General features: G+C 45.3%; 185 protein-coding genes, 3 pseudogenes, 2 riboswitches and 1 other annotated feature (2 of these 191 cut by a window edge). Of the genes and pseudogenes, 22 read left to right on the forward strand and 166 right to left on the reverse strand.

The window, feature by feature from the left end; all coding sequences use genetic code 11:
- Positions 1 to 311: the 5' portion of a restriction endonuclease subunit S gene (locus EIM92_RS21670; protein ID WP_125084617.1), read on the reverse strand. It extends 838 nt beyond the left edge of the window; the window shows 311 of its 1,149 coding nt (coding positions 1–311); its start codon is at positions 309 to 311; its stop codon lies off the left edge, out of view.
- Positions 304 to 1,773, reverse strand: coding sequence for a type I restriction-modification system subunit M (locus EIM92_RS21675; RefSeq protein ID WP_125084618.1), 1,470 nt, complete (start codon positions 1,771 to 1,773; stop codon positions 304 to 306). Before EIM92_RS21675 ends, EIM92_RS21670 begins: the two co-directional genes overlap by 8 nt.
- Before the next feature lie 342 nt (positions 1,774 to 2,115).
- Here EIM92_RS21675 and EIM92_RS21680 point away from each other — a divergent pair, with 342 nt between their 5' ends.
- Positions 2,116 to 2,715: a DUF4258 domain-containing protein gene (locus EIM92_RS21680; protein WP_125084619.1), complete on the forward strand. Its 600-nt coding sequence runs from the start codon at positions 2,116 to 2,118 to the stop codon at positions 2,713 to 2,715.
- Between the two features lie 15 nt (positions 2,716 to 2,730).
- Positions 2,731 to 3,123: a hypothetical protein gene (locus EIM92_RS21685; protein ID WP_125084620.1), complete on the forward strand. Its 393-nt coding sequence runs from the start codon at positions 2,731 to 2,733 to the stop codon at positions 3,121 to 3,123.
- A 233-nt stretch (positions 3,124 to 3,356) separates the two neighbouring features.
- Here the strand turns inward: EIM92_RS21685 and tyrS are convergent, their stop codons facing one another.
- The 6 genes from tyrS to EIM92_RS21715 form a co-directional block, all read right to left on the reverse strand.
- A complete protein-coding gene (tyrS, locus tag EIM92_RS21690; protein WP_125084621.1) occupies positions 3,357 to 4,616 on the reverse strand; it encodes a tyrosine--tRNA ligase in 1,260 nt (419 codons plus the stop codon).
- A gap of 58 nt (positions 4,617 to 4,674) precedes the next feature.
- Positions 4,675 to 4,909 (reverse strand) — a binding site (T-box leader).
- Between the two features lie 69 nt (positions 4,910 to 4,978).
- On the reverse strand, positions 4,979 to 5,260 hold the full coding sequence (locus EIM92_RS21695) for a hypothetical protein (RefSeq protein ID WP_125084622.1): 282 nt from the start codon (positions 5,258 to 5,260) through the stop codon (positions 4,979 to 4,981).
- Complete coding sequence (locus EIM92_RS21700) at positions 5,261 to 5,560, reverse strand: DUF2089 family protein (RefSeq protein WP_125085313.1); 300 nt, start codon at positions 5,558 to 5,560, stop codon at positions 5,261 to 5,263.
- A 495-nt stretch (positions 5,561 to 6,055) separates the two neighbouring features.
- Positions 6,056 to 6,640: an LURP-one-related family protein gene (locus EIM92_RS21705; protein WP_125084623.1), complete on the reverse strand. Its 585-nt coding sequence runs from the start codon at positions 6,638 to 6,640 to the stop codon at positions 6,056 to 6,058.
- Positions 6,641 to 7,273: 633 nt separating this feature from the next.
- Entirely contained in the window at positions 7,274 to 7,906 is a 633-nt protein-coding gene (locus tag EIM92_RS21710) for a GyrI-like domain-containing protein (protein ID WP_125084624.1), read from the reverse strand.
- A gap of 83 nt (positions 7,907 to 7,989) precedes the next feature.
- Positions 7,990 to 8,898: a helix-turn-helix transcriptional regulator gene (locus EIM92_RS21715; protein WP_125084625.1), complete on the reverse strand. Its 909-nt coding sequence runs from the start codon at positions 8,896 to 8,898 to the stop codon at positions 7,990 to 7,992.
- Positions 8,899 to 9,022: 124 nt separating this feature from the next.
- Between EIM92_RS21715 and EIM92_RS21720 the strand changes: the two genes are divergently transcribed.
- A complete protein-coding gene (locus EIM92_RS21720; protein ID WP_125084626.1) occupies positions 9,023 to 11,404 on the forward strand; it encodes a polyprenyl synthetase family protein in 2,382 nt (793 codons plus the stop codon).
- A 63-nt stretch (positions 11,405 to 11,467) separates the two neighbouring features.
- On the opposite strand, the gene EIM92_RS21725 is transcribed toward EIM92_RS21720, so the two are convergent.
- From EIM92_RS21725 to pyk, 5 genes and pseudogenes are all read right to left on the reverse strand, one after another.
- Complete coding sequence (locus tag EIM92_RS21725) at positions 11,468 to 11,851, reverse strand: (deoxy)nucleoside triphosphate pyrophosphohydrolase (protein ID WP_125084627.1); 384 nt, start codon at positions 11,849 to 11,851, stop codon at positions 11,468 to 11,470.
- 51 nt (positions 11,852 to 11,902) lie between these two features.
- Positions 11,903 to 14,647: a DUF5704 domain-containing protein gene (locus EIM92_RS21730; RefSeq protein WP_246021111.1), complete on the reverse strand. Its 2,745-nt coding sequence runs from the start codon at positions 14,645 to 14,647 to the stop codon at positions 11,903 to 11,905.
- Positions 14,648 to 15,094: 447 nt separating this feature from the next.
- On the reverse strand, positions 15,095 to 16,012 hold the full coding sequence (locus tag EIM92_RS21735) for a copper amine oxidase N-terminal domain-containing protein (RefSeq protein WP_125084628.1): 918 nt from the start codon (positions 16,010 to 16,012) through the stop codon (positions 15,095 to 15,097).
- A 280-nt stretch (positions 16,013 to 16,292) separates the two neighbouring features.
- Entirely contained in the window at positions 16,293 to 17,228 is a 936-nt protein-coding gene (locus EIM92_RS21740) for an EamA family transporter (RefSeq protein WP_125084629.1), read from the reverse strand.
- A 101-nt stretch (positions 17,229 to 17,329) separates the two neighbouring features.
- A riboswitch (purine riboswitch) is annotated at positions 17,330 to 17,442 on the reverse strand.
- A 78-nt stretch (positions 17,443 to 17,520) separates the two neighbouring features.
- Positions 17,521 to 18,881, reverse strand: a pseudogene (gene pyk / locus EIM92_RS21745) (pyruvate kinase).
- A 390-nt stretch (positions 18,882 to 19,271) separates the two neighbouring features.
- Here pyk and EIM92_RS21750 point away from each other — a divergent pair.
- Both EIM92_RS21750 and EIM92_RS21755 read left to right on the forward strand, forming a co-directional pair.
- Entirely contained in the window at positions 19,272 to 19,826 is a 555-nt protein-coding gene (locus tag EIM92_RS21750) for a sigma-70 family RNA polymerase sigma factor (protein WP_125084630.1), read from the forward strand.
- Entirely contained in the window at positions 19,813 to 21,126 is a 1,314-nt protein-coding gene (locus tag EIM92_RS21755; RefSeq protein WP_125084631.1) for a DUF4179 domain-containing protein, read from the forward strand. The genes EIM92_RS21750 and EIM92_RS21755 overlap by 14 nt, the downstream gene beginning before the upstream one ends.
- A gap of 212 nt (positions 21,127 to 21,338) precedes the next feature.
- On the opposite strand, the gene EIM92_RS21760 is transcribed toward EIM92_RS21755, so the two are convergent.
- Both EIM92_RS21760 and EIM92_RS21765 read right to left on the reverse strand, forming a co-directional pair.
- Positions 21,339 to 22,379 carry a Gfo/Idh/MocA family protein gene (locus tag EIM92_RS21760; protein ID WP_125084632.1) on the reverse strand — a complete coding sequence of 347 codons (1,041 nt, stop codon included), beginning with the start codon at positions 22,377 to 22,379 and terminating at the stop codon, positions 21,339 to 21,341.
- A gap of 57 nt (positions 22,380 to 22,436) precedes the next feature.
- Positions 22,437 to 23,333 carry a sugar phosphate isomerase/epimerase family protein gene (locus EIM92_RS21765; protein WP_125084633.1) on the reverse strand — a complete coding sequence of 299 codons (897 nt, stop codon included), beginning with the start codon at positions 23,331 to 23,333 and terminating at the stop codon, positions 22,437 to 22,439.
- Between the two features lie 127 nt (positions 23,334 to 23,460).
- On the opposite strand from EIM92_RS21765, the gene EIM92_RS21770 reads away from it, so the two are divergent.
- Positions 23,461 to 24,366 carry an AraC family transcriptional regulator gene (locus EIM92_RS21770; protein WP_125084634.1) on the forward strand — a complete coding sequence of 302 codons (906 nt, stop codon included), beginning with the start codon at positions 23,461 to 23,463 and terminating at the stop codon, positions 24,364 to 24,366.
- A gap of 154 nt (positions 24,367 to 24,520) precedes the next feature.
- Here the strand turns inward: EIM92_RS21770 and EIM92_RS21775 are convergent, their stop codons facing one another.
- Together EIM92_RS21775 and EIM92_RS21780 are read right to left on the reverse strand one after the other, a co-directional pair.
- Complete coding sequence (locus tag EIM92_RS21775; RefSeq protein ID WP_125084635.1) at positions 24,521 to 24,739, reverse strand: hypothetical protein; 219 nt, start codon at positions 24,737 to 24,739, stop codon at positions 24,521 to 24,523.
- A complete protein-coding gene (locus EIM92_RS21780) occupies positions 24,691 to 25,032 on the reverse strand; it encodes a DUF1492 domain-containing protein (protein WP_110933963.1) in 342 nt (113 codons plus the stop codon). The genes EIM92_RS21775 and EIM92_RS21780 overlap by 49 nt, the downstream gene beginning before the upstream one ends.
- A 183-nt stretch (positions 25,033 to 25,215) precedes the next feature.
- Between EIM92_RS21780 and EIM92_RS21785 the strand changes: the two genes are divergently transcribed.
- Positions 25,216 to 25,428, forward strand: coding sequence for a hypothetical protein (locus tag EIM92_RS21785; protein ID WP_125084636.1), 213 nt, complete (start codon positions 25,216 to 25,218; stop codon positions 25,426 to 25,428).
- A 445-nt stretch (positions 25,429 to 25,873) separates the two neighbouring features.
- Here EIM92_RS21785 and thiE read toward each other — a convergent pair whose 3' ends face one another.
- The 5 genes from thiE to EIM92_RS21810 all read right to left on the reverse strand — a co-directional run bounded on the left by thiE (position 25,874) and on the right by EIM92_RS21810 (position 30,473).
- Complete coding sequence (thiE, locus tag EIM92_RS21790) at positions 25,874 to 26,530, reverse strand: thiamine phosphate synthase (protein WP_125084637.1); 657 nt, start codon at positions 26,528 to 26,530, stop codon at positions 25,874 to 25,876.
- Positions 26,527 to 27,339, reverse strand: a complete 813-nt coding sequence (thiD, locus tag EIM92_RS21795; protein WP_125084638.1) for a bifunctional hydroxymethylpyrimidine kinase/phosphomethylpyrimidine kinase — start codon at positions 27,337 to 27,339, stop codon at positions 26,527 to 26,529. Before thiD ends, thiE begins: the two co-directional genes overlap by 4 nt.
- On the reverse strand, positions 27,336 to 28,181 hold the full coding sequence (thiM, locus tag EIM92_RS21800; RefSeq protein WP_125084639.1) for a hydroxyethylthiazole kinase: 846 nt from the start codon (positions 28,179 to 28,181) through the stop codon (positions 27,336 to 27,338). The genes thiD and thiM overlap by 4 nt, the downstream gene beginning before the upstream one ends.
- Positions 28,182 to 28,236: 55 nt before the next feature.
- Positions 28,237 to 28,926 (reverse strand): thiaminase II, encoded by a 690-nt coding sequence (gene tenA / locus EIM92_RS21805; protein ID WP_125084640.1) that lies wholly within the window; start codon positions 28,924 to 28,926, stop codon positions 28,237 to 28,239.
- A 192-nt stretch (positions 28,927 to 29,118) separates the two neighbouring features.
- Positions 29,119 to 29,222: riboswitch (TPP riboswitch) on the reverse strand.
- Between the two features lie 78 nt (positions 29,223 to 29,300).
- Positions 29,301 to 30,473, reverse strand: coding sequence for a Rho termination factor N-terminal domain-containing protein (locus EIM92_RS21810; protein WP_125084641.1), 1,173 nt, complete (start codon positions 30,471 to 30,473; stop codon positions 29,301 to 29,303).
- A gap of 403 nt (positions 30,474 to 30,876) precedes the next feature.
- Between EIM92_RS21810 and EIM92_RS21815 the strand changes: the two genes are divergently transcribed.
- Together EIM92_RS21815 and EIM92_RS21820 are read left to right on the forward strand one after the other, a co-directional pair.
- Positions 30,877 to 32,919 carry a DUF2339 domain-containing protein gene (locus tag EIM92_RS21815; RefSeq protein WP_125084642.1) on the forward strand — a complete coding sequence of 681 codons (2,043 nt, stop codon included), beginning with the start codon at positions 30,877 to 30,879 and terminating at the stop codon, positions 32,917 to 32,919.
- 180 nt (positions 32,920 to 33,099) lie between these two features.
- A complete protein-coding gene (locus tag EIM92_RS21820) occupies positions 33,100 to 33,645 on the forward strand; it encodes a hypothetical protein (protein ID WP_125084643.1) in 546 nt (181 codons plus the stop codon).
- A gap of 532 nt (positions 33,646 to 34,177) precedes the next feature.
- Here EIM92_RS21820 and EIM92_RS24405 read toward each other — a convergent pair.
- On the reverse strand, positions 34,178 to 34,567 hold the full coding sequence (locus EIM92_RS24405) for a DUF6612 family protein (RefSeq protein ID WP_246021115.1): 390 nt from the start codon (positions 34,565 to 34,567) through the stop codon (positions 34,178 to 34,180).
- Positions 34,497 to 35,045 carry a DUF6612 family protein gene (locus EIM92_RS24410; protein WP_246021116.1) on the reverse strand — a complete coding sequence of 183 codons (549 nt, stop codon included), beginning with the start codon at positions 35,043 to 35,045 and terminating at the stop codon, positions 34,497 to 34,499. Before EIM92_RS24410 ends, EIM92_RS24405 begins: the two co-directional genes overlap by 71 nt.
- Before the next feature lie 221 nt (positions 35,046 to 35,266).
- On the opposite strand from EIM92_RS24410, the gene EIM92_RS21830 reads away from it, so the two are divergent.
- The gene (locus EIM92_RS21830) at positions 35,267 to 35,872 is read left to right on the forward strand and encodes an SLOG family protein (protein WP_125084644.1); all 606 of its coding nucleotides are present in this window, start codon (positions 35,267 to 35,269) and stop codon (positions 35,870 to 35,872) included.
- Positions 35,873 to 36,287: 415 nt separating this feature from the next.
- Here the strand turns inward: EIM92_RS21830 and EIM92_RS21835 are convergent, their stop codons facing one another.
- The 53 genes from EIM92_RS21835 to EIM92_RS22095 form a co-directional block, all read right to left on the reverse strand.
- On the reverse strand, positions 36,288 to 36,788 hold the full coding sequence (locus tag EIM92_RS21835; RefSeq protein WP_125084645.1) for a CYTH domain-containing protein: 501 nt from the start codon (positions 36,786 to 36,788) through the stop codon (positions 36,288 to 36,290).
- A gap of 201 nt (positions 36,789 to 36,989) precedes the next feature.
- The gene (locus EIM92_RS21840; protein WP_125084646.1) at positions 36,990 to 37,589 is read right to left on the reverse strand and encodes a response regulator transcription factor; all 600 of its coding nucleotides are present in this window, start codon (positions 37,587 to 37,589) and stop codon (positions 36,990 to 36,992) included.
- The gene (locus EIM92_RS21845) at positions 37,586 to 38,722 is read right to left on the reverse strand and encodes a sensor histidine kinase (protein ID WP_125084647.1); all 1,137 of its coding nucleotides are present in this window, start codon (positions 38,720 to 38,722) and stop codon (positions 37,586 to 37,588) included. Before EIM92_RS21845 ends, EIM92_RS21840 begins: the two co-directional genes overlap by 4 nt.
- Before the next feature lie 113 nt (positions 38,723 to 38,835).
- Positions 38,836 to 39,963, reverse strand: coding sequence for a Delta(5) desaturase DesA (desA, locus tag EIM92_RS21850; protein ID WP_246021118.1), 1,128 nt, complete (start codon positions 39,961 to 39,963; stop codon positions 38,836 to 38,838).
- A 289-nt stretch (positions 39,964 to 40,252) separates the two neighbouring features.
- The gene (locus tag EIM92_RS21855; protein WP_125084648.1) at positions 40,253 to 41,422 is read right to left on the reverse strand and encodes an aminotransferase class I/II-fold pyridoxal phosphate-dependent enzyme; all 1,170 of its coding nucleotides are present in this window, start codon (positions 41,420 to 41,422) and stop codon (positions 40,253 to 40,255) included.
- Between the two features lie 157 nt (positions 41,423 to 41,579).
- Positions 41,580 to 43,028: an aminotransferase-like domain-containing protein gene (locus EIM92_RS21860; protein ID WP_125085315.1), complete on the reverse strand. Its 1,449-nt coding sequence runs from the start codon at positions 43,026 to 43,028 to the stop codon at positions 41,580 to 41,582.
- Positions 43,029 to 43,258: 230 nt separating this feature from the next.
- Positions 43,259 to 44,251, reverse strand: coding sequence for a putative RNA methyltransferase (locus tag EIM92_RS21865; protein ID WP_164515177.1), 993 nt, complete (start codon positions 44,249 to 44,251; stop codon positions 43,259 to 43,261).
- Between the two features lie 268 nt (positions 44,252 to 44,519).
- The gene (gene htpG / locus EIM92_RS21870; protein WP_125084650.1) at positions 44,520 to 46,394 is read right to left on the reverse strand and encodes a molecular chaperone HtpG; all 1,875 of its coding nucleotides are present in this window, start codon (positions 46,392 to 46,394) and stop codon (positions 44,520 to 44,522) included.
- Between the two features lie 328 nt (positions 46,395 to 46,722).
- A complete protein-coding gene (locus EIM92_RS21875) occupies positions 46,723 to 46,992 on the reverse strand; it encodes a NifU N-terminal domain-containing protein (RefSeq protein ID WP_125084651.1) in 270 nt (89 codons plus the stop codon).
- Between the two features lie 280 nt (positions 46,993 to 47,272).
- Positions 47,273 to 48,304, reverse strand: coding sequence for a LacI family DNA-binding transcriptional regulator (locus EIM92_RS21880; protein ID WP_125084652.1), 1,032 nt, complete (start codon positions 48,302 to 48,304; stop codon positions 47,273 to 47,275).
- A 112-nt stretch (positions 48,305 to 48,416) separates the two neighbouring features.
- Complete coding sequence (locus EIM92_RS21885; protein WP_125084653.1) at positions 48,417 to 49,253, reverse strand: carbohydrate ABC transporter permease; 837 nt, start codon at positions 49,251 to 49,253, stop codon at positions 48,417 to 48,419.
- Entirely contained in the window at positions 49,253 to 50,095 is an 843-nt protein-coding gene (locus EIM92_RS21890; protein ID WP_125084654.1) for a carbohydrate ABC transporter permease, read from the reverse strand. Before EIM92_RS21890 ends, EIM92_RS21885 begins: the two co-directional genes overlap by 1 nt.
- 121 nt (positions 50,096 to 50,216) lie before the next feature.
- On the reverse strand, positions 50,217 to 51,605 hold the full coding sequence (locus tag EIM92_RS21895; protein WP_125084655.1) for an ABC transporter substrate-binding protein: 1,389 nt from the start codon (positions 51,603 to 51,605) through the stop codon (positions 50,217 to 50,219).
- A gap of 339 nt (positions 51,606 to 51,944) precedes the next feature.
- Positions 51,945 to 54,575, reverse strand: coding sequence for a cation-translocating P-type ATPase (locus EIM92_RS21900; RefSeq protein ID WP_125084656.1), 2,631 nt, complete (start codon positions 54,573 to 54,575; stop codon positions 51,945 to 51,947).
- A gap of 221 nt (positions 54,576 to 54,796) precedes the next feature.
- Complete coding sequence (locus EIM92_RS21905; protein WP_125084657.1) at positions 54,797 to 57,073, reverse strand: N,N-dimethylformamidase beta subunit family domain-containing protein; 2,277 nt, start codon at positions 57,071 to 57,073, stop codon at positions 54,797 to 54,799.
- 376 nt (positions 57,074 to 57,449) lie between these two features.
- Positions 57,450 to 57,731: a hypothetical protein gene (locus EIM92_RS21910; protein ID WP_125084658.1), complete on the reverse strand. Its 282-nt coding sequence runs from the start codon at positions 57,729 to 57,731 to the stop codon at positions 57,450 to 57,452.
- 52 nt (positions 57,732 to 57,783) lie between these two features.
- Positions 57,784 to 58,821: a phage tail protein gene (locus EIM92_RS24415; RefSeq protein ID WP_125084659.1), complete on the reverse strand. Its 1,038-nt coding sequence runs from the start codon at positions 58,819 to 58,821 to the stop codon at positions 57,784 to 57,786.
- 2 nt (positions 58,822 to 58,823) lie between these two features.
- Complete coding sequence (locus EIM92_RS21920) at positions 58,824 to 59,102, reverse strand: ketopantoate hydroxymethyltransferase (RefSeq protein ID WP_125084660.1); 279 nt, start codon at positions 59,100 to 59,102, stop codon at positions 58,824 to 58,826.
- Positions 59,102 to 59,683 (reverse strand): putative phage tail protein, encoded by a 582-nt coding sequence (locus EIM92_RS21925; protein WP_246021120.1) that lies wholly within the window; start codon positions 59,681 to 59,683, stop codon positions 59,102 to 59,104. The genes EIM92_RS21920 and EIM92_RS21925 overlap by 1 nt, the downstream gene beginning before the upstream one ends.
- Positions 59,676 to 60,755: a baseplate J/gp47 family protein gene (locus tag EIM92_RS21930; protein ID WP_125084661.1), complete on the reverse strand. Its 1,080-nt coding sequence runs from the start codon at positions 60,753 to 60,755 to the stop codon at positions 59,676 to 59,678. The genes EIM92_RS21925 and EIM92_RS21930 overlap by 8 nt, the downstream gene beginning before the upstream one ends.
- A complete protein-coding gene (locus EIM92_RS21935; protein ID WP_125084662.1) occupies positions 60,748 to 61,143 on the reverse strand; it encodes a DUF2634 domain-containing protein in 396 nt (131 codons plus the stop codon). The genes EIM92_RS21930 and EIM92_RS21935 overlap by 8 nt, the downstream gene beginning before the upstream one ends.
- Positions 61,140 to 61,481 carry a DUF2577 domain-containing protein gene (locus EIM92_RS21940; RefSeq protein WP_125084663.1) on the reverse strand — a complete coding sequence of 114 codons (342 nt, stop codon included), beginning with the start codon at positions 61,479 to 61,481 and terminating at the stop codon, positions 61,140 to 61,142. Before EIM92_RS21940 ends, EIM92_RS21935 begins: the two co-directional genes overlap by 4 nt.
- Complete coding sequence (locus EIM92_RS21945) at positions 61,478 to 62,434, reverse strand: XkdQ/YqbQ family protein (RefSeq protein ID WP_125084664.1); 957 nt, start codon at positions 62,432 to 62,434, stop codon at positions 61,478 to 61,480. The genes EIM92_RS21940 and EIM92_RS21945 overlap by 4 nt, the downstream gene beginning before the upstream one ends.
- A 10-nt stretch (positions 62,435 to 62,444) precedes the next feature.
- Positions 62,445 to 63,122 (reverse strand): LysM peptidoglycan-binding domain-containing protein, encoded by a 678-nt coding sequence (locus tag EIM92_RS21950; protein ID WP_125084665.1) that lies wholly within the window; start codon positions 63,120 to 63,122, stop codon positions 62,445 to 62,447.
- Positions 63,123 to 63,148: 26 nt separating this feature from the next.
- Complete coding sequence (locus EIM92_RS21955) at positions 63,149 to 65,089, reverse strand: tape measure protein (protein ID WP_125084666.1); 1,941 nt, start codon at positions 65,087 to 65,089, stop codon at positions 63,149 to 63,151.
- Positions 65,090 to 65,290: 201 nt separating this feature from the next.
- Complete coding sequence (locus EIM92_RS21960; protein WP_125084667.1) at positions 65,291 to 65,698, reverse strand: phage tail assembly chaperone; 408 nt, start codon at positions 65,696 to 65,698, stop codon at positions 65,291 to 65,293.
- A gap of 21 nt (positions 65,699 to 65,719) precedes the next feature.
- Complete coding sequence (locus EIM92_RS21965) at positions 65,720 to 66,178, reverse strand: phage tail tube protein (RefSeq protein ID WP_110933999.1); 459 nt, start codon at positions 66,176 to 66,178, stop codon at positions 65,720 to 65,722.
- 15 nt (positions 66,179 to 66,193) lie between these two features.
- Entirely contained in the window at positions 66,194 to 67,519 is a 1,326-nt protein-coding gene (locus EIM92_RS21970) for a phage tail sheath family protein (protein ID WP_125084668.1), read from the reverse strand.
- Complete coding sequence (locus EIM92_RS21975) at positions 67,520 to 67,711, reverse strand: YqzN/YkzM domain-containing protein (RefSeq protein ID WP_125084669.1); 192 nt, start codon at positions 67,709 to 67,711, stop codon at positions 67,520 to 67,522.
- Complete coding sequence (locus EIM92_RS21980; protein WP_125084670.1) at positions 67,704 to 68,141, reverse strand: phage tail terminator family protein; 438 nt, start codon at positions 68,139 to 68,141, stop codon at positions 67,704 to 67,706. Before EIM92_RS21980 ends, EIM92_RS21975 begins: the two co-directional genes overlap by 8 nt.
- Positions 68,142 to 68,420: 279 nt before the next feature.
- Positions 68,421 to 68,678 (reverse strand): acyl carrier protein, encoded by a 258-nt coding sequence (locus EIM92_RS21985; protein ID WP_125084671.1) that lies wholly within the window; start codon positions 68,676 to 68,678, stop codon positions 68,421 to 68,423.
- A 4-nt stretch (positions 68,679 to 68,682) separates the two neighbouring features.
- Complete coding sequence (locus EIM92_RS21990; protein ID WP_246021465.1) at positions 68,683 to 69,714, reverse strand: HAD-IIIC family phosphatase; 1,032 nt, start codon at positions 69,712 to 69,714, stop codon at positions 68,683 to 68,685.
- Positions 69,707 to 70,165, reverse strand: coding sequence for a GNAT family N-acetyltransferase (locus EIM92_RS21995; RefSeq protein WP_125084673.1), 459 nt, complete (start codon positions 70,163 to 70,165; stop codon positions 69,707 to 69,709). The genes EIM92_RS21990 and EIM92_RS21995 overlap by 8 nt, the downstream gene beginning before the upstream one ends.
- Before the next feature lie 20 nt (positions 70,166 to 70,185).
- Positions 70,186 to 71,394, reverse strand: coding sequence for a bis-aminopropyl spermidine synthase family protein (locus tag EIM92_RS22000; protein WP_125084674.1), 1,209 nt, complete (start codon positions 71,392 to 71,394; stop codon positions 70,186 to 70,188).
- A gap of 210 nt (positions 71,395 to 71,604) precedes the next feature.
- Positions 71,605 to 78,168: a type I polyketide synthase gene (locus EIM92_RS22005; RefSeq protein WP_125084675.1), complete on the reverse strand. Its 6,564-nt coding sequence runs from the start codon at positions 78,166 to 78,168 to the stop codon at positions 71,605 to 71,607.
- Positions 78,165 to 85,832 carry a type I polyketide synthase gene (locus tag EIM92_RS22010; protein ID WP_125084676.1) on the reverse strand — a complete coding sequence of 2,556 codons (7,668 nt, stop codon included), beginning with the start codon at positions 85,830 to 85,832 and terminating at the stop codon, positions 78,165 to 78,167. The genes EIM92_RS22005 and EIM92_RS22010 overlap by 4 nt, the downstream gene beginning before the upstream one ends.
- Positions 85,833 to 85,916: 84 nt before the next feature.
- Complete coding sequence (locus EIM92_RS22015) at positions 85,917 to 90,782, reverse strand: type I polyketide synthase (protein WP_125084677.1); 4,866 nt, start codon at positions 90,780 to 90,782, stop codon at positions 85,917 to 85,919.
- Positions 90,775 to 93,414, reverse strand: coding sequence for a non-ribosomal peptide synthetase (locus EIM92_RS22020; RefSeq protein ID WP_125084678.1), 2,640 nt, complete (start codon positions 93,412 to 93,414; stop codon positions 90,775 to 90,777). Before EIM92_RS22020 ends, EIM92_RS22015 begins: the two co-directional genes overlap by 8 nt.
- 31 nt (positions 93,415 to 93,445) lie before the next feature.
- Complete coding sequence (locus EIM92_RS22025; protein ID WP_125084679.1) at positions 93,446 to 102,733, reverse strand: non-ribosomal peptide synthetase/type I polyketide synthase; 9,288 nt, start codon at positions 102,731 to 102,733, stop codon at positions 93,446 to 93,448.
- 111 nt (positions 102,734 to 102,844) lie between these two features.
- Entirely contained in the window at positions 102,845 to 104,014 is a 1,170-nt protein-coding gene (locus tag EIM92_RS22030; protein ID WP_125084680.1) for an acyl-CoA dehydrogenase family protein, read from the reverse strand.
- Between the two features lie 4 nt (positions 104,015 to 104,018).
- The gene (locus EIM92_RS22035; protein ID WP_125084681.1) at positions 104,019 to 104,270 is read right to left on the reverse strand and encodes an acyl carrier protein; all 252 of its coding nucleotides are present in this window, start codon (positions 104,268 to 104,270) and stop codon (positions 104,019 to 104,021) included.
- A gap of 5 nt (positions 104,271 to 104,275) precedes the next feature.
- A complete protein-coding gene (locus EIM92_RS22040; protein ID WP_125084682.1) occupies positions 104,276 to 105,340 on the reverse strand; it encodes an HAD-IIIC family phosphatase in 1,065 nt (354 codons plus the stop codon).
- A 13-nt stretch (positions 105,341 to 105,353) separates the two neighbouring features.
- Entirely contained in the window at positions 105,354 to 106,211 is an 858-nt protein-coding gene (locus EIM92_RS22045; RefSeq protein WP_125084683.1) for a 3-hydroxyacyl-CoA dehydrogenase family protein, read from the reverse strand.
- A complete protein-coding gene (locus EIM92_RS22050) occupies positions 106,208 to 106,939 on the reverse strand; it encodes a thioesterase II family protein (protein ID WP_125084684.1) in 732 nt (243 codons plus the stop codon). The genes EIM92_RS22045 and EIM92_RS22050 overlap by 4 nt, the downstream gene beginning before the upstream one ends.
- Positions 106,940 to 108,508, reverse strand: a complete 1,569-nt coding sequence (locus EIM92_RS22055) for a serine hydrolase domain-containing protein (protein WP_164515178.1) — start codon at positions 108,506 to 108,508, stop codon at positions 106,940 to 106,942.
- 51 nt (positions 108,509 to 108,559) lie between these two features.
- Entirely contained in the window at positions 108,560 to 113,074 is a 4,515-nt protein-coding gene (locus tag EIM92_RS22060) for a non-ribosomal peptide synthetase (RefSeq protein WP_125084686.1), read from the reverse strand.
- A 26-nt stretch (positions 113,075 to 113,100) separates the two neighbouring features.
- The gene (locus EIM92_RS22065) at positions 113,101 to 114,111 is read right to left on the reverse strand and encodes a cysteine peptidase family C39 domain-containing protein (protein WP_125084687.1); all 1,011 of its coding nucleotides are present in this window, start codon (positions 114,109 to 114,111) and stop codon (positions 113,101 to 113,103) included.
- A gap of 201 nt (positions 114,112 to 114,312) precedes the next feature.
- Positions 114,313 to 116,316, reverse strand: a complete 2,004-nt coding sequence (locus EIM92_RS22070) for a beta-galactosidase (protein WP_125085317.1) — start codon at positions 116,314 to 116,316, stop codon at positions 114,313 to 114,315.
- A gap of 71 nt (positions 116,317 to 116,387) precedes the next feature.
- Positions 116,388 to 117,215, reverse strand: a complete 828-nt coding sequence (locus tag EIM92_RS22075; protein WP_125084688.1) for a carbohydrate ABC transporter permease — start codon at positions 117,213 to 117,215, stop codon at positions 116,388 to 116,390.
- Positions 117,212 to 118,096: a carbohydrate ABC transporter permease gene (locus EIM92_RS22080; RefSeq protein ID WP_125084689.1), complete on the reverse strand. Its 885-nt coding sequence runs from the start codon at positions 118,094 to 118,096 to the stop codon at positions 117,212 to 117,214. Before EIM92_RS22080 ends, EIM92_RS22075 begins: the two co-directional genes overlap by 4 nt.
- 80 nt (positions 118,097 to 118,176) lie before the next feature.
- The gene (locus EIM92_RS22085; protein ID WP_125084690.1) at positions 118,177 to 119,484 is read right to left on the reverse strand and encodes an ABC transporter substrate-binding protein; all 1,308 of its coding nucleotides are present in this window, start codon (positions 119,482 to 119,484) and stop codon (positions 118,177 to 118,179) included.
- A gap of 129 nt (positions 119,485 to 119,613) precedes the next feature.
- Entirely contained in the window at positions 119,614 to 120,672 is a 1,059-nt protein-coding gene (locus EIM92_RS22090) for a response regulator (RefSeq protein ID WP_125084691.1), read from the reverse strand.
- On the reverse strand, positions 120,650 to 122,458 hold the full coding sequence (locus tag EIM92_RS22095) for a sensor histidine kinase (protein WP_246021122.1): 1,809 nt from the start codon (positions 122,456 to 122,458) through the stop codon (positions 120,650 to 120,652). Before EIM92_RS22095 ends, EIM92_RS22090 begins: the two co-directional genes overlap by 23 nt.
- Positions 122,459 to 122,597: 139 nt before the next feature.
- Between EIM92_RS22095 and nfi the strand changes: the two genes are divergently transcribed.
- Positions 122,598 to 123,281 carry a deoxyribonuclease V gene (gene nfi / locus EIM92_RS22100; protein ID WP_125084692.1) on the forward strand — a complete coding sequence of 228 codons (684 nt, stop codon included), beginning with the start codon at positions 122,598 to 122,600 and terminating at the stop codon, positions 123,279 to 123,281.
- Between the two features lie 478 nt (positions 123,282 to 123,759).
- On the opposite strand, the gene EIM92_RS22105 is transcribed toward nfi, so the two are convergent.
- Complete coding sequence (locus EIM92_RS22105) at positions 123,760 to 123,978, reverse strand: helix-turn-helix domain-containing protein (protein WP_125084693.1); 219 nt, start codon at positions 123,976 to 123,978, stop codon at positions 123,760 to 123,762.
- 494 nt (positions 123,979 to 124,472) lie between these two features.
- Between EIM92_RS22105 and EIM92_RS22115 the strand changes: the two genes are divergently transcribed.
- Positions 124,473 to 124,919, forward strand: coding sequence for a DUF4352 domain-containing protein (locus EIM92_RS22115; protein WP_125084694.1), 447 nt, complete (start codon positions 124,473 to 124,475; stop codon positions 124,917 to 124,919).
- 36 nt (positions 124,920 to 124,955) lie between these two features.
- On the opposite strand, the gene EIM92_RS22120 is transcribed toward EIM92_RS22115, so the two are convergent.
- The 3 genes from EIM92_RS22120 to EIM92_RS22130 all read right to left on the reverse strand — a co-directional run bounded on the left by EIM92_RS22120 (position 124,956) and on the right by EIM92_RS22130 (position 129,005).
- Positions 124,956 to 125,633 (reverse strand): DUF1266 domain-containing protein, encoded by a 678-nt coding sequence (locus tag EIM92_RS22120; protein WP_125084695.1) that lies wholly within the window; start codon positions 125,631 to 125,633, stop codon positions 124,956 to 124,958.
- 15 nt (positions 125,634 to 125,648) lie between these two features.
- A complete protein-coding gene (locus EIM92_RS22125) occupies positions 125,649 to 126,995 on the reverse strand; it encodes a J domain-containing protein (protein WP_164515179.1) in 1,347 nt (448 codons plus the stop codon).
- Between the two features lie 252 nt (positions 126,996 to 127,247).
- Entirely contained in the window at positions 127,248 to 129,005 is a 1,758-nt protein-coding gene (locus EIM92_RS22130; protein ID WP_281279644.1) for an MFS transporter, read from the reverse strand.
- A 109-nt stretch (positions 129,006 to 129,114) separates the two neighbouring features.
- On the opposite strand from EIM92_RS22130, the gene EIM92_RS22135 reads away from it, so the two are divergent.
- On the forward strand, positions 129,115 to 129,606 hold the full coding sequence (locus EIM92_RS22135) for a pyridoxamine 5'-phosphate oxidase family protein (RefSeq protein WP_125084698.1): 492 nt from the start codon (positions 129,115 to 129,117) through the stop codon (positions 129,604 to 129,606).
- A gap of 224 nt (positions 129,607 to 129,830) precedes the next feature.
- On the opposite strand, the gene EIM92_RS22140 is transcribed toward EIM92_RS22135, so the two are convergent.
- From EIM92_RS22140 to EIM92_RS22160, 5 genes are all read right to left on the reverse strand, one after another.
- Positions 129,831 to 130,802: a helix-turn-helix transcriptional regulator gene (locus EIM92_RS22140; protein ID WP_125084699.1), complete on the reverse strand. Its 972-nt coding sequence runs from the start codon at positions 130,800 to 130,802 to the stop codon at positions 129,831 to 129,833.
- Positions 130,803 to 130,871: 69 nt separating this feature from the next.
- Positions 130,872 to 132,296, reverse strand: a complete 1,425-nt coding sequence (locus EIM92_RS22145) for a VanZ family protein (protein ID WP_125084700.1) — start codon at positions 132,294 to 132,296, stop codon at positions 130,872 to 130,874.
- Positions 132,297 to 132,528: 232 nt separating this feature from the next.
- Entirely contained in the window at positions 132,529 to 133,272 is a 744-nt protein-coding gene (locus EIM92_RS22150) for a spermidine synthase (RefSeq protein WP_125085319.1), read from the reverse strand.
- Positions 133,273 to 133,539: 267 nt separating this feature from the next.
- Positions 133,540 to 134,040 (reverse strand): hypothetical protein, encoded by a 501-nt coding sequence (locus EIM92_RS22155; RefSeq protein ID WP_125084701.1) that lies wholly within the window; start codon positions 134,038 to 134,040, stop codon positions 133,540 to 133,542.
- A 392-nt stretch (positions 134,041 to 134,432) separates the two neighbouring features.
- A complete protein-coding gene (locus EIM92_RS22160; RefSeq protein WP_125084702.1) occupies positions 134,433 to 134,711 on the reverse strand; it encodes a DUF6809 family protein in 279 nt (92 codons plus the stop codon).
- Positions 134,712 to 135,113: 402 nt separating this feature from the next.
- Here EIM92_RS22160 and EIM92_RS22165 point away from each other — a divergent pair, with 402 nt between their 5' ends.
- Positions 135,114 to 135,317, forward strand: coding sequence for a helix-turn-helix domain-containing protein (locus tag EIM92_RS22165; RefSeq protein WP_125084703.1), 204 nt, complete (start codon positions 135,114 to 135,116; stop codon positions 135,315 to 135,317).
- A gap of 399 nt (positions 135,318 to 135,716) precedes the next feature.
- On the opposite strand, the pseudogene EIM92_RS22170 reads toward EIM92_RS22165, so the two are convergent.
- From EIM92_RS22170 to EIM92_RS22220, 10 genes and pseudogenes are all read right to left on the reverse strand, one after another.
- Positions 135,717 to 136,917: pseudogene (locus EIM92_RS22170) on the reverse strand (IS256 family transposase).
- Positions 136,918 to 137,501: 584 nt separating this feature from the next.
- The gene (locus tag EIM92_RS22180) at positions 137,502 to 138,524 is read right to left on the reverse strand and encodes an ADP-ribosylglycohydrolase family protein (RefSeq protein ID WP_125084704.1); all 1,023 of its coding nucleotides are present in this window, start codon (positions 138,522 to 138,524) and stop codon (positions 137,502 to 137,504) included.
- A gap of 414 nt (positions 138,525 to 138,938) precedes the next feature.
- Positions 138,939 to 140,234, reverse strand: a complete 1,296-nt coding sequence (locus EIM92_RS22185; protein ID WP_125084705.1) for an IS110 family RNA-guided transposase — start codon at positions 140,232 to 140,234, stop codon at positions 138,939 to 138,941.
- Positions 140,235 to 140,576: 342 nt separating this feature from the next.
- A complete protein-coding gene (locus tag EIM92_RS22190) occupies positions 140,577 to 141,272 on the reverse strand; it encodes an Imm3 family immunity protein (RefSeq protein ID WP_125084706.1) in 696 nt (231 codons plus the stop codon).
- 3 nt (positions 141,273 to 141,275) lie between these two features.
- Positions 141,276 to 144,527, reverse strand: coding sequence for a deaminase domain-containing protein (locus tag EIM92_RS22195; RefSeq protein ID WP_125084707.1), 3,252 nt, complete (start codon positions 144,525 to 144,527; stop codon positions 141,276 to 141,278).
- Between the two features lie 25 nt (positions 144,528 to 144,552).
- Positions 144,553 to 145,281: a DUF4280 domain-containing protein gene (locus EIM92_RS22200; protein WP_125084708.1), complete on the reverse strand. Its 729-nt coding sequence runs from the start codon at positions 145,279 to 145,281 to the stop codon at positions 144,553 to 144,555.
- 7 nt (positions 145,282 to 145,288) lie between these two features.
- On the reverse strand, positions 145,289 to 145,807 hold the full coding sequence (locus EIM92_RS22205; RefSeq protein ID WP_125084709.1) for a hypothetical protein: 519 nt from the start codon (positions 145,805 to 145,807) through the stop codon (positions 145,289 to 145,291).
- Between the two features lie 5 nt (positions 145,808 to 145,812).
- Positions 145,813 to 146,574, reverse strand: coding sequence for a pentapeptide repeat-containing protein (locus tag EIM92_RS22210; RefSeq protein WP_164515180.1), 762 nt, complete (start codon positions 146,572 to 146,574; stop codon positions 145,813 to 145,815).
- A gap of 803 nt (positions 146,575 to 147,377) precedes the next feature.
- Positions 147,378 to 148,673: an IS110 family RNA-guided transposase gene (locus EIM92_RS22215; RefSeq protein WP_125082134.1), complete on the reverse strand. Its 1,296-nt coding sequence runs from the start codon at positions 148,671 to 148,673 to the stop codon at positions 147,378 to 147,380.
- A gap of 97 nt (positions 148,674 to 148,770) precedes the next feature.
- On the reverse strand, positions 148,771 to 149,034 hold the full coding sequence (locus tag EIM92_RS22220; protein ID WP_125084711.1) for a DUF6809 family protein: 264 nt from the start codon (positions 149,032 to 149,034) through the stop codon (positions 148,771 to 148,773).
- 383 nt (positions 149,035 to 149,417) lie between these two features.
- On the opposite strand from EIM92_RS22220, the gene EIM92_RS22225 reads away from it, so the two are divergent.
- Complete coding sequence (locus EIM92_RS22225) at positions 149,418 to 149,642, forward strand: helix-turn-helix domain-containing protein (protein ID WP_125084712.1); 225 nt, start codon at positions 149,418 to 149,420, stop codon at positions 149,640 to 149,642.
- Positions 149,643 to 150,094: 452 nt separating this feature from the next.
- On the opposite strand, the gene EIM92_RS22230 is transcribed toward EIM92_RS22225, so the two are convergent.
- From EIM92_RS22230 to EIM92_RS22315, 19 genes are all read right to left on the reverse strand, one after another.
- A complete protein-coding gene (locus EIM92_RS22230; RefSeq protein ID WP_125084713.1) occupies positions 150,095 to 150,604 on the reverse strand; it encodes an ankyrin repeat domain-containing protein in 510 nt (169 codons plus the stop codon).
- Between the two features lie 546 nt (positions 150,605 to 151,150).
- Complete coding sequence (locus tag EIM92_RS22235) at positions 151,151 to 152,344, reverse strand: transposase (RefSeq protein ID WP_125081308.1); 1,194 nt, start codon at positions 152,342 to 152,344, stop codon at positions 151,151 to 151,153.
- 276 nt (positions 152,345 to 152,620) lie between these two features.
- Positions 152,621 to 152,857, reverse strand: a complete 237-nt coding sequence (locus tag EIM92_RS22240; protein WP_125084714.1) for a hypothetical protein — start codon at positions 152,855 to 152,857, stop codon at positions 152,621 to 152,623.
- 118 nt (positions 152,858 to 152,975) lie between these two features.
- The gene (cdiI, locus tag EIM92_RS22245; protein WP_125084715.1) at positions 152,976 to 153,341 is read right to left on the reverse strand and encodes a ribonuclease toxin immunity protein CdiI; all 366 of its coding nucleotides are present in this window, start codon (positions 153,339 to 153,341) and stop codon (positions 152,976 to 152,978) included.
- A gap of 12 nt (positions 153,342 to 153,353) precedes the next feature.
- A complete protein-coding gene (locus EIM92_RS22250; protein ID WP_125084716.1) occupies positions 153,354 to 156,611 on the reverse strand; it encodes a CdiA family toxin C-terminal domain-containing protein in 3,258 nt (1,085 codons plus the stop codon).
- An 18-nt stretch (positions 156,612 to 156,629) separates the two neighbouring features.
- The gene (locus EIM92_RS22255) at positions 156,630 to 157,253 is read right to left on the reverse strand and encodes a DUF4280 domain-containing protein (protein ID WP_125084717.1); all 624 of its coding nucleotides are present in this window, start codon (positions 157,251 to 157,253) and stop codon (positions 156,630 to 156,632) included.
- 1 nt (position 157,254) lies between these two features.
- Entirely contained in the window at positions 157,255 to 157,788 is a 534-nt protein-coding gene (locus tag EIM92_RS22260) for a hypothetical protein (protein ID WP_125084718.1), read from the reverse strand.
- 5 nt (positions 157,789 to 157,793) lie between these two features.
- Entirely contained in the window at positions 157,794 to 158,933 is a 1,140-nt protein-coding gene (locus EIM92_RS22265) for a pentapeptide repeat-containing protein (protein ID WP_164515181.1), read from the reverse strand.
- A gap of 20 nt (positions 158,934 to 158,953) precedes the next feature.
- Positions 158,954 to 160,159 carry a hypothetical protein gene (locus EIM92_RS22270; protein ID WP_125084720.1) on the reverse strand — a complete coding sequence of 402 codons (1,206 nt, stop codon included), beginning with the start codon at positions 160,157 to 160,159 and terminating at the stop codon, positions 158,954 to 158,956.
- A 42-nt stretch (positions 160,160 to 160,201) separates the two neighbouring features.
- Positions 160,202 to 160,366 carry a hypothetical protein gene (locus EIM92_RS23810; protein ID WP_164514984.1) on the reverse strand — a complete coding sequence of 55 codons (165 nt, stop codon included), beginning with the start codon at positions 160,364 to 160,366 and terminating at the stop codon, positions 160,202 to 160,204.
- A gap of 4 nt (positions 160,367 to 160,370) precedes the next feature.
- Positions 160,371 to 160,835, reverse strand: a complete 465-nt coding sequence (locus EIM92_RS22275; protein WP_125084721.1) for a hypothetical protein — start codon at positions 160,833 to 160,835, stop codon at positions 160,371 to 160,373.
- Between the two features lie 221 nt (positions 160,836 to 161,056).
- Complete coding sequence (locus EIM92_RS22280) at positions 161,057 to 162,277, reverse strand: IS256 family transposase (RefSeq protein ID WP_125081887.1); 1,221 nt, start codon at positions 162,275 to 162,277, stop codon at positions 161,057 to 161,059.
- Positions 162,278 to 162,383: 106 nt separating this feature from the next.
- A complete protein-coding gene (locus EIM92_RS22285) occupies positions 162,384 to 162,866 on the reverse strand; it encodes an antitoxin YezG family protein (protein ID WP_125084722.1) in 483 nt (160 codons plus the stop codon).
- Positions 162,859 to 165,822, reverse strand: coding sequence for a DNA/RNA non-specific endonuclease (locus EIM92_RS22290; RefSeq protein ID WP_164515182.1), 2,964 nt, complete (start codon positions 165,820 to 165,822; stop codon positions 162,859 to 162,861). The genes EIM92_RS22285 and EIM92_RS22290 overlap by 8 nt, the downstream gene beginning before the upstream one ends.
- A gap of 29 nt (positions 165,823 to 165,851) precedes the next feature.
- Entirely contained in the window at positions 165,852 to 166,232 is a 381-nt protein-coding gene (locus EIM92_RS22295; protein ID WP_246021123.1) for a DUF4280 domain-containing protein, read from the reverse strand.
- Positions 166,233 to 166,641: 409 nt separating this feature from the next.
- Positions 166,642 to 167,937, reverse strand: a complete 1,296-nt coding sequence (locus EIM92_RS22300; protein WP_125084724.1) for an IS110 family RNA-guided transposase — start codon at positions 167,935 to 167,937, stop codon at positions 166,642 to 166,644.
- Positions 167,938 to 168,471: 534 nt separating this feature from the next.
- Positions 168,472 to 168,885 carry a hypothetical protein gene (locus tag EIM92_RS22305; protein ID WP_125084725.1) on the reverse strand — a complete coding sequence of 138 codons (414 nt, stop codon included), beginning with the start codon at positions 168,883 to 168,885 and terminating at the stop codon, positions 168,472 to 168,474.
- Between the two features lie 17 nt (positions 168,886 to 168,902).
- On the reverse strand, positions 168,903 to 171,659 hold the full coding sequence (locus tag EIM92_RS22310) for a phage late control D family protein (RefSeq protein ID WP_246021124.1): 2,757 nt from the start codon (positions 171,657 to 171,659) through the stop codon (positions 168,903 to 168,905).
- A gap of 186 nt (positions 171,660 to 171,845) precedes the next feature.
- Positions 171,846 to 172,133: a DUF6809 family protein gene (locus EIM92_RS22315; protein ID WP_125084727.1), complete on the reverse strand. Its 288-nt coding sequence runs from the start codon at positions 172,131 to 172,133 to the stop codon at positions 171,846 to 171,848.
- Positions 172,134 to 172,386: 253 nt separating this feature from the next.
- Here EIM92_RS22315 and EIM92_RS22320 point away from each other — a divergent pair, with 253 nt between their 5' ends.
- Positions 172,387 to 172,614 carry a helix-turn-helix domain-containing protein gene (locus tag EIM92_RS22320; protein WP_125084728.1) on the forward strand — a complete coding sequence of 76 codons (228 nt, stop codon included), beginning with the start codon at positions 172,387 to 172,389 and terminating at the stop codon, positions 172,612 to 172,614.
- Between the two features lie 536 nt (positions 172,615 to 173,150).
- Here the strand turns inward: EIM92_RS22320 and EIM92_RS22325 are convergent.
- The 12 genes and pseudogenes from EIM92_RS22325 to EIM92_RS22380 form a co-directional block, all read right to left on the reverse strand.
- Positions 173,151 to 173,638: pseudogene (locus EIM92_RS22325) on the reverse strand (SMI1/KNR4 family protein).
- Positions 173,635 to 173,943: an HNH endonuclease gene (locus EIM92_RS22330; protein WP_125084729.1), complete on the reverse strand. Its 309-nt coding sequence runs from the start codon at positions 173,941 to 173,943 to the stop codon at positions 173,635 to 173,637. The pseudogene EIM92_RS22325 and the gene EIM92_RS22330 overlap by 4 nt, the downstream one beginning before the upstream one ends.
- 341 nt (positions 173,944 to 174,284) lie before the next feature.
- Positions 174,285 to 174,755 carry a hypothetical protein gene (locus tag EIM92_RS22335; protein WP_125084730.1) on the reverse strand — a complete coding sequence of 157 codons (471 nt, stop codon included), beginning with the start codon at positions 174,753 to 174,755 and terminating at the stop codon, positions 174,285 to 174,287.
- Between the two features lie 23 nt (positions 174,756 to 174,778).
- Positions 174,779 to 176,167 (reverse strand): EndoU domain-containing protein, encoded by a 1,389-nt coding sequence (locus EIM92_RS24420; RefSeq protein ID WP_246021125.1) that lies wholly within the window; start codon positions 176,165 to 176,167, stop codon positions 174,779 to 174,781.
- A gap of 83 nt (positions 176,168 to 176,250) precedes the next feature.
- Positions 176,251 to 178,044: a hypothetical protein gene (locus EIM92_RS22345; protein ID WP_125084731.1), complete on the reverse strand. Its 1,794-nt coding sequence runs from the start codon at positions 178,042 to 178,044 to the stop codon at positions 176,251 to 176,253.
- Positions 178,045 to 178,069: 25 nt separating this feature from the next.
- Entirely contained in the window at positions 178,070 to 178,771 is a 702-nt protein-coding gene (locus EIM92_RS22350; protein ID WP_125084732.1) for a DUF4280 domain-containing protein, read from the reverse strand.
- Between the two features lie 7 nt (positions 178,772 to 178,778).
- The gene (locus tag EIM92_RS22355; RefSeq protein ID WP_125084733.1) at positions 178,779 to 179,297 is read right to left on the reverse strand and encodes a hypothetical protein; all 519 of its coding nucleotides are present in this window, start codon (positions 179,295 to 179,297) and stop codon (positions 178,779 to 178,781) included.
- 5 nt (positions 179,298 to 179,302) lie between these two features.
- Positions 179,303 to 180,439 (reverse strand): pentapeptide repeat-containing protein, encoded by a 1,137-nt coding sequence (locus EIM92_RS22360; RefSeq protein WP_125084734.1) that lies wholly within the window; start codon positions 180,437 to 180,439, stop codon positions 179,303 to 179,305.
- Between the two features lie 21 nt (positions 180,440 to 180,460).
- Entirely contained in the window at positions 180,461 to 182,008 is a 1,548-nt protein-coding gene (locus EIM92_RS22365; protein WP_164515183.1) for a contractile injection system protein, VgrG/Pvc8 family, read from the reverse strand.
- 58 nt (positions 182,009 to 182,066) lie between these two features.
- Positions 182,067 to 182,843: a DNA and RNA helicase gene (locus tag EIM92_RS22370; protein WP_125084736.1), complete on the reverse strand. Its 777-nt coding sequence runs from the start codon at positions 182,841 to 182,843 to the stop codon at positions 182,067 to 182,069.
- A 68-nt stretch (positions 182,844 to 182,911) separates the two neighbouring features.
- Entirely contained in the window at positions 182,912 to 183,382 is a 471-nt protein-coding gene (locus EIM92_RS22375; RefSeq protein ID WP_125084737.1) for an RDD family protein, read from the reverse strand.
- Between the two features lie 71 nt (positions 183,383 to 183,453).
- On the reverse strand, positions 183,454 to 183,750 hold the full coding sequence (locus tag EIM92_RS22380; RefSeq protein ID WP_125084738.1) for a DUF6809 family protein: 297 nt from the start codon (positions 183,748 to 183,750) through the stop codon (positions 183,454 to 183,456).
- A 324-nt stretch (positions 183,751 to 184,074) separates the two neighbouring features.
- Between EIM92_RS22380 and EIM92_RS22385 the strand changes: the two genes are divergently transcribed.
- Positions 184,075 to 184,281: a helix-turn-helix domain-containing protein gene (locus EIM92_RS22385; RefSeq protein ID WP_125084739.1), complete on the forward strand. Its 207-nt coding sequence runs from the start codon at positions 184,075 to 184,077 to the stop codon at positions 184,279 to 184,281.
- Between the two features lie 535 nt (positions 184,282 to 184,816).
- Here EIM92_RS22385 and EIM92_RS22390 read toward each other — a convergent pair.
- The 3 genes from EIM92_RS22390 to EIM92_RS22400 form a co-directional block, all read right to left on the reverse strand.
- Positions 184,817 to 185,335 (reverse strand): hypothetical protein, encoded by a 519-nt coding sequence (locus EIM92_RS22390; protein ID WP_125084740.1) that lies wholly within the window; start codon positions 185,333 to 185,335, stop codon positions 184,817 to 184,819.
- A gap of 384 nt (positions 185,336 to 185,719) precedes the next feature.
- Positions 185,720 to 186,241, reverse strand: a complete 522-nt coding sequence (locus EIM92_RS22395) for a hypothetical protein (RefSeq protein ID WP_125084741.1) — start codon at positions 186,239 to 186,241, stop codon at positions 185,720 to 185,722.
- A 1-nt stretch (position 186,242) separates the two neighbouring features.
- Positions 186,243 to 186,782, reverse strand: a complete 540-nt coding sequence (locus tag EIM92_RS22400) for a CdiA C-terminal domain-containing protein (protein WP_211344400.1) — start codon at positions 186,780 to 186,782, stop codon at positions 186,243 to 186,245.
- A 296-nt stretch (positions 186,783 to 187,078) separates the two neighbouring features.
- Here EIM92_RS22400 and EIM92_RS22405 point away from each other — a divergent pair, with 296 nt between their 5' ends.
- Positions 187,079 to 188,299, forward strand: coding sequence for an IS256 family transposase (locus EIM92_RS22405; protein ID WP_125081887.1), 1,221 nt, complete (start codon positions 187,079 to 187,081; stop codon positions 188,297 to 188,299).
- A gap of 153 nt (positions 188,300 to 188,452) precedes the next feature.
- On the opposite strand, the gene EIM92_RS22410 is transcribed toward EIM92_RS22405, so the two are convergent.
- From EIM92_RS22410 to EIM92_RS22450, 9 genes are all read right to left on the reverse strand, one after another.
- Entirely contained in the window at positions 188,453 to 188,944 is a 492-nt protein-coding gene (locus tag EIM92_RS22410; RefSeq protein WP_125084742.1) for a hypothetical protein, read from the reverse strand.
- A gap of 14 nt (positions 188,945 to 188,958) precedes the next feature.
- On the reverse strand, positions 188,959 to 191,919 hold the full coding sequence (locus tag EIM92_RS22415; RefSeq protein WP_164515184.1) for a hypothetical protein: 2,961 nt from the start codon (positions 191,917 to 191,919) through the stop codon (positions 188,959 to 188,961).
- A 183-nt stretch (positions 191,920 to 192,102) separates the two neighbouring features.
- Entirely contained in the window at positions 192,103 to 192,849 is a 747-nt protein-coding gene (locus EIM92_RS22420; RefSeq protein ID WP_125084744.1) for a DUF4280 domain-containing protein, read from the reverse strand.
- Positions 192,842 to 193,363 carry a hypothetical protein gene (locus tag EIM92_RS22425; protein WP_125084745.1) on the reverse strand — a complete coding sequence of 174 codons (522 nt, stop codon included), beginning with the start codon at positions 193,361 to 193,363 and terminating at the stop codon, positions 192,842 to 192,844. Before EIM92_RS22425 ends, EIM92_RS22420 begins: the two co-directional genes overlap by 8 nt.
- Positions 193,350 to 194,513: a pentapeptide repeat-containing protein gene (locus EIM92_RS22430; protein WP_125084746.1), complete on the reverse strand. Its 1,164-nt coding sequence runs from the start codon at positions 194,511 to 194,513 to the stop codon at positions 193,350 to 193,352. Before EIM92_RS22430 ends, EIM92_RS22425 begins: the two co-directional genes overlap by 14 nt.
- Before the next feature lie 20 nt (positions 194,514 to 194,533).
- Positions 194,534 to 196,057, reverse strand: a complete 1,524-nt coding sequence (locus EIM92_RS22435; protein ID WP_125084747.1) for a hypothetical protein — start codon at positions 196,055 to 196,057, stop codon at positions 194,534 to 194,536.
- A 41-nt stretch (positions 196,058 to 196,098) separates the two neighbouring features.
- A complete protein-coding gene (locus EIM92_RS22440; RefSeq protein WP_125084748.1) occupies positions 196,099 to 196,875 on the reverse strand; it encodes a DNA and RNA helicase in 777 nt (258 codons plus the stop codon).
- Positions 196,876 to 196,947: 72 nt separating this feature from the next.
- A complete protein-coding gene (locus tag EIM92_RS22445; protein ID WP_246021127.1) occupies positions 196,948 to 197,367 on the reverse strand; it encodes an RDD family protein in 420 nt (139 codons plus the stop codon).
- Positions 197,368 to 197,488: 121 nt separating this feature from the next.
- On the reverse strand, positions 197,489 to 197,782 hold the full coding sequence (locus EIM92_RS22450; protein WP_125084749.1) for a DUF6809 family protein: 294 nt from the start codon (positions 197,780 to 197,782) through the stop codon (positions 197,489 to 197,491).
- Between the two features lie 379 nt (positions 197,783 to 198,161).
- Between EIM92_RS22450 and EIM92_RS22455 the strand changes: the two genes are divergently transcribed.
- On the forward strand, positions 198,162 to 198,368 hold the full coding sequence (locus EIM92_RS22455) for a helix-turn-helix domain-containing protein (protein ID WP_125084750.1): 207 nt from the start codon (positions 198,162 to 198,164) through the stop codon (positions 198,366 to 198,368).
- A 560-nt stretch (positions 198,369 to 198,928) separates the two neighbouring features.
- On the opposite strand, the gene EIM92_RS24425 is transcribed toward EIM92_RS22455, so the two are convergent.
- From EIM92_RS24425 to EIM92_RS22560, 22 genes are all read right to left on the reverse strand, one after another.
- On the reverse strand, positions 198,929 to 199,159 hold the full coding sequence (locus EIM92_RS24425) for a hypothetical protein (RefSeq protein WP_246021129.1): 231 nt from the start codon (positions 199,157 to 199,159) through the stop codon (positions 198,929 to 198,931).
- Positions 199,160 to 199,172: 13 nt separating this feature from the next.
- Positions 199,173 to 199,325: a Smg family protein gene (locus EIM92_RS23815; protein WP_164515185.1), complete on the reverse strand. Its 153-nt coding sequence runs from the start codon at positions 199,323 to 199,325 to the stop codon at positions 199,173 to 199,175.
- Positions 199,326 to 199,730: 405 nt separating this feature from the next.
- Positions 199,731 to 200,951 carry an IS256 family transposase gene (locus EIM92_RS22465; protein WP_125084751.1) on the reverse strand — a complete coding sequence of 407 codons (1,221 nt, stop codon included), beginning with the start codon at positions 200,949 to 200,951 and terminating at the stop codon, positions 199,731 to 199,733.
- A 111-nt stretch (positions 200,952 to 201,062) separates the two neighbouring features.
- Positions 201,063 to 201,503 (reverse strand): Imm48 family immunity protein, encoded by a 441-nt coding sequence (gene imm48 / locus EIM92_RS22470; protein WP_164515186.1) that lies wholly within the window; start codon positions 201,501 to 201,503, stop codon positions 201,063 to 201,065.
- Between the two features lie 25 nt (positions 201,504 to 201,528).
- Positions 201,529 to 202,011, reverse strand: coding sequence for a hypothetical protein (locus EIM92_RS22475; RefSeq protein ID WP_125084753.1), 483 nt, complete (start codon positions 202,009 to 202,011; stop codon positions 201,529 to 201,531).
- A gap of 24 nt (positions 202,012 to 202,035) precedes the next feature.
- The gene (locus EIM92_RS22480) at positions 202,036 to 204,723 is read right to left on the reverse strand and encodes a contractile injection system protein, VgrG/Pvc8 family (RefSeq protein WP_125084754.1); all 2,688 of its coding nucleotides are present in this window, start codon (positions 204,721 to 204,723) and stop codon (positions 202,036 to 202,038) included.
- A gap of 80 nt (positions 204,724 to 204,803) precedes the next feature.
- On the reverse strand, positions 204,804 to 205,205 hold the full coding sequence (locus tag EIM92_RS22485) for a DUF4280 domain-containing protein (protein ID WP_125084755.1): 402 nt from the start codon (positions 205,203 to 205,205) through the stop codon (positions 204,804 to 204,806).
- A 31-nt stretch (positions 205,206 to 205,236) separates the two neighbouring features.
- Entirely contained in the window at positions 205,237 to 205,824 is a 588-nt protein-coding gene (locus EIM92_RS22490) for an imm11 family protein (RefSeq protein ID WP_425464169.1), read from the reverse strand.
- Positions 205,778 to 206,407, reverse strand: coding sequence for a hypothetical protein (locus EIM92_RS22495; RefSeq protein ID WP_125084757.1), 630 nt, complete (start codon positions 206,405 to 206,407; stop codon positions 205,778 to 205,780). The genes EIM92_RS22490 and EIM92_RS22495 overlap by 47 nt, the downstream gene beginning before the upstream one ends.
- Entirely contained in the window at positions 206,404 to 207,816 is a 1,413-nt protein-coding gene (locus EIM92_RS22500; RefSeq protein ID WP_125084758.1) for a phage baseplate assembly protein V, read from the reverse strand. Before EIM92_RS22500 ends, EIM92_RS22495 begins: the two co-directional genes overlap by 4 nt.
- 2 nt (positions 207,817 to 207,818) lie before the next feature.
- A complete protein-coding gene (locus tag EIM92_RS22505) occupies positions 207,819 to 208,412 on the reverse strand; it encodes a hypothetical protein (RefSeq protein ID WP_125084759.1) in 594 nt (197 codons plus the stop codon).
- A gap of 34 nt (positions 208,413 to 208,446) precedes the next feature.
- Entirely contained in the window at positions 208,447 to 209,223 is a 777-nt protein-coding gene (locus EIM92_RS22510; protein WP_125084760.1) for a DNA and RNA helicase, read from the reverse strand.
- Positions 209,224 to 209,427: 204 nt separating this feature from the next.
- Complete coding sequence (locus EIM92_RS22515) at positions 209,428 to 209,973, reverse strand: hypothetical protein (RefSeq protein WP_125084761.1); 546 nt, start codon at positions 209,971 to 209,973, stop codon at positions 209,428 to 209,430.
- A gap of 15 nt (positions 209,974 to 209,988) precedes the next feature.
- Positions 209,989 to 212,637, reverse strand: a complete 2,649-nt coding sequence (locus tag EIM92_RS22520; RefSeq protein ID WP_125084762.1) for an acetate and sugar kinases/Hsc70/actin family protein — start codon at positions 212,635 to 212,637, stop codon at positions 209,989 to 209,991.
- Positions 212,638 to 212,712: 75 nt separating this feature from the next.
- Positions 212,713 to 213,411, reverse strand: coding sequence for an iron-dependent peroxidase (locus EIM92_RS22525; RefSeq protein WP_125084763.1), 699 nt, complete (start codon positions 213,409 to 213,411; stop codon positions 212,713 to 212,715).
- Positions 213,402 to 214,688: a normocyte-binding protein gene (locus EIM92_RS22530; RefSeq protein WP_125084764.1), complete on the reverse strand. Its 1,287-nt coding sequence runs from the start codon at positions 214,686 to 214,688 to the stop codon at positions 213,402 to 213,404. Before EIM92_RS22530 ends, EIM92_RS22525 begins: the two co-directional genes overlap by 10 nt.
- Positions 214,685 to 216,598, reverse strand: coding sequence for a PP2C family protein-serine/threonine phosphatase (locus tag EIM92_RS22535; RefSeq protein ID WP_125084765.1), 1,914 nt, complete (start codon positions 216,596 to 216,598; stop codon positions 214,685 to 214,687). Before EIM92_RS22535 ends, EIM92_RS22530 begins: the two co-directional genes overlap by 4 nt.
- Before the next feature lie 44 nt (positions 216,599 to 216,642).
- Entirely contained in the window at positions 216,643 to 217,527 is an 885-nt protein-coding gene (locus EIM92_RS22540) for a PP2C family protein-serine/threonine phosphatase (protein ID WP_125085323.1), read from the reverse strand.
- Positions 217,528 to 217,542: 15 nt separating this feature from the next.
- A complete protein-coding gene (locus EIM92_RS22545; RefSeq protein WP_125084766.1) occupies positions 217,543 to 218,061 on the reverse strand; it encodes an FHA domain-containing protein in 519 nt (172 codons plus the stop codon).
- A 42-nt stretch (positions 218,062 to 218,103) separates the two neighbouring features.
- Complete coding sequence (locus EIM92_RS22550) at positions 218,104 to 218,643, reverse strand: FHA domain-containing protein (protein WP_125084767.1); 540 nt, start codon at positions 218,641 to 218,643, stop codon at positions 218,104 to 218,106.
- 36 nt (positions 218,644 to 218,679) lie between these two features.
- Positions 218,680 to 219,138, reverse strand: coding sequence for a J domain-containing protein (locus EIM92_RS22555; protein WP_125085324.1), 459 nt, complete (start codon positions 219,136 to 219,138; stop codon positions 218,680 to 218,682).
- A 148-nt stretch (positions 219,139 to 219,286) separates the two neighbouring features.
- Positions 219,287 to 219,718 (reverse strand): membrane-associated protease 1, encoded by a 432-nt coding sequence (locus EIM92_RS22560; protein ID WP_125084768.1) that lies wholly within the window; start codon positions 219,716 to 219,718, stop codon positions 219,287 to 219,289.
- Between the two features lie 393 nt (positions 219,719 to 220,111).
- Here EIM92_RS22560 and EIM92_RS23820 point away from each other — a divergent pair, with 393 nt between their 5' ends.
- Together EIM92_RS23820 and EIM92_RS23825 are read left to right on the forward strand one after the other, a co-directional pair.
- Entirely contained in the window at positions 220,112 to 220,273 is a 162-nt protein-coding gene (locus EIM92_RS23820) for a hypothetical protein (RefSeq protein ID WP_164515188.1), read from the forward strand.
- 447 nt (positions 220,274 to 220,720) lie between these two features.
- The gene (locus tag EIM92_RS23825; protein WP_164515188.1) at positions 220,721 to 220,882 is read left to right on the forward strand and encodes a hypothetical protein; all 162 of its coding nucleotides are present in this window, start codon (positions 220,721 to 220,723) and stop codon (positions 220,880 to 220,882) included.
- Positions 220,883 to 221,011: 129 nt separating this feature from the next.
- Here the strand turns inward: EIM92_RS23825 and EIM92_RS22565 are convergent, their stop codons facing one another.
- A complete protein-coding gene (locus EIM92_RS22565) occupies positions 221,012 to 223,180 on the reverse strand; it encodes a transcriptional regulator (RefSeq protein WP_125084769.1) in 2,169 nt (722 codons plus the stop codon).
- Between the two features lie 406 nt (positions 223,181 to 223,586).
- Here EIM92_RS22565 and EIM92_RS22570 point away from each other — a divergent pair, with 406 nt between their 5' ends.
- Positions 223,587 to 225,695, forward strand: coding sequence for a VWA domain-containing protein (locus tag EIM92_RS22570; RefSeq protein WP_125084770.1), 2,109 nt, complete (start codon positions 223,587 to 223,589; stop codon positions 225,693 to 225,695).
- Here the strand turns inward: EIM92_RS22570 and EIM92_RS22575 are convergent.
- The 4 genes from EIM92_RS22575 to EIM92_RS22590 all read right to left on the reverse strand — a co-directional run.
- Complete coding sequence (locus EIM92_RS22575; protein WP_246021131.1) at positions 225,658 to 226,605, reverse strand: serine/threonine-protein kinase; 948 nt, start codon at positions 226,603 to 226,605, stop codon at positions 225,658 to 225,660. The genes EIM92_RS22570 and EIM92_RS22575 overlap by 38 nt on opposite strands.
- 226 nt (positions 226,606 to 226,831) lie before the next feature.
- The gene (locus tag EIM92_RS22580) at positions 226,832 to 229,036 is read right to left on the reverse strand and encodes a hypothetical protein (protein ID WP_125084771.1); all 2,205 of its coding nucleotides are present in this window, start codon (positions 229,034 to 229,036) and stop codon (positions 226,832 to 226,834) included.
- 647 nt (positions 229,037 to 229,683) lie between these two features.
- Complete coding sequence (locus tag EIM92_RS22585; RefSeq protein ID WP_164515189.1) at positions 229,684 to 230,496, reverse strand: copper amine oxidase N-terminal domain-containing protein; 813 nt, start codon at positions 230,494 to 230,496, stop codon at positions 229,684 to 229,686.
- Between the two features lie 52 nt (positions 230,497 to 230,548).
- Positions 230,549 to 230,686, reverse strand: the end of a protein-coding gene (locus tag EIM92_RS22590) for an Mbeg1-like protein (RefSeq protein WP_125084773.1). It continues 1,863 nt past the right edge of the window; the window shows 138 of its 2,001 coding nt (coding positions 1,864–2,001); its start codon lies off the right edge, out of view; it ends in the stop codon at positions 230,549 to 230,551.

Below are 230,686 nucleotides of genomic sequence, written 5' to 3' on the forward strand. Positions count from 1 at the left end.
ATATACTTATTATCGCTAATCTTTTCATTAGACTGTATCGAGGCTAATCCTCGCCCGATACAACAGATTTCATTTGAAATATTCAATGCACCTATTGGTGCTCTGACAGAAATTAAAACCTCACCAGCGTTAGCAATTTTGGTTGGCTTACTACAATAGTATCTTGTTTCAGGATGTATATCACCAAAATCAGCGTTACCTTGATAAAAGGGTATTCCTTCACCAACCTGATTATAATATGATGAATCCGGTGACTGTCCCATATTTATAGTGCTGACATCCCCCAACCGAACCTTCTCCCACCTACTCACGGATAAGCCCCCTCAACTCCTCCATTTTCGAGGCAATGCTAAGGTTTAGCTCATCTAGGCGATCCAGAATGACCTCAGGAGCATCATACTCTACTTTCTCATAAACAATTTCTTTATAGCGGTTAATAGACAAGTCATAATCATTCTCTACAATCGCTGACTTATCAATCAGGAAGCTTTGCTCCGTCGGTTTGCGATCTGCTTCTGCATCTAGATGATGGAATCGGTTTATAATATCCGGAATATCGTTGGCTTCAATTGAGGAACGTTTGTCATCCAAGGAAAACCCGTCCGCCTGCATATCATAAAACCATACTTTATCCGTTCCGCCTGCATCAGTTTTTGTAAAAATCAGAATGGCCGTGCTTACGCCCGCATAAGGCTTGAATACTCCACTTGGCATGGAGATCACAGCTTGAAGCTGGTGATTCTCTACCAATTCTTTGCGCAGAGATTTATGTGCCTTAGTTGCCCCAAATAAGACGCCATCCGGTACAATACAAGCGCTGCGGCCACCTTTTTTCAGAATTCTCAAAAATAAGGCAACAAACAAAAGCTCCGTCTTCTTCGTATTGCAGACTGTCTTCAGATTGTCATGAATGCTCTCTGCATCAACCGTACCCGTAAACGGCGGATTGGCGAGAACTATATCGTATTCGGAAGTTATATCGTTTTGTTTGGAGACACTGTCCACATAATCAATATTCGGCTGATTAATCGAGTGGAGCATCAGGTTCATGGCAGACAAGCGCAGCATTGTGCGGTCCGTATCAAATCCAGAAAACATGCCTCCGGCAAAATGATCCCACTGTTCACTGGTCATCTCGGCTTCATACTTCTCCCGAATGTATTCCGCCGAAGAAATAAGGAATCCGGCAGTTCCGCAAGCGGGGTCGCAGATTTTATCATCCGGCGTTGGTGCAAGGAGCCGAACCATCATATCCCGGATATGCTTGGGTGTTCTGAACTGCCCGTTCTGACCGGAAGTTGCCAGCTTGCCGAGCATATACTCATAGAGATCACCCTGCATGTCCAAGTCTTTAATGTCATGTTCGTAGAGTTCATCGAGACCTGTAATAATCTTTTGCAGCACTTGTGGCGTAGGAATGAGGAACATGGCATCCTGCATATATCTTGAGAATGCCGTCTCATTAGCCCCGTTCAAGTTCTTAATATATGGAAAAACTTTCGTTCCAACGATATCAAAAATCTCGCGCGGATCCTTGTTCTTGAACTTGCTCCAGCGCATGCTCTGACCCTCTTCGTCTAATGGAAAGATTCTGGGCATCGATGCTCCCATTAGCGCCTCGGTCTTTTCATTTTCCAGCTCTTTTTCATCCAATGAACGGATAAACATCAGGTACGTAAGTTGCTCAATAACCGTGAGTGGATTGCTGATTCCCCCAGCCCACATATCCGACCATATTTTATCGATTTTATTGCGTACTTCTCCTGTTAGCATGTATTATCTCCAGTCTCCTTCATCAAGTAATGCCACTTAGATTAATTATACCTTAGTTTCATATGAACGGTGATAAGCAAGTCTCGGTAGTCCCAATTTCCTATTCCGTATATTGTGATATATACATAATTTCGACAAACACCATACATATCCTTCCATAGAACCAAGAAACGATTTTAAGCAATAACAGATTAAATCGATACCAAATATTCATTTAATATAGGCTAAGGAATCAATTTAAAGTAATTGCCATTAAATTTTTTCAGACTTCTGTATAATAACAAAGGTCGGCCGACAATCAGGGAAATACTCCCACAAATAATTATATCGGAGGTCTCATGAATGCATCGTATGAAAAAGTTTCTATTGTCAATTATGTTTGCTATTATCCTTAGTTCAAGTATCTTGGCAAATGCAAATGCTTCAACATCCACCTATATTTCAGCTCAAACAGACATCACTGAAGATGAATACGATAGACGCTTGAAGGAAGGATATGAAGCTTATTATAAAGAGTTAAGAGAAACAAACAAACTCTCTAAAAATTCAATAACTACTCAAAATGCAGTAATTAAGAAATTAGTCGAATTAGTCTTTAAAGATCTGGCTAAAAAAGGGGTAGGCGCAACAGCCAAAGCCACCACAAAAAATGTAGTCACAAAAATTACAAAACATGCTATTGAGGAAGCTGTTAAAGATGGCATAACTAGTATCATGATCGATAACTTATTATCTGGAAAAAGCTCAGGAATGGTTGCTGTGGAGAAATTTGATGATACACTAGGGAAATCAAGAGTTATCGTCGATAGAAATAATAGAACAGTAGCGATTCTCGACCCTGTTCATAACACTGTAATTACCATTTATAAAGATAATGATAAATCAATCGAGAATCGCATCAAAAGCGGAAGATGGCTTAAAGGGAAGTGGAATTTTAAATAATAGGTGATTAAAATTATGGCTATTTTATATGATTGCGAAGACAAAAGTACTTACGTTGAAATAAGCTTCATCTACCAGATTCCAGGGGAATGGGAAGGATGCAAGTTCTACCTGAGATACTTCAAACAATCCACATTAATACGTGAAGTTCCTGTAGGCTGGACTAACAAAGTGGTGAAGTTATTGCTAAATCTACTGGCCAAATTCCCTATACCGGAATATGAAGGCTATTTCTCCCACTACGAGAAGCATCTTGAACTGAAGTGGATTTATGAAAGTGCAACTGATCAGTATTTGCTTATCTTTCTTGACTTAGGAACTGTGTTCCCCCTAAAGGTCACGAAAGACGGTCTCAAGCAATTTGGACTGGATATCGCAAATGAGTTTGAAGCAGCTCCGAAAAGGTAAGCTACAGGGATTACAACTCCATACTGGTGTATCTTTAATAAAGACCAAGTGTTAGCACACTTGGTCTTTACAATTTGCTTAGATAGAATTCCTTCTAAGTCATTCATGGATGAGAACCCACCTTCAGCTGCAATCCTGAGATGGTTTTTTACTTTGTATTCCCTTCTGTAAAAAACACAGCACCCTCCCGCAGGAAAATGCTGTGTCTTACGCTTTTTACCCCTAAACTACTCTCAAACCAACTTCACCAAATGGTACTTCTTTTTTCCTTTGCGGACGATGATGAAGCGGCCTTCGATGGCCAGGTCGACTGTGATTTCGAACTCCAGCTCATTGACACGCTCGCCGTTCAGCGAGATTGCGCCGCTGGTAATGTCCTCGCGTGCTTGGCGTTTTGATGGTTCGATGCCTACGTCAACGAGCCAGTCGACGATGTTCTTGGATTCCTTGGCCGCTTCGAAGGTCGGCATTTCTTTGAAGCCTTGTTCGATTTCATCGGCGGTCAGTGACTTTATATCCCTACTGAAGAGAGCTGCCGTAATTCTCTTGGCTTGATCCAGCGCTTCCTCACTGTGCACGAATCGGGTCATTTCTTCGGCCAGCGTAATTTGCGCTTCGCGCTTATGCGGCTCGGTCTGTACCTTCTCAGCCAGCGCGTCGATCGCTTCTTTATCCAGGAAGGTGAAATACTTCAGATATTTGACGACATCACGGTCGTCGGTATTCGCCCAGAATTGGTAAAACTCGTACGGCGTCGTTTTCTTCGGATCAAGCCAGATTGCGCCACCGGCTGTTTTGCCGAACTTCGTGCCATCGGCCTTCAGCATTAACGGAATCGTTAAGCCGAACGCTTGGGCTTCCGGACCTTCTTTTTTGCGGATGAGATCCAGCCCACTTGTGATATTCCCCCACTGATCGGAGCCGCCCACCTGCAGCTGCACATCCTCTTCCCGATACAGATGCAGGTAGTCCATCGACTGCAGAATTTGATACGAGAACTCCGTGAACGAAATCCCGCTATCCAAGCGGCTTGCTACGACATCTTTGGCCAGCATCGAATTGATGCTGAAATTTTTTCCGTAATCCCGCAGGAAATCAATTACGTTCAATTGGTGCGTCCAATCGTAGTTGTTCACCAATCTCAGCTCATTGTCCCCATCGGTCATGAACAGCTTCTTCATTTGCGCGGTTAACGCTTCTACGTTAGCCTGAACTTGCTCCAACGTCTGCAGACTGCGCTCGGATTGACGCCCGCTCGGGTCACCAATCGTTCCAGTTGCGCCGCCAATGAGAATGACAGGCTTATGCCCTGCCAATTGAAATCTTTTCAGCACGATAAAAGGAATCAAATGCCCAATATGCATGCTGTCTCCCGTCGGGTCCACCCCACAGTACAAAGAAATCGCCTTCTCCTCGGTCAGCTTACGGAGTCCCTCCGCGTCCGTCTGTTGATTAATCGCTTCGCGCCATTCCAATTCATCGATAATATTCAACCTATTCAGCTCCCTATATTCCATAAAATAAAAAATCGTCCCCTAGTCCAGATTAGACTACAGGGACGATTAAATTAACCGTGTTACCACCCAAATTGTACGATGATTATTCATAGCCGGCCAGCTTCATCATACCACTCTCAGCTCAATATCGTGAGCCAACCCGCTTGGCATTACCCAAGATACTCCGGAGTGTAATTCGCAAGGGATCAGTAATGCTGCCAGGTTCCATCCACCCCTGGCTTTCTGGTAAGCAGTGACTGCCCGCTACTTTGCTCCATCATCGTAATTCACATATAAGTTTACAGAAAGTATAGTGAATTGATTTTCGATTGTCAAATGTATTTTTCCCCTGAAATGAATTATAAATCTTTGGTTATCATGATCTCCATTTCCTTCTGCTGACGCTTGCGAAAAGATTTCCGACCTCTTGCCCACTCTTCTATTAAGATAATCAATCCAATAACAAGTAATACACTATACGCAATCTTACTTTCAATTCTGCTGGTTATAAACATCCATGTGACCAACGCAGTGAACAATAGAGGTACGACGGCACCAAGTATGAAACTATTTCTGCTAGCCATAAAATACTGAAACGCTGACATACCAACAATGATGAAAAATACAGTTAAATCCGGCATCTATATCCCTTTCCTCTCCGCATTATATTTTTCGATAATAAGTCGCGCATCTTCTAATGTTATACGTTCCTCAATGGCCAGTTTCTTAACGAAATTAACCAATGGTTGTGATTCATCATCCTGGACTAGCTCGATTTTTTGAATTAATCTGTCCAATCGTATGCGAACAGTCGGATAAGAGACCTTATATGCTTTTGCAAGATCCTTCAAGGAACCAGAATTGATTATGAACTTGCGCATAAATTCGATATCTTCTGAGTCTAAGGATAAAATCCACGAAGGTATATTCCGCTCTACCATCTTTTCTCCCCCCTTGTTCCCAAGGATAACCAAAAAATCAACAAAAGTAAATAGTATTTTCATTTATTTTTTAATTTTATTAAAAAAACTTTAATTTTATTAATATAGTAGATACAGGAATATGATCCTGAGAAAATGGTGTATGGCACCTTTATGGAGGTAAATGTTCAAATTGAAGCTGATATTTTTAAGCTTTGAGTATACAGAAGCAACGTAAGAAGAAATTTTGAAACGGAGAGGAAAACGAAAGGTTCTAGCCTGAAAAAGTAATTTCCAGTTAATATGATACGCGAGGGGCTTTGTAAGCCCCTCGATTGTTAAACGGTTGCTAATCCTCATTGGAAATCTGTTAGCCTAATTGCTGATCACTGTTAACATTCCATGAATGGAATTAAACGCGGTTATGTACACTGTGGAGGGACCCCTTAGATTACTCAGATTACTCAGATTCCTTAGATCCCTTAGCATCTTAGCACTTTAGCTTTCTATCCCCTACTAACCCGACTGCTGCCCGTCAATCGCACATAACAATACGCTAGCGGCAAGTCCAAGACGGCGATCAAGCGTATGTGACGGATCGCTGGAGAAATCTACATTGATTTTCGTGACAAATGGGTTGAAATTCTGCTTAAAAGTACTAATCGTGCTGCCATTCATTTCTACACTATAAGTCTGCGGGATCAAGTTGGTCAGGAATCGGCGCAGTAATGCAAACAGCCTGTTATCCTCCTTAATCCGACCGATTTCAGCCTCGGCGGCATTTTGAATAACCCATTCATCCTTCAAAATGGACTTCATGCCTTTTCGCCGCAGGCTTCCGACATGCTCACCTGTACGCGCATCGTGCACATCATAAGTAGCAGAAAAATCGATTACACTACGCGCCTTGATCGTCAGCAATTCCTCGCTCATACTCTCATCGCTATAAAGCCGAATGTCCTCCTTGAGCTTAAAAGCCTTCATTTGAGAGAACATAATCAGCTCCTCATTATTGGCATTATAAATGTGAAACTTGGCTCCCAGTACGGAAAGCACCTTTTTTCGAACTAAATATTGATCGTAACCAAATTTATGATCCACTTTTCCTATTAACCTCCTATGAACTTTGATTATTCTATCATACGGCAAGCTAGAGGCACTGTATATAGAAGCGGTTTAATAATTACCAAGCTAATCCAAAAGAATGTTCACCACCGGTGGACTTTTCTCGCCGAAATGTTTTTTAAATAGTGGACACCCGGGTAACATCCTCAATGACCTGATGACATCTATATCTAGCATTTCATTCTATAAAAATCACAATATGTAGTTTATTCTATGACTTGGTGATGATCTCCTGAGTGTCCACCTTTGTATGGACATTTATCTTGATTTGTCCGCACTGATCGTACAATCCCTTATCAATCATTCCTCTTATCAACCATTCCTATGGAACAAAGCAGCAACAACAACAACTCCCCATCCCGCCGATACACATTCCTATATCCCCAAATTTCAAATACCACGAATGAGAATGCCAACGAGTGTTAATACCAACAAGCGATAATGCCAATGAGTGCTAACTCAGCAAAAAAACTGACCACCACGAGATTCCGTGACAGTCAGTCGGTCAATCAGTTTTAGTCCGCTCTTTTCATTCCAGCTCAGCCCAGCTAAGCTCGATTCGATTCAGTTCAATTCAACTCAATTCAATTCAGTTCAGTTCAGTTCAGTTCAGTTCAACGCAATGTAAATATGGATTTCGGCATTGTCCATGTCTCCGCCGCTTTGATATTCTTCAAAATCACTGCTGAATTTTCTATCGAGCTCCATCGACCACAGCTTCGTCCAAAATTCAGCCACCGCCTGCTGTACATGCCCCCGCACAATAAACTTGGCATATTTCCCCGCAGGTATCGTATTTACACGCACCCCTGCATTTACATTTGCGTTTGGGTTTGGGTTTGCATGTGCATGTGCATTTATATTTACATTTACATTTGTATTTGGATTTGTATTTTCATTTGTATCTGTTTCTGTTCCCTCTTCTGCATCCTCACCTGCCTTTGCCCCTGCTGCTGCTCCTACTTCTCCTTCCGCTTTCTCTTTTACTTCTGCCCCTGTAGAGCCTTCAACCTCACAGCAGACCATCACATCATATGTGTCGTTATCCCCCATCTCATAGTTAGTATACAAGCCAATGCTCTTATCATTCTTCTTACCAGGTATAGAGTCATAAATTCCCTCCTGATAAAACTGCTGCCAGAGCTCCCCTATACTTCGGCTCATATTGGGATCACTGTTGCTGGTTCTGCTCCGCAATCCTGCGACCGTTTTTTCCTCTACATGCACGATTTCATAATTCATATGCTATACCTCTTTTCATATAATATTGAGGTCAGTATAGCAACACTAATCAGACAACAGTATGTCATATTATGTGGGCCAGCTTATAAATATTTTCGCAAACTCGCCTCCAGCTTTCTCTTAATGATATTTCGAACATGCTCAGGTTCTATAACCTCTGCATCATTCCCGTAAGACAATATGTAACCGTACACCCACTCATCCTCGATATAGTCCACCTTGACCATAAAGCTCCCGTCTGCATTTTTAGCTATACTGCCCTGATCAAATTCGTCAAAAACCCTGTAGGCCATTCTAGACTCAATTTTTAAAACAAGCCTCACCGTTCTATGGCTAACGTCCAGAGAATCGCTATCGCTCCAACTCTCCCTCGGAATCTCTCTTGTAAAAGTTTCTTCCGAGCAGGTTAGATTTTTGATTCGGGTCACTTTAAACAATCTATAATCATCTTTCAAACGGCAAAATCCGTAAATATACCAGCCCTGCCCTTTAAAAATCAGCTTTACAGGCTCCATGCTTCTCTCTGTTTTTTCTCCATAAGAGCTATAATAGTCAAAAGTCACTACATTTCGATTTAAAATCGCTGTTTTCAGCGAATTGAATTTTTCCTGGTCCGCATAGTTAGAGCCCCACCGGGAGAAATCGACATCAATCCAACTCGTGGAGTTTTTATTAAAAATCGCAGCAAGCTTATTCAGCACGGGCTCAACCTCTGGAACATTCAAAGCATTCAAGCCTTGAAGCGATGAGAGAATATCTATTTGCTCCTTGTCTGACAGCAGCGATTTACCTAGCACATATTGGTCAAGCAGGCGAATGCCTCCGCCTTTTCCCTTATTCGTATATACGGGTATTCCCGCCGCGCTCAGGGTATCGACATCGCGATATATCGTTCGCGGGGATACTCCAAACTGCTCAGCTAATTGTTTAGCGGTTACCTGTCTTTTAGCTAATAAAATATAGACAATTTCAAGCAGCCTGTTGATCTGCACCTTTACCACCCCAACCTATTTTACCAAAACTTTTCTGTTTCATTCTGTAACCGAGGATATACTATCACGTATAAAATATAAACATACTCAGTCAATCAACCATAGAAATTGAGGGAACACAATAATGAATGAGGAAATTGCGGTTCAAGCCGATACATGGTATCGAAAGGCTGAGCAGAAGGCAGTTCAGTACTTGGCATCTCTTCAAAAACGGGTTATGGAGCAAACGGATCTGCAAACCCTGACAAACGACTTTCAATGGTGGAAAAAAGGCCATGTTCATCACTTCTGGCGTTCTTTGCTTCCACGCAGCAGCAAGTCGGCCGATACTTTAGGCTATCACAGATATATTAGCTGGCTAAACCGTACAGGTAAACTGGAGGATTACCTGGATCGGAGCATTTCTTATATTTATATGCGCGATTTGGGCAAGGCGCTCGATTCTCCCGACACCCAAGTCCGTATAAAGCAAACTATGTCAGATGTGAAAAAGCTTTTGCTTCGCTCTACCGACGCGGCTTCAGGTGACCAGCCTGATTTTATGAACTTAGCTGGACTTTATCGATGGTCACAAAAGGAAAGCATTGAGGACGCCGTCATTTGGCTTATCGACAAGCTGAACCAAGTAGCCTCGCATATCCCCAAGGGAATGAACGCGGAGCACGCTCAGCGAAAATTGATGAAGATCATTATCGGGGTAGTTCTTCATGTCATGGATGACATGGACGATAATACACTGTCTGATGAGCGATCCAGGCGGCTGGATGAAGCAATTCGACTCGGTTACTCCTATGGTCTGACCTATCCTTTTATCGACGATCTTCTGGATTCCGAAATTCTAAATGCCAGGGAGAAGGAACAATATTCTCAGATGATCAGAAGCGCACTGCTGACCGGCTCTGTTCCGAAGCCTGGAAAATGGAATGAAAAACATACAGATTTCATCCATTACGTTTATGCGGAGCTGCGAGATGCTTTTGAGTATATTAAGAGTTATCAGCGCCCAGAAGCCATAAATACTTTTTTCGAGCAATCCTATGTATTTTTCCATGCTCAGGATTTGGACCGGGTAAAAAATCTCAACAATTCCACCTACACCAACGAGGAGCTCTACCTGCCGGTTATTTTAAAATCCTCTTCTTCCCGCTTGATTGTCCGTTCAGTGATCAGTGCAGACGAGGATGAGGGCTTTGAACAGCGAACATTTTATTATGGGATCTACAACCAGCTTGCTGATGATTTTGCGGATATATTCGAGGATATGAAGACCGGAGCGGTAACGCCCTACACCTATTATTTAAAATACCGCGGACAGCGTGCGGAGCTGATTAATCCTTATGAATTATATTGGACGGTCATATCCTATCTAATTGATAACGTGTATCATTCCAATGCCAAAGCCCGTGAGGTTATCCTGAACCGTGCTATTAACGGCTTGAAACGCTGCAAAAATCGCCTCGGCAAGGAAAAATACACCGAAATCATGGACATCTTCGCCACCGGAAATCCCGAGTTCAATCGACTTGTCCAACGTATGGTTGAGCAGGCGGACGACGTGGATTTTCTTGACAAGCTGCTTCGGGATCAGGTCGTGACTGCCCTGAGGAACAGCCGCAAGGAGAAGGAGAGCTTTATCGATACAATCCATTCTGTCCGCGATCAGCTCAATGCACAATTGCAGATACGTAAATCGGGCGAAATTTCTACGGTCACCGAATCGCTGATTGATGCTGCCAACTATAGTCTCCAAGGCGACGGCAAACGTCTTCGGCCCATCTTGACCTGGGCCATGGGCGTGAACGAATATGGACTGCCAGCTGCGGCGATCATGCCGCTTCTGAAATCATTGGAATATATGCATACGGCATCTTTGATTTTCGATGATTTACCGTCGCAGGACAATGCCTCTACCCGCCGGGGGCAGCCGACGCTGCATCAAATCCATGACAGTGCCACCGCGGAATTGACGGGGCTCTATTTGATTCAAAAAGCCGTTGAAGAGCAGTCGTCCTTAAGCGAATTCGATGCTGCATCCGTTCTGGCTTTGATCCGATATTCATCCCAGAAGGCTGGCGAAATCTGTATGGGGCAGGCGATGGATTTGGAGGCCCGTGGAAAAGCACTAACGCTAGAGCAATTGAATACGATCTGTTTTTATAAAACAGGGGCCGCTTTTGAAGCCTGCCTCGTGATGCCCGCCATACTTGCTCAGGTTCCTGAGACGGAAATCGCGTCTTTGAAAAAATATGCCTACCATGCAGGCATCGCTTTTCAAATCAAGGACGATTTGCTGGACTCCGAAGGCGAAACGAGCTTATTGGGAAAGCCCGTTCATCAAGATGTGGAGAACAACAACTCAACATTTGTCACCCTCCTCGGCCATGAAGGGGCCCGAAGAGCAATGTGGGAGCACTATTGCCTGGCCATGGAAACCTTGAACGAACTGCCGCGCAGTAATGTTTTTCTCAAGCAAATATTGAACTATATGGTGAGCAGGGAAAAATAAAGGAGGAGTGAGTGACCCACGGTTTGTTGGCCAACCTGACGAGTGGGTCACTTCTTTTTTCTACTATCGAGCCCCAACCATTCGAACAAACACCTTATCCGCCTCAGCAAAATCAAATGAGTTCAACTCGCCCTTCTCGACCCAGCGGTACTCATCATGATCGACTAATATCACTTCACCAGCCTTATATTTGGCCTTCCAGGCCAACAATCTAATATGCACCTCTCCATACCAATGATCGTTTACGCCTAAATATTCATAAGGTTCGATTTCAATATTCATTTCCTCCATCAATTCTCTGCGGAGACACTCCTCGCCTGATTCGCCAGCTTCGATCTTCCCGCCAGGGAATTCCCATAGTCCTGCCTGAGATTTTCCTTCTCTCCTCCGCGCGATCAACAGCTGCCCTTGCTTATTCTCAATTAAAGCTGCCGCCACTTGTATCATCTAGTTCCACCTCATATCCATCCTTTGCCCCATTGGAGCAGTTTCGTAATTTTAATGCGTCACCATCGGACGAAAATCATCCCGGCTGGAGAGATCGGCATGATACAGTACAACGTCCCCGTCCTTCAGCTGATAGGTCACGCCGAAAGCATCCTGCACACTGCGGGCAAAGCCCTCCATCTGGTGCCATTGGTTCATCAGCGGACCATGGATATACTGCAAATGCGGCTCATTGATCTTGCCCGCCTGTACCGTCTCCAAATTAAAATTGACCACAATATACCCCTGCTTCAAAAAAATCGGCGACTTGTCCGTCAGCCCCCGGTGGGTGCGTCCATACTCTGCAACATTCGTCCCGGCTTTCACCGCATACAGATCCGCAGGCAGACTGTACTCGCCATACCATTTCTGGACTGCGGCGTTAACCCGGCTCAGATCAACCCCTGCGGGGATGTTCGTCTTCGGCCCGATAAGAGTACGCACGCCTTCAGGCAGACGCAGTAGGCTGAGGCTGCCGACCATAGTCTTGCGTTTCGCAGCTATGTTGACGTAATGATTCACGAATTGCGCCCGCCCAATGGTTGCAATCTGGCCGAAATTATATTCATGGTCATATTTATACAGCGCGGTATCTGTCAGCTCCTCGAGCGTGACATTGCGCAGACGCTCGTTTAGTATGACGTACCGGGTCACCTCGTCACTGGGCGAGCCTACTTTCACATAGCTTTTGCCGCTCTTATGATAGTACAGGTCCACAGGCGTTCGCGACCCGTCTGCCGCGCTAATAAAATAAAAGCTCGGCGTAATCTTAATTTCATCCTGCTGTGAAAACATATTGCCTCTGGTCTTGAGATCGAATTTAAAATGATACCCCGTCTTAATCGCCGCGTTCTTATATAAGGGATGACTTCCCGGGCGAATCGGCAAGGTATACTGGGGCATTATTCCCCGAGTTGCCCCGTCAATACCACTGAGCCCCACCCAATAAGAGGTTCCTGTTGGAATGCTGCTGCCCTTGGCCATGCGAAACACTGTCTCCCAATTATAATCGGCAATATCCGTAATGCGGAAATCATAGATTCGTCCAATGACATCTACCGCTACAGTGTCATATGCGATGTGATGCGTTAAATCAAGATTAGCCTTATTTTGGTAACTGGCCCCGGAAGGAGTATTGTGGGCAATCGTCCGGAACTCCACCTCATAGAATCCTTCATCGACCCATACCGGGAGGTAAAAAGTAAAAACCTCCTGCGATTTCTCTACCCTGATCCATGTATTTTTCGGATAAAATTCACTCTTGGAATCGTTGTAAACATCGAATGGGAATCTCACCTGTTTGCTGCCGATGTATTTCAAGTAATTGCGATGACCATAACCCGTGTAATTGGCATGCTGTCCTGCGTTCGGGAGTTCAATCGTAAACGGCCGATCCAAGATCATAGCGGAACGTCCTGCTGCGGGTTTCGTTTTCTGGTTATGAGCCTGGTCATCGGACACAGCCGGATAAATAACTACAGGGGTATGTACGGTAACTGAATTGATGCCATAGATCGGATAATTCTTCTCTCCGGCTCCGCTAACCTCCGAATAATATATCGTTCCGGTGCTAGGCTGATTTGCACGATTCGTCTTTGTCATGGGGATGATGTGCCCGGAGCTATACAGAATATTATCCCCTGTCATGGGAGCCGTAGGTATTGCGGATGGGGCTGGACCGCTGCCTGTCGTTTCTGCACCGCTCATAAGCGTCTGGTTATTGAAGGTGAAGGTATCATTGCGTACCCGAACACTCACGGCCGATCGAGCGGCTGCTTCTGGATCCCCGTCGTGGCTGACGCTGATGCTCGGAATAGGGGAGGGTTCGTAGCGACTGGTCTCTGCTGTGGCATAATAGGGCGCATTATACCCGTGAGGTGGTATCTTGATGCCGTTAGCCTCAAAAGCATAGTTTTGCAAGGCGGCTTCTTTAAGGCGATACACCTCGACTTGAGAAATCGTCCAGAAGGAGTAATCCTTATCCACCTGAACCTGAACGGTGGAAGGTTGGCCGGGCTCCTCGTCCGGAGGCGGTGGGGGCGGCATGACGGTAACATCTACGGTAAACGTACACTTGCCCGTCATTTGTTGATATCCATATTTATGTAAATAATTCTTCGTCCACACATTGCCGTAGAGACTTTCTGTCGTCGGGATGCCATCGAACACATTAAACCGCTCACTCCCCCGAGAATCTGCCTTAATGACCGCGCTGACATTCGGGTTAAAATCTTCTCCGGTCATGGTTCTGCTTGGAGAGGGGGATGTACAGGCTACGCCTGGTGGTGGATCCGTCGTTGTTGGCGGAGTTCCCTTGTAATATAGATTTAGGTAATATATCGGAAAGCTTCCATCGTACGTAAAGCCCATGGGATCACCATATAAAAGCTCTCCCGGATTCGGTGCCGCTGGAAGTGACCCGCTCGTGCCTTTCGTATAATACTCATATTTATAAGTTTGCGAATTCGGTGATGGAAAAAAAGAATAGTGTTGATTTAATTCCAGCGTTTCCTCTCGATCTCGAAACCCATCTACACCGTCCAGAGACTGTCCGCTTGTCGTATAATGCTTAATTACAGCTTTGCCTTCGGTAGGCTCTAGTTCTATTTCAATTAGAATAGGAAAGAAATATCTCAAGCCCCGAACTCCATCTACGAGTCCTGAACCACCTTCATTTGTAATATCTACTGGTCCTGTGTGTGCGGTTAATACTCCATCTGGAACTCTTATTGTGAATTGAACAGATTCCGTGTTCATTCCAGTTACTCCTTCTCTTATAGGAGTATAACTAATACTAGCTGTTTCTTTTCCTAAAACCCACGTTTTTCCGTACCTAGAATTTTCATATAAATATTCTGCACCTGTTAGATTACTAGGAACCCCAGTAATCGGTAGATTTAGCATGGGGTTAAACTTACTAATTTCAACATTTGTTATTTTTCTGCCAGGAAAATCAAAAGAATATAGCCAATTTAACTCCTTGCCGACCATGTCAGGTTTTCCATCTGAAGTCCACTGACCATTGGATCGTTGCCATATATCATGATACATTTCTGCTACAAAGTAATGTTTGTTCGGATTATCTTTATCCGGAGTTGTTGATAAAGTTCCTGCGTTAGTTATATCAAAGAAGATATTAATTAATATTAGCCCAAATACTCCCCCACTCAAAATCCATTTAAATTTCTTCATCTTTTATTCCTTCTAGTTAAATGGATTTTCGAGAAGAAATATTGATTTACGAGAAAGACCACTGAAACCAATAAAATCTGCTTGCTTGATAGTAAATTGAGCATAATTTGTATCTTTAATCAAAATCTCATCAATTGATTGATCTGTACGATAATTTTCTGTATATGTTTGATCAGGATTTTTTATTCTCATTGCTTCAATTGGGCCACGTACACGTGCTCCTTTAGTATCGGAGGATAAATAATATATTCTGCTGAAGGCAGCCGAATACCTTATGCGAAGTCCAACTTTACCATTCTGTCTAATTTTCCAGACATCATATATAACTCTATCCCCAACCTTTAAAGGCAATTGATCATAAGTAAATACGTAGGCATCTTCTTGTCCATCACCATATAACCCACTAATTGGATCTATCATTTTTTTGAACTTGTCCAGTTCTTGTGATTTAATTCCGATCTCTTCAGGAGTAGGAATATCCTTCCCCCCAATCCAGACCCAGTTTCCAACTTGATCCCACTCTACGGTTTCTCCTAGATTTTCGCTTACAAAACGCAATGGCACATAAGTCCGTCCCTTAACTGCTTTGGCGGCTGTATCCATCGTTACATTTTGGCCGTCAACTAAAGCTGTCTTACTTCCCAAGGTTAGTACAATAGACTTGCCTTCTTTCACATAAGTCACGGCCTTCCCCCTAAAGTCTACCTCTGCACCTAGGGCTTCTCCGACTCCACGTAGTGGCACCTGAACCCGGTTATTTTCCATAAGCGGATCTCCACCCTGGAATTTTACTTTCCGACCATCTACCAGAACAGTTAATTTGGGAGCTCCAATAACCGGTCCTAGATCTGTAGCTACTACTGTCCCCACGACTTGCAACGAAGAAAACACAATTACCATAGTTAGCAGCGCAGTCATCCATAATTTCAATTTCTACACTCTCCTTATTTTTGTTCGTAAACTTGTATATCTCTCCTCGCTCCCCCTATTTCGCCCTCACAGGACCAAAGACCTCCTTTCAAATGGATAATTTGATAAATTAAGGAATATTTACGGCAAAAAAAAAGCACACCTCTTAATTCGACTCAAGCCGATTAAAAAGGTGTGCCTCACCATAGAATTTGCAGAACTTTCTCTTACTTGTTTAGTATATACAGAGCCGATTAAGTTGTAAAGCCAGTCCTCGCCCATCACCACATACTTCTCTCGATTAACTCGAATACTCTACTCCTCTTATCCTTCTTCTATGCAGCTCTGGAAGCATGACTCCGAGTAGAACGATGATGACGCCTCCCCATTGCAGCGGAGTCACCTGCTCATGAAGAACAAATGAGGAGAGCAGAACGGCAACAGGAAGTTCCGCCGCCCCCAGGATGCCAGCCATTCCCCCACCGATATGAGGAACGCCAATCGCGAACAAAACCGGAGGTATAAATGCCCCGAACAAGCCCAGCAGGAAACCAAACAGCAGCAGTGGACTCCACAGCATGCCATTAAATAAAAATTGTGGTGGAAATAGAATAAACACTAGAACAAGTCCGCCTGTAATCATCCAAGCACTGCGATAGGCGGGATGCACCGACGGTATGGCTTTACCGCTAAATAGAATAAATAGGGTGTAGCTTATAGCCGACAGCAGTCCAAGGGCAATGCCGATCATTGGAAATTCCCCAGTCTTTTGTTCCATAAGGCCCGCGGCAAACAGTGTACCTCCGAGCAGCAGCACGAGCGTTAACAAAGTCATCCCGTTCGGACGCTGCCGCTTGCTTACGGCTTGAACCAGCACACTGATCCACGTAAACTGAAACAGCAGCACAATCGCCAGTGAAGCCGGAATATAACGCAGCGAATGATAATAAAGCAAGCCGGTAATTGCACTCGGTGTCCCGGCTAACATCAGCAGCAATCTTTGCTTCCAAGTGAGCTGTGGCGAACGATTCGATCGATTCGACGACTTTACTGATGTCCGTGACCGTTCCTTCCATCCCGTATATATAGCCAATAGCCAAGCCAAGATACACCCCGTCAAAAGTTGTGTACCTACCACTTCGCCAAGCTGGTAGCCTTGCCCATAAGCGAGGACAACAATGGTTGATAGCACTCCATAGCTGCTCGCTCCAATTAAAACAGATAATAAATACTTCATTTTCATTTCTTTGAAAATCCTCCTTGCCATAAATCAATCTAACTTAGCTACAAACGCAACTTGGCTACAAACGCAAAAAATCCTAACTACGAATAAGAACAAGTCACCATTCTCATTTTCGTAGTTAGGAAGATACGGCTTCCAGTAGAAACCCTCGCTCCGTTCTATCAGTATAGCTCTGCGAGGTTATACGAAGAAGTATGCACTATTTTCATTGCTCATGGGCTGCAGCAACCCACACCATAATAGCCAAAACACATCTTACACGACAAGCAAGCTATCTGTCAACTCCTCAACCCTCCACTTGCTGAATCTGGATCAGATTCGTCGTTCCCGCCTGTCCAAGCGGCAATCCTGCTGAGAGCACAACGGTATCCCCTAGGCTCACATGTCCTGTCTTTAAAGCGCGCTGGATCGCCTTCTCAAACATTTCATCCGTCGTCGATACATGCTCGCCTTGGTACGGAAAGACGCCGGAGAGCAAACAAATCGCGGACAGCACATGCGCATCATGGGTAATCGCCAAAATCGGCGCCTTCGGCCGGTATTTCGATACCATGCGAGCCGTAAAACCACTCTCGGTCGAAGTGATGATCGCTTCAGCCTCCAGTTCTAATGAAGCACTCACCACCCCTTGGCTGATAACCTCGGTAATATCGGTTACGTGCCGGACTCTTTTCCGGTTAAATTGCTCCCGGTAGTCTATAGTGGATTCGGCCTGGTGCGCCACTCTAGCCATGGTCTGAACCGACTGTACCGGGTATTTACCGGCAGCGGACTCCCCGGATAGCATGACCACGTCTGCCCCCTGGAGCACTGCATTGTAGACGTCGCTGACTTCAGCACGCGTTGGCCGCGGATTGACCTGCATCGATTCCAGCATATGCGTTGCTACAATTACCGGCTTGCCCGCCAAATTACATTTGTCGATCATTTCTTTCTGCATCACCGGGACATTCTCGACGGGAACTTCCACACCCAGGTCTCCCCGGGCTGCCATAATGCCGTCCGAAGCTTCAATAATGTCATCCAATTCCCGAACGCCTTCATCATTCTCAATCTTAGAAATGATCTGTACGTGACCGGCACCGCGATCATTTCAATTCCCTGTTCCAGTCCAAAGTCGATATGACGGATATCCCGCTCAGTTACACCCGGAAGCGTGGTCCGAATTCCCGGCAAATTTACCCCCTTACGTGGTTTAAGTGTGCCACCACTCTTGATGTGACAGCGAATCTCCGTACCCTCAACCTCGATGACATCGAGTTCAATCAGGCCGTCATCGATTAAGATGCGATCGTTTTTCTGCACCACTGCGGGCATTTCAGCGTAGTTGACGGAAATCCGGTGCGAATCGCCTTCTATATTTTCAGTCGTCAAGATCAGTTCCTCCCCCGCCATTAATTGACAGGATGCTTCCTTCAGCTTACCGATTCGTACTTCCGGCCCCTTAATATCCATCATAATCGGGATATACGCATCGACCTCCTTTGCGGCCTCACGAAGGTGCCTAATCCGCTCCACATGTTCATCTGGCTCCCCGTGAGCCATATTCAAGCGCCCCACCGTCATTCCAGCTGTAATCATTTCTTTTAACGTTTCTACCGTGTCGCAAGCTGGCCCCAGTGTACAAATGATTTTTGTCCGCAGCATAAAATTCCTCCTTGAATTAAAATGCTTCCCATACTCCTTTGATGAATAAATCACAGTCATGACTACTCATTACCCCAAATTACCTTGTTCCTGCTTAAAAGCTAATCTTTTAATCCACACGCTAGTAAGATGACTTGGTATAATATTTCCCGGAAATATTCATCTTATGTTGGATTTACAAATCATCTGCTAAAAATAAACTAAGTTAACTATAACTTCTTAATACTATACTCACGAAAAATATGCGCTATATCCTCAAGTGAATACTTTCCAGTTACAACATCCAGCGTATACTTTGAACTAGCGTAGCTAATCCAATAGTGATATTTTTTTAAAATAAATGAACTTTTCCTGCAGGTCGTGACTCTTATAGGGGAGTGAGGTGAAGTAATGAACGCCGTTCGATACGTGAAAAAGGCAAAAAGAGGAAACAAAGAAGCGCTCCTTCAGTTAATTCTGGCCGAGAAAGACCAGTATTACAGACTGGCGCTAACCTACATGGGCAATTCACATGACGCGATGGATGCCATGGAGGAGATGATCGTGAGATTATACGAGAACATCAGCCAGCTCAACAAGGAGGAAGCCTTCTACAGCTGGAGCAAAACCATTCTGGTTAACTGCTGCAAAGCCATGCTTCGAAAGAAAGCTCAGCTTATGCTAATGGAAGATGTCAGCATGCACGACGAACTAATAGCGGGGCAAGATTCCCCGCCCAGTGACCCTTATCGGCACAGTGATCAGCAAATAGATATCCAGAAGCTGTTGCTCCATTTGAACGAGCAGCAGCAAGAAGCGATTCAATTGAAGTATTGGCATGATCTCGATTATCAGACAATCGCGGAAATCACGAATGTACCTATAGGAACTGTGAAATCTCGGATTTTTCAAGGATTAAAAAAGCTTAGAGAACTCTATGGAGGTGAAATGAATGAATCGCATTGAGGAACGATTAGAGGAACGACTAAAGGAAGAGAAAATGCGGCTAGACTCCGTGACGGCACCCAAGGAATTAGAAACTCGCCTACGAGATGCGCTAAACAAGACGGATTCTCAAAGAGCAAAGCGACGGGTTCCCCCGCTCTGGAAGGCTGCGGCGGTTGCCTTGCTCTTCCTCGTGGTCTTCGGATATCATTACGATGCCTTCGCTTATTACGGCAAGAAGCTGCTTGGTTTTGACGAGTTAATTGGCGGTTCACAGCTGCAAGAGCTCAATGAGCAAGGCCTGGGACAACTCATAGGTAAGACGACTAAGCTAGAAAACGGAACTGTAGTCACGATCGATGGAATTATGGCGGACGCCAATCAATTGATTATGTATTACACCTTAACGAATTCCAAGGGGCTCGAGAATGACGGCGGTGAGATTTTTAGAGCTTCAAGAATAACTGGTTTTCTAACAAACTCCTATGTGCAATCCGGCACGTCCATCATCAATGAAGAGCATACCGAGATTAAAGCCATGAGAACGTTCGAGCCAGTGAATCCCTTCGCCAAACAATTAACGTTACACTACCGGGAACAACTCCCTGGCAATCAAGAGAAAGAGGGTAGTATTTCGTTTCCATATGATCTAAACAAGGCAATGAATACGGAAGTTAAACAATCGATCAGAAAGACCTTTAAAGTTGACAAGGGCGAGATTACGTTTGGATCCATTACAGCCACGCCAACCTTGACCAGCATCAAAGGCTCGCTTCATGTCGAGAATTTCGATAGGGTAAGTTCTGCGTTGAACGACATCGAGCTCATCGCCAATGGGATTCCTGTCAATCAAGTCGGTAGCGGATATGGTACCTCGATTAAGGGTACAAGGTTTGAGCTTCAATACGAACCACTGCCTAAAGAGTTAAATTCATTAGAGCTCGTCATGAAGAAGTTTGTCGGCTATCAACAGCTGGATCAGAGACTGCCCCTCTCTTCGGCTGGCAACGAGCCTTTCTTTTTCTCTCTGGATAGCAAAGAACTTTGGGTGAAAAAAGTGGCCGTCACCTCCCAAGGCGTGGAGATTACGATTGCCACGGATAATGACGTCATGCTGGATGGCGTATCTATAGAAGCTCAGAATGAGATTACCTCGCTACGAACGACTGTAAATCAATTGGATGGCAAGCTGGAAGACGGAACAATTCTGAAGGAGCGCACTTTACTGTTCGATACTTCAGTGATGCCGGAATACCTGCACATTAAAGGGATGCATTACATGAAAGAGTACAATCAAGTGATCAAGATCCCTGTGGACTAACCGCCATTTTTGGCGGTTTTTTCTTTGGTCCGGAGCAAGCCACGTTCATTTTTTTCCAAAAAAAGAGAGAGAGCAAATCTCCCCCTCCTGTATAAAGCCCTGCCGATAGGCGCTACCTTATTCTCGGTGCCTTAGACCGCATCCGATCTGTATTCGTATCTGTTTCTGTTTCTGTTTCTGTATCTGTAACCTTACTCCCTATCGCTTACCTCTTATCCTAGCATGATCTTCTGACCGTTCTTCGCGCTCTCGATCGCCCCAAGCACCATGGCCATGCTGTGGATATTATCACGACTGTCGGTCTCGGCCGCCCGGCCCTCCTTGAGGGCCAGGAACATTTCGTCCAAGCACCCTTCATGGCCCAGTTTGCCATTCCAATTCATAGGCGCTTCAATCCGCACCGTATCACGGATGAACTTCTTCTCCGCATCTGCGTCAGCCGCCACCCCATTCACCAGCACTTCCGCATAAGGCGCATGAATCCCGTCCCAAATGGCTGTTCCCTTCTCGCCCACGATCCGCCAATTCGCCTCCCATGATGTCGGAGCACCTTCCGCGCACCAGGAGCCGCGATAGCTGAATACGGAGCCATCAGACATTTCAAAGATGCAGACAGCGGAAGCATTCCCTTGGTACCATGATCCCGGAGGATTAAATTCATGGCAGTAGACCGACACCGGATCGGCATCTATGATAAACCGGGCTTGGTCGAAGGTATGGATCGCCATATCGAGAATCAGCGGACTCTCCATCACATCACGAAACCCGCCGAAATGCGGTCCAAGAAAAAAGTCTGCATTAATCATACCGACTCTGCCGATTTTACCGGACACAAGCAGTTCCCGGAGTGCACGAATATTCGCATCATATCTGCGGTTCTGCATCACTGACAACGATTGTCCTGTGGCATCCGACACCTCGATAATTTTCCTGGCTTGTTCCATTGTGGCCGCCATCGGCTTCTCGCCAAACACGTGGCAACCCTGCCTCATGGCGGTCGTACTAATCTCATAATGGCTATCCGGAACCGTCACGTCGATCACCAAATCCGCATCTGTATCGGTAATGGCCTGACTAAGCCCCGTATATACACCGCATTCCAGCCCGTATACTTCCCTGATCTTCTCTGCTTGGCTAATATAAACATCAACAAGCCCGACAATAACGACGTCGTTCCGCTTCAGTAGCTCCTTGATCCACACGTTCGACATCCCGCCACAGCCAGCGACCACAAGCCGATGCTGCATAGTCATTCTCCCCACCACCTATAAACCAATGATCCCAAAGTAAAGGAACTGCTCTGTCTACCCTTATACCGGATTCGGCACGAACGCTCCGCCCCGGCACTGCTTCAAGTAATTCAATGCATGTACCTGCCCGGTCATTTCCAACTCATCACGATAGACCGGGTCATGCCAGCCCTCGATATCGATCGTACCTTTATAACCGGCTTGACGTAAAATCGTAATAATATCCGTCCAATTTGTATCGCCGAATCCCGGCGTGCGGTGCCAGACGAATTCCTTCGGACCGTGAATACCGTATTCTTTAACGATATCCCAAGCGATCGTCGCATCCTTGCCATGAACATGAAACACCTTATCGACCCATTTCCGCAGCTGTGGGATCGGATCGATCAGACTAACCATTTGATGGCAGGGCTCCCATTCCAAGCCGAGATTATCGGCTGGAACTTCATTGAACATCCTCTCCCAAGCCTGTGGATTATGAGCAATATTCCAATCTCCCTTCCACCAGGTACCGCCCATATCGCAGTTCTCGAACGCGATTCGAACGCCGCGATCCGCCGCACGCTTGGCGAGCTCCCCAAACACTTCCTTGAACCGAGGCAGCGATTCATCGATCGGACGATCCGTCAAACGGCCGGTAAACCCGCTTACAATATCCGTCCCGAATAAATGCGCGTGATCGATCGCCCGCTCCCAGCTGGCCAATGTATCAGCATTGTCCCCTTCCCCAGTCAGCGGGTTACCGAATACCCCAATACTGGAAATGACCACGCCCTGCTCATCGACCATTTCGCGAACCTGCTTAGCAAGCTCAGCCAAATCAATGCCTCCAGTCGTCTGCCAGAAGGTCAGACTGAAGGACTCAAAGCCATGAGGTAAAATTTGCGGAATAACCCGCACCGCATCCTGCCCGCCAACCAACGTGCCTATACGTAAAAAATGATTGTCGTGTTGCATTTGCCAACCACTCCTATATTGAGTATATTGTGAAGCATAAGCCCATTGTATAATGCATGATGGAATATATCTCTATACAATCTTGTGCTTTTTTGGTTTTATATTGCGGTTAAGGAGCTGCTTGCACATGACACATCCTCAAGAGTTGCGAGAGCATACATATTTTAATGATCCGTCCTATCCCTTTAATCTATTTCGCCTTCGCCAGACACAGCCGCAGAAAGACACTCCTTCATTCTATTTGCATTGGCATGACCATTTCGAAATCCTGCTAATGGTGGAAGGAAGAGCCGTTTTTTATATCGACAGCAAGCCCTATGAAGCGGAGTCCGGCGACATCATCATCGTACCATCGGGGGCATTGCATGCAGGGTACTGCGCTGGCGAAGGTCCGCTGGAATATTATGCCCTTGTGTTTAATGCGGCATTACTCAGTCAGGGGAAAACTCCCGATCCAAAGCATACGCTTTTTATCACACCATACCTGGATGGCGGGCTGCTGTTTCCCATTCAATTAACTCATACCGATGCTTTAAATCTGCAGTATAAGCATATTTTGGAGGAATTGATACAAGAATTCGAAGGCAAACAACCCGGTTATGAGCTTATAATCAAAAGCCAGCTCTACATGCTGCTGACGCTGTTATCCCGCCGTTTCATGCCGGACGAGCAGCAAGGGCGGGCGACTCTGTCCCATAAGCGTAATGCGGATCGCTTTAAGAAGCTGCTGCGGCATATCGATACACATTATGCCGAACCGATTACCGTCTCCGACGCAGCGGCAATGATGAATCTAAACCCATATCACTTCTGTAAAATATTCAAGAAAACGACCGGCTCCACGCTCATTGAATACGTAAACTTTATTCGCATCAACGAGGCAATGAAGCTGCTGAGCAGCAGCGACCTTACGGTAACGGAAATCGCCGGGCAGATCGGCTGCGGCAATCCGAATTATTTTACCAAGCTGTTTAAGCAATATAAGGGCGTCACCCCCTCCCAATGGCGAAGGGAAGCTGCCGGTTTATCTTGATTAGGAACTATAATTCCTGTGAGAGCCGCCAGCTTTAACGATCCCAATAATAAGGGTAAATCCGCTGCTTAATTAACAACCGATTTATTTCTTATAAATTTTCTATGGCCCTGCAAGAAAAAAAGGCAACCTCCCATATTCCATGGGAGCTGCCTTATTCTTTATGCGTCTTGATCAACTCTAAAAACTCTAAAATTATATCCGAAACGGCATCTTCCTCCGACGTGTGAATAAACTTGCTTACCCTGAGAATGTCCCCTTTATAGAGCTCGATTAGCTTCAGTGTGGATTCAACATCATTCTGCCTCGCTTTGTACAGCAGGTTCAGGAACTCATCATCCGGGACAATTCTTTGATCATCTTTCGTTTCCATTTGTTCACCCCTTGCTGACTCATGTTCAACTCACGGGCAACCTCCTGCTCTGTCTTGTCTTGAATATAGATTTTGAAGATAATAGATCTGCCCGTATCCGACGGGAGGGCATTGATCAGCTGTCTTACAACGATTTTGTTATCAGAAGATGAGGCGAAACTGGTTGTGGCAGGTTCCATTCCACCAAACGAACACTCCCGCTTCCGCACGACTTTTGCTCGGTACTGAATCCGCCAGGCGATCCGATAGACTTCTTTCCGGTATTGCTCGTACACGGTTTGTTGTTGTTCCAAAGCTACCTCCCCCTTTCAATATCATCTTCTACCTATAGGGAAAAATGATTATAAACTTCACAACCGAATAATAAGTTTATTTATTGAAATTATAACATTTTTTTCTAGTATGATGGTTGTAAATCCCCCTCTTTATTTTCTCTATATAGTGAAAGGACATTTAAGAGAAAGGAGAGAGCGGTGATGCAGGTTGCTGATATGGTCACACTGATTACAAACGTTGGTTTTCCGGTTACTCTAAGCTTTATTCTGATCAAATATGTGCTGCAAACCATGGGCGAAAAATTGGATAAAATGGACGCCACAATCCATCTCTTAAGCCAGCAGGTAAAAAGTATAGAATCTCGCACGGAAGCTACAAAAACTGCAGATCAAGCTGACGCAAAAACTAAATGAGTCAAACGGTACATGAATCAGAGTTTAACCTACGGATCATCCGCTACACGGGAAGCAATCCCTATCCAGCATCGCTCCAGTTAGGTTGCTTCTTTCCCTTCATCTTGTCTGTAATCTTCCTAATCTGAAAAAATGTCATAGGATACCTGTAAATGGTTGTACCGAAAAAAAGGGCATCTGTTTATACAATTTATGCGCACATGCATCAAATCATTACTCCAGTTTATACTGGTTAAAAGATTAAACGTGTTTTTCCAGTTTTTGTTTCTAAGACTTAACTCCTGAATATCGCACCTGATGACCTCTGAGATTCCAATATCGATTCAAATAATTGTTACAATCCGCACTCCCAAATAACGAGTCAATACAGACAGGCCGCAGATTCCTACGAATCTGCGGCCTGTTTCCGGCTATCTATAACCTTTTCACTTCTGAACCTTTTTTACTACTGAACCATCTGATTGACGAAGGACTGTACAGCTTCACGCACGTTATCCGACTGGGTGACTGCCGAGATGACAGCGACACCGTCCGCGCCTGCTCGAACCACTTCAGCGGCACGCGAGGTCGTAATCCCTCCAATTCCAACGATCGGTAGTTTGATCCCTTGCTCACGCATTTCTTGGATCATCCTGGTGCCCTGCACCGGGCGCGCATCATCCTTGGAGAGGGTCGGATAGATTGGGCCGACGCCAATATAGTCGGCCCCATGAGCTAATGCCGTCCGCGCTTCCTTTACCGTATGCGCGGATACGCCAAGGATTCGGTTGCCAATCCGTTTGCGGACCGCAGCCGCAGATTCATCGTCCTGACCCACATGAACGCCATCCGCCCCGATCCGGGCGGCCAATTCCACGTCATCGTTGACGATGAACGGCACCCCGGCGCGTCGGCACGCCGCTTGCAGCTCCAGTGCAAGCGCAAGCTTGGCCTCCCCGGTCAACGCGCCCGGTCCCTTCTCGCGGAACTGGATCATCGTTGCGCCTCCGCGCAACGCTTCCTCCACAACGCAAAGCGGCTTCTCTCGGCAGTTCACGCTGCCGATGACTAAATACATCCGCAAATATTGGCGCATTTGCTCAGGAGAGATGCTGCCGCTCATTTGCTCTGCTCCCTTCTGCGGCGGTAAGCCCAGTGGTTCGTCGGACCATGCCCCCCGCCCAGCTCCAGGCTATCCTCGATCGCCGCCTGAATATATGCTCGCGCTTCTTGCACCGCCTCCAGCACAGGCAGCCCCTTTGCTAGTCCGGCAGCAATCGCGGCGGAATAGGTACAGCCCGTTCCGTGCGTATGCACGGTTTGAATCCGGCGGTCTGCAAGCTCCGTGAACGAGGCGCCATCATAGAGCAGGTCAACGACCTGATCGACGCCTTCATCATGTCCCCCCTTAACGATGGCCACCGCCGGGCCGTAAGCGCAAATACGTTTAGCAGCCTCGCGCCGATCCTCCATCGAACGGATGCTCATTCCGGCCAATGCCTCGGCCTCCGGGATGTTCGGCGTGACGATGAGCGCCAGCGGAAGCAGTTGCTCTTTCAGGGCCTTCACAGCCTCCGGCAGCAGCAAATCCGCTCCGCCTTTGGCGATCATTACTGGATCGACGACGACGTTGCGCCAGCCATGCTCCCGAATGCGGCCAGCCACCGCCTCAATAATATCGGCACTGAACAGCATCCCCGTCTTTAGCGCGTCGACGCCAAGATCGGTGCCGACCGCATCGATTTGCTCTGCGGTGGCTTCCGGGGGCAGTGGATATACCCCCTGAACCCCCAGCGTATTCTGCACCGTGATCGCTGTAATCGCCGACATACCGAAGACATCCAGCTCCTGGAACGTCTTGAGGTCAGCCTGTATGCCCGCTCCACCACCGCTATCCGAACCAGCAATTGTAAGCGCTCTGGCTATACTCATGTCAACGCCTCCCCTGTGGCGGACACCTCTATTTCACGCACAGCCCCGTGTCCCTTGAGCGAATGTGGATGCAGCTTGGCCAGCTCATCCAGGAAGGCAATCTGGAAGCTGCCAGGGCCGATAGCGGCTGTGCGCTCAGCCGCGCGAGAGGCGGCTGCCCCGTAGAAGGCCAGCCCAGCCGTGCCCGCCAGCAGCAGATCCTTCTCCACCGCAACAAAAGCGCCCAGCACCGATGTCAGCAAGCAGCCAGCCCCCGTCACCTGAGTAAGCAGCGCGTCTCCCCCGCTGATTATCCGGCATCGGCTGCCATCCGTAATGACATCTTCCTTTCCGGTAATGGCGACGACCGCATTCAGCTTGCGGGCTGCCCGCAGTCCAAGCTGGACGTTCTCATTGTCAGCCCCGGCTCCCGCATCAACACCTTTGATCTCACGCACCTCGCCGATGAGATTGGCAATCTCCGCCGCATTCCCCCGCACCAGCGATACCTTCACCTCGCGGAGAATTCGCAGTGCAGACTCTGTGCGGAACTGCGTCGCTCCCACGCCAACCGGGTCCAGCAGCACAGGTACGCCATGCTCGTTCGCAGATAAGCCAGCCATGATCATCGACTCTACATGCGCAGTCGATAAGGTGCCAATATTAAGCACAAGTGCCCCGGCAATTCTGGCCATATCCGCGACTTCTTCCGGAGCGTAGGCCATAACGGGTGACGCGCCCAACGCGTACAGCCCGTTCGCGGTAAAATTGGTAACGACAACATTCGTTATATTATGAATAAGCGGTTTAACTCTTTGCACCTTCGTAATAAGAGCAGTAATATCATGTTCGACCATACTCATTATGAACCTGCCTCACTTTTTATATTAATTATAGAAAAAGAATCGATAAGTCAGATTACAGCGTATATCCCACAGACTGCATCGGAGCTGGCCAATTCTGCACATTATAAGCCATATCCCAGAACATGTATTCTAGCTGACAGCTAAGCAAGTAATGTTCTGTCATCTTGCGGCGCTCAAGCTCAGTCGTGATTTCCGCCCACTTGTCCAGACGCTCGCAGAACTTGGCCGTCGTATTCGTTCGCGTCGCATAGAAATGGATCCACTCATAGAATGGATGAGCTTCAGTCGGCTGTACTTCTTTCATTAGCTTCTCGCCAATCTCCAAGTAAGTCCACGGACACGGCAGCAGCACCGCCATAATTTCCGCTAGACTCCCTTCATGCGCAACGGTCAGCATATGACGGATATAATGATGTGCCCCCGGAGCCAGCGCAAAGCCCTGCATTTCTTCATAAGTAACCCCGGCAACCGCACAGAAGTTATTATGTGGGTGGACTTCACTGTTCAGAATAAAGGAAATTTGCTGGTTGAACATTTCAATCTCAGCCCGATCCGAACTTTTGGATATAGCTATACCATAAATCCGCATAAACGCCGTAAGATACTCATGATCCTGTTTGACATAATGAATTAACTGCTCCTTCTGTAAATCGCCGTTAGCGATTCCTTTTACAAAAGGGTGTTCAAAAATAGCCTGAAAAATACCATCCGCCTTCTGACGGAGCTCCTGCGTAAAGCTCATCGTTCTCCACCTCCGAAAATAATGTGAACATGATCAGGAAGCCATTAGGGATGACCCAGGAAAAAGTATCTGCCAGGCAAGCTTAACTCGTTTGCCAAACAGGAAACAAATACCAAAAAAGCCGCTCCATATATGGAGCGGCTTCATCAACGTCACCTTAACACAGATAACAGAATAAATAAGTGTCAGGCATGGAATCCGACTCCACTTTCCTACGCTAGTACGAACTAGATCAGGTTCAAAGGGTCCAAGATAAGATCTTGTCTCAGCCGCTAACAGCTCCCCTAGTGGACTTCCTATTCATTTTCACTACTAACTGTATCTGTCTTTGCAAGAGTTGTCAAATTATTGATATTTCAATTGCAATCATAAGATTATTTGCCGCAGCATCTTTTATACTTGAACCCGCTGCCGCATGGGCATGGCTCGTTACGGCCAATTTTGGTGACGGACACCTGACTTTTATTCAAGGGGCTTAGCTGACGATGCGCTGCTCTCAACTCCACATTGCCGGCAATTTGACTCATTTCGAATGGAGTATGACCTCTGTGAATCCACTGTCTTGTATGGTTATAGACATCGTTCATGAGAGCGACCACAATGTCCGCTTGCTCCATACTCTGGAACGTTAGCTCTCTTCTCTCAAACTCACGAATCAGGTCTCCCGATGTCGCTTGCATTGTGCAGGCTAGCTGAATATCGTCGATGAGATGGTCGACCATTTCTGCATCACGGGAAATTTCCTTCATTACATACGCCCTCAGCTTCGTCAACTGCGGCGTCATCTCAAAATAATCTTCGTCAGCATATTTTAGCAGTTCTTCCCGCTTCGGAATGAAGAGCGGCTTGTCTTTAATTTGCAGCAGTAGTGCCTTAAGCTCCTCTTGCGATTCCTCCAGGGTTAAATATCCGTCAACGATGTAGCCGCTCTCCAACGTATAAGCCTGTTCTCTGCTCGTTAAGTCTGCGAACATCCTTAAGAACCGCTTTTGATCGAGCTGCTCGCTGTTCTGCGCATTATAAATTTCAATGAACTTCTCCGGCTCAATGGCTCCGTATAAGTGCGTCGTTGCTAATATATACTCATGAACGAGCTCTACACCTGCTCGTTGGTGATGATATTTCTCGTGATCCAGCTTAAAGTAAGCTTCTTTAATCTCATCCGGCATGACGATGTAAAGCTGACCTTCGCTGAAGTAAGTAAATACGAGCCCACGGTTCATTAAATACCAGTAGTGCCCAATTGAAATAAAATTGTTCTGCAGAACAGGTTGACGAAGAAGCGATTCGAACAATTGCCACTCCAGACTACTAGTAATCAGCAGAGCGGATTGCAGATGCTCTACATCGGTCATGTGGGCTGTCAGCGCCTCTATTAGCTCCTGCTTTTTCATCTTGGAACGTCCAGGCAAATTGCAGGCGGAAGCAAGCGAAGACAAACGAACCTTTGTCAGGTCTTGAAGAATGTCATGCAGGCTTGTCGTCACATCCCCAATAATCGCATGCTGGATATTCATTTGTTCAAGCATTTCATTGTAATCTTCCAAGTTCAGTTCTCCTCTTTCAGTTCCTTGTTTCCTTTGTACTCCCTTTGCGTCGGATCAACATAGCACTACCGGATAACGCCCTATTTAGGGCTCAACTATACATATTACCACACAATTGGTGTCTAGAAGAGGGGTTGTCCTTAATTTTCACAAAATAAATACGAGTAAGCATTCACTCCATTACACTCAATGGCAATTTTGTGACATTTCCCAATCTTCAATTCAGCACCTTTTTCTAACTTCTCCGTTCGGATTATATTTACTAAAGGTAATTTATAGAAGGCAAGCACTCACCTTCCAATTTATGGACTTGAACGTTATGCAACCATTCGGTATCGTCAATTTATCAAACCTTGCTTCTAGCAGCGTATAACATTCTAAGAAAAAAAGAGGTGATTCAAACTTGGATAGAGACAAAAAGATTATTGAACTGGAGGAAGAGTTACGCAAGCTAACCCAAAAACTGCATGAACTAAAAAGTGACAATGAACTCTCTACAAAATCTTCAGATCCAGAATCAGAATCATCTGAGATGAGAAAGGCTCAACATTCTGCCCAAGCTCGCATGCAAGATGTGCAGCAACAGGGGCAGCCGCAGGGGCAGGCGTCCGACCCACCAAATTTGATCTCCCAAGACGGGCAGCACAATCAGCAACAACAGGCTAATCCATATCAAGGGATACATAGTGAGGATCAGCAGCAATTCCGGCAGCCACAAGGACAGCCGATATGGAACGCACAAGACGGGCAGCAGCATAATCAGCAACAACAGGCTGATCCATACCAAGGGATGCAGAGCGAGGCCCAGCAGCAATTCCGGCAGCCACACGGGCAGCCGATGTGGAACACGCAAGAGCAATCAATGGAAGGGCAATCCTACGTCCAGCAGCCAGGCTCCAGCCACTCTGCCTCTCATATGAGGCCGCCGTCGAAGCCAAGCTCATCCCGGGATTGGGAATATACGCTTTCACGGGTATGGCTGCCGCGCGTATTCATCGTCGTATTATTGTTTGGCGTATTGTGGTTGTTCATGGCGGCCGTAAATGCCGGATATCTAAACGAACCAGTTCGCTGCTTGTTAGGGGTTGTATTGGCCGCAGCAATGTACTGGTTTGGAGACAAGCAAGTTCGCGCGCAGCGAGAGGCTCTGGGGCAGGTCGTTCTGGGCGGAGCAAACGCGGTGCTGGTGTTAACTCTTTTTGCCGCACATATGCTCTATGACTTATTACCGCTTGGCATTGCTTTTGTTCTGTATATCATGTCCATCGCCTTCGGCGTATTTATAGCGGTTCATCATCGTTCCCAAACGTTGATTATCATTGCTATGTTATCAGGCTACCTGATCCCGTTCCTCGCTAAATCCCCGGCTGACCCGTGGATATTCATATTGTACGAGGCCGTCTTTTCAATTGCTATGATCCTGGTGTCCGCCCGCTTCAACTTTCGTGGGGCCTATATCGTTGCCATTGCGGTTCTGCATGTACCGCTCTTGATTTTGTATGTGCAAGGGTATTATCTCAAGAACAATTGGCTCTACCTGGCAACCGTACTATTACAGCATCTGGTGTTATTTGGCATTACCGTAACTCGACAGTATCGCCATAAGCTGGATCAGATGATCCTGCTCCCAATCGGTTTTTTCCTGCTTTCTCTTTGGTTGATCGAGCTTTACGGCTCTGATAGTAGCTATACGTTTACAATCGTTATTGCTCTATTATCTATTCTATATAGCATTGCAACCGTCATCAGTTACAAACAAAAACAATTGAGCGAACTATTCGCCTCTATCGCTACCTATGGCTGGGTAGTATTTATAGTCGACAGCGTAAGCAATGATTATAGGATCAGCGTACTGCTCGTGTTAGGCTTGTTGTCGTTCATCCTCGGCATCAAGCTAAGAAGCTTAATACAACAAATTGTCGGCATTACCTTATATTTGTTCAGTGCTTTTCTAACTTTATTCAGCTTAATCCCTGCGTTTTTTTCCACAGAGACACTGGCCTGGATCTTACTGTTAATCAGCTTTCCGATTCCTTATTTTATTGCAAAAAAACAGCAAGAACCCAAGTGGGTGCTTTCTCTCTGGGACGTCTTTAACTGGGCTGAAGCCGTGCTCGGCCTCATTTTCCTGACGCAAATCGCCCATGTCATAACCAAATCATTAAGCAGTGATATTTATCATCTGAGCTTATCTGGAGCATGGATCCTGTACGCAGCCGGTTTAATCCTATTCGGACTCGTCACGAACAGATCTCGCGTTAGACTCGCAGGAGTTATCTTCCTATTCGTCATCCTGCTGAAAGTTATTATTATTGACCTGCCTTGGGTGTCTATTGGCGTACGGGCCATCTTGTTCATCTCTCTAGGCTTGGCAGGCATATTTACTTCAAGAATACTCTATCAGAAAAAACAAGTCGAAGATCAGCCGATGCCCCCGGATGCCTAACCCTATAGGCGAACCCAATAACATCTGTGGCCGCGGAGCATCATCAGCTTGTTGATAACTAGGAACCGTCTTACCGACGGTTTCTTTTTTTCGTTAGACCTGCCCCCGCAGGTAACTTTCTTATTAGATTATGATATAATCACGGCACAATGAAAATATGCGTAACTTGGGAGGCTGTACATGCTCACGTTCCAACAAAAACTTCATGTCTTTGAATCGTTCCCTCAGCTCGAGCGCAGGGATGTATCACTTGGACGCGTTAATTTCCACTATGAGGACAGCATTCATGACAAAAAAACGGTCGGTTATCATTTGCATCCAAATGGCAATGGTTTTGTTTATGTCGGGCTAATGGATCGCTCTGACGTGAACGCGAAAGGCTATGTTAATATTCGCAATTTTTCTGAAGCCCGGCTTCGCGAAATCATTCAGCAGTCCATGGACTCCTTATCGTCTCCCAACACGATCTTGGCGGCCCCCTCTGTATCAGCGCTTAGCAACGCCGAAACCGTCCGCAGAGAGTCGCCCGCCTCAGCATCTACAGTCACTGTAACGCCCAGCAAGACTGGTGAAGAGCTCTGGCATGACTCGAATGGTGATTCTCTGCTGTTGAAGCTGGAAGAAGAGGACTTATGGTACATATATGCTGGCTCCAGTATTGAAATGGTTTTTGAAACTCGTGAGGAGGCGGAGGATTATTTGCGTGAAGAAGGCTTTGTCCCTTAATCCGGATGTCTTCCTCGCCAGACTACATGATTGATTTTCCACAATTATAAAAAAACTCAAACACAGTCCTGATCTTACTGTATCGGTACTGTGTTTTTTGTGCTAAATAATTATTTGTCAATAATAATATAAATAATGTTTGATTTCTGACACATAATGTTCGATAATATGTAATATATAAGACACAATTTGTTCACAAGTCATGATTTCAGCAAAGATAAGGAGCTGATACACATGGAAAAACCAAAAACAGAGTATAAAAATGAAAGTAACGTCTTTGCTTGTTTTATCGCGTTAGGTACATTTTACACTCTTTTCTATACTACATTTACGATCCTTGCCATTCACGGGTAATCAGTCAATGCGGCGCTCCCTTCTTAAGGAGAGGCGCCATTTTTTTTTGCATCATTACTTGCCTACACTAAACACTCTCAATTCCTTTCTAAATTCGCCACACGTCTACCTAGGTTAGCACAAAAAAGACGCCGAACCCTGAGGTTCAGCGTTGGCAGTTATCTCACTTTAGCAACAATTAGCTTTGAACGGCTTTATCGATTACTTCCTGTGGAACTTTGATTTCTTGCATTTCATTCTGCTTGGAAATTATGCTCTTCATGACCATTGTCATCGCTATGGATTGACCTTCTACTTCCATGTCCATTTCCATGTGCACTTCGGCTTTCGATGGAAGATATGTTTCTTTATTAATCGCGTTGCTGATCTTGAGGTTCTTGATATTCATCATTTCCATCATAGCAGCCATTTCTTCTGCGCCGCCCACGGATTGACTCATCAAGTTTTTCGCCAGTTCTTTAAGGCCTTCTCCTGACAGGTCAGCAGACAATATGTACTCATCGCCATCTTCTAGTTTTAAATTGCTCCAATTGAGCTTCTGGATTTGCAGCTGCCTCCATTTGAGCAACCATATCTGCCATCATCTCATTTGGAAGCTTAACCCATGTACCATCTGCTAAAGTATAAATCCCATCGTTCGTAACATACTGTTCAATTTCAGTCTTGCCGGCTTCCCCCATATCCATCGTCATCACTTGATGGATGGCGATAGGGTCCTGCTGAACGTCCATAGTCATAGCAATATTAATATCTTGCTTCATTTCTTGATCGCCTTGCAAAATAGTCAGTTTCTGTTCGATATCGGCGTCCATCCTAAAGCTCTTCAAATCCTTGCTTGCTTCAGAGGATTTCGTAATAAGCTCATCTACTGTAGGGATCCCGCCTTCAGCCTGAACTGGTGGCGCCTCGTTGGCACTTGCGTTAGCGTTCGTTGGCGCTGGCGTGTTCACGTTCGCACTAGCATTGGCTGCTTCTTTTTCCTTTCCGCAAGCCGTGATGCCTACTAGTAATACTGCCCCCAACAATAATGCTGTTAATTTCTTCAAGGTGTTTTCCTCCTAATATGTGTAAGTCTCTCTAATCATATTAAGCAATTCCACCATTAATCAATAAGGCAGATAGACCCATTCTCTAACATTTACAGGATAAAACGCCTAGGATTTTAGAGCTATCTTCTTCCTCAGGTGGCTATCTTTAAGAGGATGTTCTATTATATTTATATTAGTTATTCTTTCTATATCAAGCATTATTGCTAAGGAGTATAGCAGTGAAAAACTTATTCGTTACCGGCTACCGCGCTCATGAGCTTGGCATATACAACAACAAACATGAAGGAATCCCCTATATACAGCAAGCCATTCGGAACAGGCTTATCCCTCTTCTGGAAGATGGATTAGAGTGGATAATTACTCCTGGGCAATTTGGCGTTGACCTCTGGGCGTGCGAAACCGCCCTCTCGCTCAAAGCACAATATCCACAGTTGAAATGCTCTATCATTTCCGCCTTTAGCAATCCAGAAGAAAAATGGAGCGATGAGAAAAAAATCTATTACGAAGACTTGCTGCGCAACATCGATTATTATGCAGCGGTCAGCAATCAACCCTATCAGGGCAAGTGGCAATTTATAGCTAGAGATGATTTACTACTACGAAAGACGGACGGAATTCTTCTCGTCTATGACGAAGAAATGGGCGAAGGCAGTCCAAAGTTTATAAAGCAGCGAGCCCTGCGCAAACAATCGGAGGATGGATACTCAGTCATCACCATAAGCGCTGATGAAATTCAGTCCATTGCCGATGAGGAGACAGAGACCCTGTTTGATGATGTGCAAAATTTTGAATTCCTTGAATCTGAGCAGGAGCCATCAACTTAAACACATGGTCAACGGCTCTTATTAACGAGCAAACCCAATTTTGAAGTCTATGCTCTCTCAGCGAGATCAGTAGCTGGATTTATTGCTCGATTCCCTCACTATCCCTCTCACTATCCAATTTAATTGGATTTCGTGTATTTATCTGTCCACGATCAGCCATATTGAGAAGACAGATGTATTTCTTGTATTTAAAAACATAAAATTTACCTATTTGCTTTCTTTCTTCGCGATTAATGACACGAAATCCAGTTAAATTTACCCTCCAGGCAAAACGGCATATTTTAAATACCAAAAATCCATTATGCTATCGCCCAGACGGCCATGGAGGTGTGACTGACTAACTCACAAAAAGCCGTCACCAAACCACTCGCCCAGTAAAACAGCCAATTACTGAATTGCAGTAGGCCAGAATAGCTCACACGGTGCGCTCCTGCAGCTCTTTCCATACTTTCTTATTGCTATATTCCTTATTCGTGCTAATGTCCAAACCGAACCAGACCGGCGGAATGAACTGGGTTGCTTCCTCTTCAGATGAGAACTCAACCTCCAGCACCATTAGATCAATTTGATCATATAGGTCGATCTCAATGATTCGTCCGCTCCAATCGGCCGTTACCCGATTCTTCGTTAGTGGAACTGATTGGTGTATCCTAGTGATCTGCTCATATATTTCTTTTGAAATTTCGTACTCTATTTCTTCCCGAAGCAAACCATGCCCCTTCTTAAAGGTATGGGTATATGTAATCTCCTCCGTAGCCAAGTCCCTGATCCTACGCACGCGCAGCTCCTGATCCCCAGCGAGCGCTAAATAGGTCTGTTCGATTCGATGCTCCGATTTCAGTTGCAGCTGCCCTTCCTCGATCAAGGCTTGGGGAATCTCCCGGAGCAGAAACTTACGTTCGATTTCTAATGACATTTGTTAAATTATCTCCTTCCTTAGGATGACATCTCTCGATCCTATAAGCATAACTTTTACAATTCACAACTAATACCTATAGCCGGCTGCTTATTGCTACAGCCCGCGGATTACCTCCTTAGCTGCAGAGCCTGCAGCCTACAACTTGCAGCCTACAGCTGCTACAACCAACAGCACACAGCTACAGTTACAACTTACAAGTTACTTAAACCACCCCTTCTCTTTAAATCGGGTGATGGCTTCGATTCGATTACTTACTCCCAGCTTATCTAGGATAACGGAAATATAATTGCGAACTGTCCCCGTAGTAATAAACAATTCACTAGCAATTTCCTTCGTGTTTTTCCCGTCCGCGACGAGTCCTAGCACTTCCTTCTCGCGCTCAGTTAAAGGGTTCTCTTCCCCATAGGCCTCATCGACCAGTTCTGAGGCGTATATTCTCCGCCCCGCCATAATACTGCGAATGGAGGTCGCTAATTCCTCACTGGGACTATCCTTCAGCAAATATCCGCTTGCCCCGGCTTTGATTGCCCGTTCGAAATAACCGGAGCGAGCGAAGGTGGTTAGAATCATCACTTTGCAACCAGAGCCCTTAAGCTCCTCCGCCGCATCCAGACCGCTCTTCACAGGCATTTCAATATCCATAATGCAAATATCTGGTTTATGCTGATGAACAAGCCGGACAGCATCCTCTCCATTACTGGCTCTGCCGACAACCGTCATATCTTCCTCCAAATCAAGGATCGAAGCTAGAGCTCCGAGCAGCATGCGCTGATCTTCGGCGATAACAATTCGGATCATATCGGTGTCTCCTCTACGGGTTGTTTTAGTGAACTAGGAACTTTAATCGTCAGCATCGTCCCTCCACTTGAGGTGATTTCCATGCTCCCATTTACAAATTCAAGCCGCTCCTTCATCCCGCGCAGACCATTTCCCTTGGTATAAAACGAGTTTACGGGTACGCCTACCCCATTATCCTGTATTGTAACAATTAATTCACCGCGGGACGGTCTAATTATAATAGAGCAGGCTGTAGCGCTGCTATGCTTGACGATATTCGTCACAGCTTCCTTGAGGCACATGCCAAGTACATTCTCATTCATCAATGAAATGTCCAGTTGTTCAGGATCCCCTTCCAAGGTGAACTCAATCTGGGCAGCCTTCAATATTTGCCTAATTCGAAATATCTCATCCTGTAATCTCGTTCCCCTCATCTGGGTAACTAACTCACGTACTTCCTTCAATGCCACTCTGGCCGTTTGACGCACATCATCAATTTCAGTCCGCGCTCGAGAAGGATTCTCTTCAATCAATCGACCTGCAAGATCACTCTTTAAACCGATTAACGATAGCTTTTGACCAAGCGTATCATGTAAATCCCGAGCAATCCGTTGACGCTCCTCCAGCTTTACCAGCTCGGAAATTCGCTTATTCGCATCCTCCAACTGTCCCTGCAAACGATCACTCTTATTGCGGTTATACGTCGTAACTGGAAGCAAAATAACGCCGATCAAGCTGACCAGAACGAACGGAAGCTGCGTAATGAACCATGAGGTTTTCGTTACAAATCCCCAATTTATCGTCACCACTGTCGTGACTAGATGAACCGTATACAACGTAATAAAGCCTACCTTATTCTTAATATTTCCTATAAAGAACGCCAAAAACAAAGAGAAATAAACATAGCCGAACAACAGCGTCATCGTGATGGAAATGGCGATCTGCAAGCTAGTCCAGAAATACACCTTCCAGCCCTTAGACACAAACGACAGAACATAACAAGCAAAGAAAGCAACGATTAACAAGCTTCCAAACACCATCTGGTAAGGCGCGGAAGATCTGAATATAAAGTAAAAGGGCAAAATATAGAAAACAACCCAGATGTATGGGCTTAGCCCGGTATTTCTTTGAAAAATCTGATACCATTTCTGCATCGTTCCCACCACCCATTGTCAAGACTACTAGATTGTTTTCGATACCTCAATTATGTAGTTAGTATAAACAAACAACAAGCCCATTACCATCAAAGTAAAGGGCTTGGTCTCCATTATTTTGCTTGGACACTTGGCAACGAGCTAGGGCTTTGACTTGACCTTGAGCTCGAATTCGTGCTCAAACTCGAACCTACGCTTAATCCCGGTTTTTTTGCAAATTCAGCAACCTTGCCGCCACTAGACTTGCACTGCTCCTTAAGCTCCTTAAAGGAAATAAATGTCTTGTTCCGCTCATCCCATAGTCGAAAGCGCAGCGATCGGAGACTCGTTCTGATCGTAATCGTCGTTGCTTTCTGCAGCGGTGGCGTAGCCTCATGGGCCTTTTCCAAATTATAGTTCGGCACCTTCGGGCTTAAATGATGAACATGATGAAACCCGATGTTGCCAGTAATCCATTGCAATAGTTTAGGCAGCTTATAATAAGAGCTTCCTTCAACCGCCGCATTCACATATTCCCATTCTTCGTCATGCTCGAAATAAGAATGCTCGAATTGATGCTGAACATAGAACAACCAAATGCCGAGCATACCGGAAATAAAGAAAATCGGAAGCTGTACCAGCAGGAAGGCTTGCCAGCCGATCGCCCATATCAATAACGTATATAAGCCGACCAGAGCTACATTGGTCACGTAAGTGCTGATTCTTTCTTTTCTCCGAGCGCCCTTGCGATTAAATCGATAAGCTACGAGAAAAATATAAATCGGACCGATAACGAGCATCATGAACGGATTGCGATACATCCGATAGATAAACTTCGTCCAGGTCGAGGCAGCCATATACTCATCAATCGTAAGCAGCCACATATCTCCAACTCCGCGCTTATCGAGATTGCTGCTCGTTGCGTGATGGATCGAGTGGGTATTTTTCCATTGCTGGTAAGGACAAAGCGTGAGAACGCCCGTAATCGTCCCCAGGATTTCATTGGCCAGCCGACTTTTAAAAAAAGCCTGATGACAGCAGTCATGAAATATAATAAAGGTTCTAACCAGAAAACCACCCGCAAGAATGGCGATCGGAAGGGTCAACCAATAGGATATCGATAAGCTCAGATAAGCGCCGTACCATAATAGCACGAGGGGCAGCAAGGTATTGAACAGCTGACGGACACTTGATTTCGTATCAATCTCCTCGTAAGGAGCTACGTTTTTCTTCAAATCTGACAGAAGGCTGGACTTGTTCATCAATAATTTTCCTCCCCGGGCCTGACGCACCTATTTTTAGCCGGAATGACTGGAACGTCGAGTTCAGTGATATATTTCAATTATAAAAAATACGCCCCTGATCAGACAGATACATCCGTCAGCACTTGTATATGATAAATGTCATATATCATTCCCGATTGTTTCCAATAATTCACCTTTCAATTGGCAATACATACAGGACATAACAAATTTTCAGCTAAAAAAGGACAAGGACAGCAACGACAAGTACAACAACGCCCGCCTTCCGGCGAGCGTTGTTAATAATGCTTTACGAGGACTGCCTAAGAGGCAATCTCATCAATTTTTCGATTCGCTGCAAAGCTTCCTGCAGCTGCGGCAGCCCTGCAGCATAAGAGCAGCGTATGTGGCCTTCTCCTCCTGCACCGAACACATGACCGGGCACAGCGGCTACCCCCGCCTCTTTCAACAAGCGTAGTGCGAACTCCTCCGAGCTAAGTCCAGTGTGGGCAATCGACGGGAATACATAGAAGGCTCCCTCCGGTTCATGACATGGCAGGCCTACATCCTGCAAAGCCGAGACCAGCCATTGTCTGCGCTGATTGTATGACTCGATCATCAGATGCATATCGCTTAATCCGCTCCGCAGCGACGCTATCGCTGCCACTTGTCCCAACACCGGTGCGCACATCGCCGTGTATTGATGGATCTTCAGCATGGCAGCGATCAGCTCGTTATTTCCGCACACATAACCGACTCGCCAGCCCGTCATGGCAAACGCTTTAGAGAAGCCGCTGATGACGAGTGTCCGCTCCTTCATGCCTGGCAGTGAGGCAATGCTCGTGTGCCGTTGTCCATAGCTTAGCTCAGCATAGATTTCGTCCGAAATGACGATAAGATCATGGGCGATGGCTAACTCTGCAATCGGCACCAAATCCTCTCTCGTCATAAGAGCTCCTGTCGGATTGTTAGGGTAATTCAAAATTAGCACCTTAGAACGAGGGGTCAAATGACGTCTGAGCTCCCAAGCCCGAAGCTTAAACTGCTCCCGCGCAGAGGTCTGCACCTCTACCACCTTTCCGCCATGCAGCTGAGCTAAGGGAGTATAAGCTATATAACTGGGCGTCGGAACCAATACTTCGTCCCCTTGCTTTAGAATCGTGCGCAACGCCAAGTCCACAGCTTCACTACTGCCAACGGTAACAAACATTTCAGTGGCAGGATCATAGCTCAACTGAAACCTTGCGTGCAGATAGCATGCAATTTCCTCGCGCAATTCCACAAGCCCAGCATTAGGAGTATACCCCATGGCTCCCTGGTTCAGTGCGGTAATACAAGCCTCGACCACAGGTCTTGGCGTTACAAAATCCGGTTCTCCCACGGCCAGTGAGACGACATCCTTATCCACAGCTCCTACAAAAGCTCTGATCCCGGATGGTGGTATTTCCCGTACCAACGGATTGATCCAATCTTTGCTCATTTCAGCCACTCCCTGCCCACATTGTTGTACGTTACTGGTACTCCAGTACTCCACCATTGACTTCCTTGAGTTACGCTCTTACGGTGTTACGGTGCCTTACTGGCTCTGAACAGCCACAATGCGCGATGCGGGATCATCTCTCGATCTCATGCTTTCGCTACGTCAACAGCTCTTTGGCAGCCTCGCCGATGATTTTGATCCCAGCTTCAATATTTTCATCACTCACGCGAGAGAAGCCCAGCCGCAACGTTTCCCGTCCCGTTCCATCCGTATAAAAAATATCCCCAGGCGTAAAAATGACGCCACGCTGCTTACACAGCTCAAGCAGCCTTCTCGTGTCAAATCCTTCTGCAAAGGACACGAAAAGATGCAACCCCCCGTCTCCGGTCAGCAGGCTATAAGGCATATATGCCTCACAGCACCGTCTCGTCCATTCGTACTTCCGTTTATATTCCGCCCTGGCTCTTCGCAAATATTTATCCAGGTTCCCATTTAACAAATATTGATACAATATAGATTGATCCAGCGTTGATGTATGAATGCTGCGAGCTCTCTTCAAGCTCTCCAAGTAATAGATCAGTTCTTGATCCGCCAGCACCCAGCCTACCCGCAGGCCAGGAAACAGCACCTTCGAGAAACTGCCCAAGTAGATGACGCCATTCCCCTCACCTGCCGCTGCAATGAGCGGGGACACATGAGAGCCTGAATAACGAAGCTCTTCATTGAAACCATCCTCAATGACAGGAATCTGATAGCGGGTCATGAGCCTCATAAGCTCCAGCCTTTTCTGCGGAGACATGACGATTCCCGTAGGATTGTGATAGGAAGGAATGAAATAGGCACAATCGAAGGACTGGCGCGACAGCACCTGTTCGAGCTGTTCCAGATTAATACCATCTCGCTCCATATCAATGCCGGTCACTTCATACCCGTGCAGCCGTAAATTTTTGATGGCCGTATGATGGGTTGGATTCTCGCAAATGACGGCTCCGTTGCGCTTCGCCAGGGCGGACAGTACCAGATCCAATCCTTCTGTAAAACCGTTCGTGATGAGCAGGTCCTTGCCCGTCAAATCCACGCCTTTTTGCTCCATATATTGCTTTAATAAATCAATTAACGGCTTATAGCCTTTGGCATAACCATAATTGAGCAGAACTTCACCTTCCACGGCCATCCGGTCGAGGAACGCTCTTTTCACATTGCCCAGATCGAACAGCTTCTCATTCGGCGCAATACTCGTAAATGAAATTGTTCCTCGCTCCGCACGTATACCGTGCTTCATCAAGTCCATTTCCTCAGCCAGCAGCGCTTGGCTATTCATTCGTTCCTTCCAATTGAGCTCCAATAGGGGAGCTGTAACACTAATCGCCATCTGGGCAACGTAACTGCCTTTCCCCTTCTGGGTGTAGATCAGACCATCTTCCTCCAAACCGATATAAGCCGAGATAATCGTGTTGCGGCTAACGTTCATGAGTTCACTGAGCTCCCGGGTAGAGGGAAGTTTCTGATGAGGCTGGAGTACCCCTTTTACCATCAATCGCTTCAAATATTCCTTCACTTGAACGTAGACCGGACGACCCGCTGTTATTTTAAAATCCTGATACATATCTATCGCTCCTATCCCCATCATGGCATAGAACAACTGCTTGCAAAAGAACCACAGCCTTGCATTGTTCACCTGGTCGTGGTTCCCTTCATTTAAAAATCATGTTTCATATGATTCATACTGCGCCTCTTTCTTCCCAAATTGTACGGGCAAGCAATTCCTGAGGTCAACAAAGACAATATTTAATCGAACAAGGGAGCAGACTCATGTCTGCTCCCTCATTATTTTGACTAATTCAGCTTGTTCCTGCCTGTTAAAATATCGAAATCGAAGGTGATCGCTCTGCCCTCGATCGCTTTTGCTACCTGCTGCATTTGTACCCTGGATGCCTGCCATGCCAACGGAGTCATTTGCAGCAATTGCATCAGTGGCTCCCCATCCAGTGTTACCTCGTACTTTATCCGCTCCGTACCCTCAAGCCTAAAATGACGACGAAACAACGTTATTGTCCTGTCATTGGAATATACCCGCCGATCAGACTTCTCATACAGTGCCTGCCGTATTTCCTGCAAATATTCTTTGCCCGGGATGACTTTAATGACCGAGCCGGCAGGCGCAAGCATTCGCTGGAACTCCGCATAATTGGCCGGCGATAAAATGTTTAGAATAATATCGAAGGAGTGGTCAGCAAATGGACATTTCGCCAGATCAGCCACGCCCCACATCATTTCGGGACTTCTTTTGGCAGCTATTTTAATTCCCTCTTTGGCAAGGTCTATCCCTGTCGCGACTAACGACAAGCGGCTCCCCATCGCTTCTACCAGCTTGCGCTTCACTGCATATAGATGAGAACCTTCCCCACAGCCCGCATCCAACACCTTAACAATACAGCGTTGTCCAGCTTCATTGCTCCGCAGGAGCTTTTGCTGCTCTGTGCTTTGCTGCTCTGTGCACTGAAGCTCCGCTCTTTCGGGCTCTGCATTTTGCTGATTCGCAATTTGCTGCACCTTGCTTTGCTGTTCCAGTGCAAGCAGCACGATTGTGCTCAAGCGATCCGTAATTCCTTTAAACACCCCGGCCTCACTGATGCGGGCCCGAGATTGAAATAAGTACTTATCATATTTCTCCTTAGGAGCTTGCAGCAGGAAGTTGACATATCCCTGCTTCGCGATATCAAAACAATGGCTCTTCCTGCAAATTAGACTTCTGCCCTGTAACCTTAAGGTAGCCGCGCAAACAGGACAAATGACCATATTCTCCGGCATATTATGAAATTTTAACATGCTATCCCACCTCATCCATTCGTATTTGCTGAATGAAAAAAGGCACAGCTAAATAAGCCCGGCCATCCTCTCACAAAAAAGCCGGGTTATCCTCTGTACCTCACATTAACGCAAACGAATGAACTTAATAATCATCTGATAGCAGCCTCTTTTCCACATTCTCATGCTTGGTATGGATTACCCATACAAAATAAATTAAGGAGAAGCCTGGCAGGCTCCCCCCTATCATTCTAAACCGTACTTCTCATATTGTAAAACCGCCGCAGCATCAAACCATAATTTTGCAAATATCGTTTGTAAATTCCACTGGATCGTGTACAGGCAAACCTTCGATCAGCAGTGCCTGGTTGTACAGCAGGTTCGTGTACAGACTCAGCTTCTCCTTATCGTTCTCATGTGCCGCCTTAAGCGATTGGAACACTTCGTGGTTCATGTTAATTTCCAGCACTTTGTCGGCCTGGACGTCCTGGCCGCTTGGCATCGATTTAAGTATTTTCTCCATCTCGATTGATAGCTCGCCCTCCGTCGACAAACAGACCGGATGGGATTTAAGGCGCTTGGAGGCTTTGACGCTCTTCACTTTGCCGTTCAAAATTTCCTGCATCGCCTCGAACAGCTCCTTGTTGCTGCTCTCGTCCGCTTCCTTATCCTTCTCGTCCGGCTCGATGCCAAGGTCGCCGCTCGATACGGATTTGAATTCCTTCTCCTTGTAGTTCAGAATCATCTTAATTGCGAACTCGTCAATATCATCGGTCAGGTACAGGATTTCATAGCCTTTATCAGCTACAAGCTCTGTCTGCGGCAGCTTCTCAATCCGCTCGATCGATTCGCCAGAAGCGTAATAGATATACTTCTGATCCTCAGGCATTCTGGAAACATACTCATCCAGCGTAACCAGTTTCTTTTCTTTGGAGGAATAGAACATAAGTAGATCCTGTAAATCCTCTTTATGCATGCCATAGTCGCTGTATACACCGTATTTCAACTGGCGGCCGAAAGAGTCGTAGAACTTCTCATATTGCTCTCTTTCGTCCTTCAGCATGCTTTGCAACTGCCCTTTGATCTTGTTCTTGATATTCCGCGCAATTAGCGTCAGCTGACGGTCGTGCTGCAGCAGCTCTCTAGAGATATTGAGCGACAGATCCTCGGAATCCACCATCCCTTTGACGAATCCGAAATAATCCGGCAGCAGGTCGCCGCATTTGTCCATAATAAGCACGCCGTTGGAATAGAGCTCCAGCCCTTTTTCATATTCTTTCGTATAATAATCAAAAGGCGTCTTCTCCGGAATAAACAGGATTGCATTGTAGACGACTGCACCGTCTGCGCTAATATGAATATGCTTCAGCGGCTTGTCGAAACCGTAGCGCTTCTCGTGGTAGAAGTTCTCATAGTCCTCTGCAGTCAGCTCGCTTTTATTTTTACGCCAAATCGGCACCATACTGTTGATCGTTTGCTCTTCCTTGTATTCCTCGAACTCGTTCTCCGCGCCTTCCTTAGGACGCTGTCCTGTAACATCCATCTTAATAGGATAACGGATGAAGTCGGAGTATTTCTTGATGATGGCTCTTAGGCGGTGCTCCTCCAGGAACTCATCATATTGCTCCTCTTCCGTGTTGGCTTTGATTTTAAGGATAATGTCGGTGCCTGGCGTCGTTTTGTCGAACGGAACGATGGTATAGCCATCCGCCCCTTCGGATTCCCACTTGAAGGCTTGGTCGCTGCCGAACGGCTTGCTGATGACAGTCACCACGTCAGCTACCATGAACGCCGAATAGAAGCCCACCCCGAATTGACCGATGATGTTATGTCCGTCCTTCGCTTCATTCTCTTTCTTAAACGCCAAGGAACCGCTCTTCGCAATAACCCCGAGGTTGTTCTCCAGCTCTTCCTCTGTCATACCGATCCCGGTATCGGAAATCGTAAGTGTGCGGTTGTCTTTATCCGGAGTAATTTTAATGAAGTAATCCTCGCGGTTGAACACGAGATTATCGTCGGTCAGCGCCTTGTAATATATTTTATCGATCGCATCACTTGCATTGGATATAAGCTCTCGCAGAAAAATCTCTCGTTGCGTGTAAATGGAGTTAATCATCATTTCCAGCAATCTTTTGGATTCCGCCTGAAACTCTTTCTTTGCCATGAAAAAAACAATCTCCTTTCAAAGGTTCATTTTGAGGGGGCCTGGCTCCAACATATAGGCATGTTCGCGCCTCGATGTCCAGTTTCATTTACAATACAAGCGCTTTCCAGGCCTTCGCCTTGTTAGCACTCCAATTCACAGAGTGCTAATTCTTCCTTTTATATACCATATAGTAAATTTTAAAGTCAACTCATCTCACGTATATTTCCACCAAATTCCTATTTTCTGTTGCAAATCCTTCGCTCCGCCTTTTGACGGCAATGGATTCTATTTGTGATCATACAAAAAGAAAAGCGCCGAATTCCCTTAGGAAACGGCCGCTTTTCTACTAACCGTAAATCTTCTTGAAAACCTCTTCTGCTTCCGCTAGAATCGCATCCCAATCGGCTTCCGGCCTTTTTGTAATCGTCACGAAATTTCTCAATCCAAAAATGTTATCCACGCCTTCAATGCGAACTAGAGCGCTTGCAAGCGGATGGTCTGTCGACTCATCGCTCTTGACCGACATACTGCCAGTGCCCTCAAACAACGTCGCATTCGCATTGATCTTCACCGCGTTCGGATTCGGGGTAGCTTGAACATCAACTTCTATTGCCATTGCTGTATCACTCCTTTCCATTCCCCGCTATTGTAGCATGCTTCATGCGACTTTACGAATGCCATCATACATAAAGCCCTGTTCTCACTTAAATGGGAGACAGGGCTCTTCGCATTTCACGAAACAAGCCGGTGTGCATAGCGCAACACTGAATTTCTCTGCGTCACACGTACTGCACCCTTATCAACAACTCTACGCGGCAAGGCAGTATAGGCGTATTCGGACTGTACTTACGCTACACCATATGAAACCAGAACTCGCTACTCTAAAAGCGACAAAATTAGTTTAAGCGCTTCGTAGAGTTCCTGATAACCAGCTCACCGGGAAATGTTTTATGGGCATGAGTTATTTTCTTATCGATCAGATCAAATAATATCTTTATCGTCTCTTGAGCAATTTCCTCAGTCGGCTGCTTAATGGTCGTAATCGATGGATTATAATAGAAAGAAATATCTAGTCCGTCAAAGCCGACGACCGAATAATCCTCCGGCACTCTGCGCCCGGACTCGAATATGGCTTTGCAGGCCCCGATGGCCAGGCTGTCCGAGACGGCGTAAATCGCCGTGAATTCCTCACCGGACTGCAGCAGTTCCTTCGTTACCTCATATCCGTTCTCCATAGAGTAGCTGTCGATATCCTCCCGCATGCAACGCACCAGCCGCTCATTGAATTCAATTCCGTGGTGCTTTAAGGCCTTCCTATACCCTTCGTATCGTAATTTACCGATACTTACATCGTCCATAGGAGCCGTAATGATCGCAATCTTCCGATGCCCCTCATTGCATAAATAATCAACGATCTTATAACTCTCTTTCACGTCATCGACCGATACCGAGGAATAGTCATTGAGATCGAACTCTTCCGCCATGCCGATCGTACTTAACACGAATGGTACCGTTAACTGATCCAATTTCTCTTTGCTATGAGAGAAATACCCCCCGAGGAATACGATACCCTTTAGTCTTTTTTCCTTCTCCAGCTCGATGGCCACTTCGATTTCATCCTGCTTCTCATCAACCCGCTGCAAGATGAATGAATACTTCCTTCGTTGGGTTTCCCTCTCGAATACTTGAATCATCGGGTTGAAAAAAGGGTTGGTTATCCCCTTAATTAGCACCGCAATCGTCTTGGACACCGAGCGTTTTAAATTTCTTGCACTGTTATTCGGCACATAGTGATTCTCCTTGATGACCTTCATAATCATCGTCTTGGTCTCTTCACTAATGTCCGGATGATTATTGATCGCTCGGGAGACCGTAGTTACACCAACGCCGCACATCTTTGCAATATCTTTAATTGTAATAGAAGCCATATATAGTTCTTCCCTTACATTATAATGTAAACTACTGCACCGATACATTTCACTAGGATAGCAGTTAAAGTACTAGAAAACAAGGCAACTTTCACCGAAGATTCGTTAAGCGTCAGCCCTTAACCGCTCCTGCTACGACGCCTTCAATAATATATTTCTGACATAGCAAGTAGAATATAACAATGGGTACAATCGCAAGCACCAGCATCGCCATCATAGCTCCCATATCAATCGAGCCATACCCGCCCTTGAGATACTGGATTGCAATTGGAATCGTCTTGTATTCACTGCCGATAACCAGATCGGGCAATAGGTAGTCATTCCATACCCACATGACATTCAGGATTGCAACTGTGATTGCGATCGGTTTAAGGATCGGCAGAACCACTTTAAAGAAGGACTGTGCAGGATTACATCCGTCGATCATGACCGCCTCTTCGATCTCAATCGGAATGGACTTCACAAATCCACTGAACAGGAACACTGACAGGCCTGAACCAAAACCTAAATATATAAAGATGATACCAATCGGATTGTCAAGATTCAGTACGTTAGCCGTTTTCGTCATCGTGAACATCACCATTTGAAAAGGCACGATCATTGAGAAGACGAATATATAGTACAGCAATTGATTAAATTTCGTCTTTACTCTCGTAATATACCAAGCCGTCATCGACGTAAACAGCACAATAACGCCGACGGAGAACACTGTAATAAACAACGACATGCCGAATGCAGAAATGAAATCGGTCTTGGCAATACCACTTGTATAGTTGCTGATGCCCGAGAACGTCTGACTATTCGGAAACAAGAACGGAGTGTCGCTGATAAAGAACTTTCCTTTAAAAGAGTTCATCAATACGATCAAAATTGGTGAAATAAACGCTACTGCTAAAACGAATAAAATAAGAAATATAAGAGCGTCTGCTCCTTTATTTGTCTTTTGCATTAGCTCTCAACCTCCTTCCTTCTAGTAATAAGAAGTTGCACCAGCGCAATCATAGCGACCAGGACGAAGAACACAACCGCCTTTGCCTGACCTACGCCTTCCCAACCCGTCTTACCATAGAAGGTGTTGTAAATGTCCAATGCCAGCATCGCTGTCTGCTTCGCAGGCGCACCAGCCGTCAAAGCCAGGTTCTGGTCGAACAGCTTGAAGGAATTCGACAACGACAAGAACAAACATATCGTGATCGACGGCATAACTAGCGGCAATGTAACATTGCGCAGTACCTGGAACTTTGAAGCACCATCGATCTTCGCGACTTCGATCACGTCTTTAGGAACGTTCTGAATTCCGGCAACATAAATAATCATCATATAACCGATCAGCTGCCAGTTCATCAGCACGACGAGTCCCCAGAAACCATATTTCGGATCAGAGGTTAAGGTAAGATCAAAATTATACAGAACACCGTTAATGATCAGCTGCCAAATGTAGCCGAGCACGATCCCCCCGATTAAGTTTGGCATAAAGAATACGGTCCGGAATAGGTTCGTCCCCCTCTTGCCTCGAGTCAACAGCATGGCAAGACTAAAGGCAAACACATTAATCGTAAGTACAGATACCAAGGTGAATTTCACTGTAAACCATAATGCATTCAAAAAGTCCTGATTCGAAAACGCCTTGACGTAATTACTTAATCCTACCCACTTTGCATCATTCACAGTCGTAAACTCCGTGAAAGACAAATATACACCCAACAAGAAAGGTATGACAAAAGCGACCGAAAAGGCGATAATCGTTGGCAATGCAAAAAGGGCAAAATATTTCTTTATCGACTTTTGCATGTTTTTCTTCTCCTATCTCAGTTTTAAACCTGATGCTTCAAGTGCCGCTTAATTCCGGCCAGTGTATTGATGCCACTGAGCTGTTTCTTTCAACCCAGTGGCATCGCCTACATCCAAAAACTTATTTTGCCTTCTCAGCCTTCCAGCTGTCCGTAAAGACCTTCACAACTTCATCCCAAGCTTGGTTGCCTTGAACATATTGCAGCAGGGCATCGCCAAACTGATTTTTGAATTCCTCGCTCGGGAAGGCAGCGAACGTCCAAGGTACAGAGGTTACGTCCTTCTCCATCCAAGTCATGACTTCTCTAGCCAGCGGATCAGCCGGTTTCTCATCTTCATTAAATGTATTGAACGGCGCAATAAATCCTAGTTCTTGCGTAACATACGCTTTTCCTTTGTCGCTCGTGAACAGCCACTCCAGGAATTCGATTGAAGCCTGCTGTTTCTCAGGCGATACTTTGCTGTTAATGGAAAGATAGTTCTCAGTTCCAATAGCAAGGCCTTGTTTCTCTTCTCCACTCATACCTGTGTAAATCGGTAGGAATTTAATATCCTCGGCTTTAACTACGTTGCCGCCGACTTCATTGATTTGTCCCCAAGCCCAGTTTCCGTTCTGAACCATAGCGACTTGACCAAGCGCAAATTCAGCCATGGAGTCGGCTACGGATTTTCCACCTAGAAGCGTTCCTTTCGTAACCGAATTGTTTGTATACAAATCAAAGATATTTTTATAGTATTCGTTATATTTAAACTGTACTTCATCCGCCGCTAGACCAGCTAATACTGTATTGTCGAACTCCGTGTTATCTTTGAATTCATAATACAGCGGCAGGTTAGCCAAGTGAGTTTGCCATCTCCACTGTTCACCCGCACCGAGTGATGTGGAAGCGAATACACCTTTGATATCAAGCTGTTCCTTCTTCGCTGTCATATCCTCCACAACAGCCTTCAAGGTATCGAAGTTGTTGATTTCAGATGCCGAAGAAATTGAAACCGCTTTATCCGGCAAGGCAAAATACTTCTGCATAATCGCATCATTATAGATGATGCCATAGCCTTCCACGACGTAAGGAATACCGTAAACTCCATCTTCGCTCGTTACAGCAAGGCTAGGGTCGGATAAGTAGCTGTAAAGCTTTGTATCTTTCAGATCCAACGCATAATCTTTCCAAGCTTGATAGCCTACAGGACCGTTAATTTGAAAAATCGTCGGTGCATCCTTTTTGGATATTTCCGATTTCAATTTCGTCTCATAAGTTCCGCTTGCAGCAGTAACCACTTTGACCTTAACTCCTGTTTCCGCTTCATAATCTTTAGCAATCTTCTCATAAACTTCAGCAATCTCAGGTTTAAAGTTCAAGAAATAAATCTCTTTAGCTCCACCATCTGTGCCTTCGCCTTTACCACCGTTATCGCCGGTTGCCGATTCATTGCTCTTTCCACATGCCGCCAGCACTGTAACCAAGGTGAGTACAAGCATAATTCCTAACATTTTCTTAAGCTTGCTCATTGTATAGCCCCCGCTTTCTTTTATGAGATATCACTTGTCCTGAAAACCTTATGCAATAACAATGATAGCGTTTTCGGGAACGTTTCCGAAAACGTAATCGGAATCCTTATCGGTAACGTTTTCAGTGACAAGGCTATAGTAGCACACGAAGCCTAAACTTCGCAATCCCATTTGTCGTATTCCAAAAAAATTACTATGGTATTTTTTTACTTCATTAAAGAATTGATTGAAATCTGTGCCCCTGTAAACAGGGCTGTCCATAGATCCACAGCCCTGTTTTATATACGAACACTTTTACGAACACTTTACTGTATTTATCATTTTCAGTTCGGCTGCTTCTTAGGCTTGCTTCGCTGTCCCCATTCGCATGAATCCCTTGATAATTTCATTGATGATCAGCGGAATCAAGGCAAGAGCTATGACCACTCCCCAATCTGCTAAGGACAGGTTATGGACTTTGAATGCCGCTGCCAGGAAAGGGATGCTGATCGAGGCAAACTGGAGAACCAGACCCGCGATAACTGCACCGACTAGAAGCTTGTTAGAGAACAAGCCAACCTGGAAAATCGATTTCGTGTCGCTCCGCTTCGAGAAGGAATAGAACAACTGTGACGCGGCAAGCACAACGAAGGCCATCGTTCTGGCATACGTCATCGCCTCTTCGGAGATATTCGCCGAGTTCATGCTGAAGCCGTGCTCCCTTAACCCTAAGTAAAAGGCGAACAGAGTGAGAGAACCGATTAGAATACCGCCTAAAATCGCCCGAAATGCTGCGCCTCCCGCAAAGAAACTCTCTTTCGGATCCCTCGGCTTCCGCTTCATGACATCCTCTTCCCCCGGATCGACACCAAGCGCGATCGCCGGCAAGGTATCTGTTACCAGATTCACCCAGAGAATCTGTGTAGCCAAGAGTGGTAGCGGCCAGAAGAACAAAATCGAGGCTAGTATCGCAACTACCTCACCGAAATTACAGGACAAAAGGAAGGTCACCGTCTTGCGAATATTAGCATAGATATTCCGACCTTCCCGGATCGCATGCACAATGGTGGTGAAATTGTCATCCGTCAAAATCATATCGCTCGCGCCCTTGGATACGTCCGTTCCCGTGATTCCCATGGCTACACCGATATCAGCATTTTTCAAGGAAGGAGCATCATTCACTCCGTCGCCAGTCATCGAAACCGTATTTCCTTGTGCTTTGTAAGCTTTAACGATTTTTACTTTATGCTCAGGCGAAACGCGAGCAAATACTCGGATATTTTTGATTTTCTGCGTAAACGCCGCATCGGACAGCTCATCAATTTCTGCTCCCGTCATGCTCTGCTCAATCGAATCCGCAATACCAAGCTCCTTGGCAATTGCCACGGCCGTGTTGCGATGGTCGCCCGTAATCATCACACAAGTAATTCCCGCAGATTTCGCCTCCCGGATGGAATCCTTGACTTCTAGCCTTGGCGGGTCAATCATGCCAACAAAACCAAGAATCGTTAAATCCTGCTCCATTTCATCCGGCGATATGAGCTGTTCCGTATCTTTATACGCGGCGCCGAGCACCCTTAAAGCATCATCAGACATGCTTTCAGCTGCGTTCAAGTATTGCTGCTTCAGCTCCTCAGTCAGAGGGACAACTTCCCCTCCCACGACTGCAGAAGTTGAAATATTCAACAGTTGATCAATCGCCCCCTTGGTATGGACGCGGTAGCCCGTTCTTGTCTTGTTTAACGTAGACATGAGCTTGCGATCCGAATCAAAGGGCTTCTCGGAAACTCTCTTATATTCGGCCTCCAATGATTTCTTGATCATATTGTTCTGTTCCCCGTATACGACGAGTGCAACCTCGGTTGGATCTCCCGTGCTTTCCCCGTTCTCATACGTTGCGTCCGAACAGAGCACGAATGATTTAATCAGCTCTACCGGGGGTTCATCTCCCAGCGGTGTAGCAGTATAGTATTTCACGACAGTCATTTTATTTTGAGTCAAGGTACCCGTTTTATCCGAACAAATAATATTGACGGAGCCGAGCGTCTCTACGGCAGGAAGCTTCTTCACAATCGCGTTAATCCTTGACATTCTAGTCACGCCAAGCGCGAGAACAATGGCAACGATAGCCGGAAGTCCTTCCGGAATAGCCGCTACGGCCAAACTGATGGCGGTAAGGAACAACTCGAACAGATCACGCTTCTGAATAAGACCGATAACAAAAATCAGTACACAGACGCCAATAGCGATGAGGCCCAGCGTCTTGCCAAGCTCCTCCAATTTTTTTTGCAGCGGGGTCAGTTCATGATTGTCCTCATCGAGGATCGTCGCGATTTTCCCCATTTCCGTGCTCATCCCGGTAGCCACTGCGATGCCCTCTCCCCTTCCATAAGTTACGAGAGTAGACATGAAGGCCATATTGGACATATCTCCAATCGGTGTCTTGGGGTCATCGAGTAAGGCCGAAGCATCTTTATCCGATGGGACGGATTCCCCGGTCAGAGCGGATTCCTCAATCTGCAAATTGGCACTATCCAGCAGCCGAAGATCAGCCGGTATGTAACGACCTGCATCTAATATAACAATATCCCCTGGCACGATATCCTCGGAATTAATCTCCTTCACCTCACCTTGACGGCGAACAAGCGACCTAGGCGTAGTCATTTGCTGCAGAGCTTCAATGGCCTTCTCCGCCTTATGCTCCTGGAACACACCGATCAACGCATTCAGTAGAACAACAGCTAGAATAATAATGGCATCCACATATTCGCCTACGATTAGCGTGACTACTGCTGCGCCCAAGAGCACATAAATGAGCATATCCTTTAACTGGGCTAAAAATAGAGCAATCATGCTTTTCTTCGGTTTGCCCTTTAATTTGTTCGGCCCGTGCTGCTCCAGCCTTGCGCGTACTTCTTCCTCAGAAAGCCCGACAGCCGGATCGACCTGCAGCTCCTTGAGCACTTCTTCCTGTGATTTCAAATGCCACATCCAAGAAACACCTCTTATTCTTGATAAAATACATGTTGGGTTACCTATATTGTAAACCTAATCGATCAGAAATAATCGACTGGATTATTACTATATACGAGCCAACTCACAATATGTACTCAAAAATCAATTCAGGCTATGGTGTGTAACATAACAAAACGAAAAAAGGAAGCTACCCGTAAACGGCAGCTTCCCTGATAGAATAGCGACTAGCTCATGCTCTATATTTTCCCGCTATTCACCGTAGATGCAGGGTTTTCCTTGATTAACAAGTGTTTTAAAACATTTTCAGTAATTCTGGCAACATTATTATCATATTCATTCCAAGCGAGGCTGCCTGCCCAGTTGATAGATCCTGTTGAGAATACTGCACCCCCGCCCTCTATATCAAAATAGGTCATATCCGCACGAACCAATGGATGAGTGCTTCCTCCCTGATTTGGCATCGTATTAAGCAGATCCTCATGAACAAACTGGTAGTTATCGTCTAAAGCCACTGATGTAGCGAGCCTTAACGTGTGTTGAGGTGTACCAAATCCAAGGTCATAACGATCCACCTCATCGCCAGCGGCTCCGCCTGATGCATAACCGAAGTCGCCGATAATCTCATCTTCACCGATACCCTCAAAGATAAATTGTGCCGCCGGATGGAAGCTGTCCTCAAGGCGTTTATAACCGCTAGCCGTGCCGCCTCCTAAAGCAGTTGTGCCAACACCTACCAGACGCTGAGGAACATAACCATAATGGCGCCATATGCCACCCGGTTCCCCCGTAGTACTATGGAAGAGTTCTCCAGGCGGCGAATCAGAAGAACGGGAACCAGCGTTACCACGCCGTACCTCCAACAAATAAGGACGATCCGGATCAAGACTTGTAACCCAGTAAAATCCGTTTCCGCCCAAATACATCAGGCGTCCCCCTTCTGCCAAATACTGTTCAAGCGCCTTCATCATCGGTCGTGTCCAATATTCGGGATGACTGCCGGTTATAATGACTTTATATGGACGAAGCAGTTCGATTCCTTCGCTATGCAAATCCTCATCTGTTACCGAATCGTAACGATGCCCATTCCGCTCAAGCCACCCGGTGATATACAGATCTGCTGGAAAATGGCGTACAGCGCGCCAATTGCGGTAATTGGGCCGAAAGTTCATTATTGGACGAAGCCTTGACGAAAATTGTACTCCGAATCCATCGCTGTGCAAATCGTAAATTGAGCTTCCTAATTCAGCATGCTCATCCAAATAAACATCCTGTGCCGGCAAAACATAATCATCATCTAAATAATCCTGAGCCAGCTTAAACAGCCGCTCATTAGCATAAGCCAAGTACGTATTCGTTGGTGCTAGATACAAGACTGGAGCAGTTGCGCATCCCCGGGTAGGACGGACATAAAAAGGAATGTAATCTACAAAACCATCGGCCTCCAGCTGTAATGCATAAGTTCCGCTTTCTAAGTTCAGCGGTATTTTCCAGGTTATATCCACCTCCCAGCCTGCATCAGCAACATCATCATCGTGGAAATGCACGGCAGCATACTGTTCTGGAGCAAGCCGATAATCGACCTGTTCTCCCGTCCAGTTATAACTGGTTACTCCACGTACACCGCCTTGTCTCAGTACACCATGATACCCGCCGGATGATTTATCCCATAGCTTAGTCGAGGATATATCCTTACTGAAATCATAATCAGCAATAGTATCAATCTGATCTGCAGCAGAAATACGGCCTGCGGCAAACCCGCTTAATTGATGCTCGTTAAAATATTTACCAAAAAAACGCGGATTGCTAATTTTTCCGTTATAGTGGTACCGTGTTCTTCCCTTGGCCGCCGGGTCAGTATCTGCCGCAAGCAGGACATGCTCCGTAACTGTGCTCGAATAGTCGATGGATGCCTTTTTCGTATGGAACTCTAATTCCTTGACTTGGCTCCACCCACTGCATCGATGGGAGAATAGCATTACAGCTTCATTTTGTGCAGAATATTGTACTGCTACGAAATACCATTCCTTCGCAAGCAATGGACGTTCCGCAACTACGCTAGCACTTTTCCCATCTGCAGCGCCGAGTGAGAATGCCAATTTTCCATCCTTGGTAATTGACAATCTGGCATAGTCTGTACAATCCATAGAACATGCCGACCAAATCGTCTGCTCGTTGTCATATTTCGGAATCGTAGGATAAATCCACATTTGTACCGAAAATACTCCATCCTGCAGCCATTCTGGCAGCAAGGCCAGTTCAGCATATGAACCAGCTAGCGTCGTTTGCCTCCGTCCTCTATACTCCCCTGCACAATCCGCAGGGATCAGCTTCGTTGGCACTTCAGTTGAATGATCAGGGTCTGGCATTCCGCCGCATAGCTTGACAACATTGGCCGTATAAACCTGGCTTGCAGTATCAATCATGAAATTGATGTCTTGTCCCGGCTGTACACTAAATTCATCCGCATAACCAACAATAGTTACAGATGATGCTGCAGCAGATTGCTCATTCATTATAATTCCTCCTAAAATAATTTTAATATTATGCAATATATGAATTATGTAGGAATATTTACAAAAATTATAACATATGTGCTTGCATTATGAGTACCTATATCAATTTTTTCTGAAATGATTTATTCGGAGGCGTTAAGAAAACTGGCTATACCTTGTAGATAGACAGTTTTGTAGGAAAGAGATTTTTGATTTGATGATTTTAGCTAATTTTAAACATGGCAAATAAGCCTCCACTTCATGGAGGCTTATGGAGTGAGTAGTTTTTATATTGCTCGTTAACTATAATTCAATGCGCTAGAACAACCATATGTTAGTAATATAGTGGTGTTTGATATTTTGTCATAAATAATACGCCTGGCACCGTTCCTTATGGCTATTCTACTATTTCAGTTTCCGTGACTTCCTCGTACCTCTCAGCCAGGTATTCATAGTTACATATACCAACAGTCCCTGTATCGTTTTTGTATACAAACTGTCCCGGAATGGCCACGAGCTCATGAGCCCCTTTTATTAGGGTTAACGAGCTCAGCGCACCTTTGGGCGAGAAGTTAACTGATACCCCCATACCCGTCAGTAATATGATCGTATGGATCGACGAAAAATCTTTAAATTCGACTGCTTCAACGTGGTCTTTGGATTTAAATACTCGTATCATCTTCAACACCTTTCGTTTATTTAGTAAATAATCCCAATCTAACTTTAACCTTTTATCCCCATGCCCTAACGACAACGTTATAGATAGTTTTGCTAGAATTTCCGGCGTGTCGGTAAAATAATAGGCCATTTAATGGTTCAGCGCGATTATAGTTTTCTTTACCGATATATAAATTACCAGGAACCGTATACTGCCACAAATAGTTGCTATATATAGTATGAGACAACACATAGCAAATTCCATAATCCAAATCTGTTGATGAGTTCTCTAATGGATTTGATTTATAGGTTCCAGTAATCATGGCAATCTTTGGCGTAAAAGGGAGTTCTAATGTACTACTTACATTCGGATTAATCCTATTTACAGTATATTCGTAGTACAATTTAGGTTCTAGTGTCCCTAGCACACCGAATATATCAACCCCGCTTTTGATGTTAGCTGGAAGCAAATTTGCATTCCCCAACACTGTAATTCCCGAGTTGTAATACCCAGCGGCCTTTGTCTGGTTCGCCGTCCCCGGCGTAACCGTACCTCCAGCCCCCCAATTAGGTATTGTTCCGGTTAAATTATTCCCACCAGCATTACTAAACGTTCTGCCACTCAACACGTCCGCAGGAACTGCATTTCCGGACGCTTTCACAATAGAGTTGAGTTTTGTAATGAGTGAATCCCAACTCTCGCTCGTGGATGCCGAAATCCCTTTGGCAACAAGCGCGGCAACCACTTCCGCTTTCCGCTCATTGCCAAGCTGAAAAGCCGAATCAGCTCTCGCCTGTGCCGCTGCGGCCGCTGTATTAGCTGCATTCGCCGTGGTTTGCGCTGTTGCGGCCGCAGTATTCGCCGCATTTGCCGTAGTTTGCGCTGCGGTGGCCGCATCATAGGCCGACTTTACTGCTCGTGGTGTTGCTGCCAAAATCTCGCTCGTGCTGTTCGTAGCATTGGATAGCTTCACAATCCCTGCCTCCGCTACGGACGCCGGAGGGATTTCGATATGATCCACCTCTTCACGCAATTGATTGATCTCTTCCCCAATCGCGTTCATATCCTGCGGCTGAATCGTGTCATTCAAACTCCAATCTGTCTTTACCATTCTTATACCTCCTTAACTTGTACCGTATGCAGCAGAAGAGTATCTGTCGTGATCGGAACATATAAACTGTTTGTTGACTTGACATTGTTATTTGCATCCTTAAGGTCAATTTTTGTAACAAGTGAAACATCAGCCGCCGGGACCAGATACTGCATTCCCACGGTTGACTCGGTTACTTCCTTTACGGTAAAATCCGTGATTTCAACCGTATCATTCAACACGACCTTTGAAATATTCGCATCAACAAAGCGAGCCACATCATTCAAAAAAGAGCTTATCATCACTTCACCACCACCTCCGGACCGAAGTCGGCAAATGGTTGTTCTCCCAGCTTCCATTCACCTAATTTATAATTCCAATAAATTTCCTTACTAGTGATCCTTTCTTCCAAACCGAGGACATCCCCTAAACTGGTTTGCTGCTGATAGATCATGTTCGCAGGCTTTAACATCTTAACCGTATGTTCAACCTCTTTAAATACGGCTGCATCATCGAGATTCGTTGTAACGGTTAACTTAAAAGCTTGGGGATCTACACTGACAATCGTCAGTCCAGCCCCAACTAGAAAATCAAGCTGACGCTGCAAATACCGCATAGTAAACGGCGGTTTCGTAGAATACCGATTGATCAGCCGCTTTCGTCTGAACTCTAGCGTTTCTGTCGCCGGGTCGGCCTGTATGCCTAGAATCTTTTCCCGTCGTTTAATCGCCTGCAGTGAAGCCGTCGCAACAAATTGGTCATCCAATAGTTGATGAATAGCCTGCTCGGAGCTCATCCATTCCTGCGACTCCGCCTCCGTCAGTTCCACAAAATCTACGAGATCATGGTAAAAGTCCGGGAGATACTGCATGAACCTATTCACTCAGCGTCACCGTCCCCATGATTGGGATTTGCTCATCTGCCAGGATAACATTGGCTGCCGCTCCATCAAGCAGCGTATTCGTCACGTCTACTACACCCTGCACAGTCAAAATACGAGATTCAATGTGAGCGACGCGAACGATCAGAGCAGGCTCAGTGGCCCATGATTGCCGAAGTGATAACAGATAATCGCTTATCGCATCTTCAACGTCACTTTTCACTTGTCCCAACACAGCCTCGGGAGCAAGCGTCAATGATGCAGCAACATCAATGACGCGCCCCTGGGCGCCCGTGATCGTCACCTCGTGGCCAATCGGCGCCAGTCCCAAGCCCTGACCTTGATTTTGTTCGGGATCAATCATTGTTTGAACCTCGTCAATCAGCGTTTGAGACGGTTCGCTGGAATCGGCTGCGAGAATTGTCGCCTTCACCGTCCCCCCGCCATTCCATACCGGAAATACTTTAACGCCGCCTACACCGGAGATTTCGTTAATCTTTTTCTTGTAATCCGCGATGTTGCCGCCAAAAGGCTGCTCGTTAATCGCATCCATGTACCGCTTGCGCAAGGCATCATCACTTTCAGCGTCTTCGCCCGGTACGAGTACCTCCACCAGTTCAGCGCGAACAAGTCCTGCCACATAATCAATGGGAAGCATGGTTCCAAACTCCTGATTGCCGAGTACTCCCGGAGTTTCACACTCTACAATCCACTCGCCTGTACCGACCCTGCTGACTGCAACATAATCAAGATCGTTAATCGAAAATCTGGAACCTACAGGCACATCTATAGGTACATTATTGGAGCCATAGAACAAAGCTTTACGCCTTGCTTTCGTTGCTGGTTCACGGTGAATCCCGAACTCGGCCGTACGCCGTTCCAAATACTCTGCTGTAGCCGTGTCGGCATATGCAAGGTTATTGTTTATATCCAGCTCCATATACATTTGTGCCAGCTCCGCAGCAGCAGGAGCCAGAGCGTCATAAATGATAGATCCCTGACGTTTATCGACTTGATTGGATACCTTGTCTAGCATCCTTTGCAAAATATGTTCATAGGTTTGGTGTTCATACATTCATTGTCACCTCGCTCTTAAAATCCCCGAAGATAGAAACTACTGTAAACGTGGCTAGTGCTTCATCCCCAGTGATGGTAATCCTCTTATTTTCTACTCCAGATATACGGTCATCCGCCAATAGAGCCTCCTTAATCAGGCGCTTTATTTCTGATCGCACATACCCCTGATTTCGCCCTTGCAATCCTGTTAACTCGCTGCCGTAATTGGCATCATATATAAGGTGTGTGAATCGGTCTGTTCGCAGTATTTTATACACGGCTTGCCTGACCGCATCCAAACCATTCACCATCCCTATGCACCGACCTTTATCAAAATCTATGCCATATGTCCGGCTCGTTTCCAGGGCCGTCTCAGCCTTCATTAAATTGCCGCCCAACGGTATCATGATCCCACCACCTTATCCAACACCACATACTGCTGCCCCCCCTGCATTCTTAACAGCAAAACACCGTCACCTGCCTTCAGCCCCTCGCGAATAACGATCTTTTCTGTTAACGCATCCTGGGTCGGAATGCCATCTGTGTGATGGCTATGTTTCAGATCAATTTCATACCTAGTCAACTGTTCGGTCAGAACAAAAAAATCCTCATCCAGCAATAAACGCTGATCGACGAGAATTTCCAGGGGCTGTTCTTTGGTCACTGTACCAAACATAATCGCTACAGGATGCTCTGCTTCATTCAAATTCATGGTGATTTGCTTTATCGCATTGGCCAAACTCATTCGATCACCTTCAATTCAATTTGCAATGTGTATTCTTCGCCACTGAAACGGTGGGAACATTCCTCAACCAAGTAAAGCTGGTTAATCGCCAACTCCCCGATTTCTACATGGATATAGCAGCCAGCACGAACGGACGGGTTCCCAAGGGCATCCACCTTTAAGCTTTTGGTCTCGCGGTTTTTAAGTTTGACCAACTGGTCGAGAAGCTGACGAATTTGGGCATCATTCATGTTCTCGTCAACTTTTTCGTAGTACTGTAATCTCCCCCACTTGGCTATATTAGCGCTATCCTGAGCAATATGCATATCCCGCTTCTTGGTGTCCTTGTTATCACGTACCAGCTTGATCTGGTTATACGTTTCGCTATCGATGCTCTTTTCAAAGCTGAACCCGGTCATCAAACTCTTGTCCCCGACAACGATATCCAACTTCATGTCCTTTACATTTTGCAACGTCAGATTACCGTAGTCGTCGTAAAACACATAGATGCTTCCGGTATTGACCGTTGTAAGTGCTAAAGCTTTGTCGATGATATCAATCAGCTTCTGACCGTCCTCGATTAAATTGGGTATTGCATATTTGGTATCTGCGATATGGCCCCACTTCAACTCGAAGTCGTTGGCAATCTGCTTGATGATCGCTGCTGCCGTCTTGTTCTTAAATACGTAGGTATCTGTAGCGGTTAAGTATCGAATCTGATCATACGCCTTGATCTTGAGTGTATCTTCTTGACTTCGGCCAATTGAAAATACATAGCCATAAAAAAGGGGCTTATCATCATACTTCACAGCGACGATATCCCCGTTATTGATCATATAATTGCTATCTTGCAGCATAGTAAAGTCGAAACTTCCAGGTTTGCCGATCCTGGACGTTTTCCAATTCGCATCGGTTATAAGCTCGGATATATCAAATACGCCGCCCTGTTTGTCATCTGTTACTACCTGTAACATGTTCCACCTCCTATGGCAACTTTATTACCTTGCCGATTGGTAGCCGCTTTAACTCGCTATCCTTTATCCCATTCAGCGTCTGTAATTGCTTATATTTGCTGCCATCACCCAAAAATTGTTTAGCCACTTTCCAAAGGTTGTCCCCCGCTACAAGGGTATACGTTTCAGGCTGTACCCGTGTATCTGCGCGCGACACTGACTGGTTATTAGAAATTGCCGTTTCTTTGCCTGTTGTATCCTTTACAAATCCGACCTTCCTTGCGGCATAGAAACGATATTCTTTAAACGAGATTTGGTAGTGTATGTCCCCAACAGTACCCGCCTCTTCACCCCAGCTAAACTTTTCAATACTCACTGCCATATTGATATTCAAATTCGAACCGGTGAGCACCAACCGAACCGGGCGTTTTTTACTTCGCCAATCTTCAATTTTATCAATGTAATAAGCCGGCTTGAACATCGCTCTGCGTTCTACATTAACCCCCGGGAACCACCTTGCCGGGAAGAAGCTCTCAAATGCAATTTCTTTCAGCTTCATATTTTTGATGACGTTAATTTCGCCTAACTGGGATATTTCGTATGTCTTACTATCTCCGCTGGATTGCACTTCAATTTTACCGGGAAGGACCGGGAATTCAATCGCTTCGGCTCGATTGTTGAATGATAGGGTAAGGGTGTACTTATCCACGGAACCCCTCCTTTCTGCACTATAATTTACGCGTATAATCTCGATGCACTCGATGCTATTTCTTCTTCCAATGTAACTGTAATTTGCGAAATGATCGTATCCAAATCTGTACCGTTATGAATATCGCCGGTGCTGACGGATACCGTAGGTGTTAGCGTTACGAAATTTTGGATCGACTTCATTTCTGCCAATTCACGCATCGTTTTGAGGTCTTCACTACTGATGTCTACCGTGTCTTCAACTCTTCCAACACTACCCACCTGATTCACCTTGTCAATAGTGTCCATAGTTGATGCAGGCACACCCGATTGACTAAATAAAGAAGCGTTCGATCCACCAGGTCCCCCCTGCGCTTCTAGCTCTGCTTGATCTTCTGCTCTTTTCGCAGCCATTTTATTCAGCCTATCCTGTAACTTTCGATCTCGTTCCTGTGCATTTATCGCAGCTCTTGCATAGGCTTCGTCCTTTTTAGCACCAGCAAAATCAGCAATATCATCAGCTAGATCCTCCATACTAAACTTCCCTTGTAACGCAATCGTTGAGCCAGTAACGCTGTTTATCAGGCTTATTATTACATTTATGCCATCAATGATACTGTTGATTACAAAGTCATACAATTTCCCGATACTTTGCGCCCACATTTTAAAGGGGATCATCATCCATTCAACCAACTGCCAGAAATAAGCTGGAAGCTTATCAAGGAAATTAAGAAAAGAGTTCCATGCGCCCAAAACACCAGCTACAAAATTTTCGTTGGTTGTCCATAGTTTATAGATGATCAAAATTAAGGATACAATCAAAGTTATGATTAAGACGATCGGATTAGCGTTCATGACCGCATTCCATACTGACTGGGCTACGGCTGCCATCCTCGTAGCTAATGCTGCCGCCTTTGTAGCTATCGTGGTCCAGTTTATCGCCAGTGTTAAACCACCGATTGCAGCCGCCAATCCCCATATAATCGGGCCGAGAAGGGACCAATTTTCCGAGAAAAAGCTGTATACTTGTGCTGCGTATTCGACTAATTGAATCAACCATGATACTGCCGTGGATATACCCATGGCCAAACCGTCAATAAAATTTGTCACGGTATCGGACTGCAAATACGTGGTTAAAAGAACGACAAGTTCAGTGATTCGGTTTAAGGGGCCTCCTGCTTCCCCTAAGCTACCAACCCAACCCTTAATCGTATTGTCGATAACGGCCATTGCACCACTAAAGGTCACCGGCATGTCCTCAAACATCTTGTCAATATCTCCCGATTGATTCTGAAAGGCCTTAACAAATTGATCAGCTGTAAGCTGATCGTTAGCTGCCATTTGCATCAATTCTTCACCGGAGACTCCTAATCCACCTGTCAATACCTTCATGATCGCCGGAGCGGTCTTCGAAAGGTTGCCAAGCTCATCTCCTTGCACAACCCCATCTCCCAGAGCCTGGGACATTTGTTGCATCGCACTTTCAGCTTCTTCTGCTGAAACTCCACTAATCACCAGGGATTTATTGAATTTATCCGTGAAATCAAGCAAATCATCATTGTTCTTAAATAAACCTTGCGTACCTACTCCAAGCTTAGTTATGAGTCCGGCTGTTGCACTATAACTCGTCCTGGTTCTATTGGCTATATCTAAAACCTGTTGCTGTAACCCAGCCTGGGTGCGCAAACCATCATTAACAAAAGCTAAACGGGCGTTGGTAGCAGCCATGTCATCGGATATCGCCATGGCCCCACCGATCACCCCACCTAATTGTTGGGCAAGTTTTACCCCCTTGGCTATAACACCAAAAACGAGCTTTTTAACTGAGGTTTCCGTTTTCTTTACGCTCTTGTCAGCCTTTTCAATGTTTATGTTTACCTGATTTAATGTGTTATTTATTTGCACATAATTTTTGTTAATGACCTGTGTCATTTGAATCATCTTCTGATGGTTGGTAATCAAATTTAGAGTTGGATGCACATTCGCCACTTTTCACTTCACCTTCTTTCGAAGCAAATAACTATCTCTTCATCTTTTTAGCAGCTTTTTCTTCCGCTGCCACCCTTTCATCAATGCAAGCAATAATAAAAGCCCTCTCTTGTCTAGAAAGGGCTAAAAACTCACTGGGCCATTTATGGAACTTATGGAGGGCATAGTAGGCATAATTCGCCTCACTGTCGCCCTCCCGGATTAGTTTTTTGCTTCTTCCACCAGATCATCCATCCCAACATCAAAACCACTCAGGCGCTGGATGTGTTCAGCAAGGGTTGCAATCTCACCGGGCAACAACACTTTATTTACGTATTGCTCAGGAGTAGAACAACCAAGTTTGCTAATGGACTCCGCATCTTTAAAGTCAGGTACTAGCGTATTATTGATGACAGATGTGGTGTTAAACTGCTGTGCATTAAACTCTACCTTCCCTTTTTTATGAATGATGGTAGAACGTTTGCGAAGCTCCTCAAAATCAGGACCTGTCATGGCCTTAATCTTGAACTTTAACAGATTTCCCTCTGCATCTTTAAAGCGCTTGGACACGGTCACTTCTTCCGTCAAACCATCAATAGGGTTAGCATTCAAAAATTCTTGCAAGCTCATATCGTTTCCCTCTTTCTATCATTAAATAGTATTAAACATATCCGGCATGTCCACATCCTCAAATGTGAACGGAATTTCCTCTTCCAGCATATCGTCGCTGGTCGCATCAAATTTGGAGAGGAGCAGACTATCGACATTGCAGTTTTTAAGCACAATCGTTTGCTTCCCCGCAGCACTCCCCGGTTGCTCGTTGACCATCATCAAATCAAACCAAAAATCCTCACCTGTTTTAATATAGTTGATCATCAATTCCCTAAACATCGACGTTACATAATAGACCGTCAGTGTACCAGTGCCTTTCCATCCAGCAGCACGCTGTGGCGTATTCGTTTTACCGAGCACAGGCACATCCACTTTGTTTTTCTCAGCAGTGGCCTCCCCGGTCTTACCGTAGAGCAATTCCTCCACCCGTCCGTTGATGGTTACAAAAGCTCGTGCAGTCTTGCCGCTAATGGCATCTTTAACATTAAAAACTCCCATTGTTGAACCCCTCCCTTAACGTACTGTGACACTGATATAAATTTTTTCGACGCTATCCACGGCTTGAATCCAAAGATTAATTCCAATGGAATCTGAATCCTTGCCCGGCAAAACTTCAATATCCTTTTGAGAATCAAAATTTTGGATCGCACCTATAGCCTGCAGGCTCTCGAGATAAGAGATCGCTTCAGCTTTAAACAGATTTCGCCCGTCGGCATCATTGGATACCTTGCCAAGGAAATGCTGTTTGAACACTCTGGATATATCATTAGCAATGGCGTCCAAGGTGCGAATAATCCGGTTTTTGCTAAATGGCTTCCCCCGGTCCATCGTAAATGTCTTAAGTGTATTAATATCCTGCACAATTCGTGCCTGGCCGTTATCGACAGTAAGCACCATTTCGCCGTTACTAATCGCCTGAACAAGCTCAGTCTTTGTATATTTCGGTGACACATCGACTGCGTTAGGAATCACCGCATAAGTCAACGATTGGTTGACGTTAGCAGCTGCTTCCATAGCTGCAATCTCCCATACCAGATAGGTCGGTTCTACCGTTAAGCCATCAGCGGTCACAATACCGTTTTTCAGGCTAATTACACCTTCATGATCCGCTTCAGGATAGTTGCACAGTACAGTCTGAAACTTCTTCCCCTCGTTCTCCCGGAGACGCTTGGTATAAGCCGTTGCGAGTGATTTAATGACACTATCTTCTGTAGGCACCGCCAACACCTCAAATTCCTCCGCCTCAAAGGCTGCAAGGGCTGCAGTATATTCCCCAGCTCCGCCAGAACCGTCCGCCCCGCCCTCCAGGGAGGTCACAGCAGTGTCTGTCAATACGCCTGTACCGCTAAAGTCCACAAAGTCATTGGATACGAGATCCTCTGCTTTTTCGACCGTCTGGACATCCACTTCCTCCTGATCCACATACGTGATGACATTAAAAAAGCCCAGCATATCTATGTTGGACTGGATCGAGATTTTAAGATCATTTCCTCGCGAGCCGCCATATTTAGCCGTCGCCGTCAAACTACCTGACACAACACTTGCCTTCACTGCCCCGTTTGCTCCTAAGCGATAAATCAATACCTTATTAACATGGGAAAGTGCCGCGGCAATATGCTTGATCCGTGGGTCGACTGCATGAAACCCGATAGCAGCTAACGAGTTCTGCATAAATGTGCTTGCTTCAAGTGTCGTGATTCCTTCTTTCCCCCAAGGCAGATGAGCGGGAACCGCCAATATACCTCGTTCTCCTAATTTACCAAGTGCCTGTGCTTCAGATTTGAAATTAATGTATACATCAGGCAATACTTTATTTTGTGTAGTCCAAGTGCCGCCCATTTATTTCACCTCTCTGTTCATAAATTGTTCTACTAACTGTTTCGCTTGTGCGATCGAATAAGTCTTGTAATCCTCCAGCACAATGCTAAGGATATCTCGATCAACACCTTGCCATTGCTCAGATTGCACAAATTGTTCTTTCGTAAAGCAAGCTGTGTTCGCCTTTTGCTTTGTATCTTCTTTTTTAGCCATAATTTAAGATTCCCTCCTGCTCGAGTGTTTGCATTTTCGGTGTTTCCGGCTTCGACTTCCACACCCAGAACCTATAATCCACGAAGAAATGTAATGTCTGATTATTCACTTCATGCTTCATATTCAGTCCTCGGTATATTTCGCCTTCGATATCGACTGTCGCTAGCGCATCATAGAGTATTTCTGCGGTTGCATGAGCCTCTTCGTTGTATTGCGGCCCTTCCGGGAAAAAGCCAATGTCGAAGGTATGAGTGCGGTGATAGCGCCTGTCCAGTTCTTGCACTTGTGATGTTGTTTGCAATTGAACCATGAAATATGGTGTTTTCAAGCCCTGCTCAATCTCTTCGTCATAGACTGTTATGCCAGGAAATACTTCCGCCAGAGCGCCTGCGATTCCCTGACGAATGCGATTTGAACTTACTATGTCCATAGCCTCCTCCTTTCTAATATCTATCGTGAGCAGAAATGGATCTGGAATTTGCACCACAACAAAAAAAAGCCGGCGAAATTGCCAGCCATGACACAAGGTGTCTGCCCTTTTGTGGTGTCCATGAATCTAATTCCCACACTATCATTATAGACCGGCTATTTGCGCAAAGTCGGACACGCTACGGTCAAGCAGCGGACAGGTTGCGGCCTTTAATTTTTGTATTTGAATAGGGATACTCTTAATTCATGTGACTACTCGCATGCGACAGAAAAAGACGAACTATGCAAGTTCGCCTTCCTTACTTTTAATGATCCAATCGGTTAAGCTTCTAACATTCCGAAGTGAATCCAACGACAAATCTTCTTCATCAAGGGTAAAGTCAAACCGTTTTTCTAACTCGGCCAGCAATCTGATCATCGTCATAGAATCCAGAATACCCGAGCTGCCAATCAGTTCGGTATCTATATCTGCCTCCGGCAGCATGAGTACTAAATGAATAACTTCCAATATTCCCTCTTGAACCATTGTGCGATTCATACCTTCATTCTCCTATCTCAAGCCAGTCAAACGTTCTGTCTGCGAGCGGCAGATTCAGTTGATACTTGATGTACTCCTTATTTTCTTGCTCTTCCAGTTTATGAAAACCAAGCATTTCCAACAGCAATCGGGCGGGTAAATTGCGTTCCTTTCGGGCCAGAAGACAATGCATCTCCCTCATCTGCGGCCATTTTAGTACTAGACGCTTTAACACAGTATATAAAAATGCTGCAGCCACCCCACGCCCTTCAATTCGGCAGGAGATACAGAACAGTCTGATTTTCATTGCGTTTCCCTCAAGTGCAACAAAGCATGTGCCTATCAAACCATGATCTCCAAAGCGATCCTTTAATCTCGCTACATAAATCATATGTTGCTTAAGCTGGCAAAACGATTCGACAAATGGACGGTCAATACGTTCCAGCAGGCTATTCATTTGATTGGTTCGGTGAGATAGCTCAACAATTCGTGGATAGTCACCAGGATCGGCCTGTTGGATCTGAAGTACCATTTGACATTCCTTCAAAAACTGTTCGCGGCTGCCTTGAAATCCCCTTTCTGCTGCTTTCCGCTGCTGCCGCGCAAGCATATAATGTCTGCGGTTTGCAGACTCCTCTGTCACATCCCTAACCTGAAGACTGGGGGATTTAGGCAGCTCCAAATAATACTGCGCATCAAAAGTGAGTACCTGGGGATAGTAATAATTCATTTCAAACCGCTCAAATGAATCATTATCAACAAATGCCAACGCCTCCAAGCCGATATTCAGCTCCATGGCGATCTGCCTCAAGCTTATCGCTTTAGAACTAAAATGGCATTGCAGAGATACAAAATATTGAGCTATGCCGAATTCCTCCAGCTTGCTAACCACCTGATCAAGTCTGTTACGACTTGCGATACTATGTAAAATGCCGCGCTGATCCAGCTCAACCAGCACCTGTTCTATGCCTGGACGCAATATAATATTATCGGCATTCTCCCTTAAGGTGCCTTCCCAGATCGTATCATCCAAATCCCAAACAATACATTTAATCATCTGATTCACTTACGGACAGCTCCATGGTCAGATGCGTGGGCCTGAAGCCATGCTGCTTATACAGCAGACGCATCGGCAAATTTTCGACATGAACCTTACCGACAATATGATCTACCTGTTCTCTGCGACAATAAGCTATTCCTTCTTCAAACAGCTCTTCCACATAGCTGGTTCCTCGCCATTCTGGAGCAATATAGAAGCTTTTAAAATTGGCATACTTCTCCTTTGTAATCGAATTCTCGCGTGGCGTAATCCACATCCAGCCGCCAACACTCTCGTCTACCTCAAGGATAAGCATGCCTTCGCGTTCATTTCGAATTGCCTTCTCAAGCTTTTTAATATGGAACTGCGGATCAGTTACAGCCTCCTGTCCAAATGAAATGACAGAAATTTCAATTTCAATCTGTGCCACCTGTTCAATGTCATGATGTTCAATTACCCGAATTGGCATTTACTTAAGACCCCATTCTATTATGATTTATCTTTGATTGATGTTCCTCTCTTCTGAATAAGCTCAAAGATGCTATGCCGGCAATTCGGACAGCCGTCCTGCTTCAATTGTTCTATCGTCTGCCAGGGCAGTTTATATCCTACCTGGTAAATTTGGTGGCATTCTTTACATTGATACGAACGAATTGTGCGCCTGACTTCCCCGGTATAAATGGCTTCTTTATACTCAGAAGCAATACTTTCTCTCATCTCCGCAGTGGATTGCAGTACAATCATTTGACTTGTGTTACCGATAATTTCCGCACCGATATATTCATTAAACCGTGGTAACACGCTTGTGACAAGCAAGCCCATTTCTGTTATTGAGCGCTGCATTTCCAATGTGAAATCAGGAGATTTATGAGCGAAGGACAGAAAGATCGGCAATCCAACATCCGGCTTTAGCAACTGGATAGCTCTAGACAAAAACAGATTCATTCCTGGAAGCGTATATGGAGGATCGGTGAATACACAGTCAAACTGATGCATAAGCTCCTGAGGAAGCTGGGTACGGAAGTCCATTTCATAACAAACAATAGGCAAATCCTCAGTTTCAGCCAAATAATTGATATAGCTAATAATACGCTTATCAATTTCAAAGACATGAATACGGGAATTGGACTTATGCGGGTTCTGACGATACAGCTCTTTCAGGAGAAACGCGAGTGAAACACTGACAAGATCATCATCGCCCAAGCACACAATATCTCTGCCGATCAGTACGCCGTTCCGCAAAGCTAGCACCGCTCGCTTCATACTTGTCTCCAGTGTGCAAGAGGATTGATCGATCGTTACATCCACTTGAGGTCTCGCAGCAAAGATAGCCTCGAGCTTGCCCATCAGTTCATCTAATTCCTTGCGTAAATCCTCCATTCCTCCGGGCTGCCAGTTGCCTCGCATTAGACGTTGATACATGTCGCGATCCAGGGCTCCAAACCCCATAGTGTATTCAATCAGTCGCGTTCCCCGCATCGTGCATTTAACTCCCCGTCCCTGCTCAATAATGCCCGCTTTAATAAATTCCTTCTTAATCGCAGCGACAACTGGCAAGGGCAGTAGCGTTCTTCGAGCTATGTCTTTAGTAGAGATGCCGGGTTTAAAATAGACATCCAGCAAAATGTTCTCAATGACCTTCTTGCCGTCCTTTATCGATACCTGAGAATATATTGAATCAATCGCCTCATTGTTCATAGATCAGCCTCCTAGATTCCAGGGAAAGCCAGCTAAATAAATCTCAAAGCCTTGGGATTCCCTATAATTTCTCTCCATTTATGTTTAATAGATTATTTGTTAGTATTTACTAATTTATTTAATATAATCCCATAGATTCTACAAAAAAACAAGACATCAACCGTCAGTCAATGCTGATCGGCTGATGTCCATGGCCTGCCTACCTCAATGCTAATCCATCACAGATACCTGAATAAATGGACTTAGCTGTTTGATCGTCCGATATTTAAACAAAAGCTGACTCTCCATGAGCAACCCCTGCTTCTCCATCTCAATTTCTACCTGCACAGCATGAAGAGAATTGCCTCCCAAATGGAAGAAGTCATCATCCACTCCGATTTCCTGAAGACCTAATATCTTCTCCCAAATTTGTACTAATGCCACCTCAATTTCATTGTCAGGCGCACGATATATGGCTCTTGTAATCTGTCCGCCCATTTCCAAAGGCAACTGCAAGAGCTTGCTGGCAGCTGCATAGCGCAATGGAAGCAGTTGACAGCGATGCAATTGCTGCTCCCAACCGGTGACAAGAATTTGCTGCTCCAATTGATTCGCTTGCTCTTCTAATACAGCTAACTCTGTCAACGTATTATATACGGTATCCCTGCCTGTCTCTTGCTCTCGCTTCGTTGCCTCAGGGTCGGATTCACTTGATAAAGGTGCATTATAAATGCATGTCGTCCCTTCCAACTTATCGGGAATATCCTCGACGTTTTGACGGAACAGCAGTGTTTCCCCTGATTCATCTACATGAAGCCACGAACCACTATTCATAAAATCCTGCATAGGCACATTCCTGCCTGTTTTCGTGTACGCAGCTTCAAGACAATGGATTCCCTCTTCCAGAAAATAAGGCTTCAAAGCAGTAAACACTGCTTGTTCAACACCTCTACCAAGTACCCGGCAACTTAACAAAAATGCATCCAAATACAAGGTATCCTGAATCTTTCTAGTGATTACCGCACCGGATAGCCCATAATTGCCAAAGCGGTCGGCCACCTCAACAGCCCAGCATATCGTATTGGACTTGTCCAATAACGCATGCAGTTCAGCTTCCGTATAACGGGTACCTTGTAACGTAAACTGATTAACTCGCTGTGTAAGCTGGGCAATCCGTGGAATCTGTTCGGTCCGAACCCGATTTATGCTAACGCCTAGCTTTAACTCATTTAGAAAATGTTGCAGCGACGGTAAAGATGCTTTTACCTTTAAACGTTCGCGCTCCGTTATATATCGGCTTGTTCTTTGCTTGTCCTCCTCTGTTACCCTGAAGCGATCCAACGCCCATAGATGCTCCAAGAACAGCCCCAATTCCCGTTCCTGAGGTAATTGAAGCGTAAGCACCTCTGGACATCGGGCCTGTACTTCGGCACATTCCAGTTCGCTATCATCTATAAATACGAAGGTGTCGAGACCCACACCTATTTCATCAGCCAATTGCTGCAAATTATGAGATTTGGCCTGCCAATTTAGCCGCCAAGCCACAAAATGCTCTTTGCTTAGCAGCATGTCAGGATGGTTTTCAAACACATTCCATACATCCTGTTCATTGTTTTTACTGACGAGAACAAGGAGCATACCCTCCTGTTGTTTGGATAACAGAAACTGCTGCAGCATACGGCTGGATTCTTGGATAAGCACTCCCTGAGCACCATCCTCACCACATACGCCCTGCCATAAGGTATTATCGCAATCAACGGCAATAACTTTAAATGGATGCCCCTGCCATGCCAACAAATGCCGGGCAGCAAATGTCCCCATGACTGCATTAAAATGTGGCGTAAAGGGTAAATGAGCAGCTTGATCGCCTATCGCATCATATCGCTCAGTTACAGCATACATTCGATCTGCTAGTCTAAAATCAATAACGTGAATCGGATAATGCTGTTCTAACTCCTCAAGCTCCTCTTTCCATCGATCATTCAAGTATTCCAGATAGCTAATCATTTCTGCGGAGAGCGACTTTGGCGCCGTTACTGGCAGAACACCTGCAAACAGTGGCGTATCTTGACGACGATGAGCGGAGATTGCTTCTATTAAATCGCTCAACACACGCTCCATTTTTACCCGTTGCTCTGCCTCCGTAGATTCATCAGTTAACAGCCAATCCTCAAACCGGACAAGCAGCATACCTGCTCCTTCGGTCGTAGAAAGCAGGCTATCCGGATTCAGAAGTTCCTGGAACACCTGATTGTATGGTGCAAATCGAACATTAATTTTTGTCCCGAACTGTCTGCCCCACCAATCAAGATAAGGCTGGATTGGATCAGCAGTAAAAGTAGCCGCCACCACGAGTTCTAAAGCCCGTTCAGGCTCGGTATTCTGCCGCTTCGCAGCCAATGCCTGCTGCTCCTCTTCCGTTAACAGGCCAATATCCTCCAGCTTGCAGCCTGGCTCGCTCAGCACCATGTCAATCAGCCTGATTAAATGATTCATCAGCCCGACCATCGTATTTTCAGTAAATAACGCCGTATTATACTGAAGGGCGCAGAGCAGTCCGCCATCGTCGCCATAGCCGATATCCAGCTTGAAATCAAGCTTAGAAATCCCTTTAGTTATTTCATAGTTTTCAAATGTGAGGCCTTCAGCCGTCAGCACGGTGTCCTCATCAAATTCGTTATGGAATATCATCATCGTATCAAACAGCGGGTTACGTCCCCGTGTCAGTCTGGTAGTCAGCTTCTCCACCATCCGGTCAAACGGATAATCCTGGTTCTCATAAGCACTCATTATTGTTTCATTTAAGCTCAGCAATTGATCCAGAACCGTGCGTTGCGGCTCAAGACTAACTCGGATCGGTAAGAAATTGGTGAACATGCCAATCAACGACTCTACATCAGCATGACGTCGGCCTGCTACCAGGGAACCAACGATCAAATGCTGCTGTCCTGTATACTTGTGCAGCACAATCGTATACAAATGAAATAACAGCACATTAATCGTAATATTTTGTGATCTGGCTAACTGATCAAGACGGTCTGCAACCTCTTTGGATATTTTTCGCTTATGCACCCGGCCTGTAAAAGACTGAAATTCCGGCCGCTCAAAATCCGTTGGCATATGAAGGACAGGAAGCTCATTACTGAGTTGGTTCAGCCAGTATTCCTCCTGCTTTTGAAGCAAATTCCTTTCAAGCAAATCATGCTGCCATTCGGCATAATCTTTGTATTGAATCTGCAGCGGCGGCAATTCCTTACCTGCATATAAGTCACTAAACTCCTTAATAAACACGTTCATAGACGATCCGTCAGATACAATATTGTGCATGTCCATCAATAGCACATGCTTTTCAGGTGCAAGCTGCACTAATGCGGCACGAATGAGCGGAGCTTGCCCCAGATCAAATGGCCGTATAAAACGGCGTACGACCTGCTGCATATCCCCTTCAGTAGCTTCCAAACGTGCCACTTTAAACTCAAAGCTATCATGGACCTGCTGCATCGGTTCGCCATCGATCATATGGAATGATGTCCGCAAATTCTCATGCCGTTGAATAAGCTTGATATATGCCTGTTCAAACCGATCAGCATCCACTCTGCCATTTACCGTTAGTGCCATCGGCATATTATAGGTTGTCATTTGACCGATTTGCTGGTGAATAAGGAACGTGCGCTTTTGTGCGGAGGAAAGCCGATAATATGGTTTGGTTTCCACCGGCTTAATCGCCAAATATGTTTTTTGATCCAGCTGGCTTATATACTGGGCAAGATCCCTAATTGTCGGATAGGTAAAAACGTCAGACAAGGCCAGCTCAACATGAAGCTCCTTATGAATTTTAGCAATTAGGCTCGTTGCTTTTAATGAATGACCGCCTATTTCAAAGAAATCCTCATTGATTCCGATCTCCGCAATACCAAACATATCCTGCCATATTTGAACCAGCGTTTTCTCCACCGGGGTGCGCGGTACTGCTTTCTCCCCTGCGGATTTCCTGGATGCATAGGCCCCTGGTGATTTTTTTACGAGAGCAAAGCCCCCTTCACCTGCTTCGCCTTCACCTGCCACTCCTGTATCTGCCGCTCCTGCTACAGCTTTATCTCCTGAGTCAGGCCGGGTTTCGTGATGAATAATTCGTATCCCCTCATCATCGAGCCAAAATCGTCTACGCTCAAATGGATAAGTCGGCAACGGAATACGATATCTCATTTCCTCTTTATAAATCCGGCTCCAATCAGGCTTAATGCCAGAGCCCCATAAGCGGCCAACCTGTGTAAACAAATGAACTACGTCCGAAGCTGTCTGCTGGGGATGACGCAACAAATGCACAATCACCTTATTTTCTCTATTTTGCATGTTGGCAAATGAGGTAAGGGCATTTCCGCCCCCCAGTTCGATTAATGCGGCATCCCACTCGTTGAGCAATGTAGCCAAGCCCTCGGCAAAGCGAACAGGATAGCGCAGATGTCTTGCCCAATACGCTGGACTGGTCGCTTCCTCATCACGAATCCAAGTCCCGGTTACATTAGAAATAAACGGCTTAGTCGGCCTATTCAAAGTCAACGCGCCTACTTCTTCCTCATACTTCTTCATAATCGGCTCCATCATGGCTGAATGAAATGCATGAGAAGTATGAAGCCTGCGACAATTGTGGCCTTGGGCTTCAAGCTTTGCAGCCAGTCTATCAATAGCTTCATCCGTACCTGATACTACACACATGGAAGGGGCATTGACAGCTGCGAGAGCCAAATCCTCAGGGAGCAGCGGTAGCAAATCCTGCTCACTAAGCGGAACACTGAGCATCGCTCCACCTGGTTGACTCTGCATAAGCTGACCGCGAACTGTAACAAGGCGAAGCGCATCTTTTAATGAGAAGACACCGGATATACAGGCGGCAACATATTCCCCGATACTATGGCCAATCATCGCCTGAGGAGTGAACCCCCATTCCAGCATCAATCTGGCAAGCGCATATTCTACAATGAAGATAACCGGCTGAGCAACATCCGTCTGATTGATAGCTTTGTGATCTGTATTCTCCTCTGTGGACGGATACAATGCTTGCCTTACCCGTTTGGTAACATCATCAGACAGCAATTCCAGACAACGCTCGACCTCATTACGGAATATTGGCACCTTCTCATACAATTCCCGCCCCATTCCAACATATTGAGAGCCTTGACCTGAAAACATAAATACAACCGGTCTGTCATCCGTATCTGCAAAATGATTGTATACCTCAGGTGCATCCGCATCGACCAACAATGCTGCCGCCTCCGCCGTACTAGTGCAAACCAAGGAGCGACGATAGGGGAAGGTGGCACGGCCTATCTGTAAGGTATAAGCCATATCCTTAAGAGAAACCTCAGGATTCTCTAGAATATAATCACTAAGCTGCCTTGCCATCTGGTCAAGTGCCGCTTCTGAACGTGCCGAGATCGCAATCAATTCGACTGATTGATCTGAAGAGTTTCTTTCCGTCACTGGTGCTTCTTCCAAAACTACATGCGCATTGGTGCCACCGATCCCAAAGGAGCTGACGCCAGCGCGCAGAGGATAACGATCATTTGTCCAGGCCTTTAATTGAGTGTTTACATAAAATGGACTATTCAAAAAATCAATTTTGGGATTCGGTCTCTGGTAGTGCAGCGTCGGCGGCATTTCCTTGTGCGCTAAAGCCAGAACCGCTTTAATCAGCCCGGCTACCCCGGCGGCATTATTGAGGTGACCAATATTCGATTTGACAGAACCAATACCGCAATATTGTCTCTGATCTGTCTGAAACGCCGTCTTTAATGCTTCAATTTCTATTGGATCACCGAGAGTAGTCCCTGTACCGTGCGCTTCAATGTAGCTAATGCTCTCCGGCTCTACCTCTGCCACATGATGCGCAGCCCGTATAACAGAGACCTGCCCCGTTGTGCTGGGGGCCGAATATCCTACCTTGCGATTTCCATCATTATTAATTGCAGATCCCTTGATTACCGCAAAAACATGATCCCCATCCTCCAAAGCTTCCTCCAGCGTTTTCAGCACGATCATCCCTGCGCCGTCCCCAAACACTGTACCAGCCGCCTGTTCATCGAAAGCCCGGCAATGTCCATCAGGAGAATTAATCATCCCCTCCTGATAGAAGTAGCCATTTTTTCTCGGCAGCTGAATAGATACACCTCCAGCCAGAGCTATGCTGCATTCTCCGCTCAATAAAGCCTGGCAGGCTAAATGCACAGCAACAAGCGAGGTGGAACACGCTGTTTGTACGGTAAAGCTCGGTCCTTTTAAATTCAATTTATAGGACACCAGTGTCGCCAAATAGTCCCGCAGATTCAACATGGCTGTCTCAAGGGTGGCAGATTCCTCAGAACCCCCTAACCCTTTAAACGCTCGCATGAACCAGTGGGAATTGAACGCGGCTCCCGTATACAAGCCAATGGCCCCTTTATAAGTCTTGGGGTCATAGCCAGCCTGCTCCAGAGCCTCCCAAGAGCATTCATGAAGAAGCCTGAATTGCGGATCCATAACCTCTGCTTCCCGCGGAGTATAATCAAAGAAATCTGGATCAAAAAGGTCAATATCCTCAAGAACCCCTTTTGCCTTAACATAATTCGGATGACGGATGATCTCTGGATCAATGCCTTCTGCCAATAACTCCTCGTCCGTAAAAAAGGAAATGCCTGCTTTGCCGCTGCGCAAATTATCCCAATATTCCTGCAGGTTTCTCGCGCCTGGAAACCTTCCTGACATGCCTATAATGGCGATCTCTGATCCGGTATACTCCATTTCCTTCTTTACGCTCATTGCAAGACCTCCCCTTTGCGTCTTTTTTTCCTCTGCTCCTGCTGCCGCTTCTTTCCTTTGGCTACTGTATCGATTAGCTGATGCTCCATCTCCGCCTCTTCGGCTTCCATTGCTTCGCTTTTGCCCAGCCTCTGGGCAAGAGCATGAATGGTAGGATAAGTAAACATATCTACTACTGCAAGACTTTCATTCAGAGCTTCGTTTATTTTTCCTGTCACTTGAATCATATCTAGGGAGCTAGCACCCAAATCAAAGAAATTATCATGAATTCCTACTTGATCCATTCGGAAAAACTGCTTCCACACCTCGGCAATCGCCTTCTCAATTTGATTGCGAGGTGCAACATAGGCACTCGTCAGATCCGGACGTTCATAAGTCGTCGTTGTCCGGTTATTCTCCTGCTTCCTGCCGGCATGATAAATCCATTGATCAATCCTTGCTTGAAGATTTCCCGTAGAAACGATGATTTGATGACTGTCACAAGGGGCGTATACATAATTGAAAAGCATCGGTGCCTCGGCAGGCGTAATAGCTAATTCCACCAATGTTTCACCGATCGTTGAACGGTGCTCCTCCCAAAACTCCCAAGCATCCCAGTTAATGCACAGCCACTTGGTATCACTCGCTTGATTCTGCCTGCGGGCAAAGGCATCCATGTACAGATTCGCCGCAGAATAGGCGCTGAACCCAAGTCCGCCAAGCACACTCGCAATCGATGAGAACAAGACGCAAATGTCCGGTTTTTTCTCCTCAATGAACCGCGACAATATTTGCAGTCCCTTCACCTTGGCATTAAACTGCTCATCCAACTGTGTACCGCCAATATTCTCAATGGCCCGGAAGGATTCGCCTCCCGGCAATCCTGCCGCCTGCACCACCCCGTTCAAGCAGCCATATTGGCTCTCAATGAACTCGAATACCGAGATCATATCCGACTCTTCAGCTAAATCGGCCTGTACATACGTAACCTCGGCACCGAACTGCTCCAACTGCTGAACGTTTCTGATCTTACGGGCTAGCGGATGCTTCTCCCCATACTCACTAAGATAATGTTCATATTCTTCACGTGCCGGGAAAGATGAGCGCCCCGTCAGAATCAATTTTGCCTTAAAATGCTGAGCTAGATATTGAGCTGTCAGCATCCCGATACCACCAAGACCTCCTGTGATCAAGTAGACGCCGCCTTCACGAAACGGATTCTGCTCGCCGCTGTTCGACTCACGAAGGGTCATCGGCTTGTAGTCTTGTACCCATCGATATGAACCGCGATAAGCAATCAGACGATCCTCTGCCGGTGCGGCAAGCTCAGCAAGTAATTGGCTGGCCATACGTTGTCTGCGTCTTTCATTATTCGGCAGGTCAATATCAATGCTCACACATGTCATACTGCTGTATTCCTGCTGAATCACCATGCATGGACCGAGCAGCGTAATTTTGCCCGGAGCAAGGCGCTCCTGTCCCGTTACCTCTTGCATATTCGTGGATACAACAGCTAGGCGAACCTCTTGGATTTCCTTCTGCTTGTTCAGCGCTTGTGCCAGATAAATCAAGCTGTAATAGCCAAATTTCTGCTGTTCCCAATCCAATTTAGACTCATACTGCAAAGCACTATCAGCTTCTTCCGATGTAACATTCCACAAATGAACAATCTGATCTGGCACAAATTTTTGCTGTCCCAACTCTTCTAAAAGCTGTATATAGTGCTCGGATGCTTCCGGAGCAATCGTAAATACATCATTCTCCAGCTTCTTAAATTCAGTACCTGCCTGCACCACTGCAATTCGATGACCTTCTTCTTTTGCCCGCTGCGCTAATGCTTCAGCGATTAGGCAATGATCTGCAAAAATCAACAAATGATATGGCTTCGTTAACGAAGAGTGATTCAGCATGGCTCGTTTCCAGCCAGGGTAATAGAACCACTCCTCCATATTCGGGTTCTTGCCACTGCCACTGCCATTCGCCCTTGCCCCGGTGAGGTGCTCCATTTCAAATGATGATGACGTGTTCTCAAGCCAGAAGCGTTGTCGCTCCATAGGATATGTGGGCAATTCTACACGTTTGCGACGCTCGTGTTGATAATAGCTAGCCCAATCTATATGCGCACCAGCCGTCCACAGCTTTCCAAGCCTTTGCAGAAGATGAGCTGAATCGGTCGTCGTTTCCTGGGGATGTCTCAATACATTGACAACTACCCGCTCTCTGGAAGCGGCAATATGCTTTCGTACAAAGGTGCTAAGCGCATTGCCTGGCCCTACCTCAACAAAGACTGTTCTAGGCTGACTTAGCAGTTCATCCAGCCCATCGGCAAAGCGTACCGTCGACCGTAAATGCTGCACCCAATACGCTGCATCCACGGCCTGTTCAGCCGTAATCCATGTCCCTGTTACATTAGACATAAAAGGGATTACTGGCTTCTCTAATGAAAGTGTACGTACACGGCTCGCAAATTCGTCCAGCATGGGCTCCATCATATAAGAATGGAATGCATGCGATGTATGGAGCAATCGGTTACCAATGCCCTTATCGTCCAAGTGACGGGCAAACGCCTCGACCTTCGGAGTTTCCCCTGCCACAACACATAAGGCCGAGCTGTTAACCGCAGCTAAATCCAGCCCCTCCGGCAGTGATGCAAGCAATTCATCCTCAGGCATAGCTACGCTAAGCATCGAACCTGGAGCCATAGCTCGCATTAACCGCCCCCGTAATGCAACCAGCTCCAATGCCTCTTCCAGCTTGAATACCCCTGCTAGGCAAGCTGCCGTATATTCTCCTATGCTGTGTCCCAGCATAGCTTCTGGAGTCACACCCCAGTGCATAAGAAGTCTGGCCAGAGCATACTCCATGATGAACAGTACAGGCTGAGCGATATCCGTTCTCTTCAGAAGCTCTTCCCGCTCCGCAATCTGCGCTGGATCATCCTCGAACAGAACCTTGCTCAAATCAAACTCCAAAAAGGACTGAGCGAGTTCCATACAATGGTCAAGCTCCTTGCGAAATACAGGCTCCTCAAGATAGAGTCCCCGTCCCATATTCACGTATTGAGAGCCCTGACCAGGAAACATAAACACAATCGAACGCGATTCCATTCCCGTATACTCCTCCGAAATCACGCCGGAATCCGATGAATTCAATATATCTACCACTTCCTGCACATCCTTGCACAGAAATGCTGTCCTCCATTCAAATGCCTTTCGTCCAACCTGAAGCGTATAGGCCACATCTGCAAGATTAGCATCCGGCCGCTTCACCAAGTATTCAGCCAGCCGGCTCTTGACTGCCTGCAAAGCTGTAGGTGTTCTAGCAGACAAAAGTAACAGCTTATCCTCTCTCCCCGCATCAGATGCTTCAACAAAAGGGGCCTCCTCCAAAATAACGTGAGCATTCGTTCCACCGATACCAAAAGAGCTTACACCCGAGCGAAGCGGATAATGTTCATTCTCCCATGGTGTCAGCTCGCTATTTACAATAAATGGACTATTGTCAAAATTGATCTTTGAATTTGCACGTTCAAAATGAAGAGTAGGGGGGATCTGTCTCTCTTTTAGCGCAAGCACCGTTTTAATAAATCCAGCCGCACCTGCGGCGCTGTTCAAATGTCCCACATTGCTCTTGACCGAACCAATACGGCAAAACCCGGTTTGCGCAGTCTGGAAAGCCTCTTTCAAAGCCTCTATTTCAATTGGATCTCCCATAGGCGTGCCTGTTCCATGCGCTTCCACATACGTAATACTCTCCGGGGCAATTCCCGCCATTTGCTGCGCAGCGCGTATGACATCTGCCTGGCCTTTGGTGCTGGGAGCGGTAAAACCTACCTTACGGGTCCCGTCATTGTTCAGCCCGAAGCCTTTGATTACAGCGTGGATCACATCGCCATCTTCGATTGCATTGTGCAGCCTTTTTAGAATAACTACACCCACTCCATCACCAAACACTGTTCCGGCCGCCTTTTCATCAAAAGCTCGGCAATGACCATCAGGAGATTGAATCATCCCCTCTTCATACATATATCCGCTCTTGTGAGGAACCGTAACCGTCGAACCGCCCGCGAGCGCGATATCGCAAGAACCTGCCAGCAGCGCCTGAGAAGCCATCACAATATTAACCAGAGAAGTAGAGCATGCCGTCTGCATTGAAATACTTGGGCCGCGAAGGTTCAGCTTATAAGATAGCTGCGTGCTAAAAAACTCTCTATCATTAAGCAGCATAGCGCTAAATCGTTCCGTCCCGCCCAGTCCTGCCGCAAAACGGGATATCCATTCCAGATTAGGCGTTGCTCCAGCATATACACCTATTGATCCAGAATATGTATCCGGGTTATAACCAGCTGCCTCCAGCGCTTCCCATGCGCATTCGTGGAACAGGCGAAGCTGTGGATCCATCAGTTCGGCCTCCCGAGCCGAATATCCAAAAAATGCGGCATCAAACTGATCGTAGCCGTTTAGTGTGCCTCTCGCCTTTACATAAGACGGATGCGCAATTAACTGCGGATCTATTCCTTCTGCAATCAATTCTTCATCTGTAAAAAACGTGATCGACTCTACGCCACCGGATAAATTACGCCAGAATTCCTCAAGATTATCCGCTCCCGGAAACCTGCCCGCCATGCCAATCACGGCAATTTCCTGACCGTGATCATCCTCTGTCCGAACAGATTCACTTCCTGTTTGGTTCAGCTCTGGCCGGCATACTTGTCCGCGCTTTACTTCCGATGGCTTTGCCGAAGGCTTCTTGCTAACCGCTGTTTTCCCACTTAGATGCCCGGCAAGGGCGCGTGCGGAAGGATACGTATATAAGCTCACCACCGGAATCTCCTGACCTAGCGTATCGGTCAATTTTTCAGCAATTTGCGAAACATCCAGTGAGCTGGCTCCAATCTCAAAGAGATTATCGTTAACTCCTAGCGCTGTAAACCCAAAATGCTCCTTAACAATATCTGATATGATCTGCTCGATTGCTGAAACTGTCAGCACCCGCAGCTGATCTGACGTTCCTCCTGTATTGTCCCCTTGATTTGACTGTACTTCTCGGCGGGTAGAAGCTCCCCCGTTAATGAGCCCTCCTACAGGCAAATCTATAGCAAATCTACGCTTCGCAAATGGATACGTTGGTAGGGGAATCCGGCAACGTCTTTCTTCAGCATAGTAGCCAGACCACTCAATCCTGACGCCAGCCACCCACATTTGACCGAGTCCTTGCAGTAAAAATACATGATCTTCCGTCTGCTGCTCTGGCTGCCGCACTAGGGGAATAAATTCATGCCTATTTTGAGACTCCTCCTCCGACCATCCCGCTACAAAACCGTCCGGCTCATGGCCCGGCCCTACACGGATAATGACTTGCTTTCCTTTAAGCAGCTCAGGTGCATCATCAACAGGCCGTGCTGCGGCCTGAAGCTGATGAACCCAATAAGCGGGAGAAGTGGCTTCTTCTGCCGTAATCCATGCTCCTGTAACAGTTGATAAATAAGGTATGTCAGGAGCTGACAGGGAAATTTGATTCATTTGATTGGAGAATATTTGTAACTCCGAATCCGTGAAAGCCGATAATACCTCTTCAATTGATTGTCGCCCGCTGCCTGCCTTTTCCTCAGGCTGTAAATTGTCATGCCTGGCCCGATCAGATCGAGTGTTCAGCAAGCGGCTGCGCAGCATAAGAAGCTCAAGTGCATCCTCTAGTGTGAGCACGCCTGCCAATACAGCCGATACATATTCCCCGGCGTTATAGCCTAACATAGCCCGCGGCTGTATTCCCCAGAACATCAACAGCTTGGCCAGTGCATATTCAAAAACAAATAGCGATAACGATCCGTCTTCTAATCGAGCAGGCTTAACCTTATATTCATCTGAATCCACACTTGCTTCCGATTTTGCCTCTTCTTTGTAAGAAGCAGCTGCATCCGATTTTTCGTTCGTTCCGCTGCCAAACAGATGCTTCCTGAGATCATCCCCTCCCCTGGAAACAATGAACTCACAGCATCGATCCAGTTGCTGTCGAAAGATGGGCTCTGTCTGATATAAGCCTAGCCCCATATTCACGTATTCCGAGCCCTGGCCCGGGAATAGGAAAGTAACCTTGGCCTGCTCCTGTGTTGATTCACCTATCCACCCGCTGTTGTCTATTTCATCCAGCATCAGCAGATGCAAGGCTTCCTCGTGGTCCCTGCAAACCACCGCGCGCCGATATCGAAATTTTTTCCGTCCCGTTTGTAATGTATAAGCTACATCCGCCAAATCGGTCTCCTGGTTGTGCCGTAAATATTCGGCGAGATTATGCGCCGCCTGCTTCAATCCAGTCTCCGTAGCTGCAGACAATACCATCAGCTTGGCAGAACGGCTGCTAGACCCCTTGCGCTGCATTGGCGCTTCCTCCAGCACAACATGCGCATTCGTTCCCCCAATGCCAAAAGAACTGACTCCAGCTCGCAGATATCCATTGGTTTTATCCCAAGAGGTGAGCTTGGTATTGACAACGAAAGGAGAATTGGTGAAATCAATTTTAGGATTCGGCCGCTGAAAGTGCAGTGTAGGCGGAATCTGTTTATGTTTCAGCATTAGCACCGTCTTGATAAAGCTGGCTACTCCTGCTGCTGCATCCAAATGGCCGATGTTTGATTTAATGGAGCCGATACGACAGCTGCCCTGAGAACTCCCGGTGAAAGCTAGCTGAAGTGCTTCTACCTCAATCGGATCACCTAATGATGTTCCCGTGCCATGTGCCTCAATATAACCAATGCTCTCAGGAGGCACCTCTGCCATCTGATGCGCAGCGCGGATCACCTCTACCTGGCCCATTGTGCTTGGCGCCGTGTAGCCAACCTTGCGATTGCCGTCATTATTAATAGCAGAGCCCTTCACAATCGCATGGATTGTATCACCGTCCGCCAATGCATCGTTAAGCCGTTTAAGCACAACGACGCCAATGCCATCACCAAACAATGTGCCGTTGGCTTCAGCATCAAATGGGCGGCAGTGGCCATCTGGGGATTGAATCATCCCTTCCTGGTACAGGTACCCTGTTGTTCGTGGAAGATTAATCGACACCCCGCCGGCTAAAGCCAAATCGCATTCTCCGCCCAGCAATCCTTGACAAGCAAGGTGAATAGCAACAAGCGAGGTTGAGCAGGCGGTTTGAACACTTACGCTCGGGCCCTTTAAATTTAATTTATAAGAAACACGTGTCGTAAAAGATGGATTGTTTAATTGCAGGATTTGAAAATGATCACTGGAATGTCTCGCCGCCATAGCTTGACCGGCTACCCAATACGTATTCGAAGAGGCTCCTGCGTAAACGCCAACCAGTTGTTCCTCAGAATCAGGGCTATAACCAGCTTGTTCAAGGGCTTCCCAAGCACATTCATGGAACAAACGAACCTGCGGATCCAGAAGCTCCGCTTCCCGTGGTGTGTAATCGAAGAATGACTCATCAAAGGACTCTACATCCTCCAGCATGGCTTTAGCCTTCACATATTGCGGATGCTTAAGCATTTCCGGATCAACTCCGCCTGCCAGCAGCTCCTCATCCGTAAAAAAAGTAATCGATTCCTTCCCGTTCCGCAGATTTTCCCAGAATTCCTCAATATTTTTAGCTCCAGGGAAGCGTCCGGCCATCCCGACAACAGCAATTTCCAACCCGTTGCCTTCGTACATATTATTATTTGTACTCATTTTGTCACCGCCTTCACGTTTCTCCTACTCCAGATACGGTTAGTTTGCTTTGATTCTTCCCGCCAGATCGTTCATCCTGTAACTTTATTTCCGATCACGCCTGTTTAATCGCTGCTTTAACCTGCTTTTTCCCTCACTGATTTGCTCCGAACGATCAACCGCTTGCTCCTGAGGTTCTGCTCCAGAAGCTGTTCTTCTGATAAGTTCAGCTAATGAATGAATCGTTGAATGACTGAACATATCCACGACCGAAACTTCCATGTGCAACGCTTTCTTTAACTTCGTATTCATTTGAATCAAATCCAGTGAGGTTGCCCCCAGTTCAAAGAAATTGTCATGCAGGCCTAGCTCATCAACACCAAGATATTCCCTCCACAATTGGGAAATCAGCTGCTCCAGTTCATCGCCAGCAGGGATTTGAATCGGGACAGTCCTTCCCTGAGAAGCTTGTTCATCTGCCTCATTTCCTTCTTTCATCATGGAGTGCAACGAGGCTTCCCGCGCCTTCTGCATCCGGATCGATAAATCCGTTGTAGATACCAGTACTTGCGGCAGGCCACTGCTTAACGCTTGGTGAAAAACAGCAATGCCTTCCTCCGGCAGCAAGTGTGCGCTGGCACCTTGAATAAATTGTCCTGCTGAAACTTGCATTGTCGATACTTGCTGCTCCCCACTTGCGCTTACACCATGCACCTTGGACTCAGCTTCATGAATGGCTGGTGGTTGAACCCGGGTTGCTGCCGTCTCCTGCTCCGCCGCAGCCATCCCCACTCCCTTCCATCCATCCCAATTTATTGAAGTCATATGTGCAGCAATACTCCCCTGCTTGCGATAAGCATAGCTATCGAGGTATGCATTAGCAGCACAATAACCTGCTTGACCTATCGCACCAAGCACACTGACTAGTGAAGAGCATAAAACTAGAAAATCAAGCTTCCTGCCTCCCGTAAGTGCTTCTCCCAGCACTCGTCCCAGCACCTGTGTGCCTTTGACCTTAGCAGCCATCGCCCGCTGCTCAAGCTCCGGCGTACGCCGTTGGATCAATGCTCCATCAGCCGTTCCCGCTGCGTGAATGACACCGTGTATAGTTCCAAAACGAACCATAGCCTGGTTTACAACCTGTTCCATCTGCTGCTCATCAGAGACGTCTGCACGGCACACGAGCACCTCAGCGCCATATTCCTCAAGCTCGGCCAGCTTACTCAGCTTGGCCGCTAAGTCCTGGTCGTCGCTATTCATCTCTGCGAAGCTGCGCCAATCCGGCCCATTCGGCACCGAACGACCAGTCAGCACCAGCTTTGCCTTTACCGTTTTGGCCAGATACTCTGCCAAGGTAAGGCCAATTCCCCCTAAGCCCCCAGTAACCAAATAAACTCCCTTTTCCCGGAGCCTCATATTTGCGGAAGCCTTCACTTCAGGCACTGGAATAAACTTCTGCACCCAGCGGTATGTACCGCGATAAGCAACGATCAAATCATGGGAGGCTGAGGTAATTTCTCTATGCAGGCTGTCCAATAACGCTTGCTGGCGCTCTCCGCCGATGGCAGCTTTATTTGGCGATATATCATGAACAATATCAATGCTGCGGCACTTCACATTAGGGTACTCCTGCGGAATCACAAGACAAGCCCCAAGCACAGATGCCTGTTCTGGTATTAACTTCTCTTCCCCGGTTACCTCCTGCATCGTCGCTGTTACCACATAAAGATTCAGCTCTTCCTGGATTCCACGCCAGCCTATCGCCTTAGCAAGAGCTATCAAACTGTAATAGCCATATTCAAACATTTGCTGACTACGAAGCAGATCTAGGCTGTCTGTACTGCCCAGTTCGGCTGCATCACTCGATTTACCTATCGTGCCTACTCCTATCCCGCCTGACGTTAACCAAGCATGAATAATGGAACTAGGACGCTGACCGGAGGCGGATAGCTCCTGCAGCAAACGGTCATAATGCTCCGCTTCTCCCGGCTTAATCCGGTAGGTGTGGGCATCCACGTGAGCGAACGAAGTGGAGGGATGAACTACGGTAACATTCGCCCCCTCCTGTCTTAATTTTTCCACGAGCTGTACCCCAAGCCCCTCTTCAGGAATAAAGGCAACCCAGTGCTGCTCGGAGGATAGTCTGGCCGGCTCCTGCTCCAATATCGAACGTTCCCAGGCTGGCGTGTACAGCCACTCCCCAACCGTCTCCTTTCTTACAGCCGATTTATTGCGCTGCGCATCTGATACGGAAAGAGCTTTTCCTGACAAGCCCTGCTTTAAGATGTCAAAATCACGTGGCGGATCCACCCAATATTGACGTCGTTCAAATGGATAAGTTGGCAAGGCAACCCGTAGACGACGTTCACCTGCATAGAATGATTTCCAGTCAATACGAGCTCCAGCCAGCCATAACCGCCCTAATTGCTGCAGCAAATACTCGCTATCATTTACTTCGTTTTTAGGATGACGAACCAAGCTAACCACATGATGACTTGCTTCTTTTCTCGAATGGCGTCGCACAAATGTACTAAGGGTATTACCAGGGCCTACTTCAACAAAAACAGCCTTATCATCCTTCAGGAGTTCCCCAAGACCATCATCAAACCGCACTGTTCCCCGCAAATGCTTCGCCCAGTACTCAGCCGATCCTGCCTCTTCACTGGCAATCCAAGTGCCGGTGACATTAGAAATGTACGGAAGCTTCGGCTTGTGTAAATGTATTGAATGAAACTGCTGAATGAATGGCTCCATTACTGGTTCCATCATGGAGGAATGAAATGCATGTGAAGTGTGAAGCCTGGAATAAGCAGCACCTTGTTCCAGAAGCGATTTTTCCACTTCCTCGATATCCTCAAATGCTCCGGATACCACACACAACGCTGTCCCATTGACCGCAGCTACGGATAAGCGCTCATGCAGCAACGGGGCAAGCTCCTGCTCAGACAGCCGCACACTGAGCATGGCGCCTGCGGGAGCGCTGTGCATCAGCTGGCCTCTTGCAATGACCAGCCCCAGTGCATCCTCAAGCGCCATCACCCCGGAGAGGCAAGCCGCCACATATTCGCCTACACTATGTCCAATCATGGCACTTGGCTGAAGTCCCCAGTTCATTAATTGACGAGCTAGCGCATATGAGAAAATAAACAAAGCCGGCTGCGTTATATCCGTCTGACCCAAACGTTTTCCCGCTTCAAGCGCCTGTTCATCGGGAGGATATAAAATACTTTTTAAATTCACATTCATTTTGCTCCGGGCGAGCTCCAGACACTGATCCACCGTTTCACGAAAAAACGGTTCCTGCTCGTATAAATCCAAACCCATGTTCACGTACTGTGAACCCTGACCAGGAAACATAAACACCAGCCTCGGCTGAGTCGTATCACATACTTCTGTGATCACACGATCAGCTGGTCGGCTTGCCAGTAGACTGCACGCCTCCTTCGATGTGAAAGCCACAAGCATGCGCCGATGGCGAAAAGAACGTCGTCCGGCCTGGAGTGTATATGCGATATCCGCAAGGGGAGTATCCGGATGCCTACGCAGATATTCCAGAAAGCGTGCCGTCGCCTGCTCCAGACCAGCTTCCGTCCGAGCCGACAGCAGCAGCAGCTTTGCTTCCCTGCCCTCATCTCCGCTCTTAACAGCCGGCGCTTCCTCAAGCACAACATGCACATTTGTACCACCTATGCCAAAGGAGCTAACGCCTGCCCTTAGCGGATAATTCTCGTTCTGCCAAGTCGTCAGCTCGGTGTTCACAACAAAGGGGCTATTCCCAAAATCAATTTTTGGATTAGGCTGTTCGAAATGTAGACTTGCCGGCAGCTTTTTATGCTGCAAGGACAGCACCGTCTTCATAAAAGCTGCAACACCAGCAGCACTGTTCAAATGTCCGATATTGGTCTTCACTGAGCCAATCCGGCAATAGCCCTTCTTCTCTGTCTGAAAAGCAAGCTTCAGCGCTTCTATTTCCACAGGATCCCCTAAGGTTGTTCCTGTACCATGGGCTTCAATATAGCTAATGCTCTCCGGCGAGACACGCGCCATTCGCTGCGCTGCGCGAATCACCTCGGCCTGCCCCTCTATGCTTGGAGCCGAATAAGCCATTTTACGCGTTCCGTCATTATTTGCGGCAGAACCTTTAATCACGGCATATATACAATCGCCATCCGCAAGAGCTTGCTTCAACGTTTTTAATACAACAGCTCCCGCGCCTTCCCCACCAATCGTGCCCTTGGCCTTGGCATCAAATGCCCGGCAGTGACCGTCAGGGGAACTAATCATTCCTTCTTCATGTAGATAGCCCTCCGTTCGCGGCACCGTCACTGTAGCACCGCCAGCCAAAGCAATTTTGCACTCTCCCGTTAACAGCGACCTGCAGGCCAAATGTATAGCCAGCAACGAAGTAGAGCATGCGGAATCAACATTAACGCTGGGTCCCTTTAGATTAAGCTTATGCGCGATCCGCGTACTCAAAAAATCCTTATCCGATAACGCCAGTGCGGCAAATTGCTCTGACATGCTGTCACTTCGGGAGAGCATCGCCACCATTTGCCAGTAAATACTTGCTGAGGCCCCTGCAAACAGGCCGATTGATCCGGACGTTTGCTCTGGATCATATCCGGCATGCTCTAATGCTTCCCATGCAACCTCATGAAATAGACGAATCTGAGGATCTATCACCTCGGCTTCACGCGGCGTATACTCAAAAAAATCAGAATCAAACCATTCGGCATCCGGGACAAGCGCCTTCGCCCTTATATAACGCGGATTCTGTATCAGTTCTGAAGCTATTCCTGCCGCAGCAAGTTCTTCATCCGAGAAAAAATGTACCGACTCCTTGCCGTTCTTCAAGTTCTCCCAATATTCATCGATGCTGCGGGCTTCCGGAAACCTTCCTGCCATCCCTATTACGGCGATTTCCAGCCCGCTATACGCTTGTGCTGCGGGTACATTTCGGCTGTCAGGCATCCGTATTCCCCTCCAGTATGAGCATGGTCTGCTCCATCATTTCAAAGCCTTCATCCAATTGCTCGTGATTTGCGATATCAACAGGTTGCTGCTCATCCCCGTGATTGAGGCGCTGCAGATACCCGCCGAGCGCTGCGATGGTTGTATACTGAAACAACACTGGTACCGGAATGTCATGGCCAAACGTTTCGCTCAGCTTATTGACCACCTGAACAAGCTGAAATGAATTTCCCCCTAAATCAAAGAAGGTATCATGTACACTTACTCTATCTTCATCCATTCCCAGTATTTCCGACCAAATCCGAACCAGTGCACCCTCGATTTCACCACGTGGCGCAACATATTCTTTCCCGGTATGAACATGTTTCCTTGGATCAGGTAAGCTTCTCGTATCCAGCTTGCCATTAGCCGTTACGGGAAACTGCTCCAAATAAACGAAATAGGCTGGAATCATATAGCTCGGCAATTTCGCAAGCAGACAGGTTCTCAGTTCAGACGCGGATACACTAGGCATCCCGGTGTAATACGCACAAAGCATATTTTGACCCGCCTCATCCTCGCGAACAAGAACAATGGCTTCATGGACACCTTCATACTGGCGCAAATGCATTTCTATCTCGCCTGGTTCGATACGGTATCCTCGCACCTTCACCTGATCATCCTGCCGTCCCCAATATTCGAGCATGCCGTTCGGAAGCCAGCGTCCCAGATCCCCTGTGCGATACAGTCGTTCATTCGGCAAAAATGGATGCTGCACAAACTTATCCTCCGTTAGCTCTGGTCTGCCCAGATATCCCCTGGCGAGCCCTGCACCAGCTACACAAATCTCACCGGGCACACCTGGGGGCAGTAGCTGAAGCTGCTGATCCAAGATATATACCTGAACATTGTCGATAGGCCGTCCAATTGGAATTACCCCATCTGCTCCGGTCACTTCAACAAAAGTGGTGACAACTGTATTCTCGGTTGGCCCATAATTGTTAAAGAGACGATAGCTCCCCGGATTGACTCGCTTCAGACGTTCTCCACCCGTGAGCAGAATTCGCAGCGCGATGTCCTCCGACTGTACCAATTCCATAAATTGTTCACACATCATCGTGGGCAGAAAGGCAATCGTAATCTCCTGCTCAGCAAGATATAATCCCAGTTTTTTCGCATCCAGGCGAATTTCAGGCGGAACGATATAAAGCGAAGCTCCTGCAAGCAGGTAAGGAAACACTTCCCACACCGATGCATCAAAGCCAAACCCGGCATATTTAATGCTTCTATCAGCTGCTGTCACCTCAAAAGCACGATTATGCCAATAAGACAAATTCGTCAGAGAACGATGCTCAATCATGACTCCTTTGGGTTGTCCGGTTGAACCGGAGGTATAGATAACGTATGCTAAATCAGTTGCCGAGCTATTTGGGTCTCCAAGATTATCCACCGTCTCATTGAAGCCCTGAGGATCATCAAGAAATAATCCCGGCCGGCTGCCTAATTTATCAGCAAGCTGCTGTTGTGTAAGTACAACCTTTACATGGCTATCCGTCAAAATATATTGAATGCGATCATTCGGATAATCCGGATCAAGCGGCAAAAATGCACCTCCTGCCTTCATCACCCCCAGCATTCCCACGAGCATTTCAGTAGAAGGGGTTAGCAGAAGACCGACAATGTCCCCTGCTTCAACACCTTCTTTACATAGTACCCTCGCCACCTGATTCGCTTTTTCGTTCAGTTCCCGATAAGTTATCGAACCTGCTGAACTAACTACGGCCAGTGCTTCAGGACTGCGCTTCACCTGCTCCTCAAACAACTGGTGTACAGTTTGCTCACACAGATAATCTGCTGTATTGCCGACAAAGGATTGCAGCAGCTGTTCCCTCTCACCTGGCAGCAAAATATCGAATTGCGTTAATGGCATATCCGGGTTTGCCAAAGCTTCCTGCAGGAGTCGGATATAACGAGAAATGATCTTGTTCATCGTCTCGCGCTGATACAACTCGGCATTATATTGAAGCTCCCCCTCAATACCATTCGTATCTGTTCTCAAGAGGGTAAATAAGGTTTTACACCGGGTATTTTTCAAAAAACACTCATCCTGAATATTGGTCAGAAGCAGTGCCACTTCAAATAAAGGATGTGCCTGATGATCATCCAGCGGCAGCCCCAACTGCCTTGCGATCAGCTCCATGGGATAGCTTTGATGCTCTACCGCGGATACAATCATCTCCTGCATATTCAAGAGGCATTGTCTGAATGTGATCCCGGCCTCCATTGTTGCCCTCAAAGGAAGCACGGTGTTAATAAAGTCCGCTTCCTCTCGCTGCCGGTAGATAGAGGTTCCTAACACAACCTCGCTACGATTGGTCATACGGCTTAATAGAGCCGCAAGTCCAGCAGCTAATACAACATGAAGCTTAGAGTCTGAATTTCCGCTTACCTTTACCAACCGCTCTGCCAACTCCATTGGAAAGCTTAAAGCAACCTTCTCCACGGTAACCCCGGTTGCATGCGGATAGTCGGAAAGGAAACCCTCCTTCTCGAACTCATCAGACAAGGTGGTTAACCAGAAATCCCTTTCTTTGCTTTTTTGCGACGCGGCTATCGCCAATCTGTCCATATGATAATCTGACCCTGCTGTCATACCTAAACCTCCCTTTAAGATGCCAACCGGTCTACAATTCAAATTCCCCCTGGGCACTTGTAAGAAACACAGGCTCCGGCTCAGCCAGGTGGTGCTCAATAGCGATATCCTTCAACTGAATCGCCGGATTTTTTAGTACGCTAGTTACGATATCCTCCATGTACCTGGCAAAGCGTTCGATCGTTTCCCGCCGGAACAGGCTTGTACTGTATTCAAACTTAAAGGACAGATACTTCCCATCCTCTTCAGCAATCAATGAAAGATCAAAATGAGCGGCATCATGTACAAAAGAGAACGGATGCAAGACCAATCCAGGAATACTCATATCTGGGTTTTGCATGTTTTGCATAGCAAAAACAACATCAAAAATCGGATTTCGCGCCAATTCCCGTTCCTTGCCAAGCCTCTGCACCATCTCCTCAAACTGGTATTCCTGATTCGCGAAAGCCTCCAACGTCGTTGCCCGTATTGCTTGAAGCAGCTCAATAAAGCTCATTTCCATATTTAATCGAATGCGAATAGGCAGCATATTAACGAATTTTCCGATAATTAGCTGTAATGCCTGCTGCTTGCGGCCAACGATCGGCGTGCCGATAACGATATCATCCTGTACAGACAGCTTTGCCAGCAGCAGATTAAACACTGCGAGCAATGCCATAAACAGGGTGACATCCTCCTTCAGACAAAGTGCCTTCAAAGCCTCAACTTTGGACTCATCCAAAGCAAACTCGATCCGGCTTCCCTGAAAACTTCTCATTGCCGGACGAGGATAGTCCGTCCGTAAAGCCAAGGATGGAGCATCCTTCAGCTGCTGGAGCCAATAATCCCCTTGTTTCTTCATCGCTTCCGTAACCATCACTTTGTTCTGCCATTCCGAAAAATCTGTATACTGCAAAGTCAATTCAGGCAATGCTCTGCCGTCATACAAGGCCATGAAATCATTCACAAAAATATCCTGTGACAATCCGTCTGACACAATGTGGTGCATATCCACCATAAGCGCATGTCGCTGCTCTCCCAGCTTCAGTACTCCTGCCCTCATTAACGGCGCACGGCTTAAGTCAAATGGGCGCACAAACCGTTCTATTGCCTCACGGATTCGCTCTGCTTCCTCTAATTCACAATCCGACCCATTCTCTGTTGTAAAATCCGCATACTCCATCTCGAACGGGACCGTAGGATGAATTCTCTGCATGGGCTTGCCATCAACCGGTTCGAATGAGGTTCGCAGACTCGCATGTCGCTCTATTAATCTTCTAAAAATATCTGCCAGCCGTTCAACATCCAATGAACCTTCCAGAATGCCTGCAACGATTTCGTTATATCCTGTATGCTCTTTGCCCATTTGCTGAATCAAATACAATCGCTTCTGGGCTGACGACAGCTCGTAATAAGCCTGTTCCTGAGCCGGCTCGATATCAAAATAATCACTCTGCTCTGCTGACTCAATATAAATAGACAGCTGGCGGATCGTAGGCATATTGAAGAAGTCTGGCAGACTGATTTCCACCCGCAACTCCTTGTGAATAGCCGTTACCACGGTGATCGCCTTCAGCGAATCACCGCCTAGCTCGAAAAAGTCATCATGCACGCCAATTGGCTCAATCCGGAACATTCGCTCCCAGATCCCACACAATTGACGCTCAGTATCAGTAGCCGGTGTTTCATATTCCCCAGACAGTACAGGTCTGGCATAATAAACCTCATCACTTTCCGGTAGATTTGGATAGCTATCCTGAGCTTCACGCTTCACCCACTTTATAATCCGCTCCTGCAAGTTTCCAGTTGAGATAACAAGCTGGTTAACATCACCTGCAGTTAGCAATCGTCTAAACAGTTCCACCCCTTCCTCAGGCACAATAAGCAAGTCCGAGATGGAAGCTCGATTTCCTGACTGTCCGCGAATCGTCTGCTCCTCTTGAAGCTGCCAGCCATCCCAATTTATACATGTCCACGGCACCCGACTTCGCCGATTATAATCATGAACAAAGGCATCCATGAAATGATTTGCCGCTGCATAAGCTACGAAACCCAAGCCACCCAGCATCGGAGATAACGAAGAGGTCAGCAGACAAAAATCCAGTTCCTTGCCTTTGAGAGCTTGCTCCAGCACTAACAGCCCATACAATTTGGCGCTGAAATGCTGCTCACATCGCATCTCTTCCGTCTCCTCCAGCATACTGAATGCGGCATCCCCGGTCATGCCTGCAGCATGAATAACTCCATGAATAGGGCCAAACTTAGCTTCTGCTGCTGCAATTGCCGACTGCATCTGACCTAAATCAGCAGCCTCGGCATGCAGAACCAGTACTTCCGCTCCTTCCTGCTCGAGCTGGTACAACTTACGGATTTGCTTGCTCACAATGTCATCTTCCCCATGGCTATTAAGCCATTCCTCCCAAGATTCACGGGCAGGGAATGAGGAGCGGCTCGTAAGCACCAGCTTTGCTTGGACGCTCCTGGCCAGATAACTGCCAAGCACTTGGCCGATATAACCAAGACCGCCAGTAATCAGATAAACGCCGCCTTGTCGCAATCCCGGGGCATTCTCTGTTGGTTCAGCCACTCTGATTGGTTCGTAATCAAGCACCCACCGTTGATTGTCACGATAAGCAGTGGCCAGTTCAAACCTCATGGAACGAAATTCCTCAAGCAAACGATCTAATAATTTATCGCGCTGCCAGCTTCCTTCCTCAGGCAAAAGTACATCGATGCTACTGCACTGCATAAAGGGCAGCTCCTGAGGAATAACCCGGCATGGTCCTAAGGCTGTTGCCTTCTCAGGATACAGAACCTTTTCTCCTGCGACAGCTTGCATGCTGCTGCTTAAAACCCACAAATGTGCATCTGCCCCACTGTTATACTGCTTCATTGCTTTGGCCGTGTATAACAAGCTGTAAAAGCCCAATTCCTGGGTGGTCTGCAGCCATCTCAAGGGGTCGTCAAAGGCATTGCGCTCCCTTATTCCCCATGTATGAAGCAGCCTTGTTGGCATCAGACCCTTGGCTTGTAAATCGGAAAACAGCTTCGTATAGTGCTCCTCATCCTGTGGATTTAAAATATAATGCATCGCTCCAGCTTTCATGAAATGTTCACCAGGACTAACCGTGATAACCTGTAAAGCCAGCCCTGCAATCCGATCAGCCAATTCCCGGCCAAAGCTTGAACAGTCAGAATCATAATACCCGTTCACATCATCGATCGTATTGGCCTCATTTAGAAACACAAGCCAGCGATGAGAATTTGCATTTTCATTTGCACATGCATTCTGAGGTTCACTTTCGCTTAAGCTTGGCCGAGGTAGAGGCGACTTCTTCCAGGTTGGCAGGTAGAACCAATCTGCCATGTCCGGCAGCTTGTCGAGCTTGTCCTGCTCACGGGGGCCTCCCGCTCCGATCAGCGCTCCGGCCTGCGGCTTCTTTCCTACCTGCTTATCAAGCCAGTAACGCTGTCGCGCAAAGGGATATCCCGGTAAAGATACGATCGTACGGAAGCTACGATGAAATGCCTTCCATTGGATCGGCAAGCCATACATCCATAACCTTCCAATTCGGTTAACCAGTACCCGAACATCCGATGCCTCGCGCTGAGCTGGACGTATCAGATTAACCGCCTGTTGTCCATAATTTGTATTCAAATGACGGCGCACAAGCACCGTTAGATCCTGACCTGGCCCAACTTCTATAAACAAGCGGTCAGACTGCTGGGCGAGCTGGGCGATCCCTTCAGCAAAGCGTACCGTATCTGTCATATGACGAATCCAATAATCCGGATCCGTTGCTTCCTCGGCCGTAATCCATTTCCCTGTCGTGGTCGATACGTAGGGAATTGCCGGAGGTTGAAGATTAACCCTGCGTACCGCCTCAGCAAATGGCTCAATTACCGTCTGAAGCAAAGAAGAATGACCTGCAGTTGATACGGGCAATCTCATACACATAAGCTTATGCGCCCTCAAGGTCTGCTCCAGTGCCGCAACTTCGTCATCTGTGCCCGCAACGATACAGGATTCCCCATTCACGACTCCTAAAGATAAAGATCCGCTTAAGAACGGTTTCAACTCCTCCTCGGTTAAAGGAACACTGAGCATAGCTCCAGCCGGTGCTGACTGCATCAGTTCTCCGCGCAGTATAATCAGCCTCATTGCTTCTTCAAGGCTCATGACCTTCGCCAGACAAGCGGCCGTATACTCGCCAAAGCTATAACCAATCATCGCTTCCGGCTTGATTCCCCATGTCAGGAGAAGACGGGCAAGCGAATACTGAAGTAGAAATATCGCCGGCTGAATGTATTTCGTCTGTGTCAGATGCTCAGCAGCTAGTTCATGATTTTCGGACGGATATACTATCTCCTTTAAATCCTCGCCTGTGATTTGACGATAAAGTGCAAAACCATGATCCATTTCCGTACGGAAGATCGGCTCCTCCTCGTACAAGCCCGCCCCCATATGGATATACTGAGATCCTTGGCCAGAAAACATGAACACCGCTGATTTTCGCGCATCTCCCGTTACAAAAGACAGCACCTTCCGCTCATCAAAACTCGTTGTTTGATTTACAGGCGTTAATGCCTCAATCGCTGCCGCGGTGGACTCACAACAAAGCATCCGCCGATATTTGAAATGCCTGCGGCCATATTGCAAGGTATAGGCTATATCAGCAAGCGATGTGCTTTGATTCTTCTGCAAATAAGCAAGTAAATTCCCCGTAATTTCGTCAAGCGCTGCCGGACTCTGAGCGGACAAAACCAACAGCTGCTCCTCCCTTTCTTCTTCTGCTGCCACGTATACAGGTGCCTCCTCCAAAATGACATGCGCATTCGTACCGCCAATGCCAAAGGAACTGACCCCTGCCCGTAAAGGATAGGCTCCCCGTTCCCACTTCGTAAGCTTACTGTTCACGATAAATGGACTATCTGCAAAATGAATATTAGGATTTGGCGTCTCAAAATGGAGGCTTGGTGGAATTTGTTTATACCGCAAAGCGAGGGCCGTCTTTATTAACCCAGCTACTCCTGCTGCGGCATCGAGATGTCCTATATTGGTCTTCACGGATCCGATCCGGCAAAACCCTTTCTTGCTTGTATGGAATGCCTTAGTTAAAGCTTCAACTTCTATAGGGTCACCGAGCGTAGTTCCTGAACCATGCGCCTCAACATAAGTAATCGACTCTGCTGGAACCCGAGCCGCCTTCAGTGCCTTGGCAATGGCATCAGCCTGTCCTTGAACGCTAGGCGCTGTAAAGCCAACCTTGCGGCTTCCATCATTGTTAATGGCTGATCCTTTAATGACGGCATAAATCTGATCGCCATCTGCAATTGCCGTATCAAGCGACTTAAGTGCCACAAACGCAACCCCGTCACCGCCAATCGTGCCCCTGGCCTTGGCATCAAACGTACGGCAATGTCCATCCGGTGATTTCACCATTCCCTCCTGATACAAATAGCCGGACTTCTGGGGCAGAACAATTGACGCACCACCCGCCAATGCCATTTCGCAATCGCCATTCAAAATAGATTGGCATGCCAGATGCACAGCGACCAGTGATGTGGAACAAGCTGTTTGCAGGCTGATGGCAGGTCCCTTCAAATTCAGCTTATGCGAAATGCGTGTACTCACCGTATAGGAGTCATTCAGAGAATCTACCTCGAACATATCCGACAAGCTTCCATGCAAGCGATCTGATAGCTGAGTTAACCAGTGAAAATTATTCGTAACTCCGGCAAACAGACCAATTGTAGATTCCGAGCGCTCCGGATCACATCCCGCATCCTCCAGGGCATGCCAGGCGCATTCATGCAGCAGACGAATTTGCGGATCCATCATTGCCGCCTGATCAGGAGTGTATCCGAAGAAGGCAGGATCAAATTGATCCATATCATCCAATACGCCCTTCGCCTTCACAAACTCAGGCCGCTTCATCAATTCCCGATCAAATCCATACTCAGCTAATTCATCCTCTGTAAAAAAGGAAATACTTTCCTTCCCTTGCAATAAGTTATCCCAGAATGCACCGATATCTCGCGCGCCGGGGAACCTGCCGGCCATCCCAATGATGGCAATATCCTGACGGATTGCTCCAGCAGAAGCGGTCTGTCCGCTTATCCCTTCTACAGCAGCTTGCTCGGGATCCAATCCCTGGCTGTCCATGTCATCTGGATCGGAGGCCAACCTGTCGGCGGGTTCTGTTAAATACTCCGCCAATTCGTGAATGGTCGGATAGTGAAACAAGGCCACAATCGGGATATCCCGCTTAAGCCTGCGCTGCAGCATACTCTGGAGTTGAATGAGATTAATGGAATTGCCGCCAATTTCAAAATATTTATCATGAATGCTTACATTCTCCAGCCCTAATACCGCTTTCCACGCCTCTGCAATCAACTGCTCCATTTCTGTTGTCGGCGTAATTGCATCTGAATTGCTCCGAAGCTGTAGTTCGGGCTCCGGAAGAGACTTGCGATCCAGCTTCCCATTTGGGGTAAGCGGAATTTGCTCCAGATATATGAAATGAGATGGAATGGCATAATCGGGTAATTTTTCCATCAAGTAAGCTCGCAGGGTCGCAGCAGGTGCCTGTTCGCTAGCAACGACATAAGCACAAAGCTCTGTTTGTTCACCGCGCTTACAGGTTGTAACTGCACTTTCTTGAATTAATGGATGCTGAAGAAGGACGTTCTCGACCTCCCCTGTTTCGATGCGATGCCCGCGAATCTTCACCTGATTATCCATCCGTCCTAAATATTCCACATAACCATCCACATGCCATCGCGCCAAATCGCCTGTCTTGTACATCATTCCATTCCCCCGGAACCGATCCGGTATAAATCGCTCTGCTGTCAATTCGGGCTGATTCAAATAGCCACGTGCAACACCATCGCCGCCTACAACCAATTCACCTGGAATTCCCATAGGCATAAGCTGACCATGACGATCAACGATATATGCTGTCGAATTATGGATGGGTGACCCGATGGGAACCTGCTCGCTATACTCCCGATCAATTCGGAAGCAGGTTGAAATCACTGTATTTTCGGTAGGTCCGTATGCATTCCAAATCGTCAGCTTCGGACAGGCCCGTCTAACCGCCTCAATATGCTTGGGCGATAGGACATCTCCGCCAACGACTAAATCCCGCATCCCGTTAAACATCTCCGGACGCTGCTGTGCCATCTGATTAAATAATGCCGGCGTAAGCAAGCCTGTTGAAATATTTTGTGTGCGCAAATAGTTATCAAGCCTTGCCGGATCCAGCAGAGTATGTTTATCAGCAATATGCAAGCTGGCTCCATTCAATAGCGCTCCAAACACCTCAAAGGTGAGCGCATCAAAGCCGATGGCTCCAGCCTGCAGCATCCGATCCTGTGGCAGAACCTGTACATAGTTCGTATTGCAAACCAAACGTATAATGTTCCGATGAGTTACCACAACCCCCTTCGGGGTTCCTGTAGAACCTGAGGTATACATCACGTAGGCTGGCTCCGCAGAATCTTTTAAATGAACAACCAAGTTCCCTGCCTCACCCTGCTCTAGCAACGTATTGTCTAGTAAAAGCACCTCTGCTGCCCCAGGGATGTGCTTAGCAAGATCTGGCACGGCGAGCACCCGCCTCACTTGTCCGTTACTCAGCATATATTCGATTCGTTCGCCGGGCTGAGCCGAATCTAACGGTAAATAAGCGCCACCGGCCTTAAGCACGCCAAAAATGGCTGCAACCATTTCTGTGGATCTCCTTACCATAAGGCCAACGACCTGTCCCTGCTGCAAACCACTTTGCTGCAGCATATGAGCAATCCGATTGGCTTGCGCATTTAATTCGGTATACGAATATGACTTCTCCCCATCAGAAACAGCAAGCTGTTCTGGATGCAGTCGGGCGCAATCCTCGAACAACTCATGAACCAGCTTCTGGTCGGGATATTCGGCAGCTGTTTGATTGAACTCGTAAATCCGTTGCTCTTCCTCGGGCAATAGAAGACTTAAATCCTTTAGCCTCGTGCCATCTTCAGATCCATCTTGACCAGCAAAAGAAATGATTTGTTCCAATATGTAGAGATAGCGATGAGCTAACCTCTCAATCCATTCTTGGTTATAGACTTCCATATTATAGACAAAAGACATTTCCAGTTCCGCTGTCATTTGAATACGCAGCGTCAGATCAAATTCCGTTTCTTCTTCAGACCGATGTGAAACAATTGCAAGCGTTCCTGACAAGTCTGTTAACGCTTTATCTAAAGGATAGTTTTCTATAACCACAAGCGAATCAAACGGATTTCCCTCTGTCCACAGCCCCGCGTAAGCTTTAATATCCGTAAGCGATGTTCCTGAATACTCCTCACGGACATGAATAGAACGATTGACCTGCCCCACGAGCTCGGACAAGCTAGAGTCCGGATACGCTTGCATTCTGAAAGGAAGAGTATTAATAAACAACCCGACCATGCGGTCGATGTTAGAAATGGAGGCATTCCGCCCGGACACCGTCGTCCCGAACATGACATCATCACTGTTCGTATAATACTGCAGCAAAATTCCCCACGCAGTATACAAGAGAGCTGCCTGCGTCACTTCCTTTGCTTGGACATAACGCTGTAGCTCCTCCATAAATGAACGATCTCTATACTGGGAATAAACAGAAATCTCCGTGGGACCCCCGGAATTCACTTTATGTTTTGGCGTCGCAAGCGGCTTACTACCTAACTCTTGAAAGTAATTTCTCCAATAGCTTTCCTGTTCCGGCCTGTTGTGCTGTAGCATAGACACAAGCTGCTGCAGCCGTGGTTTCCCAAGCAGCGTAGGCATCAATCCCTGCTGCAAACTGTGATAAGCCTCCAGCCACTCCTTCAGCACAATTCCTGTACTCCAGCCATCAAACAGAATATGATGAAAGCTCATGAGCAGCGTATGCTTTTGCTCTGTCCGTTTAAACAGCGTAATTCGAAACGGTACCTCATCCAGCCTAAATTTCTCCGCCTTATCCGCCTGAATGGCTTCCGATATGAGCTGTATCTGCTTCGTCTCATCTACATGGGTATAATTCATAAAGCGAATGGCAGGGCGATGCCGCTTCAGCACAATTTGAACAGGCTGGCTGACTTCTTCCCATCGGAACACTACACGCAGCGCCTCATTAGCCTCTACCACATGCAGCCACGATTGTTCGAACAAAGCTTCATCGATTTCTCCGTGAATTTCCAATTCAATCAGCTCTACATATTGCGTAGTATCAGGATTCTTTAAATATTGAAGCAGCATCCCTGACTGCATCGGAGTCAAAGCCAAAATATCCTCAACATTGCTTCTATCCAGCTTCTGAGATTCTCCCACGCTCACCCGTCCTTTCTTGTACCGATATTGCCGTCTGCTACCGGTTTAATGTATCCCGCTGCTATCACTGTTGAGTTCAATGTTTATCCTGCTACTGCTTGACTCTATCCTCTACTGCTTCACCGTGTATCGTTTCTTTACTCCATATTTTCGCAATCCATATTGAGCAATGACCTGCTGCTGAATCTGACTCGTACCTTCGATAATTTCCAGCACCCTAGCATCTCGCAACAACCGCTCGGCTGGATAGTCACTGTGACAGCCATTACCGCCATGGACTTGTACATTATCATTCGTGACCTCTAATGCGGCCTTCGATGTGAAATACTTGGCAATCGTCGTTTCATGAATGGCCTCCGCATCACCAGTACGACGCAATTCTCCTGCATTCAGGCATAGAGAACGAGCGGCATGTACCTTGGTTACAGCATCACCGATCATTCCTTTAATCAGTTGAAATTGATGTAGCTTCTCACCAAACTGCGAACGGGATCTGGAGTAGGACACCATCGACTCAAGAGCTTCAGCCGCGATAGCCGCTCCGGCCCAGGCAATACTATATCGGCCGTGATCCAGTGCGGTGGAGACGATATAAGTAAAACCGCCCCCTACATTACCCAGCACATTCTCCTTTGGCACCTCTACCTCATTAAATTCAATCTCAGCGAGATGCGCCGCTCTATTACCGAGCAGACCCTGTAACGGCTTGACATCTATTCCTCTGCGGTCGCTCTCGACAAAAAAGGCGGTTATTTGTCCAGACAAATCCACGGCAACAACTACAAAAAAATCAGCTATACCCGCAAGCGTAATCCATTTCTTCTTGCCATTTAAAATAAATCGGTCGCCCTCATGCCGATAAGTGGTTTGTACACTTTTAGCATCTGAGCCAACGTGGGGTTCGGATAAGGCAAACGCCCCTAGCTTCTCGGCCTTTGCCATCTGCGGAAGCCAATAACTCTTTTGTTCCTCGGTTCCAAATCGCAGAATCGTCTCGCCGAGCAGTGAAGTCTGCACGGTCAACATAGCTCTGGTGTTGCTGCAAGCCTTGCCTATTTGCTCAGTGAACAGACCATAGGCCACCGGATCAAGCCCCAAGCCGCCATATTCCACTGGCCAGCTGGCGCCCAAATAACCTAATGCCCCCATACGTTGAATCAGACTACGGGGAAGCTCTCCGCTAGCATCGATCAACCCCGCCTGTGGCCGAACCTCCTCGGCAGCGAACTGCCCGGCTTCTTCAATAATTGAAGCAGCAGAAGTGCATGTATGAGCATTCACCCGCTTACACCTCCTGTTTATGCTTGCCGATAAGCCTTACTATGCTGTTTAACGTGCTAAAATTCGCAATATCCAAATCCTCATTAGCAACTGTAATGCCAAACTCCTGCTCAATATAACCGAGCAACTTCATCGCAAACAAGGAATTCACAAACCCCATTTGGAATATGTTATCATCGTCCGTGAACACAGCTTCATCCTCAAAAACAATCAGATTGCTCTCAATAAAGTTCCTGATTTTTTCCTTTATATCCATATCGGTTACCCCTTTCTTCCTGAAACCGTGACCTTAACTTCAATGTAAGGCGGAAACGGCTGAACTTGTTTTAAATTATTTTCAAATACGATATTGCCCTGACCATCATTGGATATTTCCGTGAAATTAGCGAAACGGTAGGTGATATACATCATCCTGTTCCGATCTGTTTGCTTGAAATCGGCACGCAGTACCTTTCCGTCTTTTTTTGCCTGCTCCATAATATAAGTCAGCATAACGGTGCCGACTCCCCGTGACATGACACGGCAAGACATCAGCAGCAGCTTAAGATGCCAGTAGTCCTCCTTCAGCTCAATGAGTGCAAGGCCAATTTTCCCATAGGAACCGTATTTATCCGTCAACTCACAGACTAGCAACAAATAATCCGGTGATTGCCTGATTCGATCCAGCTCTTCATAGCTGTATGTATAACCCGTTGTATTGAGTTGGTTGGTACGAAGCGTTAGCTCCTCGGCCCGTTTTAAATCCTCCTCCATCGCCTCGCTGATCAAAAACCGCATCCCCAGCGAGCGTAAAAACTCCTCTTGCGGCCCCTGAAATTCTGCTTCCTCCTGCTTCCTTTGAATATCCTCCAGGTACATCGCCCGCCGCCGCTTGGAATCTTCAGTGATGAATCGGGGATTTAAACGGGGATGAGCGAGAAGTGTCAAATAGTCGTCTGCATGAATACATTCCACCTCGGGGTGTACGCTCCTTACCTCATCAAGCTCAAAAGGCTGATCATCGATAAACAGAAGTGTATCCTTGCCAATGTTCAGGTTGCTGCAAATACTTTCAATCGAGCTGGACTTGGCGTTCCAATTGATTTCGGGATATAGAAAGAATTCTTCAATGCCCAGTTCCCGCAATTTGTTCATCACATGATCTCGATCATTTCTGCTGGCAATGGAATGCAGTATGCCCCGGGAATCAAGGGTGGCGAGAATATCCCTCATATTCGGCCTCAGCTCTACCTCATTGGATTCCAGCAAAATTCCATTCCACATCGTATGATCCAGATCCCATACGATGCACTTGATCTCCTTCGGCTTCTTCGGCTCCTTATTCACGAAATGCCCTCCCTTACAAACGATATTCAAAAAAGCCTTTTCCAGCTTTCTTCCCTAAATATCCGGCATCCACCATTTTTACAAGCAGCGGACACGGCCGGAACTTGGGATCTTTATAACTGTCATATAGCACATTCAGTGAATAAAGAATCGTATCCAAACCAATGAGGTCACATGTAGCCAATGGACCCATTTTATGTTCAAACCCCAGACGGAAAATTTTATCCACATCCTGCGGTTCAGCTACCTGATCCTGAATCAGCCAGACACATTCATTGATCATCTGCATTAGCACGCGGTTCGTAACGAAGCCCGGAAAATCATTGACCACAACCGGCACCTTATCGAAGGACTGCAGGAATTCCTTGCCTACACGGATCGTCTCTTCGGAAGTATGTTCTCCGCGAATCACTTCAACGAGCTTCTTCATCGGAACCGGGTTCATAAAATGCATGCCAATCACTCTCTCAGGTCTCGGCATAAGCGCGCCAATTTTAGTTATTGAGACACAGCTAGTATTGGCTGCATAATAGACATCCGCCCCACATACCCCTGCCAGTTCAAGATATACTTTTTTCTTCATGTCCCAATCTTCAGTAATATTCTCGATAACGAACTGTGTTTCTCCGAACTTGTCATAGCTTGTCGTAAAAGTTATGCGCTCGATTACTTCCTCCAGTGAAAGCGGTTTGGTCTTCGGTTTCACCATCTTTAATAGGCGGAATTCAGACTGGATCTTCTCCTTTGCCCGCCGCACGGCTGCTTCATCAATATCCTTAAGGATTACTTTATATCCGTTGCAAGCCAAATCTAAGGCAACATCGCTCCCCATTACTCCAGCTCCAACAACGCCAACAGTTTGAATCATCATCCACGACTCCTTTTCGGTGAACATAGTACTGGATTAGAAATGACTTTATGAATTAGGGAAACCACCTGTTCAGTCTGCTCGTTGATGAAAAAATGGCCGCCTTGAAACGAATAAACCCGGCAGGATTTGCTGCTATAGCGCGCCCATTCCGATAATACGTAGTCTTTTGTAGCCGGATCATCAACTCCATTTAATACAGAAATATCACAATGAATTAACTCCGGCTTGCTCGCAAAATTATGTGTTTCTACCAGCTCTAGGTCTCTGCGCAGCATTGGCAAGAACAGTTGAATAAGTTCCTCTCTTTGAAAGAGTTCCTCCTCTGTACCGCCTAACCGCCTAATTTCCTGCTGTAAACGCTCATCTGAGAGTAAGTGAAGAACATTTGTTTTTTTGGCATGAGGCGGATAGGTTCCTGAGACGAAAAGATGGGCTGGATCCCGTTTTAAACGCTGCTTAGTCATATGAGCCAGTTCATAAGCGATTAACGCTCCCATACTGTGACCAAACAAGATGAAAGGCGTATCATCTATGCTAGTTTCCAGATGACGGTAGAGATCCTCAAGCATTTCATGCATGCTTAAGTAGTGAGGCTCCAGCATCCTTCTACCACGAGCTGCAAGTTCCAATGGATGTATTTCAATATCCTCATGCAAATAACGCTTCCAACGATGATAGACCGTTGCCGAACCCCCAGCATAAGGCAAGCAAAAAAGCTTATATTTCACTTATTTCACCTCCTTAGCCGCATCCGGTTCTATCACTCTGTCATATGATTTAGTAGAGATATGCTCTTTGTAGGGAAACAAACAAGCCACCGCAAAATAAACCAATAACATCAATCCTATGAAATAAATTCCATATATAGCCCAAATCACGGTAGATGGTGCCCAGACAGCGACCACCTCCAGAGGCAAGCCTGAAAATAATAATGTGATGAGCTTGCTTATGCCCCAGTAATACAGAATGAAAAGCACGAACACGAGACCAAGCTTTAACCAGCTTCTGCTGCTTAAAGGGACATAACCCCTTTGCTCGCGTCTTAGCTGTAGGAATAGCCGGATCATTCCCAGCAGCAGACCAAGAATAAGACTCCCTATAACAAAGACGGCTCCCATGGCGATCCGATCAAGCTGTGGATAAAAATCAGCTTCTTCATCCGGCATCGGCTCCTCTGTAAACATGCTGACAAGCCCTTTTCCTATATGAAAGGTATAAGCCGAATTAATATTGGCGAGCACGCCTACCCCTAACTTTTGATCTGGACGCAGAATAATATAGGATGAGTAATTTGGGTTAGAGCCTTGATGTGACCATTCATTCCCTTGAGACGACACGAACCAGCCAGCAGCATAATAATTTCCATCCTGATCCTGTTGAGGCAGTGTACCAGGGTCATGAGAGCGATCCAGAATAGATTGATAAGCCGGGAGCACATCTACATTTCCTAGCTGGAGCATTAGCCAGCGCCCAATATCATCGACATTGGATAACAAATAGCCTGCCGGAGTATTCCCCCTGTATATGGGGGCAGGGAACTGGTGCGGAGAGCTCATTAAAATTTTATAGCCCTTGGCTACTCTCCCGTCATTGTTCAGTTCCGATACAGGTAATGTGTGATTTAATCCCAGTTCCTGAAGCATTTTCAGCATGTACTGCTCATATGTCATTCCCGAGAGCTGCTGAATGACTAATCCGAGAACATCATAATTAATCGTAGCGTATTCATAACTTTCTCCAGGGCGAGAAGCAAGCTCGCTTCCCGCGATCCCCCGCACCGTTCGCTCCAGTGCCTCCTCGCTTGCATCAATGGGAATAGAAGCCAGAGAAGCAAAGGGCACCCCACTGGTATGATGCAAAAATTGAGCAATCGTTACATTTACGGGTACCCCTTCATAATTCAATTCCAGCCAAGGCAAATAACGAGTTACCGGAGCATCCAGACTTAGAACACCTTGCTGCTCCAACTGAAGTATCGCTAAACCCGTAAATGCCTTGGTCGTCGATCCTAATTCAAATAAAGTTGTGTTAGTTACCGGAATACCCTGTTCTAAATCAGCCCAGCCAAAGCCTTTAGCATAGACCACCTCATTTCCACGAACAATTACAACCGCTGCGCCTGGGCTATGAGACTTCTCTAGCTGAGTTTCGATAAACAAATCGATCGCCGACTCATCAACCTCTTGCTGATGGTTGGTTGAGACCTGTTGCTGCGCCGAGGCTTCCTGCTCCTGCCCATAAGCTGTAAGCCATATGAGCAGCGATGATACAAGAAGATAGGTAGCAAACTTTCTCAATACATAATCCGCTCCTTTGGTTCTTATGCATTGCGTTGTAACACCGTGAAGTCAATTAAAGAGGATATCCAGCTCGTCCTGCTTTAGCTTCAATGTAGCGAAATCCGAAGGCGTAAATTCGGGCTCTGTATTCAGACATAACTGAATAACTTCCATTATTTTTTGCATAAAGGATTCGAGCAGATTCTCCATGCTCTCCCTGTCAAACATCGCTTCACTATAAGTCAATCGAACAAGAAGCTTCCTATTTATCACCATCGCTACGACATCGACGAGACAAGCAAGCTTGTTACTTGAGCAGGTCTCATTCCCAATATCCTCCTCACCAATCAAAAATGAAGAGCCCTGAAGGAGATTATCAATCTCACCCAAATAGTTAAAACGCAGCAAGCGTTTGTCTATGTGCAAGAGCCGTTTGGAATTGTACACTAATATTCCATAGTCTATTCCCTTGTTAGGAATCTCTCGAAGCTGTTCTTTTACTGCTTTAATGATGCTTGAAGGGTCTCGAACAGGCAGGTAAAGATTCACGGGAAATAACGAAGTAAACCATCCGACAGTTCTCGATATATCCACATCCGCAAACAATTCTTCCCGGCCATGCCCTTCAAGCTCAATGGAGATCTTCTCCTTGCCGCTGTATTCACGCATAGCCATTGCCAGGGAAGCCATTATCAGCTCACTTGTCTGGGTATGGAAGGCCGCATTCGCCTCACCAAGCAGCCTGCCAGTTACTGATTCAGGCAGCTCGCGAACTAACGTATTGCAAACTGCATACCGATCATCCGTTGAAGGAAAATCAAGACGAAGGCTATCCTCTGCCTCTTCAACCACACGCTCCCAATAAGGCAAGTACTCCGTTGCCTGTTTACGACTATATACCTCAATGGACTCTGCCCAAGCTTGAATAGAATGGGTCTTAGCAGGCAAAGCACAGCTTGTACCACTGGTTATGGATTGCAACAACCGATCAAGATCCTCCAGCAATATTCGCCAGGATACACCGTCGACAATCAGATGATGTGCTGTCAGCAGCAAGGATTGCCCATCTTCTCCCCTCTCGAATAACATCGTTTTAAACAGGAGGCCCTGCCCAAGCTGGATACTCGCTTTCAATAACTCGGAACGGCTTCGAATGACTTCAGCGTGCTCCTCAGTATGCAGTGAGGTTAAGTCACAATAATCAAACTCCAGATGTTCCCGGCGTACCTCTCGGTACACTAGCTTCCCTGTCTTCATCTCATGCTGCAGCCTTAGAGCATCGTGATGCTGGAGTAATAAATACAACGCTTCGAGCAGGATAGGAATATTCACTTTTTGTTTCAGGTGGAGAAATACAGATTGTGTATAAAAATGTGGATTGCCCCACTGACTTTCTAAAAACCAGGACGTTACCGGCAAGGCTTTAACTTCCCCTGTACAAGGTTTTTGCTCTATCGGCGCAGCTATGGTCATTTCTAGCACAGCAGCCAGTTCATGAATATCAGGATAGCTCAAAATATCCTGAACCTTCAGCTTGTAGCCTGCTGAATTCACCTTAGCGACTATTTGAATCGCCTTAATAGAATCGCCGCCCATTCGATAGAAGTTATCGGCGGATTGTACATCCTTCACCTGAAGAACCTCTTTATAGATATCTCTCAGCCAACGAACAATATCATCGGGATTAGCAGTTCTCCCTTGCCGTGGTCCTTGCCCCGTCACTTGCTTCATGGAAGCAGGATCAGGCAAGAATCGCCGATCCACCTTCCCATTAGGGGACAAGGGTAATTCTGCAAGCTGTACAAAATAGGCAGGAATCATATAGGAAGGTAGAACCTCGAGCAGCTTCATTCTCAGTTCCAGCACATCAATCTGTTCTGCTGCCACAAAGTAAGCCGCCAAATAATGCTGTTCCTCCGCGATTCGATCCATAACCACCGCTTCTTTAATTGAATCAATAGCCAGTAAATGATGCTCGATTTCTCCTGTTTCAATGCGATAGCCTTTGATTTTGACCTGATGATCCATCCGTCCAAGATATACTAAATCTTTGCTATCAAGGCGTACTGCCAGATCACCGGTACGATACATCCTCATTCCCTTAAGGAACGGATTGCTCACAAAACACTCCTGGGTCAATTCCGGTCTGCGCAGATATCCCCTTGCCACTCCGTCACCTGAAATATAAATTTCACCGACAGTTCCGTTAGGAACCGGCTCCAATTGATCATTCAGCAAATAGATTTGTACATTATCTATAGGCTGGCCAATGGGAACGGATACTCCTTGATCACGCTCCGGATCGTATTGATAAATCATACACCCAACGACGGTCTCTGTTGGGCCGTATTCATTATAAATAGCGATGGAGCTTGAGCTTTTGATATGAATATCCCTGGCTAGCGCACATTTCAAATCCTCGCCGCCAACGATAAATGTATGAACTGCCAGCTGATCGAGCTCCATGTCCTTGAGGAGCGACAAATGGGCGGGAGTAAGCTTGACTATCGTTGCCTTCTTCTCTTTTAAAATACGATGAATTATAAATTCTTTACCATCGTCATCATAAATTTCTATTTGATGTCCCCCAATAAGCGGAGTGAATATGGAGGTAACCGTTAAATCAAAGGCTATGGAAGAATATAACGCAAATATCTCATTATCTGTTCTGGTATACTGCTGATTTGCCCACCAAATATAGTTCACAAGGCCGCGATTCTCAATCATCGCCCCCTTGGGTTTGCCTGTGGAGCCAGAAGTATAAATCATATAGACCAGATCGTTAGGTGACCCTGCAAGTCCAAGATTACTGCCATCCTGAGTGTACAAATTATCATCCTCAAGCCGGATGACCGTTCCCTCGTAAGACAAGGTCCTCCAATCATTCCCAAATGTAAGCAGAAGCGGGGCCTGACTGTCATGCAAGATATACTCTATCCGCTCCCGGGGATATTCAGGATCAATCGGAATATACACTGCACCAGCTTTGATCACAGCCCAAATTGCGACCATAATTTCTATAGAATGCCGTCCCATTATCGCTATCGGGGTCTGTCGGTGGATACCGTACTGCAATAGGGTGCGCGCCAACTGATTAGCCCGTGTATTCAGCTCTTTATACGTTAAGGATTGTCCACGATAAGTTAATGCCACACGATCGGCTGATTGCGCAGACTGCTTCTCAAACAAATCTAGAATGGTCTGGTCAGCAGGATATAAGCGCTCTGTCAAATTACATTCGTAGAGCAGCTTGTCACGCTCACCTGGCAATAGCAGCTCCAGATTTCGTATCGATTGATGCGGTGTGTTCAATATTTGTTCCGTAATCAGTTCAAGCCGTGAGAACATCTCTTCAATTTGCGACGCGGAGTAGTCATCGGTCTTATAGTCAAAATAAAGCTCCAGCCCCCCGTTTTCTTCCCACTCCGTAATAATAAGCTGTAAAGGATATAGCTGGTTTCCGTTATGCACCTCGGTTTGCTTCATTTTCCAACCGGGGCCAAAGCTTTTATCATACGAGGTATTATAATAGTTCACACTTACTTGAAATAATTGATCTATGCCGCGTTTCTGAAGCTGGAGGTCTTGGACTAACAAGTTATAAGGATATTTCTGATGGAAGTAACTTTGAATGAGCTCGAGGTTGCAGTTCAGTATAAACTTGGAGAGCGATGTTTCTTGCTCGATCTGAACTAAAAATGGCATACTGCTAGTAAACATACCGAAGGTTTTCTTCTCCTTAACCCCGGTACGATTTAGAACGGGTGTGCCAATTATAATGAGGTTTTGTTGAGTGATTTTATGAAGGTAAAGCAGCATTACAGCTATAAAAAAAGTATTCAACGACACCTGGTGGGTATTTGTAAAATCGCGGATTCTATCTGAAATAGGTTGATTTAAGATAAATGCCTTTCGCTGGCCTCTAGTATTATTTGACGTGGGAAATAAAGTGATTTTATCAACAGACTTGAACTTGTTTGTCCAGTAATGCTTGCTCTTCTTAAAGCGTGATGAGGTTAAATATTTCTGCTCCTGCTCAATATAATCAATATATGTAGGCTTGGCTTCCTCCTGAATCATTTGCCCCCGCATCAACTGGGTATATAGATCATTAATATGCGAGGTCATGAGTTGAAAGGACCAGCCATCAGAGATGATATGATGTACCTTGGTTAAATAGGCACTCTCTGTCTCGCTGATCTTGACTAGGGTAAATTCATACAATGCCTCGCCATCCAGCGGAAGCGGCTGAGCAAATTCTGATGCCGCCCATGCGTCAACATCAACATCAGAGGTAATCGTTGTAAAATCTATAAACGGAAGTTGTCTCCTTTGATAGGCACTTACCGTCTGCTGAACACCTGAATCCTGTTCAACAATTCTAATACGTATCGCATCATTGAGCCGTATAAAATGGTTGATTGCTTCCTCAAGCAAATCAAAATCAACAGCTCCATAAATTCTGATTAATCCGCCGATGTTATGAATACTTGTACCTGGGGAGATATTTTCCACATACCAAATGCGTCTTTGCGGATGGGTTAAGGGGTATATCAAATTAATGTCCAGAGAAAAAACCTCCAATACATATAATTATGAGGTAACCGCCACTAGGAGATAAGCTGGCGTTCCAGTGCCTCCACCACGGTTTCCAATACCGCCTGTTCATGCTCTCTAATTGTTGTTAACTCCTGTAATCCCTGTCTCAGCAGTGTATCGTCATTGGTGAAAGCATACTTCATCAGTAAATGCCTTAAAAAAAACATCCTTCCCTCTACAGGGCTAAAGCATCCTGTAAGTTCAGCCGGGAGAATTCCCTGATTGCATAAGTAGTCTAAACGCAGTGACATCGTCTTCTTATGCTCCAGCAAAATGTGTATCGGTCTAATATCCCGCTTGCGAACCAGGATCGGCAAATTATCAGCGATTGCCTGGTAAACCTCAGTGCCAAATGCGGCTTCCAGCATTCCAGATGTTGCACGGTGGCACAGTGAAATATTGCGTCCAGACAGGTAATCCTCCAAAGCTTGTTTAATAACAGTGGCATCGAGTGTGTAGCTTCCGGAAGGATTTATTTTATATAAAAAAATATGTTCCTCAAAACGCTCCGTATTCGGGAGCTGCTCTATCCCCTGCTCCAATTCATGAAACGGTACAAGCGTTCTGCGAAATTGCATTTCCTGATCATATCCCAAAATCAGAAACATGCGACTCTGGTCATCATAACCATAGATCAAAACATCATGGGCATAATGAATCTGACGGTAGACCCGCCGCTGAGGTATATAAAATTCATCTACATTAAGCGAAATGGTATAACCTAAATTAATATTTCTAATAAGAAAATCTATAATGCCTTCGGGAGAAGATAGAATAGATTCCCGCTCCAGTTTCTGTGTAATCAACCAAGGACATTGAACAAAGTCTTCGCCATAAAAGCTTAAAGGCAGGGATGATGAAGCATAATCGTCATCAAGATGAGAATAACAGTATAGATGAATAAAATTACTATAAAACCAGGGCAGTGTTTCTTGGCGAGTAAATAGCGTGCAAAGGGGGTAGGCCAAATACTGATACCCAATAATTGGCGGAATAACGATTTCTAATTCTCTAGCAGCCAATACAACACCTTCCTTCCATATTTAGGCGAAAATAATATTAAAAGCACCTTCTTTGGTAAAAAATAGAATCTATCATTCGTTTTTATACTCCCATATTTGTTAACTAATGTCAAGAATTATAGTAAATTGAAATATAAAAAAGAAAGCTGGGGTTCTCAGCTTTCTTCGCGAACTTCTTCTGGGCTTTTTTGGTTTCCGGCTTTACTTCTCTTCAATAATTAGTACACCCCAGCGCTCTAAGGTCAACTGCTGCTGGCTCACCACGCGATGTCCCGACAACAGTTCTTCACCATCCTGATGCGGGTACACTAGGACCTGCTCTTCATCGGAATAGTTCATATAGAAATGGACAAGCTTGCCGTCTTCGTTCCGACCATACTTCGTAATCAGCGGAAAAGCAATCGCCTGATCCTTGCCCCACAATCCTGCATCCTTCACCGCTTGCTCCAGCACCTGGCGCATGATGGCCGGGCTCGGCAGGCAGCCGACATAAGTCGCGACCCCTTCGCCATACTCGTTTCGAGTAATGGCGGCATAGCCCCCCCAATGCGGGTGATCATAATAGGCCAGCACCTCTGCGGTTGTCGGCGTGATCAGCTCCATCCACGTCTCCACGTAATTCTGCTCTTCCCCTACGCCGAATGGATCGTCTTTCAGTGATACATTCTTCGGTTCGGCAAACATGCTGTAATAGATACCGCAGGCTTCGTTAATGATGCCCGGCTGATGCGTCGTCCTCACTTTGATGTGCTCATTCGTGAATCCGCTCTTGAAAGAATAGACGATATGTCCGCCACTACGCACGAAATCATTCAATCTTTCGAGCAGTTCATCGGACGCCGCGTACAATGCCGGAACAATGAGCAGCTTATATTGATCCAGGTTCTCGCTGGACGGGTGGACGATATCACAGCCGATATTCATTCTGTATAGCTGATCATACATCAGGCGAACGATATCATTGTAGTTCTTCTCCTGATCTGGCAGCTTGAACCATTCCAGCGCGGTCAGCGCTTCGTTGCTTACAAGCACGGCGACCTCATTCTTTTTCCGCAAATTCACCAACTTCGGGGAAAGTCTGGCAAAATCCCGCCCGATCGTCTTCGCCTCGTTATAGACCGGGTTTGGCTCAAAGTCATGACTCAGCAGCCCTTTCCAATACGTCTCAAAGGAGTTGTGGATCGAATGCCAGTGCCAGTAGGCAACCATATTCGCTCCCGAGGCCAAATGGCTGAACGCCTGCAGTCGCAGCTGTCCCGGGTATGGAACCCAATGGGCGAACCCCTGCGCTTCGGTCTCCAGCACGAGATAGCTGGCTCCCTTTGTGGAACGGGCCACATCGCCGCCGAATGAAATTTCGATCCCGGTCAAATCATCCTGCGAGGGATGGTAGATATCGACTCCCGTAATGTCAAAAGCTCTAGAGGCCTCAAAATGGTCAACGTCCGGCTGCACCCCATAGGAATAACCCCGCCATTCGAAGTCGAAGTTCTGGGTGACGAATTGATCCGGGCGCTTGTACTCATTGACGAGCGACACCTGCCAAGACAAGAAATCGGTCACCAGCTTCCGCTGGAAACGGGCAAACTCAGCGCCAAGGCTGCCGTTGATCGTTCCTACGACCGAAGGAAAGTCCTCCCAACTGTTAATCCGATTGCTCCAGTACGCAAGACCAAATTCCTCGTTCACCTTCTCCACGGCTCCAAATTTCTCTCTCATATATTTCACGAACTGAACCTGCACGTTAGGGCCTGCCGTATGATAATGCTTCGTCTCGTTATCGGTCTGATACCCAATGACCGCCGGATGATCCTTCACGCGCTCCATCATTTTGCGGATGATTCTCTCGGCATAGAACAGGTATTTCGGGTTCGTTATATCCATTATCTGTCTTGCACCGTAGCGCCCTTCACCTTGCGGCGTCACCGCCAGCACGTCCGGGTGCTCCTTCACCATCCAGGTAGGAACCGCATAGGTCGGGGTTCCCACGATGACCTGAATGCCCGCTGCATGCATTGCCTCTAAGACGCGATCCAGCGAGGTAAAATCAAATACACCGCTCTGCGGCTCATGCGTGCTCCAGGTCGATTCCCCGATTCGCACCACATTGATGCCAGCATCCTTCATCATTTGGATGTCCTGATCCAGTCGATCATAAGGCATGTATTCATCGTAATAAGCAACTCCGTAGTATAGCTTTTGCATGTTCTGCACAGCTGGCTCTCCTCCCTCATTCTTAATGCATTTAATCGCGCACCTTTTCATGCAGCATCTACCTATCCCTTAACGGCGCCCTCGGTAATCCCCTCCATAATGAAACGCTGGAAGATCGAATAAATAATCACTACCGGAATAGCCGTCAGAACGAGTGCCGCCAGGATCAGCGACCATTCTTTGTTGTATTCGCCAAACAGCATATTCGTAGACAAAATTAACGTGTAACGATTGACGTCAGTGAGCATAAGCAGCGGTAGCAGGAAATCATTCCATATCCATAGGAAGTTCAAAATTCCAATCGTAACTGAAATCGGCAGCAGCAGGGGGAATATGATGCGAAAATAAGTCTGGAAATCCCCACAGCCATCCATTCTTGCTGACTCCTCCAGCTCTTTCGGGATCGTTTTTACAAAACCGTGGTACAAGAATACCGCCATATTCACACCAAGGCCGATGTAAATTAGACCTAATCCATAAGTCGTTCCTTGCACGGCCAAACTCTTAGCTACTCTGGTCAGCGAAATCATAATGGAGTGAAACGGTACGAGCATCGAGGCAATAAATAGGAAGAAGATAAAGTTGCTCAGCTTCCCTGGCGTACGCGACAGCTTATATCCCGCCAAGCCAGCTGTAAAAATAATACCGCCCACTCCCAGAATAGACACAATGACTGAGTTCTTCACACTGCTCAGCAGGTTGATTTGCTGATAGGCGTATACATAGTTCTCGAAGTGGAGCTTTGTCGGCAGAGCCATCACGGAACTGAACATTTCTCCTTGGGTCTTAAAGGAGTTGATGACGGCTAGATATATCGGAAAAAAGGATACTGCGGCCAACACCGCAAGCAACAACGTAACGAGATAAGAGGCTGCTGTTCGCTTTCTCATGATTCCACCTCTCTTTTTTTCATGACGCTAATTTGAATAAAGGTAAAAAGGAGGATGAACAGGAACAGGATAATCGACTTCGCGCTGGCGTAACCGTACCTGAAGTTGCTGGAGAAAGCCTCCTCATAAATGTTCAGGGTGATCACCTGCGTGCTCCGCCCCGGACCGCCCCCGGTCAAGCCGTACACGACATCAAACACTTTGAACGCTCCGTTCAGCGTAAGGAACAAACAAATCGTCAAAGCATGAGTGATCATCGGCAGGGTAACGCGCATGAAACGTTGGAACACGTTTGCCCCGTCAATAATAGCCGCCTCCTGCAAATGCTGAGGCACGCCCTGCAATCCCGCCAGGTAAATAATCATCATGTAGCCGACACCGTTCCAAAGCGATACGATAATAATGGAGTAGAATGAAACGCTCGGATCGCCAATCCACCCTTGATCAAGAAAAGTGAGCATCGTCTTCTCAGCGATTTGTGGCAGCACTTGTGTAAATACGAAGGACCACATGAATGCACTGATAATTAGACTGATCATGTTGGGCATGAAAAATATCGTTCTAAAAAATCCCTTCGATCTTCGTTTGGATTCGATCAGCACTGCGAGAAACAAAGCAAATACGTTCTGCAGCACAACCATAATCACCACGTATTTCAATGTAAACCATAGCGAGTTCAAAAAATCGGGATCAGCGCGTAGAATTTCCACGAAGTTAGCAAATCCTACAAAGTCATAGGCAGGGTTCAGTCCATTCCAGTCGGTCAAGCTGTAGAACATGCCGCCAAGCGTCGGGATGAGCAGGAATATCGTGTAAATAATAAATGCTGGAGCTAGAAAGGCAAAGAAGGACAGGTACTTCCGATAACCTTTGGAGAGCATGGTTACATCACCTCAGATGTTCGAATATTGGTTAGTCGAAGAGCAGCGCCACCAAGCACGCCGCCCTTCGCCTTCGGACCCTACTTGTTTACTTTGTTGAAATCCTTCCAAGCTTTATCCAGTGCATTGATCACGTCATCCTGCGACATTTGGTTGGCAAAGTAGCTTTGCAGCCCTTTCCCGACTTCGTCTTTGACCGCTTGAGGAATCCGCGGATCCTGATACGATTTGCCTGCCTTTACGTACTCGGTCGCATCATTGACCCAAGGGTAGCTGTCAAATGTATGCACCGTGGCCAGCGGGTTAAATTTCAGGCTTTGGAAAAAGTCGCTGGAATCGTTCTCGTCCAAAATATAGTTAACCAAGTCCAGTGCGACTTCCTTGTGCTTGCTCGTCGGCGAAACCGCTAGCGAAGTAGAAGTACTCAAGTTGATCAGCGTTGCGTCAGGATTATCATTAATCGGCAGCGGAGCCACCCCGAATTCAAAATCAGGATTGGACTTCAGAATGGTCTCGGCGTACCATGGCCCTTGAATCCACATGGCCCCTTTGCCTGTGGCAAATGCGGCTGCGCCATCATCCCCGCTCACTTCCAGTGCCTTATCCGTTCCGTTGGCATTAACCAGGTCAATGATATCGAACATCGCTTTCATCTCGGAGAAAGATCCGTTGTCGTTATACATTCTGTCGACAAAATCGGCGTTGCCTGTTTCCGTCATGGCACCTACGGCCAATGGCAGGAACAGCTGCGGAATCCAGGCTTCCTGGTAAGAGAGCACGAACGGTGTAATATTATTCTCCTTCAACTTCTCTACAACCGCTTTCATTTCTGTCAATGTGGTTGGAGGCGCCAGTCCCAGATCAGAGAATACTTGTTTGTTGTATAGGTATCCCCAGGACAGCGTCTCTAACGGTACTGCAACAACCTTGTCGTCATACGTCACGGACGGCTTCACACTATCCAGTAGAGTACTCACAAAAGGTTGGCTGGACAAGTCCTCTAAATAACCGGCTTTGTAGAAGGTCGGCACCTCGTTGACGGCATGAAGGCTAAATACGTCCGGCGCATCGTTTGAAGCGAGTCTTGTCTTTAAAATTTGCGGAGCATTATCCGCGTTGGGCATTTCCAGTTGAACCTTGACATCGATATTTTTCTCTGCTTTTTCTTTGGCAATGAAGTCGGCAATGTATTTGTCATACTGTTCTTTGAGGCGAGGCTGTGCGATGAATACCTTCAGATTCACCGTTTCCGCCTTTCCTCCTTTGTCTGCCTTATCGGAATCACCGCTATTCGCGCTTCCGGATGATGTGTTGCCTCCCGATCCGCAGCCTGCCAGCAGGCCTACAACCAAAATTACGCTAAGCAGCAGTTTCCATTTGTTCTTCATGCTTTTGACCTCCCAATGTCTATTGTTGGTTACGCTTTCATTGTAAAATAATAAAGAAAGAGATTAATTCGATTTAATTAACCTCTTTCTTTGTACAATTTTAAACTTCGTTCTTACCTTCTCATAGTATTATCGCTCTTTCCTCATTTCTCCCGGGGCTACGCCAAAGTGCTTCTTAAATACGCGATAGAAATAAGCAACCTCCTCATAACCGCAGCTTTCGGCGATCGCCCTGATCGGCTGCTCGCCTTCCAGCAGCAGTTTTTTTGATTTTTCCATCCGCAGCTGCTGAATATAATCCGACAGATTTTGCTTAAACTCATTTTTAAAAGCCCGGCTTAAATATTCTTTACTAACGAAAAATGCTCCGGCGATCTGCTCCAGGGTAATCGGTTTGCAATAATTAGCCTCCACGTATTGCTTAATCTCCGCTAGGTTAAGCTTACGCCGGTATTTCCGGTGCTCCTCAAGCTGGCTCATCGCCAGTAAATACAGCTCCGTTAAATCGTTAAATAATCGTTCATAGGATTGCAGCGCTTCTGCACGGATTTCAAATTGGAATCCGTTCACAGTCTGCGAGTTGGCGACCATAAGCTCACGAAGCAGTACCATGAATTCTTGATAGATTTGAGCCTGCATCTTCGCCTGGGTCGCTTCATAGTCATTCAGCTCCCGGAGCAGCTTTTGAAATGTGCTTCGGACTCCTGCGGTATCGAGCCGATTGTAGTACGCAGTTAGCGCGGGCTTGTACCCTTTAGCAATTTGCAGGAAATCCATTTGCAGCGTAAATTGCTGCCGGGAAATCTGACGTGAGGATTCCAGCTCTTTTTTACACTTCAGTAAGGCAGCATTCAATTCCTGTGGATCAATCGGCTTAAGGATATAATCCTTGGCTTTGCAGCGAATCGCCTGCCTCAAGTACGTAAAATCGTCGTATCCGCTGACTACGATGACTTTAGTGGCAGGGTAACGCTCCTTCAAGATGCCCAGCAGCTCCATCCCGTCCGCCCCCGGCATACGCATATCCGTAATGACCAACTGAGGCGATCGATCTTCGATCAAGCGCAAAGCCTCCAAGCCGTCATCTGCTTCACCAATAATTTCCATGCCATACTCATCCCATGACCCATACCGCTTAATCATCTCGCGCGGCATTTTCTCATCATCAACGATTATTGTTCTGATCATAGGAGCTGTCACCCTCTTTCACCCACGGTATTTGTATGCTCACTTTCGTACCGACACCCGGCGTACTTTCGACAGTTACACCATACTGAAGGCCGAAGTGCATTTTGATGCGGGAAGCCACATTATTCATGCCGATGCGATCCCCGATGTTCCATGCCTGATTTGTCTGGCGGCACAAGCTCTTCTGCAATTCCACTAAAGTGGAGGCATCCATCCCGACCCCATTATCCTCAACAAAAATCACCACTCCCTGCTTATTGCGCTGTACATGTACCTGTAGACGCCAGTCACCGGACTTCTTATCGAGTCCATGCTGGAAAGCGTTCTCCACAATTGGCTGCAGCGTCAGCTTCGGAATTCTACAATCGGCTGCCTCAGGATCACATTTCACTTCATAGGTGATACGGGGCGAGAACCGCTGCATTTGGATATGCATGTAGTTATTGAGATGATCCAGCTCCATTTGAATAGTCGCCAAGTCATTCTGCCCCCGGATAACATACCGGAACATTTGACTTAAAGAACGGATTAGCTCATTGATCTCCTCCGGCTTGCTGGAGAAGGCGAGTCCGCCGATCAGCTGCAATGTATTCTGCAGGAAATGAGGGTTAATCTGTGATTGAAGCGCTTTCAATTGGGCTGTCTTTTTTTCCAAGTTCATGCTGTATTCGGTCTTGATATACTCTCGAAGCCGGTGAGACATGTTATACAGCTTAAATTCCAGAAATCCAAGCTCATCCATTCGGTTGCTTAACGGCGGCTCCCGGTCTTTTATAATGCTAATTCCACGCATCGACTTGGCTAGGCTGACAATCGGCTTAGAAGTGCTCCAGGCTAAAATAACGGCGATCAGCAAGGATAGTCCCGCAGAAATGATGCCTACAATCAACCCGTAGCTGAGGTTTGTCCTTGCGCTCTGGTTAATGTATTTAGCCGGAATGACTTTGACCAGCTTCAGATCCCAAGGCTCTACAGTGTTGTAAAAAACATAGCTCTCCTTCGTCTGGATATATCCCGGGCCACTCTCGGTGCTCTCTATATCTTTCAATGCCGTTGCCACGCGCTCGAACGCCTCGGCCTGATCTGTATGTTCAGGCACGTACATGATGTCGCCGTCATGGTTCGCGATAAATACGGTATAATTCGGCTCCGACTGCAGCAAATCCAGGGCGCTGTCCATCATTTGCCACTTCACCTGCAGCTCGATGCTCCCCAGCAGCTCCTTGTTCTCGAACCGGTTCACGCTACGAATGAGATTGAACTTCGTCGGATCGCTCTCATTGCTCTTGATCATGAAGCTCATCCCGCTCGAAGCCACTTCACTCCACAACCGGGGGGCTTGGGGTGGCGTGCTGATTTGCTTCTGCATGCTGTTAATCGTGAACAGCTTGTTCTTCTCTTTTAGGTATAGCTGGATGCCGAGCAGGTGATTATTCCCCGAATAATATACGGAGGTCATCGTATCGATGATGCTGCGCTGGGCGTTGTATTGGTTGGACAAGGTCGAGCCGTCCATTTTATTAATATATTCATCCAGCGTATTGCTGATCAGAATCGTATAAATGAGATTGTTCAGTTGAATGAACTTCTCTTCCAAATAGCCGCCCGTCCAGGTAATTCTCGTAATATTGGACTGGATCACTTCGCTTTCCATCGATTTTCTCGTATTCTCGGTAGATAGGATCGTCACGACGATAAGCGGAACAACCGATATAAGAATCATAATGAGAATTAGCTTATTGCGTATGCTCCGCCTAAATGGCAAAATGAACCAACGATATAGCAAAGCATCCCCTCCTTGAGTGATTTAATTGTATCACTTTCGGTTGGGCTGTCTAGTAATTTTGTGGTTGATGATAGGAATTCGCAGGGACTAGCGATTCAGTTATAATGGATTTATAGATACATTGGCATGGAGGCTCAAGATGGAACCCAAGGTAAAGCATTCGTGGAAGTTGACCGAAGAAGAAGCCGCTCAATTGCAGCTGGAGCTGGCTAAGCAAGTTGTAACGGAAGATCATTTGGATGAGGTCAATTATATAGCCGGCGTAGACGTAGCTTATAGCAAGCATAGCGACAAACTATTCGCAGCCGTCGTCGTTTTAGAAGCGGAATCGCTGAATGTGGTGGACTCTGCCGTGGTGGAGGATAACGTCCACTTCCCATATATCCCCGGACTGTTCTCGTTCAGGGAGCTGCCGCCCGTCATTAAGGCATTTCAGCAGATTAAGGTGCCGCCTCAACTGATCGTTTGCGATGGGCAAGGGCTGGCCCACCCGCGGCGATTTGGCCTGGCGAGCCACTTGGGCGTGCTCTTGGACCTTCCCACTATCGGTTGTGGCAAGACAAGATTACTAGGGGAATTCGAGGAACCCGGCACGGTTAGAGGGTCTATGTCTCCATTAGTTGATCAGGGCAAAGTCATTGGCAACGTACTAAGAACGCAGGATGGAATCAAGCCGATCTTCGTCTCCGTAGGTCACAAGATCTCACTCAGGACAGCCTGTGACTGGATATTGAAGCTAGCTCCGCATTACCGCCTCCCGGAGACGACCCGCCAAGCGGATCAGCTTGTGAATCGGGTGCTGGGTGGAAGAAACCTTCCCTAATTAGTGATGATGACCCCTTTTAATTATACGTGTATGCTGAAAAACTACCTTGGATTCGATTATTACGTAATAGTCGAATCCAAGAGGCTAATCCTTTTCAACAACCGTAATTTCAAGCATCGTTCCCTGGATAATATTCGTAAATGCTTGATAGAAATCATCACCTAAACGAACAAGAAAATCATCGAACCCCCCCCCACCCCCACCCCCGACTGACTTATGTACCACGTCATATCCATAGAATCGATTTCACCCACTATTGCGAACGGCTGACCGCAGTATCTTTCATATCTTCGCGATACTACTTTAAAATACAGATCCAGCGGCTTGGATTGGACTGATGGATAGCGTTAAGTAACTTCCATGCCTTTTAGGATTCTCAAATTCAATGATTAAATCTCCAAACTCCTTTAGAAACTCTGTAGCTAATCAAAAACTGTATTCATTTATCATAGATATTTCTCCTAATTCAACCTTCTTAATCCCCTTCATCTATCAGCGTTATGATTTTTCGAATATCAGTAATTTGTAAAGCTTCGGCTATTTGCTCAATATGTCGAAAATTAATATTTTCACGTTTCCCATTAACCAATTCAGAGATGGCCGCCCGCCGAACATCGGATTGCAAGGACAATTCATTAATTGACATTCCTTTTTGTTTCAACAGGTCTCCTAATGTGATTTTTACTTTTTTCATCTTTATCCCCTTATTTTAGTTTGGTCCTATTGACTGTACCTATAAGCGTACGTTATAATCACTTTCAATGATGTACGCATAAACGTACACAAATACGTGATACTAAGCTTTTTTTGGAATGGATGAAAATACACTCCTATGCCGACCCGTATTTGTATTGTTTTAGGCCCTTATGACTCGAAGGATTTAGATTACTCTGTAGCTCATGGTTACTTGATTCGTGACCACTTATAAGAGACAAGTTGATTCAGATGAATGCTCTAGATTTTTTGATTACTGAATTCCGCAATTTGGTAAATGGCGACGTATTTTTAAGCGTTAATGAGACACTTTTATAGTATTAGTATATGTACACTCAAAAAAAGCTCATCCTTAATTCATTCAATTTAGAATAAACTGTTTTGGAATTGAGCTCACTCTTCATATGTTTCATATATTTCCCTCCTCATCTACATATGGTAAGCTATGACCTAGTACTATTGTCGGAGGTAATCATGAAGAAACTCAGTCTTCTATTTTCACTAGTCATTATGTTTGTTGCCGGCTGCAGTATCGATTCTTCGCAGTCTGAGGGAGCTAACGCGCCTATTTCCGTTGATGAAACAGTAACTGTAGGGGATTTGGATATTACTATCGAATCGTTCGAGAATCAGGGGAAATGGAATGGCGAGCGGAGCGTTACCATAAAGGTTAGCGCGACAATAACACATGACAAGGATACCGGACTACGGGCCGAGTACTTCTCTTTAGTCGATGCTGAAGGCACCCGCTATTATCCTGATTTATCCAAAAGTCAAATCTGGAACCCGCCGCTTTCCCCAGAACCGCATGGACAAATTCATTTCGAACTCCCTCGGGATACCCGTTCATTCGCCGTTGACATCACAAACAATCCTTTAAGCAAGAATGCCGAGTATTCAACGGTTACGTTGATAGATTGAGAGAAAAGCCCACCGCTAGTGCGGTGGGCTCCTGCCTTACAACTGTAGAGGCTGATCCCAATTGATTTTCCGATGTAATAAGGTACTGTAAGACAACAAATCCAACATTCCTGAAACACGGATATACGGATAGATTCCCGGTTTATCCGCATAATAGTGACTCCCGCACAAATAGGCTATATAGAATTCCTCCCAGCTCCTGTAAGTCTGCTGCAGCATGGCGGCCGCTTCCATCTTTATGTTCCAAGCCTCTTCCTTTGACAAAAAGCCCTTGACTACCCCCATCCGGCTCAGCATAATAGCCCAAGCCAAACCGTATGCACTCACATCTCCGGAAGGTATCTGATATAAACACTTAGCCACGACATCCCATTGGGCGTAGCTTTTCTCACTATTCTCCTCCTTTAAGGCTTCAAGATAATGTTGACGTGCCGTTTCGTTAAGTGCCAGCAAATGCATATGCCTTCTTCTATATTCCTTTCGACCTCCATCCTCGATCAACCAGTGGATTTTATCCTTTAAGCTCTCAGCATCTGTTATGCTCCAACGCTGTAGGGAACTGCGGATCACACTTTTGCGAACCAGCCTTTCAGCAAGGCCAAATTCATAGACCACATAATAGTTTTGCAGCATGTCTTGAAGACAACTTGCCGTAAGACATCGGAAATACTGTTCTATTTTTCTTCGCTTCCCAAAAGCATATCGCCTTGCCATGAATTAAACCTCCAATCAAGTAATAAACATTCTCGCTGTTCTTAAGGTCTTCCAAGCGCTTCTGCAAAGGATGATGGGCAATACAATCAAAAATACCGGGGGCAAGCCAAAGATAAAATAAACAAGCAAGAATAAAAATAGATAAAGCCAGCTTAATCTAAACATCAGCATGCCATAGCTCCACATCTGAGACTTTCTAACCCTCTTTTTATACTCCGCATGTCGCGGATTATGCTCTTGGTTGAACAAATGCCTATTTCTCATCCGCAGTAACATCAAATTATATTGAAAATGGTAGAACTTTTGCCAAATCGGTTCAGTTTCGCTGTATTTCTTCCAAGCTTGCTCAATACGCCCCAACTCAATTGCGGAGTTTCCATATATGCTCATAACATCCTGGTTTAATACTCCTTGCTCTTCCAACAGCTTACATTCCCCTATGGCCTCGTCATAGTGTTGTTCTTTATACAAAAAGTGCGCAAGTAACAGGCGAGCCTCATGCTCGTCCGGTTTTAGCTTAAGAACCTGCTGCAGACATAATTTTGCCTCCGAATGTTGCCCCAGTCTCAGATAGCATTTCGCTTGCAGAAGCTGCAGATCCGGGTCATGCTGGAACAGGTCATACGCCTCCGCCAGATCATCTCTGGCCGCCACCGGATTATCCTCCATAAGTAAAGTCTGAGCATCCTGCCTTAGCGTGAGATAGTGCTCAATATCGAAATTAAGCTGTCGCTCTTCAAAGCAGGCATACCCTAATTCCGCAGTACCCTGAATTTGTCCGATGATAAAGGCTATTTCTTCCTCATCATAGAGTTCAAATAGATCTTCTTTCTGTTCCAGCAAGTAAAAGGATTGGTTCAAGATATCCCATACTTTTCGCGGAAAATGCCGATGCTTTTCTAAAAAACGCAGCAACCCACTCAACCGCTCACGCTGATGATCCATGTCCCACATATAGTCGCTCGCCATTAATATTTTCCATTGCTCGGGATCAATCCGGCGGGGAAAATCGTCATACAACTCCTCCATTTGCTCAAAAAACACCTGAGCCGGATGACGTTTCAATGGGGAGGATTCAGAATCAGCGGCTTGCCAAGACGACTGCAGCACTGAAATCTCGTCATCGGGATCGTCTATATCGTATGTATCGCAGTGCCATTCATCCTCGTCCATACCGCAACTGGTTGCTTCAGCTTGCAGCGCTTTAGCTCGTTTTTTCGCCCATTCATAGGCCTCTCTCAAACGCTGGTAGCCCTCGGGATCCTCCTCCGGATGATAAACCTGCAATTGACTTGCATAAGCCTTCTTAATAACCGATTCGTCCGCCGTAGGGTCAATTCCTAGTAAACTCCAATATGTCATTACTCTCTCGGCCATCCTTTTTTAATAATTATGTATCAAGCATTATATTATATAGATTAAGCAATACATAGCAATACATTGGCAGTACAATTCATCGTTCAAAATACGTTTAACTGTTGTCTTAAAAGCTTATCTAGCCCTTTAGGCACAAAAAAGAGCCTGAGAGGAATCATCCTTCAAGGCTCCAAAAGGTAGTAAAATTTTGTTGTACTTCGCTGCTTAATTGCTCTGCCCCTAGCATCATCTTATGAGCTATTCAATGCGTGATACCGCAGAAGCTTTACCTCTTAACGGCACCAGGATTAAAGAAGCCACAATGATTAGTACACCTAATACAGCCGCTGACCAGTATAAACCGCCGTAGCCATTCTCTGCAGCCATCCTTGTAATTTCAGATACACTGTTTAAGATTACTTCTTTTAAGGCAGGATCTTGGATCGAGCCGACAATTTCATTCATCTGATTTGCATCGATTGCACCAGAGCCCGCAGCCATCTGTTGACCAATTTGCGCTAGCTCGCCAAGTGCCTCCTTCGACAAATCAGCCCTTGCAATATTGTCTTGTAACACATTCTGAAAGTCACTCTGAAAAAGATTACCCATATTGTTAAAGCCACGTGCAATGAAGCCTGCATAAATGGTTGGTGCTATGGTCATACCTATCTGGCGTAGTAGGGATAAAGAAGCTAGCGCAGTACCTTTATTCGATTGTAGACCTTCTGTCGCTAAAATATTTAATGGCGCGCCTAAAATAACACCAATCCCCACACCTGCGATCATACTCGAAACCACGAATTGCCATTTTAATTCAATCCATAATGGGAATAAGGCAAACCCGATGGCGGCAATTAGCCCCGATATAATAACGGTAAACACAGGGCCGCGCTTCGTGACCAGTGTACCGCCCAAGCCTGCGCCAACCCCTGCTGCTAATGCGAGCGGGGTCATCCAGTAGCCCGACTTTTCAGCCATGATCCCCAGCACATTTTCGGTGAAGGCGGGGATAAAAATCATCGCTGCTAAAATGCCGCCTGATAAAGCGCCAATCAAAAGCACCATTAAAAAGCGAGGCTGTCTAATCAAGTATATCGGTAAAATCGGGTCGCCATTCTCCTTTTTCTCCAATACCGACTCATACAGCATCAACACGATAAACAATACGATCCCCGCACCAATAAAGCCTGATACTTCAAGCTGCTTAAAGCTGGCCCAGAAATTAATGTCAATATTGGTTAAGCCGTACATTAGGGATAACACGGCAAAAGACAAAATAATGGTACCGATTAAATCTAACCGCCCTGGACTTGGATCCGAGGATTCCTCTAGCCTCATAAAGGCCAGAATAAACAAAACAATAGCAATCGGCACGTTGATTAAGAATAAAATATGCCAATTCCCCGTTAAGTCGAGTAAGAAAGAACCAACGTTTGGCCCTAATACAGCGGCAACCCCGTTCATCGCCCCTAAGAGCCCCAAATATTTCGCCTGCTTGCCCGGTTCAACAGTACTTAATATATGTGAATTCCCGATAATAAAAATACCGCCGCCGCCAAGCGCTTGAATGAAACGAGCAGCTAAATAAAAGCCAAATGAAGGACTAAGCGCTACCAATAAAGAACCGATACCGAACAAGGCGATTTCAATAATAAATAGCTTCCTTCTTCCATACCTATCGGAAAGTTTACCAACAATCGGTAAGCTAATCGCTAAGCCAAGGGTATAGATGGTTATGCCCCAGGCACCCCAGTTATCAGTCACATCATAGTGACGATTAATGGTTGTAAGCGCTGAACTAATAATCCCATTATCAAGCTGCGCCATAAATACGCCGATTGAGAATAAGAGCAAAGCCCAAAAGTGAGAGGTTTTTTTAGCCAACAAGTTTCCCTCCTTTTTTACACCTTCCAATAATACACCTTTGCAGCGGTTGTTTTCAATTTCTCTTGCAACCATTATAAGAGGGTGAGGCCACTTTATTCTTTTATGTTCATAAAACACCGGAAATACCATAGGTAGCCCCTTAACAAGTGGCTTTGTAAAATACCAGCAAAGTACTACTTTTTTTCAGATTAGGGAAAGGTAACAGAATAAAACATAAAATTTTTGAAGGGATGAAAACATGACGACATCTGTTACCGACAATCAAGAAGCGATCAAAACCGTCCATGAATTAATCAAAGGGATCGAAACCGCGATGCTAACGACTGTTTCCGAAGAGGGACTCGTATCTCGGCCCATGAAAACCCAGGACGTCGAGTTTGACGGAACGCTTTGGTTCCTGACAAAAAAGGATAGCGGCAAATTTCATGAGCTGCTTCATAATCAACATGTGAACGTAGCCTATGTAGGAAAATCCTTTGTCTCTATCCGCGGTAATGCTGAATTGGTGGAGGATCAGGAGAAATTGCAACAATTTTGGAATCCCATGTACGAGGAACTGCTTGAAACCACTTCTGACGACCCTAATCTGGTTCTCATCAAGGTAAATGCGGAAACTGCGGAGTACTGGGATTCGGGCAACAAATTTAAAATGGTTAAATTCCTGCTCCGCAGAATGTTAGGCAAGAATACCGAGGGAACGGATATGAATCAGATTGTGAATATGACTTGAGACCATGTTCTAAGGCAAGGTTCTCCGGCTGTCTGTCGCGCGAAGCTCCCAGCGCCGTCTGTACGGCAGGTTGCCATAAATCGGGCCACCAAAATGGTGGCCTAACATATGAACCCGCCCTTATGGCTATAAGCTAAGCCGTTGTAAAACGGTCGCATCCCATAAGTGGCGAAGTGCGAAGTCACTTGCCTGCCAGAATTACTGCCGACTTTCTGAGTTCAAGTTCAGTCGGTATTGTTATCGTAATGTTTTGCGATTCCATACGCCATTTCCCGGATCTTGCATTTCAGCTCAATCGGTTCCCGAACCCGAATAGCCGTGCCAAAAGTTATCAGATACATCGGAAGGTACTTGTTCATTGTTGGGACATCAAGCAGAAACCGGGCCTCTCGATCGCTCCGTTCATTCAAATAGTGGCGCAGATGCCAGTGGGCGCAAATCGCGTTCAGCGCGTCGGATTCTCCCTCAATGCAAATGACCGTCAACGGTCCGTCCGCCTCCCGTTCTCGCTCGGACTGGTCGCGGAGGTAAGTCGACGCAGAAAAATGCAGAGGCTGATCAAATCGCAATTCGGTCTGCTCCAGCCATTCGATTCGATCAACACGGAACGTCCGAACCCCCTGAGACCGATGGCAGAATGCGACAGCGTACCATTCATTCCGGTCATAAGCTAACCCGTACGGATCAAGCTCACGTTCGTAAGCTTGATCCGCATTCGCTTTACGATAGGCGATGCGGACCGTTCTCCCCTCCTTCGCCGCCTGCTCTAGATCCCTGAGCAACCGAGTGGCGGAAGGCGGACGCGCTGGAACAATCACATCCAAGCCGCTTGTCTGACGGGACAAATCATCGCGCTGTTCATCATGCAGCCCGTTTTCGACCTTCTTCAATACGCTTTGTAACTCCTCCGTATATGGATAACCTGCGCCTTGCGCAAATTTAAATGCGTCCACAAGCGCCTTCAGCTCTAAAGAGTTGAAGAACAATGGCGTCTCCTTAAAGCTGTCCAGAATGCGAATCCCGCCATCATGGCCCGATTCTGCGATTACCGGTACACCGCTGGCACATAATGCATCGATATATCGATACACGGTGCGAACGCTGATCTCTAAACTGTCCGCGATCTGCGCAGCGGTGAGCTTTCTACCGGAGCGCAGCATCCAGAGCATGGACAGCATGTTATCCCATTTTGCCATCGCAATCCCCCTCTTTTCCTTCCTCAAATTAAGGGAACTAAATACAAATCAGATCGAGTGACCCATGTTTCATTTCACTGCTGGAATCAATGTGGACCAAGACGATCCATTCACCGTTCCTGTGAACCGATAAACGGGCTGATAATACCCTTTTGAATCGTAGGTATAGGTTAGTTCATATTCGTCCACATTCAGTTGGTCGCCATTTTCCAAGTCATTGTAAACATAAAAATTACCCTTGGCAACCTCCATATAGGCTTGAGCCGGACTAATAATTTCAATTTTACTTACAAACTTGTTCTCTTGCATGGAGTAAAATAAGCTATGTGGAATTTGATGTTCTCCGGAGGGTACAATCATTACCATTCCACTTGCGTAATCGCGATTTCCTCGAGCGATGTCTGCGATGGACTGCTCAATATCCCAACGGATCGTATCTTCATTTTGTGTGCTGAATACAGCATTTGGGGGTAATATGCCGCTGGAAAGCATCAAGCTTTCATAATACTCTCCATGCCTGAATAATTCCTCCTGCTCCATCGGGCCGCTTCCGTCACCTTCGGTTGATAGCGACCATCCGCCATCCCTGACAGCGTAATTAAACGTATATTCCTTTCCGTCATCGCTAACAAGTATCCATATGCGGTTAAATCCATCCATGCGCATACCACCCTGCTGCTGTAGATCAAAAGTGCGCTTTGTCAGCTCTGCCATCTCTTTTCCATATTTAAGATTATGGATTCGACGGTTGGAATAAAGAGATACCGGTTCGGCCTCGGTTGGTAAATCAGCGTTAAGCGTTACTTTAACATCACTCATGTCTTGCGCAATTGCCGGACGAATGGACAGGTTGCCAAGCTCTTTCATATTGTAGACAAACAAAGCTCCGGCAAAAAGAAGGGCAAAAAATAGCGGTATACTGAGCGCCTTCCATGCGGAACTGACCGCGATCTTTCGTTGTTCAACGATGTCTAGGATTGCGCTCATCACGAAAAATCCCGCCATACTTCCAAGTGTGTTGTGTAAAATATCGTCCAGTTCAAAAATACCCCTGCGGCTCAACATCTGAATACACTCAATCCCCAGCGTAATCAGAAGCGACAGAAGCAGAACGGGAACAAAGCGGCGCGTTGTTTTGTTAAGAAGCGGTAGCAGGAAGCCGAGCGGAGCGAACATCAGCATGTTAAAAATAATCAACTGCCATTCCTGTAACGACCATTGATTCCATGCATTCACATAACCGCTGAAGAGCCGGAAATTAACCCATCCCTCATAATTAGCGCCCCTGCTGAATGTCGTTAATACCATAACCACAACACACCAAGCCAGAATCAGGAAGATTGCGATAACCTGCCTGGCGGTTACATTTCTTCTCCCACCTCTCTTTCGATATAAGGCGTAGGATAAATACGAGACCCCGATGAACACCAATGCTGTGATCAGCGCCGTCGGCAAAATCGGCAACAGTCTGTCGATGATTCCTTGTAAATCCATGGATAAACCCTCCAAATTACGACTTGGTTAATGAAGCTGACATTTCTACAACGAAATACTGCACCCTTTATTTCACCCGAATCGTAAATTTATAAGCGAAAAATGAGGATACACGCAAAAAAGAGCCTCAGATTAATCATCTGGTTAGGCTCCTAAGCTAATAAAATAACGTTGCATCTTCTTTATTTTTATTTGTTACTCATTGCAATCCAGTACCCCAGCATAATCGCCATTAACTATGGTCATAGATCATATAGCCCTGCCCTGCCTCGAACTCGATAAATCCTGCCATATGCCGGGTTTGATACTGGATGTTTTGTTTGCTACCCATCATAATAATATTACGAAGATCCCTATCCCCTTCAACGGGTAAGGCAAAACACTTGGTATAAGGAAACACTTCACTAAGCGTGCTATGTATCGCATTCATCCATGAATCCTGCTCGCCTCTGCCCATAAGATTCATGATTAGTGAACCGGGGTGCTCCAGCTTGCTAGCCGCCATGTGAAAAAACTCGCTGGATAGTAGATGGGTAGGCGTGCCCTTAGCCGAAAATGCATCCAAGACCACATAATCATAGACATGCGGCGGCTCGTTCTCCAATAGCTCCCGACCATCGCCTACTCTCACATTATCTTTGGAATATCCAAACCACTCCCGGCTAATATCTACGACCGCTTGATCTAACTCCGCCACATCAAACGTTTTATCCGCAAAATGTCTAGAGAGTGTCCCAATCCCATGTCCAATTAAAAATACGCGTTCAAATGAGGCTTGGTTATATTCCATCAGATGACAGATGGCCCGGGGGTATTCCAGCACGACTCGCTCCGGATTAGCCATATCCATGGCTCCTTGTACCGCTTCCTCCGAAAACTGCAGCACGCGAAAAGTTCCCTTCTCTCCATCCAGTTCCACAGCTTCATATACGGCAACCTCGTGACCTTGGCTAAAGGTCTTATACAACAGTTTCAAGTGCTCTGATTCCCTTCTATGTTGAATTGAAATGCTATTAGTGGTCTTCATTACAGCTATATCACTGTTACTGCTCCCTTGCAATATCCATTCGAGTGTAGTCATAGTAATGGCGCTCCGTCTTTGTTCCCAAGCTCAGTAATTCAACGCTAAGCGAGAAGGGGAAAATAATGGGGCAAATCTATTCAGACGAAACTAAACAACCAGTCACCGTTAGTATTTCGGCAACTGGCTGTTTAAATCAAGGGGGTTAAATTTCTCTTATTCCTATTCAAAAAATTCATCATCTTCAAACAAACCTTTTTGTGGAGTTACTTCTAATCCCTGTTGTGGCTCTAATTGCATGATTACCTTTCCTGATGTCTTTTTACCAACCCATTTAATTGCGCTATCCCCTTCAGGTATAGATAACACAATCTCCTGATCACCTTCCCCCTCCCAAAGTGTGTGGATCTCACTGCCCCCATTGACTTGAATTATTTTAAATTTATCTTGCTTTGCAGTTCCACTAATTGATATTTTCGTTGTTACATCAGAGGTAGTGTGTAAATGCCATACCGTATATAATCCCGAAAAACCCGAAAATTTGATATTTGCCTCTTTTTCGGTAACATTGCCTAACTTTCTTGCAAAACTGTAACTGTCTCCCGAGTCCATCATCCGAGCATCATCATAGAAAATATTTTCTTGCTCCATTGTTCTATTATCACATCCTCCAAGCCAAAGCATAAGCATAGCTAGGAGTAAGATCTTTATCCACTTATTCATACAAATTTATTTCTCCTTATCTAATTAAGTATCGATTACTCTGCAACATAAAATTTAGAATAAAATATAGATATTGGTGATAATTTCTGAAACTCGAAACACATTATATAATGGAATCATTTGTAAATATATCAAAAAAGTCACTCTTCGATTGAGGAACTCCCAGCTGGTCTCGTCATACTGGATGATAGACTCGTTTTCGCCCACGAGTTGAATCACAACGTACCCGGCGTAAGCTTTCAATATGCTTTAGACGAGTCTTAGTTTCAATCCAGTGGCAGCAACTTCCACAATAAAAAAGCTTGTTCCCCCCTCCTACATTTAGGTAGAAACAAGCCTTTAGTAATTACAGTTTTTTCTAGTGCACATTATCGAATGGAACAATTTAATAACTAATATTCATTCCGTGCCGCATATACTTCTGTCATCATTAGTGCACCAAGCTGGAATCCATGAATAAAAGAAACTTCAGCATATATTGAAGAAGACCTGCTTCGCAGATCAAGTAATTCTTCAAGCTGACTAAATTCTGTTGCCGATAACTTCATCTCCCACGTTTTTATGACTTCGGATATTCTCCGATTTAATGCACGGTATTCGGGATCAGTTGGCACAATCGTTTCTACGGGGCGAACGTCTCCACAATACAACGCTTTTAAAATACTTCTCATTTCCCTCTTCCCTTCAATTGAATTACGACTTCTTGAAAGAAAAATTAGCACATGAAGCAGTTCACGGTAAAAAACATTTCTTTTAAAGAGCCATCCCATTTTCTTTTGTTATTCATCTTATTTCAGTCACTCTCGATAAGAAAACTCCTGCTTCAAAGTAGGTACGGGCCCCATGTCATACTTCCAGCTTAATTTTGATATTTCGTCCCACCCTTCATACAGATTTCAATTATCTTTCGAATTACTCGCAGTCTCTTTTTGGTGTAATTATTCATGATAGTCCCACCGACCGTTACGTTGTAACGTCACACAATTAATTATATGACGTTACAACGTAACAGTCAACGATTTTTTATTAATTCATGGTATATTGTTTTATATAGGGTTTTGGGAGGACTATTAATGAAAATCAAAATTAAGTTACAACAACTTCTAGATGAACGAGATATTTCTCAACGCCAGTTTGCCATTATGGTTAATATGCGTCCTGGAACAATAAATGCCCTTTGCAGAGGAACCACAGACAGAATTTATATCAGCACTTTAGAACAGATATGCACAGCATTAAATATACATATTCATGAATTAATTGATATGGAAGATTGAGCGTCTCTCCTATAAGATATACTGGGCCCGTTAAGGCTCTAAATATCTAAGCACATTCCCACTTGCCCTTGAGTAGGAATGTGCTTTTTTTGGGGATGCCAAAATCAAAAGGAGGAAGAACCAAGGGGCAAGTAAGGGAAGAGAACTGTAGAAATGCTCAGATCTATCAGAAAGTTACCATATGATGTACTTTAGGTTGCAAACACAAAAATGGCTCATCCCTAACTAAGTGGAATAAGCCTATAAACCATATTGTGAAAATGATTTTAAACGGGTAAATTTCCCTACAGTGTAGAATTGATTAGCTAAAACCAACGCTTTTTAATATACTTGTCGGGTCTGTCAAGAATTTTGTGTAAACGAATGTAGAGGGTGATGCTTAGAGGGGGACTCCGCCCCCTACCTCAAGTACTGACCCACGCGATCAGGGAAGAAAACCGAAAACTGTAGCAGCATTTGTCCCCAGTTCTGAACACGGCCCGTCCACTTCCGTACAACGTCCATTGTGGATAAGTACAGCATTTTAAGGAGAGCCTCGTCGCTCGGAAAGATGCTTTTGCCTTTCGTCACTTTGCGCAATTGACGGTGATAACTCTCGATCATGTTCGTGGTGTAGATCAACTTGCGAATTTCCGGCGGGTACTTGAAGAATGTAGCGAGCTCGCTCCAGTTGTTGCGCCAAGAACGGATGATCAGTGGATACTTTCTGCCCCACTCCTCCTCAAAGCGATCTAGCTCCACAAGCGCCGCTTCTTCGGTTGCTGCTTTGTAGATCGGCTTCAGATCGGCCGTCACCTTCTTCAAGTCCTTGTAGGACACGTAGCGCGTTGAATTACGGATTTGATCTCTGTAGCGGGATAACAAGCGCTTATCGCTTGCGAGAAACCGGTTAGATTATCGACACACGTAATGAGAATGTCTTGTACGCCGCGGTTTTTTAACTCGTTCAAGACATTGAGCCAGAACTTGGCCGACTCGTTTTCGCCAATCCACATGCCTAGGACGTCTTTGTTCCCGTCCAGATCGATGCCGATGACCATGTAAGCCGCCTTGTTGACAATAGCTCCGTCTTGCTTCACTTTGAAATGAATGGCTTCGAGAAAGACGACGGCATACCCACTCTGTAGCGGCCGATTTTGCCATTCCTTGACCATAGGGATAACCTTGTTTGTCACGTTCGAGATCAGTGTCAGGGAGACTTCGATGCCATACAACTGCTATAGATGATCTTGAATTTCACGCGTGCTGACGCCCTTCGCATAAAGCGCAATGATCTGTTCCTCAATGCCTGTGACATTGGACTGGTGCTTCTTCACCACAAGCGGTTCAAACTCGCCTAAACGATCACGGGGTACGAATATTTCTTGCTCACCATACTCACTGACGACAGTTTTCTTGCTTTTGCCATTACGGCTGTTTGACGTCGCTTTCGCCGTGATGTCGTGCTTGGCATAGCCCAGATGTGTTTCCATCTCCGCTTCGAGCATCTCCTGGATTGTTTCTGCAAACAGGTTCTTTAATGCGTTTTGAGCATCCTGTGCCGTTCCAGATTATTCTCTTTAATGAAGTCGCGTAACTGTTGTTTCGTCCAAAGTCCCATGTATTCTCCCAACCTTACACCATTAACTTCAATATCGGCTTGATATACACCGAACTCATTAGGTGGCTCAATATTACCGACGATTTTACCATACTATTTGGTATTCCTTCATAATAAAGGATATTATCATTTCCATTTTTGAGTATTTCACCATCAAAAATATGATTTAATCCATTTTCTTTAGTACCTTGCTTAAAGTTTTCAGTATTCTGTAAACTATCAAGCCACCTCTTTTTCTCTATAGCTTCAAACATTGGATTCTTGGATTCCCACGGGTTACCCTGTTTACTTGTCGTATCTTTTACTTCTGTCTACAGTAACTTAGCGTTTTCAAAAACTATGAGGAAGCGCGAACATAACAAGAAGCAGGTCAATCATGGTAGTATCTGACCATAACTAACCTGCTAAATGTAACGGCTTAACGTTAAAAAACTATAGTATTAATGTGCGTACAAACTTGTATTATTTATCATATAATTGTGGATTATTAAGAAACCACAACACGGGCGGCTAGCTTGATTGTAGCCGTTGTTGGTTGTGTTCAACGATTTTTCTTTTTCTTTATTTGTTGGCTCAGACTATTCTTAATGTCCGTATTCTTCCTCCACAGCTTTATCTCCACAAAAATGATAAAATTTTTCTAACAACTCATCAATATTTTCTTTTCGAGCTATCTTCGCAAGCCATTCTTCCGGGATTCCTTCCATTTTATAGTTCATTCCTGCTAAGGCCCCCGTGATAGCCGCAACCGTATCTGTATCCTCACCTAAATTCACTGCTTTTAAAACGGCCTCACGATATGAATTAGTACTCCCCAAACACCAAAGTGCGGCTTCTAAAGTATGCACCACATATCCACTTGAAAAAATCTCATCAGGAGGCAATAAAAAAAAGTTTTCATCGAATATTCTGGAGTAGTGCTGCAATTCTTTTCGGTAGATATGCTCATCTTCAAAATTTTCATCGAAAAGCTTTTTTATTTCCCATCTTGATTCTTCTGGAGAGTTATTGTAATAGAGCCTAATTAAAAACTCAATATAAATAATCGAACCAACTATAGAACGAGGGTGTGCATGAGTAATTTCTGTATATTTTTTTATTGTATGAACTTTTTCCATAAAATTAAAATTGTTAAACAGAATAAATACTAGGGGTGCAATTCTCATCAGAGCACCGTTACCATTGTCATATTGTTGTGTACCCCCACATTCTGAAGGAGCACTCCCTAATTTATACTTAGTAATCGCTTCACTAGTTGTCCTTCCAATATCAAACATTTGATTGTGTGGTGTCCAGTTACCTCTATCACGATATTGAACAAATTTTCTCATTAATCCTTCTTCGTCACTTTTTTCAATAATGTTTTCAATCAAGCATAACGTTAATGAAGTATCATCAGACCAAGTTCCCGGTGGTTGATTATACGTCCCATATCCAGTTACATCGCTGATTTGAAAAGTTCCTCTTTTTTGAAATTCAACTGGGACTCCGAGCATATCCCCGATGACAGCTCCGTACAACGTGGGAAGTACTCTCTTTTTTACAGCTAACCTCAGAAAAATTTCATTATCATCTTGCCATCGATCGATCATTCTTTTACCATTCATTTACTCCACCTACTCCCACTATAAATTAATATTTTCTCGCTCTTTCTCACATTTCCTTAGAATTTTAACATTGACTACCTCGAGAGGTGGATATAACGGGAAGTTTATTGAATTTATTTCCTTTCAGCAGTGTGCGGGAACAGAGATTGGAATGGATTTTCCAAAAAAAAGTGGTTTCCGTATGATCGCACCTTGGATATCCACAACACTTCCTTGATGGTTTACCCTCCCATGTCACACGGGGTCTATGCCCTTACATTCCTTCGTTCTACCTCTCAAGGGGTGGACGCCGTTTCTCGCTCCTTTACTGGGTCGTTGCCCTTATGGAATAGTTCCTGCGGCTGATCCGTGCTTCCATTGTCTCTGTATTGATCCTAAGCATATAGTGAGTCTATCGACCTGAACGTGATTGATTTAAGCAGCCAACTGAAGCTGAGCCCGGCGAACCGGTCCTAAGACATCAGCGGCATTGTATACGATTTTCCTTGTGCCTAACGTGTGTAAAATGCGAATCAGTTTTCCACAAAGCGCCACAATAGACTGTTTCTTTTTCAACGGATTGACCTGGCGCTGCGTATAATACTGATGCATCGCTTTAAACTCCGGGTTCTTTGCCACCATGGGCAACACGGCTCGGAAAAGTAGTGCTCGAAGACGTGATCGACCTCGTTTGCTGATCGTCGTTCGACCCTTTTTCTTTCCAGAACTGTTTTCTCGCAGGTTAAGTCCCGCGAGACGGATAATCTGTTGACCGTGGCTATACCGAGATAGGTCACCGGTTTCTGCTAGGAAGCCAGCAAGTGTCGTGATTCCTACACCCGGAATAGTGAGCATTTCCTGTGTGCCAGGAATCTGTTTGAGTAATAACTCCACTTGATTCATGATCTCTTCCAGTTGTTGTGTAAATAAGGCGTACTGTTGCACCCAAGTGTGTAACTCTAACTTAGCAGCAGTGGTACCTTCTGTGAGTCCAATAGATTCAGAGGCAGCTTCCACAAGCTTTTCAGCTCGCTTTATCCCTACGGCTCGCTGTACGTCTTGCTTCCATCGCCCGAGGATCGCAGTGGCGCCAAGGGCTACGATCTCTTGCGGCAATGGAAACTCAGTCAACGTGACGAGCGCGGCTTTGCCCTCCCAGCTCTTAAAGACGTTGTTAAACTCCGGGAAAAACCGATCGAGCCAGTTTTGAATCCGTCTTTGGACTTGCCCCAAACTGACCATCGTTTTCTCACGCATATTCATGAGAATTCTCAAATCTGCGTAAACGCTAGTCGGTAGTTGGGGTTCGGTATAGTGACCGTTACGGACAAGATCCGCAATCACTTTGGCATCCTTGTAGTCATTTTTAGTCTGGGAGTTATCCTCCAGTTCCTTGCTCTTATGCACATGATGAGGATTCACGACCACGATACGAATGCCCTTGTCTTGCAAGAACTCAGCCAGGGGAAACCAGTAGTGTCCGGTGGGCTCAATGCCAAACACAATATCTGTTTTGGCGTACTGCCTCTGCAATGCCTTCATCCACGATACGAGTTTCGAGAGTCCCTTACGGCTGTTTTCAAATACACAGTCTTTGCCAAGCTCGATTCCGCGAAAATCGATCGCTCTGGCAACATGGGTGTCCTTTGCAATATCTGCACCGACAACCAAAGTTTGATCTGTAATGTCCAAAATGCGTTGATTCTGTTTCTCTTTTAGCTTATACTTCATTTGAGCGTCCTCCTTCTAATTAGGGCAGTGAATGGTTCGCATTCCAAGACCCAGCATACAGGAGGCGCTTTTTTTGTTCAAATCTCATATTAATTCATTACAGGAATAGCTCCTTTTGAACATACAAAAAAGCTCATTCCTTCTCATGATTCAAGTGGGAAGAGCTTTTTTGAAAGTTTATCACGTATTTTTGTCAAGCTTGTTAGTGTTTGGTGTTGGTTGTATTGTACGATCTTGTAGTTGGGTTTGTAAAACAAGTTGACTCCAAACTTTTGGCATACCCATGCAATCGTCGACAGCTACTATATTTAAAGAGTTCAAGTACTTATTGCAAGATTGTGCTTAATTATCTGCCATACGTTCTAATACCCGCTCTATTCTCAATTGCAATTTTTGTTTTTCATTTTTAGACAGTTGTTCCCCTACCTCATCAACGTTAAATTCTTTAAGGGAATTTTCGATATGTTTAAGTTCAATAGTATCTGCCAAGCCGTCCTCTAATAATCTTTCAGCTAACGTAGTGTAGACTCCGATTTTTTCACTCTTTGTGTTTCTACAATCTCTTTTAAATCTATCCAATACTTCTTTTGCTATTTGATCAGGTGTTTTGTCTTTTGAAGTTATAGAATTATAGTAGTTGTTAACTTCATCAATCATTTCATCATAGTACCACATAGCTCTTGCATTATTCGTTAATTGTTTTTTACTTAGATTATATAAAACGTCTTTCTTTCGCTTAATTAACTCCTCATATTCGCTTTCAGATAATGTATGTCGTAGAATTTCGTAGTCAACCTCATTTAAGAGCTTTATTATTATGTCTTTTGATTTATGAAATACGTAAGGTTGCTTTAATACTAGCTCACTATACCTAACTAAAATTGTAGCTTTTTCTAGATCACCACTATTCATTATTAGCTCGAAATCTTCGAAAGTCTTGGCCAATGCTTCTAAATTACTCATGTTCCTATATTTGTATTCCTGGAATGTCTCATCAAATGATTTTAAAATCTCTCTATAATTTAATTTAGGAATCATGGTTTAACCTCCCGTTTCTTTTATTGGTGCGATAGGATTTCCTTGATTATGAATTACTTCAATTTCAATGTTCTTAAACTTTTCTGTAAACTGACTGATGATGTAATTACAACTACCACAAGTATCCTTCTCTGTGAACATGATTATTTTCCCTCTTGCATTTGTATTGTTCCCTAGATCCTTTGCTATTTCATTTAATATCTTATATTCTGTATCGTCAATCCTTAAAGACTCAATACCAAGTGCATTAGGTGCAGTTGTGGCTTCGAAGATAGGATCGTCTGGAAGTCCAGATATGTCTTTTATATTTGGGTTTCCAGAGTGTTTTTCCACTTGACTGTGGGCATAGTATTCTTTTTTTGGTAATTCTATATCCAATTCAACCTTTGTATAAGAAAAGTTTCCTTTTCCACTTTTCAATACTGTATTGGATAGATTTCCTTTAAATTTAGATGCTGCTAATAATAATTCCTTATCATTAATTAGATCTACTTGTCTTGTTGTGACCCACTCAAAATCGATGATTTCATCTGTATCTGGATCACGAGTGTATCTGTGTTCATATGGCGTCGATCCTTTTGGCGGATCAATCCCTGGTTTTGGTTCTGGTTCTGGCTTCGGCGCTGGTTTTGATCCTGTTTTCCCCATCACCCCTAGAGATTCATGTTGACTTATTTTCTTTTTCTCTATAGCTTCAAGCAATTCCTTCTCATTCTTCAAATATCCATCAATGTCAGGATGCTCTTTTGCCAAAGATTTTTTGGCCAGATTCTCCAAGTCTAAATCCTTAGAAGCTCCTATGATACCATCTACGCGAGTTTTAGGTGGAGAAACCTGGTCGATTCCCTTCACATATCTAGCATTGGCCGCTGTATTGGCTCCTTTTAGTACTGCATTTGTCAATATCGCAAGATCTACTACTCCTAGCATTACCCCCGTCGCATCCAGCATTTCCTGATTGATTCCAAGGAAATTAGCCTCTGTAATTTCCCCATTATTCAAATCCCTCAGTTGCATTGTACTGACACCAATTTGAGCAACGCCCCAAACCCCGTTGGCTATAGCTAATAGATATAACGAGCCTCCTGCGGTGAAAAAAGCGCCTACGACAGCAACGACTCCAAACATTAAGTTGAGTTCTGTCATCATTTTTTGCTTCTTTCTTACTAGCTCCTCAAAGGTAAAACGTGAAAGATAAATTCCCTCATCCGGTTTTTTGCTAAGATAATCAGGTACCAGTGGAATAAGGCGATTTAACCGATCTTCTTTCCAGCGCTCCTGCCACTCTGCCGAGTCAGACCTGGCTCGCGATACATCCACAAATCCCCGTAAAATCTCATTATCTTTAGCTTGATTCTCTTTACGCGACTTCAATTTATCTATTAGTATTTGTTGGTTTAAAGCTTCCCACGAATTACTTGGCTGCTTAGGAGTTGGCGCCTTCTTGCCACTTCGTTTGTCTATGTAGTTTTGATAGTACTCTGCATATTCTTGTTTTTCCTGGGCTCTTTCCTTCTTCGATTTAGCTTCCTGTTTTGGGGGCGGCGGTAGAATCTTTTCCTGGTATCGTTTCTTTAACTCCTTATTTCCTAGCCCTCTTAGCGATTCTTTGGCATCGGTTCTGGTTGCCGGATCTCTGAAACGCGCAGTAGCATCGTCCATAATTTTTTGATTGTCTTCTTCTGTCCAGCTCGGCATAATATAAGTGCCCGCCGGAACATTGCTCATTGCTTCCGCCCTTTTTTTCGCAACTTTAGAGTATTCATGATCCACATACAACTTCTCTAACTCTTCATCCGTAAGCATATCCAGAAAGTCCATCTCGACCTTCTCGAAATTCACTTTCTTCCCTCTAATCCCCACATACTCCGGCCGGATCTCCATATAATGTTCCGTATTCGTGAAGAAGGTAATCGTCTTGTTAGCCACGAGCTTGATATGTTCCGGCATATTTTGGCCGCCTAGCTCGATTTCCTTGGATGCTACCACGAGTATTGATTCCGTGGCTTGTAATGAAATATCGTTCCTATCCAGAGTTAAACTGACGGTATTTTTCTCGAATAGAACACCATCTTCACCAAGTTCCATTTTCGCATCTCCAGGCATGTGAAACACCTTTGTGGTCGGCTTCTGGAAGACAGTTCGCGACTTCATCTCATCGTTTTTGCCACGTACCGAATTGATGGCAATCGCCTTTTTCTCCGTCCCCTCCGGAAAATAAACTTTGATACGCGCCCCTTCCTCCGGCATACAGTGGAAGATGTTATTGCCTTCCGGCGAATACGGGAACCACCAATTTCCTCGTTCGTCTGGGTCATGATCAATATCCAAATGTACCTTAACCATGTTGTTACCACGTTTCATAACGCGTCCTTCAAGAGCAACACCTTGGATCGCACGATTCGTCCTTACTTTACGCCGAAGCGCTGCGCGCTGTACGAGTACATATTCATAATAGATTAACCCAGACTCATAGGTAATCACGGATTCCGTAACCACCCACATCTGTCCCTTAAAGGAAACATTGTCCCCCACCTGGCAGTACTGGTTCGTATGTACCCGGTAACTGACAAAATCGGATTCCCCCAAAGCTGAGCTCGCATCCGAATTCGCCTGAATATCAAGAAAGTTCTCCCGATCTTTAATGATCGAATAATGATGGGAGCGAATAACTTTCCCCCAAGAGAAATCAGGTACGCCAAAATAAACCCGAGGCGCATCCATAACCACATCAGGAAGGATTACCGTACCGATCCGTGATGCCAGCCTTTTTAAAAACTGCCAATTCGTCTCTTCATACTGCACAATGAGCTGACCAATCGTCGCTTCGGGGGACGTCGCTTCATTCTGTGCATCCCCTCCAGGGTATAGATTAGCAATTTGCCGAATCAAATCCGTATACGTCAGATACTTGTTCTGAAAGGAACGACTCTCCAAATGGCGATCCATTTCAAAGGTTCGCGATAGACCTTCTATTGTCACATGAGGAATCCCATCTTCCATCTGAATATCGATGTTGGAGACTCCGCCTGCAAACAGGTAGTCATTCCCCTGCTCAGTAGATTTACGAATCAGTAAGCTATCCCGATATGTACCATTCCTTAAGCATAAGTCGGCTTGTTCTTCAGACATAGTCGTTGAAATATAACAGCGGGCATGATCATTAAACTTCCTAACAATCCGGAAACTACGGACAGTTGATAGATCATATGGCAATTCAATTTGAAAACCATCTATATCACGCCATAATTTCATGTTAACTGCCTCCTTTCTTAAGATATTATCTTTCTAGAAATTCAGGAGGCGTTGGTTCCATTCCGTTCGTTAAGAGTTGAATCTTTCCTCCATACTTGCAAGTTAAGCAGGATTTTGTGGTAAGAGCAGGTACTCCCTCGATCATGACATTAGAGCTTCCGTTGTCCCACTCTACTCCATCCGATGGTTTGGCTAAACCCGCCATCATTGCTCCAATATTAGAAACTCCGTTCATTAAATTTAAGCTACTACTATTTAGACCCATGGCATACCCCATTGGCGTTGGCTGTAAGTGAGGCATTAATTTAGGAACACATGGAAAAATCTTATGTTCTTCGCCGTATGGCAGCACTTTAGTGTCAGGATCGTAATTGAATAAATAATTTGATCCGGAATTACCTGTCTCGACATGAGCTATTTTCATTGGATTTAGCGGGCTACGGCAAAATCCAAATGAATAAAAGTTCCCATCCATTTCACCCTTAAGCTCCTCAATAGGATATCCCAGAAAGGTTTTTTCTTCTGAACTTGAAGGCACACAGTCCTTCACAGTCATCATTGGACTTTGATTAATGTACACCCCATTAGGTTCAAGCTTATTTAACACTTCTTCATGGGTTCCCCTCGTACAATACATGTAAGCTCCTCGAGTTACATAGGTTTCCCGCTTGCTTTCCGTCCTCCATGGGGCGTTCATTAATTCACTTATCGTGCTTTGTTTTAAAAAGCTGGTATAAATATTATCCAGTTTCACTTTTCATTCACCTGCCATTAATAAGAATTCGTCTTACATTTAAGCCATACAAGCTTGTCCGCAGCATTCCTTCCGCCACATCAAGTCGCACAACCAAGTAGGATTTGCGGTAAACATTCAGCTTGAACATGCTTAGACCTTCAATAAGCTTCTCATCTACCGTAAAATGATCTATTTTCTCAGTATCTTCAGCATTTCTTTTGATAGATTCTTGCTCGTTGCAAGATACTTCCGTGAATTTGGGAAAATAATAATGTACCTGACCATTACGCGCCATATCTATCACGATGACCTTTTTATAAGCTAATCCGCGTTCATGTCGGTTCAGGATTTGGTATACTTCCTCAGACACAAGCAAAACTGGTTTTTCCAAAATACACCCATATTCCAATGCCTTCGGCGAATCGATATATACAAACTCCTCGTCTTTGGCCAACTCATACCCCTGCTTCATTTGCTCTGAGAAAGTGATCATCCCATCCATGCTGCCTAGCCTACGATCCTGTTCTAGAATAAAATATTCCAATCTGCTCACTCCTCTACCCAAACGATAGATTGCCGCTGGCTCTCAGATAGTGAGACTAGAGATTGATCACGGCTTAACATCTTGCTTCCTGCTAGATCTGCTCCGGTAAAATCGATTCCCTCCAGCAATGCCCCTCTAAAATCACCAGCGATAACTGCATTTTGAAAACTAGCTGCTCGCAAATTAGCGCCTTGGAATTGAACGCCATGAATGCCAAACATAAGTCCATAGTTTTCGTTCATCACGTCACGCCCACCAGTAATTTCGTCAAAACAAGCTCGCTCCAAGTTGCATCCTCTAAAGGAAGCATCAAACATAACGCTGCCGTAAAAATCAACTTCCGAACAATCACACGCTTCAAATTTGCTGCTTAATAAATAGCTGCTCTGTAAATGACTGCCTGAAAGATTGACCCTCTCAAGTCTCGTGAAATTAAGTTGAATCCCCTCGTAATGGCCATCAGAAATATCCACATCCGCGATATGCTCATAGGCATATTCATGATCCAGCTTTTTACCTAACCACTGTTTATAGGCCGTCGATGATTTCTGCTGGCTGTTACAGCAGTAAACAGATTCGCTCAAGTCAATATCTCCATACTCACCTACGCAAATTTCGAATTGCGTGTCTTTAGCAAGCTCCTGGTAGGAAGGAAGGGATATTAAGTGTTCCACTGCATATCGCACGGCATGAACCATATACACATGAAATGGGTCCACTTGTTCCCTTCTCCAGTAATCCAATGATTGCGGTGGAATAGTTCCCATGTACTCCTTTCGTTTGTTCTCACAAGCTTGACTCCAAGCCTTGAAATAGTCATGAATCCATCTTGCCTCATATCTATACGGTGAGATCCTAGTACTACCTAAAGTGTCGTGATCAAAAACTTCCAGCATATACTCCGCATGCCCTTCAAATAGTCGAGTACGCAGCAATGATATTTTGATTACGCTGCACTTTTTCATCAGATCGTGGTTTTGCAGCTGAACAGCATACAGGCACCGATAATTTTGGTATTATAGACTCGCCGTTGATATCCGGCACGTTTTCTCATAAAAAATAGCCTGTTCCATACTAAACAAAGTAGGAACAAGCTATTAGTACACCGTTATTGTTAATATTGTAATTACTTTATATCCTTCAAAAGTTCTTCCTTAGCCGTATATACCTCCCACTATAAATTAATATTTTCTCGCTCTTTCTCACATTTCCTTAGAATTTTAACATTGACTACCTCGAGAGGTGGATATAACGGGAAGTTTATAGAATTTATTTCCTTTCGGCAGTGTGCGGGAACAGAGATTGGAATGGATTTTCCAAAAAAAAGTGGTTTCCGTATGATCGCACCTTGGATATCCACAACACTTCCTTGATGGTTTACCCTCCCATGTCACACGGGGTCTATGCCCTTACATTCCTTCGTTCTACCTCTCAAGGGGTGGACGCCGTTTCTCGCTCCTTTACTGGGTCGTTGCCCTTATGGAATAGTTCCTGCGGCTGATCCGTGCTTCCATTGTCTCTGTATTGATCCTAAGCATATAGTGAGTCTATCGACCTGAACGTGATTGATTTAAGCAGCCAACTGAAGCTGAGCCCGGCGAACCGGTCCTAAGACATCAGCGGCATTGTATACGATTTTCCTTGTGCCTAACGTGTGTAAAATGCGAATCAGTTTTCCACAAAGCGCCACAATAGACTGTTTCTTTTTCAACGGATTGACCTGGCGCTGCGTATAATACTGATGCATCGCTTTAAACTCCGGGTTCTTTGCCACCATGGGCAACACGGCTCGGAAAAGTAGTGCTCGAAGACGTGATCGACCTCGTTTGCTGATCGTCGTTCGACCCTTTTTCTTTCCAGAACTGTTTTCTCGCAGGTTAAGTCCCGCGAGACGGATAATCTGTTGACCGTGGCTATACCGAGATAGGTCACCGGTTTCTGCTAGGAAGCCAGCAAGTGTCGTGATTCCTACACCCGGAATAGTGAGCATTTCCTGTGTGCCAGGAATCTGTTTGAGTAATAACTCCACTTGATTCATGATCTCTTCCAGTTGTTGTGTAAATAAGGCGTACTGTTGCATCCAAGTGTGTAACTCTAACTTAGCAGCAGTGGTACCTTCTGTGAGTCCAATGGATTCAGAGGCAGCTTCCACAAGCTTTTCAGCTCGCTTTATCCCTACGGCTCGCTGTACGTCTTGCTTCCATCGCCCGAGGATCGCAGTGGCGCCAAGGGCTACGATCTCTTGCGGCAATGGAAACTCAGTCAACGTGACGAGCGCGGCTTTGCCCTCCCAGCTCTTAAAGACGTTGTTAAACTCCGGGAAAAACCGATCGAGCCAGTTTTGAATCCGTCTTTGGACTTGCCCCAAACTGACCATCGTTTTCTCACGCATATTCATGAGAATTCTCAAATCTGCGTAAACGCTAGTCGGTAGTTGGGGTTCGGTATAGTGACCGTTACGGACAAGATCCGCAATCACTTTGGCATCCTTGTAGTCATTTTTAGTCTGGGAGTTATCCTCCAGTTCCTTGCTCTTATGCACATGATGAGGATTCACGACCACGATACGAATGCCCTTGTCTTGCAAGAACTCAGCCAGGGGAAACCAGTAGTGTCCGGTGGGCTCAATGCCAAACACAATATCTGTTTTGGCGTACTGCCTCTGCAATGCCTTCATCCACGATACGAGTTTCGAGAGTCCCTTACGGCTGTTTTCAAATACACAGTCTTTGCCAAGCTCGATTCCGCGAAAATCGATCGCTCTGGCAACATGGGTGTCCTTTGCAATATCTGCACCGACAACCAAAGTTTGATCTGTAATGTCCAAAATGCGTTGATTCTGTTTCTCTTTTAGCTTATACTTCATTTGAGCGTCCTCCTTCTAATTAGGGCAGTGAATGGTTCGCATTCCAAGACCCAGCATACAGGAGGCGCTTTTTTTGTTCAAATCTCATATTAATTCATTACAGGAATAGCTCCATAATAATTAATGCCCCAAGCTGAAACCCATTTATGAAAGTATTTGTAGCATATATCGACTCCGACTGACTGCGTAAATCAAGCATCGCTTCAAGTTGGTTGAATTCTTTGGAAGATAGTTTCTCTTTCCACAATTCCATAGCTTCGGATAGCCTTCTGCTTATATTACGATACTCAGGATTTCTTGGAACTACCTGCTCTTCCGGACGAATATCACCATAAAATAAGGCTTCCAGCATGCTTTTCATTTTCATCTTCCTTTCGTACTGGATTATACGTTGTAAGAAAGACTCGCACATGGTAGAGTAAGTGTGCAGTCTGCCTCTCAGGCAATTGCGATAAGGAAGCGGCGCTTTTTGGTAGGGGGGCCGCTTCCTTTTTTATTCACCATCATGTAACTTTTACAATTCCAGTTTGCTTTTCGAGTCCTATTACTAGAGAAAATTTCAACTGGTTTAGCAATTCTTTTAAATTTTTCCTGTTAACACCTCCTCAATTTATAATTAAAACACTTGTTGTTACCCTTAAGACTACCACACTTCAATGATAGTACGGTTAAGACTACCAGTCAATGCATTTTGATAACAATCATGATATTATTATTGTTATGAAATAACTCGGAGGAATGCATATGAAGATCCGATTACGATTAAAAGAAATTCTTGCCGAGAAAGGCATCTCCCAAAGAGAGCTTGCCCGGAGAATGGGGATTCGCCATCCTACTATTAACCATCTATGTTCAGATTCTGTTGATAGAGTTTATATACGTACTTTAGAGAAAATCTGTGAGACTCTGGATATTACAGTGGATCAACTTATTGTTTCCGTTGAGGATGAACAGTCTGCAGATAAGTAGTGTATTAGTTCGTTATACTTAGCCGATAAAACAAGCCAATCATGGTATACCATGGTTGGCTTGTTCAAAGTACGATAATTCTTGAGAACTTTTTTGTCTGTGCGGCAGTCTATCCCTTTGATCGGCGGCTAGCATATCCAAATGTTTGGTTTAAAAGCTTCTAATTCTTTTCTATAACCTGAAAATCTGTACGCCCTGATTGCTCACATCTGCCGTAGCTTCCGCCATTAGCTCGCTAACAACCGAATTTTATACATAAGCTATTCATATTCCACTTGGCCTGAGCAATTGAGCTCACCGTTTCCATTTAATTTCGTCTTCTTTAATTTTGAGCATGCAAAAAAGCTCATTCCTACTCCGATAATTCAAGTGGGAAGAGCTTTGAAAGATGTATTTGAAATGTTTTCCTAAATATATTATCATTATTTATTTTCAATAGTATTTTTATACATTTACTCTTCTTCATCCAGTTTTTGCTTTAAATAATTAGCAATCTCTGTTTCGCCTCTTTCAATAGCAAATGCATAAGCATCCATATCTTTCATGTTGTCACCGGAGTATTTTATAGTAATGTCTATATTATTCTCAACTAACAATTTAACTATCTCAAAATGACCACCATATATTGCAGAAAACAGAGGATTTCTCTCTGGTTCACTAATATCAATCTCAATATTATGGTTAATAAGATATTTTACAATATCTAAGTGTCCTTTTGCAGTCGCTCTTTCAAGGGCATTTGTAGAAAATGTTCCTCCTTGTGCATTAATATCTATCCCAGCATCAACAAGATATTCTACTATTTCTAAATGCCCCTGAGCTGATGCTATATGTAACCATGTACCAAAAGGTGTCATCCACTCCAACATTTCTGGATTTTTCTCAAGTAAACTTTTTACTGTGTCAAGCTGAACACTTTTTATGGCACCTCTAATATCTTTTGCAATCTGAATCTTATCCATTTTTTGTCCCCCCATAGTTATCATCTTCTTGAAGCAGCTAGTTTTCCAAAGTCCTCCAGTATTTCAATAAAATCATCATATTCCCCACCTGCAGCATCAACTGCTTTCAATTGATTTACAACGTTTTCTAAAGCCTCAATACCATGATAATGATCGGGTTACGTCGCCTCAAAGATGCAAATATGTCCTTTTGCTCTTCCAATCGGAGTACCCTATTCTAAAATAGCATAAGATTTTGAAAAACCTATGGAAATACGAATATAACAAAAACAGGTCTTTTATGGTGATATTTGTCCATAATCGACCTGTTAGTTGTAATGGAATAACGTTTTTAGATTATAAAACTAAAGCATTGTTGTACTATTAGGAAAATGTTGAAGTCCTTATACAGATTTTACAAGGATTATATATTTGAGCATTTTGCATAATTCCCTATTTGAGAATTGAATAGCAGAACCTAGACCTAGTTGGTGGTGCATTTTCAGCTAAATCCACTCGGTTTTCAAAAATGGGCAGACCTGCAGAATTTTCTGCGCATTCAAAATTTTAAGCAGCGACTTTTCTGTATTTCTGAGCCATTGCCAGGGCAGAAGCCAGCAATACAATTGCATTTAAATATTGGTGAGTTATGACTTTCTCTATGCCCCAAACATGCATGGCGTCTGCGGTCAAATAGGTTTTCATTCGGGAGTTGCAGCGTTCTACACTCGTTCTTTCTTTGTAAAGTTCTTGCCAACGTTTCGTGTTCCGGTGCGGACTTGAATAACGGCGCAAATCGCTTTTTGTATCAACCTTGAGCACCATTCCATAGTTGGAAGATGAACAGGCTGCCATCCCCAGCGGACAATCCACCTTGCCGGTCGCATGGGGACACCGGAATTTCAGGTGATCGCCATCTACTCCCCAGTATGTCATGGCAAAACCCATGGAGCAGCAAGGTGTACCGTTAGATGTTATACCTGCAGGCGGTTCCTTCTCATTGCGAAGATTCATCGGGATAATCGCTTGCGCTTTGAGCTTCCGTGCCGCTTCATAGTTTTTAAGTTGGTCATACCCAGCATCAAACACAAAGAACTTCACTTTCGCATCGGCAGCCACTTGTTCCATAAGAGCGGGTGCCAGATCACCGTCATTGACATGAGCCGGTGTAACCGAGAGGGCCAGGGGCAGTTCGCTAGCGGTGTCGACAGCAAGATGAAGCTTATAGCCGAACCACTTGACCTTGTTACCAAAGGAGTCAAACTTCGCGCCCCAGTTGGCATTCCCCGTCAGCTCACTTTTGCGCTTCGGCTGTTTCTTCTCGTAGGCATGGATCGCTGCGCTGTCCATCGCCACGTGACTTCCATCGATGATTCCTTCCTGCTTACAGCGTGTGACGAGATCCTCAAACAGACGTTTTGCCAATCCCTTATTCGTTAGCTCAGTGAAAACGCGGCTTAATGTGGCGATTGATGGAGCTTTTCGATCAAGCCTGAGTCCGCATTGGTAACGGAAACGAAGATCCATATCCAGACGACGATGCAAGCCACTAAATGTATCCATGTTCTCCAGCGGCGCTGCAAGCAATGCGCGAAGAATCCCTTGTCGGCAGTGCCCATCGGCACCTCGGGGTGAATGACTTCTCAAATCTTTAGCATAAGGTCGTAAGTCCAGGGCACTGAAGAAGATAGGCAAACGTTCTTTAAATTCAAGTTTTTGAAGTTCTTCAAAGGAAAATAGACTTTCTTGTAGAATATACATAGTGACTTCTCCCCCTTGGGTTTTCTTGTTTAGTCACTTGAAAACTTCTCCAAGTTGGGGTGAAGTCCTTTTTTTATGTTTGAAAACCTTTGTCTAGCAAGGGCTCAGGTTAATGCAAAATGCTCATTTAAATAAATGATTTATTCAGCGATGAATGAAGATCTTAAACAGCCGTTCAAACCTTTAAGAGGGTTATTTCGTTGTTTGAGATGTATCAACTTAGATAGCTCGCATCGTGACCTTCTACATAATTCATTGATCATTGATTTATTGTTATCATTCGTCATTGCGCTCACCCTGAAAATGACTAAACCATAAATCCGCACTTCCCCACGTCAGTAATTGGCTATATTCATTAACACAAATCAAATATTCAGTCTTCTCATTTGTTACATACACTTCTCCCCAAGGTGCCTCATTCAGATATTTTTGTAATTCTCTAGATGAATCAAAGATAAATCCTACTTCTTCCTCTTCGCCCGTAAAGGTTGATCTTCTATTTGTTTTAAACAAAAAGAAACCACATGGAGTTGTTATACTCGCATGTGGAAGTAATTCAATTCGATTTACATGGTTTATATTTGTTATTGGTTGAATGATGGTTCATCCAGCACTAGACAGCTTCTATTACTTATATAATTTCAAACTTTCGTTTAATTTCGTGTAACCGAGACTCGACTAAATCCTTATCATCAGAATGCTGTAACAAATATGCTTCACTTGCTTCTTTGAGATAACCATAGAAAGTGGGGTAATCCAATACGATGGTTACATCTTCATCAACTGCAGGATGGTCAAAAAAATAGCAAACTCCATTTTCTCCGAAGTATCCTTCCTCCCACTCTTCTAGTTCACCTGAAAATAAACACCAGATATGCTCGTTACCAAAACCTTGTCCGTTACAATACTTTTCCAACGCCTTAATAAAGTTCCCATCTCCGATAGCAAAATAATAAAGATCTATCAGTTTTTTTTCATAAGTATTTTCATTTGACATATCGTTACCTCCCTAATTCCCCTCAAATGAAGGATGGAAATTTGTGATGTTCCCACTATCATCAAGATATCCCGTGAATCTAAGTCCATTAGATGAATACCCAGTCACTAATCTCCCATTAATCACACCATTCTCCATAGCTTCTTTACCCCATACGATCATTTGTTCATTTGAAATCAAATTAGAATCATATACCGTCTTTGGTTGAGGGATATTTTTATATTGGCCAGGTACTACCTTCAATTCCCTATCCAATGCAGGAAGTCTATACTCTATTTCATAAACCCCAGTAACAGTAGGATGTGAAGTTCTTGAGACAATGACATCATCCAGATTCCAGCCTTGATCTGTTAGAATCTTTTCGAAGTTTTCTAAATTATGGCCACCGACAACGCCTTTATTACCTTTTCTAACAATACCTTGTGCATTTATCATGTGATCATCAAAACCATTTATAAACTCGAAATTGTTCTTTATTACTGGAACACCATTACCCGTCCCCCCAGAACCTCTTCTACTAAACTGAATGAACGGTTCGTCCCCAACACGCTGGAACCGCGGAAAAATATCCAACCTTGTTGAACCAAACCCGTAGTTCAATTCCGGTGCAAGTTTCCGTCTGTAGTTCCACGGATTCATCATAATATTAACATCATTCATTGTAGCTTTGAAGCTCGTGTACTTATCACCTGCTGCTTCTTTAAAGGCAGTTAGTCTTTGGCTGTCTTTAAATTTATCAGCAACTTTCAAGTTATTCGGCTTGAACAAGAGGGGCAGGTTAACTATAGCCACACCCGTTTCAATCTTATTTAATGTTGTCTGATCCATTCCAAATAGTGTCGGATTACTATAGTAATTCCCTTCGCCAAGGTCATGCAGCTTCTCTAAATTGACTTTTAATTGCATGACGCCTACGCCAATTTCTGCACCTGCTAACAGCAGTAAATACAGAGATTTTCCAGCTGTCGGAATCGCTAAGACAATGGCGACTGCACCAAAAAAAACCCCGAACATTGCAGCTCCTCTTTGGGGAGCTGCAACTTGTACTAGAAAGCTGAAGCGTGATAAGTACGTAACGGTTTGATCCTGTTTGCTGAAATAATCCGGTTTCTTAGGGATGACGTTCTCTAACCAAAAATCACTATTTTCTAGGTTTTCTAACCCCTGAGCCAGCCCTTTCATTATTGCGGATTGTGGTGTCAAAGCTTCTACAGTCTGTCCATGCATCCTTTTACGCTCTACATCTTTTAATGCTTCATATTCCTGTTGTTGTCTCTCAATTTTCCCAATCGTAAGATCATATAGCTCTGGTGATACCGACTGTAACGAACTCTCTTCTGATTTCATGAAGGTTGAAGGTGAAGGACTTTTCCCTTTAGTTTCTTTTGCATCTGCATTTCTAGTTTCTTCTATCAACTCGTGTTGAATCTTCTTCTTCGTGTTGTAGTTTTTATAGGCAGCCTCGTATTTCTCGTGAGCTAGTTTTATCTCTTCATTTGTTCTTTCCTCTGTTTCCCCTTCAATAACCGGGCTATTTTTTTCTTGATAATATGATTTTAGTGCATCTTCTTTCATTCCTCTTAACTGAAAAAGTGCTGCCTCTTTAATTTTTGGGTCAGTACGCAACATTGTGGCCAAATCGCGCTTCATGTTTTCTGGATTTTCATTGTAGTCTGTTAATAAAGCCGTATGTTCGTCCCAGGTAATTTCCTTTTCATCCCTCTTACGATCAAGTTCGCTGAATATTATTCCGATATCAAATAACTTCTCTATGGATAATTTCTCCAAGTCATCATCCGTCAGCATGTCAAAAAAGTTCATTTCAACTTTTTGGAAATTAACTGTTTTATTCTGAATTAAGACCTGGCTCCCGGCAATCTCGACGAATTGATTCTCGTTTGTAATATGCGTGATTCTATGCTTGGCCTTCATTTTGATCGATTCCAATTTAGAGGCCGATTCCGCTTTCGTCAGCTCTATAGTGTTAACTGCTACGACCAGGATGTTCTCTTCCGCGGATACATCAATATTGTCGCCGTCCAACTTTATGCTAACCGTATTTTTCTCAAACAGAACCCCATCTTCGCCCAGCTCCATTTTGGCATCTCCAGGCATATGAAAAACTTTGGTCGTCGGTTTCTGAAAAACGGTTCGGGTCTTCATCTCCTCGCTACGTTCCCGAACCGAATTAATCGCTATCGCTTGCTTCTCAATGCCATTTGGGAAATAAATCTTGATTCGGCCCCCTTCATCCGGCATACAATGAAAGATATTATTGCCTTCCGGTGAGTACGGGAACCACCAATTCCCTGAATCATCATATTCCTCGTCAATATCCAGCTGCACCTTGACCATGTTGTTCGCTCGTTTCAATACACGACCTTCCAACGCCACACCTTGGATAGCTTTGTTTAAGCGGGATTTGCGACGAAGTGCTTGCCGTTTGACCAACACATATTCATATTGAAGCGCTCCTTTATCATAGGTTATAATCGATTCGGCAATGACCCAAATTTGACGCTTGAACCCGACATTCTCTCCAACTCGGAAGTATTGACTTGACCTTGCACGATAACTGATCCAGTCTATCTCAGAAGAGATTTCTCCTCCATTTTCAACGGCTTGCTCCCGGTAGCTTAAGTAGCTTTCCCGATTTTGAATCATAGAATAATGGGTTGCTTTAAATTCCTTCCCCCAGGAAAAGTCTGGTACACCAAAATAAACTCGAGGCGCATCCATCGTAATATCCGGTAAAATCACCGTACCTAATCGAGAAGCGAGCCGCTTCATAAACTGCCAGTCTGTCTCCTGATATTGTACGATCAGTTCACCAATAGTAGCCCCAGGTTCCGTCGCCTCATTTTGTGCGTCCCCTCTTTTATAGCCTTCAGTTAATCCTTTTATCAATTTCGTGTATGTCAAATACTTATTTTGATAGGAACGGCTTTTTGGCTTAATATCCATCTCGTAAGAACGGGAAATTGCTTCTATACGGACAATTGGGATTCCATCCTCCATCGTTATCCCCAAATTCGAGATTCCGCCGGAAAACCATTGATCCTCCTGAGAATTTTCAATTTTACGGATTAACAAACTATCTTCAAAACTAGCTTCATTCAGGCATCGCTCGGATTGCTCATCGGTCATTACAACAGTTAGCAAACAACGAGTATGCTCACCAAACCTCTGCTCAATTTGTAAGCTACGAATCGCTCGTATCTGATACGGCCAATGTAACTGAAAGCCGTCACCCTCAAACCATTCTTCCATCCCCTTCACCTTCCCTCATCACTTCACGTAATGCTTGACGAAATCCAAAGGAGGCATATCCATGCCATTAGTCAAAAAAGTGATCTGGCCTCCCTTTAAACAGGTCAGACAAGATTTGCTCGTCAAGGCAGGCACGCCGTCGATCATTACAGTTTTGCTACCATTCTGCCATTGAGGTCCCGAACTACCACCGGAGGTAGGAGCGTTTAGACTTGCAATAAATTCTGGAATGCAGGGATAAATAAATTTAGTTGCTATTTCCACTCCAGAATCAACATCATAGTCAGGTATACCTCCGAAGTTTGTAGGCGGCTCATTCTTCCCTCTTTCGAACGCAGGATGTTTGTCACTTCTACAGAAGCCAAAAGAGTACAAGTTCCCGTCAATATTTTTTTGAAGTTTCTCGAATGCCTTGTCTCCATCTATTTTTGATGTAGAAACCTTACAATCATTTACAGTCATCATTGGATTTTTATTTATGTATACTCCATTATTAGTAACCCTATTAAGTACCTCTTCATGAGTCCCCTCTGAACATCTCATATAAGCACCGCTCGTAATATACGTTTCAGTATCTCTCCAAGCTGATTTCAGCTCACGAATTAGTCTCTCACCTAACATGGATGTTTGAGCATTATCCATTTCACACTTCACCTGCTCTCGTTAATATCCTTCGTATACTCAGTCCGTACATACTGTGTCTTAGTAAAGCTTCCGCCACATCCAGACGCACAATAAGACCCGGAAATGGCAATTCAGCTGCCCAAAACATTCTGTGTCCATTTATTTTCCCCTCATCCAAGACAACCTGCTTGATAATTCCCCTCTCAATCACGGAATGCGTTCGTGAGATACAATCCACCTGAGGAACATCAATTAGACAAAAATGCGCTTGAGCATAGGTAGCCTGATCCGTCACTAAGACTGTTTTATACGACAAATTAGATTCATATTGGCCTAATATTTCTCGTACTTCTTCTGAAATTAGAAAAACCGGAAGCTCAATCACACTTCGATACTCTAGCTTTCTTCCTTCCCGAACAAACGCCACTTCATATTCCTCGGCTGTGGCAAACCCACCAAGAACCCGATCCGAGAATAATATATTCCGGCCTATCGGGTCCAAACGAGAATCATGACCGACGACAAAATACTCCACAGCTTCATCACCTCTCATCTCGCCTAACCTTCAACCCAACAAATACTACTGCGCTGTTCTTCACTTAAAATCACCCGCTGCTCATCCTGCTTTAGCATACGACTGCCTGTCAGGTCTGCTCCGGTAAAGTCTACTTCATCCAGTACAGCATAGGTAAAATCCCCTGTCACTTGAGCATATCGAAAGCTGGCTTTGGTTAAGTTCGCTCGCTGAAAACATACCCCATGAATGCCGAATATGATGCCGCGTTCTTCATTCATTAAGTTTCGAACAGCATATACTTGGTCAAACCAAGCTTCTTCCAGATTACAATCACGAAAATCAGCATCAATCATCACGCTACCTCGAAAATCGGATTGGCGACAATCACACCGTTGGAACCTTGTCCCTAACAAATAGCTATTTTGGATAGTACAATCTCTAAAATTAACTTGTTCTAATCGAGCATAATTCAGGTTGATTTTGGAATAGCCCCCTCTGGATACATCTACACCTTGAATATGCTCGTAAATATATTCCTGTTCAAGTAAGCTTTCCAGCCAGCCCTTACAGCTTACAGATAGCCTCTGAACTTCGTTGATGCGATAGACCGATTCTGTCTGCTCCGAATCCCGGTACTCCCCCACTCGCACCTCAAATTTTTTTTCTTTTTGAAGGCTGCTAAAAGAAGGCAACACACTGATCTCCTCCATGGCATAGCGCACTGCATGGGTCATATATTCATGAAAAGGCGGAACTTGCTCGCGTGCCCACGCTTCCAGCAGGGGTGATTGTATATGTTGGGCATATTTTCTTCGCTGTTCATCACAATATTGATACCAGCTATCCCATAAACTATATATCCAGTCCGCATGATACCTGAATGGCGTCATCTCGACCTGATCAGGTAAGCCCAATTCAAAAGCTTCGAGCATATATTCCAAATGACCTTCTTGTAATCTGGTTCGCAGAAGAGATAGTTGAATGCTAGCACACTTCCCCCTCGAACCTTCCAATTGCTGCTCTACAATATGTTGGAAAAATAAATCAAACAATTCGATCACTGACCGTGTGATCTGGTCCTTATGTTCACAGAAGTAATTGTGCAATGCCTGGATACTTTCTGTTCGCCGTGGGCTTGCATCCACCTCAACAAACCGCTCCCATGCTTCTTGTGAATTCATCCCCTTCTCACTTCCATCCATTATTTTTCCATTAAAATTTCGACACCTTTTACAACAACTTGTCCCTGGTCAATCTTAATTCCTCCAAAACCTCCCTCAGTAGACATCTCAATCTGGTTGGCAAGCATCAGAATATTCTCTCCCACCATCTCAATCTGCTTTCCAGTCTGAAGGGTTATCTTGTCATTACTGTTTAAAAGAATTGTACCGTCATTCGTTAATGTGATTGATGCGCCATCCTCTCCACTGATAATCGTGATCTTATCTTCTTCGAACATAATTTTCTGTCCAGCAGGAGTCATTATAAATTTGGTATCCGGATTCGCCATCAAATCATCCTTCAAGCTTTGGTCATAATGGACGATCGGCTGCAGCATCTCCTGCTGAACAACAGTTGTGGTTACGTTTCCCCTGCCGCTTTGGGCTTCAGTTGGCAGCTTTTTACGCACAGAACTCAGCGCGATACCTTCCGCTTCGTTATGACCGGGGAAATAAATCCGTACATCATCGCCCTTCTCGGGCATAGCATACCATCCCGCTTGATCTTCGGAGGCATACATCGTTGAGTAAGGAAACAACCATGCGGTATTCATGCTCCACCCTTGGTCATACTCCAGCTTAACTTTAACCTCATCCCGGACAACGGCCATGACGTTCCCCTGAATAGATGCACCTATAATTTTAGAATTGTACATTTTACGCCTGTATCCGGCTTTTTTTCGGCAAAGTACATAGGTATGTGTTAATATTCCGCGAGTCATTTCTGTAGTGACTTCAAAAACATGCAGCTTTTGCTTATTGAATGTAACCATATCACCAAGCTCCAGCACTTGATCCAGTACAATCTCATAACGAATAAAATCTGACTCAACAAGACCTGATTCACCCAAAGGGTCAGCATTTTTATAAGCTAACAAGTCCTTATGTACTTTGTAATGGGTTGCCTGTATCTGCCCAATATCACGATGTTCAGGAATTCCCAAATACACAGCAATATGGTTGCGCGTTGAAACCGGAATAAGCGGGGCATTGTAATGTGATGCCAGGCGCTTCAGAAACTCCCAATCCGTTTCCTGATACTGTAACGTGAATGCCCCAAGCTTGCGTTGTTCCTTATACGTGTTGTTAAAATCAGCGTTGGCATAAGCACCTCCGATTTCTTTCATTACATTATCAATAAGTAATGATTTATCCTGAAAAGCACGGTTCTCCAGCTTAATATCCATGGCATACGTGTGAGACGCAGCCTCAGCCTCAAGCCAAATGTGTTATTCCTTAGACTGCTTCGCTTTACGTTCCCAGTATCTGCGCTCGTATTCTTTTTCCTTTAATCGGTTCTCCGGCTTCTGCCGCCATTTGCGCCGGTATTCTCGTTCATACTGTCTTCTGTATTCCCGACGTGCTTCTAATGCTCCTGGACTCAATGACTTCATTAGCTTATCCCTCCAGTTCAGCTAACCGTTCCGTTTGAACAGTCAAACATCTTGCTGTTTCCTTCATTTTTTCTTCTGCTCGGCGTATCATTGCTGCTGCTTCTTCTTTCACTTTTTCAGGCTCTGTTTGTTGTCGAGCCAACATATTTTCGTTATAGGCACTTTTCTCCTTCAACACAGATGCTTCATTTTCAAGTTCATTCATGTTGTGAATCGCTTCTAACCTCTCATGATCGTCTAGCTGATCTGCTAACGAGGTCAGCCGTTCTGCTTGACCAAGTAACTGATTTACTTCTGTCATCACCTGTACGTCGGTTCGTCCTGACTGGTTCAGCTTATCCGCTTGATTTCTTAGCTCTCTGGCTTGCTGGTAATGCTCCGCAATTTGTGCTCTAATCGCTTCATACTCTGCTTGAGCCTGTGCAATTAATCCTGTTTCCTCTGTTACTGCCTGCACTTCTTTTGCCATTCGGTTCATCCTCCTTTGATTTTGAGCATGCAAAAAAAGCTCATTCCTACTCATGGTTCAAGTGGGAAAGAGCTTTGAAAGTTTATCAAGTGTTTTGAATTATTTAGTGTTTGGTTTGTTGGTTGTATTGTACGATCTTGTTGTTGGGGTTGTAAACGGGTCTGTCAAGAATTTTGTGTAAACGAATGTAGAGGGTGATGCTTAGAGGGGGACTCCGCCCCCTACCTCAAGTGCTGACCCACGCGATCAGGGAAGAAAACCGAAAACTGTAGCAGCATTTGTCCCCAGTTCTGAACACGGCCCGTCCATTTCCGTACAACGTCCATTGTGGATAAATACAGCATTTTAAGGAGAGCCTCGTCGCTCGGAAAGATGCTTTTGCCTTTCGTCACTTTGCGCAGTTGACGGTGATAACTCTCGATCATGTTCGTGGTGTAGATCAACTTGCGAATTTCCGGCGGGTACTTGAAGAATGTAGCGAGCTCGCTCCAGTTGTTGCGCCAAGAACGGACGATCAGAGGATACTTTTTGCCCCACTCCTCCTCAAAGCGATCTAGCTCCACAAGCGCCGCTTCTTCGGTTGCTGCTTTGTAGATCGGCTTCAGATCGGCAGTCACCTTCTTCAAGTCCTTGTAGGACACGTAGCGCGTTGAATTACGGATTTGATGGATGATGCACTTCTGAATCTCTGTAGCGGGATAACAAGCGCTTATCGCTTGCGAGAAACCGGTTAGATTATCGACACACGTAATGAGAATGTCTTGTACGCCGCGGTTTTTTAACTCGTTCAAGACATTGAGCCAGAACTTGGCCGACTCGTTTTCGCCAATCCACATGCCTAGGACGTCTTTATTCCCGTCCAGATCGATGCCGATGACCATGTAAGCCGCCTTGTTGACAATAGCTCCGTCTTGCTTCACTTTGAAATGAATGGCGTCGAGAAAAACAACGGCATATACGCTCTGTAGCGGCCGATTTTGCCATTCCTTAACCATAGGGATAACCTTGTTCGTCACGTTCGAGATCAGTGTCGGGGAGACTTCGATGCCATACAACTGCTGTAGATGATCTTGAATTTCACGCGTGCTGACGCCCTTCGCGTAAAGCGCAATGATCTGTTCCTCAATGCCTGTGACATTGGACTGATGCTTCTTCACCACAAGCGGTTCAAACTCGCCCAAGCGATCACGGGGTACGATTATTTCTTGCTCACCATACTCACTGACGACAGTTTTCTTGCTTTTGCCATTACGGCTGTTTGACGTCGCTTTCGCCGTGATGTCGTGCTTGGCATAGCCCAGATGTGTTTCCATCTCCGCTTCGAGCATCTCCTGGATTGTTTCTGCAAACAGGTTCTTTAATGCGTTTTGAGCATCCTGTGCCGTTACCAGATTATTCTCTTTAATGAAGTCGCGCAACTGTTGTTTCGTCCAAAGTCCCATGTATTCTCCCAACCTTTCTATTAGTTCCATTTTAATAGGTTTTGGAGTTTACACAAACTATTTTACAGACTCTTGTAAACTACAATTTTCTGCTTCCTCGAAAAGACTATTTATTCTCTTTTCCTACCATTTCAAGATACTTTTCTAAATGTCTTTTTCCGGAGTTACTTTTAGGCATTATGCCGAGATGTTTATATTTCCAAATAGTCTTTCTTTCATGCGCGTCTGCATTCGAAAGATCATCATAATTAAAGTCAATATTAAACTTTCCCGAATTCTCTAGGATTAAAGTTAGATTTGTCCAAGTCTCTTGATCGTTATCTTTAAACTCTCTCCAAAGTTTCTGAATTGCATCGACCAGTTGATGCCACTTTTCTGAGTATTCACTTTCACTTACAGTAAATAGTTCAGTTATATCATGGCTGTAAACAGGGTTATCATTTCCTTCTGGGTAGTAATAAAAGTAAGCAGTCTGGGAACCTCCCACAATCTCACCATATAGATAAATCTTAGACCATTCCTCAGGAATAATATCAACAACAACTTCTGCTATCCGCTGGTATAGGATTCCTAATTGCTCGTCATTCATCCAACTTTCCTCCCGGTACATTATCAAATCGCCTGATTTCCCAATCATCTTCACCAATTTTATACTTAATATCGAAACTGTCGGGACGTTGCGAATTCCCCTTGTAGTTAGGGGTTATCTTAACTTTTACTTCGTCTCCTTGTTTGAGCGCATCAGCCCACGTATTCTCAAGTTTCTTCCATTCACCTTTATTCAGATTACCATTCATTGGTACTAAATTATCAAGGTCACCCGAACCCTTGAAAATACTAGCAATTAAATGACCACCTTCGTCATCAGGTAACCGATCTTCTCTTCCTGCCACTCGTTGGGCATAGCCGTTTCTTTTTCCATCTCCTAATTTGAGTTCTCCTTCAACATGCGAAACACGTCCATGACTATCAGTCCTATAATTGTATCCTTCTTTACTTGTATACTCAACATCCGGCTTTAGTACCTTTTTGCGACCATCTTTAGTGTATTGATCACCATAGTTTACTTTAGTCGGAGCTTTTGGCGTCCCCTCAGTCTTACCCTTGTTCCTATCCGGTCCGTCTCCACCCATGGAGAATAATTTAGACTTATCATTCTTGACGACATCAAGTGCCTTTATACCATTAGTAGTTTGACGTATTATAACATAATAAGGTGCTTGATCTATAGCCGCCCGCTTCATCTTGTTAGCCGCTTCCCCAAAGTTCTCCATCACTCGGTCTAAGGCAGATCCTCTGGTTTTAAAGCGACCATCATGTATACCTACGCCTTTACCAAACAACCCTTTGGCGCCACTGGGAGCAATGAACCCCATCACACCTTTTTTTCGTTCGTTATCGACTGTGCTTGTCTTAGATTTTTTACTATTACTGGATTTAAAATGTTTTGCTTTTGCAGCTGCAGCTGATCCACTAGTAACGGCCGTTATAATAGCTTCTGCACCCAAAACGCTCGTCTGTCCCCAAGCATTACCTAAAGCCTTGTTTTCTTCCTCAGTGGTTGTGTAATAACTCATTGAACGTTTAGAAACACCCATCACTACTGGATCGACAACGCCTTCCTTAATTTGGGCATACTTATTCTTAGTATCCCCCCAAAGCTCACTCCATGATTTTTTTAATGTTGCAGTATCTATAACATATTGAATGGTTGAGGTTACGCCTTGTAAAGTTTCATTTCGTTCATTCAGCGGCTTTACTTCTCTTCCTAAAAAAAATGAATGTCTTTCCCTTACCTCTTCGGCTGCCTGATCCCAACTTTGAAGGCGGAGAGGGGACGTCACCTGGTGAATCGTGGTTACCCCCATATCTAGGACATCCACTACAAACCCCCAGAGTTCTTTACCTGTCTCTTTCCATACTTCAACCACTGCTTCCTTTCGGGCATTTTTACTCTCTTGATACTTTCTTTCCTTGACCACCGCAGCTCCATGCTCTTGAACCTGCTTCTCGAAATCGCTCAGAATGGGTTCATATTCTTCTCTCTCTCCGGTGGCGGTAAACTTAATTTTTTCACTATACGAGCTAATATCATCTCCTAATCCTAGTTTTCCAGTTACCTGCTTCCCTCCAGCAGACCCTGCTTCCTCATCTGTTTCCAATGTATCAGCAATTCTTTCCAGCGACAAGCTTTCACTGGCCGTCAATTCCACTTGATTTCCGCTTAAATGGATACCACCTGCGGCTAGTATTCGCACCTGTTGATTACCAGATAAGTTGACTCCTGTAAAGCTATTCATACCAATATAAAGTTGGCCCTCACGACCAGTTATATTTAGTTCCTTATCTCCAAGTGTGAATTCTTTTCCCTGTGGATTGCCAAAGGTTTTCACTCTAGGATCAGCCATTTTTTGCTGTTGCTTCGCAGCATAGTTCATGCCCGGCTCTTGCCGGACGGATTGAATGACGAAGGCTTCATCCTCTTCCGCACTAGGAAAGTATAATTTCACTTTACTTCCCTTCTCCGGCATCATATACCACACTTGATTTCCTTCTGCTGCATAAGGAAACCAGCGGGCTAAGCCGTCATTCTGGTCACAGTCCATATCCAAGTGTATTTTTACTTGCTGACGGCTAACCCCAATTATCTTTCCGTTAATTGCCGCGCCAATGATAGCATTATTATGTACTTTACTACGTTTATAGCCTTCACGAAAACCACATTCATATGTCCAAATTAATTGTCCTTGTTTCATTTCAGCCTGTCTTCTTGCTATCACATAAGTGTGGTCATCTTTAATTACTTCATCTCCAATGTCCAGTGCGCTCATCCACTCAAAAGTATACGTCGTCGTTCTATCTTGTGTTTTTTGAATATGATTACTCGAGGCTGTATATAAATAAGCTTGGATTCGCCGTGACACTTCGAAAGGATAATTTTCTGGCAGCTTAATCTGCCTTCTACCTTCAGGTATTCCAATCCAGAAACGCGGTTTATGAGCTGTGATATCTGCAACCAGTGGAGCTCCTTCATGTGAGGCCAGTCTTTGCAAAAAGCACCAATCTGTCTCCTCATACTGCATGATAAACTTTCCCGTCTTCTTATCGTTAAACGAATAATCAATAAAGTCGCTTTCTGGATAAGCCGCGACCACATCATCCATGATTTCGGAATACTTCTGATCTACATGTTGGAAGCTTCTTTTTCTTTTATATGTATCCATATTAAAGGTATGGGAAATGGCCTCAACCACTAGTTGGTTTTGTTCATGCATGACACGGACAGAAAGCTGCTGAATCTGTCCCATAAAAAGAGTTTTCGTTCCTCTTTCCACATCTAGTTCATACACCTCAATAAAATCATTCGGGCCCGATTTCGTTATAATTCCTTCTTCTATTTCCTCGTATACTCTTCCTACGAGTCTTAATCTTGCATGTTCGCCTACCTGATGTGTAATTTTCAGATCTTCAACACGTACTTTACCGTGAGGCCAGTTTACTTGCAGCATCTCATTTGAAACATATTTCTCCGTCAAATAAGTCACATTATTCCCTCCTCTCATATTAGCGGGCCTTATTCCTGCCCCCCATCCTTAGCTATACTGATAATTCCCCCTAAAGCGCATATAAGCGTTGCACTATCCAGCAAAGCTGGTTGCTCGTCAATGAGCAGGTCTTCTTTTCCGTCTGACCATATTCCGCAAAGTTCTGGCTGGCAAACATCATCCGTTTTTTTACAAAAACCAAATAATCCTATATTTTTCTCAGCTACACAATCGGTTACATTCATCACTGGTTTATCTTTGATATACACCCCATGGGACTGCGGCAAGTTCAAGCTGGATGGTAGAGTTCCTTCGCTGCAAGTTAGCTCAGCTCCCCGTACAACATAAGTATCAGCTTGAGCAAATGCACCCGCTGCTATCAAGCCTGGAATAAAACTCATTAAGGACATACGCTTCCTCCCACTATAAATTAATATTTTCTCGCTCTTTCTCACATTTCCTTAGAATTTTAACATTGACTACCTCGAGAGGTGGATATAACGGGAAGTTTATTGAATTTATTTCCTTTCGGCAGTGTGCGGGAACAGAGATTGGAATGGATTTTCCAAAAAAAAGTGGTTTCCGTATGATCGCACCTTGGATATCCACAACACTTCCTTGATGGTTTACCCTCCCATGTCACACGGGGTCTATGCCCTTACATTCCTTCGTTCTACCTCTCAAGGGGTGGACGCCGTTTCTCGCTCCTTTACTGGGTCGTTGCCCTTATGGAATAGTTCCTGCGGCTGATCCGTGCTTCCATTGTCTCTGTATTGATCCTAAGCATATAGTGAGTCTATCGACCTGAACGTGATTGATTTAAGCAGCCAACTGAAGCTGAGTCCGGCGAACCGGTCCTAAGACATCAGCGGCATTGTATACGATTTTCCTTATGCCTAACGTGTGTAAAATGCGAATCAGTTTTCCACAAAGCGCCACAATAGACTGTTTCTTTTTCAACGGATTGACCTGGCGCTGCGTATAATACTGATGCATCGCTTTAAACTCCGGGTTCTTTGCCACCATGGGCAACACGGCTCGGAAAAGTAGTGCTCGAAGACGTGATCGACCTCGTTTGCTGATCGTCGTTCGACCCTTTTTCTTTCCAGAACTGTTTTCTCGCAGGTTAAGTCCCGCGAGACGGATAATCTGTTGACCGTGGCTATACCGAGATAGGTCACCGGTTTCTGCTAGGAAGCCAGCAAGTGTCGTGATTCCTACACCCGGAATAGTGAGCATTTCCTGTGTGCCAGGAATCTGTTTGAGTAATAACTCCACTTGATTCATGATCTCTTCCAGTTGTTGTGTAAATAAGGCGTACTGTTGCATCCAAGTGTGTAACTCTAACTTAGCAGCAGTGGTACCTTCTGTGAGTCCAATGGATTCAGAGGCAGCTTCCACAAGCTTTTCAGCTCGCTTTATCCCTACGGCTCGCTGTACGTCTTGCTTCCATCGCCCGAGGATCGCAGTGGCGCCAAGGGCTACGATCTCTTGCGGCAATGGAAACTCAGTCAACGTGACGAGCGCGGCTTTGCCCTCCCAGCTCTTAAAGACGTTGTTAAACTCCGGGAAAAACCGATCGAGCCAGTTTTGAATCCGTCTTTGGACTTGCCCCAAACTGACCATCGTTTTCTCACGCATATTCATGAGAATTCTCAAATCTGCGTAAACGCTAGTCGGTAGTTGGGGTTCGGTATAGTGACCGTTACGGACAAGATCCGCAATCACTTTGGCATCCTTGTAGTCATTTTTAGTCTGGGAGTTATCCTCCAGTTCCTTGCTCTTATGCACATGATGAGGATTCACGACCACGATACGAATGCCCTTGTCTTGCAAGAACTCAGCCAGGGGAAACCAGTAGTGTCCGGTGGGCTCAATGCCAAACACAATATCTGTTTTGGCGTACTGCCTCTGCAATGCCTTCATCCACGATACGAGTTTCGAGAGTCCCTTACGGCTGTTTTCAAATACACAGTCTTTGCCAAGCTCGATTCCGCGAAAATCGATCGCTCTGGCAACATGGGTGTCCTTTGCAATATCTGCACCGACAACCAAAGTTTGATCTGTAATGTCCAAAATGCGTTGATTCTGTTTCTCTTTTAGCTTATACTTCATTTGAGCGTCCTCCTTCTAATTAGGGCAGTGAATGGTTCGCATTCCAAGACCCAGCATACAGGAGGCGCTTTTTTTGTTCAAATCTCATATTAATTCATTACAGGAATAGCTCCTACATTTTATTTATTATTAATTTCCTGAGATGCTAATCCAACCCATCACCAGAATTGGGTTATACTATTTTTTACTCTGCCAGAATCCACTTTTCACTAAATCCTTTTGTTTCTTCAGCAGTCTATCATCTGGCCTCGGAATCCAAATGTCCCCAACCATCTAACAACTTCTAAATCTCTTCTCTAACCTAAAAATCTACATTCCCTAACAGATATATCTCTGCCGTAAGTTCGCATTTCCTTATTTCTAACAGTAAGTACAAATCTTATCCAAAGCTATTGGTATTCTGTACAATAAAGTAGAGAATCTCCTCCCTTAATTACGATCATACAAAAAAAGCTCATTCCTCCTTTTGATTCAAGTTGGAGTAAGCTCTTTAAGGTTGAAGTGTTTGTTAAGTTGTTTTTTGGGGTTAACTAGTTAATCTTGATCATCTAAATTGGCAACATTTGCAATCTCCCTCATGAAAGATGTTACAGCATAACAATCTTCTAGTTCATCCTCATCTAGCATCGACCAATAATAAATAGTATTCTTATGAATATTAATATCTTGAAGAAGATGATATCTGATAACACTGGCCAATTCCGCCTCAGCCTTTCCTTCTACTATAGCATCATTAAATGATGAAATAATAATAATCATTAAAGCAAATCTTTCTTCTTTGTTTAATTCGATATTTTCATAGGCATATAAGAATTCGGTTATTCTTGAAGAATCCGCCACTTCATACTCCCAATCTTGTGAAAATTCATCAGGAGCAGGTAATTTTATTTTCTTTACAAGACCTTCAATAGCACTCTTAGTAACATATTCCGGGTATATATTCTCCATGGTTATTTCTCCTTTTATTATTTTCCTATTCCTGAAGGATGAGCACTGCTGTATGGAAAAGCAGATCTAATGCCACCATCCTCTTTTACTATAACTCTAGCCATATCAGGTTTTATTTCAGTACCATCTGGCAAATATCCTCTTGATTTAATAAAGGGTGGTAGTGGAACTTCATGAACACCGGGACCTTTTTTCGCTACCTCTGCAAGAAATTCTGCTGCACTCTTCTCGTCAAGCCATTGGCTGATTTGATGACCCTTCCCTCTTGCTCTATCAATAAGCTGATTTGGTTTTTTCTTAGCACCATGCTCTGAAAAAGTATGACCATACGTAGGTGTACTTTTAGGATTCCCCCATTTAAACCCGTTCCCCCCACCGCCACTCTTACTAAACATGAAGAGCGGCTCGTCACCAGTACGGACAAGTTGATTAAATCCAACTGTACCATGACCAGTGTCAAGCACAGGCAATTTTTCGTAGTTTTTCGGATTAATAAATTTACTATATTCACTCAATAAAGATTTGCCTTCTTCAGCTGCTCTTCTAAGTTGATCATCCAACTTTCTCCGAGCTTCACTCCATAGTTTAGTTTTTGGTGGAGATATGCCGTTAACGCCCTTCACGTACTTAGCATTAAAAGTCGCTTTGGCGCCTTTCAACGCACTATTTGTAAATATCATAAGATCTACAAATCCGAGTACTACCCCAGAGGCATCCAGCATTTCCTGATTAATACCGAAGAAGCTTGCCTCTGTAATTTCCCCATCATTTAAATCCCTCAGTTGCACGGTACTGACACCAATTTGAGCAACGCCCCAAACCCCGTTGGCTATAGCTAATAGATATAATGAGCCTCCTGCGGTGAAAAAAGCACCTACGACAGCTACGACTCCAAACATTAAGTTGAGTTCTGCCATCATTTTTTTCTTCTGTCTTACAAGCACCTCAAAGGTAAAACGTGAAAGATAAATTCCCTCATCCGGGTTTTTGCTTAGGTAATCCGGTACCATTGGAATTAGCTCATTTAATTGACGTTCCTCTCTTCGCTCTTTCCAACGATCTCCCCAGTTATCTATTTTACCAGATAATGCTTTAGATGCATTCATAAGCCCCTGTAAAGCCTCATTATCCTTAGCTTGATTCTCTATATATCCTTTCAATTCCTTTATCGGCAGTTGTCCCTTTACGGCTTTCCACGGGGAGGCTGTCTGTTTAGGAGGCGCCTTCTTACCACTTCTTATGTCTATGTAGTTTTGATAATACTCTGCATACTCTTGCTTTTCCTGGGCTCTTTCCTTCTTTGACTTTTTCTCTGGCTCAGGTGTTAATTGCTTAATTTTATTTTTATATTGAGTCTCAATTTCTTTTGAATCCAGTTTCCTTAGTTCTGTTCGGGCCTTTTCCTTCGCACCTGGTTCTTTCCTAGTTTTTGATGTTAGGTTATTTCTAATTTCAAGCTTTTCTTCTTCTGTCAATCTAGCAGATGAATATCCAGAACTAACTCTCTGTTTCCTATCCTTTTCTAGTTGAGCTTTGGGGATTTCCTCTTTTAGTAGTTCATCGATATATAGCTCCATGATCTCTTCATCCGTAAGCATATCCAGAAAGTCCATCTCGAGCTTCTCGAAATTCACTTTCTTCCCTCTAATCCCCACATACTCTGGCCGGATTTCCATATAATGCTCCGTATTCGTGAAGAAAGTAATCGTCTCGTTAGCTACGAGCTTAATATGCTCCGGCACATTTTGGCCGCCTAGTTCGATTTCATCAGACGCTATAACGAGAATCGATTCCGTAGCGTTTAATGAAATATCGTTTCCATCCAGAGTTAAGCTGACGGTATTTTTCTCGAATAATACACCGTCTTCACCAAGTTCCATCTTTGCTTCTCCAGGCATATGAAATACCTTCGTCGTCGGCTTCTGGAAAATGGTGCGTGACTTCATTTCTTCGCTTTTGCCCCGTACCGAATTGATGGCAATCGCCTTTTTCTCCGTTCCCTCGGGAAAATAAACTTTGATGCGTGCCCCTTCCTCCGGCATACAGTGGAAGATGTTATTGCCTTCCGGCGAATACGGGAACCACCAATTTCCTCGTTCGTCTGGGTCATGATCAATATCCAAATGTACCTTAACCATGTTGTTTCCGCGCTTAGTAACGCGCCCCTCCAGGGCAACGCCTTGAATCGCACGATTCGTTCTTACCTTAGGCCGAAGTGCCGCTCGCTGTACGAGTACATATTCATAATAGATTAACCCAGACTCATAGGTAATCATGGATTCCGTAACCACCCACATCTGTCCCTTAAAGGAAACGTTGTCCCCCACCTGACAGTACTGGTTCGTATGTACCCAGTAACTGACAAAGTCGGACTCCCCCAAGGCTGAGCTCGCATCCGAATTCGCCTGAATATCAAGAAAGTTCTCCCGATCTTTAATGATCGAATAATGATGGGAGCGAATAACTTTCCCCCAAGAGAAATCAGGTACGCCAAAATAAACCCATGGCGCATCCATAACCACATCAGGAAGGATTACCGTACCGACCCGCGATGCCAACCTTTTTAAAAACTGCCAATTCGTCTCTTCATACTGCACAATGAGCTGACCAATCGTCGCTTCGGGGGACGTCGCTTCATTCTGGGCATCCCCTCCAGGGTATAGATTAGCAATTTGCCGAATCAAATCCGTATACGTCAGATACTTGTTCTGAAAGGAACGACTCTCCAAATGGCGATCCATTTCAAAGGTTCGCGATAGACCTTCTATGGTCACATGAGGAATCCCATCTTCCATCTGAATATCGATGTTGGAGACTCCGCCTGCAAACAGGTAGTCATTCCCCTGCTCAGTAGATTTACGAATCAGTAAACTATCCTAATAAAAAAAGCTCACTCCTACTAAAGTAGAAATAAGCCGTTAATGATTTTTGCAATATTATTTAATATATTTAAGCTAATCTTAACTATTCACTAACTCATCCCGTGCCGTATATACTTCTGTCATCATTAATGCACCAAATTGAAAGCCATGAATAAAAGAAACTTTAGCATACATTGAAGAAGACCTACTTCGCAGATCAAGTAATTCTTCAAGCTGACTGAATTCTATTGCCGATAACTTCTTCTCCCACGTTTTTAGGGCTTCGAATATTTTCCGATTTAAAGTACGGTATTCGGGATCAGTTGGCACAATCGTTTCTACGGGGCGAATGTCTCCACAATATAACGCTTCTAAAATACTTCTCATTTCCCTCTTCCCTTCAATTGAATTGCGGCTTCTTGAAAGAAAGACTTACACATGATAGATTAAATGTGCAGTCTGCCTTCAGGTCAGTCCCGTGGGGGTAGTGGCGAGTTCTTTATTGAGAGTACGCCGTTTTATTTTATACTTATGATTATCTCGCTTCTCTTTTTACGTTGTTTATTTAATTAGTGACTAAAAGTCACCATTCATACTTTGATTATACAGTGACTTTCAGTCACGGTCAAGGAGCTGTTTTATGTTTAATCGAGAAATTTTTGCGGAGCGTTTTAAAAATTTACGCCTTATAAAGGCAATCTCACAGCAAGACATTGCCACATCTTTAGGAGTTGACAGATCTGTTGTAAGTCATTGGGAAAGAGGTACGCGAATCCCTAGCCTAGATATTGCTTATGCTCTGGCTGATTATTTTGACGTAAGCCTTGACTACCTTGTAGGACGCTCTGACAACTCTAATTACCGTTAAAGAGGGGCTCATATACGCTTTCTTATTAGAATTGTAGGACAGTTACACAAACCTACACTCTTTTAGCGATTTCGTTTGGTTGCGCACTCAGTGTCTCTATCGGAATAGGTTATTGTTCAGTTGCAATGGTATTTAGAAAAACGCAAGAAAACGAAGAAAAAACAGATCAATCATGGTGGTATCTGACCATAATCGACCTGCCTAACGAAACACAATAGCGTTATTTAGGTTATAAAAATTAAAGCATTTTATGCGCGTACAACCGAATTGGACATATCTTTATATGGGTATTACATGGGCTATGTCTACTTAGAATCGGCCTCCCGACTCATTCGGAACTTGGTGGGTGTTGAGACAAGGAAAAAAGAAAACTACAATACGCCACGGAGTTAATGGCCTCCCCTGCTTCTCTTTCCCGCTTAGGCAATACATCTCGATTGGTGTACCTTCATCTAACAAGCAGTGAACGTAAAAAACCAATCCTAATTTGTTTAAATAGGAATGAGCCTCTATGTTGCAGAGCCTACAGACATTTCTTAATCATGTAAGCTCTCAATTAATTCAGTGAACGAATTGGCCACAAAAAACACATTTTCTCGTGCTCTCTCTTCTGCCTGTTCGACAGATAAACCTTCTTCCTGCATAAGAATTGATTTTTCCCATGCTCCTTCGTGCTCCCAAAAAACGATTACCGGCTTATCGTCACTATCTTTATAGTCAAAACAAATCAGGTTTCCAGCCGGGTCAAATGCAAAAGGTATCAATTCAGCCGGTAATGTTTCTTTATAGTTTTCATAGACCTTCAGAAAATTGTCTGGACTTGACTCATCAAATGACAGGAGAGAACCAAACACCCTTTGCTTATGTCCTACATCAAAGACTTCAGGCTCTACATTTGCACCATTATTAACCATCGAGCATAATATATAGTCTAATGGGAATTTATAACCTATTTTTTTGAAACCGCCTCAATTTCTTCTCTACTCACTTCTTTATCAGCAAATTGCCATTCAATTTTCATCATCTTATTCCATCCCCCCATATCGCATTTCCACCCAAGTGATTTACTCCATGTGTATCTGTAACCACTAATTGCATTTTCCCAGTTACTTGATGATGGTGCCAAGTTAAACCTTGAATTCTAGCCTTTCCCGCTTCAATCTGTGCTAATTGTTTCTCATTGAATATGTCTTTAGGAACCTCTCCATTGTCGATCGCCCTTTTTAATGCTTGTGTGCATGCTTTAAATTGATCATTGTCTTTTGCAATTAACAAATTACTATCAATATCTTTTAAAGTTGTTTGATTTAAACGCGAAACTAAATACAACTCTTATTCCATTTTCTTCACCACAGTCAATCAATTTTGCTGCTTATAACAAGTTTTCAAAGGTAACTCTTCAGCTTGGTTCTCTATATTAACCTTCAATTCCTTTATAGGTAGTTGTTCTTTAACTGCTTGCAATGGGGATGAGGCGCGCTTTCTTACCACTTCATGTCTATGTAGTATTGATAGAAACCTGCATAATTTTGCTGTTCTTGAGCTCTTTCTTTTTTAACTCTTTTTCTAGCTGAGATTGAGTAATTCCTAGTAGTCCTACGCACTGAAAAAGCCTATTCCTCATTATCGCCTTTATGGAATAGGCTTTTCATCACCATATATAGCATTTGTTAAGATAATTCGTTATTTTCAATACTCTTTACTTCTATCATTTTTTGTTCCATCCAATTCATAACCATTTCCGCCTCCTCACGAGAAACAACCCCCCTCTCACCTTTATATTTATAATTTTCATAAGCCCATACTAATATAATTTTCACAAATTCAACTGTCTCTAATTTACATATCGGTTCAATTTCATCTTCATCTTCATCATAAAAGGGATCTTCAATTATTGTATAGTCCCTATAAGATATAACGCTTGATGCATTCCCTCCATGCCTAAATTCGGGTATGTTTCCCCTTAATAAATTAATATAATTATCAATATCAATTTTCAAATCTTTAAATCTCCAAGGTATATCAGATCCTAATGGGTCACTTATCATATAAGCAAACTCCAATGATTCTTCCTCACTAAAATCCAATATGACTTCATCATATTTTTCTTTATAATCTAATGAATATTTATATTTAACCATACTTCACATCCCCATTCTCTTTACTAATATAACGGATAAGCTGAAATAATCTTACCATTCCTGATTACCATTTCTATTTTTATACCTGCATCCGTATTTCCTCTATATCTATTATTCTTAAAGACCTCTTTTTTAGCAAAGGCTTCATTTATGGCATCTATCACCTGTTGCGGTGTCCATTCCTTTGGAAAAAATGTAGATTTAGGTTGCTTTAATACTCCATTAACTTCAATAGTAGCTTGATAGACACCAAACTCATTAGGCGGGTCAATATTTCCGACAATTTTACCATTACTATTTGGCATTCCTTCATAATGAAAACCATTGGCACTTCCATTTTTAAGTATTTCCCCATCAAAAATATGATTTAATCCATTTTCTTTAGTACCTTGTTTGAAATTTTCAGTATTCTTTAAACTATCAAGCCATTTCTTTTTCTCTATGGTTTCAAGCAATTCCTTCTCTATCTTCAGATACTCACCAAATTTGGAGGCTTCTCTTATAGCCGCACTCGCATCAAGATTAGCCTGAACCTTCCCGCGTAATTCAGCCTTTTTCTTAGATACCCACTCAACTGCATCTTCTCCATATGTAGCTTTGAAATACGCTTCCCAGTCATCACCGAACATCGGATTCTTAGATTCCCATGGGTTACCTTGTTTACTTGTCGTATCTTTAGCTTTTGTATTCGCTTTTGTATTTGTTTCTGTATTTGTAATAGCATTTGTATTTGTATTTGTTTTTGTATTTAAGCTAACTTTCTCATTCTTCAAATTTGGAGTCTCTTTTAATGAAGAAGATTTTTTGGCCAGATTTTCTAGCTCCATCTCCTTAGAAACTTTAACTACTCTATCTAAGCGAACTTTAGGTGTAGAAATCTGGTCAATCCCCTGCATATACTTGATATTAGCTGCTGTATTAGCCCCTTTCAGTGCAGCTTTTCCGAACATCGTTATATCTACTATCGTTAGCACTGCCCCCGCCACATCTACCATTTCCTGGCTAATCCCTAAAAGGCTTGAATCCGAAATGATCCCATCATTTAGATCCCTCAGCTTCACAATACTAACACCAATTTGTGCGAGGCCCCAAGCACCGTTCAATGCAGCATATACATATAACGATGCTCCTGCGGTGAAAAAGGCACCTATGACAGCTACGGCTCCAAACATTAAATTTAGTTCCGCCATCAATTTTTGCTGCTTAACCACAAGCTCCTCAAAGGTAAAACGCGAATAATAGATCCCTTCATCAGTATCTTTACTAAAATAGTCCGGCATCAATGGAATAATTTGATCTAACCGTTGCTCTTCTGCTTCTTCTATCATGCCAGATATTGCAGCTTTTGAAATTCCAACAAACCCTTGAAAAATTGCATTTTCTTTAGCCTGCTTCTCTATATGCGACGACAATCCCTGAATCGGTAGTTTTTCCTTTAGAGCTTTCCATGGATTACTTGGCTGCTGAGGAGCCGCCTTCTTGCCACTTCGTATATCTATGTAGTTTTGATAGAACTCTGCATATTCTTGCTGTTCTTTGGCTCTTTCCTTCTTTGATTTGTCTTCCTGCTCTGGGGGGGGGGTAGAACCTTTTCTTGGTATCGTTTCTTTAACTCTTTATTTCCTAACCCTCTTAGCGACTCTTTGGCATCGTTTCTAGTTGCAGGATCTCTGAAACGCGCAGTAGCATCGTCCTTAATTTTTTGATTGCCTTCCTCCGTCCAACTCGGCATAATATGCGTGCCCGCCGGAACACTTTTCATGGCTTCGGCTCTTTGCTGTATAACTTTAAGGAATTCATTATCCACATACAACTTCTCAAGCTCTTCATCCGTAAGCATGTCCAGAAAGTCCATCTCAACCTTCTCGAAATTCACTTTCTTCCCTTTAATCCCTATATACTCCGGCCGGATTTCCATGTAATGCTCCGTGTTCGTGAAGAAGGTAATCGTCTCATTAGCCACGAGCTTGATATGCTCCGGCATATTTTGGCCGCCTAGCTCGATTTCATCAGACGCTACTACGAGAATTGATTCCGTAGCGTTTAATGAAATATCGTTCCCATCCAGAGTTAAACTGACGGTATTCTTCTCGAATAACACCCCGTCTTCGCCAAGTTCCATTTTCGCCTCTCCAGGCATGTGAAACACCTTTGTCGTCGGCTTCTGGAAGACGGTGCGCGACTTCATCTCTTCGCTTCTACCCCGTACCGAATTGATGGCAATCGCCTTTTTCTCCGTTCCCTCTGGAAAATAAACTTTGATGCGCGCCCCTTCCTCCGGCATACAGTGGAAGATGTTGTTGCCTTCCGGCGAATACGGGAACCACCAATTTCCTCGTTCGTCATGGTCATGGTCAATGTCTAAATGTACCTTAACCATGTTGTTACCGCGTTTCATAACGCGTCCTTCAAGGGCAACTCCCTGGATGGCACGATTCGTTCTTACCTTACGACGAAGCGCTGCGCGCTGTACGAGTACATATTCATAATAGATTAAGCCAGACTCATAGGTAATCACGGACTCCGTAACCACCCACATCTGTCCCTTAAAGGAAACGTTGTCCCCTACTTGGCAGTACTGGTTCGTATGTACCCGGTAACTAACAAAGTCGGATTCCCCCAAGGGTGAATTTGTATCCGAATTTGCTTGAATATCAAGGAAATTCTCCCGATCTTTAATGATCGAATAATGATGGGATCGGATAACTTTACCCCAAGAGAAATCAGGTACACCAAAATAAACCCGAGGCGCATCCATGACTACATCAGGAAGGATTACCGTACCGATCCGCGATGCCAACCTTTTTAAAAACTGCCAATTCGTCTCTTCATACTGCACAATGAGCTGACCGATCGTCGCTTCAGGTGACGTCGCTTCGTTCTGGGCATCCCCTCCGGGATACAGGTTGGCAATCTGCCGAATCAAATCCGTATAAGTCAGGTATTTGTTCTGAAAAGAACGACTCTCCAAATGGCGATCCATTTCATAGGTTCGCGACAGACCTTCTATGGTCACATGCGGAATACCATCTTCCATCTGAATATCGATATTGGAGATTCCGCCTGCAAACAGGTAGTCATTCCCCTGCTCGGTAGATTTACGAATAAGCAAGCTATCTCGGTATGTCCCATTTCTTAAGCATAAGTCGGCTTGCTCCTCCGACATGGTCGTTGAAATATAACAACGGGCATGATCATTAAATTTGCGAACAATCCGGAAACTACGGACAGTTGATAGATCATATGGCAATTCAATTTGAAAACCATCTATATCACGCCATAATTTCATGTTAACTGCCTCCTTTCTTAAGATATTATCTTTCTAGAAATTCGGGAGGCGTTGGTTCCATTCCGTTAGTTAAGATCTGAATCTTTCCCCCATATTTGCAAGTTAAGCATGATTTTGTGGTAAGAGCCGGTACTCCATCGATCATGACATTGGAGCTTCCGTTGTCCCACTCCACCCCTTCCGAAAGTTTGGCTAAGCTCGACATGATATCTACAAGATTAGGGAATCTGTTCACTCCCTCGTCAAATCCTATTGGTCCTGTCTTTAAGTGGGGAATCAATTTAGGAACACATGGGAAAATTTTATATTGTTCTTCAGAAGGAGGCATAACCTTGGTATCTGGATCGTAGTTGTATATATAATTTGGACCCGAATTTCCTGTCGCCTCATGGGCTATTTTCATAGGATTTTGCAAACTCCGGCAAAAGCCAAAAGAATAAAAGTTCCCGTCCATCTCCCCTTTAAGATTTTCAATGGGGTATCCCCCCCAAATACCAGGCTCCGAGCTTGACGTTACGCAATCCTTTACGGTCATCATCTTATTTTGGTTAATATACACGCCGTTTGGTTCAAGCTGATTTAGCACTTCTTCATGGGTTCCCATCGTACAATACATGTAGGCTCCTCGAGTTACATAGGTTTCCTTTTTGCTTTCCGCCCTCCAAGGGGCGTTCATTAATTCACTTATCGTGCTTTGTTTTAAAAAGCTCGTGTAGATTTTATCCACTTTTCATTCACCTGCCATTAATAAGAATTCGTCTTACGTTTAAGCCATACAAGCTTGTCCGCAGCATTCCTTCCGCCACATCAAGTCGTACAACCAAGTAGGATTTGCGGTAATAATTCAGCTTGAACATGCTTAAGCCCTCAATAAGCTTTTCATCTACCGTAAAATGATCTATTTTCTCTGAATCCTCAGCATTGTTCTTGACATATTCTTGGTTACTACAAGGTACTTCCGTGAACTTTGGAAAATAATAATGTATCTGGCCATTACGCGCCATATCTATCACAATGACCTTCTTATGAGCTAAACCGCGCTCATATCGGTTCAGAATTTGGTATACTTCATCAGAAACAAGTAAGTCAGGCTTCTCCAAAATGCATCCATATTCCAATGCCTTAGACGAATCGACAAATACAACTTCCTCATCTTTGGCGAACTCATAACCCTGCTTCATTTGCTCTGAAAAAGTGATCATCCCATCCAAGCTGCCCAGCCTACGATCCTGCTCCAGGATAAAATATTCCAATCTGCTCACTCCTCTACCCAAACGATTGATTGCCGCTGGCTCTCAGATAGTGAGACTAGAGATTGATCGCGGCTTAACATCGTGCTTCCCGCCAGATCTGCTCCGGTAAAATCAGTTCCCTCCAGCAGAGCCCCTCTAAAATCACCAGCAATAACCGCATTTTGAAAACTCGCTGCTCGCAAATTAGCGCCTTGGAATTGGACGCCATGAATGCCAAACATGAGTCCATAGTTTTCGTTCATAACGTCACGGCCACCGGTAATTTCATCAAAACAAGCTCGCTCCAGGTTGCATTCTCGAAAGGAAGCATCGAACATGACGCTGCCGTAAAAATCAACTTCTGAGCAATCACACGATTCGAATTTGCTGTTTAATAAATAGCTGCTCTGTAAATGACTGCCTGAAAGCCTAACTCTCTCAAGTCTCGTGAAATTGAGCTGAATCCCCTCGTAATTGCCATTAGAAATATCTACATCCGCAATATGTTCATAGACATATTCATGTTCCATCTTTTTATCTAACCACTGTTTACAGGCAGTCGATGATTTTTGCCGGCTGTTGCAGCAATAAACGGATTCGCATAATTCAATGTCCCCGTACTCGCCTACACAGATTTCGAATTGCGTATCCTTAGCAAGCTCCTGGTAAGAGGGGAGGCTAATTAAACGATCCACAGCATGCCGCACGGCATGAACCATATACACGTGAAATGGGTCCACTTGTTCCCTTCTCCAGTAATCCAATGATTGCGGCGGAATAATTCCCATATACTCCTTCCGTTTGTTCTCACAAGCTTGACTCCAGTCATTAAAATAGTCATGAACCCACCTTGCCTCATATCTATAAGGTGAAATCTTAGTACTACCTAAAGTTTCGTGATCAAAAACTTCCAGCATATACTCCGCATGCCCCTCAAAAAGTCGGGTACGCAGCAATGATATTTTAATAACGCAGCATTTTTTCAATAGATCGAGGTTTTGCAGTTGAACAGCATACTGAAAGAATTCATCCATGATCGGGACTATGTCCGCTGCAATTTGATCCTTCTCCCGGCCAAAAAAATCATGCAAAGCTCTAATCTGTTCGTTTCTATATTTCAAAGCTTCCTGTGTGAATTGCTCCCATGCTTCAATCCGATTCATCACGACCTCCCGCAAAACAAATTATTCATCCATTAGAATTTCAACGCCTTTTAACTTAACTTGTCCTTGGTCAATCGTTATACCGGCCTTACCTTCCTTCGTAGACATATCGATTTGATTCCCAAGGAGCAGGATCGAATCAGACACCATCTCAATCTGCTTCCCGGTCTGAAGCTTTATCTTGCTGTTGCTGTTCAAAATAATCGTTCCTTCGTTGGTTAACGTGATGGACGCCCCGTTCTGAGCCCCAACGATCGTAATCTTGTCTTCCTCGAACATGATTTTCTGGCCTGTCTTGGTCAGGAAGAACTTCGTATCTGGGTTACGCATCAGATCTTCCTTCATATCTGCATCATAGTGAATAACAGGCTGCAGCATTTCCTGTTTGACCACTGTCGTGGTGGTATGGCTGCCTCCAGCATTCTGACCTCCGCTCTTCTGACCGCCTCCCCCTGCTTCGGAATCCTGAGGAAGCTTCTTCCGTACACTGCTGAGTGCGATACCTTCTGCCTCATTTGCACTTGGAAAATAAATACGTACATCATCGCCCATCTCCGGCATGACATACCACCCCGTCTGATCCTCCGAGGCATACATGGTCGAATAAGGAAACAGATAAGCGGTCTGTTGGTTCCAATCTTGATCGTATTCCAGCTTCACCTTGACCTCGTCACGAACCACAACAGCGACATTGCCTTGAATCGAGGCACCGATAATTTTGGTATTATAGACTCTCCGTTGATATCCGGCTCTTGGCAAGCAAAGTGTATATGTATGAGTTAGAACACCACGAGACATTTCAGTAAATACTTCAAACACGTGAAGCTGCTGATTTTTAAACGTGACTCTATCTCCCAATTCCAGCTCCTGATCCAATACAACCTCATAGCAGATGAAATCCTGCTCACTGAGACCGGACTCTTTAGGCTCTCCCGCATTCTTAAAAGCAAGCAAATCTTTGTACACCCGATAATGGGTCGCCTCAATTTGCCCTCGGTCGCTATGGTCAGGGATGCCAAGATAGAAACAAATGCTGTCGCGCGAAGCAATGGGAACAAGAGGAGCATGATACCAAGACGCCAAGCGCTTTAAGAACTGCCAGTCCGTCTCCTGATATTGCAATGTGAATCCACCTAGCGTACGCTGCTCAGACAACGTATTTCCGATATAAGCCCTCGGGTAAGGTTCGGCGATATGCCTCATCACTTGTTCAATCTGCTGCGATTTATCCTGAAAAGCACGGTTCTCCAGCTTAATATCCATGGCATACGTATGAGACACAGCCTCTGCCTCCAGCCAATAGACTTCCCGCTCTACCTTAATGTGCAGCTTGAGCACCATCCCGTGAAACAGCGTCTTTTTTGCGCTATTCTCATCGTAGTAGAGTAGTTCAACGGGGGTTTGCTCGTTCGCCATTCCCAAATATTGCTCTTCCATCTCTTCAGGAATAATGCCGCTGAAGGTTAATCTGGCATGATCATTTAACTTTTTCACCAGCTTCACGTCGTGCAGCTTCATCTCAAACGGAGCAATTTTCAAGGTATCATACGCAACGATCAAGTTTGCCATATACTTCATCTCCTTTGCTTACTTCTTTTCCTCGATTTGCAAATGCAAACTACCTTCCCTAATCCACAATCACCCGCTGGCTGCCGCCCGGAGTCATGCCGAGCCTGCCGCCACCGCCGCCGCGGACACCGTCCAAGATGCGGCTCAGATACTTGTGGATTTCCACATTCGTGTACTCCCTGCTGCTCATCCCGAGACGGCTGGTCATATAGTGCAAAATGACGTCCCGAGCGAGGGTTCCCTCGTTCATGCACATCATTGCAAACATGAAGTCCTGCGGATCGCCGCTTCCCTTGCGCGTCATTTCCTCCGCAAAGCAGCGGAGGACGACCGGGGACAAGGTACTTTTGCCGTAAGCCGCGTAGCGGACATGCAGGACATTCACGGTATTAAATTCAGTCGCCAGATCCCGGAAGCCCTGGTAGTCCTGGCGCAGCCGCGCGCCTTCCTTGAGCTTGAAGCGGCATAATTCCAGTTCGGAATCAGCCACCTCCAGCTGCTCATCAATCACGATCTCGCTGCGATACGTCCGCCAGTCGCTGTCCTCGTCACCAGCATGGAAACGAACCTTCAACGCAGCCTCCCGTCCCGTGGCGCGGTACTTGATGCTTACAGCATCTTTTAGCAAATATAGCCGCCCTTGATGCTTGACGATGCCGGGATGGACGATCAAGGAGTCTGCTCCGACCTCAACATGGGCACCCGAAATAATGCCGTCCGTATATTCGTGATAGTAGACATCCACAAATTCGCGGGGGAAATCCCGCAGATTTTCCAGCATCCCCGTCTTTAGAATCCGGCCCTTCTCAAACTTTGGTGCGATATGGTTAAACATTGCCTTCCCTCCTTCCGGCTGTGACGTTTGTACGACTCATCCTGTAATGTTCTTGAGCAGATGACCTATCAAGCTTGCTGCCCCTGCATATGAACGCCGTTCAAATACAGTTCAGGATTTCCTTTACTCAGCTCAAGTACTTTTTTATCAACGACATAGGTTTTTGCAATAATATCGTGAAGAGCCTGCTTCCTCTGGGTAAAGGCAGCCATGATATAACCGACATAGATCGTTAACATCGAGATTATCCGGCTCCAAAATCTTCCGCTAGCCCGCAAAAACGTTACACGCTCATAATTTTGATCCACGACAATGATGCCAAGCGCCTTTTTCCCAAAAGTCCCTTGCAGTTTGGAAGACTCCAATATTGCATAATACAGCCAAGGCAACAATATAGCGCTGCCCTTTTCAGCAAAACGACAAATACTGCGCCGTCCTCTCTCGAAGCCCAGTAAGTTAAATCCTGCTCCATTCCGACTATGCCAAGTTCTTCCCTCGCCTCGCGGAACACCTCCATCCGGCACCACGTTATTCCACATGAAAAAAAGCCTGTCCCTACTAAACAAAGTAGGAACAAGCTATTAGTACACCGTTATTGTTAATATTGTAATTACTGCTTTATATCCTGCAAAAGGTCTTCCTTAGCTGTATATACCTCCATCATAATTAATGCCCCAAGCTGAAATCCATTTATGAAAGTATTTGTTGCATATATCGACTCCGACTGATTGCGTAAATCGAGCATCGCTTCAAGTTGGTTGAAATCTTCGGAAGATAATTTCTCTTTCCACAATTCCATAGCCTCGGATAGCCTTCTGCTTATGCTACGATACTCAGGATTTTTTGGAACGACCTGCTCCTCCGGGCGGATATCGCCATAAAATAAGGCTTCGAGCATGCTTTTCATTCTTATCCTCCTTTCATATGGACTCAATACCTTGAAAGAACACATAATAGATTAAATGTGCAGTCTGCCCTTAGGCAATTGCGTTGAGACAGTGGCGAGTTCTTTTGCCATAGACATCGCTTCTTTTTTACTCACGACTATCCAACTTCCCGGTACTCCGCCTGACTCGTTTTTCGTTTATACTCAGTCATATCCGATTACAAATCACTCCCCTCTTATAATTACGAAATAATTTATAATTCCGCTATTTCGTAATGTCAATATTGCGTTATTGCGTCATACATCAATTTATTCTATGATTAATCGTTAGAGGGGGAGTGTTTTATGCATCTGACTATTCGGTTGAGTGAAATTTTAAAGGAACGTGGGATGACACAAAAGCAACTTTCAGAACTTACAGGTATACGACCTGCAGCAATTAGCGAAATCTGTAACAACCAAAGAACCTCAATAAATCGTGAACATATTGAAAAAATTGCTGAGTGCCTTGGAATACAGGATGTTAGAGATATTATCCGCCTTGAAAAATAAACTACTGCTTTAATTATCAGGCCGCCCGGATATAAGCGTCTAAATGGTTTTCACGATAATTCTTTATGCACTACTCCAAGAACGCCAGAACGCTTGAAAAAGCTTTCTGTGCATTATCAAAGCTATGAACCGTCCAACGAGCAGGGGAAGAGGTTGGAGGGAACTCTAATTATTTTCCTTAAGTAAAGCTCTCAATGCAGAGGTTTATTATTTCAGCGAGCTCTTTGTCCAAATAGCTGTCGCTTTGTCAGTTAAAGGAAAGAAATAAAGGTAATATATATCCGCGATTCTGTCCCCTATCGTGGCAACGTATTTTATAGTTTGGAGATATTTTAAAGAACATGACTAGACGAAGGTAATAAAAAACAGGTGTCTTTTTAACAGCCGCCCCTTGTATGTTTATATTGTTAGCAAATAGCGGCGGATAAAAAACAAACCACAACACGGACGGCTAGCTCGCATTGTGGCGTTGTTGGTTGTAATAGGATAATTTACAAACCCTGATGTCATTCTACATACAAAAGTAATTTACCTTCTATTCCCCTCTATCTTTAAAAAAATCTTCTTCTTCATAAGGATAATTCAATAGTTCTAGATTTTCTTCAGTCAAATACCATGTCCTATAATCTAAGTTACTATTAATTAACAAACGGCCCTTAACTCTTTTCAATAGAGGATACGTGGTGTCATCCTCAACAACCAAATCTAGATTGTTTAACCGCAATAGTTTTCCAATGACTTCGAGTAGTTTTACCCATCCGATATCAATAGTACGCGCTTTAAATTGAATACTAATAAAGACATTTGTATCTACACCATACGCTTCAAGATTCGCCTTCCGATAACGTTCTATGTATTCATCCTCTTCATCTAAATTAATACTTAGAGAAAAATAAGTGCAACTAATACTCACTTGTTGAGCATCAGACCAATCACTTACTTCCGCTTCATAATTTATTAATTCTACAAATAATACTTCGAATATCATATCGTAAAGCAACTTTCTCAAGTCTTCTCTGGGAAAATCAGAACCAACAGATAGCCAAAAATCCATTTACTCATACCTCCAGTACGTTCTAGTTACTTGACGACCTTCAATGATCAATAGTTCATTTAAATGTTTAAATTCCTCCCATTCTGGTCCAGTTCGAGGAATCTTTTCAGCACAATTCTTTACTCGTCCCTAGGTTGTAAACTTAAACAGGGAATTATGAAGGTGGCAACTATTCTACGATTGTTAACTGACGAGCAAGATATGTGAGTTCATTCCGCACTGAATGAGGTTTTTTTGAACAACCGCGCTTTGGTTACTTGAGATAAGCGGCAAATGAAAAAGAATACCACAATGGGCAGTTAGCTCGCATTGTGGCGTTGTTGGTTAAAGTAAAGGAAATTTACAAACTCTGATGTCTTTCTACAAGCAATGATGAATTACCTTCTATTCTCCTCTATCTTTAAAAAAGTCTTCTTCTTCATAAGGGTAATTCAATAGTTCCAGATTTTCTTTAGTCAAATACCATGTCCGATAGTTATCTAAATTAATATTTATAAGTAAACTCCCTTTAATTCTTTTTAATAATGGATATGAGGTATGATCCTCAACCACCATATCTTGATTGTTTAACTGCAATAACTTCTCAATTATTTCAAGGAATTTAAGCCATCCAATTTCGAAGTTACGCGATATAAATTGAATACTAATACGAACATTTGTATCCACACCATGATCTTCAAGATTCATTTCTCGAAAACGTTCTATATATTCATCCTCATCATCTAAATTAATACTCATGGAAAAATATGTACAGCCAATGCTCACGGTTTGAGTATTGGACCAATCCCATACTTCTGCCTCATAATTAATTAATTCCACAAAAAATACATTGCATAACATATCGTAGAGCAGTTTCCCCAATTCTTCTCTAGGCAAATTAGAACCAACTGATAACCTAAAGTCCATCTTACTCAAACCTCCAGTACGCTCTAGTTACTTGACGACCTTCAATAATTAGGAGTTCATTTAGGTATTTTAAATCCTTGTGTGTTTGACTAATTAGATTTTCAATAAGTTCAGCCCTTTTTTCAACAGGGTAATCATTTAAGTTTAACACTATTCGCCTAGCTTGTTCAGTAGTTTTATCTCTGAGTGTATCAAGAATGTTTCGTAGACTCGTACTTGTATTAGGGGCATAACAATCAAATACTTGCCCCTCTATTATGAAGTCTGGACTTTTTTTAGGAGCTATTCCATACCCGTTTCCATTGTCAAATTCGTCAAGCATTATTATACGATATCGTTGTTCTGCAAGTATATCAGCAGCTTCATTTTGCCTCGTTAATCCTCTATCACCTTTTGGTGGAATTTTAGCATAATTCCCCTCTGGTTTCCCACCTTTAGGTAATGATGGCTTAGTGATTACGGCATTTGGTCTGATTTTAGGTGTATAAGGAATATATTTAGGAGGATGTAGGTAGTACTCAGAACTAGTTTTCCAGTCCACATCTTATCGCCATATTTGGAACGGAAATACTCATCCCATTGTGATAATTAAAGCTGCATGCATACTTGTATTGTTTGGATATAGCGGCGGATAAAAAACAAACCACAACACGGGCGGTAGCTCGCATTGTGGTATTGTTGGTTATAAAGTTTCAGCGAAGTATCTAGAGATTTGTTTCATAGAGTATTCTTGTTTGGGAAAGGCGTATTCTGATTAAGTATTGAGAGTCTGTAAAATAGTTTGTGTAAACTCCAAAACCTATTAAAATGGAACTAATAGAAAGGTTGGGAGAATACATGGGACTTTGGACGAAACAACAGTTGCGCGACTTCATTAAAGAGAATAATCTGGTAACGGCACAGGATGCTCAAAACGCATTAAAGAACCTGTTTGCAGAAACAATCCAGGAGATGCTCGAAGCGGAGATGGAAACACATCTGGGCTATGCCAAGCACGACATCACGGCGAAAGCGACGTCAAACAGCCGTAATGGCAAAAGCAAGAAAACTGTCGTCAGTGAGTATGGTGAGCAAGAAATAATCGTACCCCGTGATCGCTTGGGCGAGTTTGAACCGCTTGTGGTGAAGAAGCATCAGTCCAATGTCACAGGCATTGAGGAACAGATCATTGCGCTTTACGCGAAGGGCGTCAGCACGCGTGAAATTCAAGATCATCTACAGCAGTTGTATGGCATCGAAGTCTCCCCGACACTGATCTCGAACGTGACGAACAAGGTTATCCCTATGGTTAAGGAATGGCAAAATCGGCCGCTACAGAGCGTATATGCCGTTGTCTTTCTCGACGCCATTCATTTCAAAGTGAAGCAAGACGGAGCTATTGTCAACAAGGCGGCTTACATGGTCATCGGCATCGATCTGGACGGGAATAAAGACGTCCTAGGCATGTGGATTGGCGAAAACGAGTCGGCCAAGTTCTGGCTCAATGTCTTGAACGAGTTAAAAAACCGCGGCGTACAAGACATTCTCATTACGTGTGTCGATAATCTAACCGGTTTCTCGCAAGCGATAAGCGCTTGTTATCCCGCTACAGAGATTCAGAAGTGCATCATCCATCAAATCCGTAATTCAACGCGCTACGTGTCCTACAAGGACTTGAAGAAGGTGACTGCCGATCTGAAGCCGATCTACAAAGCAGCAACCGAAGAAGCGGCGCTTGTGGAGCTAGATCGCTTTGAGGAGGAGTGGGGCAAAAAGTATCCTCTGATCGTCCGTTCTTGGCGCAACAACTGGAGCGAGCTCGCTACATTCTTCAAGTACCCGCCGGAAATTCGCAAGTTGATCTACACCACGAACATGATCGAGAGTTATCACCGTCAACTGCGCAAAGTGACGAAAGGCAAAAGCATCTTTCCGAGCGACGAGGCTCTCCTTAAAATGCTGTATTTATCCACAATGGACGTTGTACGGAAATGGACGGGCCGTGTTCAGAACTGGGGACAAATGCTGCTACAGTTTTCGGTTTTCTTCCCTGATCGCGTGGGTCAGCACTTGAGGTAGGGGGGCGGAGTCCCCCTCTAAGCATCACCCTCTACATTCGTTTACACAAAATTCTTGACAGACCCTATTCTGATTAAGTATTGACGTTAAATTTAACATGATAATTTTTTACATAATCTTTATCTTCTGACTAATTATTCTCATCTTAAAACCTTATAAGTCTAAGTCTATATGAGAAATAACCTTCCCATCAATAGTTTTTTGTGTAATTCGAATTAACTCTTTATTATCATCATATTCATAATATTCAACCATTGTCGGTTCATAATTGTTTTTCGGGTTTAGTGAAACTTCTTTAATTTCATTTCCCATCATATCATAATAAGTTTCACGAACGAAATTCAATTTCCCATTTTTAAACAAATGTCCTCTAACTTTATATCCTTCACTTGTAATTTCATGTACTCCCATAAAATCTGCTGATGCATTTCCATACTCTTTTAAATGCTTTTCTAGAAGTTCCTCAAAATTTATATCACTATTCTCGTATGTTACTACCTTTACTTTTCCATTTATTATTAGTTCTGTTTTTATTAGTTCATTGTTATTAGTATAGTATTCTTTGCTATATTCCTCATGTGTGTCAACACTCTCTTCGTTTATGAATTCCCCAATATCATTCCTATATTTTATTATATAACCCATTTTTATACCTCTTCCTAATTTATATATGGATACAGATCAAACTCCGAACCTTTTACAACAATAGATAAGTCAAACGGACTTTCGGTCAAATTCGTATGCTCAATTAGTTCATATAATTGTTGATTGAATGAAATATCATCTTCAATTCTATTAAAATAAAACGAATTAATTCTTCCTGATTCAACTTGCTTTTCTAAATCTCTAAGCAGCTTTTTTCTTGTAGATGGTTTCTTTATTCGATCTTTTAATCCTTCAACTATTTCGCTATATAACTTGTCAAACTCTTCTTTTTTAACAACAATAGCTATATCAACATCATTTGCATTAGGAGTTCTAACACTAGAACCTTGTATACGAATGTCATTTGTTGATATATTATACTTTTTCAACAAATCATTTAAATCGCCTTTAAATGATATATAATCTCCTATTGAATCAAATTTATATGGAAATTTACGTTTCATCACCACATTTACGTAGTTTTCCATTTGCTTAATTAATTCCTCGGCATTTATAGGTTTTTTTACCCTCGATGCTGTAAACATTAAATCTTCAATTGTTCTATCATCAAGCCCAAGTGCTTTACCTGAATTTATGATATCACTAATTTCTTTATCTTTAAATCTCAATTCAAATTGCTCATCGAATTCAATTCTTTTATTCAACCTATTAATAATATCTTCAAAATTCTTTTCTCTTTTTGCCACCTCATTCAAAAACCTAATACGACTCGCATCCGTTGCTGAATCCAACAATTTGGTCACGCCATGCTTGGCAAGAAGGGATAGATTAGCTGCAGCTAAAAACAGGCCTAGTTTATCAAGATCAGATTGATTTAATCCTAGCACCTCGGGATCGGTATAACCATACCCTTTCCCTAAATCGTCCAATTTCTCCAAGCTTACATACATTTGTCCTGCGGACCATAATACGTCCCCAACTATAAGTGACCAGATAATAATGGATGTTCCTGCGGACGGGATCGAAGCGACAGCCGCAATGAGCCCCGTTACCGCACCAAAAACCCCCATGAGTACGGAGCCATATTGACCCGCAATAACAATTCGCTCAAAATTGAATCGAGAGTAATATAACATTTCAGTCACGTTTTTACTGAAGTATTTCGTTAGCTCATCCTGTCCTTCTGCATCATTTGCAAAAAATCCGGATTGTTGCATTTCGCCAAAAACCTGTAAATACTGGTTAAAGGCTTCTGTGCGTTCCTCGTCGGTTTCGGCATTCTGCGCACGATAGGAGGCGCTCATGAGCTTATGGGTCTGACTATACCTTGTAACGTAGCTATTTTTGATTTTTGCCAGTTCTTCTTCACTTTTCTCTTCTGGTTTCGTCGCATTATCCTGCGGCTTTCCCCGAGTTAGGTACTTCACCTGCAGTTCATTCTGGTCTTTTTCTCCTAAACGAGCTTTCGCATTTTTGATGGCATGAGGGTCTTCATTCACTCTATCTCTTAACCCTGCCTTAATTTCTTCCCCGTTTACTTCAACTCGGACTAATTTGTTAGATGCCTTCTCCTTTTTCTCTTTCCACTTTTCTTGGTATATTTCTTGAACCAGAGCTTTATCCTGCTCAAATAACTCCTCTACGTACAACTCCTTCAATTCATCTTCCGTCAGCATATCCACAAACGGGATATCGACTTTGTTAAAATCGATTTTCTTGCTGCGTATGGCCACAAAGGCATTTGAGATGACCATAAATTGATCCTCTAGTATTTGCATCGCGATCATATTCTTCGCCGTAAACTTTATGGATCTTGGGAGTCTGGCTGCCGATTTGCTCTGATTCCTATCCTTCTCTTCTGCTTTCTCCTTTTGACTGAGCAGTTCCAATTGGTTAGCCACAGTGAGCAGTAAATCCTCAGTCGCTTCAACCTGAATATTTCCGCCTTCCAGGTTAATTTTCACCGTATCCTTCTCGAATAATACGCCATCTTCACCCAGCTCCATCTTGGTGTTCCCTGGGATGTGAAACACTTTGGTGGTTGGCTTTTGAAAGACCGTCCGCGATATCATCTCTTCACTTGCGCCACGTGACGAGTTGATTGCAATAGCCTTTTTCTCGATGCCGCTTGGAAAATAGACCTTAATCTTCGCCCCCTCATCGGGCAAGCTATGAAAGATATTATTCCCTTCCGCAGAATACGGAAACCACCAATTCCCGGCTTCATCATGCTGATCGTCAATATCCAGATGGACCTTGACCATGTTATTCGCCCGGTTGACGACCCTTCCTTCCAAGGCTACGCCCTGAATCGCCTGATTCACCTTAGACTTTCGCCGGATAGCTTTTCTTTGTACTAATACATATTCATATTGAATACTTCCTTGCTCATATGTAATAACTGATTCATGAATAACCCAAATCTGCCGCTTAAAGCCGACGTTATCTCCAACTTGATAGTAGAGCTTGGACTTCACACGGTATTGAATACAATCGGCCATGAGCAGATGAAGCGTTGCATCGCCGGCTGCTTGCGATTGATAACTCAAATAACTTCCCATATCCTGCACCATGGTATAGCTATAAGCCTTCATATCCTTGCCCCACGAGTAATCAGGAACACCAAAATAAATTCTGGGTGCATCCATGACCAAATCCGGAAGAATAACCGTTCCAACTCGGGAAGCCAAACGCTTCATGAACTGCCAATTCGTCTCCTGGTACTGGACGATGAATTCACCAATGACGGCATCAGGATCCGTAGCTTCATTTTGCGCATCACCTTTGGGATGTCCTTGTACTAACTGCTTTATTACATGGGTGTAGGTAGCCCCCTTATTTTGAAAAGAACGGCTTTCGGGATGAATGTCAAGTTCATAGGAACGAGATATTCCTTCTACGACAACATAATAAATCCCGTCTTCAACGACCATCTCCAACTGATAAATTCCCCCGGCAAACCAGTACTCTTTACCGGCTTCATTTTCGTTTTGGATTAAAATCGTATCTTCCAAACTCCCCTGAAACAAGCACGCATGCGCCTGCTCTTCCGTCATTCGAACGGTAAAATAACAACGTGCATGGTCATTAAATTGATGGACAATCTTTAACCGCTCAATGCCTTGATGATCATAGGGCCATAGTACTTGGAAGCCGTCACCTTGATACCAAACTCCCCCCATTTTTATTCACCGTCCCTATCCCTGCTTTAAATTGTGCTCTACAAATTCAAAGGGCGGCATGTCCATCCCATTCGACAGAAAACCAATTTCCCCCCCGTAAGCACAAGTCAAGCAGGATTTACTTGTTAGTGCGGGTACTCCATTGATAAACAACGTCTCACTCCCATTTTTCCAGCGTAGTCCGTCAAAATAATCCATAATAGCGTCTTTTGCAGCCTCCGCCTTTTCGCCTCCCATTAACGATTGGGCCATCGCACTACCTTTCAGTGGATTGGCTGAGCTGGAAATAAGCTTAGGGACGCAAGGAAATGTCTTGTTTTCCAAATTGGGATTCGCACCTGATGGTGGCTGATCCGGATCAAAATCATACGAGAATTCCCGATGCATTACTGTCGGGTTATACGTCGTTTCATACAGTTTAGATGGATGCGCATCAGCCCTACAAAAACCAAACGAATGAATATTCCCATCGATCACCGTCCCCGGTTCCTCAAAACCATTATCGAGATAACTTCCTTCATGAGCTACGCTAGTCGATACTTTACAATCATTCACCGTCATAATCGGATTCTTATTGATATAAAAACCATTGACCTTAGGCTGATTTAATACATCCTCATGAGTCCCTTTCGTACAATACATAAAGGCTCCGCGCGTAATGTAAGTTTCTCTTTGCCGCCAATCGGTGTTCATTAATTCATCTACTAAAGATTTTTTCAACATTGTCCCAAATATCCCGGTATTCGGTAAACTTTCACTCATGTTCTACACCCGCTTCCGTTAAAATTCGTTGTATTTTTAATCCATATAAACTAGTTCGAAGCAATGCTTCGGCTACATCCAGACGTACAACCAGGGATGGCCGTATAAGGCTTTTAATTCTAAAAATCGGCTGATTCTCTACCGGTTCCTCATTAATCACCAGTTTCTTCACAAATCCTTTTTCAATCATGGAATGTGTTAATGAAATACAATCGATTTCAGGGAGATCCAACATATAATAGGTATCCTGGGAGTAAGTGCTCGGATTTAATACTTGAACGGTCTTGGATTTCATATCGGGTGCAAACCTGGAAAATATTTGGTGAATTTCGTCTGAGACAAGAAATACAGGATGCTCTATAATGCAGCTATATCCTTGTTTTCTTCCAGGCTTCACGACGGCCGTCTGAAAATCCTCGGCATGCTCGAATCCCTGAACCACCTGTTCTGGAAATGTGATACTGCCTCCAATCGCTTCAAGACGTTGATCATGCTCCAAACTAAAATACTCCAAGGCTATGCTCCTCCTCTTCTATCCATCGAATGCTCTGGCGTTGAGATTCATCTAAGGAAACCAAGTTCATATCACGCTTAAACATACAGCTTCCCGTCATATCCGCTCCCGAAAAATCCACTTCATTTAAAATGGCGCCTCTAAAATCTCCAGCCACTTGTGCGTTACGAAAGCTGGCATCGGTGAGGTTGGCTCCCTGGAACAACATTCCCCGTACTCCGAATACAACAGCATGCTGCTCGTTCATGAGATCACGGCTGGCGAGAATATGATCAAACCTTGCATTTTTCAGACTACAATGACGAAAATCCGCATCTATTAATACACTGTGCCGAAAATCAACCTGATCAGATGAACATCGTTCAAATCGCGTACCAAGCAAATAGCTGTTCTGCATGTTACTTCTGGTGAAATCAACATCCTCAAATCGCGCATAGTTTAAATTAATCCCTTGATAATTTCCGAGTGATAGATTTACCCCTGCGATGTGCTCATGAACATATTGATGCTCCAGCAAATTTTCCAGCCATCCTTTACAAGTGATCGATGACCGCATGATTTTATTCAACCGATACACAGATTCAGAGACGTTAGCATCACGATACTCGCCTACACGAATGTCAAATTGCTTTCCTTTCACCATATTTTGAAAAGAAGTAAGTTCCACCGCTTGATCCATTGCATAACGCACAGCATGCACCATATAAAGATGAAAGGGATTCACTTGCTCGTTCATCCAGGCTTCCAGTCCGCAAATTTCAACTTTCCCGGCATATTTACGACGCTGCTCCTCACAATGCTGCTGCCACTCGGCCATGTACTTGAATATCCATCCTGCCTGATAACGATATGATGTGGTTTGTGCACAATCTATAGTTTGCTCGTCGTAAGCTTCCAACATATAGACCGGCTCTCCGTCAAGAATGCTCGTCCTTAATAGCGAGATGCGAATTCCAAGGCATTCCTGCATCTTCTCATTCATCTGGTGCTGACAGACCTCATGGCACAACTGATCAAAAATAGGCAAGAACGTTTGCGTTATCTCATCTATATGCTCCAGGTAATAGCGATGCAGCTCCAGAATGTACTGTAATCGGTAAGGCAGGACATCTTCTCCGACAAAACGAGCCCACGCTTCTTGCTGGTTCATAGAAAACCGCCTCTTTCGCTTTATTTATCCATCAGTACTTCTACGCCCTTAATAAGCACTTGCCCTTCATCGATCTTTAAGCTTCCCAAGCCTTGTTCAGTACTCATCTCAATCTGGTTGGCTACCATCATAATCGTTTCTCCCATCATTTCAATTCGTCCGTTTGTTTGCAAAGTCAGCTTATTAGTACTGTCAAGTAAAATCGTTCCTGCATTTGTCAACGTAATGGATGCTCCCCCGCCGCTGGAAATCACAATTCGATCCGACTTAAAAGTGATTTTCTGACCTGTTGAAGTCAGTATATATTTTGTATCGGGATCAGCTTGCAAATCTTCCTTTGCCTCCTGATCATAATGAATGATCGGTTGAAGATTCTCTTGCTTAACGACGGTTGTATGAATTGTTCTTGTCTGTCCTTGTGATGAAGAATTTGAACCAGCCTCTTGTGGCAGCCTTTTCCGCACAGAACTAATAGCGATGCCATCTCCTTCCATGGCACTCGGGAAATTAATCCGTATATCATCGCCCACTTCCGGCATAGCATACCATCCCGTTTGATCTTCGGAAGCATACATCGTGGAATAAGGAAATAAATGAGCCTTTCCTAAGTTCCACTCATGGTCATAATCCAACTTTACCTTGACTTGGTCCCGTACTACTGCGGCTACTTTGCCTTGAATGGAAGCTCCAACTATTTTTGTGTTATATTGGATCTTTTGATAACCCGCTTTCCATTGACAGAGTACATAGGTATGAGTCAACACGCCGCGATTCATTTCCGTATTCACTTCAAACACATGAAGCTTTTGACTTTTAAAGGTCACTTGATCTCCAAGCTCCAGCACTTGATCCATGACGACCTCATAACAAATAAAATCTTGCTCCCTCAGCCCCGTTTGTTTAGGCTCACCTAAACTCTTAAACGTCTTCAAATCTTTATACACCCTATAATGGGTAGCCTCGATCTCTCCATAATCCTGATAATCCGGAATACCTAGATAGACAGCAATACTATCCCTCGAAGCTAACGTGATCAGAGGAGCATGATAGTGAGAAGCCATCCTCTTCATAAACTGCCAGTCCGTCTCCTGATATTGCAGTGTAAAATGACCTAACTCTTTCGGCTCAGAGTATGTGTTATTAATCATGGCATTATAAGGCGCGGAGACTTCCTTTAATACCTTTTCAATAGTCATCGTTTTATCCTGAAAAGCGCGGTTTACTAGCCCAATGTCCATATCATAGGAGTGGGATATCGCTTCGGCCTCCAGCCAATATATCCCTTTTTCCACCTTTACATGGAGTTTCAACACTTTACCATGGAACAGGGTTTTGTTATTGCCATTTTCGTCAACATGCATCAGTTCAACCACCGTTTGTTGGCTGGCCATCATGATGTACTGTTCTTCTTTTTCTTCAGGAATAATGCCTGTAAAGGTCAATCCACCATGGTCATTCACCCTTTTAATTAGCTTCACTTCGTGAATCCTCATTTCAAAAGGGGCAATTTTCAGAGTGTTGTAAGTGACCGAGGTTAATGCCATAAATTCCACTTCCTTTCACGTGAGTTATTTATATACCATCCCTAATCCACAATCACCCGCTGGCTACCGCCCGGGGTCATGCCCAGCCTGCCGCCACCGCCGCCGCGGACACCGTCCAAGATGCGGCTCAGATACTTGTGGATTTCCACATTCGTGTACTCCCTGCTGCTCATCCCGAGACGGCTGGTCATATAGTGCAAAATGACGTCCCGAGCGAGGGTTCCCTCGTTCATGCACATCATCGCAAACATGAAGTCCTGCGGATCGCCGCTTCCCTTGCGCGTCATTTCCTCTGCGAAGCAGCGCAGGATAACCGGGGACAAGGTGCTTTTGCCGTAAGCCGCGTAGCGGACATGCAGGACATTCACGGTATTAAATTCAGTCGCCAGATCCCGGAAGCCCTGGTAGTCCTGGCGCAGCCGCGCGCCTTCCTTGAGCTTGAAGCGGCATAATTCCAGTTCGGAATCAGCCACCTCCAGCTGCTCATCAATCACGATCTCGCTGCGATACGTCCGCCAGTCGCTGTCCTCGTCACCAGCATGAAAACGAACCTTCAACGCAGCCTCCCGTCCCGTGGCGCGGTACTTGATGCTTACAGCATCTTTTAGCAAATATAGCCGCCCTTGATGCTTGACGATGCCGGGATGGACGATCAAGGAGTCTGCTCCGACCTCAACATGGGCACCCGAAATAATGCCGTCCGTATATTCGTGATAGTAGACATCCACAAATTCGCGGGGGAAATCCCGCAGATTTTCCAGCATCGCCGTCTTTAGAATCCGGCCCTTCTCAAACTTCGGTGCGATATGGTTAAACATTGCCTTCCCTCCTTCCGGCTGTGACGTTTGTACGACTCTCCTGGTTAAAGCTCTGTCCCCACTCCTTGCACATCACACATGCTGGCCTTCCATATGAACTCCCTGCTGATCCACTGGAGGATAATATCTGCTCAGTTCGAGTCCTGCCTTATTTACGACATAAGTCTTTGCAATCAGATCGTGGAGGGCCTGCTTCTTCTTAGTAAAGGCGGCCATAATATAACCCACATGGAGCGTTAGATAGGATAGAATCCGGCTCCAAAACCTGCCACTCGCCCGTCCAAACGATACACGTTCGAAATTTTGATCTACAACAATAATGCCCAGTGCTTTTTTACCGAAGGTTCCCTGCAGCTTCGAAGACTCCAAAATCGCATAATACAACCAAGGCAGCAATATCCCGCTGGCCATTGTCAGCAAAACAACAAATACTGCACCGTCCTCTCTCGAAGCCCAGTACGTTAAATCCTGCTCCATTACGACTATGCCCAAGTTCCTTGAACGCCTCGCGGAACACCTCGATCCGCACGTTATTCCTCATGAAAAAAAGCCTGTTCCCTACTGAACGAGGTAGGAACAAGCTATTAGTACACCGTTATTGTTAATATTGTAATTACTTTATATCCTGCAGAAGGTCTTCCTTAGCCGTATATACCTCCATCATAACTAGTGCGCCAAGCTGAAACCCATTTATGAAAGTATTTGTGGCATATATCGACTCCGACTGACTGCGTAAATCGAGCATTGCTTCAAGTTGGTTGAAATCTTCGGAAGATAGTTTCTCTTTCCACAATTCCATACCTTCGGATAGCCTTCTGTTTATACTACGATACTCAGGATTTCTTGGAATGACCTGCTCTTCCGGGCGGATATCGCCATAAAATAAGGCTTCCAGCATACTTTTCATTTTTATCTTCCTTTCGTACTGGATTATACGTTAAAAGAACACATGATAAATTAAATGTGTAGTCTGCCCCTTAGGCAGCTGCGTTGGACAGTGGCGAGTTCTTTTGCCATAGACTTCGCTTCCCTTTTTACTCCCGATTATCCAACTTCCCGATACTCCGCCTGACAATCTCGTTTTTCGTAACCTTATCTTTGTGTCGAAACTCAGTAAAATCCACTAACATTTCATATCCTTTCCCCTCCCGTAATTACGTTATAACGTTATTTAGTAATTATAGCAATAAACCAATTATAATTCCGTTATTTCGTAATGTCAACATTGCGTTATTGCGTCATACATCAATTTATTCTATGATTAATCGTTAGAGGGGGAGTGTTTTATGCATCTGACTATTCGGTTGAGTGAAGTTTTAAAGGAACGTGGAATGACACAAAAGCAACTTTCAGAACTTACAGGCATCCGACCTGCGGCAATTAGCGAAATCTGCAACAACCAGAGAACCTCAATAAATCGTGAACATATTGAAAAAATTGCTGATTGCCTCGGCATTCACGATGTTAGAGATATTATCCGCCTTGAAAAATAAACTACTGCTTTAATTATCACGCCGCTCGGATATATGCTTCGTAGAGCCACCACGACAATTCATTTATGTACAAGAAATAACACCAGAACGCCTGAAAAGCTTTCTGTACATCCTCAAAGTCACTGAAAAACGCTACGGAGGGGCGGCAGAAGTTGCCGAGAATGGTATCTCCCAAAGAGAGATTGCCCAGAAAATGTGGGTTCTCAACTCTACTATTAACCATCTATGTTCTGATTCCTCTGATAGAGTTTATATTCGCACATGCTAAAAAGACTCATTCCTACTCCATAGTTCAAGTGGGAATGAGCTTTTGAAAGGTTTCAAAGGTTTGAATGTTTTATGTAGTGATCGTGTTGCCTGAGTTGTAAAGCTTCTTACTAATGGTTATTTTATAATGATTACATAAACCCTACTCTATTATACTAATGTAATCTTCGCTTTTAATTTCCTCATATTTAATTGTCATTCCCGGAGTTCCCTCTAAAAGCGAGGCAATATACCTAGTTATATCAATATCAATTTCATCAGCATCATCCGGTTCATTGTTACTTGGATGGGAATTAATTTCCAAAAAAATAACCCTTTTCCCCTCCATACCCTTTTATAGCTATTTCAAAACCTAAAATATTTGAGCTAATGTAAATTGCGGGAACTTCCTCATATATATAATCTTCCAGTCCTTCAAATGGTATATTTCCAGCAATTTTACTAGAAATAACTTTTGCTAAATCTACGATATTACTTTCTGAAATTACTGGTAAAGAACAAGAAAAGTACGGATACTTTTTCATGTTTAACACACTCCTAATCTATTATTTGATTACCCGACTTAATAATTTCCTCAAATTCCTTTTGAGTGTATATTCTAAATGTAAATTTATCAGGTCTCCCCTTTTTGTCCACCCTTCTTAAACCTTCTAAAAAGTCTTTAAGCGTTTTATCTATTTCTTTTTGCAAGCTTCTAATCTCTTTAATTTTTGTTCCTGCTCTCCAAGGGCAGGGCCATTTGTTGGGAACATCAACGTCCCCTAAGTAACTAACATATTTTTCCTCAAAAAAACCTTAACCACTTTCTGTTGTCTTTTTATCTATTGTCTTTTCGTATATGTATACAAAAAAAGACTTATTCCCCCCAATTGTTCAGGTTAGAACAAGCCTTTTATCATGTAATAGGTTAATCGAGTTATTTAGTTGACGCTCCCTCTATGAGAAGCCCCATTATGGTTCTACATACACAATATCCTTAAGTGATCCTCATATTCTTTTTTTGAAAAAGTGTTCATAAACAAGAGTTTAGGGTCTGTCAAGAATTTTGTGTAAACGAATGTAGAGGGTGATGCTTAGAGGGGGACTCCGCCCCCCCTACCTCAAGTGCTGACCCACGCGATCAGGGAAGAAAACCGAAAACTGTAGCAGCATTTGTCCCCAGTTCTGAACACGGCCCGTCCATTTCCGTACAACGTCCATTGTGGATAAATACAGCATTTTAAGGAGAGCCTCGTCGCTCGGAAAGATGCTTTTGCCTTTCGTCACTTTGCGCAGTTGACGGTGATAACTCTCGATCATGTTCGTGGTGTAGATCAACTTGCGAATTTCCGGCGGGTACTTGAAGAATGTAGCGAGCTCGCTCCAGTTGTTGCGCCAAGAACGGACGATCAGAGGATACTTTTTGCCCCACTCCTCCTCAAAGCGATCTAGCTCCACAAGCGCCGCTTCTTCGGTTGCTGCTTTGTAGATCGGCTTCAGATCGGCAGTCACCTTCTTCAAGTCCTTGTAGGACACGTAGCGCGTTGAATTACGGATTTGATGGATGATGCACTTCTGAATCTCTGTAGCGGGATAACAAGCGCTTATCGCTTGCGAGAAACCGGTTAGATTATCGACACACGTAATGAGAATGTCTTGTACGCCGCGGTTTTTTAACTCGTTCAAGACATTGAGCCAGAACTTGGCCGACTCGTTTTCGCCAATCCACATGCCTAGGACGTCTTTATTCCCGTCCAGATCGATGCCGATGACCATGTAAGCCGCCTTGTTGACCATAGCTCCGTCTTGCTTCACTTTGAAATGAATGGCGTCGAGAAAGACAACGGCATATACGCTCTGTAGCGGCCGATTTTGCCATTCCTTAACCATAGGGATAACCTTGTTCGTCACGTTCGAGATCAGTGTCGGGGAGACTTCGATGCCATACAACTGCTGTAGATGATCTTGAATTTCACGCGTGCTGACGCCCTTCGCGTAAAGCGCAATGATCTGTTCCTCAATGCCTGTGACATTGGACTGATGCTTCTTCACCACAAGCGGTTCAAACTCGCCCAAGCGATCACGGGGTACGATTATTTCTTGCTCACCATACTCACTGACGACAGTTTTCTTGCTTTTGCCATTACGGCTGTTTGACGTCGCTTTCGCCGTGATGTCGTGCTTGGCATAGCCTAGATGTGTTTCCATCTCCGCTTCGAGCATCTCCTGGATTGTTTCTGCAAACAGGTTCTTTAATGCGTTTTGAGCATCCTGTGCCGTTACCAGATTATTCTCTTTAATGAAGTCGCGCAACTGTTGTTTCGTCCAAAGTCCCATGTATTCTCCCAACCTTTCTATTAGTTCCATTTTAATAGGTTTTGGAGTTTACACAAACTATTTTACAGACTCCAATTGAAGATGACATCTTAATTCTTAACAACCTTCTGTCTAATCACTTTCACTATTAATAATATCAAGAACCTCTATAATATTTACTCTAAGCTGTGCCTTATCATCATTTAGGTACTGACGGTATCCATCTATCCCTCTGCGAATAATAGAAAACATAACTGGATGATATTCTTCATCCGTTGAGTTAATTAATTCCTGAGTAAAATCCTCTGCTTGATCCTCACTATAATTAAATCTTGCAACTAAAAGACTATGAGTTATAGAGTGTGCTTGCAAAGGGGGGATATCTCTTTCGAAAACAATTCCATTTATGATACCAAAACAAAAAGTTGCAAGTATTTGCCTTTCAAGCTCAGTTGTATCATCAAACTGCTTGTTAAGTAACATAAATATCTCAGATGTAATTTCTGCAACTTTACCTTTTGTATCTTCAATTATTTGTTTTTCTTCTTCACTCAACTCATAAAAATTAGACATAATCATACCTCATTCACCAAAAAGTTTAATATACAATTAACTTTCCATTAGGCCAACTTCCTTTCCATCCACATGGAAAGTTACCTGATTCATATACTTTAAATAACTCCATAAAAAAGGCTGGCTGTCGTTCGTTTCGATAATTATTTTCCATTAATGCACCAATAATATCCCACTTAACATTATTTAGCAAAGATTGCGGAAGTTTGTTATCGTTTAAATAGTTAGTAACATTAGGAACTACTAATTTGTCAATAATGTCTCTACCTTCCTTAGCATACTTGTTCCATTCCTTATATCTTTTAGGATGATTAATTAACAAGTATTCTGACAATTCATTATCCACTTCTTGGGTAATTTGCTCCCAATACTTCCCATCAGATTGTTTTAATGCCTTTTTCCAATTTTCAACAGTGGTATATTCAAAACTTATTTTCGCTTCAGGTAGTTTACCACAATTAGCAAACCAATTTATTTTTGTAATTCTACTGATAAACTGCTCATCCATATGCGTACTCCTTTCACAATCTAATTATTTAAATAAATACTTTTTCAAACTATTCATTGGCCCTGGTATCCTTGGTACTGGCATATCAGCCGTTAATCCAAAAGCTCTTCTTTGTTTTATGGCTTCCCTAACAGCGTAAAATGCATTTTCTTTCGATAACCCTGCATCTTGAAGAGATTGATAAAGAGCTTTTGTATATTCACCACAAGTAGGTTTCTCTTTATACCTAGTACCGCCTTTACGAAATTGAGACCAAAATTCCTCTAATGATTTGTGTGCATTAAAATGCGGGGTTCCTACATCTTTAAAAGCATTTCCTTCTAATTTAATCGCCAATCCTTTATTTTTAGGAATTACACTTCTAAATGCTGCATCTTGATTTAAATGATGAGCCTGTCCTTTTATTGATTTATCTTTTTTAAGCTTACCATATTCATCAACAACTATCTTATCAGGATCAGCAGCCCCTCCTATTTTCTTCTCCGCCTCCTCCTTAATCTCCTTCATAGCCTGTTCAAAATTTATCTGCACTTCAGTTCGTTTAGGAACTTGATCAGGCATCCATTTCTCGAAGAAGCTAACATTTGGCGACGGGATACCATATGCCAGTGCTGGCTGTCTCACCGCAAACATTTGAGCAAATTGACTGCCTGCTTCCGCTAAGTCCTTTAGGCTCTCTTTAAAGCCTTCTTCTACGCTCTTAACTCCTTGTTTTAGCCATGCTGTAGAAGCACCCACTGCATTTTGGACGAGCTCATTTGCTTTCTGGAATCCTTTTTTCCCTGCATTCCCGATACCTTTCAGAACTCTCGCATCGAATAATCCAGCGGTTATGCCACCAATCCCTGCGTCCATGAGTAATGTACCAAAACTAAATCCATTACCCTCCATACTCTGGCGCATAATACTTTCAAAAGTATTCGTTGTTGCGCCGAAGGCCATTTTTCCACCAATGGTCGCCATAGCTCCAAACGGGCCAAAAACAGCTCCGGATACAGCCCCAATGACGGATTCTCTATAGGCCGTCTGCATATAATCCTTCATATCACTGACTTCGCCTCTGATGATATCCGAAACGGCCATACTGGCCACGGCAGCGGTTCCGGCTATTGCAGCCCCGGCAGCCACGGCTCCAATGACAACGGCTCCAGCTCCTAAAGTGGCCACACACAGCACAGCTACCGCCGTGACCGCTGCCACCACAGCCAGTCCCGCCACCACATTCTTAAAGAGCTTGCCCCAGCTAAACTTCTTCTCTTCTTCCTTCGGCGGCGTATAAGTCTGGATCTCATCGTTATACTTCGGATAGCTAGTCCGGTCGGCACCGTCCAGCTTGACCTGGCTTCCGAGTAGGTGATACTCACTTTCAACCGTAAATCCGCTCAGCTTGCTTAATTTCTTGGCCAGGATCATGTTCGGGGTGCGGAATACCACACGTTTCGGAGTGTACAGTGAAATATCCTCACCCGCGTTCATCGTCAGCTTCCGGTGGCTTGTCAGGATGACGCCTGCCGTATCATCAAAACTAATCATGAGCGGCTCTTTGGAACCACTGACCACATTAATCGCTGTCGGCGTAATTTCTAGCTCGCTACCGTGCTCTGTGCCAAAGTATCTGTTATTGGGATCGCCTGTCTTGCTGCAATCCTCTCCGTTCGTCCGGACACAGCCAATGACCTTGGCCTTGCTTCCTGCATCATCTGGAAAGTACAGGCTTGCACTCGTTCCCTTCTGGGGCATCGAATACATGACACTGCCCGTAGGCGGGGCAAAGGGAAACCAATAGGCCGATGCGGGCGACTGCTCCTGATCAATCTCCAAATGCAGCTTAACCTGCTGACCTTGGACATCTAACACCTTCCCGTTCATCGAGACACCGACTAACTTGGAATTATGTATCCGATTTTGACGTATGCCATCTCTTCTCGATAAACGGTAATTATAGATCAGTTGGCCCTGATCCATGGCGGCTTTCATTTCACTAATCACCATCGGTTTATCTCGGAACAGAACCTCATCGCCGATGGCGTAACGTATGCCGCTTTGAATCTCGTATGTAAAAAAATCGGTATGATGCACCGAGGCATATCCTGACTTAGCCTCTTGATACGCTAGTAAATCTTTGCTTGCCGTATACGGCAAATCATCGGGAAGCTGGATGCTATTCCTGTTTGGCACGCCGATGTACATCCGTGGTTTGGCTTCGTAAATATCACTGAACACCACGCTTTGCAAATGACTGGCCATCCGTTTGAGGAACTCCCAGTCCGTCTCGTCATACTGGATGATCGGCTCGCCAATAGGCTCATTTTCACCCACTAGTTGAATTACATCGTACCCGGCATAAGCTTTCAATACGCTTTTGACGAGTTCGCCGTAGGTCATGTTTTTATTTTGGAAGGATCGGCGTCTCTTCTGGGCATCCAGCCGACTTGTGCCGGAAATGACTTCCAGCTCTATACTGTAAATCCCGTTGTGATGCTTGGTTTGTACGTTGGCAATGAGTCCGCTAAAGATCTTGGTTTCCCCGTCAAATACCTGAACCTGGTCATCCGTCGACGCTTTGAGTACGGCGTTAACCTGCTCTTGCTCATCGAGAAGGCCACGAATGAATAATCGCCCATGCTCGTTCGGCTTCCATTCCATTTGAATGTCTTGAACTACCTTGATTCGGTATGGTGATGTTACGCTTATGTTTTCAAAACCTATCATATCTACTAGCCTCCGATCGCATAACTTTTCATGCTGTCCGGTCGCCTCCGCGTATGCTCTTTCATATTTGGCATATCATCCTACTCCTCTTCATGCTGACCACTACTGTTAAAGCGAATCACCCCGCCTAAGGAGCAGTGCAGTTCTGACTCCGTGGTCAGTGCCGATTTCCCTTCTACCTTTGCCTGCTCTTTGGTTTTCTCCCATTTGCTTCCGGCTAACAGAGCTAACAGACATGGCTTCCCCTGGATTTCCTGGCCATCCATCGAGATGAGGTATACCGTCTCGCCACTCTGATTTTCCGGACTGCTGCAGATCCCAAAATTCGAAATATTTACTTCGGGGATACAATCCGATTCGTTCATCATCGGCTTACCATTAACATAGGCCCCGTGGCTATTCGGCAAATTCAGTTTCCGTAAATGTGATCCACAATCGCAAAAAATATTAGCGCCACGTACAACGTACTCATACTTATCCATTCGTTCACGCCCTTCCCCAGCTTTCGTTCCATCACTCCACGAGAACTTTCTTTAAGCTAACCCCGATCATATCTCGGCGGAGTATGCTCTCAGCTACATCTAAGCGGACAATGATTAGAGGTTGCTCGCTTTCCTGCACGCGGAAAATTCGTTTCTTCGCCACCTTCTCCCCTTGAAGCACCAGCTTCTTAATGACGCTTCGATCCGCATTAAACTCACTGCTTGGACTTAGAGCTTCGACTTCCTCAAAAAAAGGTAGGAAGTAAAGACTTTGCTTCTTATTAAATTGATCCATCAGAGGAATATGCTTAAAAATACATTCCGGCTCGTACATGGCGATCAATTTCTTCAACTTCTCGGACATCAAGTAAAGCTGATTGCTTAATAGATCCAAGTACTCTGTATCGGTAGATGCCTTAACCTGAAAAATCGTCGTATCTGCAATTTGATGAGAACGTAAGCGATTCATATGCCGAATATCGATTTTTTGCCGAATATTTTGTAAGACTGGCGTGTCGGTATAGCGTTCATCCTGCTGCATCACAAAGTAATCCATGACATCCCTCCTCCGTTCACTGCTCGGCCATGATTTCTTCTGGTTCGGCTTCCGGCTGGCCATAGAGCAGCTCACTGCGATCCCGGTATTCCCCGGCCAAAATGCAAATATTCGGTTTCTTGACCAGTTGGTTGTAGCCCTCGCACTCTAAAATAGAAGGAATCATACTTCTCATAAACTCGATAGTGAACAAATGATATCTTATGGCTTCAATTTGCAAGATTCGTTCAATATCCATCGTTGATATTTTCCGGGCATAGCTTGTTTTTACAGCTTCCAACTCCCGCATTCTCTGAAATAAAGGATCGAAAATAAAATCGGCCTGCCAGTGAGATGAACACTCTACGGGATCAAGAAACCAGCGCTCATCATGAATATCGATGCGATAACTAGCTTTATGCTCCATTAAGCTTGTCCGCAGCAAAGAGAGATAAATATATTGAATATCTCCCTTCACCCCTGCTTCTTGAAGCTCGGCCGCCTTTTTACACGCTGTATCCACAGATCTCACAAATTCCGCTATCGTAGTATCTTGATTCTGGATATAGCTCTCAGAAATGATATCCAAGTCGCCCTGCCAGCGATCAAACACATGATGTTCCAAAAAATGACCCAACGCCTCTTCACGACTCATGACAGAACTCATTCGATATTCACCCTGCCCCCGCTAAGCGTTACCTCATCTTCCACTTTAAGCGAAGCATTCCCTTGCACGAATTCAATGCCTGACTCCCCTTGGATAAGAATCTTGGCACCGCCGTTAATTTCGATATCCTCCATGGCCGACAGGGAAATCTTCTTGTCGCTGTTAATTTCGATCCCCCCATCGTCGGTGAGTTTCATCAGCAATTGGCCACCGCCAATAATTTCAACCGCTCCGGGTTTAAACACAATTTCTTTGCCATATTTGGTACTGATGCTCTTCACTGACGGGTCGCTTCGTTTCTCTGGATTAGAAGAGTCAGTATCTACCGAGCTCGCGGCAAAAGCGTTTTTCTCTTGTTCATCCGGAAAATAAAGCCGCACCTCATCCCCTTTTTCCGGCATGCAGTACCAGCCGCTCCCATCCGGGGATGAATAAACCGTGGAATAAGGAAACCACATGGCTTCATTCACAGGCTGATCCTGATCAATATGCAGCTTCACCCTGACCTTATCCTTTGCCACATCAAGGATCGTTCCAAATAACGATGTTCCCGCTAGTGCATAAGGATATTCCGTTCGGCAGCGCAGCCCTTTGGCATCCTTTAGGTCATACAAGCTGCTCAGTATACCGTTCTCCAGCTTCGTCTCCACGTGGCTGACATACAATGTCCGCTTCTGGAAGGTAACCGCCTGGCCCAACTCGAACACCTTGTGGCTTGTAACCGTGTAACTAATGCTATTTTGCTCTGAAATATCCTTGACACCGTTCTCGGACTTCAGCTTGTAATCTCTTAAATCTTTATTGATGGCGTAGTTGTATTCATCTAACTTTTGGGGATGAACAGCGTCTGGCAATCCAACATACAGCTTGATCCCAGTTCGAGAGCTAACAGGAATAAGAGGAGCGTGGAAATGCGAAGCTAATCTCCTCATAAACGCCCAGTCGGTTTCTTGATATTGAACCAACAATCCACCCGTTTTTTCGCCTAGCGATGCTTCGTCAATGACATCGGAATCAGGATAGTTGGCTATAATCCGATGAAACAAACTTTTATAAGATAGCTCTTTGTTTTGGATCGATCCAGTTTCCTTGCGAATGTCCATAAGGATGGATAAGCTATGGGCTTCAATGGCAATGCTTCTTACGCCACGCGCAGCTTGTACGGAGATATTCGTAATTACACCGTGAAACAGGGGGATTACCTTCTCCTGATCCTGAACCGCAACCCGAATAGTGTCGCTCGCATTGGCTTGTTCAATATACTTATCCTGCATATCTTCAGAAATAATGCCGCTAATAATTAGCTTGGCATGTTCGTTCACCTGTTTTTCAATGATGAGTTCCGTAATTCTCTCGAACTTATAATTCGAAACTATAATATCTGCAGACGTATAGATGACCTCGCTCATGCTTACTCCCCTCCCTCTTCTTCAATATGGACAGTGAGGCTGCGAATGCATTGATAAGCCACATCTCTCCAATCCAGATAATCCTCATACCGGCAGCAGAAGGTTCCCATGAGGACTTTTCCTTCAAATTCGAGGAAATACATGATGTTAAATAAGGCTCCGTCGATCACCATATTTTTGAATTCAAAGTATCCGAACGTTTTCTCGTTTACAGTCTCTACTCCGCTTTCGTAGAAAACATGGGAGGGGTTCGATTTTTGAATCATCGTTTTCATGCCAGCAGACAGTTCCGCTACCATTTCATCCTTTAACTCATGATCTATTCGGTTGAGCGTGAAATTAATGGCTCCCGACTCATCGCTCCTAATGATTTCAGGCCGTTGTTCATAGGGATACTTAATAGAACGAATCTCCTTAGGCATCTCTTCAAAGTCAGCAGGAAGGTAGAGAGAGACTTTGTCCTCATAGAAAGACTGCATAGTAAATTCATAGTACCGGTTCCCTATTTTCACCGGCCCATCCGTAATCGAACGGGATACCATTGATTGCTCTGCTTCATTAAGGATCTGCGTAATCTTTTCATCCATAAACGACATCACTTTTCCTCCTCCTTTTTGGGTAAATCCATCCCTAATCCACAATCACCCGCTGGCTGCCGCCCGGGGTCATGCCGAGCCTGCCGCCACCGCCGCCGCGGACACCGTCCAGGATGCGGCTCAAATACTTGTGGATCTCCACATTCGTGTACTCCCTAATACTCATACCGAGACGGCTCGTCATATAGTGCAAAATGACGTCCCGAGCGAGGGTTCCCTCGTTCATGCACATCATCGCAAACATGAAGTCCTGGGGATCGCCGCTTCCCTTGCGCGTCATTTCCTCTGCGAAGCAGCGGAGGACGACCGGGGACAAGGTGCTTTTGCCGTAAGCCGCGTAGCGGACATGCAGGACATTCACGGTATTAAATTCAGTCGCCAGATCCCGGAAGCCCTGGTAGTCCTGGCGCAGCCGCGCGCCTTCCTTGAGCTTGAAGCGGCATAATTCCAGTTCGGAATCAGCCACCTCCAGCTGCTCATCGATCACAATCTCGCTGCGGAACGTCCGCCAATCGCTGTCCTCGTCACCAGCATGGAAACGAACTTTTAGCGCAGCCTCCCGCCCCGTGGCGCGGTACTTGATGCTCACAGCATCTTTTAGCAAATATAGTCGCCCTTGATGCTTGACGATGCCGGGATGCACGATGAGAGAATCTGCTCCGACCTCAACATGGGCACCCGAAATAATGCCGTCCGTATATTCGTGATAGTAGACATCCACAAATTCGCGGGGGAAATCCCGCAGATTTTCCAGCATCCCCGTCTTTAGAATCCGGCCCTTCTCAAACTTTGGTGCGATATGGTTAAACATTGCCTTCCCTCCTTCCGACTGTGACTTTGAGCAATTTAGAGTGCCGTCATCCCACCACGAATCGGTCAACCGTCCAAGCAAAATACCTTCTCCACAGCACGTCGGACATCCGACTTTTCCCCTTCTTGTCCATCCAACCTGTCGCTATATTAGCGGCGAAGTCTACTAACTAAGCACGCTGCTTCAGCCGCCCTTCATTCATTCCTAGCTTAGCTGCTGCAACTGCGTTCTCTTCTCCTCTAAAGCTTTAAGAGCCCCGACGCAGTGTTCTTCCCCCAATTCTTTGCATAAATGCTGAATAAACTCGGCACTTCCTATGGCTCCGTCAGGAACACGGACTACCCCCTGGTTACTGCGCAACACGAATTGACCGCCAAAAAAACGGGAATGCTCTACGCTCGTTATATTGTGATAATGGATCGTTTTCGTTCCGTACCAGTGTCTAACTGCCACAAAAGATTCCATCGCTGAAGCTTTATAGCTCAAACACTCCAGCCACATAAAAAGAGATAGAAGGCTGATCCCCAGTACTACGTTTCTATAAATAACTTCTTCGCCAGGCTGCTCAAACATATTTTCAGTGAATAGAAAATAGAGTAATACTCCTCCAGCCAAGCAGCCTACGATACTCATCAAGCTCCAGAAGCCCGGTCTTCGCAAAATCATCTCGCCTGCCAACCCACGTTTTGCCGGAAGAAATGTCGTTCTAATCAATTTCCTGCCGAGCAATCTTCCAAGTAATAATTTCATTTATTCGTCTTCCCCCTACTTCGTCCCGTCAAAAAAGTCCAGCTCGGAGCGTTCGCTCTCAAACGAATACAGCTCCTTGCGGCCCAGCAGCAGTCCCTCGTCCTGACGAGCGATCGGCAGGACGTAGAAGCCCCATTGGTCGTCGTCGGCAAAGACGAAATACTTCGTCTCTCCATTCACGATAGAGTCGGTGTCGTCCTGCGGAATTCTGTCGCCGTAAACGGCTTGGATGTCCTCGAAGTTCACCGGCTTATATTCCGCCGTCCGGTTCTGGTACACATAGCTGTGGCGCAGACCGCCGTCCGCTCCGCGCAGCAGGAACTCGATCTCCTGCGTATGATACGGCCGCGAAATGAAGCCGAGCACCCGGTTGGTTCGCTCCAGGCTGGAGATGAGCTCCAGCTCGCGGCGATCATGGGTATAGGCGCTGACCGAATACGGGATGACGGCCGCATGATTCGTGATGCTCGTCTCGATCACGCCCGCCTTCCGGGCGTTCAAATAGCGAATCGCTCCGCGCAGGCAGGCCAGCTTCAGTTCGGGAACCCGGCCCATGGTCGGCTTTTGCCGGAACTCAATGCTCCGTCCCGGAACGAACTCCTTCAGCGCCTCGCGGAACACCTCGATGCGGCAGGATTGCCCGGTCAGCTTAATAATCGAATACTCGCTTAGCACGCCATCCTTGTAGAATCCATCCAGAAATTTGCGCAATACCTCGTAAATATCCCCTTTAATCAGCTGGGTAATTTCCTTGATATTGAACACTACATTCGGGATTTCATATTCATCCTTCAACTCGCCGCCCCGCGATACCGACAGGAACCAGCGCTCCATCGTCGTAATCTGCAAATCGTTATCCCGGCTGTTGTCCTCCTCAGCGTCGAAGCGGTTACGTAGAATGCCGGTCTTGCGGAAGAACTGCTGCTTCATCCCTTCGGCAATTTCCCATAGAAAATGAAAGTTACCGCGCACCCGATAGTACTCGTCTCGCGAGCGGTTCTCATACGTCGCATAAGCGGTCGGAATAATCGCCTCTGCCTCCTGATAACGGCGCTCCAGCTCGGTATACACCGCATCCACGCCGTTCTCGTCCACTTCACGGAATAAATCGTTCGCCGGAATATCGATCAGATCATCGATATCCGTCACTCTCCGCCGCCCGTTTGTGTAATAATCGGCGAATACGATTTTCATAAACTGCATAATGCGATAGGTAATGTTATTGCCGCCAAAATGGGTGTCCCCGTTCTCATACGTGGTGTCCATGGTGATGCGATAGGACATATGCCCGTCCTCGACCCGGAAGCGACAGGATGACAAATCCGTCGTCCCACCCCCGCAGTCGATGACAAGCGCTTTATACTCCTCGCCCTCAATGAACAAATTACGTTCAAGGCCGTCGGCAATCGTGTTGTAAAGCACCGCCATCCCCTCATCCAGCGCCTCATCCTGCTCAATTTTGTAATCCTCTAAAATAGTAGAGAACATCTGAAGAAACGGCGCCTTCATCTTGACCGGGCTGGTGAAATGCAGCTTCTTGAACTTGCACTTGAATTGATGCTCCGCCATCTGGATGACGTATTCCAAATACGCCCGGATAATATCCTTCCGCAGAACGGTAGCTGTATTTCCTTCGCTGTCCATGATCTCGATCGGCTTGTCATAGCTGTTCACCCAGCGCTTCAGCCCCTGAAATACAGAAGCCCGGCTACTGTAGCTGCTGCGCCGGATATTCAATAGCGCCTCATGACCGAACTGGTATTTCACATGGGATGGATCGGAGCAGTCCGCGACACTGACCGCCGTAGGCAGTGCTTCAATCCACTCCGGCTTTCGATAGGTTGGATCGGGAAACCTCACAAAATTCACTTCATTAGAGCGAATATGACCGTTCAACACCTCGAGGCTGCTCGGAGACTGCGCGTATCCGTTGTACAAAAAAGCGCCAGCCGTCGTATTGGAAGTCCCGAAATCGATCGCCAGCACAGCATCCGTCGGCTGAAGCTCTCGTATTTCCAGCTCAGCCAGCGGAATTTTGTAATATTGAATTTGAATCGGAGGCAACGCCTGGCTCTCATAATACGCTTTATATACATATTCCGAGTCACGCTTCCGGAGGAATAGCAGGCTGTACTGGCGGTTGGACGTCCGCTGCCATTCCATGCTGCTGTCCGCCGCCAAATAAAAGCTGCCCGCCGAACCTTCCTCCTTGCGCAAATTAAGAATGCCGCAAAGCTCCATTCGGTCGTTGACGAGCAGCACATTGGACTCCGCGAACATCGCTGGAGCCTTTACCATATAGCCATCGCTCTTGTCGATGGCGATGTCGGGATAAATCACGATACGGGCCGGAACACTGATGCCCCCGTCCCCTTGCAGCGATGCCTGCATATATTTGCGCATCACCGTCTTCACGCGCTCGAAGCCGCCTTCGCAGTAGGGACCGATAAACATCTCTTCATCCGCGCCCAAATATTTCAGAATAACGCGAATCATCTCTTCCCGATCCAGCCGATGGCTAAGCCCCTCCACAAGCCGTTCCCGGTAGCAAATATTCCGCAGTTGGAAGGTTGTCATCTCTGTCAGCTCATCCCGTGTATATCGAACCTTCCCGCGCACCCGCTGTTGGCTGGTGGAATCCGTGTACAGTTTATAACCCTTCATGCTTGATAAATTCCTCCTCCAAAATGGTTAGGGGCAAAAAATACTTATTCAAAAAACAATTTTCAGCGCTCCACTCTAATAGAGGGCGATTCGGTCCTGGACCATCGTATCCTCAGCATCGATAATCCCCACATGACAATCCCAGTACACCTCGGTACGATAGCGAACCGGGAGGAACAGCTCCATCAGCAGCTCCAGCTTCCGGCGAGCGAGTTCCGTCTTCCGCTGACCGATATAGAACAGCATCTCATCCTTCTCCTCGTTGTTGACATAAATCGTCGAGTAACGAAAAATCCGGCTCACCGTGCTGCGAAGCAGGTTCAACGTCTCCCCGGTGTCATACATGCGCAGGATGGCACAGGCAATCCATTCCCGCTCATCCCGCTCAAACAGACCGATTCGCTCCTTGACCCGCTCGCCGAACGCCCCGGCTTCCAGATCCCGCAGAACGAAGCGAATATGATATTCCCGTTTATTCATCCCCTGCATGAAGTCCAGCTCCGCCAGGAAATGAATCAGAATATCGAACAGCGTGTGTCGGAACTCCTCGTCCTCCGTCAAGTTAATATCAAGGAGGTCGCGAAACACATCAAAAAAGCGATAGAACGGGTTGACTTCAACCTCCACCTGTTCGCCCGCCGCCGCATTCAAATCCTCTAAGCTAAGCTCCATATAGGGCGAATACACCTTTGCTGGAATAAAGGTAATATCCCGCTTGTCGATCCCGGCTTCCTTCGCATGAACGAGCAAATCCCAAATGTAATTCAAGCCCATTCTCCTTCACAGCGATATTCCGGGAACGACATCTGAACCTGGGACACCAGGAAGCTCATCATATCCTCGGCTAAATACCCCAGGTCCTTCCCGGTTTCCCGGTAACTGAATTTCAGGCACATTCGCCATTTGCCGTTATCCACCCGAACTTCATCCGTAATGAACCGGTTCAGCTCATAGGTCATCGCCGGATTAGCCGACGGGGGCCGTATTTCCATATCCACGAGCTCCAGCCATTCCGATACCGCAAAGGAGTGAATGATCCGCACGATCTCCCCTTTGGAACGAACGACCTGTCCCTGGCTCCGGCCATAATTGCTAATGAAATCGTCCCGCTGCCGGTTCGACATCAAGGGATAGCTCAGCTTGCCTATGCCTGTGCTCACCGGCTCCACCACCATCAATACCTGCCAGGAATCTGATTTATCACGCGTCGATACAACGGTCAATTCCTCCGGCGAACGCTTGATGTAACGAATGCTGTCATCGGTCGTATCGACCAGATATCCATGCTGCAATCCGCTTTTGGCCAGCGGAAGCGCATGCTCGAAATTCACACGGTCATCCGCCGGAACCGGGAATCCTCCCGTCTTCAGTTCCAGACGCTGAATGTTCCAGAGCGGCACCAAATCCGTTCTTTTATAGGCCTCATATTCCTCCAGCTGAACAGTAATCTCCTGCACTTCCTCTTCTTCCGCCAGCTGCACTTCTCCCCCAATCAGTACGGCATTTACGAACTTGTATGCATAGGGATGATTGATCGTTTTCCAAGGCAGGCCATTGCTTAAAAAAATATGATACAATTTCTCAATTTCTCGTATGTATGCTGTGTTCCGCTCCAGCCTGACTTGAATGGCATGACGGCCTCGGTTCGTAATCAGTTCCCCGCAAAATGTGCGGTTGCTGTAAAGCAGCTCCTGGATCATGGGATAAGGACACTCCAAAAATAAAGAGAACAGCGGCAGCTTCTCCCCCTCATTCAGCCGGGCTACCACATCCTGCAGATTGACCCTGAGCGGCTCCGTGTCTTCAGGCATCATCGGGAACAAGTACTCATGCAGCGGATCCCATTCCTCACGGCGGCACATGCCGACATATACGTCGTATTTGCTATCCTGATTGCCGACCTCCTCGAATACCCGTCGTTCAATCTGGCGATTCAGCTCCTCCTGGTATTCCACAAGACCGAGAAACACACTGCTCATCAGGCTGCGAAGCACCCGCCGCTGCTGCAAGTCCTCCATTTTACTCAGCCGATCCATCACGATATCCTTCATGATTCCCCACCTCCGTCTGACGCATCTGACCGTTCCTGACTGTTGTTCATCGTATTTTCAGAGCCTGATCCCGTCTCCTCAGCCCCCGTAGCGGGGCCTGCGGTGCCTTGATTCGCCGAGCTTTGACTTTGCCCCGATGCTGATCCAGCATTCGCATTCGCCGGGGAACTGCCTGACGAACCTTGATTGCCACCACCTGTATAACCAGAAGCTCCATTACCGCCCGCTCCCGAAGCTCCGCTCCAATCGGAACCTCCACCGGAATTGCGCGATCCGCTGCTTCCGTAGGCTCCCTGGCCCTGCGTCTGCGCCCCAGACACTCCTGAACCAGCACTCACACCCGCGGAATCCGCTTGACCTGACGCTGGCACGATCGGATTACGCTTCTCATCGGCCTTAGCAATTTTCCGCTCCATAGCCAGCACCCGCTCTAGCTTGTCAATCTCTTGATAGATTTCCTGAGCCAGTTTATACGCCTCGATGGCACCGTTATAATCCAGCACAGCTAGCGCACGGTCGCCTTTCTTCTCCAAATTGTCGGCCTGTAGCGTCTTCGTCTCCCGATGGATGTTGTCGATTTTATTCTCAGTCTCTTCCATTTTCGTCTCCAGCTGCTTCTGGCCGCCTGGATAATTCGCTTCAATCGCTGCCCGGTAAGCCTTCTTGTACGTCTCCAACGCACGGTTGTAATCCTGGTTCTGGAATTGGAGATCCCCTTCCTTGATGACCTCCGTCAGCTTCGCGATCGCTGCGCTGCGCTCGATCCGCGCCTCAATGTCCTCCACCTTGAACGGCTTATACTTATCTGCCTCTCCGAGCGCCTTCGTATAGCTATCCACCGCCATATCGAAGCTACCGTCCTTCACGTATTCATCGCCATCCGTCACCGCTTGAGCGACACGCTGCTTGTTCCGAAGCAACTGGAAATGCAGCTTGTCCTTCAGCTTGCTCGCCGCGTTCTTCGCTTCGCTATATGCCTTGAGCGCCTTTGGATAATCACCCGCGGTAGCATACTCATCGCCTTCCTGCTCATACTCGGTCATTTGCATGACCGTATCAGCAAGTTTGGCCGCTTGCCTCGCTTTCGCATACCAAATGCCGCCTCCGGCAATCGCCATCGTTAGCAGTATGATCGCTATGCGCATGATCCATTTCTTGCGGTTCTTCGGCTTCTCCGCAAACGTCTTATTCACATAAATCGCAGCCGCCGTATAATTATTTACCGTCTGTCGCTGCTTGCTGAGAACGATGTCCTCCAGCGTATCTGTCAAGCTGTCGGGATCACTCGATTCCGCTAGTGCATCGAGCATTTCCGGCAGCTCGACCTCTTCCCAAATCCCCGGTGTGCAGAGGAGAAGCACATCCCCATCCGAGAGCGGGGTTTTCTCCGATATATAAGGCTCGAACCGATCTGGCCGGCCCATGTAACTCAATAAATTACCGCGTTCCTCATGGTTGGACAGCCCATCCTCGGACACTCTGCCATCCTCCAGCAGCAGCTGCGCCAAACTCTGATCCTTCGAGCGCAAATTTAATCGCCCGCCGCGGAATTGATACAACCGCGCATTACCGCAGCTCGCCCACACCATTTTAGTATAATTCGTCACAACAACGAGCACGCTGGCCTTTAGCCGGACTCTGCGGCTTTCGAATTTCAACCATTCGTGAGCCGCCTCTAAATCCTGGCGAATCTTTCTCCGGGATAAAGAAGGTTTTTCCATAAAACTCTCCAGGATGACGCTGACCGCCATCTTTGCGCTGTGTACCTCTCGATCTGTATCGAGACCGTCCGCAATGACGTAGCAAGCCATGTCCTCAAGCTCCACGAAGGCAAAATAATCTCTGTTGTCAATAAACGAACCCGCTTCGGAGACAAATGCAGTCTTGAAATCGCTGTTCTCCTTTCTCATGTATACCTCCGTTTCCCCCGTCCTGCTGCGAGAATAATGATGTATTAGTCCATTTGCAAAATAATGACCGTCGCGTTGTCCTGGTGCTTATAGCTCTTGCGCTCAATCAAGCTGATCATCTCTTCCGCAGCATCCTGCGGAGGCAAGCCCTGCATCAAAATCTGCTCCATCTCCACCTCGGTCAGTGCATCGTAAACCCCGTCACTGCACAGAATGATCGTGTCATTCGCTTGCAAGGATACCGGGTCGCCAACCTCCATACTTTTAAAACCGCCATATCCCAAATAGTTGACCAGTTGGTTGCGATTCGGATTCTCCTTAGCTTCTTCCTTGCTGATTTCACCGGATAAATACTTCTCTTCCAGCACGGTCTCCAGCGTATGCTTAGAATTGATTGGAATAAATTCGCCGTCTCTAAACAGAATGATCATGCTGTCTCCAACCGCCCCCCAATGCAACAATCCGCCAGACACAATACCGACGACGAGGGTCGTTCCTCCAGTTGCACCACCCAGCTGCTCCATAATGGCCCGGTTGCTAATCAAGGCTGCTTTGTGAAAATACTCGGGGATATCCGCCGGATCATCCACCTTCAAATACTCTCTCGAGAACATCGTCACGGCCAGCGTACTGGCCATCCTTCCATGCGACAACCCGCTAATGCCGTCGGCAATCGCAGCCATCGTACCGATTCGCGTCGTCGAGCTGGAGAAATAATCATCCTGCTCATCCCGCCTGCCGATCGTCTGAGCATTGCCGATTTTGACTGTTTCAATGATGTCTGGAATATACATGGGTTCGGTATCCTCGGGCGTCATGTCTACAGCGTGGCTGGTACGCAGCTTTTGCCGCATAACAAGCAATACGGCGACTACGATCAGCGCAGCCGCAACGATTCCGTATGATTCGAAAAAACTCCAATCCTCCATCATTACCATCCGTTCTTAACTGTTATCCCACTCAAAATGTGGTCCGCATAAAGGCACAAATACAAACTTGCTGCGCCCAAGCTGGATTAAATCATAGGCGTTAAGCTCTGCCGGCGTATATACCGCTTCGTTGTTATGATAGGCCAGTCCTGAGGCATCGCCCGGCAGCAAATAAAAATTGCGTTTCTTTGGATCGTAGACGATGACGGCATGATTGCGTCTGGACACCGCGTTATCCCCGATAATCCGGATCTGCATTTCCTCCGCGCGGCCGATAAAGTTTTTCTCAGCCAGAATACGATAATCCTGTCCCATCTGCGGGCCCTCGACACATACGAGCCAGCCGGTGACTGGTTGAATGCCCGTTGTCTCCCCCAGATATGGCATCGTCTTCTCTTCCATGTCCTCCGCGACCTGGGGTCTGCGTGATTCGTTCCGCGAAGGCTGCTCTAGCGTCGTGTTGCAATATGGACAAGTGTTGCCGTGCTTTCTCGTACTGAACATGTGCCCATTCAGACATCTCGTCAAGCTCATCTTCGATTCATTCCCCCATATGTAAGTAAGTGTGTTCCCCTGTTATTTGACCAGCAGCCGAGTATTGGCGATAAAAATCATATCTCCCGTGCCGATTTCCAACGGCTCCTCAACAATAAGCCGCTTCGCATCACTGCGTCCTGCTTTGCGGATAGCTGTCCCGCTGTGAGAATCCGCATCCTCTATGAACCACTGATCGCCGACGCGATTCAGGACAGCATGCTCGGAGCTGACAAGCGACGCATACTCGCAGTCCGATAAATCTATGTCAACCTCGCCGCGCTGCGTGTTTTTTCCGATGAGAACCGAGGTTTCTCCCTTCACGTACCATTCCTTTATGCGCTCTCCGTCATCGTCGAGCAGCACGATCTTCGCAACCGCCTCCCGCGCCAAGGTTGGCTTAGCCTGAGGACGGCCCCCGATCCAAATCAGCACGCTGGCAATGACAGCCGATCCCGCGACGATGGACATTTGCCATGTATAATGCAAAGGACGGAACAGGGCATACAGCACCATACCGGCTAAAATTCCGTATATCAACAGATCGATGATAGTAATCCATTTGTGATTTTCCGGTTTCAAGACGCTCCCCCCGTCAATGTATGTATGCAAAATCCGTTATTTTTTAAAACCAAAAAACTGATTAAACATCGCTGAAGTATCCAGCGGATTTTTCTCGTTTGCTTCCTTGCTCTGTGCATCGGTTTGCCCCTTGGGCGACATGCCAAAAAACTGTTCGAATTGCTTGCGCATTGCAGCAGGGTCAAATCCCTCTGCCTCTACCTTCCCCGACGCCGCGCCAGACGTCCTCTGCTTCCCTTGCCCTTGCTGCGACCTGCCGCTTCTCTGTCCCGAAGCCGTGTTCGGATTAGCCAGCTTCTCATCGTAAGCAGCCCGTAGCTGCTCATCGCTCAAAGTCTCATATGCCTCAACAATCAGCTTGAATCTCGCTTCCGCTTCCGCATTCCCCGGATTGACGTCAGGATGATAACGCTTGGCCAGCTTGCGGTAAGCCTGCCGGATCTCGGCCATCGTTGCCTGCCTGGAAACTCCAAGCTCTTTATAGAAATCGGTCACATTCAAGGCGCGTTCCCCCGCTTTCGATTATGCTTGTGCTTGTATCTGTGCTGTGTTTGTGATGCGGCAGCTCATACGTATAGTAAATCTCAAGGGGCCAGGCCCCTTGAGATTACTTGCTAGCCTTGTACTTGTACTATGAATGCAATTAGTTGCTTGCGTCGTAACCACCGTTAAGCTTAGCAAGCTCTGTTTTGTCTTTCTTCTGCTTCACGTACAGCTCGAAAGTACCAACGCCTTCCGTGTCGCCGAAAGTTTCTTTGTAGTCCACGACAAACGCGTTAGGGAAAGTAATTTCACGAACAACTTGATCCGCTGCAATCACTTCAAGCGTCAGCTTGCGGTAGCAATCCGCCTTCTCTGCAGGAACCAAAGACCAGAGCGCCAGCTTCAGCGTGTCGTCCGCCTTGTCCCCGTCCGTTGCCGTGATGATTTTACCGCTGATTTTCAACGTGGAACCAACATCCGTAGATCTAGCGTTGGAATCATCCGGTGTATCCGTGTCATAAATAACTCTCTGAATGTTGTCCATTCCGAGCTCGATCGTTTCGGCTCCTTCTACTTTCAATCTGAATCCCATAAGTACATCCTCCTTGAATAAAATGAAATTTGGCTCGGGCAGAAGTACTCACCCGAAATTTATGTAACGAGACGAACCGATGAAGGAACGTCTCCCACATACAAATTATGTTAATGCTTCCTGTTAAAAGTGGCACCTATCAAATTCAATAGGTCTCAGTCATTGTTTTCCTAATTCAAAAGTTGCTTTTCGTGATCATTGAGCATCGGAAGTTTCGACTGAATTCAAGATTCGCCGCCGAGTTACCTACAGTTCACGCTTCGTGATCAAAAACCCCTCTTCGAATTTGCTCCAGGCAACTTTTCAGCACCAAGAAGATTGGATGAAGGCGAAACTGAGGAGCGGAGCGTAGGCAAAACCTACGTGAGTACCTCAAATGTTTCCGGAGGAAACATGCTTCGGAAGCATACGCTTGGCCCGACTGAATTCAAGATTCGACGCCGAGCTACCCACAGTCTCCGCTTCGTGATCAAAAACCCCTCTTCGAATTTGCTCCAGGCAACTTTTCAGCACCAAGAAGATTGGATGAAGGCGAAACTGAGGAGCGGAGCGTAGGCAAAACCTACGTGAGTACCTCAAATGTTTCCGGAGGAAACATGCTTCGGAAGCATACGCTTGGCCCGACTGAATTCAAGATTCGATGCCGAGCTACCCACAGTCCCCACTTCGTGATCAAAAGCCCCTCTTCGAATTTTCTCCAGGCAACTTTTCAGCACCAAGAAGATTGGATGAAGCTAGGGACTGAGGAACGGAGTGTAGGAAAATCCTACATGAGTACCTCAAATGTTTCCGAAGGAAACATGCTTCGAAAGCATACGCTTGGCCCGGCTGAATTCAAGATTCGACGCCGAGCTACCCACAGTCTCCGCTTCGTGATCAAAAACCCCTCTTCGAATTTTCTCCAGGCAACTTTTCAGCACCAAGAAGATTGGATGAAGGCGAAACTGAGGAGCGGAGCGTAGGCAAAACCTACGTGAGTACCTAAATGTTTCCGGAGGAAACATGCTTCGGAAGCATACGCTTGGCCCGACTGAATTCAAGATTCGACGCCGAGCTACCCACAGTCTCCGCTTCGTGATCAAAAACCCCTCTTCGAATTTGCTCCAGGCAACTTTTCAGCACCAAGAAGATTGGATGAAGGCGAAACTGAGGAGCGGAGCGTAGGCAAAACCTACGTGAGTACCTCAAATGTTTCCGGAGGAAACATGCTTCGGAAGCATACGCTTGGCCCGACTGAATTCAAGATTCGACGCCGAGCTACCCACAGTTCACGCTTCGTGATCAAAAGTTGCCTTAGGCTTTGACTGGACTGGTGCCTTTCGTGATCATAACCTCCAAATTCTTCACATTGCCGTTATAAATCAGATCAATGTGGCAGAGGTTGTTCTTCTCGTCGATAACATAGTTCATGTCATCGCCGTCATGAATAATTGAATTTATGAAACCGCGCTTGGCCAGCCACATGCTCTTCTGGCTGCTCGGGTTGTTACTGAAAAATTTAATGATATTCTCATGCTTGAAGTCGGCCGTCTGAAAGCGAAGAATTCGCTCTATGTATGTACTGACCAGCGTTTTGTAGATCGAGTCGAACCCGTCCTCCGATGCGGCCAGGCTTCTTGCCTTGTATACCGTAATCCGGCGAATATCCTTGCCTTGAAGCTGAGCGTTCTCCGATGAGAAAATAAAGCCGAAATTTTTCCGGTTAATCGAATCTTTAATCGTATTCGTAAATCCGGTTATTTCTTTGGCCATCGTCGTTACCGCCCGGAGGCTATTCTCGCCTGCTTCAATGTCAAAGCGCACCCCAGGGAACTCTTTGCTCGTGTTCTTGAAGGATTCCTTCAAGTACTCTGGACATTGATAAGCCGAAACGATGCCTGCAGCCACGTACGAGGCGCCAACATACACGCCTTCGATCCAGAGCTTGAGAATATCTTCCTTCTCCTTGGAGAGCTGAGCGCCGTTCTCGGTTTGCACCATTCGACTGTCGATGATTACGCCTGACTTTTCCTTCGGAATGACTGTAAAGTTCGGTATGCACGGAATGGCGTATTCGCTGTACTCTTTACGGATAAGCGGCGCGCATTTATCGATGTATTTGTCGATTCCTGCGGTTGCCATGTTGTTAAATGTCGTCTCCTCGCCCGATTCAAAGCTGAAGAAAATTTGCACCTTGAAGTCTTTGACGACCTGCATGAGCATCGACAAGGATTCCATGGTGTTGCCGTCCTGCTTGGCGATTTTCTCGTTCCCTCTGAAGCGCTCGCGGGTAACTTTCACTTTACCGGCGGTTTCCAGCTCGACCGAAGGCACGATACCAAACCAGATCGTATCGGAGAAGTCATTCTTGGAGTTCACCGTGTTCAGGTAGGTTTCTAGACGCGGAATATTTGCACTCTTCACGGTCATATCCAGCTTCGTATTGGTCACGAGCAGCGAAGGGGCCATCCCTTTGTTCTTGACCGCATATTGATCAAAGTACATTTTGACACCAAGAATTTTCTCGACCAGCGGCTTTACGGTTTTGACGAAATCATCTTTAGCCGTTTTGTAGAATTCCAAATATGTGTTGTAGTTCTGCACCTCAGTCTCAAGATTCACTTCCGTGCTGACCGCAGGGAGCGGACTAAACGTGCGTACAACCAGATCCTTGACATAGCCGGATGGCGATTCGGTGATCGAGTTGTAATCATCTTCGAAGACCGTCGCCAAACCATTGGAGCTGCTCTCGTCCAAGAGCACAAGCTCTGTGCTGTCCCCTTTCGGAGCCTCGATGATTTTTAACTCACCGCTCTCACCGATCGTCAGCATTCCGATTTGCACCGCTTCAGCATCGCTCTCCTCGTTGGAGCTGCCGAGCAACAGCCGAGTCTTGATATCCTCGATCGCTAGCGGAAGCATCGCCATAACGTTGTTGTAATTGGCACTTGCTTCCTCGAACATGGCATTCAGCTTATCGCCTAAATCCAGCTTCTTTGGATCCTCCTCGTCCAGCTTCTCATACTGTCCATACAAATAGTGGATTTCCTTCCGAACCTGACGAATGTCGTCCATCACTTTCTTTGGCGAAATCATATCGAGCAAATGCTCGAACTTGAAATCGACGTTCGTCATCCCTTGGCTTCGTTTCGTGTCGATCAACGTAAACAGCATTTTCAGGAAATCATTGTGCTGATCGATCCGGATTTCAGAAATAGCTTCCTCAGCGATTCCTTCCGGCTTTTTCAACGTGTAGACGACCTTTTGGTTAGCCGCATTGAAAAATGAGTACACCGTCGGCGAAAACTTGTCCAAAAACTCATCAAAGCTCCGCACCAGAAGCTGGCTGTTAATCTCCTTGATTTTGTCGTCACTTAGGCTGTCAATGCCTTTGACGTCACCCACGATGGTAATCAGGTCCAGCTTCTCGGGATTGATTTCTTCGAACAACATCGTTCGATTGGTCTGATTGATAATATCCATTGTCGTAGTTCCTCCTCCCGTTTCTAAACAAAAGCGCTGCCGGCCTGATGAAGTTATTGGATTCATTCCTTTGCCGGACGCTTGCACTACTTTTTTCGACAGTATCCGACTATCGTATGGGATACCTGAGTCTCATGACCGGGTGAACCAGACAATACCCAGGTCTCGAGGGTTATATTAAACACGCTCTTCTAAATTGTCAATATATTGAATTGTTGAGTCATTCAGGGACTAAAGAACCTTTCATCCAGATATTCAAGGGATTTATATCCAATCAAAGACCTATTTTTTGGAATTGTATACATTTTTAAAGACCTGATTCCGATATAGTTTTAAATATACATACTGGAGTGACTATTTTCGCTCTATTTCAACACTATATAGTACATAAGGCGGGTATCGGTAAATGAGTCAAAAAAAGCAAAATCAATCTCCACACACTTTTTCATTGACTAGGACTTTCTTCCTGATTTTTATTTCTCTCATTTTTTCAACAGTTTCTAGCAGTTCGACTGCATTTTCTGACAATTACTTACAAAAAGAACCTGCGGATGCTTTTGATGCAGTGTTTGTTTTGGATACGAGCTATTCCATGAATCATGCTGATCCAAACAAAATGGCAAACGAAGTCATTCATATGTTCATGGATATGAGCGAAGCAAGTCGGACGCGAGTCGGCTTTGTGGCCTATAATCATCAAATTGTAGCTTCCAAACCACTAACCTCGATTTCTGTGGCAGCCAACAAAACAGAGCTAAAGCAGAAAATTCGCGGCCTCCGTAGAAGCGGGTATACCGATTTGGGACTCGGGCTAAATACGGGAGGAAATTTGATTGCTTCAAAAACGGCAGAGGGAGAAGGCAGTGGACGCAAACCGTTCATCATTCTTCTTTCCGATGGGGAAACAGATTTCGGACCCGGATCGCTGTCCAAAAGGACTGCCGCTGATTCAGCCAAAGATGTGGATAAAGCCATTTCCAAAGCACAAAAGGATGGGTACCCGATCTACACGATCGGATTAAACCATGACGGCACGGTCAATCCGGAGGAGCTGGAGCGCATTGCGAAGGAGACTGGCGGCGCATCTTATATGACAAGCAGTGCTGATGATTTACCTGAAATTTTCAATCGGATTTTCGCGGCGGAGATGAGATCGGTTCTTCTTCCAGTGGCTGGCGTTACCGCTACGGGTCAGCTGCAAGAAGTCCAAGTCGATATTCCCAATTCCAGCATGCGAGAAGCCAACATCATCTTGCTCTCCGAGCATTCGCTGAAGGAAACGCAGTTATTCTACAGTTCGGAGAACATTCGTATGTTCAAGTCGGGGAGTTATACGCTAATTAAGGTATCTCAGCCGAAGAAAGGAACGGCCAAGCTTAAATTCAGGGGGACATCTGGGGATCTTGTAAAAATAAATCTGCTCGGAAGCTATGAGTTCGAAGCCAAAGCGGCAATTACGAGTAAAGCGGCCATCAAGGGACAGCCAACCGGAATCGAGGCTTACCTCATTCATCCGGCTACAAGTGAGCAGCTAATGGAGCAGGAGGTGTATCACTCCCTGCAAGGACAGCTTGTCGTGACCGATCTGAAAACGAATAAGGAAACTCTTGTAGATATGAAGAACGAGGGCACGCGTTTTTATACCCAGTACACATTTCCTGCCTCGGGACAATACACATGGCAGGTAAAAATGGACGGCCCGAGCTTCTACCGACATAGTGTGGTTCACGACCAGAATATCGTCAATATTGCTCCTGCCGTCCATGGCAGCGAGCGCATCGAGATTCTCAAAGAAGACGGCCAGTCCGTGCTGGAAATGAACGATTTATTCCTCGATGAGAACGGGGATGATTTGACCTATACCATGCAAAACGGAGATCATCCTAACAAATTGCTGAACCCTGAGCTTAATAGCGATAAGCTAATCTTAACCCCGAATCAGACAGGACAGGCTCAGCTCACAGTAACTGCTACCGATTCGGAAGGCGGTTCGGCTACAGCCGTATTAACCATTAACGTCAAATCGAAGTACACGGTACTTAAATGGTCCATCGCTGGAGGTGTTGTTCTCTTTGGTATTGCCGTCGGATTATTCCTGTGGCTGCGTCCAAAACCCGGCTTTGCCGGCAAGCTGGAAGGCTACTTCCTCGCTACGGCTAGCGGCAGTGATGTACCCGTAAAGTCGTGGCCACTCACCTCATTTGAGGGACGCAAGGTAAATCTGCTGGAGTTGTTCGTTAGCCTCGATGTGCACGAGCCGCTACCTGAAGCGGAACAAATTGTCTTCACTCCTGGCAAGGGCGGCAAGCTGATCGTGAAGAACACGTCTCGCTGTTCGCTCGTACGCAACCGCACGCCACTGCCAAAGAATAAAAAAGAAATCCTCGAATATAATGACAAGCTGTACATTACATTCGAGGACGGCATCACCGAAATCGAGCTTCGTTATAAAGCTATTAAGCCTACGACCAATATCTTTACCCGGAGCGACTCTTCCGGCGGGCAGACAGGCTAGTGACATACTCCATGGTAATCGCTGCCTTGAACCATTTAAGAGAGGAGCAGCGCTTGTCCGGCGCCACGATCAAACCGCGCCGGATGGCGCGGGATAAGAACGGCCAGCGGCGTTTCAAGCCCGCGTGAATCGGCTCCAGCCGATCATCGAACAATCGTTTGCGAACATCCGTAGGAGCCGTGCCGCGACAGCAGTGGAACAGCACTGCCGCCAAACTGTAAATATCGCTTACCGGCCCTTGGCGAGACTGCTCGGAATAGAGTTCCAGCGGCGAATACCCGGCGGTGGTCAGGATCGGGTGGCCGCCGCTGCCGTCAAAACGGACAGCCGAACCGAAATCGAGCAGCTTCGCGCGTCCCTGACGGTCGATCATAATATTGCCCGGCTTCAAATCACGATGGATGATTCCCCGTTGATGGAGATGCTCTAACGTCTCGATCAGAGGAAGCATCGTCTTGTACAGGAAGCCGGGCTCTATTGTATCCGGACGGCCCCCTATCATTTCCGCCAGCGTAACCCCTTCAATAAACTCCATGATAATATATACGGTATCATTTTGTTCAAACTGATCCATACAGCGAACAATGCCCGGATGCTCACAGGCCTTCAGAAGCTCCCCTTCATTAATAAACGCATTCCTTAACGCCTCATATTTGTCATCGGGCACGCCCGATAAACGACGCACGGAACTGCCATCCTTCCCTCTTCGCACCAGCGACTTTGGGAAAAATTCCTTGATGACGCACTTTATCTCCTGCTCTTCGCATCTGCCCGCATATACGATGGCCAGCTCACTGCTAGAGATCTTGCTGCGAACCCGGTAAATCCGGCGCGAGCCAGACTGTCCTCCATACAACCTCGAATTTCGGCGCAGCCCAGTTCCCTCTTTTCCCATGATTGCTTTACTCACTTTCAACCTCCGCGAACGTTTTAAAGAAGACTGCTACTATGTCTTATCAACCCAAAAAATAAAAGAACCTATGTATGTTGTTATCCCCATCTTATCAATTTCTCAACAGATTGACTATGGATGCTCATGATTTCTATGCTAAAAAGAAACACCCTCCACCTTCCCGGCTTCTCTCTTCTATTAAGAAAAACGGACGGGTATTTAGGTAGAGGGTCTTCAATGCTTGTTAATTATTTAAATCATCGAACATGGAACCAGCCACGGTCACTTCGATTTGATCGAGCACTTGGATTCCGTTGAGAGTTTTCAGTTTGCTATATTCATGCGTGGAGAGGGCGATATCCTCTACCCAAGCCTTCACATAGTACTTGCCGTTCTGCATGCTTGCATGCGTGTATAGAGAGATATTCTCAGGGTTAATCTGAATCGTAACTTCCGTCGTTTCGGTGATTTTGTACATCTTAGGTTCCGTATTTTTCACGTACTCCCGGTATTTGTAGAACGTGTGGCTGCCTGCCGTGGAAGATTCGCTGTAGCCCTCCAGTACTTTTTTCCAGAATGCATGGGTCTTGCTCTCATCCTGATTCTGGGAGAAATAGATCGGCTCCACCACTTTGCTATAGCGACTAGGATCGCTTTTCCGATCCTTTACCTCAAGCAATACCGCATTATTTACACCGCGAGGATCCTCGGCCTTCAAAACACCCGGAACTATTTTAAAGCCCCCACGCTGAGGATGAAGTTCATGGTTCTGAAGGTTAACTGCCTTCTTGTCACTGTTAATATAGACCAGGTTCGTCTCATATCGGAAGGCATTGATCACGGCGTTAACCAGGTCACGATGATCGGCCGTGTCGTTCTCCGACTGCTTGAAGGTAACGGTCTTGACGGTAAAGGTATAGCTGCCCGCCGGGTTGAAGTAATATCCCGATTTGATCGGATAAGCATATTTCTGCAATTCCCGGTCGCTAGCGAATACGGCCTTATCATACAATTTTTTATTGTTGTTGCGATCCTTGGCAGCATTTCTGGCCATCTCATAATGCCGCTTCATAAACTCCGTTTGGCTTGAAGCCGTCCCCTGATCCTTAAACCACTCGACATTAGCGCTGGCCTGCTGGGTGAAAGAACGAGGATACTGACCTGGAACCGCAACACCATGATCGGCAGCATCCGTCTTCACGCCCTCAGGCTTGTAAGGCTTGCCTTCCTCATTCAAATGATACATCCAGCGAATGACATTATACTTGTAAGACTCATTTTCCCAGTACAGATCCTTCTTGAAAGAATCTCGCGTGTTGTTGACGATTTTATTCAAAAAGGTCGGCTTTGTAATGGTCTCTTTACCATTATATACGTAAACTTCGTATGCCTTGGTGTCTAGTCCATTCTGGAAAGAGCCGCTAGCTGTGCCGCCTCTGGTCTCCGTGGTGCATACGTCACTGCCATCTTCACCTTTACTACAGATCGTGACATCGTAACTATAATTTTTCCGAATACTGCCCTCCTGCGACACTGTGCCGATTCTCTGAATCGGAGCACTTGGACTTGGCGCCGGTGTCATCCATTTCCGATTCAGCGGGTCATCGCCGAAGTCCTCTCTTTTAATCGTTGTCAGGAAGATCGGACTTCTCGTCACTGTCTCACTTGACTCGTTGACGGGCGGATTATCCAGTACCTGATGAGCTCTAAATAGGGTGGGCGTATTGTTCGTAACCTTAAGAGCGCCCGTCGTATTGCTCGTCCACCAGGCATCAGACCTAGGCAGAGTAACTGTTGCCGTATTCGGAGCACCTTGATTCAGCGGGAGTTTCTCCCTCTTCGATAATACATCGTACTCGAGTCCCACTGGAACGACAAGCTTAACCGCCCTTGGGTGAGAATCCAGCATATTATTGCTTAAATCGGCCTCTTCCGGCGATTTCCCGTCCTTATTTATGCTAAATTGGATGCGCACTTCACTATCAGGCATTTGAAAATCAGCATACAGAATCCGGCTTTGATTCCGGTTCAGCTTGACCGTGCCCGACCCTGCGGTGCCATGCCCGCTGAATTTCAGCCCTTCCGAGCTGGTCATTCTTTTTCCATCACTTACGCGAGTGATGATCCATTCATACTTCGAGTTCACTTCCTCGATAAAGGTAGAGTTCACCTTTACGCCCACTCGTACCGGCTCCCCGCGTACTGCCTCGACAGGCAGTTCCTCAAACTGTGCGGAAATATCGTCTTTCAGCATATTGAAAGGAGCGATCGGGATGTCCAGGTACGTTATACCTATCGAGCTATTAATATACACTGTGCCGAATCCCCAAGAAATTTCAGTTGGGGGTTGGAGCACGTGGACGTAATCGACCCATCTGCCTTGTTTCGGTGTGGCGTTTTCATCATAGACCACTTTATCTGCCAAAGCTGAGTTTTGATTGTTATACATGAACTCCTTGTAAGGTACACCTGCATAATTCGTATTTAAACCTGCTATTATAGCCGCTTCGAAGGTACCATCGGGAAGAAACGGATTAAGTGGGTCTTTGTATGCGTCAAGTTTATTAGTGGATATCTCATACTTAGATACTACTCTTTTATCTGCCCATGGTTTTGAAATTAGCGGAAAATTTTGTATTTTAGTCCCACTCCAGCCAGCAAACCAAGGCACGCCCTCTGTTGAAATAGAATGGCCATCCTTAGAATACCCGCTGTATTGCATCATTTCCTTACCCTTATGATTTAGTTTTCGGCCATGTGACTCTCCATAGACTATTTCATAAGTGTGCAGTTTGATCTTATCTTTTCCTTCTAATTTTTCGCTAGGTTGAGATGCTCTATTCAATCTATCCCGGATTAAATCCTTTCTGAGATTTAACCGCTTATTGTCCCTCATAATGTGATCTTTGTAGTAATCTGATTCCTTAAAGCCATATAACTCACGCATATCATGGTTTATCTTTTGAATTACTTCTTCAACAGTCTTGGGAATTTGGCTAATCGGTTTTTCTTTAGAAAAAATAGTTTGATAAGGATATATACCGCATAATATAATCACAGATAATATTATCCTTATTGACTTCTTCATGGTTGCACCTACTTATAAAATATAGTTACTGCAATACTTGAATTTATATTTGATACCACTCTAATGAGAAATGTATCATCATAAAAATCTTTCAGTTTCAACTCTGGTTCAGGTGTTTTTTTAGTTTTGACATAGCTCATAACAGATTTAACAGTTTTTTCTTCAACTCTTTGTAATAGGATCTCTTCTAACTCTTCCAACTGCATCTCATAATCTCCCCCCCACATGCCAAAATCTATTAGGATTGCCATGAGGGCTTGCGTACCTTCACCGCTACTTTTCTTGATATCCATCTTTGAGCCAGTATTATACTTAATTTTAAAGCCGTGTAAATTTTCCTCTACAATCTGATCCGATCCCTGAGTAACCTCACTAGGATCAAAGCCTGCTGTATTAATATAAACCGTTCTTACTGCTGAATCCCATTTAACAGAAGCATCAAGGCCTTCACTAATAAAACGAAGCGGGACAAAGGTTCTGCCGCCAACTCGCGCCGCCGCTGTATCCATTTGTTTCTCCACACCATTCACCGTGTATTTTTTGCTGCCAAGTACCAGAACTACTCGGTTAGAATCCAAATCTACCGTGACGGTTTTGGTTGCAGCATTCCAGCCTACTTTTGCCCCCAATGCTTCACTCACGAAGCGTACAGGAACCTGCACACGTTGAGCCTTATCTACATACGGCTGCTCATCCGGGAAATAAATTCGATTCGTATTTACCTCTACTCGCAGTGGTAATGGTTTCGCTAGTGACATGGTTGGCATTAGAACCATCAAAATAAGCAGCATCGCAAGTGCTGTTGCAATTCTTTTTTTCATAATTTTTAAACCTCCAGTTATTTTTACTGTGTTATACCCAACGGCTAACGATTTAAAAAGATACGCCCGCCGAAACATCCTTCTTAATCATCTGTTCAATCCTTCTATATTGCGCCTCGGCGTGAGTCAGGAACTTTGCTTTACTTTGCAGCTCCGAAGCCACCTTCTTCTGCTGCTGTCGAACTTGCGC

The organism is Paenibacillus lentus (assembly GCF_003931855.1).
In the GTDB taxonomy this organism is placed as follows: domain Bacteria; phylum Bacillota; class Bacilli; order Paenibacillales; family Paenibacillaceae; genus Fontibacillus; species Fontibacillus lentus.

Coding starts and splice junctions, on each gene's coding strand:
- EIM92_RS22335 (WP_125084730.1), bottom strand. CDS start 174,755: ATGGTTAAATATAAATATTCATTAGATTATAAAGAAAAATATGATGAA.
- EIM92_RS21990 (WP_246021465.1), bottom strand. CDS start 69,714: ATGATTAAATGTATTGTTTGGGATTTGGATGATACGATCTGGGAAGGC.
- EIM92_RS22360 (WP_125084734.1), bottom strand. CDS start 180,439: ATGAATCGGATTGAAGCATGGGAGCAATTCACACAGGAAGCTTTGAAA.
- EIM92_RS22090 (WP_125084691.1), bottom strand. CDS start 120,672: ATGATCAGAACAATAATCGTTGATGATGAGAAAATGCCGCGCGAGATG.
- EIM92_RS21935 (WP_125084662.1), bottom strand. CDS start 61,143: ATGATACCGTTGGGCGGCAATTTAATGAAGGCTGAGACGGCCCTGGAA.
- EIM92_RS22385 (WP_125084739.1), top strand. CDS start 184,075: ATGCATCTGACTATTCGGTTGAGTGAAATTTTAAAGGAACGTGGGATG.
- EIM92_RS21855 (WP_125084648.1), bottom strand. CDS start 41,422: ATGAGCAAAGATTGGATCAATCCGTTGGTACGGGAAATACCACCATCC.
- EIM92_RS22250 (WP_125084716.1), bottom strand. CDS start 156,611: ATGGAAGAATGGTTTGAGGGTGACGGCTTTCAGTTACATTGGCCGTAT.
- EIM92_RS22505 (WP_125084759.1), bottom strand. CDS start 208,412: ATGTCGTTTATGGATGAAAAGATTACGCAGATCCTTAATGAAGCAGAG.
- EIM92_RS21945 (WP_125084664.1), bottom strand. CDS start 62,434: ATGTTACAGGTAGTAACAGATGACAAACAGGGCGGCGTATTTGATATA.
- tenA (WP_125084640.1), bottom strand. CDS start 28,926: ATGAGCTTTACGCAGGAGCTCCGTCAGAAGGCGGATGGTATTTTTCAG.
- EIM92_RS22560 (WP_125084768.1), bottom strand. CDS start 219,718: ATGGGATTCAGATTGAAAGTAGAAGGAGCCGAAACGATCGAGCTCGGA.
- EIM92_RS22535 (WP_125084765.1), bottom strand. CDS start 216,598: ATGAGAAAGGAGAACAGCGATTTCAAGACTGCATTTGTCTCCGAAGCG.
- EIM92_RS22420 (WP_125084744.1), bottom strand. CDS start 192,849: ATGAGTGAAAGTTTACCGAATACCGGGATATTTGGGACAATGTTGAAA.
- EIM92_RS21770 (WP_125084634.1), top strand. CDS start 23,461: ATGACACATCCTCAAGAGTTGCGAGAGCATACATATTTTAATGATCCG.
- cdiI (WP_125084715.1), bottom strand. CDS start 153,341: ATGTCAAATGAAAATACTTATGAAAAAAAACTGATAGATCTTTATTAT.
- EIM92_RS24415 (WP_125084659.1), bottom strand. CDS start 58,821: ATGGTAAAGACAGATTGGAGTTTGAATGACACGATTCAGCCGCAGGAT.
- EIM92_RS21740 (WP_125084629.1), bottom strand. CDS start 17,228: ATGAAGTATTTATTATCTGTTTTAATTGGAGCGAGCAGCTATGGAGTG.
- EIM92_RS22315 (WP_125084727.1), bottom strand. CDS start 172,133: ATGAGAAGTATTTTAGAAGCGTTATATTGTGGAGACATTCGCCCCGTA.
- EIM92_RS21700 (WP_125085313.1), bottom strand. CDS start 5,560: ATGGTAGAGCGGAATATACCTTCGTGGATTTTATCCTTAGACTCAGAA.
- EIM92_RS21905 (WP_125084657.1), bottom strand. CDS start 57,073: ATGAATGAGCAATCTGCTGCAGCATCATCTGTAACTATTGTTGGTTAT.
- EIM92_RS22490 (WP_425464169.1), bottom strand. CDS start 205,824: ATGGCCAGCCGGAAGCCGAACCAGAAGAAATCATGGCCGAGCAGTGAA.
- EIM92_RS21760 (WP_125084632.1), bottom strand. CDS start 22,379: ATGACTATGCAGCATCGGCTTGTGGTCGCTGGCTGTGGCGGGATGTCG.
- EIM92_RS22410 (WP_125084742.1), bottom strand. CDS start 188,944: ATGGGTTATATAATAAAATATAGGAATGATATTGGGGAATTCATAAAC.
- EIM92_RS22210 (WP_164515180.1), bottom strand. CDS start 146,574: ATGGGAACTATTCCACCGCAATCATTGGATTACTGGAGAAGGGAACAA.
- EIM92_RS22145 (WP_125084700.1), bottom strand. CDS start 132,296: ATGGATTTACAAGGAATCATCGACAGACTGTTGCCGATTTTGCCGACG.
- EIM92_RS21750 (WP_125084630.1), top strand. CDS start 19,272: ATGAACGCCGTTCGATACGTGAAAAAGGCAAAAAGAGGAAACAAAGAA.
- EIM92_RS21865 (WP_164515177.1), bottom strand. CDS start 44,251: ATGTTAAAATTTCATAATATGCCGGAGAATATGGTCATTTGTCCTGTT.
- EIM92_RS22185 (WP_125084705.1), bottom strand. CDS start 140,234: ATGAAGTATAAGCTAAAAGAGAAACAGAATCAACGCATTTTGGACATT.
- desA (WP_246021118.1), bottom strand. CDS start 39,963: ATGAACAAGTCCAGCCTTCTGTCAGATTTGAAGAAAAACGTAGCTCCT.
- EIM92_RS22130 (WP_281279644.1), bottom strand. CDS start 129,005: ATGGTATTTCCGGTGTTTTATGAACATAAAAGAATAAAGTGGCCTCAC.
- EIM92_RS21940 (WP_125084663.1), bottom strand. CDS start 61,481: ATGAGTTTGGCCAATGCGATAAAGCAAATCACCATGAATTTGAATGAA.
- EIM92_RS22455 (WP_125084750.1), top strand. CDS start 198,162: ATGCATCTGACTATTCGGTTGAGTGAAGTTTTAAAGGAACGTGGAATG.
- EIM92_RS22405 (WP_125081887.1), top strand. CDS start 187,079: ATGGGACTTTGGACGAAACAACAGTTGCGCGACTTCATTAAAGAGAAT.
- EIM92_RS21875 (WP_125084651.1), bottom strand. CDS start 46,992: ATGGCAATAGAAGTTGATGTTCAAGCTACCCCGAATCCGAACGCGGTG.
- EIM92_RS22530 (WP_125084764.1), bottom strand. CDS start 214,688: ATGAAGGATATCGTGATGGATCGGCTGAGTAAAATGGAGGACTTGCAG.
- thiD (WP_125084638.1), bottom strand. CDS start 27,339: ATGAGTATAGCCAGAGCGCTTACAATTGCTGGTTCGGATAGCGGTGGT.
- EIM92_RS22190 (WP_125084706.1), bottom strand. CDS start 141,272: ATGATTCCTAAATTAAATTATAGAGAGATTTTAAAATCATTTGATGAG.
- EIM92_RS21765 (WP_125084633.1), bottom strand. CDS start 23,333: ATGCAACACGACAATCATTTTTTACGTATAGGCACGTTGGTTGGCGGG.
- EIM92_RS24425 (WP_246021129.1), bottom strand. CDS start 199,159: ATGAAAAAGTATCCGTACTTTTCTTGTTCTTTACCAGTAATTTCAGAA.
- EIM92_RS22515 (WP_125084761.1), bottom strand. CDS start 209,973: ATGAAATTATTACTTGGAAGATTGCTCGGCAGGAAATTGATTAGAACG.
- EIM92_RS21730 (WP_246021111.1), bottom strand. CDS start 14,647: ATGAACACGGAATCTGTTCAATTCACAATAAGAGTTCCAGATGGAGTA.
- EIM92_RS22570 (WP_125084770.1), top strand. CDS start 223,587: ATGAGTCAAAAAAAGCAAAATCAATCTCCACACACTTTTTCATTGACT.
- thiE (WP_125084637.1), bottom strand. CDS start 26,530: ATGAGCGGCAGCATCTCTCCTGAGCAAATGCGCCAATATTTGCGGATG.
- EIM92_RS22320 (WP_125084728.1), top strand. CDS start 172,387: ATGTTTAATCGAGAAATTTTTGCGGAGCGTTTTAAAAATTTACGCCTT.
- EIM92_RS22255 (WP_125084717.1), bottom strand. CDS start 157,253: ATGGATAATGCTCAAACATCCATGTTAGGTGAGAGACTAATTCGTGAG.
- EIM92_RS22020 (WP_125084678.1), bottom strand. CDS start 93,414: ATGACAGCAGGGTCAGATTATCATATGGACAGATTGGCGATAGCCGCG.
- EIM92_RS21725 (WP_125084627.1), bottom strand. CDS start 11,851: ATGATACAAGTGGCGGCAGCTTTAATTGAGAATAAGCAAGGGCAGCTG.
- EIM92_RS21775 (WP_125084635.1), bottom strand. CDS start 24,739: ATGGAAACGAAAGATGATCAAAGAATTGTCCCGGATGATGAGTTCCTG.
- EIM92_RS21840 (WP_125084646.1), bottom strand. CDS start 37,589: ATGATCCGAATTGTTATCGCCGAAGATCAGCGCATGCTGCTCGGAGCT.
- EIM92_RS22495 (WP_125084757.1), bottom strand. CDS start 206,407: ATGAGTTCTGTCATGAGTCGTGAAGAGGCGTTGGGTCATTTTTTGGAA.
- EIM92_RS22395 (WP_125084741.1), bottom strand. CDS start 186,241: ATGGACTTTAGGTTATCAGTTGGTTCTAATTTGCCTAGAGAAGAATTG.
- EIM92_RS21975 (WP_125084669.1), bottom strand. CDS start 67,711: ATGGCTAAAAAAGAAGATACAAAGCAAAAGGCGAACACAGCTTGCTTT.
- EIM92_RS22280 (WP_125081887.1), bottom strand. CDS start 162,277: ATGGGACTTTGGACGAAACAACAGTTGCGCGACTTCATTAAAGAGAAT.
- EIM92_RS21845 (WP_125084647.1), bottom strand. CDS start 38,722: ATGCAGAAATGGTATCAGATTTTTCAAAGAAATACCGGGCTAAGCCCA.
- EIM92_RS22520 (WP_125084762.1), bottom strand. CDS start 212,637: ATGAAGGGTTATAAACTGTACACGGATTCCACCAGCCAACAGCGGGTG.
- EIM92_RS21680 (WP_125084619.1), top strand. CDS start 2,116: ATGCATCGTATGAAAAAGTTTCTATTGTCAATTATGTTTGCTATTATC.
- EIM92_RS22080 (WP_125084689.1), bottom strand. CDS start 118,096: ATGCTCTCCAAAGGTTATCGGAAGTACCTGTCCTTCTTTGCCTTTCTA.
- EIM92_RS22075 (WP_125084688.1), bottom strand. CDS start 117,215: ATGAGAAAGCGAACAGCAGCCTCTTATCTCGTTACGTTGTTGCTTGCG.
- EIM92_RS23820 (WP_164515188.1), top strand. CDS start 220,112: ATGCTTCGGAAGCATACGCTTGGCCCGACTGAATTCAAGATTCGACGC.
- htpG (WP_125084650.1), bottom strand. CDS start 46,394: ATGGCAAAGAAAGAGTTTCAGGCGGAATCCAAAAGATTGCTGGAAATG.
- EIM92_RS22165 (WP_125084703.1), top strand. CDS start 135,114: ATGAAAATCAAAATTAAGTTACAACAACTTCTAGATGAACGAGATATT.
- imm48 (WP_164515186.1), bottom strand. CDS start 201,503: ATGTCTAATTTTTATGAGTTGAGTGAAGAAGAAAAACAAATAATTGAA.
- EIM92_RS22195 (WP_125084707.1), bottom strand. CDS start 144,527: ATGAAATTATGGCGTGATATAGATGGTTTTCAAATTGAATTGCCATAT.
- EIM92_RS21960 (WP_125084667.1), bottom strand. CDS start 65,698: ATGAGCTTGCAAGAATTTTTGAATGCTAACCCTATTGATGGTTTGACG.
- EIM92_RS22015 (WP_125084677.1), bottom strand. CDS start 90,782: ATGCCTGACAGCCGAAATGTACCCGCAGCACAAGCGTATAGCGGGCTG.
- EIM92_RS22480 (WP_125084754.1), bottom strand. CDS start 204,723: ATGATAGGTTTTGAAAACATAAGCGTAACATCACCATACCGAATCAAG.
- EIM92_RS22155 (WP_125084701.1), bottom strand. CDS start 134,040: ATGAATAAGTGGATAAAGATCTTACTCCTAGCTATGCTTATGCTTTGG.
- EIM92_RS22430 (WP_125084746.1), bottom strand. CDS start 194,513: ATGAACCAGCAAGAAGCGTGGGCTCGTTTTGTCGGAGAAGATGTCCTG.
- EIM92_RS22115 (WP_125084694.1), top strand. CDS start 124,473: ATGAAGAAACTCAGTCTTCTATTTTCACTAGTCATTATGTTTGTTGCC.
- EIM92_RS22485 (WP_125084755.1), bottom strand. CDS start 205,205: ATGGATAAGTATGAGTACGTTGTACGTGGCGCTAATATTTTTTGCGAT.
- EIM92_RS22105 (WP_125084693.1), bottom strand. CDS start 123,978: ATGAAAAAAGTAAAAATCACATTAGGAGACCTGTTGAAACAAAAAGGA.
- EIM92_RS22305 (WP_125084725.1), bottom strand. CDS start 168,885: ATGGAGAATATATACCCGGAATATGTTACTAAGAGTGCTATTGAAGGT.
- EIM92_RS21880 (WP_125084652.1), bottom strand. CDS start 48,304: ATGGCTTCTATTACAATTAAAGATATTGCAAAGATGTGCGGCGTTGGT.
- EIM92_RS22135 (WP_125084698.1), top strand. CDS start 129,115: ATGACGACATCTGTTACCGACAATCAAGAAGCGATCAAAACCGTCCAT.
- EIM92_RS22365 (WP_164515183.1), bottom strand. CDS start 182,008: ATGGCAAACTTGATCGTTGCGTATGATACCTTGAAAATTGCTCCGTTT.
- EIM92_RS21985 (WP_125084671.1), bottom strand. CDS start 68,678: ATGAATCGCACAATGGTTCAAGAGGGAATATTGGAAGTTATTCATTTA.
- EIM92_RS22035 (WP_125084681.1), bottom strand. CDS start 104,270: ATGGATATAAAGGAAAAAATCAGGAACTTTATTGAGAGCAATCTGATT.
- EIM92_RS22380 (WP_125084738.1), bottom strand. CDS start 183,750: ATGAAAAGCATGCTCGAAGCCTTATTTTATGGCGATATCCGCCCGGAG.
- EIM92_RS22540 (WP_125085323.1), bottom strand. CDS start 217,527: ATGGAGGATTGGAGTTTTTTCGAATCATACGGAATCGTTGCGGCTGCG.
- EIM92_RS22585 (WP_164515189.1), bottom strand. CDS start 230,496: ATGAAAAAAAGAATTGCAACAGCACTTGCGATGCTGCTTATTTTGATG.
- EIM92_RS22275 (WP_125084721.1), bottom strand. CDS start 160,835: ATGGCAAAAGAAGTGCAGGCAGTAACAGAGGAAACAGGATTAATTGCA.
- EIM92_RS22370 (WP_125084736.1), bottom strand. CDS start 182,843: ATGTTTAACCATATCGCACCAAAGTTTGAGAAGGGCCGGATTCTAAAG.
- EIM92_RS22140 (WP_125084699.1), bottom strand. CDS start 130,802: ATGGCAAAATGGGATAACATGCTGTCCATGCTCTGGATGCTGCGCTCC.
- EIM92_RS21920 (WP_125084660.1), bottom strand. CDS start 59,102: ATGATAAGCTCTTTTTTGAATGATGTGGCTCGCTTTGTTGATGCGAAT.
- EIM92_RS22265 (WP_164515181.1), bottom strand. CDS start 158,933: ATGAATTCACAAGAAGCATGGGAGCGGTTTGTTGAGGTGGATGCAAGC.
- EIM92_RS21995 (WP_125084673.1), bottom strand. CDS start 70,165: ATGCCAATTCGGGTAATTGAACATCATGACATTGAACAGGTGGCACAG.
- EIM92_RS22295 (WP_246021123.1), bottom strand. CDS start 166,232: ATGTCCTTAATGAGTTTTATTCCAGGCTTGATAGCAGCGGGTGCATTT.
- EIM92_RS21710 (WP_125084624.1), bottom strand. CDS start 7,906: ATGAATTATGAAATCGTGCATGTAGAGGAAAAAACGGTCGCAGGATTG.
- EIM92_RS21785 (WP_125084636.1), top strand. CDS start 25,216: ATGCAGGTTGCTGATATGGTCACACTGATTACAAACGTTGGTTTTCCG.
- EIM92_RS22475 (WP_125084753.1), bottom strand. CDS start 202,011: ATGGATGAGCAGTTTATCAGTAGAATTACAAAAATAAATTGGTTTGCT.
- EIM92_RS22215 (WP_125082134.1), bottom strand. CDS start 148,673: ATGAAGTATAAGCTAAAAGAGAAACAGAATCAACGCATTTTGGACATT.
- EIM92_RS21695 (WP_125084622.1), bottom strand. CDS start 5,260: ATGCCGGATTTAACTGTATTTTTCATCATTGTTGGTATGTCAGCGTTT.
- EIM92_RS22070 (WP_125085317.1), bottom strand. CDS start 116,316: ATGCAAAAGCTATACTACGGAGTTGCTTATTACGATGAATACATGCCT.
- EIM92_RS21900 (WP_125084656.1), bottom strand. CDS start 54,575: ATGTGGCATTTGAAATCACAGGAAGAAGTGCTCAAGGAGCTGCAGGTC.
- EIM92_RS21820 (WP_125084643.1), top strand. CDS start 33,100: ATGCTCACGTTCCAACAAAAACTTCATGTCTTTGAATCGTTCCCTCAG.
- EIM92_RS22565 (WP_125084769.1), bottom strand. CDS start 223,180: ATGGATATTATCAATCAGACCAATCGAACGATGTTGTTCGAAGAAATC.
- EIM92_RS21675 (WP_125084618.1), bottom strand. CDS start 1,773: ATGCTAACAGGAGAAGTACGCAATAAAATCGATAAAATATGGTCGGAT.
- EIM92_RS22375 (WP_125084737.1), bottom strand. CDS start 183,382: ATGTGGAATAACGTGGTGCCGGATGGAGGTGTTCCGCGAGGCGAGGGA.
- EIM92_RS21910 (WP_125084658.1), bottom strand. CDS start 57,731: ATGATACGAGTATTTAAATCCAAAGACCACGTTGAAGCAGTCGAATTT.
- EIM92_RS22270 (WP_125084720.1), bottom strand. CDS start 160,159: ATGGATATTAAGCTGGAGAACCGTGCTTTTCAGGATAAATCATTACTT.
- EIM92_RS22440 (WP_125084748.1), bottom strand. CDS start 196,875: ATGTTTAACCATATCGCACCGAAGTTTGAGAAGGGCCGGATTCTAAAG.
- EIM92_RS23825 (WP_164515188.1), top strand. CDS start 220,721: ATGCTTCGGAAGCATACGCTTGGCCCGACTGAATTCAAGATTCGACGC.
- EIM92_RS22435 (WP_125084747.1), bottom strand. CDS start 196,057: ATGGCATTAACCTCGGTCACTTACAACACTCTGAAAATTGCCCCTTTT.
- EIM92_RS21980 (WP_125084670.1), bottom strand. CDS start 68,141: ATGGACATAGTAAGTTCAAATCGCATTCGTCAGGGAATCGCAGGCGCT.
- EIM92_RS23810 (WP_164514984.1), bottom strand. CDS start 160,366: ATGAAGTCATTGAGTCCAGGAGCATTAGAAGCACGTCGGGAATACAGA.
- EIM92_RS22225 (WP_125084712.1), top strand. CDS start 149,418: ATGAAGATCCGATTACGATTAAAAGAAATTCTTGCCGAGAAAGGCATC.
- EIM92_RS22260 (WP_125084718.1), bottom strand. CDS start 157,788: ATGAGAGGTGATGAAGCTGTGGAGTATTTTGTCGTCGGTCATGATTCT.
- EIM92_RS21685 (WP_125084620.1), top strand. CDS start 2,731: ATGGCTATTTTATATGATTGCGAAGACAAAAGTACTTACGTTGAAATA.
- EIM92_RS21755 (WP_125084631.1), top strand. CDS start 19,813: ATGAATCGCATTGAGGAACGATTAGAGGAACGACTAAAGGAAGAGAAA.
- EIM92_RS22120 (WP_125084695.1), bottom strand. CDS start 125,633: ATGGCAAGGCGATATGCTTTTGGGAAGCGAAGAAAAATAGAACAGTAT.
- EIM92_RS21860 (WP_125085315.1), bottom strand. CDS start 43,028: ATGTATCAGGATTTTAAAATAACAGCGGGTCGTCCGGTCTACGTTCAA.
- EIM92_RS22580 (WP_125084771.1), bottom strand. CDS start 229,036: ATGTATAACAATCAAAACTCAGCTTTGGCAGATAAAGTGGTCTATGAT.
- EIM92_RS22300 (WP_125084724.1), bottom strand. CDS start 167,937: ATGAAGTATAAGCTAAAAGAGAAACAGAATCAACGCATTTTGGACATT.
- EIM92_RS21970 (WP_125084668.1), bottom strand. CDS start 67,519: ATGGGCGGCACTTGGACTACACAAAATAAAGTATTGCCTGATGTATAC.
- EIM92_RS22125 (WP_164515179.1), bottom strand. CDS start 126,995: ATGACATATTGGAGTTTACTAGGAATTGACCCTACGGCGGACGAATCG.
- EIM92_RS22045 (WP_125084683.1), bottom strand. CDS start 106,211: ATGATGATTCAAACTGTTGGCGTTGTTGGAGCTGGAGTAATGGGGAGC.
- EIM92_RS22510 (WP_125084760.1), bottom strand. CDS start 209,223: ATGTTTAACCATATCGCACCAAAGTTTGAGAAGGGCCGGATTCTAAAG.
- EIM92_RS22180 (WP_125084704.1), bottom strand. CDS start 138,524: ATGAATGGTAAAAGAATGATCGATCGATGGCAAGATGATAATGAAATT.
- nfi (WP_125084692.1), top strand. CDS start 122,598: ATGGAACCCAAGGTAAAGCATTCGTGGAAGTTGACCGAAGAAGAAGCC.
- EIM92_RS22450 (WP_125084749.1), bottom strand. CDS start 197,782: ATGAAAAGTATGCTGGAAGCCTTATTTTATGGCGATATCCGCCCGGAA.
- EIM92_RS21965 (WP_110933999.1), bottom strand. CDS start 66,178: ATGGGAGTTTTTAATGTTAAAGATGCCATTAGCGGCAAGACTGCACGA.
- EIM92_RS22005 (WP_125084675.1), bottom strand. CDS start 78,168: ATGAGCGTAAAGAAGGAAATGGAGTATACCGGATCAGAGATCGCCATT.
- EIM92_RS22500 (WP_125084758.1), bottom strand. CDS start 207,816: ATGAGCGAGGTCATCTATACGTCTGCAGATATTATAGTTTCGAATTAT.
- EIM92_RS21895 (WP_125084655.1), bottom strand. CDS start 51,605: ATGAGCAAGCTTAAGAAAATGTTAGGAATTATGCTTGTACTCACCTTG.
- EIM92_RS22525 (WP_125084763.1), bottom strand. CDS start 213,411: ATGGGCTTGAATTACATTTGGGATTTGCTCGTTCATGCGAAGGAAGCC.
- EIM92_RS22390 (WP_125084740.1), bottom strand. CDS start 185,335: ATGGATTTTTGGCTATCTGTTGGTTCTGATTTTCCCAGAGAAGACTTG.
- EIM92_RS22220 (WP_125084711.1), bottom strand. CDS start 149,034: ATGAAAAGCATGCTGGAAGCCTTATTTTATGGTGATATTCGTCCGGAA.
- thiM (WP_125084639.1), bottom strand. CDS start 28,181: ATGAGTATGGTCGAACATGATATTACTGCTCTTATTACGAAGGTGCAA.
- EIM92_RS22010 (WP_125084676.1), bottom strand. CDS start 85,832: ATGAGTACAAATAATAATATGTACGAAGGCAACGGGTTGGAAATTGCT.
- EIM92_RS21835 (WP_125084645.1), bottom strand. CDS start 36,788: ATGTCATTAGAAATCGAACGTAAGTTTCTGCTCCGGGAGATTCCCCAA.
- EIM92_RS21890 (WP_125084654.1), bottom strand. CDS start 50,095: ATGCAAAAGTCGATAAAGAAATATTTTGCCCTTTTTGCATTGCCAACG.
- EIM92_RS22230 (WP_125084713.1), bottom strand. CDS start 150,604: ATGGATAAGATTCAGATTGCAAAAGATATTAGAGGTGCCATAAAAAGT.
- EIM92_RS21720 (WP_125084626.1), top strand. CDS start 9,023: ATGAATGAGGAAATTGCGGTTCAAGCCGATACATGGTATCGAAAGGCT.
- EIM92_RS22285 (WP_125084722.1), bottom strand. CDS start 162,866: ATGAATGACGAGCAATTAGGAATCCTATACCAGCGGATAGCAGAAGTT.
- EIM92_RS22345 (WP_125084731.1), bottom strand. CDS start 178,044: ATGAAATTATGGCGTGATATAGATGGTTTTCAAATTGAATTGCCATAT.
- EIM92_RS22085 (WP_125084690.1), bottom strand. CDS start 119,484: ATGAAGAACAAATGGAAACTGCTGCTTAGCGTAATTTTGGTTGTAGGC.
- EIM92_RS22465 (WP_125084751.1), bottom strand. CDS start 200,951: ATGGGACTTTGGACGAAACAACAGTTGCGCGACTTCATTAAAGAGAAT.
- EIM92_RS22235 (WP_125081308.1), bottom strand. CDS start 152,344: ATGTATATTCTACAAGAAAGTCTATTTTCCTTTGAAGAACTTCAAAAA.
- EIM92_RS22160 (WP_125084702.1), bottom strand. CDS start 134,711: ATGAGAAGTATTTTAAAAGCGTTGTATTGTGGAGACGTTCGCCCCGTA.
- EIM92_RS21885 (WP_125084653.1), bottom strand. CDS start 49,253: ATGCAAAAGACAAATAAAGGAGCAGACGCTCTTATATTTCTTATTTTA.
- EIM92_RS21930 (WP_125084661.1), bottom strand. CDS start 60,755: ATGTATGAACACCAAACCTATGAACATATTTTGCAAAGGATGCTAGAC.
- EIM92_RS22545 (WP_125084766.1), bottom strand. CDS start 218,061: ATGAGCTTGACGAGATGTCTGAATGGGCACATGTTCAGTACGAGAAAG.
- EIM92_RS22000 (WP_125084674.1), bottom strand. CDS start 71,394: ATGAACAATGAGGCGATTGATTCAATATATTCTCAGGTATCGATAAAG.